164 protein-coding genes, 1 tRNA gene, 1 pseudogene and 1 riboswitch are annotated in these 168,252 nt (G+C 71.1%); of the genes and pseudogenes, 72 read left to right on the top strand and 94 right to left on the bottom strand.

Going from position 1 to position 168,252, the window contains the following annotated elements:
• Nucleotides 1-148: 148 nt before the first annotated feature.
• Nucleotides 149-1,105, bottom strand: a complete 957-nt coding sequence (meaB, locus tag ABZ948_RS08935; RefSeq protein WP_359758253.1) for a methylmalonyl Co-A mutase-associated GTPase MeaB — start codon at nt 1,103-1,105, stop codon at nt 149-151.
• 38 nt (nt 1,106-1,143) lie between these two features.
• A complete protein-coding gene (locus ABZ948_RS08940) occupies nt 1,144-2,352 on the bottom strand; it encodes an acetyl-CoA C-acetyltransferase (RefSeq protein WP_359758254.1) in 1,209 nt (402 codons plus the stop codon).
• 148 nt (nt 2,353-2,500) lie between these two features.
• Between ABZ948_RS08940 and mce the strand changes: the two genes are divergently transcribed.
• The 7 genes from mce to ABZ948_RS08975 all read left to right on the top strand — a co-directional run bounded on the left by mce (nt 2,501) and on the right by ABZ948_RS08975 (nt 12,399).
• The gene (mce, locus tag ABZ948_RS08945) at nt 2,501-2,941 is read left to right on the top strand and encodes a methylmalonyl-CoA epimerase (protein ID WP_094055890.1); all 441 of its coding nucleotides are present in this window, start codon (nt 2,501-2,503) and stop codon (nt 2,939-2,941) included.
• A gap of 232 nt (nt 2,942-3,173) precedes the next feature.
• Nucleotides 3,174-7,121, top strand: a complete 3,948-nt coding sequence (gene scy, locus ABZ948_RS08950) for a polarized growth protein Scy (protein WP_359758255.1) — start codon at nt 3,174-3,176, stop codon at nt 7,119-7,121.
• 183 nt (nt 7,122-7,304) lie between these two features.
• Entirely contained in the window at nt 7,305-8,240 is a 936-nt protein-coding gene (locus ABZ948_RS08955; protein ID WP_010040099.1) for a coiled-coil domain-containing protein, read from the top strand.
• 86 nt (nt 8,241-8,326) lie between these two features.
• Nucleotides 8,327-9,286 carry an ABC transporter ATP-binding protein gene (locus ABZ948_RS08960; RefSeq protein WP_359758256.1) on the top strand — a complete coding sequence of 320 codons (960 nt, stop codon included), beginning with the start codon at nt 8,327-8,329 and terminating at the stop codon, nt 9,284-9,286.
• Nucleotides 9,287-9,288: 2 nt separating this feature from the next.
• Nucleotides 9,289-10,059: an ABC transporter permease gene (locus ABZ948_RS08965; protein ID WP_031117515.1), complete on the top strand. Its 771-nt coding sequence runs from the start codon at nt 9,289-9,291 to the stop codon at nt 10,057-10,059.
• A gap of 121 nt (nt 10,060-10,180) precedes the next feature.
• Complete coding sequence (locus tag ABZ948_RS08970) at nt 10,181-11,533, top strand: ABC transporter ATP-binding protein (protein WP_359758257.1); 1,353 nt, start codon at nt 10,181-10,183, stop codon at nt 11,531-11,533.
• Nucleotides 11,530-12,399 (top strand): ABC transporter permease subunit, encoded by an 870-nt coding sequence (locus ABZ948_RS08975; protein WP_359758258.1) that lies wholly within the window; start codon nt 11,530-11,532, stop codon nt 12,397-12,399. Before ABZ948_RS08970 ends, ABZ948_RS08975 begins: the two co-directional genes overlap by 4 nt.
• A 6-nt stretch (nt 12,400-12,405) precedes the next feature.
• Here ABZ948_RS08975 and ABZ948_RS08980 read toward each other — a convergent pair whose 3' ends face one another.
• Entirely contained in the window at nt 12,406-12,738 is a 333-nt protein-coding gene (locus tag ABZ948_RS08980) for an Rv1322 family protein (protein ID WP_359758259.1), read from the bottom strand.
• Between the two features lie 255 nt (nt 12,739-12,993).
• Here ABZ948_RS08980 and ABZ948_RS08985 point away from each other — a divergent pair, with 255 nt between their 5' ends.
• Nucleotides 12,994-14,022, top strand: a complete 1,029-nt coding sequence (locus ABZ948_RS08985) for an LLM class flavin-dependent oxidoreductase (RefSeq protein ID WP_359758260.1) — start codon at nt 12,994-12,996, stop codon at nt 14,020-14,022.
• An 84-nt stretch (nt 14,023-14,106) separates the two neighbouring features.
• Here the strand turns inward: ABZ948_RS08985 and ABZ948_RS08990 are convergent, their stop codons facing one another.
• Nucleotides 14,107-14,499, bottom strand: coding sequence for an SCO5389 family protein (locus ABZ948_RS08990; RefSeq protein ID WP_030246492.1), 393 nt, complete (start codon nt 14,497-14,499; stop codon nt 14,107-14,109).
• 252 nt (nt 14,500-14,751) lie between these two features.
• On the opposite strand from ABZ948_RS08990, the gene nucS reads away from it, so the two are divergent.
• Nucleotides 14,752-15,423, top strand: a complete 672-nt coding sequence (gene nucS, locus ABZ948_RS08995) for an endonuclease NucS (RefSeq protein ID WP_033312972.1) — start codon at nt 14,752-14,754, stop codon at nt 15,421-15,423.
• A gap of 58 nt (nt 15,424-15,481) precedes the next feature.
• On the opposite strand, the gene ABZ948_RS09000 is transcribed toward nucS, so the two are convergent.
• The 4 genes from ABZ948_RS09000 to ABZ948_RS09015 all read right to left on the bottom strand — a co-directional run bounded on the left by ABZ948_RS09000 (nt 15,482) and on the right by ABZ948_RS09015 (nt 20,324).
• The gene (locus ABZ948_RS09000; protein WP_359758261.1) at nt 15,482-17,965 is read right to left on the bottom strand and encodes an ATP-binding protein; all 2,484 of its coding nucleotides are present in this window, start codon (nt 17,963-17,965) and stop codon (nt 15,482-15,484) included.
• 268 nt (nt 17,966-18,233) lie between these two features.
• On the bottom strand, nt 18,234-18,557 hold the full coding sequence (locus tag ABZ948_RS09005; protein WP_003993003.1) for an STAS domain-containing protein: 324 nt from the start codon (nt 18,555-18,557) through the stop codon (nt 18,234-18,236).
• Between the two features lie 150 nt (nt 18,558-18,707).
• On the bottom strand, nt 18,708-19,556 hold the full coding sequence (locus tag ABZ948_RS09010; RefSeq protein WP_359758262.1) for a 3-hydroxyacyl-CoA dehydrogenase family protein: 849 nt from the start codon (nt 19,554-19,556) through the stop codon (nt 18,708-18,710).
• 126 nt (nt 19,557-19,682) lie between these two features.
• A complete protein-coding gene (locus tag ABZ948_RS09015) occupies nt 19,683-20,324 on the bottom strand; it encodes a TetR/AcrR family transcriptional regulator (RefSeq protein ID WP_359758263.1) in 642 nt (213 codons plus the stop codon).
• 80 nt (nt 20,325-20,404) lie between these two features.
• Between ABZ948_RS09015 and ABZ948_RS09020 the strand changes: the two genes are divergently transcribed.
• The 3 genes from ABZ948_RS09020 to ABZ948_RS09030 are packed head-to-tail and all read left to right on the top strand — an operon-like array spanning nt 20,405 to nt 22,541.
• Nucleotides 20,405-21,187, top strand: coding sequence for an ABC transporter ATP-binding protein (locus ABZ948_RS09020; RefSeq protein WP_359758264.1), 783 nt, complete (start codon nt 20,405-20,407; stop codon nt 21,185-21,187).
• 18 nt (nt 21,188-21,205) lie between these two features.
• Nucleotides 21,206-21,955 (top strand): ABC transporter permease, encoded by a 750-nt coding sequence (locus tag ABZ948_RS09025; protein ID WP_359758265.1) that lies wholly within the window; start codon nt 21,206-21,208, stop codon nt 21,953-21,955.
• Between the two features lie 13 nt (nt 21,956-21,968).
• Nucleotides 21,969-22,541 carry a cob(I)yrinic acid a,c-diamide adenosyltransferase gene (locus ABZ948_RS09030; protein WP_359758266.1) on the top strand — a complete coding sequence of 191 codons (573 nt, stop codon included), beginning with the start codon at nt 21,969-21,971 and terminating at the stop codon, nt 22,539-22,541.
• Between the two features lie 113 nt (nt 22,542-22,654).
• Here ABZ948_RS09030 and ABZ948_RS09035 read toward each other — a convergent pair whose 3' ends face one another.
• Nucleotides 22,655-22,843, bottom strand: a complete 189-nt coding sequence (locus ABZ948_RS09035; protein WP_359758267.1) for a DUF5708 family protein — start codon at nt 22,841-22,843, stop codon at nt 22,655-22,657.
• Nucleotides 22,840-23,421, bottom strand: coding sequence for a hypothetical protein (locus tag ABZ948_RS09040; RefSeq protein ID WP_359758268.1), 582 nt, complete (start codon nt 23,419-23,421; stop codon nt 22,840-22,842). Before ABZ948_RS09040 ends, ABZ948_RS09035 begins: the two co-directional genes overlap by 4 nt.
• A 152-nt stretch (nt 23,422-23,573) precedes the next feature.
• On the opposite strand from ABZ948_RS09040, the gene ABZ948_RS09045 reads away from it, so the two are divergent.
• From ABZ948_RS09045 to ABZ948_RS09055, 3 genes are all read left to right on the top strand, one after another.
• Nucleotides 23,574-24,758 carry a sensor histidine kinase gene (locus ABZ948_RS09045; RefSeq protein ID WP_359758269.1) on the top strand — a complete coding sequence of 395 codons (1,185 nt, stop codon included), beginning with the start codon at nt 23,574-23,576 and terminating at the stop codon, nt 24,756-24,758.
• A complete protein-coding gene (locus tag ABZ948_RS09050) occupies nt 24,755-25,396 on the top strand; it encodes a response regulator (RefSeq protein WP_359758270.1) in 642 nt (213 codons plus the stop codon). Before ABZ948_RS09045 ends, ABZ948_RS09050 begins: the two co-directional genes overlap by 4 nt.
• 122 nt (nt 25,397-25,518) lie before the next feature.
• Nucleotides 25,519-27,342: a glycosyl hydrolase family 18 protein gene (locus ABZ948_RS09055; protein ID WP_359758271.1), complete on the top strand. Its 1,824-nt coding sequence runs from the start codon at nt 25,519-25,521 to the stop codon at nt 27,340-27,342.
• Nucleotides 27,343-27,377: 35 nt separating this feature from the next.
• Here ABZ948_RS09055 and ABZ948_RS09060 read toward each other — a convergent pair whose 3' ends face one another.
• The 20 genes from ABZ948_RS09060 to ABZ948_RS09155 all read right to left on the bottom strand — a co-directional run bounded on the left by ABZ948_RS09060 (nt 27,378) and on the right by ABZ948_RS09155 (nt 48,748).
• Complete coding sequence (locus ABZ948_RS09060; RefSeq protein ID WP_031117494.1) at nt 27,378-27,824, bottom strand: DUF2550 domain-containing protein; 447 nt, start codon at nt 27,822-27,824, stop codon at nt 27,378-27,380.
• Between the two features lie 130 nt (nt 27,825-27,954).
• A complete protein-coding gene (locus ABZ948_RS09065; RefSeq protein WP_102908178.1) occupies nt 27,955-28,332 on the bottom strand; it encodes a F0F1 ATP synthase subunit epsilon in 378 nt (125 codons plus the stop codon).
• Nucleotides 28,333-28,463: 131 nt separating this feature from the next.
• Nucleotides 28,464-29,900, bottom strand: a complete 1,437-nt coding sequence (gene atpD, locus ABZ948_RS09070) for a F0F1 ATP synthase subunit beta (RefSeq protein WP_359758272.1) — start codon at nt 29,898-29,900, stop codon at nt 28,464-28,466.
• 3 nt (nt 29,901-29,903) lie between these two features.
• Entirely contained in the window at nt 29,904-30,818 is a 915-nt protein-coding gene (locus tag ABZ948_RS09075; protein ID WP_359758273.1) for a F0F1 ATP synthase subunit gamma, read from the bottom strand.
• Between the two features lie 20 nt (nt 30,819-30,838).
• On the bottom strand, nt 30,839-32,428 hold the full coding sequence (gene atpA, locus ABZ948_RS09080) for a F0F1 ATP synthase subunit alpha (protein WP_359758274.1): 1,590 nt from the start codon (nt 32,426-32,428) through the stop codon (nt 30,839-30,841).
• A gap of 124 nt (nt 32,429-32,552) precedes the next feature.
• Complete coding sequence (locus ABZ948_RS09085; RefSeq protein WP_359758275.1) at nt 32,553-33,368, bottom strand: F0F1 ATP synthase subunit delta; 816 nt, start codon at nt 33,366-33,368, stop codon at nt 32,553-32,555.
• Nucleotides 33,365-33,913, bottom strand: a complete 549-nt coding sequence (locus ABZ948_RS09090) for a F0F1 ATP synthase subunit B (protein ID WP_031117488.1) — start codon at nt 33,911-33,913, stop codon at nt 33,365-33,367. Before ABZ948_RS09090 ends, ABZ948_RS09085 begins: the two co-directional genes overlap by 4 nt.
• A gap of 39 nt (nt 33,914-33,952) precedes the next feature.
• Nucleotides 33,953-34,189, bottom strand: a complete 237-nt coding sequence (locus ABZ948_RS09095) for an ATP synthase subunit C-like protein (protein ID WP_010040161.1) — start codon at nt 34,187-34,189, stop codon at nt 33,953-33,955.
• Between the two features lie 78 nt (nt 34,190-34,267).
• A complete protein-coding gene (gene atpB, locus ABZ948_RS09100) occupies nt 34,268-35,083 on the bottom strand; it encodes a F0F1 ATP synthase subunit A (protein WP_489455174.1) in 816 nt (271 codons plus the stop codon).
• A gap of 225 nt (nt 35,084-35,308) precedes the next feature.
• Complete coding sequence (locus ABZ948_RS09105; RefSeq protein WP_359758276.1) at nt 35,309-35,746, bottom strand: Cg1360 family ATP-synthase-associated protein; 438 nt, start codon at nt 35,744-35,746, stop codon at nt 35,309-35,311.
• Between the two features lie 298 nt (nt 35,747-36,044).
• The gene (locus ABZ948_RS09110; protein ID WP_359758277.1) at nt 36,045-37,391 is read right to left on the bottom strand and encodes an MraY family glycosyltransferase; all 1,347 of its coding nucleotides are present in this window, start codon (nt 37,389-37,391) and stop codon (nt 36,045-36,047) included.
• Nucleotides 37,392-37,520: 129 nt separating this feature from the next.
• On the bottom strand, nt 37,521-38,759 hold the full coding sequence (gene glyA / locus ABZ948_RS09115; RefSeq protein ID WP_359758278.1) for a serine hydroxymethyltransferase: 1,239 nt from the start codon (nt 38,757-38,759) through the stop codon (nt 37,521-37,523).
• A gap of 87 nt (nt 38,760-38,846) precedes the next feature.
• The gene (locus ABZ948_RS09120; RefSeq protein ID WP_359758279.1) at nt 38,847-39,527 is read right to left on the bottom strand and encodes an arsenate reductase/protein-tyrosine-phosphatase family protein; all 681 of its coding nucleotides are present in this window, start codon (nt 39,525-39,527) and stop codon (nt 38,847-38,849) included.
• Nucleotides 39,524-40,171, bottom strand: coding sequence for an L-threonylcarbamoyladenylate synthase (locus tag ABZ948_RS09125; RefSeq protein ID WP_190055023.1), 648 nt, complete (start codon nt 40,169-40,171; stop codon nt 39,524-39,526). The genes ABZ948_RS09120 and ABZ948_RS09125 overlap by 4 nt, the downstream gene beginning before the upstream one ends.
• A gap of 79 nt (nt 40,172-40,250) precedes the next feature.
• Complete coding sequence (gene prmC / locus ABZ948_RS09130) at nt 40,251-41,096, bottom strand: peptide chain release factor N(5)-glutamine methyltransferase (RefSeq protein ID WP_031117480.1); 846 nt, start codon at nt 41,094-41,096, stop codon at nt 40,251-40,253.
• A 42-nt stretch (nt 41,097-41,138) separates the two neighbouring features.
• Nucleotides 41,139-42,206 (bottom strand): peptide chain release factor 1, encoded by a 1,068-nt coding sequence (gene prfA, locus ABZ948_RS09135; RefSeq protein WP_031117479.1) that lies wholly within the window; start codon nt 42,204-42,206, stop codon nt 41,139-41,141.
• 106 nt (nt 42,207-42,312) lie between these two features.
• Nucleotides 42,313-42,534, bottom strand: a complete 222-nt coding sequence (gene rpmE, locus ABZ948_RS09140; protein ID WP_003992975.1) for a 50S ribosomal protein L31 — start codon at nt 42,532-42,534, stop codon at nt 42,313-42,315.
• A gap of 171 nt (nt 42,535-42,705) precedes the next feature.
• On the bottom strand, nt 42,706-43,842 hold the full coding sequence (locus ABZ948_RS09145; RefSeq protein ID WP_359758280.1) for an LCP family protein: 1,137 nt from the start codon (nt 43,840-43,842) through the stop codon (nt 42,706-42,708).
• Between the two features lie 310 nt (nt 43,843-44,152).
• Nucleotides 44,153-46,969: a S8 family peptidase gene (locus ABZ948_RS09150; RefSeq protein ID WP_359758281.1), complete on the bottom strand. Its 2,817-nt coding sequence runs from the start codon at nt 46,967-46,969 to the stop codon at nt 44,153-44,155.
• 147 nt (nt 46,970-47,116) lie between these two features.
• Nucleotides 47,117-48,748: a phospholipase A2 gene (locus tag ABZ948_RS09155; RefSeq protein WP_359758384.1), complete on the bottom strand. Its 1,632-nt coding sequence runs from the start codon at nt 48,746-48,748 to the stop codon at nt 47,117-47,119.
• 241 nt (nt 48,749-48,989) lie between these two features.
• On the opposite strand from ABZ948_RS09155, the gene ABZ948_RS09160 reads away from it, so the two are divergent.
• Nucleotides 48,990-49,643: a hypothetical protein gene (locus ABZ948_RS09160; RefSeq protein WP_359758282.1), complete on the top strand. Its 654-nt coding sequence runs from the start codon at nt 48,990-48,992 to the stop codon at nt 49,641-49,643.
• Between the two features lie 182 nt (nt 49,644-49,825).
• Here ABZ948_RS09160 and rho read toward each other — a convergent pair whose 3' ends face one another.
• The 7 genes from rho to ABZ948_RS09195 form a co-directional block, all read right to left on the bottom strand.
• Nucleotides 49,826-51,844, bottom strand: a complete 2,019-nt coding sequence (gene rho, locus ABZ948_RS09165; RefSeq protein WP_359758283.1) for a transcription termination factor Rho — start codon at nt 51,842-51,844, stop codon at nt 49,826-49,828.
• Between the two features lie 399 nt (nt 51,845-52,243).
• Nucleotides 52,244-53,161 carry a homoserine kinase gene (thrB, locus tag ABZ948_RS09170; protein WP_031117475.1) on the bottom strand — a complete coding sequence of 306 codons (918 nt, stop codon included), beginning with the start codon at nt 53,159-53,161 and terminating at the stop codon, nt 52,244-52,246.
• A 360-nt stretch (nt 53,162-53,521) separates the two neighbouring features.
• Nucleotides 53,522-54,580: a threonine synthase gene (gene thrC / locus ABZ948_RS09175; protein WP_037765441.1), complete on the bottom strand. Its 1,059-nt coding sequence runs from the start codon at nt 54,578-54,580 to the stop codon at nt 53,522-53,524.
• Between the two features lie 6 nt (nt 54,581-54,586).
• Nucleotides 54,587-55,879 carry a homoserine dehydrogenase gene (locus ABZ948_RS09180; protein ID WP_359758284.1) on the bottom strand — a complete coding sequence of 431 codons (1,293 nt, stop codon included), beginning with the start codon at nt 55,877-55,879 and terminating at the stop codon, nt 54,587-54,589.
• Nucleotides 55,880-56,032: 153 nt separating this feature from the next.
• Nucleotides 56,033-57,424: a diaminopimelate decarboxylase gene (gene lysA / locus ABZ948_RS09185; RefSeq protein ID WP_359758285.1), complete on the bottom strand. Its 1,392-nt coding sequence runs from the start codon at nt 57,422-57,424 to the stop codon at nt 56,033-56,035.
• 13 nt (nt 57,425-57,437) lie between these two features.
• Entirely contained in the window at nt 57,438-58,517 is a 1,080-nt protein-coding gene (nrtL, locus tag ABZ948_RS09190) for an ArgS-related anticodon-binding protein NrtL (RefSeq protein ID WP_359758286.1), read from the bottom strand.
• A gap of 321 nt (nt 58,518-58,838) precedes the next feature.
• Nucleotides 58,839-59,387, bottom strand: coding sequence for a response regulator (locus ABZ948_RS09195; protein ID WP_435857473.1), 549 nt, complete (start codon nt 59,385-59,387; stop codon nt 58,839-58,841).
• 97 nt (nt 59,388-59,484) lie between these two features.
• On the opposite strand from ABZ948_RS09195, the gene ABZ948_RS09200 reads away from it, so the two are divergent.
• Both ABZ948_RS09200 and ABZ948_RS09205 read left to right on the top strand, forming a co-directional pair.
• Nucleotides 59,485-59,556: transfer RNA gene (locus ABZ948_RS09200), tRNA-Arg, on the top strand.
• Between the two features lie 190 nt (nt 59,557-59,746).
• Nucleotides 59,747-60,469: a hypothetical protein gene (locus ABZ948_RS09205; protein ID WP_359758288.1), complete on the top strand. Its 723-nt coding sequence runs from the start codon at nt 59,747-59,749 to the stop codon at nt 60,467-60,469.
• Between the two features lie 24 nt (nt 60,470-60,493).
• Here ABZ948_RS09205 and ABZ948_RS09210 read toward each other — a convergent pair whose 3' ends face one another.
• Nucleotides 60,494-60,925, bottom strand: a complete 432-nt coding sequence (locus tag ABZ948_RS09210; RefSeq protein ID WP_359758289.1) for a MarR family winged helix-turn-helix transcriptional regulator — start codon at nt 60,923-60,925, stop codon at nt 60,494-60,496.
• Between the two features lie 176 nt (nt 60,926-61,101).
• Here ABZ948_RS09210 and ABZ948_RS09215 point away from each other — a divergent pair, with 176 nt between their 5' ends.
• Complete coding sequence (locus ABZ948_RS09215; protein WP_359758290.1) at nt 61,102-61,578, top strand: ester cyclase; 477 nt, start codon at nt 61,102-61,104, stop codon at nt 61,576-61,578.
• A gap of 16 nt (nt 61,579-61,594) precedes the next feature.
• On the opposite strand, the gene ABZ948_RS09220 is transcribed toward ABZ948_RS09215, so the two are convergent.
• Nucleotides 61,595-61,870 (bottom strand): hypothetical protein, encoded by a 276-nt coding sequence (locus tag ABZ948_RS09220; protein WP_359758291.1) that lies wholly within the window; start codon nt 61,868-61,870, stop codon nt 61,595-61,597.
• Nucleotides 61,871-61,984: 114 nt separating this feature from the next.
• Here ABZ948_RS09220 and ABZ948_RS09225 point away from each other — a divergent pair, with 114 nt between their 5' ends.
• Complete coding sequence (locus tag ABZ948_RS09225) at nt 61,985-62,581, top strand: TetR/AcrR family transcriptional regulator (protein WP_359758292.1); 597 nt, start codon at nt 61,985-61,987, stop codon at nt 62,579-62,581.
• A gap of 101 nt (nt 62,582-62,682) precedes the next feature.
• Nucleotides 62,683-63,138, top strand: a complete 456-nt coding sequence (locus tag ABZ948_RS09230) for an Asp23/Gls24 family envelope stress response protein (protein ID WP_359758293.1) — start codon at nt 62,683-62,685, stop codon at nt 63,136-63,138.
• A 153-nt stretch (nt 63,139-63,291) separates the two neighbouring features.
• Here the strand turns inward: ABZ948_RS09230 and ABZ948_RS09235 are convergent, their stop codons facing one another.
• The gene (locus ABZ948_RS09235; protein WP_359758294.1) at nt 63,292-63,648 is read right to left on the bottom strand and encodes an AzlD domain-containing protein; all 357 of its coding nucleotides are present in this window, start codon (nt 63,646-63,648) and stop codon (nt 63,292-63,294) included.
• Nucleotides 63,645-64,328, bottom strand: coding sequence for an AzlC family ABC transporter permease (locus tag ABZ948_RS09240; protein WP_359758295.1), 684 nt, complete (start codon nt 64,326-64,328; stop codon nt 63,645-63,647). Before ABZ948_RS09240 ends, ABZ948_RS09235 begins: the two co-directional genes overlap by 4 nt.
• A gap of 109 nt (nt 64,329-64,437) precedes the next feature.
• On the opposite strand from ABZ948_RS09240, the gene ABZ948_RS09245 reads away from it, so the two are divergent.
• The gene (locus ABZ948_RS09245; protein ID WP_389613428.1) at nt 64,438-64,968 is read left to right on the top strand and encodes a helix-turn-helix domain-containing protein; all 531 of its coding nucleotides are present in this window, start codon (nt 64,438-64,440) and stop codon (nt 64,966-64,968) included.
• 68 nt (nt 64,969-65,036) lie between these two features.
• Here the strand turns inward: ABZ948_RS09245 and ku are convergent, their stop codons facing one another.
• Nucleotides 65,037-66,053 carry a non-homologous end joining protein Ku gene (gene ku, locus ABZ948_RS09250; RefSeq protein WP_494487290.1) on the bottom strand — a complete coding sequence of 339 codons (1,017 nt, stop codon included), beginning with the start codon at nt 66,051-66,053 and terminating at the stop codon, nt 65,037-65,039.
• 63 nt (nt 66,054-66,116) lie between these two features.
• On the opposite strand from ku, the gene ligD reads away from it, so the two are divergent.
• Nucleotides 66,117-66,998 carry a non-homologous end-joining DNA ligase gene (ligD, locus tag ABZ948_RS09255; protein ID WP_031117415.1) on the top strand — a complete coding sequence of 294 codons (882 nt, stop codon included), beginning with the start codon at nt 66,117-66,119 and terminating at the stop codon, nt 66,996-66,998.
• A gap of 1,000 nt (nt 66,999-67,998) precedes the next feature.
• On the opposite strand, the gene ABZ948_RS09260 is transcribed toward ligD, so the two are convergent.
• The gene (locus ABZ948_RS09260) at nt 67,999-68,802 is read right to left on the bottom strand and encodes a nuclease-related domain-containing protein (RefSeq protein ID WP_359758297.1); all 804 of its coding nucleotides are present in this window, start codon (nt 68,800-68,802) and stop codon (nt 67,999-68,001) included.
• A 121-nt stretch (nt 68,803-68,923) separates the two neighbouring features.
• Here ABZ948_RS09260 and ABZ948_RS09265 point away from each other — a divergent pair, with 121 nt between their 5' ends.
• The 6 genes from ABZ948_RS09265 to ABZ948_RS09290 all read left to right on the top strand — a co-directional run bounded on the left by ABZ948_RS09265 (nt 68,924) and on the right by ABZ948_RS09290 (nt 74,969).
• Nucleotides 68,924-69,427, top strand: coding sequence for a protein-tyrosine phosphatase family protein (locus tag ABZ948_RS09265; RefSeq protein WP_359758298.1), 504 nt, complete (start codon nt 68,924-68,926; stop codon nt 69,425-69,427).
• 110 nt (nt 69,428-69,537) lie between these two features.
• Nucleotides 69,538-70,266 (top strand): hypothetical protein, encoded by a 729-nt coding sequence (locus tag ABZ948_RS09270; protein ID WP_359758299.1) that lies wholly within the window; start codon nt 69,538-69,540, stop codon nt 70,264-70,266.
• Nucleotides 70,263-71,516 (top strand): ATP-binding protein, encoded by a 1,254-nt coding sequence (locus tag ABZ948_RS09275; protein WP_359758300.1) that lies wholly within the window; start codon nt 70,263-70,265, stop codon nt 71,514-71,516. The genes ABZ948_RS09270 and ABZ948_RS09275 overlap by 4 nt, the downstream gene beginning before the upstream one ends.
• 114 nt (nt 71,517-71,630) lie before the next feature.
• Complete coding sequence (locus ABZ948_RS09280; RefSeq protein WP_359758301.1) at nt 71,631-72,098, top strand: SH3 domain-containing protein; 468 nt, start codon at nt 71,631-71,633, stop codon at nt 72,096-72,098.
• 52 nt (nt 72,099-72,150) lie between these two features.
• On the top strand, nt 72,151-73,512 hold the full coding sequence (locus tag ABZ948_RS09285) for an FtsW/RodA/SpoVE family cell cycle protein (RefSeq protein WP_359758302.1): 1,362 nt from the start codon (nt 72,151-72,153) through the stop codon (nt 73,510-73,512).
• On the top strand, nt 73,509-74,969 hold the full coding sequence (locus tag ABZ948_RS09290; protein WP_359758303.1) for a penicillin-binding transpeptidase domain-containing protein: 1,461 nt from the start codon (nt 73,509-73,511) through the stop codon (nt 74,967-74,969). Before ABZ948_RS09285 ends, ABZ948_RS09290 begins: the two co-directional genes overlap by 4 nt.
• Here ABZ948_RS09290 and ABZ948_RS09295 read toward each other — a convergent pair.
• Nucleotides 74,966-75,565 (bottom strand): Uma2 family endonuclease, encoded by a 600-nt coding sequence (locus tag ABZ948_RS09295; RefSeq protein WP_031114506.1) that lies wholly within the window; start codon nt 75,563-75,565, stop codon nt 74,966-74,968. The genes ABZ948_RS09290 and ABZ948_RS09295 overlap by 4 nt on opposite strands.
• An 81-nt stretch (nt 75,566-75,646) precedes the next feature.
• Entirely contained in the window at nt 75,647-76,759 is a 1,113-nt protein-coding gene (locus ABZ948_RS09300; protein ID WP_359758304.1) for a ferritin-like domain-containing protein, read from the bottom strand.
• Nucleotides 76,760-76,880: 121 nt separating this feature from the next.
• Between ABZ948_RS09300 and ABZ948_RS09305 the strand changes: the two genes are divergently transcribed.
• Nucleotides 76,881-77,819 (top strand): AurF N-oxygenase family protein, encoded by a 939-nt coding sequence (locus ABZ948_RS09305; RefSeq protein WP_359758305.1) that lies wholly within the window; start codon nt 76,881-76,883, stop codon nt 77,817-77,819.
• Between the two features lie 53 nt (nt 77,820-77,872).
• Here the strand turns inward: ABZ948_RS09305 and ABZ948_RS09310 are convergent, their stop codons facing one another.
• Nucleotides 77,873-78,475, bottom strand: coding sequence for a hypothetical protein (locus ABZ948_RS09310; RefSeq protein ID WP_359758306.1), 603 nt, complete (start codon nt 78,473-78,475; stop codon nt 77,873-77,875).
• A 422-nt stretch (nt 78,476-78,897) separates the two neighbouring features.
• Here ABZ948_RS09310 and ABZ948_RS09315 point away from each other — a divergent pair, with 422 nt between their 5' ends.
• The 3 genes from ABZ948_RS09315 to ABZ948_RS09325 all read left to right on the top strand — a co-directional run bounded on the left by ABZ948_RS09315 (nt 78,898) and on the right by ABZ948_RS09325 (nt 81,194).
• Entirely contained in the window at nt 78,898-79,554 is a 657-nt protein-coding gene (locus ABZ948_RS09315) for a TetR/AcrR family transcriptional regulator (protein ID WP_359758307.1), read from the top strand.
• Nucleotides 79,555-79,564: 10 nt separating this feature from the next.
• On the top strand, nt 79,565-79,864 hold the full coding sequence (locus ABZ948_RS09320) for a DUF8847 domain-containing protein (RefSeq protein ID WP_359758308.1): 300 nt from the start codon (nt 79,565-79,567) through the stop codon (nt 79,862-79,864).
• A 106-nt stretch (nt 79,865-79,970) separates the two neighbouring features.
• Nucleotides 79,971-81,194 (top strand): C40 family peptidase, encoded by a 1,224-nt coding sequence (locus ABZ948_RS09325; RefSeq protein ID WP_359758309.1) that lies wholly within the window; start codon nt 79,971-79,973, stop codon nt 81,192-81,194.
• Here ABZ948_RS09325 and ABZ948_RS09330 read toward each other — a convergent pair.
• Genes ABZ948_RS09330 through ABZ948_RS09350 form a run of 5 tightly spaced genes read right to left on the bottom strand, consistent with a single transcriptional unit; the run spans nt 81,191 to nt 86,913 of the window.
• On the bottom strand, nt 81,191-82,453 hold the full coding sequence (locus ABZ948_RS09330; protein WP_359758310.1) for a styrene monooxygenase/indole monooxygenase family protein: 1,263 nt from the start codon (nt 82,451-82,453) through the stop codon (nt 81,191-81,193). The genes ABZ948_RS09325 and ABZ948_RS09330 overlap by 4 nt on opposite strands.
• Before the next feature lie 12 nt (nt 82,454-82,465).
• Entirely contained in the window at nt 82,466-83,113 is a 648-nt protein-coding gene (locus ABZ948_RS09335; protein WP_359758311.1) for a GTP-binding protein, read from the bottom strand.
• On the bottom strand, nt 83,094-83,513 hold the full coding sequence (locus ABZ948_RS09340; RefSeq protein WP_359758312.1) for a DUF742 domain-containing protein: 420 nt from the start codon (nt 83,511-83,513) through the stop codon (nt 83,094-83,096). The genes ABZ948_RS09335 and ABZ948_RS09340 overlap by 20 nt, the downstream gene beginning before the upstream one ends.
• Nucleotides 83,510-84,034, bottom strand: a complete 525-nt coding sequence (locus tag ABZ948_RS09345) for a roadblock/LC7 domain-containing protein (RefSeq protein WP_359758313.1) — start codon at nt 84,032-84,034, stop codon at nt 83,510-83,512. The genes ABZ948_RS09340 and ABZ948_RS09345 overlap by 4 nt, the downstream gene beginning before the upstream one ends.
• On the bottom strand, nt 84,031-86,913 hold the full coding sequence (locus ABZ948_RS09350; RefSeq protein ID WP_359758314.1) for a sensor histidine kinase: 2,883 nt from the start codon (nt 86,911-86,913) through the stop codon (nt 84,031-84,033). Before ABZ948_RS09350 ends, ABZ948_RS09345 begins: the two co-directional genes overlap by 4 nt.
• Before the next feature lie 356 nt (nt 86,914-87,269).
• Here ABZ948_RS09350 and ABZ948_RS09355 point away from each other — a divergent pair, with 356 nt between their 5' ends.
• Complete coding sequence (locus ABZ948_RS09355) at nt 87,270-88,055, top strand: protein phosphatase 2C domain-containing protein (RefSeq protein ID WP_359758315.1); 786 nt, start codon at nt 87,270-87,272, stop codon at nt 88,053-88,055.
• Between the two features lie 18 nt (nt 88,056-88,073).
• On the opposite strand, the gene ABZ948_RS09360 is transcribed toward ABZ948_RS09355, so the two are convergent.
• Together ABZ948_RS09360 and lon are read right to left on the bottom strand one after the other, a co-directional pair.
• A complete protein-coding gene (locus ABZ948_RS09360; protein WP_359758316.1) occupies nt 88,074-88,565 on the bottom strand; it encodes a MarR family winged helix-turn-helix transcriptional regulator in 492 nt (163 codons plus the stop codon).
• 190 nt (nt 88,566-88,755) lie between these two features.
• Nucleotides 88,756-91,170: an endopeptidase La gene (gene lon / locus ABZ948_RS09365; RefSeq protein WP_359758317.1), complete on the bottom strand. Its 2,415-nt coding sequence runs from the start codon at nt 91,168-91,170 to the stop codon at nt 88,756-88,758.
• Nucleotides 91,171-91,345: 175 nt separating this feature from the next.
• Between lon and ABZ948_RS09370 the strand changes: the two genes are divergently transcribed.
• Entirely contained in the window at nt 91,346-92,005 is a 660-nt protein-coding gene (locus ABZ948_RS09370) for a GNAT family N-acetyltransferase (RefSeq protein ID WP_359758318.1), read from the top strand.
• An 11-nt stretch (nt 92,006-92,016) separates the two neighbouring features.
• Here ABZ948_RS09370 and ABZ948_RS09375 read toward each other — a convergent pair whose 3' ends face one another.
• Nucleotides 92,017-92,829 (bottom strand): rhomboid-like protein, encoded by an 813-nt coding sequence (locus tag ABZ948_RS09375; RefSeq protein WP_359758386.1) that lies wholly within the window; start codon nt 92,827-92,829, stop codon nt 92,017-92,019.
• Between the two features lie 526 nt (nt 92,830-93,355).
• Between ABZ948_RS09375 and ABZ948_RS09380 the strand changes: the two genes are divergently transcribed.
• From ABZ948_RS09380 to ABZ948_RS09400, 5 genes are all read left to right on the top strand, one after another.
• On the top strand, nt 93,356-94,036 hold the full coding sequence (locus ABZ948_RS09380; protein ID WP_359758319.1) for a spermine/spermidine synthase domain-containing protein: 681 nt from the start codon (nt 93,356-93,358) through the stop codon (nt 94,034-94,036).
• Nucleotides 94,037-94,169: 133 nt separating this feature from the next.
• Complete coding sequence (locus tag ABZ948_RS09385) at nt 94,170-94,910, top strand: response regulator transcription factor (protein WP_010040369.1); 741 nt, start codon at nt 94,170-94,172, stop codon at nt 94,908-94,910.
• On the top strand, nt 94,907-96,019 hold the full coding sequence (locus ABZ948_RS09390; protein ID WP_359758320.1) for a HAMP domain-containing sensor histidine kinase: 1,113 nt from the start codon (nt 94,907-94,909) through the stop codon (nt 96,017-96,019). Before ABZ948_RS09385 ends, ABZ948_RS09390 begins: the two co-directional genes overlap by 4 nt.
• Before the next feature lie 281 nt (nt 96,020-96,300).
• The gene (locus tag ABZ948_RS09395; RefSeq protein WP_359758321.1) at nt 96,301-100,137 is read left to right on the top strand and encodes a multifunctional oxoglutarate decarboxylase/oxoglutarate dehydrogenase thiamine pyrophosphate-binding subunit/dihydrolipoyllysine-residue succinyltransferase subunit; all 3,837 of its coding nucleotides are present in this window, start codon (nt 96,301-96,303) and stop codon (nt 100,135-100,137) included.
• An 86-nt stretch (nt 100,138-100,223) separates the two neighbouring features.
• Entirely contained in the window at nt 100,224-100,403 is a 180-nt protein-coding gene (locus ABZ948_RS09400; RefSeq protein ID WP_003992906.1) for a DUF6104 family protein, read from the top strand.
• Between the two features lie 42 nt (nt 100,404-100,445).
• Here ABZ948_RS09400 and ABZ948_RS09405 read toward each other — a convergent pair whose 3' ends face one another.
• Nucleotides 100,446-101,273 (bottom strand): hypothetical protein, encoded by an 828-nt coding sequence (locus ABZ948_RS09405; protein WP_359758322.1) that lies wholly within the window; start codon nt 101,271-101,273, stop codon nt 100,446-100,448.
• 148 nt (nt 101,274-101,421) lie between these two features.
• Between ABZ948_RS09405 and ABZ948_RS09410 the strand changes: the two genes are divergently transcribed.
• Together ABZ948_RS09410 and ABZ948_RS09415 are read left to right on the top strand one after the other, a co-directional pair.
• Complete coding sequence (locus ABZ948_RS09410) at nt 101,422-102,450, top strand: DUF4097 family beta strand repeat-containing protein (RefSeq protein ID WP_359758323.1); 1,029 nt, start codon at nt 101,422-101,424, stop codon at nt 102,448-102,450.
• A 1-nt stretch (nt 102,451) separates the two neighbouring features.
• The gene (locus tag ABZ948_RS09415) at nt 102,452-103,519 is read left to right on the top strand and encodes a PadR family transcriptional regulator (RefSeq protein ID WP_359758324.1); all 1,068 of its coding nucleotides are present in this window, start codon (nt 102,452-102,454) and stop codon (nt 103,517-103,519) included.
• Between the two features lie 11 nt (nt 103,520-103,530).
• On the opposite strand, the gene ABZ948_RS09420 is transcribed toward ABZ948_RS09415, so the two are convergent.
• The 4 genes from ABZ948_RS09420 to ABZ948_RS09435 form a co-directional block, all read right to left on the bottom strand.
• Nucleotides 103,531-104,109 carry a Clp protease N-terminal domain-containing protein gene (locus ABZ948_RS09420; protein ID WP_359758325.1) on the bottom strand — a complete coding sequence of 193 codons (579 nt, stop codon included), beginning with the start codon at nt 104,107-104,109 and terminating at the stop codon, nt 103,531-103,533.
• Nucleotides 104,109-104,318, bottom strand: coding sequence for a helix-turn-helix domain-containing protein (locus ABZ948_RS09425; protein WP_031103307.1), 210 nt, complete (start codon nt 104,316-104,318; stop codon nt 104,109-104,111). The genes ABZ948_RS09420 and ABZ948_RS09425 overlap by 1 nt, the downstream gene beginning before the upstream one ends.
• 126 nt (nt 104,319-104,444) lie before the next feature.
• Nucleotides 104,445-105,410 (bottom strand): zinc-binding dehydrogenase, encoded by a 966-nt coding sequence (locus tag ABZ948_RS09430; protein ID WP_359758326.1) that lies wholly within the window; start codon nt 105,408-105,410, stop codon nt 104,445-104,447.
• Nucleotides 105,411-105,632: 222 nt separating this feature from the next.
• On the bottom strand, nt 105,633-106,865 hold the full coding sequence (locus tag ABZ948_RS09435) for an NAD(P)-dependent malic enzyme (RefSeq protein WP_359758327.1): 1,233 nt from the start codon (nt 106,863-106,865) through the stop codon (nt 105,633-105,635).
• Nucleotides 106,866-107,517: 652 nt separating this feature from the next.
• On the opposite strand from ABZ948_RS09435, the gene ABZ948_RS09440 reads away from it, so the two are divergent.
• Genes ABZ948_RS09440 through ABZ948_RS09450 form a run of 3 tightly spaced genes read left to right on the top strand, consistent with a single transcriptional unit; the run spans nt 107,518 to nt 110,206 of the window.
• On the top strand, nt 107,518-108,474 hold the full coding sequence (locus ABZ948_RS09440; RefSeq protein ID WP_359758328.1) for an ABC transporter substrate-binding protein: 957 nt from the start codon (nt 107,518-107,520) through the stop codon (nt 108,472-108,474).
• A 32-nt stretch (nt 108,475-108,506) separates the two neighbouring features.
• The gene (locus ABZ948_RS09445) at nt 108,507-109,448 is read left to right on the top strand and encodes an amino acid ABC transporter permease (protein ID WP_359758329.1); all 942 of its coding nucleotides are present in this window, start codon (nt 108,507-108,509) and stop codon (nt 109,446-109,448) included.
• Entirely contained in the window at nt 109,445-110,206 is a 762-nt protein-coding gene (locus tag ABZ948_RS09450) for an amino acid ABC transporter ATP-binding protein (protein WP_359758330.1), read from the top strand. The genes ABZ948_RS09445 and ABZ948_RS09450 overlap by 4 nt, the downstream gene beginning before the upstream one ends.
• A gap of 56 nt (nt 110,207-110,262) precedes the next feature.
• On the opposite strand, the gene ABZ948_RS09455 is transcribed toward ABZ948_RS09450, so the two are convergent.
• Nucleotides 110,263-111,033: a class I SAM-dependent methyltransferase gene (locus ABZ948_RS09455; RefSeq protein ID WP_359758331.1), complete on the bottom strand. Its 771-nt coding sequence runs from the start codon at nt 111,031-111,033 to the stop codon at nt 110,263-110,265.
• A gap of 89 nt (nt 111,034-111,122) precedes the next feature.
• On the opposite strand from ABZ948_RS09455, the gene ABZ948_RS09460 reads away from it, so the two are divergent.
• Nucleotides 111,123-111,782 (top strand): CGNR zinc finger domain-containing protein, encoded by a 660-nt coding sequence (locus tag ABZ948_RS09460; protein ID WP_359758332.1) that lies wholly within the window; start codon nt 111,123-111,125, stop codon nt 111,780-111,782.
• Between the two features lie 65 nt (nt 111,783-111,847).
• Here the strand turns inward: ABZ948_RS09460 and sodX are convergent.
• A pseudogene (sodX, locus tag ABZ948_RS09465) lies at nt 111,848-112,357 on the bottom strand (nickel-type superoxide dismutase maturation protease); the annotation flags it as partial.
• Here sodX and sodN point away from each other — a divergent pair.
• On the top strand, nt 112,245-112,640 hold the full coding sequence (sodN, locus tag ABZ948_RS09470; protein WP_010040396.1) for a superoxide dismutase, Ni: 396 nt from the start codon (nt 112,245-112,247) through the stop codon (nt 112,638-112,640). The pseudogene sodX and the gene sodN sit on opposite strands and share 113 nt — an antisense overlap.
• A 61-nt stretch (nt 112,641-112,701) precedes the next feature.
• Here sodN and ABZ948_RS09475 read toward each other — a convergent pair whose 3' ends face one another.
• On the bottom strand, nt 112,702-112,935 hold the full coding sequence (locus tag ABZ948_RS09475; RefSeq protein WP_359758333.1) for a hypothetical protein: 234 nt from the start codon (nt 112,933-112,935) through the stop codon (nt 112,702-112,704).
• Nucleotides 112,936-112,951: 16 nt separating this feature from the next.
• Nucleotides 112,952-114,106, bottom strand: coding sequence for an inorganic phosphate transporter (locus tag ABZ948_RS09480; RefSeq protein WP_359758334.1), 1,155 nt, complete (start codon nt 114,104-114,106; stop codon nt 112,952-112,954).
• A 105-nt stretch (nt 114,107-114,211) separates the two neighbouring features.
• Here ABZ948_RS09480 and ABZ948_RS09485 point away from each other — a divergent pair, with 105 nt between their 5' ends.
• The gene (locus tag ABZ948_RS09485; RefSeq protein ID WP_359758335.1) at nt 114,212-114,946 is read left to right on the top strand and encodes a VOC family protein; all 735 of its coding nucleotides are present in this window, start codon (nt 114,212-114,214) and stop codon (nt 114,944-114,946) included.
• Nucleotides 114,947-115,188: 242 nt separating this feature from the next.
• Here the strand turns inward: ABZ948_RS09485 and ABZ948_RS09490 are convergent, their stop codons facing one another.
• From ABZ948_RS09490 to ABZ948_RS09505, 4 genes are all read right to left on the bottom strand, one after another.
• Nucleotides 115,189-115,419: a hypothetical protein gene (locus tag ABZ948_RS09490; protein ID WP_359758336.1), complete on the bottom strand. Its 231-nt coding sequence runs from the start codon at nt 115,417-115,419 to the stop codon at nt 115,189-115,191.
• A 387-nt stretch (nt 115,420-115,806) separates the two neighbouring features.
• On the bottom strand, nt 115,807-116,220 hold the full coding sequence (locus ABZ948_RS09495) for a YciI family protein (RefSeq protein ID WP_359758337.1): 414 nt from the start codon (nt 116,218-116,220) through the stop codon (nt 115,807-115,809).
• 137 nt (nt 116,221-116,357) lie between these two features.
• On the bottom strand, nt 116,358-116,579 hold the full coding sequence (locus ABZ948_RS09500) for a hypothetical protein (RefSeq protein ID WP_359758338.1): 222 nt from the start codon (nt 116,577-116,579) through the stop codon (nt 116,358-116,360).
• A 26-nt stretch (nt 116,580-116,605) separates the two neighbouring features.
• Nucleotides 116,606-117,190, bottom strand: a complete 585-nt coding sequence (locus ABZ948_RS09505) for a dihydrofolate reductase family protein (protein WP_359758339.1) — start codon at nt 117,188-117,190, stop codon at nt 116,606-116,608.
• A 111-nt stretch (nt 117,191-117,301) separates the two neighbouring features.
• Here ABZ948_RS09505 and ABZ948_RS09510 point away from each other — a divergent pair, with 111 nt between their 5' ends.
• Nucleotides 117,302-117,973, top strand: a complete 672-nt coding sequence (locus ABZ948_RS09510; protein WP_359758340.1) for a TetR/AcrR family transcriptional regulator — start codon at nt 117,302-117,304, stop codon at nt 117,971-117,973.
• A gap of 55 nt (nt 117,974-118,028) precedes the next feature.
• On the opposite strand, the gene ABZ948_RS09515 is transcribed toward ABZ948_RS09510, so the two are convergent.
• The 3 genes from ABZ948_RS09515 to ABZ948_RS09525 all read right to left on the bottom strand — a co-directional run bounded on the left by ABZ948_RS09515 (nt 118,029) and on the right by ABZ948_RS09525 (nt 121,943).
• Entirely contained in the window at nt 118,029-118,640 is a 612-nt protein-coding gene (locus tag ABZ948_RS09515) for a GNAT family N-acetyltransferase (protein WP_359758341.1), read from the bottom strand.
• A gap of 609 nt (nt 118,641-119,249) precedes the next feature.
• On the bottom strand, nt 119,250-120,425 hold the full coding sequence (locus tag ABZ948_RS09520; protein ID WP_359758342.1) for a family 2 encapsulin nanocompartment cargo protein polyprenyl transferase: 1,176 nt from the start codon (nt 120,423-120,425) through the stop codon (nt 119,250-119,252).
• Between the two features lie 111 nt (nt 120,426-120,536).
• Nucleotides 120,537-121,943 (bottom strand): family 2B encapsulin nanocompartment shell protein, encoded by a 1,407-nt coding sequence (locus ABZ948_RS09525; protein WP_359758343.1) that lies wholly within the window; start codon nt 121,941-121,943, stop codon nt 120,537-120,539.
• A 291-nt stretch (nt 121,944-122,234) separates the two neighbouring features.
• Here ABZ948_RS09525 and ABZ948_RS09530 point away from each other — a divergent pair, with 291 nt between their 5' ends.
• Nucleotides 122,235-122,687 carry a DUF6010 family protein gene (locus ABZ948_RS09530; RefSeq protein WP_359758344.1) on the top strand — a complete coding sequence of 151 codons (453 nt, stop codon included), beginning with the start codon at nt 122,235-122,237 and terminating at the stop codon, nt 122,685-122,687.
• 10 nt (nt 122,688-122,697) lie between these two features.
• The gene (locus tag ABZ948_RS09535; RefSeq protein WP_359758345.1) at nt 122,698-123,606 is read left to right on the top strand and encodes a 1-aminocyclopropane-1-carboxylate deaminase/D-cysteine desulfhydrase; all 909 of its coding nucleotides are present in this window, start codon (nt 122,698-122,700) and stop codon (nt 123,604-123,606) included.
• Between the two features lie 15 nt (nt 123,607-123,621).
• Here ABZ948_RS09535 and ABZ948_RS09540 read toward each other — a convergent pair whose 3' ends face one another.
• A complete protein-coding gene (locus tag ABZ948_RS09540; RefSeq protein ID WP_359758346.1) occupies nt 123,622-125,220 on the bottom strand; it encodes a Na+/H+ antiporter in 1,599 nt (532 codons plus the stop codon).
• A 62-nt stretch (nt 125,221-125,282) separates the two neighbouring features.
• Between ABZ948_RS09540 and ABZ948_RS09545 the strand changes: the two genes are divergently transcribed.
• The 3 genes from ABZ948_RS09545 (at nt 125,283) to ABZ948_RS09555 (ending at nt 127,372) form a co-directional block, all read left to right on the top strand.
• Nucleotides 125,283-125,543 carry a UBP-type zinc finger domain-containing protein gene (locus tag ABZ948_RS09545; RefSeq protein ID WP_359758347.1) on the top strand — a complete coding sequence of 87 codons (261 nt, stop codon included), beginning with the start codon at nt 125,283-125,285 and terminating at the stop codon, nt 125,541-125,543.
• 261 nt (nt 125,544-125,804) lie between these two features.
• Nucleotides 125,805-126,218 carry an ATP-binding protein gene (locus ABZ948_RS09550; protein ID WP_003992877.1) on the top strand — a complete coding sequence of 138 codons (414 nt, stop codon included), beginning with the start codon at nt 125,805-125,807 and terminating at the stop codon, nt 126,216-126,218.
• 17 nt (nt 126,219-126,235) lie between these two features.
• Nucleotides 126,236-127,372 (top strand): RNA polymerase sigma factor SigF, encoded by a 1,137-nt coding sequence (locus ABZ948_RS09555; RefSeq protein WP_359758348.1) that lies wholly within the window; start codon nt 126,236-126,238, stop codon nt 127,370-127,372.
• 3 nt (nt 127,373-127,375) lie between these two features.
• On the opposite strand, the gene ABZ948_RS09560 is transcribed toward ABZ948_RS09555, so the two are convergent.
• The gene (locus tag ABZ948_RS09560) at nt 127,376-127,822 is read right to left on the bottom strand and encodes a hypothetical protein (RefSeq protein ID WP_359758349.1); all 447 of its coding nucleotides are present in this window, start codon (nt 127,820-127,822) and stop codon (nt 127,376-127,378) included.
• Nucleotides 127,823-127,938: 116 nt separating this feature from the next.
• On the opposite strand from ABZ948_RS09560, the gene ABZ948_RS09565 reads away from it, so the two are divergent.
• Nucleotides 127,939-128,907: a diacylglycerol/lipid kinase family protein gene (locus tag ABZ948_RS09565; protein ID WP_359758350.1), complete on the top strand. Its 969-nt coding sequence runs from the start codon at nt 127,939-127,941 to the stop codon at nt 128,905-128,907.
• Nucleotides 128,908-129,226: 319 nt separating this feature from the next.
• Nucleotides 129,227-129,484 carry a WhiB family transcriptional regulator gene (locus ABZ948_RS09570; RefSeq protein ID WP_003992873.1) on the top strand — a complete coding sequence of 86 codons (258 nt, stop codon included), beginning with the start codon at nt 129,227-129,229 and terminating at the stop codon, nt 129,482-129,484.
• A gap of 268 nt (nt 129,485-129,752) precedes the next feature.
• Here the strand turns inward: ABZ948_RS09570 and ABZ948_RS09575 are convergent, their stop codons facing one another.
• Together ABZ948_RS09575 and ABZ948_RS09580 are read right to left on the bottom strand one after the other, a co-directional pair.
• A complete protein-coding gene (locus ABZ948_RS09575) occupies nt 129,753-131,219 on the bottom strand; it encodes a sensor histidine kinase (RefSeq protein WP_031114426.1) in 1,467 nt (488 codons plus the stop codon).
• A 370-nt stretch (nt 131,220-131,589) separates the two neighbouring features.
• Nucleotides 131,590-132,261 carry a TetR/AcrR family transcriptional regulator gene (locus tag ABZ948_RS09580; RefSeq protein WP_359758351.1) on the bottom strand — a complete coding sequence of 224 codons (672 nt, stop codon included), beginning with the start codon at nt 132,259-132,261 and terminating at the stop codon, nt 131,590-131,592.
• A gap of 97 nt (nt 132,262-132,358) precedes the next feature.
• On the opposite strand from ABZ948_RS09580, the gene ABZ948_RS09585 reads away from it, so the two are divergent.
• Nucleotides 132,359-133,111, top strand: a complete 753-nt coding sequence (locus ABZ948_RS09585; protein ID WP_359758352.1) for an SDR family oxidoreductase — start codon at nt 132,359-132,361, stop codon at nt 133,109-133,111.
• 269 nt (nt 133,112-133,380) lie between these two features.
• Here ABZ948_RS09585 and ABZ948_RS09590 read toward each other — a convergent pair whose 3' ends face one another.
• Nucleotides 133,381-134,454, bottom strand: a complete 1,074-nt coding sequence (locus tag ABZ948_RS09590; protein WP_359758353.1) for an SIS domain-containing protein — start codon at nt 134,452-134,454, stop codon at nt 133,381-133,383.
• 254 nt (nt 134,455-134,708) lie between these two features.
• On the opposite strand from ABZ948_RS09590, the gene nagB reads away from it, so the two are divergent.
• On the top strand, nt 134,709-135,494 hold the full coding sequence (gene nagB, locus ABZ948_RS09595; RefSeq protein WP_359758354.1) for a glucosamine-6-phosphate deaminase: 786 nt from the start codon (nt 134,709-134,711) through the stop codon (nt 135,492-135,494).
• Nucleotides 135,495-135,638: 144 nt separating this feature from the next.
• Here nagB and ABZ948_RS09600 read toward each other — a convergent pair whose 3' ends face one another.
• From ABZ948_RS09600 to ABZ948_RS09625, 6 genes are all read right to left on the bottom strand, one after another.
• Nucleotides 135,639-136,160, bottom strand: coding sequence for a hypothetical protein (locus tag ABZ948_RS09600; RefSeq protein WP_359758355.1), 522 nt, complete (start codon nt 136,158-136,160; stop codon nt 135,639-135,641).
• Nucleotides 136,157-136,405 carry a helix-turn-helix transcriptional regulator gene (locus tag ABZ948_RS09605; protein WP_003992865.1) on the bottom strand — a complete coding sequence of 83 codons (249 nt, stop codon included), beginning with the start codon at nt 136,403-136,405 and terminating at the stop codon, nt 136,157-136,159. Before ABZ948_RS09605 ends, ABZ948_RS09600 begins: the two co-directional genes overlap by 4 nt.
• Before the next feature lie 57 nt (nt 136,406-136,462).
• On the bottom strand, nt 136,463-138,082 hold the full coding sequence (locus ABZ948_RS09610; protein WP_359758356.1) for a glycoside hydrolase family 3 protein: 1,620 nt from the start codon (nt 138,080-138,082) through the stop codon (nt 136,463-136,465).
• Between the two features lie 9 nt (nt 138,083-138,091).
• Complete coding sequence (locus ABZ948_RS09615; RefSeq protein ID WP_359758357.1) at nt 138,092-138,931, bottom strand: carbohydrate ABC transporter permease; 840 nt, start codon at nt 138,929-138,931, stop codon at nt 138,092-138,094.
• Entirely contained in the window at nt 138,928-139,917 is a 990-nt protein-coding gene (locus ABZ948_RS09620; protein WP_359758358.1) for a carbohydrate ABC transporter permease, read from the bottom strand. Before ABZ948_RS09620 ends, ABZ948_RS09615 begins: the two co-directional genes overlap by 4 nt.
• Nucleotides 139,918-139,988: 71 nt before the next feature.
• Nucleotides 139,989-141,272 (bottom strand): extracellular solute-binding protein, encoded by a 1,284-nt coding sequence (locus ABZ948_RS09625; RefSeq protein WP_359758359.1) that lies wholly within the window; start codon nt 141,270-141,272, stop codon nt 139,989-139,991.
• A 315-nt stretch (nt 141,273-141,587) separates the two neighbouring features.
• On the opposite strand from ABZ948_RS09625, the gene ABZ948_RS09630 reads away from it, so the two are divergent.
• The 6 genes from ABZ948_RS09630 to ABZ948_RS09655 all read left to right on the top strand — a co-directional run bounded on the left by ABZ948_RS09630 (nt 141,588) and on the right by ABZ948_RS09655 (nt 148,788).
• Nucleotides 141,588-142,352 carry a GntR family transcriptional regulator gene (locus ABZ948_RS09630; protein ID WP_359758360.1) on the top strand — a complete coding sequence of 255 codons (765 nt, stop codon included), beginning with the start codon at nt 141,588-141,590 and terminating at the stop codon, nt 142,350-142,352.
• Between the two features lie 144 nt (nt 142,353-142,496).
• Nucleotides 142,497-142,751: a DUF3311 domain-containing protein gene (locus tag ABZ948_RS09635; RefSeq protein ID WP_359758361.1), complete on the top strand. Its 255-nt coding sequence runs from the start codon at nt 142,497-142,499 to the stop codon at nt 142,749-142,751.
• Complete coding sequence (mctP, locus tag ABZ948_RS09640; protein ID WP_359758362.1) at nt 142,748-144,376, top strand: monocarboxylate uptake permease MctP; 1,629 nt, start codon at nt 142,748-142,750, stop codon at nt 144,374-144,376. The genes ABZ948_RS09635 and mctP overlap by 4 nt, the downstream gene beginning before the upstream one ends.
• A gap of 241 nt (nt 144,377-144,617) precedes the next feature.
• Nucleotides 144,618-145,124: a GNAT family N-acetyltransferase gene (locus ABZ948_RS09645; protein WP_359758363.1), complete on the top strand. Its 507-nt coding sequence runs from the start codon at nt 144,618-144,620 to the stop codon at nt 145,122-145,124.
• A gap of 53 nt (nt 145,125-145,177) precedes the next feature.
• Nucleotides 145,178-145,307: riboswitch (cobalamin riboswitch) on the top strand.
• Nucleotides 145,308-145,429: 122 nt separating this feature from the next.
• Entirely contained in the window at nt 145,430-147,781 is a 2,352-nt protein-coding gene (locus ABZ948_RS09650) for a ribonucleoside-diphosphate reductase subunit alpha (protein WP_359758364.1), read from the top strand.
• On the top strand, nt 147,781-148,788 hold the full coding sequence (locus tag ABZ948_RS09655; protein WP_359758365.1) for a ribonucleotide-diphosphate reductase subunit beta: 1,008 nt from the start codon (nt 147,781-147,783) through the stop codon (nt 148,786-148,788). Before ABZ948_RS09650 ends, ABZ948_RS09655 begins: the two co-directional genes overlap by 1 nt.
• Here the strand turns inward: ABZ948_RS09655 and ABZ948_RS09660 are convergent.
• Nucleotides 148,701-148,943, bottom strand: a complete 243-nt coding sequence (locus ABZ948_RS09660) for a hypothetical protein (RefSeq protein ID WP_359758366.1) — start codon at nt 148,941-148,943, stop codon at nt 148,701-148,703. The two genes, ABZ948_RS09655 and ABZ948_RS09660, sit on opposite strands and share 88 nt — an antisense overlap.
• A 93-nt stretch (nt 148,944-149,036) precedes the next feature.
• Here ABZ948_RS09660 and ABZ948_RS09665 point away from each other — a divergent pair, with 93 nt between their 5' ends.
• Nucleotides 149,037-149,999: a GlxA family transcriptional regulator gene (locus tag ABZ948_RS09665; RefSeq protein WP_359758367.1), complete on the top strand. Its 963-nt coding sequence runs from the start codon at nt 149,037-149,039 to the stop codon at nt 149,997-149,999.
• Nucleotides 150,000-150,013: 14 nt separating this feature from the next.
• Here the strand turns inward: ABZ948_RS09665 and ABZ948_RS09670 are convergent, their stop codons facing one another.
• The 10 genes from ABZ948_RS09670 to ABZ948_RS09715 form a co-directional block, all read right to left on the bottom strand.
• Nucleotides 150,014-151,384, bottom strand: coding sequence for a bifunctional albaflavenone monooxygenase/terpene synthase (locus ABZ948_RS09670; protein WP_359758368.1), 1,371 nt, complete (start codon nt 151,382-151,384; stop codon nt 150,014-150,016).
• On the bottom strand, nt 151,381-152,466 hold the full coding sequence (cyc1, locus tag ABZ948_RS09675; RefSeq protein WP_359758369.1) for an epi-isozizaene synthase: 1,086 nt from the start codon (nt 152,464-152,466) through the stop codon (nt 151,381-151,383). The genes ABZ948_RS09670 and cyc1 overlap by 4 nt, the downstream gene beginning before the upstream one ends.
• A 295-nt stretch (nt 152,467-152,761) precedes the next feature.
• Nucleotides 152,762-153,412, bottom strand: coding sequence for a peptide deformylase (gene def, locus ABZ948_RS09680; protein WP_359758370.1), 651 nt, complete (start codon nt 153,410-153,412; stop codon nt 152,762-152,764).
• Between the two features lie 132 nt (nt 153,413-153,544).
• Nucleotides 153,545-154,525 (bottom strand): tetratricopeptide repeat protein, encoded by a 981-nt coding sequence (locus ABZ948_RS09685; protein ID WP_359758387.1) that lies wholly within the window; start codon nt 154,523-154,525, stop codon nt 153,545-153,547.
• Between the two features lie 114 nt (nt 154,526-154,639).
• Entirely contained in the window at nt 154,640-155,887 is a 1,248-nt protein-coding gene (locus ABZ948_RS09690) for an HD-GYP domain-containing protein (protein WP_359758371.1), read from the bottom strand.
• Complete coding sequence (locus ABZ948_RS09695) at nt 155,884-157,296, bottom strand: HD-GYP domain-containing protein (RefSeq protein WP_359758372.1); 1,413 nt, start codon at nt 157,294-157,296, stop codon at nt 155,884-155,886. Before ABZ948_RS09695 ends, ABZ948_RS09690 begins: the two co-directional genes overlap by 4 nt.
• Before the next feature lie 152 nt (nt 157,297-157,448).
• Nucleotides 157,449-157,760, bottom strand: coding sequence for a mycothiol system anti-sigma-R factor (gene rsrA, locus ABZ948_RS09700; RefSeq protein WP_037766109.1), 312 nt, complete (start codon nt 157,758-157,760; stop codon nt 157,449-157,451).
• The gene (sigR, locus tag ABZ948_RS09705) at nt 157,757-158,443 is read right to left on the bottom strand and encodes an RNA polymerase sigma factor SigR (protein ID WP_031114384.1); all 687 of its coding nucleotides are present in this window, start codon (nt 158,441-158,443) and stop codon (nt 157,757-157,759) included. Before sigR ends, rsrA begins: the two co-directional genes overlap by 4 nt.
• A gap of 256 nt (nt 158,444-158,699) precedes the next feature.
• Nucleotides 158,700-159,356 (bottom strand): alpha/beta hydrolase family protein, encoded by a 657-nt coding sequence (locus ABZ948_RS09710; protein ID WP_435857474.1) that lies wholly within the window; start codon nt 159,354-159,356, stop codon nt 158,700-158,702.
• Nucleotide 159,357: 1 nt separating this feature from the next.
• Complete coding sequence (locus ABZ948_RS09715; RefSeq protein WP_359758373.1) at nt 159,358-160,173, bottom strand: SOS response-associated peptidase; 816 nt, start codon at nt 160,171-160,173, stop codon at nt 159,358-159,360.
• Nucleotides 160,174-160,223: 50 nt separating this feature from the next.
• Between ABZ948_RS09715 and ABZ948_RS09720 the strand changes: the two genes are divergently transcribed.
• The 4 genes from ABZ948_RS09720 (at nt 160,224) to ABZ948_RS09735 (ending at nt 163,902) form a co-directional block, all read left to right on the top strand.
• Nucleotides 160,224-160,946: a M50 family metallopeptidase gene (locus ABZ948_RS09720; RefSeq protein ID WP_359758374.1), complete on the top strand. Its 723-nt coding sequence runs from the start codon at nt 160,224-160,226 to the stop codon at nt 160,944-160,946.
• A 168-nt stretch (nt 160,947-161,114) separates the two neighbouring features.
• Complete coding sequence (gene aroA, locus ABZ948_RS09725; RefSeq protein ID WP_359758375.1) at nt 161,115-162,431, top strand: 3-phosphoshikimate 1-carboxyvinyltransferase; 1,317 nt, start codon at nt 161,115-161,117, stop codon at nt 162,429-162,431.
• Between the two features lie 16 nt (nt 162,432-162,447).
• Nucleotides 162,448-163,458 carry a ribosome small subunit-dependent GTPase A gene (rsgA, locus tag ABZ948_RS09730; protein ID WP_359758376.1) on the top strand — a complete coding sequence of 337 codons (1,011 nt, stop codon included), beginning with the start codon at nt 162,448-162,450 and terminating at the stop codon, nt 163,456-163,458.
• A 120-nt stretch (nt 163,459-163,578) separates the two neighbouring features.
• A complete protein-coding gene (locus ABZ948_RS09735; RefSeq protein ID WP_359758377.1) occupies nt 163,579-163,902 on the top strand; it encodes a DMT family transporter in 324 nt (107 codons plus the stop codon).
• A 7-nt stretch (nt 163,903-163,909) separates the two neighbouring features.
• Here ABZ948_RS09735 and ABZ948_RS09740 read toward each other — a convergent pair whose 3' ends face one another.
• Entirely contained in the window at nt 163,910-164,518 is a 609-nt protein-coding gene (locus ABZ948_RS09740) for a TetR/AcrR family transcriptional regulator (protein WP_359758378.1), read from the bottom strand.
• 212 nt (nt 164,519-164,730) lie between these two features.
• Between ABZ948_RS09740 and hisN the strand changes: the two genes are divergently transcribed.
• A complete protein-coding gene (gene hisN, locus ABZ948_RS09745) occupies nt 164,731-165,531 on the top strand; it encodes a histidinol-phosphatase (RefSeq protein WP_359758379.1) in 801 nt (266 codons plus the stop codon).
• A 110-nt stretch (nt 165,532-165,641) separates the two neighbouring features.
• Nucleotides 165,642-166,034: a CBS domain-containing protein gene (locus ABZ948_RS09750; RefSeq protein ID WP_359758380.1), complete on the top strand. Its 393-nt coding sequence runs from the start codon at nt 165,642-165,644 to the stop codon at nt 166,032-166,034.
• Between the two features lie 81 nt (nt 166,035-166,115).
• On the opposite strand, the gene ABZ948_RS09755 is transcribed toward ABZ948_RS09750, so the two are convergent.
• Nucleotides 166,116-167,567, bottom strand: a complete 1,452-nt coding sequence (locus ABZ948_RS09755) for a catalase (protein ID WP_359758381.1) — start codon at nt 167,565-167,567, stop codon at nt 166,116-166,118.
• Between the two features lie 145 nt (nt 167,568-167,712).
• On the opposite strand from ABZ948_RS09755, the gene ABZ948_RS09760 reads away from it, so the two are divergent.
• A complete protein-coding gene (locus ABZ948_RS09760; protein WP_359758382.1) occupies nt 167,713-168,129 on the top strand; it encodes a Fur family transcriptional regulator in 417 nt (138 codons plus the stop codon).
• The last annotated feature ends 123 nt before the right edge of the window (nt 168,130-168,252 follow it).

A 168,252-nucleotide genomic window follows, 5' to 3' on the forward strand; every position in this document is an offset into this window, starting at 1 on the left:
CCGCAGCGGTTGGCGCGTCAACGAACAGTCAGTCGGCACGCAAGTCGATCGCGCCGTTCCGAGGACGGACACCCCCCGGCGCGGCCCCGACCCACCCCCGGCGAGAAGGCGAAGACGCGCACCCCCGCACAGCCGCACAGGCCGCCGCTCAGCTCTCCGTCAACCCCGCCACCAGCTCATCAGCCGCCCGGTACGGATCCAGCTCCCCCGCCACGATCCGCTCGGCCAGAGCGCCCAGCCGCCGGTCCCCGTGCAGGTCCCCGATCCGCTCCCGCAGCGCCGTCACCGCGATCGTCTCGACCTCCCGCGCGGCCCGGGACATCCGCCGCTCCGCGAGCACCCCCCGCTCCTCCATCCAGGCCCGGTGCTTCTCCAGCGCCTCGACGACCTCGTCCATGCCCTCGCCCCGCGCGGCCACGGTCTTCACGATCGGGGGACGCCAGTCCCCTGGCCCCCGCGCCTCCCCCAGCCCCAGCATGTGGTTCAGCTCGCGGGCCGTCGCATCGGCCCCGTCCCGGTCGGCCTTGTTCACGACGTACACGTCGCCGATCTCCAGGATCCCGGCCTTGGCCGCCTGGATCCCGTCCCCCATCCCCGGCGCGAGCAGCACCACGGACGTGTCCGCCTGGGAGGCGATCTCCACCTCGGACTGCCCGACCCCCACCGTCTCGACGAGGATCACGTCGCAGCCGGCCGCGTCCAGGACCCGGATGGCCTGCGGGGCCGCCCACGCCAGCCCGCCCAGATGCCCCCGCGTGGCCATCGAGCGGATGTACACACCCGGGTCGGACGCGTGCTCCGACATCCGCACCCGGTCCCCGAGCAGCGCACCGCCCGAGAACGGGGAGGACGGGTCGACGGCGAGCACGCCGACCCGCTTGCCCTGCTTGCGGTACGCGGAGACCAGCGCCGAGGTCGACGTCGACTTGCCCACGCCCGGCGACCCTGTCAGCCCCACCACGTACGCCCCGCCCGTCAGGGGCGCGAGCGCCGCCATGACCTCCCGGAGCTGCGGGGACGCCCCCTCCACCAGCGAGATCAGCCGGGCGACGGCCCGCGGCCGCCCCTCCCTGGCCTGGGCCACCAGCGTGGAGACGTCCTGCATCACAGCTCCGTTCGTGAAAGGGAGGTCCGAAACCGCCGTCAGGCCTTCGGTACCCGGACGATCAGCGCGTCACCCTGGCCACCGCCACCGCACAGCGCCGCGGCGCCCACGCCGCCGCCCCGCCGCTTCAGCTCCAGCGCCAGGTGCAGCACGAGCCGCGCACCGGACATCCCGATCGGGTGACCCAGGGCAATGGCACCACCGTTGACATTCACCTTTTCGGTGGACACCCCGAGGTCCTTCATGGACTGCACGGCGACCGCCGCGAACGCCTCGTTGATCTCGATGAGGTCGAGGTCCTCGACGCCCAGCCCCTCCTTCTTCAGCGCGTGCTGGATCGCGTTGGACGGCTGCGACTGCAGCGAGTTGTCCGGCCCGGCCACGTTCCCGTGGGCACCGATCTCGGCGATCCACTCCAGGCCGAGCTCCTGCGCCTTGGCCTTGCTCATCACGACCACGGCGGCGGCGCCGTCGGAGATCTGCGAGGCGGAACCGGCCGTGATCGTGCCGTCCTTGGAGAACGCCGGGCGCAGCTTGCCGAGCGACTCCGCGGTGGTGTCGCCGCGGATGCCCTCGTCCTTGCTGAACAGCACCGGGTCGCCCTTGCGCTGCGGGATCTCCACCGGCGTGATCTCGGCCTCGAACAGGCCGTTCTTCTGCGCGGCGGCGGCCCGCTGGTGCGACAGCGCGGCGATCTCGTCCTGCTCGGCCCGGCCGATGCCGAGGCGGGTGTTGTGCTTCTCCGTGGACTCGCCCATGGCGACGCCGTCGAAGGAGTCGGTCAGGCCGTCGTACGCCATCGCGTCGAGCATCTGGACGGCGCCGTACTTGAAGCCCTCACGGGACTTGGGCAGCAGGTGCGGGGCGTTGGTCATGGACTCCTGGCCGCCGGCGACGACCACGTCGAACTCGCCCGCTCGGATCAGCTGGTCGGCGAGCGCGATGGCGTCGAGTCCGGACAGACACACCTTGTTGATGGTCAGCGCCGGCACGTTCATCGGGATGCCCGCCTTCACGGCCGCCTGGCGCGCCGGGATCTGCCCCGCCCCGGCCTGGAGCACCTGGCCCATGATCACGTACTGCACCTGGTCGCCGCCGATCCCCGCACGGTCGAGGGCGGCCTTGATCGCGAAGCCGCCGAGGTCGGCTCCGGAGAAGGACTTGAGCGAACCGAGCAGCCGTCCCATGGGCGTACGCGCGCCCGCGACGATCACCGAGCTGTTCGCTTCAGAGGTTCCAGAAGTCATGAGCTGCGATCCCCTTACCGGCTGCACAGCCGAGGAGTGAACGAGGGTTTACTTCGAATGTACTGAGTGGCACTCCGTGCCGTCATCGGGCTGTCGGTGTGATCGCGCGCACGTTGCGTAACCACCTCGGGGGCGCTGCACTGAATCCATGCTGACGCGAATCGACCACATCGGAATCGCCTGTTTCGACCTCGACAAGACCGTCGAGTTCTACCGTGCCACCTACGGCTTCGAGGTGTTCCACTCCGAGGTCAACGAGGAGCAGGGCGTGCGCGAGGCCATGCTCAAGATCAACGAGACGTCCGACGGCGGCGCCTCCTACCTGCAGCTTCTGGAGCCGACCCGCGAGGACTCCACCGTCGCGAAGTGGCTGGCGAAGAACGGGGAGGGCGTCCACCACATCGCTTTCGGTACGGCGGATGTGGACGCCGAGTCCGCGGACATCCGCGACAAGGGCGTACGCGTGCTGTACGAAGAGCCGCGACGCGGTTCCATGGGGTCACGGATCACCTTCCTGCACCCCAAGGACTGTCATGGCGTACTGACAGAACTGGTCACTTCGGCGCCCGTTGAGTCACCTGAGCACTGACCCTCGTACATAGGGGCCGGTAGGGTTGGGTGCGGTCGCCGCTCAGCCAGGGTGACCGCGGTCCCGCCGTGCGACGGCAGGACCACCGGGGTCCGGGTTTCGGGGGAAGAGCGTCGGGGCAGCAGCCTCTGCTCCGCCGATGATCTGACACCATTCCCCGGGGGCCCCGTTCGGCGGATGGACGGAGCTCGTTCGGAAAGAGTTGCGACCAGGGGACGGATGGGACCGCGCAGTGCGGGGCTACGAGAGCCAGGAGCGAGAGCCGGCGGCTGACGTCGACCACCTCTCTCGGTTCGAAGCCGAGATGAAGCGGCTGAAGACCGAACGGGAAAAGGCGATCCAGCACGCCGAGGACCTCGGCTACCAGGTCGAGGTGCTGCGCGCCAAGCTGCACGAGGCGCGGCGCACCATCATGTCCCGGCCCTCCTTCGAGGGGGGCGACATCGGCTGGCAGGCCGAGCAGTTGCTGCGCAACGCGCAGATGCAGGCCGACCAGATCCGGGCGGACGCCGACCGGGAACTGAGCGAGGCCCGGGCCCAGACCCAGCGGATCCTCCAGGAGCACGCCGAGCAGGCGGCCCGGCTCCAGGCGGAGCTGCACCAGGAGGCGGTGACCCGGCGCCAGCAGCTGGACCAGGAGCTGTCCGAGCGCCGCCAGACGGTCGAGTCGCACGTCAACGAGAACGTGGCGTGGGCGGAGCAGCTGCGCGCCCGCACCGAGCAGCAGGCCCGCCGGCTGCTGGAGGAGTCCCGCGCCGAGGCCGAGCAGGCCATGGCCACCGCCCGCGCGGAGGCCGAGCGGCTGACGACCGAGGCCCGGCAGCGGCTGACGAACGCGGCCGAGGAGGCCCGCGCCGAGGCCGAGCAGATCCTGCGCCGCGCCCGCACGGACGCCGAGCGCCTGCTCAACGCCGCCTCCACGCAGGCCCAGGAGGCCACCGACCACGCCGAGCAGCTGCGGACGTCCACCGCCTCGGAGTCGGAGTCGGCGCGCCGCCAGGCCCAGGAGCTGAGCAAGGCCGCCGAGCAGCGGATGGCCGAGGCCGAGGAGGCGCTGCGCAAGGCGCAGGCCGAGTCGGAGAAGCTGGTCGCGGAGGCCAAGGAGGCCGCCGCCAAGGCCCTGGCGAGCGCCGAGTCCGCGAACGAGACGCGCACGCGCACGGCCAAGGAACAGGTCGCCCGGCTGGTCGAGGAGGCCACGAAGGAGGCCGAGAACACCAAGTCCGAGGCGGAGCAGATCGTCGCGGACGCCCGGGCCGAGGCCGAGAAGATCGTCGCGGAGGCCTCCGAGAAGGCCCGCACGCTCACGGCCGAGGAGACCGCGACCCAGCTGTCCAAGGCGGCCCGGACGGCCGAGGAGGTCCTCACCAAGGCGTCGGAGGACGCCAAGAAGACCACCAAGGCCGCGGCCGAGGAGGCCGAGCGGATCCGCAAGGAGGCCGAGGCCGAGGCGGACCGGCTGCGTGCCGAGGCGCACGACATCGCCGAGCAGCTCAAGGGCGCGGCGAAGGACGACACGAAGGAGTACCGCGCCAAGACGGTCGAGCTGCAGGAGGAGGCGCGCCGGCTGCGCGGCGAGGCCGAGCAGCTGCGGGCGGACGCCGTCGAAGAGGGCGAGAAGATCCGCGCCGAGGCCCGCAAGGAGGCCGTGGCGCAGATCGAGGAGGCGGCGAAGTCCGCCGAGGAGCTGCTCGCCAAGGCCAAGGCGGACGCGGACGAGCTGCGGACGACCGCCCAGACGGACAGCGAGAAGGTCCGCACCGAGGCGATCGAGCGGGCGACGACCCTGCGCCGGCAGGCCGAGGAGACCCTCCAGCGCACGCGGCAGGAGGCCGAGCGGCACCGCGAGGAGGTCATCGAGCAGGCCGAGTCCCTCAAGGCGGACGCCGAGCGCGCGGCGCGCGAGCTGCACGAGGAGACCGAGCGGGCCATAGAGGCCCGTCGCGCGGAGGCCGCCGAGGAGCTGACGCGGCTCCAGACGGACGCGGAGGAGCGGCTGGCGGCCGCCGAGCAGGCGCTGTCGGACGCCCGTGAGGAGGCCGCGCGGATCCGCCGCGAGGCCGCCGAGGAGAACGAGCGGCTGCGCGCCGAGGCCGCCGAGCGGATCCGTACGCTCCAGCAGCAGGCCGAGGCCGAGGCCGAACGGCTGCGCGACGAGGCCGCGTCGGACGCGTCCGCGGCGCGTGCCGAGGGCGAGGCCGTCGCCGTACGCCTGCGGTCGGAGGCGGCGAGCGAGGCCGAGCGGCTGAAGTCGGAGGCGCAGGAGAGCGCCGACCGGATGCGCGCGGAGGCGCAGGCCGCCGCCGAGCGGCTCGCCACGGAGGCGTCCGAGACGCTGGCCGCCGCCCAGGAGGAGGCCAACCGGCGCCGCCGCGAGGCCGAGGAACTGCTCGGCAGCGCCCGGCAGGAGGCCGACCAGGAGCGCGAGCGGGCCCGCGAGCAGAGCGAGGAGCTGCTGGCCTCGGCGCGCAAGCGCGTGGAGGAGGCCCAGACCGAGGCCGTCCGGCTCGTCGAGGAGGCCGACCGGCGCGCCACGGAGATGGTGTCGGCGGCCGAGCAGCACGCGCAGCAGGTCCGGGACTCCGTCGCGGGGCTGCACGAGCAGGCCCAGGAGGAGATCACCGGGCTGCGCTCCGCGGCCGAGCACGCGGCGGACCGTACGCGGCGGGAGGCCCAGGAGGAGGCGGACCGCGTCCGCTCCGACGCCTACGCCGAGCGGGAGCGGGCGAGCGAGGACGCGAGCCGGCTGCGGCGCGAGGCGCACGAGGAGACCGAGGCCGCCAAGGCGCTCGCCGAGCGGACGATGTCCGAGGCGATCGCCGAGGCGGAGCGGATCCGCACGGAGGTCTCCGAGCACGCCCAGCGGGTGCGCACGGAGGCGTCGGACGCGATCGCCGAGGCCGAGCAGAGCGCCGCGCGCACCCGGGCGGACGCCCGGGAGGACGCCAACCGCATCCGGTCGGACGCGGCGACACAGGCGGACACCCTCATCACCGAGGCGCGCAACGAGGCGGAGCGGCTCACGACCGAGACGGTCCAGGAGACCGACCGGCTGCGGATGGAGACGGTCACCGAGGCCGAGCGGGTCCGTACGGAGTCCCTCTCCGAGGCCGAGCGCGTCCGCTCCGAGGCGGCCGCGGAGGCCGAGCGGCTGCGGGCCGAGTCGGTCGCCAAGGCCGACCAGCTGATCGGGGAGGCCACCGGCGAGGCGGAGCGGCTGCGGGCCGAGGCCGCCGAGACGGTCGGCTCCGCGCAGCAGCACGCCGAGCGGGTCCGCTCCGAGGCCGAGCGCGTCAAGGCCGACGCGGAGACGGAGGCGGAGCGGCTCGTCGCCACCGCGCGCGAGGAGGCCGACCGCACGCTGGACGAGGCCCGCAAGGACGCCAACAAGCGGCGCTCCGAGGCGGCCGAGCAGGTCGACAAGCTCATCTCGGAGACCACGGCCGAGGCGGACAAGCTGCTCAGCGAGGCACAGCAGCAGGCGCACAAGACCACCGCGGAGGCCGAGGCGCAGGCCGACACGATGGTGGGCGCGGCCCGCACGGAGGCCGACCGGCTCGTGTCCGAGGCGACGGTCGAGGGCAACTCGCTGGTGGAGAAGGCCCGTACGGACGCGGACGAGCTGCTGGTCGGCGCGCGCCGGGACGCCACGCAGATCAGGGAGCGCGCCGAGGAGCTGCGCGACCGCATCACCTCGGAGATCGAGGAGCTGCACGAGCGGGCCCGCCGCGAGTCGGCCGAGACGATGAAGGCAGCGGGCGACCGCTGCGACGCGCTCGTCAAGGCGGCCGAGGAGCAGCTCGCGAAGGCGCAGGCGAAGGCCAAGGAGATCGTGTCGGAGGCCAACTCCGAGGCGGGCAAGGTCCGCATCGCCGCCGTGAAGAAGGCCGAGGGGCTGCTCAAGGAGGCCGAGCAGAAGAAGAACACGCTCGTCCGGGAGGCCGAGGAGCTGAAGGCCGAGGCGATCCGCGAGGCCAAGCGCACGGTCGAGGAGGGCAAGCGCGAGCTGGAGGTCCTGGTCCGCCGCCGGGAGGACATCAACGCCGAGATCTCCCGTGTCCAGGACGTCCTGGAGGCGTTGGAGTCCTTCGAGGCCCCGTCCACGGCCAAGGACAACGGGGTCAAGGCGGGAGCAGCGGTCGGCGCACCCCGTTCGGGTGGCAAGACTTCGGAAAGCTAGCGAAGCGGGGCGAATCCGGTGTCTGCTTGGGCCTTTGACCAAGTCTTTGGCAAGCAGTCCGACGGTCAGCCACTCAAAAGGGGTGTCATTTTCCAGATCAAACGCGCATCCGCTCGATGACACACCGTTTCGGCCCCTAGGATTCCACCTATCACCTCACCGGTCTCATTCGACAGGAACCCCATGAGCGACACTTCCCCCTACGGCTTCGAGCTTGTGCGGCGTGGGTACGACCGCGCTCAGGTGGACGAACGTATCTCCAAGCTCGTCTCCGACCGTGACAGCGCTCTCGCCCGCATCACCGCTCTGGAAAAGCGCATCGAGGAGCTCCACCTCGAGACGCAGAACGCCCAGGCCCAGATCAGCGACGCCGAGCCGTCGTACGCGGGTCTCGGCGCGCGCGTGGAGAAGATCCTCCGCCTCGCCGAGGAAGAGGCGAAGGACCTGCGCGAGGAGGCCCGGCGCGCGGCGGAGCAGCACCGCGAGCTCGCCGAGTCGGCGGCGCAGCAGGTGCGCAACGACGCCGAGTCGTACTCCGCGGAGCGCAAGGCCAAGGCCGAGGACGAGGGCCTGCGGATCGTCGAGAAGGCCAAGAGTGACGCCGCCCAGCTGCGTGCCGAGGCGCAGAAGGACGCGCAGTCCAAGCGCGAGGAGGCGGACGCCCTCTTCGAGGAGACCCGCGCCAAGGCCGCGCAGGCCGCCGCCGACTTCGAGACGAACCTCGCCAAGCGCCGCGAGCAGTCCGAGCGCGACCTGGCCTCCCGTCAGGCCAAGGCCGAGAAGCGCCTGGCCGAGATCGAGCACCGCGCCGAGCAGCTCCGTCTGGAGGCGGAGAAGCTGCGCACGGACGCCGAGCGCCGCGCCCGCCAGACGGTGGAGACGGCCCAGCGCCAGGCCGAGGACATCGTGGCCGACGCCAACGCCAAGGCCGACCGCATCCGTTCGGAATCCGAGCGCGAGCTGGCCGCCCTCACCAACCGCCGCGACTCCATCAACGCGCAGCTGACGAACGTCCGCGAGATGCTCGCGACGCTCACGGGCGCCGCGGTGGCCGCCGCCGGCACGCCGGCCGAGGACGAGCCGATCTCCCGTGGGGTCCCGGCCCAGCAGTCCCGGTAACAGCCCGGCATACGGAGTCTGAATCTCCGCAAAGCCCTCTGCCGCTCGGGTGGCAGAGGGCTTTGTCCCGTTCTAGCGTGGCGGGCATGATTGAGCTGGAGGGGCTGACCAAGCGGTACGGCGAGAAGGTGGCGGTCAACAACCTGTCCTTCACCGTCAGACCGGGCATCGTCACCGGCTTCCTCGGGCCGAACGGCGCGGGCAAGTCGACCACCATGCGGATGATCCTGGGGCTCGACCACCCGACCGCCGGCGACGTCCGCATCGACGGCAAGCACTACCAGCAGCTCAAGGACCCGCTGACGTACATCGGCGCCCTGCTGGAGGCCAAGGCCTGGCACGGCGGGCGCAGCGCCTACAACCACCTGCTGTGCCTCGCGCAGAGCAACGGCATTCCGAGGCAGCGGGTCGGCGAGGTGCTGGAGACGGTCGGGCTGACGGCGGTCGCGAAGAAGAAGACCAAGGGCTTCTCGATGGGCATGGGGCAGCGGCTCGGCATCGCGGCCGCGCTCCTCGGCGACCCGCGGATCCTGATGTTCGACGAGCCGGTCAACGGCCTCGACCCCGAGGGCATCCACTGGATCCGCACCCTGATGAAGTCGCTGGCCGCGCAGGGCCGGACCGTGTTCGTCTCCTCCCATCTGATGAGCGAGATGGCGCTGACGGCCGAGCACCTGGTCGTCATCGGGCAGGGGCGGCTGCTGGCGGACACCTCCATGGCCGACTTCATCGCGCGCAACTCGCGGTCGTACGTGCGGGTGCGCAGCCCGCAGCGGGAGCGGCTGCTCGATGTGCTGCACCAGGCGGGCATCGTCGCCGTCGAGAGCGGCGAGGGAGTGCTGGAGGTGGACGGCGGCAAGGCCGAGCAGATCGGCGAGCTGGCGGCGCAGCACCGGATCACGCTGCACGAGCTGAGCCCGCAACAGGCGTCACTGGAGGAGGCGTTCATGCGGCTGACGGCGGAGTCGGTGGAGTACCACGCACACAGCGACACGAGCGCCGGGCCGCCACCGCAGCAGTGGGGCGCCGGCCCGGGGAGGAACTGAGCATGGCGGCGACACAGGTCGTACGGTCGGAGTGGACCAAGATCCGGTCAGTGGCGTCCACGGTGTGGACACTGTCGCTCGTGGTGGTCGTGACGGTCGCCCTCGGCATGCTGATCTCGGCCCTGTCGAAGAACGAGTTCGACTCCATGGGCACGCAGGAGCGGGCGGAGTTCGACCCGACGTTCATCAGTTTCGCGGGGATGAGTCTCGGCCAGCTCGCGATGATCGTGTTCGGGGTGCTGGTCGTGTCGAACGAGTACAGCACCGGCATGATCCGCACCTCGCTGGCCGCCGTGCCGCAGCGCGGCTCCTTCCTGTTCAGCAAGATCGCGGTCGCCACCGCGCTCGCCCTGCTGGTCGGGCTCGTCACCAGCTTCGCCGCCTTCTTCCTGGGGCAGGCGATGCTGGGTGAGCACCGGGCGGAGATCGGCGACCCGGGCGTGCTGCGGGCCGTGTTCGGCGGCGGCCTCTACATGGCCCTGATCGCGATGTTCTCCATGGGCGTCGCCACGATGCTGCGCTCACCGATGCTGTCGCTGGGCATCCTGATGCCGTTCTTCTTCCTGATCTCCAACATCCTGGGGAACGTCGACGCGACGAAGAAGGTCGGCCGGTTCCTGCCCGACCAGGCCGGCAGCAAGATCATGCAGGTGGTGCCGCCCCTCGACGACGACACGCCGTACGGGCCGTGGGGCGGCCTCGGGATCATGGGGCTGTGGGTGCTCGCGGCGCTGATCGGCGGGTACGTCCTGCTGAAGAAGCGCGACGCATAGGGGGCGGACTTGGCGTGACCTTTTACCTCCTCTTGGGTGGAACCGTCAGCGCCTCGATATCCTCCTAACCCTTACGGGGGCGTGTGCCCCGCTGTCCTGAACCTTGCGATGGGTGCGGAGCATGATCGAAGCAGTCGGCCTGACGAAGCGCTACGGCGACAAGACCGCTGTGTACAACCTTTCCTTCCAGGTCCGGCCCGGAGCCGTCACGGGCTTCCTCGGCCCGAACGGCTCGGGCAAGTCGACGACGATGCGGATGATCCTCGGCCTGGACAACCCGACCAGCGGTCACGTCACGATCGGCGGCTATCCGTACCGCAAGCTGCCCAACGCCCCCCGCCAGGTCGGCGCCCTGCTGGACGCCAAGGCCGTGCACGGCGGCCGCGCCGCCCGCAACCACCTGCTGTGCCTGGCCCAGCTGTCGGGCATCCCGGCCCGGCGCGTGGACGAGGTGCTCGGGGTCGTCGGCCTCCAGGACGTGGCGAGGAAGCGGTCCAAGGGCTTCTCCCTCGGCATGGGGCAGCGGCTCGGCATCGCCGCGGCGCTGCTCGGCGACCCGCAGGTGCTGCTGTTCGACGAGCCGGTCAACGGCCTCGACCCCGAGGGCATCCTCTGGGTGCGCAATCTGATGAAGGCGCTCGCGGCGGAGGGCCGGACCGTCTTCGTCTCCTCCCACCTGATGAGCGAGATGGCGCTGACCGCCGACCACCTCATCGTCATCGGGCGCGGGCAGCTGCTCGCCGACATGAGCGTGACGGACTTCATCTCCGCGAACTCCGCCGACTTCGCGCGCGTCCGGACGCCCGACACCGAGCCGCAGCAGCGCGAGAAGCTGTCGGCGGCGCTCACCGAGTCGGGCGGCCACGTGCTGCCGGAGCAGGACGGCGCGCTGCGGGTGACGGGGCTGCCGCTCCCCCGCATCAGCGACATCGCGCACGACCACGGCGTACGGCTGTGGGAGCTGTCGCCGCACCAGGCCTCCCTGGAGGAGGCGTACATGCGGATGACGCAGGCCGCGGTCGACTACCGCTCCACCATCGACCAGAAGGAAGGGCTCCAGCAGCCGCTGCCGCCCGGCGCGCAGCCGCCGATGCCCGTGCCCGGCCAGGGCCAGCCCGGCTGGTACGCCCCGCCGCCGCCCCAGCAGGGCGGGCAGCCGTTCCCGATGCCGCCGCAGGGCGCCCCGGCGGGCCCGTACGGCGCCCCCGGGGCACCGGGCGCCTCCGGCACGGGCACGCCCAACCCGTACGCCCAGCCCGCGCCCCAGGCGCCGCAGGGCACCGCGCAGCCGGCACCGCAGGGCTTCGCACCGCCGTCGCCGCAGGCCCCCGCGCAGCCCGCGCCACAGGCCCCCGCCGCACCGGCCTCCGCGCCCCAGCCCTCCGCCGCACCGGCGTCCGCCGCCCCCGCCCAGCCCGCCGCGGCGCCCGCCGCCCCGACCTCCGACCTGACCAAGCCCGAGGACGCCCGATGAGCAGCCCCCAGCCCCAGATGCCGCAGGCCGCGCCCGCCTGGCACGCGGCGCCCGGTTCCCCGCACTCCGGCTACACCTCGCCGATCCCGGTCGTGCGCACGCACCTCGGGCACGCCATCGCCTCCGAGTGGACGAAGATCCGGTCGGTGCGCTCCACGATGTGGACGCTCGGCGTGTTCGTCCTGCTCGTCATCGGCATCGGCACGCTCACCGGCGTGGTGGTCGCGAACTCCGACCCGGCCCTGGAGGGCGAGAGCCCGCTCGGTCTGGGCTTCTTCGGTCTGCTGCTCGGCAGCATGTGCATCATCACGCTGGGCGTGCTGACCACGGCCTCGGAGTACGGCACCGGCATGGTCCGCACGACGATGGTGGCGTGCCCGAGCCGGGGCCGGGTGCTGACCGCGAAGGCCGTGGTGTTCTTCCTGGTCGCGTTCGTGGTGACGCTGGTGTCCGCGTCCCTCGTCGCCTTCCTGCACGTGGCGATGCTGGAGGGCAGCGGCGCCAAGGACCCCTCCGGCGGGGAGTGGCTGAAGGGCACGGTCGGCATCGCGGCCTACGTCGCGCTGCTGGGCCTGCTCTCGCTCGCCGTGGGCTCGATCATCCGGCACTCGGCGGGCGCCATCACCATCATGATCGGCGCCGTGCTCGCCCCGCTGGTGATCGCCCTGTTCATGTTCTCGCAGTCGCTGGAGGACGTCCGCCAGGCCCTGTTCGAGTACTCCATCCCGAACCAGCTGAGCGTCTTCTACTCCAACTCCCTCAGCGAGTCCGGCCCGTCCGGCTGGGACCCGCTGTGGATCATCCTCGGCGCGACGGCCGTCGCGTTCGCCGCCGCCTTCGCCCTGCTGGAGAAGCGGGACGTCTGACGTCCGTCAGAACCTGGGCGCGTTACGGGACCGCCGCACCCCCGGGGTGCGGCGGTCCCGCGCGTTCCAGCAGGCCTTGTGCCAGTGCCGGCGGTCGTCGACGCCCGTGTGCTCGGCCCAGGCCACCACGTGCGGCACCCCGTCGGGGATCATCTGGTCGCAGCCGGGGCAGCGGTACGACTTGCCCTGGGCGCTCGCGCCGGCCACGTGCCGCACGCTCCAGTTCTCGCCCTGCCAGTTCTCCGAGGACTGCCAGCCGCCGTAGCGGCCGGGGCGGTCGTCCTCGGCGCTCCGGGCGGACGAAGCGGCGCCCTTGGGTCGGTTGCGACGCGGGGACACGGGACACCTCTCGGGGCTATACAGGAAGCTCGGGCCGTGTCCAGCCTACGCGGCGCGGTCGGGGGTACGCGTACGGCACCAATCGTCACAAGTCCCTCTTCGGGACGAGGCGGGCGCTCCCCCGGGCTCCCCGTGGAGCACCCCATTCTGCAGACAATCCGCAAAATACTCCGCTCGGCCGTGTCCTCGGCACGTGTCAGACGGTTATGCGCTGTAGGGGGAGCTCCGTGTCGGAGCCAAGGAAGCAGGAAAGCAATGCGCGTTGGAAGTTTCGTGTTGGCGGCCCAGTTCCCCGGTCAGGGTGAGGGCGAGGCGCTGCACCGCGCGGTCCGCTCGGCCGAGGTGGCCGAGGAGGCCGGGCTCGACACGGTCTGGCTGGCCGAGCACCACTTCGTGCCGTACGGCACGTGCCCGTCGGCCATCACCCTGGCAGCTTTCCTGCTGGGCCGCACCCGCCGCGTCCGGGTCGGTACGGCGGTCAGCGTGCTGCCCACCACCCACCCCGTGACCCTCGGCGAACAGGCCGCGCTGCTGCATCACACGAGCGGCGGCCGTTTCACGCTCGGGGTGGGACGCGGCGGCCCGTGGGTCGACCTGGAGGTGTTCGGCGCGGGCCTGGAGGCGTACGAGAAGGGCTTTCCGGAGTCCCTGGACGTCCTGGTGCGCTGGCTGCGCGACCCGTCCGTGGCGGCCGACGGGGAGCGTTTCCGCTTCCGGGAAGTCCCGGTGGTGCCGCGGCCGTCGGAGGCCCTGACGGAGGTCGAGGGGCCCGAGCTCGTCGTCGCCTGCACCTCGCCGGCGAGCGTGCGCCTGGCGGCCGAGCGCGGGCTGTCGATGCTGCTCGGGATGCACGTGGGGGACGAGGAGAAGGCCGAGATGGTCGCGCTGTGGCGGCAGCACGCGCGGGCGTGCGGCCGGTCGCCGGAGGAGATCTTCGGCGCGTCCCATGTGTCGGCCGGCGTCTGCCAGATCGCGGACAAGCGGGTCGACGCGGCGGAGACGCTGATGAAGGCGATGCCGGGCTGGCTGAAGCAGGGCCTGGAGGCCCATGTCACGGTCGACGGGCGCACGCGCCGGATGCGCGACCCGCTGGCGTACACCGAACTGCTCTGTGGGCTGCACCCGGTGGGCACACCGCGGCTGTGCGCCGACCGGCTGGCGGCGACCAGCGAGCGAACGGGCATCTCCCGCTTCGCCCTGCTCGTCGAGGGCTCCGGGGACCTGGCGACGACCGAGGAGAACGTGCGGCGGCTGGGCGCCGAGGTGCTGCCCCAACTCGTTTGAGGGCGCCGTGACTTCCTGGGGGCTTGCCGCTCCGGTACAGAACTGCACCTCCCGCGTACGGAGCGGCAAGCAAGCGGCGCCGCGTCAGCAGTCCCGGAATTCGGGCGACTGGTTCAGCACCTGGCTGCGGACCGAGGTGAAGCGGCCCAGCTTCTCGTCGACCGAGGAGTCAAGCGGGAACACGGCCACCCGGTGGCAGTTCTGGAAGGCCAGCCGCACACCGAAGTGCCGTTGCAGCGCGCCGCGTATCGCGTCACTCGCAAGCGCACGCAGCAGCTGGCCGCGTGCCTGCTCGTCCGGCGGAGGCGTCTGGTTGTCGGCGAACGCACCGCCGTCCACCTTCAGCTGGGCCACCAGGGAGCTGATCATCTCCCACGCATAGGGCAGGGAGGTCCGGACGCAGTCGACGAATTCCGCTTCGTCGACCTCGCCTCGCTCGGCCTGTTCGAGTAGGGCCGGTGAGACGTCGAGCGACATGAGTTCTCCTCTCGCACCCCCAACGAGCAGGGGTTGCCTGACAGATGAGGGAGCCCACGACACCGGACACGCTGCGTACACGCGCCGCGACCTCCCGTTCATACGGTAAGCAACCGACGGTGACGGCACCAGGAGAATGCGCAGATGAGGCACTCCCGGTGAGCACACCATGCACACAATCGGCCATTACCGAACACGTGTTTTCCAGGGCGAATCGCGTCGACAGGCGCCTGTCGAGTAGCGTTGCCGACCATGCGTCTCGTCATTGCCCGCTGCTCCGTCGACTACGCCGGGCGGCTCACCGCCCACCTTCCCTCGGCCCCGCGCCTGATCCTGGTGAAGGCGGACGGCAGCGTCTCGATCCACGCCGACGACCGGGCCTACAAGCCCCTGAACTGGATGTCGCCGCCCTGCACGCTGAAGGAGGGCACCGGCGAGGAAGAGGGCGTCTGGACCGTCGTCAACAAGGCGGGCGAGAAGCTCATCATCACGATGGAGGAGGTCCTCCACGACTCCTCGCACGAACTGGGCGTCGATCCCGGCCTGATCAAGGACGGCGTGGAAGCGCACCTGCAGGAGCTGCTGGCCGACCGCATCGAGACACTGGGCGAGGGCTACACGCTCATCCGCCGCGAGTACCCGACGGCGATCGGGCCGGTGGACATCCTGTGCCGGGACGCCGACGGCAAGACCGTCGCGGTGGAGATCAAGCGGCGCGGTGAGATCGACGGCGTGGAGCAGCTGACGCGCTATCTGGAGCTGCTGAACCGCGATCCCCATCTCGCCCCGGTCCGCGGCGTCTTCGCGGCCCAGGAGATCAAGCCGCAGGCCCGCGTCCTCGCGACAGACCGGGGCATCGGCTGCCAGGTCCTCGACTACGACGCGCTGCGCGGCATCGAGGACGACAAGCTGCGGCTGTTCTGACAGCGCGCAGTTTGTTTCCCGCCGCCGTGGCTGAGCGCCGCGGCGGCGGGCGGACGGGCTAGATCACCGGATCCGAACTGCTCTGCGACGCACTCGCCGTAGTGCTCGTCGGGGCGGTCGGCGCCGGGCCGCTGGCCGAGTCGGAGGTGGACGGACTGGTCGTCGTCGGGGTCGTCGTCGGCGAGGGCTGGCCCGTGTCCGTGGGCGTCGGCGAGGGCGAGGTCGGCGTCGGGCTCGTCGGCGGCTTGGTCGACGAGGACGGCGGCTTCGACGTCGTCGGCGGCTTCGACGAGGACGGGGGCTTCGACGAGGACGGCGGCTTGGATGTCGCCGCGGGGTCGCTCGGGTCCGCCGAACCGCTCGGAGAGTCCGTCGGCGTCGGGTCGTCCGACGTGCCGGGCGTGCCGTCCGGGCCCGGGTCCGTCGGGCGGCTGGTTGCCGCGCCGGTGTCGCCGTTGCTGTCGTTGACCGGCCGGTCGGCGCCCAGGCTGCCGCCGCCCGCGCCCTCGCTGGCCGAGGGGTTGACGCCGACCTGGTCGGACGGCGCGCCCGGTTCGTTGTCGGAGGTGGCGCCGAGCGTCACCACCGTGCCGAGCACGGCGACGAGCAGGGCACCCGCTCCGGCGGCCACCAGATTGCGGCGGGCCAGGCCCTTGAGGCCGCCCCGGGCCTTGCGCGAGGGCGCGGGTGAGCTGCGGTGGGTGACCAGGGCCGGGGAGGACGGCTGCTGGAGCGTCGGGAAGGCCGCCGGGACGCCGCCGGGCGGGGACGCCGACTCCTCGTACCTCGCGTCGGGCACCTCCTCCCCCGCGGTCGGCCCGAGGCCGATCGGCGTGCCCGAGCGGTCGGCGACCAGGGCGAGGGCGCGGCGGCCCGCGACGGTGCCGCGCTTGTCGGAGAGGGCGCCGCGCAGGCCGATGGAGGTTTCCAGTTCGCTGCGGGCCCGGTCCAGCCGGCCGCCGCACAGCGCGAGGATGCCGAGCTCGTGGTGGAAGTAGGCCTGTTCGGCGACGTCCCCGGCGAGTCTGGCGGCCTCGGCGCCGGCCCGCAGGGCCCGTTCCCAGGCGCTCCAGTGCAGTCCGGCGGCGAACGCGGGCGAGGCGGTGCGGGCCAGGTGCACGGCCGCGGACTCCTCGCCCTCCGCGGGCGGGTGGGTGAGCGGCCCGAGGACGGCCAGCGCGGCGAGGAGCGCGTCGGCCTCGGCGCACACGCGTTCCGGGGTGACCGAGGGGTGCCCGGCCCACCAGGAGTAGTGCTGGGCGGCGCTGCGGGCGCCGGCCTCGGCCTCGTCGGCGTATCCGGCGGCCTCCAGCTGCGCCGGCACGCCCGCGGCGAGCCGGTAGCGGGAGCCGACCGGGGAGACCAGTCCGCAGGCGGCCAGTTCGCCGAGCGCGGCGTCCGCGTGGGTGTCGCCGACCAGGGCGGGCAGATGCGCCTGGTGCGGGACCTCGCCGCCGAGGGCGACGGCGAACCGCAGGGTGGCGCGGGCGGACGCGCTCAGCCGGGAGGCGAGCAGCGGCGCGGGCGCCGCGGCCTCACCGAGCGAGGGCAGCGGCACCTCGTCGCCGGTGGTGTCGTAGGCGTCGGCCGGGGGCGCGTCCGCGAAGACGCCGAACTCGTCGACGGCGCTCTCCCCGGCGCGGAGCCGGTCGCGCTGCCGCAGCAGGGCGCCGGCCTGAACGAAGCGCAGCGGCAGGCCCTCGGACTCGAACCAGAGGTCGCCCGCCCAGTTGGACTCCTCCTCGGTGAGGGGCCGGCCGACGGCGTGCTCCAGCAGGTCGAGTCCCGCCGCGCGGTCCAGGCCGCCGAGGGCGACCTCCTCGACGGCGGCCTCGGCGGAGGGGGCCGGCACGTCCGGGGTGGCGCCGAGCAGGAAGGCGCACTCGGGGGTGGCCTCCAGCAGCTCGTCGAGCGCGGCGCCGCCGAACTCCAGGTCGTCCAGGACGACGACCGCGCCGATCTCACGGAGGCAGGAGAGCAGGTCCTCGCGGTCCGGGCGGTGCAGGGGGGCGTTGAACACCGCGTAGAAGAGATCGTGCAGCAGGTCGTCGCCGGTGCGGCCGCAGCCGTTGAGCCGGACGACGCCGTCGGGGGCGAGATCCGAGCAGTCGTCGGCGACGAGGTCGAGCAGCCGGGTGCGGCCGGAGCCGCCCGGGCCGGTGAGGCGGACGGAACGGCCGCGGGCGAGCAGGCGCACCAGGCGCTCGCGTTCGTCCTGGCGGGCGAGCAGCGGCAGGGCGGGCAGCGCGGGGCCGGGCGGCACGGGCGGCCGGGACGCGCGCTCGGCCTCGGCGCGCTCGGCCGTGGTGAGCTTCACGGGCCGGGCGGGCCGCTCGGTGGGCGGGCAGACTTCTATCTCGCTGCCGTCGACGGGGTTGACGGTCAGCAGGAAGTCGCCGGAGACGAGCTGCACCGTGCGGGCGAGCGCGGGCGCGTGCTGTCCGAAGTCGGGTGTGAGGGAGTCCCGGGGCGGGCGCTGGCGCGGCCCCTGGCCGTCGCCCTCGTGGCCGTACTCCTCGGGTCCCCGGGTGTTCGGGTCCATAGGTCAAGCCCCCCCAAAAGCGTGTGTGTGCTTGGAAAAGCCCCTCCCGGCCTTGCTGCACACCGCGCTGTCGCTTCTGGTCCGGGCCCGCTCGAAGGGTGGCAAGGCAGCGGGCAGCCGAACCCTAAACCTTCGCACAGTATCTACGACAGTCCGGGGTACCGCGCCGTCCGTAACGTCACGGTCTCGTGAGGATTGTGCGCGTCGCACGATTCGACGATGTCCGTCCGGGTCTCCCCGGTCGCCCGGTTCACACCCGTACACGGCGTCACACGCGAGGTAGCGTCTCCACCCCGATGCCCCCCTCGATCGCCAGGATCCGGTGCAGGCGAGTGGCCACCAGCAGGCGCTGCATCTGCGGCGGTACGCCGCGCAGCACCAGACGCCGGCCGCAGCGGCCGGCCCGCCGGTGGGCCCCCATGATCACGCCCAGTCCGGTGGCGTCCCAGGAGTCCAGTTCGGACAGGTCCAGCACCAGGTCACCGACTCCGTCGTCGACGGCCGAGTGCAGGACCGTACGGGCGTCCGCCGCGCTCCGGACGTCGAGGCGGCCCCCGACGACCAGCTCGGCGTGGTCGCCCCTGATGTGCATATGCGCTCCCCGTGCGTGCGAATCGTGCTCCGCGTTCTGGTTTTGGGTGATGCAACCTCTGACTGTGTGGAGGAGTCAGAGGTTGCTTCTTGTAAGCGAACCGATACCGAATTCACCCCGGGGTGTGATGGCCCCGGGGCATGTGCGGTTTCAGTGCTTGTAGAAGCCCTGCCCGCTCTTGCGTCCGATGTCACCGGCGTCAACCATCCGGCGCATCGACTCGGGAGCGGCGAACTTCTCGTCCTGGGACTCGGTGTAGATGTTGCTCGTGGCGTGCAGCAGGATGTCGACGCCCGTCAGGTCCGCCGTCGCGAGCGGGCCCATGGCGTGGCCGAAGCCCAGCTTGCAGGCGAGGTCGATGTCCTCGGCGCTCGCCACGCCCGACTCGTGCAGCTTCGCCGCCTCGACGACCAGGGCGCAGATGAGACGGGTCGTCACGAAGCCGGCCACGTCGCGGTTGACGACGATGCAGGTCTTGCCGACCGACTCGGCGAACTCCCGGGCCTTGGCGAGGGCTTCGTCGCTGGTCTTGTAGCCGCGGACCAGCTCGCACAGCTGCATCATCGGCACCGGTGAGAAGAAGTGCGTGCCGACGACCCGCTCGGGGCGCTCCGTCGCGGCCGCGATCTTGGTGATCGGGATGGCGGAGGTGTTGGAGGCGAGGATCGCCTCGTCCTTCACGATCTTGTCGAGCGCGCGGAAGATCTCGTGCTTGACCTCGAGCTTCTCGAAGACGGCCTCGACGACGACGTCCGCGTCGGCCACGGCGTCCAGGTCGGTGGTCGTGGTGATGCGGGCGAGGGCGGCGTCGGCGTCGTGCGCCTCCAGCTTGCCCTTGGCGACGAACTTGTCGTACGACGCCTTGATGCCGTCGGTGCCCCGCTTGAGCGCCTCGTCGGTGACGTCACGCAGGACCACGTCCCAGCCCGCCTGTGCGGAGACCTGGGCGATGCCGGATCCCATGAGGCCGGCTCCGATGACGGCGAGCTTCCCTGCCACTGTGCGACTCCCCTGACGCGCTGCTTATGTCTGCCTCTCCGGCGGACACTAGCGGTCGTCAGGGCCCGTGTGACCAGTAAGTAATGCGCGTCACGTCTCACATGACGGACATCACACCGGCAGGTGTCATTCGGCGCCTCGGACGGCGTAGTTGAGCACCTTCTCGCTCAACAGCTCCTCGATGTCGTCGAGGAGCCCGAGCATCTCGCGGGACACTTCGTCCGGGTTGCGCCCCTGGGTCATCTCGCGGCCGATCGCGACGAACACGGTGCCGTGGACCCAGCAGATCTGACCGGCGATCAGCCGCGGCAGCGGGTCGGCGGCGTCGGCGTGGGTCTCTTCGCGGAGGGTCGCCTCCAGCTTCTCCTGGACCTCCTGCTGGATGCGCCAGAGCCGGGAGCGCAGCGGCGGCGCCTCGTCGATGCAGCGCATGAAGCGGTCGTAGCCCTCGATGAGGCCCATCCGGGGGGAGACGGCCTCGATCTCGGCGCGCAGTTCGCGCAGCACCGCCCGGGCGGCCGACTCCCCCTTGTCGCGGCCGCGCACCCAGCGCGAGAGCCGGTCGACGACCCCCGCGGAGCGGTCGAAGAAGAGGTCCTCCTTGGCCGGGAAGTAGTTGTAGACGGTGTTCACGGAGACGTCGGCCGCCTCCGCCACGTCCGCCATCGTCACGGTCACGAACCCGCGCTCCAGGAACAGCCCGGTGGCGATGTCGGAGATGCGCTGCCTGGTCTCTCGCTTCTTCCGTTCCCTGAGTCCCTCGGCCATGTCCGAATCCTAACTTCCCTGGGGGCAGGCAAATTTTGGGGCCGTTGCAAAATTTAAGGGACTCTGTTTTTCTGGACGGCATGGCAATCATCAGTACGGCCGGTCTGGCCCGTACCTTCCCGACCAAGCACGGCCCCGTGGAGGCGGTGCGCGGCATCGACCTGACCGTCCGCCCGGGCGAGATCCTCGGCTTCCTCGGCCCGAACGGGGCCGGCAAGACCACGACCCTGCGGATGCTGACGACCCTGCTGGCACCGACGGGCGGCGCCGCCAGCGTCGCGGGCCACGACCTGGCGACCGACCCGGCCGGGGTGCGGCGGGCCTGCGGCTACGTGGCGCAGTCCGGCGGGGTCGATCCGCAGATCAGCGTGCGCGAGGAGCTGGTCACCCAGGGGCGCCTGTACCGGCTGACCAGGGCGCGGGCCGCCGAGCGCGCCGAGGAGCTGGCCCGCGATCTCGGGCTCACCGAGCTGCTCGACCGCAAGTGCGCCGCGCTCTCCGGCGGGCAGCGGCGCCGGCTGGACATCGCCATGGCGCTCACCCACCGCCCGGAGGTGCTGTTCCTGGACGAGCCGACGACCGGTCTCGACCCGGGCAGCCGCGCCGACCTGTGGGACCTGGTCCGGCGCCTGCGCGACGAGCACGGCACGACGGTCTTCCTGACCACCCACTACCTCGACGAGGCCGACGCCCTCTCCGACCGGCTGGTCGTCGTCGACCGGGGCGTGGTCGTCGCCGAGGGCACGCCGAGCGCGCTGAAGTTGCGGTACGGCGGCTCGGTCGACGCCACGCTGCAGGACACGTTCCTCGCCATCACCGGCCGCAGCGCCGCCCCCGCCGACCAGACCCCCGTCGCCGTATAGGACGGGAGAGGACTCCTGATGCTGTTGCACGACACCGCCCTCATCTACGGCCGCTATCTGCGTCAGTCCCTGCGGTCCCGCTTCGCGCTGCTGTTCGGCGTGCTGATGCCGCTCCTCTATCTCCTCTTCTTCGGTCCGCTGCTGACCGACCTGCCGCTCGGCGAGCGAGGCAGCTCCTGGCAGGTGCTCGTCCCCGGGCTGCTGTGCCAACTCGGCCTCTTCGGAGCCTCGTTCGCGGGCTTCGCGATCATCATCGAGAAGGGCCAGGGGGTGGTCGAACGCATGCGCGTCACCCCGGTGAGCCGGCTGGCCCTGCTGCTCGGCCGGGTGCTGCGGGACGCCACGGTGTTCGTCTTCCAGGCCGTGCTGCTGGTGCTGGCGGCGGTGGTGATGGGCCTGCGGGCACCCCTCGCCGGCGTCCTGATCGGCTTCGCCTTCGTCGCCCTGCTCACCCTGTCGCTGGCCGCGCTGTCGTACGCGCTGGCGATGCGGATGAGCACCCCGCAGACCTTCGGCCCGGCGATCAACGCGCTGACCCTGCCGTCGATGCTCCTGTCCGGCCTGATGCTGCCGATGACGCTGGGTCCGGACTGGCTGGACGTGCTCTCCCACTTCATGCCGTTCCGCTATCTGGTGGACGCGGTGCGGGACGCGTACGTGGGCTCGTACGCGAGCGCGCACATGCTGTACGGCGCCCTCGTGGCCGTCGCCTTCACCGCCCTGTCCGTGACAGTCGGCACACGCGTGTTCCGAACGGCCGGGGCGTAACTACGCTGGCCGCATGGTCAATCTGACGCGCATCTACACCAGGACCGGCGACCAGGGCACGACCGCCCTCGGCGACATGAGCCGGGTCGCCAAGACCGACCTGCGGATCGCCGCGTACGCCGACGCCAACGAGGCGAACGCGGTGATCGGCACGGCGATCGCCCTCGGCCGGCTGGACGAGGAGATCGTCAAGGTCCTCACCCGCGTCCAGAACGACCTGTTCGACGTGGGAGCGGACCTGTCGACGCCGGTGGTGGAGAACCCCGAGTTCCCGCCGCTGCGGGTCGAGCAGTTCTACGTCGACAGGCTGGAGGCGGACTGCGACCGCTTCAACGAGCAGCTGGAGAAGCTCCGCTCCTTCATCCTCCCGGGCGGCGCGCCGGGCGCCGCCCTGCTCCACCAGGCCTGCACGGTCGTCCGCCGGGCGGAACGCTCGACGTGGGCGGCCCTGGAGGCCCACGGCGACACGATGAACCCCCTCACGGCCACCTACCTCAACCGCCTCTCCGACCTCCTGTTCATCCTGGCCAGGACGGCGAACAAGGAAGCCGGAGACGTGCTGTGGGTCCCCGGCGGCGAACGCTGACCCCTCCGACCCCCTGCCGGGGGTCCGGGGGTCGCCCCCGGGAGACACAGCATCCTGGCGAGGACGGCGAACAAGGAGGCCGGGGACGTGCTGTGGGTGCCGGGCGGGGAGCGCTAGGTTCTGCCCCGCGCCGCGTGCCAGAGGCCGTTGGCGGAGAGGACCCCGCCGACGATCATCATCACGATGCCGACCTTGGTGAGGGTGACGACGGGGACGTCCACGTCGCCGGTGAACCGCCACAGCGCGAGGCCGATCAGGAACGTGGCGACGCCTTCTGTCGCGTACTGCTTCGCCTTGCTCATCGGTGGAGCCTCTCCTTCGGTGTGGTGACCGCCTCCGGCTCCCCGGCAGGAGCCTTCCGCGGCCAGATCAGGTAACTCAGCGCGACCAGTCCGTGGATCCCGGCCGCACGCCAGGCCACATAGCGCCAGCTCTCCAGGGAGGTCACGCGGCTCGGGTCGTCCACGTACCAGATCGCGAGCTGCAGGAGCACGGTCGCGACGGCGGCCCCGATCACCGTGCCCATCCAGACCTTGCCCTCGTGACGGGCCCGGGGCATGCCGTACTGCGGCGGCTTCCGCGGCGGCGGTGCCCCGCCGAAGCGGTGCGCGGCGTGGCCGTCGAGCCACTTCACGGTGCGGTGGCCGTGCCCGACGGTGTAGCCGATGTACAGCGCGGCCAGCCCGTGCGTCCAGTTGGGATCCGCGCCGTTCTTCAGGTCCAGCGCGGTGGCGACCAGCAGCACGACCTCCAGCAGCGGCTCGCACAGCAGCAGCGCCAGCCCCGTGCGCGGCATGCGCAACACATAGCGGAAGGCCAGGCCGGCGGCCAGCAGCACCCAGAAGCCGATCTCACAGGCAGCGATCAAGGCGACGATCACGGTTCGCTCCTCTCGGTCACCCTTCCAGGCTCCCGGGCGGCCCGGCCGGAATCGTCGTCGCGACTGACGAACCCGCGGTACATCGAAAGATGCAGTCCAGGACCCGTCGCGGGAAGCACGCGAGGGGCCAGGCGGCCGTGTTGGATGGTGCCATGGCCGCACCACTGCCCCGCCCCCGCCGCTTCGACGTCTACGTCGCGCTCGGCGGTCTGCTCGGCGGACTGCTGCTGTGGGGCGTCGGCCTGGCCACCCGCCCGCACACCGAGCCGTACGTGCTCCTGCCCGGACGCTGGCCGGTGCTGCTGCCGCTGCTCGTCATGACCGGCTGCGAGCTGCTGCGCCGCGGCGCCCCCCGCGTCGCCCTGCTGATCGGCACGCCCGCGCTCGTGCTGGACCTCGTCACCCAGGGCAACCTGGTCACGTTCCTGATGTACACCGACCTGATGTACGCGGCCGTCCTGTACGGGCCGCCCGCCTCGGCCCACCGCATCCCGCGGATCACCGGGCTGCTCTCGCTGGCCGCGACCGTGGTGCCGTTCGCGGTGTGGCGGGAGCCCGAGGCGCTGCTGATCGGCGTCGTCACCGGCCTGGTCACCTTCGGGCCCGCCTCCACCGGACTGATCGTCCGCAACCACCGCGACGCCGCCGAGGCGGCCCGGCTGCGCGCCGAGCAGACCGCGCTGCTCGCCGAGATGGACCGCACCCAGGCCGTCACCGCCGAGCGCGCCCGGATGGCCCGCGAGCTGCACGACATGGTCGCCAACCACCTGTCGGCGATCGCCATCCACTCCACCGCCGCGCTCTCCCTGGACGACCCGAAGACCTCCCAGGAGGCCATGGTGGTGATCCGGGAGAACAGCGTGGCGGGACTGTCGGAGATGCGGCGGCTGATCGGCATCCTGCGCGACTCCAGCGGAGACACCGAGCCGGTCGCGGCGCCCACCCTCGACGGACTCGGCGCCCTGGTCGAGGGCGCGCGCACCAACGGCCTCGACGTCACCCTGGACGCCGAACCGGCCGACGTCCCGGCGCCCGTGGAACTCGCCGCCTACCGCATCGTCCAGGAGTCCCTCACCAACGCCCTCAAGCACGCCGGCCCCGGCCGGGTCGCCGTGTCCCTCGGCCGGCGCGACGGGCTGCTGACCGTGGCGGTGACCAGCCCGTACGGCGACCGGGACGGCCCCACCGCCCCCGGCTCCGGCGCCGGTCTGGTCGGCATGCGGGAACGCGCCGCGCTGCTCGACGGCACGTTCGAGGCCGGCCCCGAGGACTCGCCGGACGGCAAGATCTGGGTCGTACGCGCGACCCTGCCCGTGACCGAAGGAGAACCCGAATGATCCGCGTCCTGGTCGCCGAGGACCAGTCCGCCGTCCGCGCCGGCCTGGTCCTCATCCTGCGCAGCGCGCCCGACATCGAGGTGGTCGGCGAGGCGGCGGACGGCGAGCAGGCGGTGGCGCTGGCGCGCGAGCTGCGGCCGGACCTGGTGCTGATGGACGTTCAGATGCCCCGTCTGGACGGGGTGTCGGCGACCCGACAGGTGGTCGCGGAGCGGCTCGCGGACGTGCTGGTGCTGACCACGTTCGATCTCGACGAGTACGTCTTCGGGGCGCTGCGGGCGGGCGCGTCCGGCTTCCTGCTCAAGAACACCGAGGCGCGGGAGTTGCTGGAGGCCGTACGGACGGTGGCGCGCGGGGAAGGGCTGATCGCGCCGGCCGTGACCCGGCGGCTGATCGCGGAGTTCGCCGCGAAGCCCGCGCGGGAGCCCGCGGCCGACCCGGCGGTCCTGGACCGGCTGACCCGGCGCGAGCGCGAGGTGCTGTCCTGCCTGGGCGAGGGCCTGTCGAACGCGGGCATCGCCGAGCGGCTGGAGATGGCCGAGGCGACCGTGAAGACCCATGTCAGCCGCCTGCTGGCGAAGCTGGAGCTGCGCAGCCGGGTGCAAGCGGCGGTGCTGGCGCAGGAGTTGGGGCTCTGACCCGACTCGGGCGCGGTGGTCCAGACCTATTGACCGGTGGTCCAGACCTTTCTATTCTCACGGCACCATGAGTGGGCGTGAGGCTCAGTCACGCCCCCACAACTCCATCGAGGAGGCGCAGCATGCGCTTCAGACACAGAGCCGCGGCAGGGTTCGCGACCCTGTTGCTCCCCTTCGCCGGCCTCGTCGGCCTGGCGAGCCCGGCCCAGGCCGCGACGTCCGCCACCGCCACCTACGCCAAGACCCAGGACTGGGGCTCCGGCTTCGAGGGCAAGTGGACGGTGAAGAACACCGGCACCACGACCCTCAGCTCCTGGACCGTCGAGTGGGACTTCCCCTCCGGTACCTCCGTCACCTCCGCCTGGGACGCCGACGTCACCTCCTCCGGCACCCACTGGACCGCGAAGAACAAGTCCTGGAACGGCACCCTCGCCCCCGGCGCGTCCGTCTCCTTCGGCTTCAACGGTTCCGGCTCCGGCTCCCCCGCCAACTGCAAGCTCAACGGCGGCAGCTGCGACGGCGGCACCACCGAGCCCGGCGACAGCGCCCCGAGCGCCCCCGGCGCCCCCACCGCCTCCGGCATCACCGACACCTCGGTGAAGCTGACCTGGTCCGCCGCCACCGACGACAAGGGCGTCAAGAACTACGACGTCCTGCGCGACGGCACCAAAGTCGCCACCGTGACGACGACCTCGTACACGGACACCGGCCTGACCAAGGGCACGGACTACTCCTACTCCGTCCAGGCCCGGGACACCGCCGACCAGACCGGCCCGGTCAGCGGCGCCGTACGGGTCCGCACCACCGGCGGCACCACCGAGCCGCCCACCGGCGACAAGGTCAAGCTCGGCTACTTCACCGAGTGGGGCGTCTACGGCCGCAACTACCACGTCAAGAACCTGGTGACGTCGGGCACCGCGTCGAAGATCACCCACATCAACTACGCGTTCGGCAACGTCAAGAACGGCCAGTGCACCGTCGACGACACCTACGCCGCCTACGACAAGGCGTACACCGCCGACCAGTCCGTCTCCGGCACGGCCGACACCTGGGACCAGCCGCTGCGCGGCAACTTCAACCAGCTGCGGCAGCTGAAGGCGAAGTACCCGCACATCAAGGTGCTGTACTCCTTCGGCGGCTGGACCTACTCCGGCGGCTTCGGCCAGGCGGCGCAGAACCCGGCCGCGTTCGCCAAGTCCTGCAAGGCCGTCGTGGAGGACCCGCGCTGGGCCGACGTCTTCGACGGCATCGACATCGACTGGGAGTACCCGAACGCCTGCGGCCTGACCTGCGACACGTCCGGCCCGGCGGCCTTCAGGAACCTCTCCCAGGCCCTGCGTGCCGAGTTCGGCCCGAACTACCTGGTCACCGCCGCCATCACCGCCGACGGCTCCTCCGGCGGCAAGATCGACGCGGCCGACTACGGCGGCGCCGCGCAGTACCTCGACTGGTACAACGTGATGACCTACGACTACTTCGGCGCCTTCGACAAGGACGGCCCGACCGCCCCGCACTCCCCGCTCACCTCGTACCCCGGCATCCCGCAGGCCGGCTTCAACTCGGCCGACGCGATCGCCAAGCTGAAGGCGAAGGGCGTCCCGTCCGCCAAGCTCCTGCTCGGCATCGGCTTCTACGGCCGCGGCTGGACCGGCGTCACCCAGTCCGCCCCGGGCGGCTCGGCTACCGGCGCGGCTCCGGGCACCTACGAGGCGGGCATCGAGGACTACAAGATCCTCAAGAACTCCTGCCCGGTCACCGGCACGATCGCCGGCACGGCGTACGCGCACTGCGGCGGCAACTGGTGGTCGTACGACACCCCGGCGACCATCGCGGGCAAGATGAGCTGGGCCAAGAACCAGGGCCTGGGCGGCGCGTTCTTCTGGGAGTTCAGCGGCGACACCGCCAACGGAGAACTCGCGACCGCGATCGACAGCAGCCTGAAGTAGGCCGGATCAGAGAGAAGTTCGAAGGGTCGTAGACCCTAGGCGACATTGACGCGCTGACCAGGCGGGGCTGCCTCAAGCCACGCGAGAAACCCGGTCAGCGCGTCTTCGCTCATCGCGAGCTCGAGACGCGTGCCCCGGTGCAGACAGGCCAGGATCACATGGTCGGACAGGAGCGCCAGCTCCTCCTCGCCCTCCGGGACCCGGCGGCCGGCCACCTCGATCGCGGAACGCTCCAGGATGCGGCGGGGCCGCGGCGAGTACGAGAAGACGCGGAACCACTCCACGCGGTCGCCGTTGTACCGGGCCACCCCGTACGCCCAGCCCTTGCCGTTCGTGTCGCCGTCCGCGGGCGCGTCCCAGCGCAGGCTCGCGTCGAACGTGCCGCCCGAGCGCTGGATGAGCCGGCGGCGCAGACCGAAGACGAACAGTCCCACCACCACGAGGGCCACGACAATTCCGCACACAGTCAGAGCGAGGACCATCGACACCGACCTCCTCGTCTCCTAGGTAACGGAACGTAAAAAACACCCACATCCACCTCAGCCGCGGCTGGGTCCGGATTACTCCGGTACCCAGCCGCGGCTGAGTGACGTCATCACACGGCTGACGGGGTCAGCGGGCCGCCGTCGCAGCCCGCAGACGGACGTCCGCGCGGCGCCGGGCCTCCGCGTCGTCCTCCGCCTTCGCGCGCTCCAGCTCCTGCTCGGCGCGCTGGACGTCGATCTCGTCCGACAGCTCGGCGACTTCGGCCAGCAGGGAGAGCTTGTCGTCGGCGAACGAGATGAATCCGCCGTGGACCGCGGCGACGACCGTCCCGCCCTCGCTCGTGCGGATGGTCACCGGGCCCGACTCCAGCACACCGAGCAGCGGCTGGTGACCGGGCATGACGCCGATGTCGCCGGACGTGGTGCGCGCGACGACCAGGGTGGCCTGGCCGGACCAGACCTCACGGTCGGCCGCGACCAGCGCGACGTGCAGCTCAGCAGCCAAGGGTGGCTCCTCGGGTCACCACCCGGCGGGGGTGCCGGGTGTGGGTTACAAGTCTAGTGGGCGTGACGGAGGGGGCGGGACGAGCCCCGCCCCCTCCGGTGTGAGCACGAGGCTCACGTCGAGCGCGAGGCTCAGGAGACGCCCAGCTCCTTCGCGTTCTTCTTCAGGTCCTCGAGACCACCGCACATGAAGAACGCCTGCTCCGGGAAGTGGTCGTACTCGCCGTCGCAGATCGCGTTGAACGCGGCGATCGACTCGTCCAGCGGCACGTCCGAACCGTCCACGCCGGTGAACTGCTTGGCGGCGTGGGTGTTCTGGGACAGGAAGCGCTCCACGCGACGGGCACGGTGGACGACGAGCTTGTCCTCCTCGCCGAGCTCGTCGATACCGAGGATCGCGATGATGTCCTGCAGGTCCTTGTACTTCTGCAGGATGTTCTTCACGCGCATCGCGGCGTTGTAGTGGTCCGCCGAGATGTACCGCGGGTCGAGGATGCGGGACGTGGAGTCCAGCGGGTCCACGGCCGGGTAGATGCCCTTCTCGGAGATCGGACGGGACAGCACCGTCGTCGCGTCGAGGTGGGCGAAGGTGGTGGCCGGGGCCGGGTCGGTCAGGTCGTCCGCGGGGACGTAGATCGCCTGCATCGAGGTGATCGAGTGACCACGGGTCGAGGTGATGCGCTCCTGGAGGATGCCCATCTCGTCGGCCAGGTTCGGCTGGTAGCCCACCGCGGAGGGCATACGGCCGAGCAGGGTCGACACCTCGGAACCGGCCTGGGTGAAGCGGAAGATGTTGTCGATGAAGAACAGCACGTCCTGCTTCTGGACGTCACGGAAGTACTCCGCCATCGTCAGGCCGGCCAGGGCCACGCGCAGACGGGTGCCCGGGGGCTCGTCCATCTGGCCGAAGACCAGGGCGGTCTTGTCCAGAACGCCGGACTCTTCCATCTCCGCGATGAGGTCGTTGCCCTCACGGGTGCGCTCGCCGACGCCCGCGAAGACGGAGACGCCCTCGTGGAGGTTGGCGACACGCATGATCATTTCCTGGATCAGCACGGTCTTGCCGACACCGGCACCACCGAACAGACCGATCTTGCCGCCCTTGACGTACGGGGTGAGCAGGTCGACGACCTTCAGGCCCGTCTCGAACATCTCGGTCTTCGACTCGAGCTGGTCGAACGCGGGGGCCTTGCGGTGGATGGACCAGCGCTCGCCGTCGTGCGTCTCGTCGCTGTTCAGCACCTCACCGAGGGTGTTGAACACCTTGCCCTTGGTGAAGTCGCCGACCGGGACGGTGATGCCCGCGCCGGTGTCGGTCACCGGGGCCTGGCGGACCAGGCCGTCGGTGGGCTGCATGGAGATCGCGCGGACCAGGCCGTCACCCAGGTGCTGGGCGACCTCGAGGGTCAGCGTCTTCTTCTCGCCCGCGTTCGCCGGGTCGGCGACCTCGACATGGAGGGCGTTGTAGATGTCCGGCATCGCGTCGACGGGGAACTCCACGTCGACGACCGGGCCGATGACCCGCGCGACGCGGCCCGTCGCCGTGGCCGTCTCAACAGTGGTGGTCATTTGTCAGTCACTCCCCGCGGTCGCGTCGGCCAGGGCACTGGCGCCACCGACGATCTCGCTGATTTCCTGGGTGATTTCGGCCTGGCGGGCCTGGTTGGCAAGCCGGGTGAGGGTCTCGATGAGCTCTCCGGCGTTGTCGGTCGCCGACTTCATCGCGCGCCGCGTGGCGGCGTGCTTGGAGGCGGCCGACTGGAGCAGCGCGTTGTAGATGCGGCTCTCCACGTAGCGCGGCAGCAGGGCGTCCAGGACGTCCTCCGCCGACGGCTCGAAGTCGAACAGCGGGAGGATCTCGCCCTTGGGCTTGGCCTCCGCCGCCACCTCGTCGAGGCTGAGCGGCAGCAGCCGCGCCTCGATCGCCGTCTGCGTCATCATCGACACGAACTCGGTGTAGACGATGTGGAGCTCGTCCACGCCGCCCTCGGCCGTCTCCGTCTCGACGGCCTCGATCAGCGGGGCCGCGACCTTCTTGGCGTCCGCGTACGACGGGTCGTCGGTGAAGCCCGTGAACGACTCCACGATCTTGCGCTCGCGGAAGTTGTAGTGGGCGACACCACGGCGGCCGACGATGTAGCTGTCGACCTCCTTGCCCTCGGCCTCAAGCTTCGCCGTGAGCTTCTCGGCGGCCTTGATGGCGTTGGAGTTGAAGGCGCCGGCCAGGCCGCGGTCGCTCGTGAGGAGCAGGACCGCGGCACGGGTCGGGTTCTCCGGCTCCGTCGTCAGCGGGTGCTTGGTGTTCGATCCGGTGGCCACCGCCGTGACCGCCCGGGTGAGCTCGGTCGCGTACGGCGTGGACGCCGCCACCTTGCGCTGCGCCTTGACGACGCGCGAGGCGGCGATCATCTCCATCGCCTTCGTGATCTTCTTGGTCGCGGAGACGGATCGGATGCGACGCTTGTAGACCCGGAGCTGGGCTCCCATGAGTCAGGTCCCTTCCGTCGTCACTTGCCGGCAGCCGGGGCGTCCTCGCCGAGCAGCTTGCCGTCGGAGGTCTCGAACTGCTTCTTGAACTCCGCGATGGCGTCCGCCATGGCCTGGAGGGTGTCGTCCGACATCTTGCCGCCCTCGCGGATGGAGGTCAGCAGGCCCTGCTCCTTGCGGTGCAGGTAGTCCAGCAGCTCCTTCTCGAAGCGGCGGATGTCGGCGACGGGGACCTCGTCCATCTTGCCGGTGGTGCCGGCCCAGATGGAGACGACCTGGTCCTCGGTGGCCATCGGCTGGTACTGCGGCTGCTTCAGCAGCTCGACCATGCGCTGACCGCGCTCCAGCTGCGCCTTCGACGCGGCGTCCAGGTCGGAACCGAAGGCGGCGAACGCCTCCAGCTCACGGAACTGGGCGAGGTCCACACGCAGACGGCCGGACACCTGGCGGATCGCCTTGTGCTGGGCGGAACCACCGACTCGGGAGACGGAGATACCGACGTTCAGCGCGGGGCGCTGACCGGCGTTGAACAGGTCCGACTCCAGGAAGCACTGGCCGTCGGTGATGGAGATGACGTTGGTCGGGATGAACGCCGACACGTCGTTGGCCTTGGTCTCGACGATCGGCAGACCGGTCATCGAGCCGGCGCCCATCTCGTCGGAGAGCTTGGCGCAGCGCTCCAGCAGCCGGGAGTGCAGGTAGAAGACGTCACCCGGGTAGGCCTCACGGCCCGGCGGGCGGCGCAGCAGCAGCGACACGGCGCGGTAGGCGTCGGCCTGCTTCGACAGGTCGTCGAAGATGATCAGGACGTGCTTGCCCTCGTACATCCAGTGCTGGCCGATGGCCGAACCGGTGTAGGGCGCCAGGTACTTGAAGCCGGCCGGGTCGGACGCCGGGGCGGCGACGATGGTCGTGTACTCCAGCGCGCCGGCCTCCTCCAGAGCGCCGCGCACGCCGGCGATGGTGGAGCCCTTCTGGCCGATGGCGACGTAGATGCAGCGGACCTGCTTCTTCGGGTCGCCCGAGCGCCAGTTGTCGCGCTGGTTGATGATCGTGTCGACGGCCAGGGCGGTCTTGCCGGTCTGGCGGTCACCGATGATCAGCTGACGCTGACCACGGCCGATCGGGGTCATCGTGTCGACGGCCTTGTAGCCGGTCTCCATCGGCTCGTGCACCGACTTACGGGCCATGACGCCCGGGGCCTGCAGCTCCAGGGCGCGACGGCTGTCGGTCTCGATCTCGCCGAGGCCGTCGATCGGGTTGCCGAGGGGGTCGACCACGCGGCCGAGGTAGCCCTCGCCGACCGCGACGGACAGGACCTCGCCGGTACGGCTGACCGGCTGCCCCTCCTCGATGCCGCTGAACTCGCCGAGGACGATGGCACCGATCTCGCGCTCCTCGAGGTTGAGGGCGAGGCCGAGGGTGCCGTCCTCGAACTTCAGCAGCTCGTTGGCCATGGTCGAGGGCAGGCCCTCGACCTTCGCGATGCCGTCGCCGGCAAAGGTGACCGTACCGACCTCCTCGCGCGAGGCCGCGTCCGGCTTGTACGCCTGGACGAAGTTCTCCAGCGCGTCCCGGATCTCCTCCGGCCGGATCGTGAGCTCCGCCATCTGGGTTCCCTGCTCTCCTTGTTGGGCCCGAAGTTTCTTAGGGGGTCTGGGGGCGACCCCCAGGATTCTTCTGCACGGCCCAACCAGGGCCGTCGTAAGTACGTTGTGCCTATTGAGTTGCTGCTCAGCCGGTGAGCCGGCGGCCGGCGTCCTCGATGCGGTCCGCGAGGGAGCCGTTGATGACCTCGTCGCCGACCTGCACCCGCATGCCGCCGAGGACCTCGGGGTCCACGTCCAGGTTGAGGTGCATCCGACGGCCGTAGAGCTTCGCGAGGGCGTCGCCCAGGCGCTGCTTCTGCAGGTCGCTCAGCGGAACCGCCGAGGTGACGATGGCCACCATGCGGTCCCGGCGCTCGGCGGCGAGCTTGGACAGGGACTCCAGTCCCGACTCCAGGCTACGTCCCCGCGGCGCGGTCACAAGGCGCGTCACCAGACGCTCGGTGGCCGACTGCGCCCGGCCGCCGAGCAGGCTGCGCAGCAGCTCGCTCTTGGCCGAGGTGGTGGCCTTCCGGTCGGTCAGCGCGGCGCGCAGCTCGGTGCTGCCGGAGACGATCCGGCCGAACCGGAACAGCTCGTCCTCGACGTCGTCGAGCCGGCCCGACTTCTGCGCGGCGGTGAGGTCGGCGGTGTTCGCCAGCTCCTCGATCGCGTCCACCAGGTCGCGCGAGCGCGACCAGCGGGAGCGCACCATGCCGGCCACCAGGTCCACGGCCGGGCCGCTGACCTGGGTGCCGAGCAGGCGCTGGGCCAGCTCGGCCTTGGCCTCTGCGGCCTGCGCCGGGTCGGTGAGGACCCGACGCAGCGACACCTCGCGGTCGAGCAGCGCGGTGACGGCGGCCAGCTCGTCGGCGAGCGAGCCGGCGTCCACGGACGTGGAGTCCGTCAGCGCGTCGAGACGCTCTCGTGCGGCTGCCAGGGCCTCGCGGCTCGCTCCGTTCATCGGCCGGCCTCGGCCTTCTCCTCGAGCTCGTCGAGGAACCGGTCGATGACGCGGCTCTGGCGGGCGTGGTCCTCGAGGGACTCGCCGACGAGCTTGCCGGCCAGGTCGGTGGCGAGCTTGCCGACGTCCTGGCGCAGCGCGGACGCGGCCGCCTTGCGGTCGGCCTCGATCTGGGCGTGACCGGCGGCGACGATCTCCTCGCGCTGCCGCTGGCCCTCGGCCCGCATCTCGGCGATGAGGGCGGCACCCTGCTCCTGCGCCTCCTGGCGCAGACGCGCGGCCTCGTGCCGGGCCTCGGCGAGCTGTGCCTTGTACTGCTCAAGGACGCTCTGGGCCTCGACCTTCATGGTCTCGGCCTCTTCGATACCGCCTTCGATCGCCGCGCGGCGCTCCTCCAGAACCTTGTTGATGTTCGGAAGCAGCTTCTTCCAGAAGAAGAAGAACACGATGGCGAAGGCGATGGTGCCGACGAGCAGCTCGGGGCCCGGAGGAACGAGCGGGTTCTGCTCTTCCTCGGCCGCCAGCTGCACCAGGTTGGCGATCACATCAGTGCCTTTCGTCGAAACGTGTCGGTGAGCAGGTAATTACTGACCGAACACGAACGGCATAACGATGCCGATGAGGGCGAGCGCCTCACAGAAGGCGAAGCCCAGGATCTGGTTGGCGCGGATCAGGCCGGCGGCCTCGGGCTGACGGGCCAGGGCCTGGGTGCCGTTGCCGAAGATGATGCCGACGCCGATGCCGGGGCCGATGGCGGAGAGGCCGTAGCCGATGGAGCCGAGCGAACCGGAGACAGCGGCGAGGGTCTCAGTGGCAGCCATGCTGAATCTTCCTTCTCTTTCACGGACCGGCGGGGGTTGGCCACCGGACGTTCTTGGGATTTGCGGGGGCGGAGGGGCTCAGTGGTGCTCGGCCAGAGCGCCCTGGATGTACGTGCAGGCGAGGAGTACGAAGACGTACGCCTGGACGGCCTGCACGAAAAGCTCGAAGACGATCATGGCCATGGTCATCACGAAGGAGATACCGGCCGCCGGGATCATCCAGCTGTTGAGCAGGTACCAGGAGGCGACGGTGAACATGACCAGCATCAGGTGGCCGGCGAACATGTTGGCGAACAGTCGCACGGCGTGCGTGAACGGCCGGACCAGCAGGTTCGAGAAGAACTCGATGACCATGACGAGCGGCAGCACCGGGCCGAGCGACTTGTCGTAGCCGGTGATGTTCTTGAAGAACCCGACGAAGCCGTGCCGCTTGAAGGTCAGCGAGACCCAGGTCACGTAGACGACCGCGGCGAGGACCGCCGGGAAGGCGATGACCGACGACACCGGGAACTGGGCCAGCGGGATCACGGACCAGATGTTCATGATCCAGATGAAGAAGAACAGCGAGACCATCAGGGGGACGTACTTCTCGCCCTCCTTCTTGCCGAGGGTCTCGTAGACGATGCCGCGGCGGACGAAGTCGTAGCCGGCCTCACCGACCATCTGCAGCTTGCCCGGCACCACCTTGGCCTTGCCGAAGGCCGCCCAGAAGAAGCCGATGACGAGGATGGTGGTGATGATGGCGAGCAGCATCACCTTGTTGAACTCGAACCCCCCGACCGTGGCGATCGGCTTGAAGAGGAACGAGTGCAGGCCCGGTGCCGGAAAACCACACCCGTCGGACATGATCCGACAGCTCCAGTCGAAGGCGAGCTGGGTCTGGTCAGCACTCACCGCGGGCTCCTTCGGTGTGACGCATAGGTACGGCAACCTCGTTGTGTCGGCGCGGCGCGCAGCCGCGGATCGGCACCGGACTGGTGTTACGGATGTGAGGGCGGCTGGGGGGCATCGAGCCTCGCGTTCGAGCAGGCGTCAGCTCAGATGCCCGCGCCCGCGATGCCGCAGTTGGCACCGGACGATAGCAGGAGTTCTCCGTGCTCTTTATCGCGCCCCTACTCGTCACGACGACGACCCGGTCTTCTCGGGATTCTCGCTCTTCTCGGAGTCCGGGTCGACGTAGAAGATCTTGGCCTTCATGTGCGCACGCGCCTGCGCGGCCATCCACACGACGGTCGCGACGACGAGCCCGATGGCGAACGCCTTCGCGTTGAAGAGAGAGGTGTCCTTGAAGAGGGCGACGAAGATCAGGAGAAGCAGCAGCTGGGCGACATAGAGCATCAGCCCCATGGCCTGGAACAACTGCGGGAGCGTTTTTGCCGTCCACTGGAGGACGTACAGACCGATCCCCATGAAGAGGATGGCCAGCAGTGCGCCGACGCCGGCTCCGATGGCCCCCTTGCCTCCGACCACCACGCCACTGACGGCGGCCGCGACCACACCGGCAGCCGCTGTGGGCACAGCGCACTGCAGAAGGTTCCGGGCGTCATTGGACGGCATGGCGGCAACTCCGCTTTCGCAGGGGGCAGGGGTGTCGTCATGGACGAGCGTAGTCCCGGGCTGAGTGGAGACCTCACGCCAATGAACCGTCGCACTACGGTCCTTCGGCTCTATCCGGGGGGTTCTCGTGAACCGTATCACAAACTATTTGATGCAGTCTTTACCTGGGGGTGTGCGGACAGTCACACATGAGAGTGAACATGCGCGTCTGAGCGAGAACGCCGCCGACATGTCTGGTATTGGGGCGCTTCGCACCCCCATCGCCACCCCACGACTTGGCAATGCTCTAGTCAGATTCTTACCTTGTCCCGGCCTTGCGCCGATCGGCCAGACGCGAACGGGGGCCGATGGCGGTCGCCCCGTTGACACCGGAGACCCCGGAGACCACGGGCGTGCGGCTCTCGGAACCCACCGCGGCGGGCTGCTCGGCGGCGGACGCCGGCGTCGAGGCCTCGGGCGAGAGCGCCGGGACCGCGCCGCGGCGCCGGTAGCGCGGCGGCACGAAGCGCTCCATCCAGCGCGGGGCACGCGGCGTGAAGCGCGGCAGCAGGAGCAGCCCCAGACCGATCGCGCTGAGGAACACGATGCCCAGCACGATCCACATGGACGCCGAGTTCACCGAGTAGGCGAGCGCGCCGAAGGCGATCAGCGCCGACCAGAAGTACATGATCAGCACCGCGCGGCTGTGCGAGTGGCCGATCTCCAGCAGCCGGTGGTGCAGGTGGCCCCGGTCGGCGGCGAACGGGGACTGGCCGCGCCAGGTGCGGCGCACGATGGCCAGGATCAGGTCGGCGGCCGGCACCGCGATGATCGTCAGCGGCAGCAGCAGCGGGATGTAGACCGGGACCGTCTGGTGCACGGCCTCCTTCTCCGACCCCACGTACAGGTTGAGCGCGTCCGGGTCGACCTGCCCCGTGATGGAGATCGCGCCGGCTGCCAGCACCAGGCCGATCAGCATCGAACCCGAGTCGCCCATGAAGATCCGCGCCGGGTGCATGTTGTGCGGCAGGAAGCCCAGGCACATGCCCATCAGGATCGCCGAGAAGAGGGTGGCGGGGGCGGCGGCCTCGATGCCGTACGAGTACCAGATGCGGTAGGCGTACAGGAAGAACGCGGTGGCCGCGATGCAGACCATGCCGGCCGCGAGGCCGTCCAGGCCGTCCACGAAGTTGACCGCGTTGATGGTGATGACGACCAGCGCGACCGTCAGCAGGGTGCCCTGCCACTGGGTGAGCGCCACCGAGCCGACGCCCGGGATCGGCAGCCACAGGATCGTCAGACCCTGTACGACCATCACGCCCGCGGCGATCATCTGTCCGCCCAGCTTGATCAGGGCGTCGATCTCGAACTTGTCGTCCAGCACACCGATCAGCCAGATCAGCGCCGCCCCGGACAGCAGCGCCCGGGGTTCGTTCGACGTCTCGAAGACCTGGTTGAGGTTGGTCAGGTGGTCGGCGACCAGCAGCCCCGCGCACAGGCCGAAGAACATCGCGATCCCGCCGAGCCGCGGAGTGGGCTCCCGGTGCACGTCACGTGCCCGGATCTCCGGCATCGCTCCGGCCACGATCGCGAACTTCCGTACCGGCCCTGTCAGCAGATACGTCACCGCGGCCGTGATGCAGAGCGTCAGCAGGTATTCACGCACGGGCTTCCCCACAGGTCTCGCTGGCCATCTCAGCCCCACACCCTAGCGATGCGCGCATATGGGTGGGGACTTCCGGGTAGCGACGATGGTTGCACGAGTGGCTGTGCACCCTGGTGCGCTTACCCCGACTCAGCGCGGATACGGCGGAAATCCACCGGCCAGCTCCCGCACTTCTTCACGGGCCCTCGCGGTCTCCGTCACGCCCCTGAGCACCCCCGCGAGCAGCTTGGCGATCCGTGCCATCTCCGCCTCGCCCATGCCCTGCGTGGTGATCGCGGCCGTGCCCAGGCGCAGTCCCCGGGCGTCGCCGTGCGGCAGCGCGCAGCAGTCCAGGACCAGGCCGGCGGCGGCGAGACGGCCCCGGGCGGTGCGGCCGTCGACGCCGAGGGGCGCCGGGTCCGCGGTGATCAGGTGGGTGTCGGTGCCGCCGGTGGTGACGACCAGGCCCTCGGCGGCCAGCCGTGCCGCGAGAACCCTCGCATTGGCGACCACCTGATGGGTGTACGCGGCGAACGCCGGTGTTGCCGCCTCCCCGAACGCGACCGCCTTGGCGGCGATGGTGTGCATCTGGGCGCCGCCCTGTGTGAAAGGGAACACGGCCCGGTCGACCCGCTCGGCCAGTTCCGCCCGGCACAGGATCATGCCGCCGCGCGGGCCGCGCAGCACCTTGTGGGTGGTCGCGCAGACGATGTCCGCGTACGGAACCGGATTGGGCGCCGCTCCCCCGGCGACGAGCCCGATGGGGTGCGCGGCGTCCGCGATGAGGTACGCGCCCACCTCGTCGGCGACCTCGCGGAAGAACGCGTGGTCGAGGTGGCGCGGGTAGGCGATCGAGCCGCACACGATCGCCTTGGGCCGGCGCGTGCGGGCCAGGGTGCGCACCTGCTCGTGGTCGACGAGCCCGGACTCGGCCTCCACGCCGTAGCCGACGAAGTCGAACCAGCGGCCGGAGAAGTTGGCGGGCGAGCCGTGCGTGAGGTGCCCGCCGTGGGGCAGGCCGAGGGCGAGGACGGTGTCGCCGGGGCGCAGCAGGGCGGCGTAGGCGGCCAGCACCGCCGAAGAGCCCGAATGGGGCTGGACATTGGCGTGCTCGGCCCCGAACAGGGCCTTGGCGCGGTCGACGGCGATGCGTTCGGCGACGTCGACGATCTCGCAGCCGCCGTGGTGGCGTGCCCCCGGGTAGCCCTCGGCGTACTTGTTGGCGAGCGGCGAGCCGAGGGCGGCCAGCACGGCCGGGGAGCTGAAGTTCTCGGCGGCGATCAGCTGGAGCGTGGTCGCCTGCCGCTCCCGTTCCCCGAGCAGGACGTCGGCGAGCTCGGGGTCCTGGTGGCGCAGGACGTCGGCCTCGATGGCAGGGATGACCGTCATGGTGGGCTCCGGGCGACGTGCTTCTGGGCGGTTCGCCGTGGTGACGTACGACCAATGTAGGCCCGAGGCCCCGGGGGCGCTCGGTCGTTACGTCCGTGCGGGGACGCCCGTGAGTGCCGTGACGACCGGGTCGAGCGACTGGTGTATCTCGTCCCCGATCGACCGGAAGAACGTCAGGGGCGCCCCGTACGGGTCGTAGACCTCGTCGGCCTCGGCGTTCGGGGCCAGGAGCCACCCGCGTAGAGCGGCCGCGGCGCGGACCAGGGCGCGCGCCCGGACGACCACGCCCTCCTCCAGGGGAGGGAGGGTCGCCGGGTCGATGGCCTTGACCAGACGGGTGAACTCCTTGAGCGTGAAGGTCCGCAGGCCCGCCGAGTGGCCCATGGAGATGACCTGCGCCCGGTGGTCGCGGGTGGCGGTCAGCACCAGGTCGGCCCGGATCACGTGCTCGTCGAGGAGCTCGCGCCCGGTGAAGCCGGAGGCGTCCGCGCCGAAGTCGGCCAGGACGGTCTCCGCGTGGGACTCCATGGGCGCGCCCTCGTGGCCCCAGGTGCCCGCGCTCTCCACGATCAGCCCGCCGCCCAGGATGCCCAGCCGCTCCTTGACGAAATGGCGGGTCAGCCGCTCGGTGATGGGTGAGCGGCACACGTTGCCGGTGCTGACGTGGAGGATGCGGAAGCTGTCGCGCGGCAGTCCCACGAAGGTCGTCGTGATCTCCGCCGCGCTTTCCCCGTTGCCTATGCCACGCCCCGCCTCAGGGGCCGTCAATTCGCCACCTCGAGGTCGGGTACGACCTTTCGCAGCTCGTCCGCCGAGAGGGCACCGGCACGCAGGAGCAGCGGCACCTCACGGGTGACGTCGACGATCGACGACGGGACGTTGCCGGGGGTCGGTCCGCCGTCCAGGTAGACCGAGACGGAGTCGCCGAGCATCTCCTGCGCGGCGTCGCAGTCCTCCGGCGCCGGGTGGCCGGTGAGGTTCGCCGACGACACGGCCATCGGGCCGACCTCGGTGAGCAGCTCGATGGCGACCGGGTGCAGCGGCATGCGCACGGCGACGGTGCCACGGGTGTCCCCGAGGTCCCACTGCAGGGACGGCTGGTGCTTGGCGACGAGCGTGAGGGCGCCCGGCCAGAAGGCGTCGACCAGTTCCCAGGCCAGCTCGGAGAAGTCCGTGACGAGCCCGTGCAGCGTGTTCGGGGAGCCGATGAGGACGGGGGTGGGCATGTTGCGGCCCCGGCCCTTGGCCTCCAGCAGGTCGGCGACGGCCTCCGAGGAGAACGCGTCGGCGCCGATGCCGTACACCGTGTCCGTCGGCAGCACCACGAGCTCGCCACGGCGGACGGCGGACGCTGCCTCGCGCAGACCGGTCACGCGGTCGGTCGCGTCGTTGGTGTCGTATCGCCGTGCCATCTTTAGCTGGCCTCCTCGTACACGTGCTGCTGGGATGAAGACTGCGAAAACTGCCGGGCCTGCCGGGCCTGCGGGGCGCTCACGGCAGCGCCTTGCGGGCCGTGGCGAAACGCGGGCGGTTGTTCAGGTCCGGGTGGTCGGCGGCGTCGGTCCAGCCGCGGTCCTCGGCGAAGATCCACGGCACCTGGCCGCCCTGGGTGTCGGCGTGCTCCACGACGACGACGCCGCCGGGGCGCAGCAGCCGGTGCGCGGTGCGCTCCAGCCCGCGGATCAGGTCGAGGCCGTCCTCGCCGGAGAACAGGGCCATGTCGGGGTCGTAGTCCCGCGCCTCGGGGGCGACGTACTCCCACTCCGTGAGCGGGATGTACGGCGGGTTGGAGATGACCAGGTCGACCTGGCCGTCCAGGTCCGGGAAGGCCGTCAGGGCATTGCCCTGCCGCAGGTCGACCCTGGATCCCTCGACGTTCTTGCGGGTCCACTGCAGGGCGTCCTCGGACAGCTCCACGGCGTGCACGCGGGAGCGCGGGACCTCCTGGGCGAGGGCGAGCGCGATGGCGCCGGAGCCGGTGCACAGGTCGACGATGCACGGCTCGACGACGTCCATGGCCCGCACGGCGTCTATGGCCCAGCCGACCACGGACTCGGTCTCCGGGCGCGGCACGAACACCCCCGGCCCGACCTGGAGTTCCAGGTACCGGAAGTAGGCGCGTCCGGTGATGTGCTGGAGCGGCTCGCGGGCCTCGCGGCGGGCGATGACCTCCCAGTAGCGGGCGTCGAAGTCGGAGTCCTTGACGGAGTGCAGCTCGCCGCGCTTCACGCCGTGCACGAACGCGGCGAGTTCCTCCGCGTCGGTGCGCGGCGAGGGCACGCCGGCGTCGGCGAGCCGCTGGGTGGCCTGGGCCACCTCCGCGAGCAGCAGATTCACGCAAGTCCTCCGGTATTCAGTGCTCCTGCACTCCTACGTGCCTTACGCGGCCGCCAGCTTCGCCGCCGAGTCCGCGTCGACGCAGGCCTGGATCACCGCGTCGAGGTCGCCGTCCAGGACCTGGTCCAGGTTGTACGCCTTGAAGCCGACGCGGTGGTCCGAGATGCGGTTCTCCGGGAAGTTGTACGTGCGGATCTTCTCGGAGCGGTCGACAGTGCGGACCTGGCTGCGGCGGGCGTCGGCGGCCTCCCTCTCCGCCTCCTCCTGCGCCATGGCGAGCAGCCTGGAGCGCAGGATACGCAGTGCCTGCTCCTTGTTCTGCAGCTGGCTCTTCTCGTTCTGGCAGGAGGCGACGACTCCGGTCGGGATGTGCGTGATGCGCACGGCGGAGTCGGTGGTGTTGACGGACTGCCCGCCGGGTCCGGAGGACCGGTAGACGTCGATGCGGAGGTCGTTGGGGTTGATCTCGACGTCGACCTCCTCCGCCTCGGGCGTCACGAGGACACCGGCCGCGGAGGTGTGGATGCGGCCCTGGGACTCCGTCGCGGGGACACGCTGCACGCGGTGCACGCCGCCCTCGTACTTCAGCCGCGCCCAGACGCCCTGGCCGGGTTCGGTCTGGCCCCGGGTCTTCACGGCGACCTGGACGTCCTTGTAGCCGCCCAGCTCGGACTCGGTGGCGTCGATGATCTCGGTCTTCCAGCCGACGCGCTCGGCGTACCGCAGGTACATGCGCAGCAGGTCGCCCGCGAAGAGCGCGGACTCGTCGCCGCCGGCGCCCGCCTTGATCTCCAGGATGACGTCCTTGTCGTCGCTGGGGTCACGGGGGACCAGCAGCAGGCGCAGCTTCTCGGTCAGCTCCTCGCGCTGCTGCTCCAGCTCCTTGACCTCGGCGGCGAAGTCGGGGTCGTCGGCGGCGAATTCGCGCGCGGTCTCGATGTCGTCGCCCGTCTGCGTCCAGGAGCGGTAGGTGGCGACGATGGGGGTGAGCTCGGCGTAACGCTTGTTGAGCTTGCGCGCGTTGGCCTGGTCGGCGTGGACCGACGGATCGGCGAGCTTCTTCTCCAGGTCGGCGTGCTCGGCGACGAGTTCCTCGACGGCCTCGAACATCTTGGGCTCCTGTGTACGGCGGGGGTGAAGGGGCGGGCGACCAAAAACGCCGGTCCCGGAGCGCCCGGTGAGGGGGCGCGTCCGCGGACCGGCGGTTCGGGGCTCGCTACTTCTTGGAGCCGGCGGCCTTGCCGAAGCGGGCCTCGAAGCGGGCCACACGGCCACCGGTGTCGAGGATCTTCTGCTTGCCCGTGTAGAACGGGTGGCACTCGGAGCAGACGTCGGCCCGGATGGTGCCGGACTCGATGGTGCTGCGCGTGGTGAACGACGCGCCGCAGGTGCAGCTGACCTGCGTCTCGACGTACTCGGGGTGGATGTCGCGCTTCAAGGTGTCTCCTAGGTTTCGGGAGGGCGCCGGGTCGCCGCCGCGGGGTGCGGGAGCGTGAACCGGAGCCGACGTACCAGTCTGCCAGGACTGGGGCCATCCCCCAAAACCGGGGGTTGCCGTTGTTTGTTCCCCGTGGGCCGTCGTGGGTTGCTCGCGCAGCTCCCCGCGCCTCTAACTGCCGGACACCACACCCTTGGCTTCACCTGTCGCCGTGCCCTTTGTCGCGGACTTCGGGATCGGCTTGTCGTTTTCCAGGGCCTTCCAGATCTGGTCGGCCTTCTTCTCCTGGAGGAGGACGCGGTTGGGGTCGGCGGGGTCGTAGGCGACCGGCATCGTCACCATGTGCATGTTGGCCGGGCTGATGCCCTGCAGGCCGCTCGCGAAGGACGCGAGCTTGTTGACCGAGCCGAGGTCGGAGTCGGTCGTCACCGTCTTCGTCGCGGTCTCCGCGAGGTCGAGCAGCTTCTTGGGGTTGGTGAAGACGCCGACGTCCTTGACCTGGTTGACCAGGGCCTTGATGAAGGCCTGCTGGAGCTGGATGCGGCCGAGGTCCGAGCCGTCGCCGACGCCGTGCCGGGTGCGGACCAGGCCGAGGGCCTGCTCGCCGTCGAGTCTGTGGGTGCCGGCCTTGAGCTTCAGGTGGCTGTCGGGGTCGTCGATGCTCTTGGTCGTGGTGACCTCGACGCCGCCGAGGTCGTCGATGAGCTTCTGGAAGCCGGCGAAGTCGACCTCCAGGTAGTGGTCCATGCGCAGGTCGGTGATCGACTCGACGGTCTTCACGGCGCAGGCGGCCCCGCCGGTGGAGTACGCGGAGTTGAACATCACGCCGTTGGCCGCGGGGTGCTCGTCACCCTTGGTGTCCGTGCACGCGGGGCGGTCGATGAGGGTGTCGCGCGGGATGGAGACCACGCTGGCCTTCTTGTGGCCCTTGTAGACGTGCACGATCATCGCCGTGTCCGAGCGGGCGCTGCCGTCGTCGGTGCCGCCGCCGAGCTTCTTGTTGCCGCCGGCGCGGGTGTCGGAGCCGAGGACCAGGATGTTCTCGGAGCCGTTGTCGGCCTTCTTGGGCCGGTCGGTGCCGAGCGCCTGGTCGATGTCGACGCTCTTGAGGTTGCCGTTGAGCTTGAAGTACACGTACCCGACGCCGGTGCCGCCCAGGACGACGATGCCCGCGGCGGTCCAGCCCATGATCATCATGCCCTTGTGGCGCTTGCGGGGCTTGCGGCGCCGGCCCTTGGCGCGGTGACGCGCTCCGGTGGTGCCGGTCTCGCCCGGTATACCCGGGTCCGGCGTGCTCTCGGCAGACATGGGCTCCTCAGCTCGTCTACGGTCGGTTACCCCCTGCGGTCAGTGCCAGGCGTGGTCGGCCGAACCCTTCCTCGCACCATCGTCGCTCCGCCTGGTCAGACGGAGAAACTCGGGAAAGGGTTGCACAACGGACTGTGCCCATCGCGTGCGGCGATGGGCACAGTCCGTGTTCATAACAGCGAGGTATACCTCGCTCACCTGCGGTTTCAGCCGAAGGTGTCGTCCTGTCCGAAATCGGTGCCGACGGACGGCCCTGTGGCAAAGATCTCGCCGGTGGCGCTGCCCCGCCGCGCGTCCGCGGCACCGTCGCTCATCGGGCGGACATGCCGAACCGCAGCCCTGCCGCCGGGAGGCCACCTGTGCCCGGTGCGTAGGTGGTGACCGACTGCGCGGTGCCTCCGGTGACGTTCGCCCACGGCATCGCGTACAGGGAACCGTAGGTGCCCGGTCCGTAGGGCATACCGATGTAGAGGTTGGCCTGCGTGCCGTGCAGGCTGGTGCCCGTCTTCTGCGCGGCGGCCGGGGTTCCCGGCATGCCGGAGGCGTTGCCGGCCTCGATCCACCGGTCGGTCACGCCCGGCGCGCTGCGCAGGCCGAAGACCATCACGGCGCCCGCGTCGGCGACCGTGCCGAGGTCCTCGCCCGGCACGCCCACGGCCATCACCAGGCTGGCGTCGGTCACGGCCTTGCCCGGGTCCCGGTTGGCGACGGCCACCTGGGCACCCATGCGGTCACCGGCCTCGGGCGCTCCGGTGACGTCGTCGGGCGCCTGGTCGTAGCCGCTGTTGATCTCCGTGATCGCCGAGGTGGTATCCGAATCCGGCGCCACCCTGACCACGAGAGCGCGTCCGGCGTCGGCCTTGCTCGCTCCCCCGTAGGTGAGGTCCTCCCCCGGCACGCCGATGGCGATGTACGTGCCCCGCAGGGGCCAGGGGAAGCCCTGGTGGTACAACGCCTGGGTGGCCGAGACCGACGCACCGAACTGGTCCCCCGCCTCGGCCTCGCCGCTCACGCGCGGGTCGGCCTCGTGGACGGCTCCCACGTGGGCCGGGACGCCGCTCTCGTTGAGTTCATGGGTCATCACATTGACCTGACCGGATATCACCTCGGTCGGGGTCGGGCTCGGTCCGGGCACCACACCCTCGCCCGGTACGCCGACCACCACGTACTCAGGGCTCGCGGCCACCGAGGAGCCGAACTTGTCGCCCGCCTCCAGCGTGCCCGGAATCCCGGAACTGCCCTGGATCACCGTCCGGTTGACGCTGCCGCGCAGGTAGAAGACGGCGCCGGTGTCCGTCTTGCCGTCGATGTCCTCGCCCGGGACTCCGAGGACGAGGTACGGCTCCTGGTCGAGCGTGAGGCCGGCGGCGACGGCGGCGCCCATGCGGTCCCCGGACTCCGAGGACGCGGCGAGGAGGCCTTCGGCGCCCGTGCCCTGCTCGAAGTGGGCGGCCGCCTTGCCGGTACCGAGGCCGCCGGAGGCCCCGTAGAGCACGTCCACGGTGCCGGCGTCCGTCGCGCTGCCGATGTCCTCGCGGGACGTGCCGACGACCAGGTCGGTGCAGCCGTCCTTGTTGTGGTCGGCGGTGGCGAGGGCGTCGCCGAAGTAGTCGTTCGCCTCGGCGTCGCCGGGCACCGTGGCGAGGTCCTGGTGCACCTCGGACGTGCCCCTGCCGCCGCCGTAGACGACCCGTACGAGGCCGGCCTTGGCGTCACCGCCGACGGTCGCCTCGGGGTCGGCGACGGCGATGTCCTCCTTCTTGTCGCAGTTGAAGTCGTTGCCGGTCGTCGCCGGCTGAACCGTCGCGCCGAGCGCCTGGGCGACGTCGATGCGGGGTGTCTCGGCGCCCGTGTAGGTGACGGGCTTCCCGCTGGTCTCGAGCCGGGACAGCGAGTTCGCGACGGTGTCGTTGGGGAACGCCTGCCGCATGACCGCGAGGGCGCCGGTCACGTGCGGCGCGGCCATGGAGGTGCCGTTCTTCGAGGCGTACCCGTCGCCCGGGACCGAGGAGATGATGCCGGTGCCGGGTGCGAGGAGGTCCAGCAGCGGGCCGCGGTTGGTGAACGCGGACAGCTGGTCGTCGTCGGAGGTGGCGCCGACCGTGATCGCGGAGGAGACGCAGCCGGGCGCGCTCACGGCGTCGCCGTACCCGTTGTTGCCGGCCGCGACCACGGTGGCGACTCCCGCGGCGAGCAGTCTGTCGATGGCCGGCTTGCGGGAGTCGTTGTCGCAGGCGGTGGCGTACCTGCCGGCGCCCAGGCTCAGGTTCGCCGCGACCACGGGTGTCCCGGACTGCCGCAGTTGCAGCACCTTCTCCAGGGCGGCCAGCTGGGCGCTGGTGAAGCTGCCCACGCACGGTGCGGCGCCGGGACCGCAGTAGTCCTCGGAGTCGAACTTGCTGAACACCTGGAAGGCGATGATGTTCGCACCGGGGGCGACCCCGCGCTTGGGGGCTCCGGTGACGCCCTCGCCGTTGCCGGCGACGATGCCGGCCACGTGCGTCCCGTGATCGCATTCGGCGATGGTGGCGCAGGGGCCGGTCCCGGAGTCGGCCGTGCCCGCCCCCTCCTGGTGGTCGGTCCCGTCAGGACACAGGCTGGTGGCGCCGAGGTCGGGGTCGGTCGCCGAGAAGCAGGCCTCGGAGATGATCCGGTCCTTGAGGAACGGGTGACGGGTGGCGACCCCCGTGTCCAGGACGGCCACCACGCTGCCCGCACCGGTCATGCCCTGCGCGGAGGTCTGGTCGGCGCCGATGATGGGGATGCTCTCGTCCAGCGACGGCCGTGCCGGGACGTCCTCCGTGACGCTGACCACGCCCGGCTGGGCGGCCAGTTGATCCAGCCCGCCGCGGTCGACCTTGAGGGTGACGACGGGCAGGGTCTGGAACGACTGCACCGTCTCGCCGGCCGACGCGGCGGCGGAGAGGTCGGTGCGGTTCTCGGTGACGACGTTGACGCGGGCCGTGCCGCCGGACGACGTCGCGTCGTACAGCGGCGGATCGATGGGGTCACCGTTCGTCGCGGCCGCCGCGGCGGCACTGCGGGGCACCACGGCCTGGGCCGGCACGGCACCGAGCGTCACGGCCATCACCGCGGTGACGACCGTGGTCCATAGGGGTTTGTTCACTGGGGCTCCGATGGGAAGCGGGCATGGCTGAGCCCGCTGCTGCGCATGCGGGGACGAGGCGAGCGCCGAAAGGCCGGACGGCAGAAAGGTTCCGCCGTCCGGCCGGAGCGCTCGTAGGCGTGATCGGTCCGAAGACCGTGCCGCGGATCAGGTGGCGTTGGCGCCGTTCTTCGGGTTGCCCTTCAGGCCCACGGCCTTGTAGTAGACCCACGCCCAGCCTTCGCACTCAGGCCGGGACAGGACGCCGTACTTCTTGCAGCTGTACGTCTTCATCGTGGTGTGGAAGGCGTTGTCGACGTTCGACTTCTTGCTGCGGTCGAGGTAGTACCGGTAGCCCTTGTACGTGTTGCCGATCAGGCCGTAGCCGTAGTCGTGCATGTCGCACGCGCTCCGGAAGTTGTAGCCCTTCGGCTTGCTGACGTTGGGGCCCGGCGTGCTGCAGCCGTCGTTGTTGATGCCCACGACCCAGTGCTTGGTCGGCGTCTGCTTCCACAGCGGCTTGTGCCAGCCGTAGTGCGCGGCCCACGCGGCGCAGCCCTCTTCGAGGTACCAGAGCCAGTCCGTCGCGCGGTTGCAGTGGCGGGGGTAGGCCGACGGGTCGGAGATCTCCCCGCTGGAGAAGTCCGTCGCCGGCGGGGTGGTGGCGGCGTCGTTGGTGATGTCGGCCGCGCCCTGGAAGGGCGACTCGGAGGCCGGACGCGCGGGGCCTTCGGACTCGACGTTCGGGGCGGCCGACTCGGCCGGGAACGTCAGATCCCAGGCGCCGTTGGACGGCGACGTGACGTCGGAGACCCGTCCCGTGGAGTCGTAGGCGTACGAGGCGACCGGCTCGGCGGCCGCGACCGGGTTGACCACTGCGCGCAGCAGACCCGAGGTGTCGTAGGAGTACCGTGCGAGCGTCTGCGTGGTGGTGCCGACGGTGAGGCTGATCTCCTTGGCGCGACCCGCGAACTCACCGGGAGTCGTGCCCGTGGCCGTCGTGGCGGTCGAGTACTTGACCGTCAGCGACTGCGCCGGCGTGTCCCCGGCGGCGGCCTCCTTGATGGTGGAAACCCGGCCCTGGGCGTCGTAGCCGGCGGTGGTGAGGACGCCGTCGGCCACGGTGCCGACACCGGTGACGCGCCAGGTGTCGGCACCCGGAGCGGCCTGCTTCCACGTGTAGGTGGGGGTCAGCCCGGTGATGCCGACGGGAGCGCCGGCGTCGGTGTCGGCGGACTGATCCGCGTCCACCTCTGACGTGGGAGCGCTCAGGACCTCGGAGACGGTGGAGACCAGGGTGCCGGTCGTCGCATCGAACTTGGTGGTCTCGGTGAGCTTGTTGCCCTCGGCGGACGCGTACTTCCGGACGCCGCCACCGCTCGGGTAGTCGACGCTGCTCGTCAGGCTGTAGGTGATCGGGACGTTGGCGTCGAGGTCGGTGACGACGATGGAGTCGGACTTCTGCTCCAGCTTGCGGTTGAGCCGGCCCCCCACGAACTCGGCTTCCCAGCCCGGACCGAACACGCTCATGTCCGGGCGGGACGCGGGTGCGGATTCCGGCTTGGCGACACCGTCTGCCTGAGCGTTGACGGTGTGGCTGCGGCTCATCAGGCCCTCTGCCACATCCGTCTCGTAGATTTCGAAGGACTGGTCCGCGGTCGAGTAGACCCCGGGACCGACCTGCTCTATTTCGCCCTCGGCCAGCGGCGGATCGACGACAGTGGCCGTCGAGGCGAGTGCTGCGTCCGCGCTTTGTGCCCCCGCGATCTCCAGTGGGAGCAGCAGGGACAAGGACAGCACGGTAATTGCGGGCATCGCAATTCTGCGCACGAGTTCCCCCCTCGTGAAGCAAGTGAATGATCGAACGAACGAGCGCCGACATTAGATCAACTCTGTTCGCTTACACAAGCACTAGAAATGGAGTGCGTGAATCCGCTTTCTTCGAGCAGAAAAAGCCGACCGCGTATTGAGCACGAGCGGTCCGTGTAAATGAGTACGCGTACTCATGCGCGGTGCGGGGTGGCGGCCCGAGACTGCGCGCATGACACCCCTCACTGCTCCCACCAGCGCGTTCGCCCATCCTCGGCGCGCTCTCGCGGCCGCGGCCCTCGCCGCCCTGGCGCTCACCGGCTGTGGAAGTGACGGGTCGGGCGGCAAGGGGGCACAGGATGAGCCGGGCCGGGGCGCCGGCGCCCAGGTGAGTGCCACACCGTCGTCCCCCGAGCAGGCGGCGTTCGCGGCGATGCTCGCCAAGGTCGCGCAGCCGTGTTCCTCGACCGTCGAGGCCCCGCCCGGACCTGCCACCGAGAGGCCGACCGGCCCCGAAGGGGAACAGAGCCTCGCCCCGGGCGAGACTCCCCCGGCCGAACCGATCGAGCCCGGTGCCCCCACGGATGTCGGGGCGCGGCTGAGCGACCGGGATCAGTGTGCGAGCGTCCAGCACGAACAGCGCATCATCGAGGCGTTGCAGTCGGTGCCGGAACCCACCCCCGCCAAGGTGCGCAAGAGCTTGAACGGCCTCGGTTACATCGACGAGCGCATCCACGGCCTCGAGCAGGACGGCAAGACCACGCGCTTCTACCTCGATCTGCGCGAGAAAGGCGGCCGACTCTGCGAGGCGGGTGTGGCGGCGGGCGAGGAATCGGATGTCACCCCGTGCATGGCTCCCGCCACGGGACCGTTCGCGGTCGAGTAGCTGTCGCCCTAAAGGCACAACCGCCGTCCGGCATTCACCGCAGACGAAAAGCCGCTAAAACGCCACACAAAGCGCCGGGCAAAACGTGCGAAAAACGCCGCGCAAAACGCCGCGCAAAACAAAGGGCCGCCCCCCGCGCCTGGCGCGGGGGGCGGCCCTTTGTCTTTTCTCTACGACAACACTCAGTCGCCGTTGCCCGGCGTCGGCGTCGTCTTCTGGATCTGCATCAGGAACTCGACGTTCGACTTCGTCTGCTTCATCTTGTCGAGGAGCAGCTCGATCGCCTGCTGCTGGTCGAGCGCGTGCAGCACCCGGCGCAGCTTCCAGACGATGCCCAGCTCCTCGCTGCCGAGCAGGATCTCTTCCTTGCGCGTACCGGACGCGTCGACGTCGACGGCCGGGAAGATGCGCTTGTCGGCGAGCTTCCGGTCGAGCTTGAGTTCCATGTTGCCGGTGCCCTTGAACTCCTCGAAGATCACCTCGTCCATGCGGGACCCGGTGTCCACCAGGGCGGTGGCGAGGATGGTCAGCGAGCCGCCGTCCTCGATGTTGCGGGCCGCACCGAAGAACCGCTTCGGCGGGTACAGGGCCGTCGAGTCGACACCACCGGACAGGATGCGGCCGGAAGCCGGGGCGGCGAGGTTGTACGCACGGCCCAGACGGGTGATCGAGTCGAGCAGCACGACCACGTCGTGACCCAGCTCCACCAGGCGCTTGGCGCGCTCGATGGCCAGCTCGGCGACCGTGGTGTGGTCCTCGGCCGGGCGGTCGAAGGTCGAGGAGATGACCTCGCCCTTCACCGACCGCTGCATGTCGGTGACCTCTTCCGGACGCTCGTCGACGAGGACGACCATCAGGTGGCACTCGGGGTTGTTGTGGGTGATCGCGTTGGCGATCGCCTGCATGATCATGGTCTTGCCGGTCTTCGGCGGGGCCACGATCAGACCGCGCTGACCCTTACCGATCGGCGACACGAGGTCGATGATGCGGGTGGTGAGCACGCCCGGGTCCGTCTCCAGGCGGAGGCGGTCCTGCGGGTACAGCGGGGTGAGCTTGTTGAACTCGGGGCGGCCGCGCCCGGATTCGGGCGCCATGCCGTTGACGGAGTCCAGGCGCACCAGCGCGTTGAACTTCTCGCGCCGCTCGCCTTCCTTGGGCTGGCGGACGGCACCGGTGATGTGGTCGCCCTTGCGCAGGCCGTTCTTGCGGACCTGGGCGAGGGAGACGTACACGTCGTTCGGGCCGGGCAGGTAGCCGGAGGTGCGGATGAAGGCGTAGTTGTCGAGGATGTCGAGGATGCCCGCGACGGGGATCAGGACGTCGTCCTCGGCGATCTGCGGCTCCTGGACCTCGTCGCGACCGCGACGGCCACGGCGGTCGCGGTAACGCCCGCGACGGCCCCGGCGGCCGCCCTCGAAGTCGTCGTCGTCCTGCTGACCGCGGTCCTGGCGACCGCCGCCGCCCTGCTGGTTCTGCTGCTGGCCGCGCTGGCCGCCGCCCTGCTGGTCGTCGCCCTTGCCGCCGCGGCGGTCACGGTCGCGGTCGCGGTCCCGGCCGCGCTCACGGCGGTCGCGACGACGGCCCTCGCCGCCGTCACCGTCGGACTTGGACTCGTTGCCCTGGGACTGCTGCTGCGCCGGCGTCTCGGCCTTGGGCTCGCTCTTCGCCTCGGCGGCGACCGTCTCGGGAGCGGAAGCGGGGGCTCCGGCCTCGGCGGTGGCACGGCGCCGGCGGCGCTCGGAGGGAGCGTCGTCGGAGGCAGGCTGGCCGGGGATCTCGATCTGCTGCTGCGCCACGGCCTTGTCGGCCTTCTCCGCGGGGGCCGCGGGGGCCTCCTTCGCGTCGGCCTTCTTCTCGGCCTTCTCGGCCTTCTCGGCGTTGTCGCCCGTACGGGCCCGGGAGGTTGCGCGGCGCTTCGGCTTGGTCTCGGCGGGGGCGTCGGCCTTCGCGGCCGGAGCGGCGCCGCCGGACGCCTGCGCCTCCTTGATGACCTCGATCAGCTGGCTCTTGCGCATCCGCGCGGTGCCCCTGATGCCGAGGCCGGATGCGACCTGCTGCAGCTCGGCCAGCACCATGCCCTCGAGGCCGGTACCGCGGCGCCGCCGGGAGCCGGCACCGGTGGCAGGCGCGGAGGCGTCCGTGGCGGGCGCGGCAGCGGTCTCCTCGACACGTGCGCCCATCAGATCGGTGGTGTCGCTCACGAAGGGTCCTTCCCTGGAGCGGACGTCGGCCTGTCTGGCTCGGCGACCGGTTGTGCTGTCCGGCTTCGGTCCGTGTGGTGTGAACCGTGCCGGGGCGGTGGTCCGCCTAAGCGGCGGAGGAATCTGGTGATGGCGCTTCCTTGAGCCGTGGCACCCAGTGTCAGTGTCACGCGGCGTGGTCGCACCGGTTCCGGAGCGTGCCCTGCGGACCGCTCAGTGTCCGTGTACGGCGTACGGTCCGACGTACGGAACACAGTGCGGCTTGGGGGGCTCCCGGAAGAATGTCTGTCCCGGACGGGGACACGAGGCACCTCGCCATGGTGGGGTCGGGTGCAGACTTGAGGTTAACACTACCGGATCCAACAAACATTCCCCCTCTCCAAATCCGGCAAGCGTGTGTCAGGTCGCGAGCGGAAGCACGCTCGCGCCCTGTGGATCGAGGCTCAGCCGGTTCGCGGCCCAGTCCGCGCCCGCCAGGGCCTCGACCTTGTCGGCGGTGTCCGCGTCGGCCAGCGCCATGACCGTCGGCCCGGCGCCGGAGATGACCGCGGGGATGCCGTCGCTGCGCAGCCGCTCCACCAGCGCCGCGCTCTCCGGCATGGCGGGGGCGCGGTACTCCTGGTGCAGACGGTCCTCGGTGGCGGGCAGCAGCAGCTCGGGGCGCCTGGTCAGGGCCTCGACGAGCAGGGCGGCCCGGCCGGCGTTGGTGGCCGCGTCGACGTGCGGAACGGTGCGCGGGAGCAGGCCGCGCGCCGTCTCGGTGAGTACCGGCTTTCCGGGCACGAAAACCACCGGAACGATGGAATCGGCGGGGTCCATCCTGATCGCGCGGGCCGCGCCGCCCTCCATCCAGGACAGCGTGAAACCGCCCAGCAGGCACGCGGCGACGTTGTCGGGGTGACCCTCGATCTCGGTGGCGAGCTCCAGCAGGGCGGTGTCGTCGAGCTTGGCCTCGGCGCCTATGGTCACGGCGCGGGCGGCGACGATGCCGGCGCAGATGGCGGCCGAGGAGGAGCCCAGGCCCCGACCGTGTGGGATGCGGTTGGCGCAGACGATTTCCAGGCCGCGCGGCTGTCCGCCCAGCAGATCGAAGGCGGTGCGCAGGGAACGCACGAGAAGGTGTTGCTCGTCGCGGGGGAGCGTCTCGCTGCCCTCACCCGCGATGTCGATGTGCAGCCCGGAGTCGGCCACCCGGACGACCACGTCGTCGTACAAGCCCAGGGCCAGACCGAGGGCGTCGAAGCCCGGGCCGAGGTTGGCACTGGTGGCGGGGACGCGCACCCGGACGGCGGCGGCGCGGAACGCTGGACCGGCCATCGCTCGATGACTCTCCTTGAGCTGCGTGATTGTCGAATGACGTTCAACGGACATTCGATGGTGTACGAGAACCCGGGGGCCGCTGCCGGCCGGGGTGGCCGGCCGCTGTCCCGGCCGTGGAGACGGCACGGCACCGCGCTCCATGCGGAGGCATATGCAGCGGGCGGGTTCAGTACAGCCTATCGAAGGAAGGTTCTGTGGCGACATAGGGCGCACAGGAGGCGCACGATGCGTGTCGTAAGCCCCCTGTGCACCCCCCGTAGGGAATCTCCCCCAGCCGACGCCGTCTTACGCCGGAACGTGTCGGGCGCAACACCGGCGCTCGGTGCGTCGGCGCACGTCAGGCCGGTTCGAGCGCCGTCAGACGAGACCCAGGCGCTCCGCCGCGGCCGCCGCGTCGACGGGGACGGTGACCGGCTGCGGAGCACCGGCGACGGCCCAGTCGGGGTCCTTGAGCCCGTTGCCGGTGACCGTGCACACGATGCGCTGCCCCGGGTCGACCTTGCCCTGCTCGGCGGCCTTCAGCAGACCGGCGACGGACGCGGCGGACGCGGGCTCGACGAAGACGCCCTCCTGCGAGGCCAACAGCCGGTAGGCGCGCAGGATCTCACGGTCCGTCACCTCGTCGATGGACCCGCCCGACTCGTCGCGCGCGGCGATCGCGTACTGCCAGGACGCCGGGTTGCCGATGCGGATGGCGGTGGCGATGGTCGAGGGGTCCTTGACGACCTCGCCGCGCACCAGCGGCGCGGAACCGGAGGCCTGGAATCCCCACATGCGGGGGGTCTTCGTGGCGACGCCGTCGGCGGCGTACTCCTTGTAGCCCTTCCAATAGGCCGTGATGTTGCCCGCGTTGCCCACCGGCAGGACGTGGATGTCGGGCGCGTCGCCGAGCATGTCCACGATCTCGAACGAGGCCGTCTTCTGACCCTCGATACGGACCGGATTGACCGAATTGACCAGCGCGACGGGGTAGTTGTCGCTGAGGCCGCGCGCGAGCGTGAGGCAGTCGTCGAAGTTGCCGTCGACCTGGAGGATCTTCGCGCCGTGCACGAGGGCCTGGCCCATCTTGCCGAGCGCGATCTTGCCCTGCGGCACGAGCACGGCACAGACCATGCCCGCGCGGACGGCGTACGCGGCCGCCGAGGCCGACGTGTTGCCGGTGGAGGCGCAGATGACGGCCTTCGCGCCCTCCTCCTTGGCCCGCGTGATGGCCATGGTCATGCCGCGGTCCTTGAAGGACCCGGTGGGGTTCGCACCCTCCACCTTGAGGTGGACCTCGCAGCCCGTGCGCTCGGAGAGCACCTGCGCGGGCACGAGGGGCGTGCCGCCCTCGCGGAGCGTCACGACCGGCGTGGTGTCGGATACCGGCAGCCGGTCCCGGTACTCCTCGATGATTCCGCGCCACTGGTGGGTCATTGCTGGTTACTCTCCTTCAACCCGCATGATGCTGGCGACACCACGCACGGTGTCGAGCTTGCGCAACGCCTCGACGGTCCCGGTGAGGGCGGCGTCGGACGCGCGGTGCGTGACGACGACGAGGGACGCCTCGCCGTCCTTCCCCTGCTGGCGAACCGTATCGATCGAGACTCCGTGCTCGGCGAAAACGGTCGCGACCTGGGCGAGAACGCCCGGTTTGTCGGCCACGTCCAGGCTGATGTGGTAGCGCGTGACCACGTCGCCCATCGGCGACACCGGCAGCGCGGCGTAGGCGGACTCCCCCGGTCCGGTCGCGCCGCCGATCCGGTTGCGGCAGACGGCGACGAGGTCGCCGAGCACGGCGGACGCCGTCGGGGAACCGCCCGCTCCGGGCCCGTAGAACATGAGCTGCCCGGCGGCGTCGGACTCGACGAACACGGCGTTGTAGGCGCCGCGGACGGAGGCCAGCGGGTGACTCAGCGGGATCATGGCCGGGTGCACGCGGGCGGTGACGGATCCGCCGTCCTCGGCCCGCTCACAGATGGCGAGCAGCTTGATGGTGCAGCCCATCTCCTTCGCGGAGGCGAAGTCGGCGGCGGTGACCTCGGTCATGCCCTCGCGGTAGACGTCGTCGAGGCGCACGCGCGTGTGGAAGGCGATGCCGGCGAGGATGGCGGCCTTGGCGGCGGCGTCGAAGCCCTCGACGTCGGCGGTCGGGTCGGCCTCGGCGTACCCGAGCGCGGTGGCCTCGTCGAGGGCCTCCTGATACCCGGCCCCCGTGGAGTCCATCTTGTCGAGGATGAAGTTCGTCGTGCCGTTGACGATGCCCATCACCCGGTTGATCTTGTCGCCGGCGAGGGACTCGCGCAGCGGGCGGATCAGCGGGATGGCACCGGCGACGGCGGCCTCGTAGTAGAGGTCCTTGTCGTGCTCCTGGGCGGCCGCGTGCAGGGCGGCACCGTCCTGGGCGAGCAGCGCCTTGTTGGCGGAGACGACGGAGGCGCCGTGCTCGAAGGCGGTGGTGATGAGGGTCCGCGCGGGCTCGATCCCGCCGATCACCTCGACCACGACGTCGATGTCGCCGCGTTTGACGAGGGCGGTGGCGTCGGTGGTGACCAGGGCCGGGTCGATGCCCTCCCTGACCCTGTCGGGCCGGCGGACGGCGACACCCGCCAGCTCCACCGGGGCGCCGATCCTGGCTGCGAGGTCGTCGGCGTGCGTCGTCATGATGCGCGCCACCTCTGAGCCGACCACTCCACAGCCCAGCAGCGCCACCTTCAGCGGACGCGTACGCATCATCCGACCTCGTTTCCTCATTACCGTCTACGGTGGAACCAGTCTCACTCACCGAACGGGACTTTCTGCCCCCGGTCCGAATTTTGAGACGTCTATTTCATTTGTGCGGAGGCGGAAGACAGGAGATCTTCCGCCCCCGGAGGCATGGCTTCCGGCTCAGCCGACGTCGAGACGCAGCAGGTCCTCCTCCGTCTCGCGGCGGACGATCACGCGCGCCTGTCCGCCGTCGACGGCGACGACCGGCGGGCGGAGCACATGGTTGTAGTTGCTGGCCATGGACCGGCAGTAGGCGCCGGTGGCGGGCACGGCGACGAGGTCACCCGGTGCCAGGTCGCCCGGCAGGAACGCGTCCTTGACCACGATGTCCCCGCTCTCGCAGTGCTTGCCGACGACGCGGGCGAGCATCGGCTCGGCGTCGGAGGTGCGGGAGACCAGCGCGACGCTGTACTCGGCGTCGTAGAGCGCGGTGCGGATGTTGTCCGACATTCCACCGTCGACGGAGACGTACGTGCGCAGCCCGTCGAGGGGCTTGACGGTGCCGACCTCGTAGAGCGTGAAGGCGGTCGGCCCGACGATGGCCCGCCCCGGCTCGACGGAGATGCGAGGAGTGCGCAGCTTGGCGGCCTCGCACTCACGGCTGACGATCTCCTGAAGCGCCTTGGCGATCTCGTGCGGCTCGCGCGGATCGTCGTCACTCGTGTACGCGATGCCGAGCCCGCCGCCGAGGTCGATCTCGGGCAGCTCGACGCCGTGCTCGTCGCGCACGTCCTTCAGCAGCCCGACCACCCGGTGGGCGGCGACCTCGAACCCGGACATGTCGAAGATCTGCGAGCCGATGTGGCTGTGGATGCCGACCAGCTCGAGACCGTCGAGCTGGAGCGCCCGCCGTACGGCCTCGGCGGCCTGGCCACCGGCCAGCGGAATGCCGAACTTCTGGTCCTCGTGGGCGGTGGCGATGAACTCGTGCGTGTGGGCTTCCACACCGACGGTGATCCGGATCAGGACCTTCTGCCGCTTCCCGAGACCCTGCGCGATGTGGGCGACGCGGACGATCTCCTGGAACGAGTCGAGCACGATGTGGCCCACGCCGGCCTCGACGGCCCGAGTGATCTCGTCGACGGACTTGTTGTTGCCGTGGAAGGCGATGCGCTCGGCGGGCATGCCCGCGGACAGGGCGGTGGCCAGCTCGCCGCCGGAGCAGACGTCGACGTTCAGCCCCTCCTCGTGCAGCCAGCGCACCACGGCGCGGGACAGGAACGCCTTGCCGGCGTAGTAGACGTCGGCCTCGGTCCCGAAGGCGGTGCGCCACGCACGCGCGCGTGCCCGGAAGTCGGCCTCGTCGAGGACGTAGGCCGGGGTGCCGAACTCCTCGGCGAGGCGCGTGACGGGAATCCCGCCGACGGTGACCACACCGTCCTCGTCACGGGTCACGGTCTGGGCCCAGACCTTCGGGTCGAGCGCGTTGAGGTCGGCGGGCGGGGCGGAGTAGTGCCCCTCGGGGAGGACATCGGCGTGACGGGGCCCGGCGGGGTGTGCGGAACGGCTCATTCTGCGTGCTCTTTCAAAGGTGGTCGGGTGCGTCGATGCCGAGCAGGGACAGGCCGCCGGCCAGCACCGTCCCGGCGGCTTCGGCGAGGGCGAGCCGGGCACGGTGGGCGGCCGAGGGTTTCTCCTCGCCGAGGGGCAGTACGGCGGGGAGCAGGGGCAGCGCGGCGTCGGCGACGGCGAGGAGGTGCCGGGCCAGTCGGTCGGGGGTGTCCTGGGCGGCGGCGAGGACGCGGGGGTGGTCACCGAGCAGCGCCACCAGCGCGTCACCGCCGCTCACCGGGCCGGGCTCGGCACGGAAGCCGAGGCCGGCGGCATTGCGCAGCAGAGCCCGGGTGCGGGCGTGGGCGTACCGGACGCGGAAGAGGGGGTTGGTCTCCCGCTGGACCAGATGCTCGCGGGTGATGCGGGGCCGGTCGTGAGCGGCGGGATACAGCAGGGCCCAGCGGGCGGCGTCCCGGCCGAGGGGGAGGGGGGTGGTGGGGGTGGGGTGGACGGTGATGTCGATGTCGAGGCCGGTGGGGTTGTCGACGCCCACGGGATCGTTGTCGACGCGCACGGAATCGTTGTCGACGACCACGGGGTCGAGGTCTACGCCGAGGACGGACTCCCACTCCGGCGCGGGCCGGCCGTCGTACTCGACGCGGACGAGATCGCCCTGGCTGCGCCGTATGCGGGCGACGGTGTCCGCGACGACGGCGGCCCGGACCTCGGCCGGGCACCGGAGCAGGACGACGTTCCCGCTGAACCCCTCGCCGTGCCCGTACCGCCGCCCACGCCGCAGGATCTCGCTCACGAGGTCGGCGGAGGCGGTGCTCTCCAGACAGAGGTTGAGGAACCCCGGCCCGGTGACGACCACGTCGGTGACGCGGTGCTCGTCGAGCAGACGCGCGCGGAGGATCTCGGCGACGCGCTGCGGTGGCTGCCCCGCCGCGCGGGCCAGCTGGAGGGCGATGTTGGTGGCGTAGTCGCCACACCCTCCGGGCCCCGGCGGCGTGACCACGGCCCGCTCCGGCACGGTCACGCTCAGCTCACCCTCGTCGACAGCGCGACGCACGGCGTGCAGCACGGTGCGGGAGAGCTCGACGGGGGTCACGGGGACAAGCGTATGGGAGGAGGGGGGTGGGTAGGCGAGCCGGTTTCGGGGAGGGTCCGGGATGTGGACGCGGGGGGCGCTTAGCGGGAGGCGGGAGGGTGGGCGGTGCGGGCGGGTGGGCGGTGCGGGCGGGTGACGGACTGGCCGTATCGAGGAGGAGCCGGGTGACTGACTGGCCTTACGAGGACGAGCCGGGTGACTGACTGGCCTTACGAGGACGAGCCGGGTGACTGACTGGCCTTACGAGGACGAGCCGGGTCACGGACTGGCCTTATCGAGGACGAACCGGGTGACCGACGGCTCTCCCCTCCGCCCTCTGCCCTACGGCACAGCCGGCTGATCGACTGCCGGCGCCTGGGTGCCGTCGCGCAGGGCCTCGTCTCGGCCGTCGGGACCCCCACCGCCCTGCCGCCCCCGACTCCGCGCACGCTCGACCAACTGCCGCACCATGCTGACCAGTTCGGCCGGTTCGAAGGGCTTGGCGAGGAAGGCGTCGACGCCCACGTCGAGCCCGGCCTCGACCTCGTACTGGGTGCAGGCGCTGACGATGGCGAGGGGGACGTCACGGGTGCGCGGATCGGCCCGCAGCCGGGCGGCGGTCCTGATCCCGTCCAGCCGGGGCATGACGACGTCGAGGGTCACGACATCGGGCCGCACCTGATGAACGACATCAAGACACTCGGCACCATCGGCCGCGGTCACGACCTCCAGCCCCTCCAGCTCGAGGTTGACCCTGATCAACTGCCGGATGACCTTGTTGTCGTCCACAACAAGCACCCGGCCCGACGCGCCTGGCACAACTCGAGAGTAGGTCGGCTCCGGCCACCGCGTCCGGGTTTTCCCCACTTCCACCCCGCACGAGCGACCCACACCCCCGCCCCCGGCAGCGGAAACCCGTTCATGACCACCCCGAGGGAGCTGGTAGTGTTCTACCCGTCGCCGCGAGCGAGCAGCTCCCGCCCGACACGCCCCCGTAGCTCAGGGGATAGAGCAACGGCCTCCGGAGCCGTGTGCGCAGGTTCGAATCCTGCCGGGGGCACCTTGGATTAGGTGCCTGAAGACCCCGTATTCAGCGGAGACGCTGCGTGCGGGGTCTTGTTGTGTGGGCTGGGGCGTAGTGCTGACGGCCTGGCTGCCCCCTCCCCTCCTCGACCCCCTCAACTCAACGCCGAGTAGCGCGTCCAGAGTCTGCGTGGTCAAGCTGGGAAGAGAGCGGTGAGGAAGGGGGCGTGATCATGGGGATGTGGTGTGTGGGCCCTGGGGCCTATGCGGCTGCGGCGGTCGTCGTCGGGCTCGTCGGGGGTGTGGTGGTGCAGGAGCCGAACGGCATCGAGGATCTCCCCCCGAATGAGATCGTCGAGAAGGCCGTTGACGCGACCAAGAGTGCGGAGTCGCTTCGGTTGAAGGGTGTGGCGACGAGCGGGGCGGATGAGGTTCGCATGGATCTCGCCGTGAGCAAGCAGGGGGACTGCAAGGGCACCATCAGTCCACGAGAGAACGTCACGGCGGAGATCATCAAAGTCGGCGATGTCGCCTACCTCAAGGGCGATGAGGCCTTCTGGAAGGACAGGGACGTCGACGCCGGTGGGGCCGCTGACCTGCTGGCCGATCAGTGGCTGAAGTTGCCCGCCGGCCAGGAGGGCTTCGGAGAGCTGGCCGAGATCTGTGACGCGGACAATCTGCTCAAGGACGTTCCCGACCCCAGCGGGCCTGGGCTGACCAAGGGCAAGGTCCACGATGTCGAGGGCCGGCCCGCGGTTCCGGTTTCCGGGAAGGACGGCGACGTCACCGGCAGGATGGATGTCGCGACGGAGGGCGAGCCGTACATCCTGCGCATCAGCGAGACCGGGGGCGATGAGCCCGTGGACGTGCTGATGACTGATTACAACAGGCCCGTCGACGCCAAGGCTCCGCATCCCGACGACGTTCTCGAGCTGGGGGACTTGGGATAGGGCGCGGTTTGGTACCAGCCCTGGTCAGCGCCTGCGCAGTCGTTCCGTTTGGGCTGAGCCCACCTCCGTGGTGCGGTGCAGGTACCGCTCGATTACCGCGAGTTCCTCGTCTGTGAAGCCTTCGAGCGCCTCCGCGAAGGCGTCGGCCGGTGCGTCCCACGCGGCGTCGGCCTCGGGGGCCCGGTGTGCGGTGAGGGAGACGCGGGTTCTCCTGCGGTCGTCGGGGTCGGGGTTCCTCTCGACCAGGCCCGCTCGCTCCAGCCGGTCGACGAGTCGAGTGGCCGAGCCCGAGGTCAGACCGGTCAGTTTGGCGATCTCGCCCGTGGTGAGGGGGGCTGGTTCGAGGCCCAGCAGGCTGACGCACTGCAGATCCGTCGGGTGCAGGCCCAGTCGGTCCGCCATGGCCTGGTTGAAGAGGGCGTATGCGGCGTGTTGGCGTCGGGCGGCCTCCGTCACGGATGTGAGTAGATCCGCGCGGTCCCGGTCCCCGTCCCGGCCCCGGCTTCGGTCTGGGCTTCGGGTTCCGTCTGGGTTCCCGTTTGGGTTTCCGGTTGACACCGGTCCGGCACCTCCCTTCAATTGCTGCGTCACGCAGATAGTGCGTGACGCAGAGTTTAACTGAGGAGAGCACCTTGAGCAGCCTGCCCCCCAAGGACACGCACGAGCTCTACGAGCGCTGGTCCGAGTTATGGCGCGGGGACTTCAGTCATGCCGACGAGATCCTCGACCCCGGTTTCGTCGTGCACCAGGCGCGGTCGGACGGCAGTGACTCCGAAGCGGCCACCGGGCCCGCGCGGCTGCTGCCCGAGATCGAGCAGACCATGGCGGCGTTCGGCGACATCGACATCACCGTGGACGTCGGGCCGATCGTCCAGGGCGATCTGGTCGCGGCGAGGTGGACGATGCGCGCTCGCTACACCGGCGGCCTCGACGGCGCCACGGCACCGGTCGGCACCCCGATCGCCTTCAGCGGGCACGACATCCTGCGCGTCTCCGGCGGCAGGTTCGTCGAGTACTGGACCTGTACCGACGTACTGGACGGGCTGACCCAGCTCGGGGCCATCGCCGGACCCAACGGGCCCGGTGCGGCCCCCGCTTCGGAGGCGTGAGCCTTCCCAGGCGCGGTCACGTGCGGCGGTCGGCCCGGCTCCTGGCGTGGCGGCGGGCCGCCGTCGCCAGGAGTGCGACGCCCGCGCAGCCCACCAGCAGCGCGCCCCACTCGGGTACGTGAGCCGCTCGCAGCAGGCCCGCGACGCCGAAGCTCGTGTTCCAGCCCGCCTCCGTGATGGCCGAGCCGAAGCCCTGGATCGTGAGGATCGCGCCGAAGAGCCAGAGCAGGCCCTGGGTCGAGCCGGTGTGACGGGTTTTGGGGTGGTTGGGGTGGTTGGGGTGATTGGGCATGACGGGCTCCCCTGCGGTGCCGATGGCACGACGGTTTCCGATGCGGTCGCATCACATCGTGCAGCGGGAACGGGATACGATGCAAGTGCATCGGAAAGGCGGGAGGGTCGGAGCTTGCCCAAGCAGGTCGACTACGAGGAGCGGCGGGTGCGGATCGCCGAGGCGGTCTGCGCGCTGATCGCGCGTTCCGGGATGGAGGCCGTCAGCCTCCGGGACGTCGCCGCCGAGGCGGACGTCTCCATGGGAGCCGTCCAGCGGTGCTTCCGCACCAAGGAGGACATGCTGCTCTTCGCACTGGAGCACGTCTCGCAGCACGTCAGCGAACGCGCCGACCGGCGCATCGCCGCGGCCTCGGAGCCGCAGGCCGCGGCCACCCTGCTCTGGCACACCCTGACCGAACTCGCCCTGCTGGACACGGAGTCGAGGGCGCAGGCGCACGTCTGGCTGGCCTTCGTCGGTCACGCGTCGGCCAGTGAGCGGCTGAGCGCCGTGCTGCGGGAGACGTACGCCAAGCTCCATGACCTCGTCGTGTGGATCGTCCGCTACGGGCAGGACACCGGGGAGATCCCCGGGCACTTCGACGCCGTTCAGGAGGCGCGAAGCCTGCTCGCCGTGGCCGACGGGCTCACTGTGCAGGTGCTCGCGGGGCATCAGTCACCCGAGGCGGCGAGGGACGTGCTGCAGCGTCACGTCGGTCATCTCCTGGGGTGACTTCGGCACTTTCGCCCCATCTGCACCATTGTTCTACCGTGGAGGAGAACGACGCTGCTCGTTTCCCCCGCACCGATCATCGAGCCATCGAGGTGACGGCCATGACGGAGACCACTCAGCGCAGGAACACCGCCGGCGGCAAGGGGGACCAGGCTCCCCCGGAAGCCCGCGGGAAGACCGAGATCGCGGACGCGGTCGTGGCGAAGATCGCGGGCATGACGGCCCGGGAGGTTCCAGAGATCCACCACCTCGGCGGAGGGATGACCAGGGCCCTCGGTGCCGTGCGCCAGCGCGTGCCCGGCGGGGGCAGCGGCGTCACCCAAGGGGTGAAGGTGGAGGTCGGGGAGCGTCAGGCCGCCGTCGACCTCGACGTGGTCGTGGAGTACGGCGCCGCCATCGCCGACACCGCCGCGGACGTCCGGACCAGCGTCGTCAACGCGGTGGAGCGGATGACCGGACTGGAGGTCGTGGAGGTCAACATCTCCGTCGACGACGTCCATCTGCCGGACGAGCCGGAGGACGAGGAGTCCGGGCCGGAGGAGCGGCGCGTGGCCTGAGGCCACCACCGCGTACCCCTCTGCGGCGGCGCTCGCCCAGCCGGGAAGCCGAGCACTCGAGACGTCCATGTGCGTTGCCAGTGGCCTCGCCCCTGCCGGCGGCACCGTCCGCGCGGCCGGCGAGGTCGGACATCTCCCGCGGCACGTCACATCTCACGGCACCCCCGCCGCCCGCAGCAGCGCCGCCGTGCCCGCGGCCGCCAGTACGACGACGAGGAACGGTGCCCTGCGCCAGGCGAGCACTCCGCCGACCAGGACCCCGAGCGGTCGGGCGGGGCCGGTGAAGGCGTGGCCCTCGGTGAGGGCGGACGTGGCGGCGAGGGCGGCGAGCAGGAGGACCGCCGAGACCTCCAGCAGCTTCTCGGCGCGCTCCGGGAAGCCGATCCTGGCCCGCAGGGCCGGGCCCGAGAGGCGGAGCAGGAAGGTCCCGGCCGCCAGGGCGAGCATCGCCAGCAGCGTCGGGAGCGTCGGGAGCATGGGCAGGGCGTCGCTCGCCCGCCCCGCCGTCATCGCACGGCCCCTTCCCCCGACCCGACGGTGCACAGCGGCAGCGCGGCCAGGGCGGCCAGGACCGGCAGGCCGGCCGGCAGGTACGGGGTGACGGCCAGGGCCAGCGCGGCGCCGGCGAGTGCGGTCCGCCGTAGCGGCCGGGACGTCAGCGCGGGCAGGGTGAGCGCCAGGATCACCGCGGGGAACATGGCGTCCAGGCCCAGGGCGTCGGTGTCCCGCACGACGCTGCCGAGCAGGGCGCCCAGCGCGGCGCCGGCCGGCCAGCAGACCAGGATGCCGAGGCCGCAGAGCCAGTACGTGGCCCGCCTGCGCTCCGGCTCGTCCTGGGCGAGGGCGAAGACGACCGTCTCGTCGTTCATCAGGTGCGTGCCGAGCACCTTGCGCCGGCCCGCCCCGAGGACATCGGGCACCGCCAGCCCGAACGGCAGGTGCCGCGCGTTGACCAGCAGCCCCGCCAGCAGCGCCGCGAGCGGGCTGCCGCCGGCGGCGATGATCCCGACGAACAGGAACTCGGACGAGGCGGCCAGGACGAGCACCCCCATCAGGACGGGGAACCACCAGGCGAAGCCCGAGGCGACCGCGAGCGCGCCGTACGACACGCCGATCACCCCGACGGCCAGGCAGACCAGCGCGATGTCGCGCGGGAGGGTCCCGTCCAGTGTTCTCCAGAACGAACGCATGTTGTTCAGAATGAACGGCGTATATTCTGTTCGTCAAGGCGAACGGAACGACCACTGGAGCGAACACGCCGTGTCCGACAACGACCCCGCCCCCAAGCCTCCGATCGAGATGATCGCCGCGTCTCTGCGGGCGGAGCGCGTCCGGGCCGGGCTCTCCCTCACCGAGGTCGCCCGGCGGGCCGGGCTCGCAAAGTCCACGTTGTCCCAGCTGGAGTCCGGCACCGGGAACCCCAGCCTGGAGACACTGTGGGCGCTCTGCGTGGCGCTGGGGATCCCCTTCGCCCGGCTGCTGGCGACCCCCCGGCCCCAGGTGCAGGTCATCCGGGCCGGGCAGGGGCCCGCGGTCGGCTCCGAGCAGAGCGACTACCGCGCCACCCTCCTCGCCGCCTCACCGCCCGGGGCGCGGCGGGACGTGTACGGCGTCGCCGCCGAGCCCGGGACGCGGCGCTCCTCCGCTGCGCACATGCCGGGCGTCGTGGAGCACGTCGTGATCAGCGCCGGCCGGGCCCTGGTGGGCACCGCCGAGGAGCCGGTGGAGCTCCATCCCGGCGACTACATCTGCTATCCGGCCGACGTCCCGCACGTGTTCCAGGCGCTGGAGCCGGGCACGCGTGCGGTGCTCGTCTCCGAGCATCACTGAGGCCCCCCACCGGGCCCTCCGCAGGCCCCATCGAGCCCTCCGCGGGCCCCCATCGAGCCCTCCGCGGGTCAGGCCGAGCGCTTGCGGGACGTCGACTTCTTGGCCGTCGTCTTCTTGGCGGTGCTCTTCGCGGCCGTCTTCTTCGTCCCCTGCGCGGACTTGGCGGTCGTCTTCTTCGCCGCCGTCTTCTTGGCCGCCGTCTTCTTCGCCGTGGACGTCGACTTCTTGCCGCCGGTCTGCTTGGGGGCCGCGCGGGACGTCTTGCGCTGCGGCAACGGCTGGACCTCGGCGTGGTCCCCGGCCTCCTCGCCGCGGGACTCTCGGGCCGCGCGGACGCTGTTCTCCAGGGCCGCCATCAGGTCCAGGACCTTGCCGCCGGCCGCGGGCTCGGGGGCCTGCGGCGGGGTCTCGCCGGCGGCCTTCGCGGCGATGACCTCCTCCACGGCCTCGCGGTACTCGTCGTGCAGGTCCTCCAGGTCGACCTCGCCCAGGGTGTCCATCAGCGCGTCGGCCAGGTCCAGTTCCTTGTCGCGGACGGTGACGTTCGTGTCGGGGGCCACGCCCTCGGGAGCACGGACCTCGTCCGGCCAGAGCAGGCCGTGCATCGCGATCGCGTCGCCCACCACCCGGAGCATGCCCAGCCGCTCGCGGCCACGCAGGGCGAACTTGGCGATCGCCACCTTGTTGCTGCGCTTCAGCGCCTCCCGCAGCAGGGTGTACGGCTTCGCCGCGGGGGCGCCGCTCGCCTGGAGGTAGTACGCGGCGTCCATCTGGAGCGGGTCGATCCGGTCGGCCGGGACGAAGGCGACGATCTCGATCGTCTTGGCCGTGGGGATCGGCAGGCTGGACAGGTCCTCGTCGGTGATCGGGATGATCGTGCCGTCGGCGTCCTCGTAGCCCTTGCCGATCTCTCCCTGGGTGACCTCGCGGTCCTCCAGTTCGCAGAACTTGCGGTAGCGGATGCGGCCGCCGTCCTCGGTGTGGATCTGGCGGAAGGAGATCGAGTGGCTCTCGGTGGCGTTCACCAGCTTGATCGGAATGCTGACCAGGCCGAAGGAGATGGCGCCGTTCCAGATGGATCTCACGTGCAGCACCCTTCCGGTCACGCTCGGGAGTGTTCGTCACGGTTTGCGTGGGATTCTTATCGTATGGCGCCTATCACAGAGGTGGAGGGGCGACGGCTCCCGCTCAGCAATCTGGAGAAGGTGCTGTATCCCGCCACCGGCTTCACCAAGGGCGAGGTGCTGCACTACTACGCGACCGTCGCCGAGGTCCTGCTGCCGCACCTGCGCGACCGGGCGGTGTCCTTCCTGCGGTATCCGGACGGGCCGGACGGGCAGGTGTTCTTCACGAAGAACGTGCCGCCGGGTACGCCCGAGTGGGTCACCACCGCCGAGGTGCCGCGGGTGGAGGGGCCGTCGCGGATGGTCCTGGTGCAGGATCTGCCGAGCCTGATGTGGGCGGCCAACCTCGTGACCGAGTTCCACACCCACCAGTGGCTGGTCGACACGCCGGAGGAGGCCGACCGGATCGTCTTCGACCTGGATCCGGGGGCGCCCGCGAGCATCGTGCAGTGCTGTGAGGTGGCGCTGTGGCTGCGGGAGCGGCTGGCGGCGGACGGCATCGAGGCCTACGCCAAGACCTCCGGCTCGAAGGGCCTGCATCTGCTCACCGCCGTGCGCGGGGCTTCCTCCGAGCAGGTGTCGGAGTACGCCAAGGAGCTGGCCGTCGAGGCGGAGAAGGCCATGCCCCGCCTGGCGCTGCACCGGATGACCAGGAGCCTGCGCCCCGGGAAGGTCTTCGTCGACTGGAGCCAGAACGCTGCGCGTAAGACCACGGCGACCCCCTACACGCTGCGGGCCCGTCCCGAGCCGACCGTCTCGGCACCCGTGACCTGGGAGGAGGTCGAGGAGTGCGGCGCACCCGGCCGCCTGGACTTCCACGCCCGGGACATCGCTCCCCGAGTACAGGACTACGGCGACCTGCTCGCGCCCTTGCTGGACCGGGGGCGGGCGGGGCGGTTGCCGTAGTCCGGGGCGGGGTTTCGGGCACGGGTGGGTCAGAGGGCGGGGGCCGCCGAGGGGTTCTCCAGGCGGCGGCCCGGCCGAGGCGGGTTCCCTGGGCGACGACCCGGCCGAGGAGAGTCCTGGAGGCGGCGGCCCGCCCGAGCTGGCGCCCCGGGCGACGGCCCGGCTGGGGGCAGCTCATGGGGGTGGCAGCCCAACTCAGGCGGGTCCACCAGGCAGCGGGCCGACCGAGGAGGGTCCTGGAGGCGGCTGCCCGACCGAGGAGGGTCCCCCGGGCGACAATCGGACAGGTGCGCCCGGGCGGGCCGGACAGGGGCGTCCGGGCGCCGGCCGGAAAGGGCGGCCAGCCCGGCGCCGACTGAACATGAGGGGCCACCCGGGCGCCGACCGGACACGACGAGTCACCCGGGCGTCGACCGGACACGACGAGTCACCCGAGCGTTCGACCAACCCGGGCCAGATCACCCATGCGCCCGGGCCCTGGCCGGCTCAACCAGGCGGCGTGGCCCGGACCGGATCAACCACGCGGCCTGGCGCAGACCGGATCACCCAGGCGCCGACCGGACACGACGAAGTCACCCGGGCGTTCGACCAACCCGGGCCGGATCACCCACGCGCCCGGGCCCTGGCCGGATCAACCAGACGGCGTGGCCCGGACCGGATCAACCACGCGGCCTGGCGCGGACCGGATCACCCAGGCGCCGACCGGACACGACGAGTCACCCGGGCGTTCGACCGACCCCGGCCGGATCACCCACGCGCCCGGGCCGGATCACCAGGCCGCGTCCGCACGCCCCGGGCCGGGCACCCAGACGCCGCCCACACACCCCGACCCACACCCCGGCGGCATACGCACACCCCGCCCCGGACCACCCAGACGCCACCCACACACCCCGACCCAGACCACCCAGACGCCATCCGCACCCCCCGCCCCGGACCACCCCGGCGGCATACGCACACCCGGCCGGGATCCCCCCTCACCCCTGCACACCCACCCCCGTCTTCACACCCTCCCCCACGTGTTCCGGTCCCGGGCCATCGCGTGGAGGGCCTCCACGTCCGCCGGTTTCAGGACTCCGCCCTGGCGGGACAGGGCGTCCAGGTCCGTGTCCGTCAGGACGCGGACCTCGCGGGGCGGGACCGGGAGGGCGAGTTTCGCCGGGCCGACCAGGGCGAGCACGGGGCGGACCTCCGCGGTCAGGGCGTAGGAGGCGCGGCCGGCGTCGGAGCGGACGCGGCGGAGCAGGGGGTAGGGGTCGCGGCGGCCCAGGGTGACCAGGGGGTCGGCGACCGTCACCCGCTGCTTGCGCGCGTACAGCGTGTGCAGGGCGAACAGCCCGCCGGGCCCGATCAGCAGATGGTGGACGCGGTCGCCGCCGGGGAGCGGGACGGAGTGCAGGGCGTGCCAGCCCGCGCCGTCCAGGCGGTCCAGGGCCTCGCCGACCGCCTGCTCCGCTTCCAGGGCCCGGCGGCGCGGATCGGCCCGCAGCCGACGGGCCGGGCCGGGGTCGCGGTCGAGGGCGACGAGGAGGGCCTCGCCGGGGCGGTTGGGGGCCAGGTCGTCGTCGGGGTGGAGGGCCAGACGGGCCAGTTCGGCGGGGGTCGGCACGGGCGGTGGCCCCACCGTCACGGGGCCGGTGATGAAGGGCCCGAGGGCCCGGAGCACCTCGTCCTCGCGGTCCTCGCCGAGCAGGTTCACCCGGGCCGCGTCACGGTCGTACCAGGCGATGTTCCTGCCGTCCGGGAGGCAGACGTACAGCCGCTCCTGACCGTGCCTCCAGGCCGGCACGACGCGCAGTCCGTCCATGCACCATCACCCCCGACCATGGGAACAGGCGGGGTGCTGCGGGGGCAAGAACCCGGCTACCTTTGGAAGGAGTTGGGCCTGCCCGGCGGACCCTTCGGGCGGTGATGGTGGGGAGGCTCCGTTGCGTACCCGCAGGAAACCTGACGTGCCGGCGCCCGAGAGCCCGTGGAGCGAGGTCGCCCCCGGCCTGTGGATGGGCGGCCACGAGTACACGGGAGCCCTCGGCCATCCGGAGTTCGCCGTCGTACGGGACGAGTTCGATCTCGTGCAGACGCTGCTCCGGCTGCCGGGACACGGCCCCGATCCCGGTGTCCGGCACCACGTCTGGCCGATCCCCGACGGACCCCTGGACGGGACGCAGCTGGCCGGGGTGATCCGGCTCGCCGAGGCCGCGTGCGAGGCGCTGGACGAGGGGCGCCGGGTCCTCGTCCGCTGCTACCACGGGTACAACCGCTCCGGCCTCGTCGTCGCGCACGCGCTGATCCGCCGGGGCAGCTCCGTCGACGCCGCGATCCGGCTGATCCGGGACCGCCGCTCGCCCTGGGCGCTGCACAACGAGCTGTTCGTCGAGTACCTGCGGGCCGGTCTGTCCACGGCCCGGCTGCTGGAGGAGCTCACCGAGTAGCACGGCACACGGCCGCCCTCTCGCGCAAATGGGACTTCCCCGCGAATAAGGTGTACGCGGCCGGCGGTCGCGCCCGAGCCGCGTGATGACCCTCGAACCGCAGGAGTGCAGTGCCCCTCAGCCGTGCTGGAAAGGCAGCCCGCCGCGCCGCCGCCGTCGCCCTCCTGCTGGCGGCCGCCGTGGGCTGCGGGGACGCCGGCGGTCTCGAGGGCGCCGGCTCGACCCCTACGGCGGTCGGTCCGGCCCGGCTCTGGCCGGAGCTGACACCGGCGTCCAGCCCGGCCTTCGAGATCGGCGAGGTGAACACCGAGGTGGTCAAGGGGGTCGAGGTCCCCGCCGGAGACGACATCCGCCGGGTGGAGCCGGTCGGGATCGTCCGGGCCGAGATCGCCGCGAGCCCCGGTGACTACGACGGCGCCAAGGCACCCTACCGGGACACGAAGCGGCGGATGGCCGACTGCGCCAAGGGGCCGGGGCACGGGAGGTGCCCGGTCCTCAAGCCGTACTACCGGGACCTGACCGGTGACGGGCGCGACGACCTGACGCTGGGCTTCAGCCTGCTGCCCGGCAGGACGACCGCGGTGCGCGTGTACACCGTCGAGAAGCACCGGCTGGTGCAGGTGATGGCGTGGGAGGACGCGCTCAGCGGCGTCGAGCTGGCCGGGCGTTCCCTCGTCATCCGGTCCCCCTCGGAGGTCGCCGGGTACGAGTACCGCCTCCAGTGGACCTGGGACCGGGACCAGCGGGCCATGCTCCTCACTCACGACGAGATGCTGCGCACCGGCCCGCGCACCCACGCCCCGCGCCCGTCCGCCTCCCCCTCGGCGAGCAGCGGATGAGGCTCACCTTCCCCCAGTGGTCCGGGACGCTCGCCGTGAAGGCCGCCGCCTTCATCACGGTGATGTGCTGCGCGCTGGCCGCCCTGCTCGGCGTCCTGGTGCATGTGCAGGTGACCAACCAGACCGTCGGCCAGGCCCGTGACCAGGCGTTGCAGCGGCTGACGCAGGCGACAGAGCGGTACGAGGCCGGGGACACGCTCCGGCGGGGTGCCGGGGTGGATCCGCCGGGGCTGCCGCGGCAGCTGCGGGAGCTGGCGGTGGCCGGGGACCGCGGCACGATGGTCGCCGACTTCGCGGGGCGCCCCACGATGTGGGCGGCGGGGCCCGCCGACGGTGACCGGGCGCTGGCCGTGGCGGTCGACTACTCGCAGCAGGCGCGCACCATCGCGGGCCTGGACCGGGCGATCCTGTGGTCGTCGGGGCTGGCGATCGGGGCGACGCTGCTGGTCGGCGCGTTCGCGGTGACGCGGGTGACACGGCGGCTGCACACCACGGCACGGGTGGCCCGGCGGATCAGCGCGGGCGACCTGGACGCGCGCGTGAACGACCCCCGTGCGGACCCGCGGGCCAAGGACCCGGCCCGCCCGACGGACGAGGTGGCCGCGGTCGCCGCCGCGCTGGACTCCATGGCGTCGTCGTTGCAGGGCAAGCTGCTCGCCGAGCAGCGGTTCACCGCGGACGTCGCCCATGAGCTGCGCACCCCGCTGACGGGGCTGCACGCGGCGGCCGAACTGCTGCCGCCGGGCCGCCCGACCGAGCTGGTGCGGGACCGGGTGGCGGCGCTGCGCACCCTCACCGAGGACCTGCTGGAGATCTCCCGGCTGGACACCGGGCGGGAGCGGCTGGAGCTGGACACCGAGCAGTTGGGTCCGCTGGCCGAGCGGGTGGTGCGCGCGTCGGGGAGCGGCACGGAGGTCGTCGTCGTGCGGGACGTGTGCGTGGAGACGGACCGGCGGCGGCTGGAGCGGGTGCTGGGGAACCTGGTGGCGAACGCGCACAAGCACGGCCGTGGGCCGGTGGTGCTGACCGTGGACGGGCCGGTGGTGACCGTCCGGGACCACGGGGACGGCTTTCCGGAGTACCTGGTGGCGCACGGGCCGCAGCGGTTCCGCACGGAGGGCGGCGCCCGGGGGCACGGGCTGGGGCTGACCATCGCGCTGGGGCAGGCGGAGGTGCTGGGGGCGCGGCTGGAGTTCGCGAACGCGCCGGACGGCGGGGCCGTGGCGACCCTGGAACTGACGGCGGAGTGAGAGCTCGGGGCGCGTTCCCCTATGGCCCACTGTGACGGGCGGGGACCGAAGGGCGCTCCTAATGTGGCGATTAGTCAGCTTCGGCACCTTCGCCCCCACATGGAGGTCATTCCCATGTCCCTGCGCTCGCGCCTCTCCATAGCCACCGCCGCCGGACTCCTCGCCGCCGCGGCCGCCGTCACGCCTGCCGCCGCCGCGCACGACGACTGGGACCCGACGGGCGGCAACGGCCACCACCACCACGACCCCAGCGGCGGCAACGGCCACCACCACGACTCGACCGGCGGCAACGGCCACCACACCGACCCCACGGGCGGCAACGGCGACCACCACGGCCACCACGGGAAGCACCTCTTCAAGGGCGTCGTCACGGCGAACACGCTGGCGCTGCGCAGCGCCCCGAACCGCGGCTCGCAGATCATCCGGCACGCCCACAAGGGCGACATCGTCAGCATCTTCTGCAAGACCGGCGGCGAGACCGTGAAGGGCAACCCGCTCTGGTACCTCCTGACGGACGGCACCTGGGCCTGGGGCGCGGCCCGCTACATCGACAACATCGGTCCCGCGCCACGCTGGTGCTGACACTCGGCCCACCAAAGGCACACAAGACGCACTGTTTGGGTAGGTTCCGGACATGAGCAAGGCCGGAATCATGGCGACGGCGGACCCGCCCGCGCCCGCCGTCCGCCGCCTCCCCCGGCGCCGGGGCATCGAACTCGCCCTCATCGTCCTCGCTGTCCTGCTGTCGGTGTACGGCTACTGCGCCGTGGGCCTCGCCCGGGACGGCGCCGTCCCGCCCGGGGCCGCCGGCTACGGCGCGGGGCTCGGCGTGCTCGCGCTGCTGGCGCATCTGGCGGTGCGGCTGCGGGCCCCGCACGCCGACCCCCTGCTGCTGCCGATCGGCGTGCTGCTCAACGGGCTCGGCCTGGTGCTCATCTACCGGCTCGACCTGGAGACCCCGGGCGACCGGGCGGCACCCGCCCAACTGGTGTGGTCGACGCTGGGCGTGGCGCTGTTCATCCTGGTCGTCCTGCTCCTGCGCGACCACCGCGTGCTCCAGCGCTACACATACGTCTGCGTGGCCGCCGCGCTGGTGCTGCTCACCCTGCCGATCCTGTTCCCGGCGGTGAACGGGGCCCGCATCTGGATCCGGGTCGCCGGGTTCTCCATCCAGCCGGGCGAGTTCGCGAAGGTGCTGCTGGCGGTGTTCTTCGCCGCGTACCTGGCCGCGAACCGCAACGCCCTCGCCTACACCGGCCGCCGGATCTGGAGGCTCCAGCTGCCGACCGGCCGGGTCCTCGGCCCGATCGTCGCCGTCTGGCTGGTGAGCGTCGGCGTCCTGATCCTGGAACGCGACCTAGGCACCTCGCTGCTCTTCTTCGGCCTGTTCGTCGTCCTCCTCTACGTCGCCACCGGCCGCACCGGCTGGATCGCCGTGGGCCTGCTGCTGGCGGCGCTGGGCGCGGTCGCCGTGGGCCGGCTGGAGCCGCACGTGCACGGCAGGATCGAGACCTGGCTGCACCCCTTCGCCTCCATCGAGGCGGGCGAGGGCGCCAACCAGCTCGCCCAGTCGCTGTTCGCCTTCGCGGAGGGCGGCCTCCTCGGCACGGGCCTCGGACTCGGCCACTCGGTCCTCATCGGCTTCGCCGTGAAGTCGGACTTCATCCTGGCCACGGCGGGCGAGGAACTGGGCTTCGCGGGCCTGTCGGCCGTCTTCCTCCTCTACGGCCTGCTGGTGGAGCGCGGCTTCCGGGCGGGCCTCGCGCTGCGCGAGCCGTTCGGCCGGCTGCTCGCGGTCGGACTCGCCTCGCTGGTGGCGCTCCAGGTGTTCGTGATCGCGGGCGGGGTGACCGGACTGATCCCGCTGACGGGCATGGCGATGCCGTTCCTGGCGCAGGGCGGCTCGTCGGTGGTCACCAACTGGGCGATCGTGGCGCTGCTGGTCCGGGTGAGCGACTCGGCCCGGCGCCAGTACGACGGGCAGGGCACCCGATGACGCGGCACATCCGGCACGCCGGTTTCTTCTGCGCCCTGCTGCTGGCGGCCCTGCTGGTGAACGCCGCCCGCGTCCAGGTCGTCCAGGCCCCGGCCTACGACCGCAACCCGGCCAACCGCCGCCCGGACATCGCCCGCTACGAGCAGCCGCGCGGCGACATCCTGGTCGGCGGCCGGCCCGTCACCGGCTCCAAGGACACCCGGGAGCACCTGCGCTACGAACGCACCTACACGGACGGGCCGTTGTACGCGCCGGTCACCGGCTTCGCCTCCCAGTTGTACGGGACGACGCTCCTGGAGCACAGCGAGGACGGCATCCTGTCCGGCTCGGACCCGATGCTCGCGCCGTTCCGGCTGTGGAACGACTTCACGCGGGCGCGGAACTCCGGCGGGGACGTCGTCACCACCCTCGACCCCGAGGCGCAGCGGGCGGCGTACGAGGGGCTCGCCGGGCTGAAGGGCGCGGTGGCGGCGCTGGAACCGTCGACCGGCCGGATCCTGGCGCTGGTGTCCCGCCCGTCCTACGATCCCCAGCCGCTGTCCGGGAACGGGTCGGCGGCGACCGAGGCGTGGCGGCGGCTGAACGCCGACCGGGACCGCCCGATGCTCAACCGGGCGATCCGCCGGACGTATCCGCCGGGCTCGACCTTCAAGGTCGTCACCCTGGCCGCCGCGCTGGACGCGGGCGTGGTCACGGACCTCGACGCGCCGACCGACTCCCCCGACCCGTACACCCTGCCCGGGACGCGGACCCGCCTGACGAACGCGTCCCGGGGCTGTCGGGACGCCTCCGTGCGGGAGGCCTTCACCCTCTCCTGCAACACGGTGTTCGCCAGGCTCGGCGTGGCGGTGGGCCGGACGGACATGACGGACACGGCCCATGCCTTCGGCTTCAACAACCCGGCCCTGCGCGTCCCCTTCCCGGTGGCCCGGTCCACGTTCGACACCTCGCTCGACCAGGCGCAGCTCGGGCTGTCGTCGATCGGCCAGTACAACACCCGGGCCACGCCCCTGCAGATGGCGATGGTCGCGGCGGCCGTGGCCAACGGCGGTCAGGTGCGGGAGCCGTACCTGGTGGAGCGTACGACCCGGCCGGGCGGCAGCATCCTCGCGACGGCCGGTTCGCGCGCGGTCCGCCAGGCGATGTACCCCTCGACGGCGGTCCGGCTGCGCGCGCTGATGCGGGAGGTGGTCGAGAACGGCACCGGGCGGCGGGCCGCGATCCGCGGCGCCAAGGTGGGCGGCAAGACCGGCACGGCCCAGCACGGCCGCCGCAACTCCGGTACGCCGTACGCCTGGTTCATCTCCTGGGCCCAGGGCGAGCGGGACCTCGCGCCGCGGGTGGCGGTCGCGGTGGTCGTGGAGGACGCGGAGGCGGAGCGCCGGAACATCAGCGGGGGCGGCGACGCGGCACCGATCGCGCGGGCGGTGATGGCGGCGGTCCTCAAGTCGCGCTAGCGGCGGCGGTTGATGGCGGTGAGGTCGATGTCGATGGGGAAGGGGACGGTCAGCTTGAGCTTGTCGTGGAAGATGCCGGTCAAGCCGTAGGACTGAGTCGCGGGGTCGAGTTCGTAGACGTAGACGACCGGGAGTCCCTCGTTCTCCTCGACGCGCCAGTAGTGCGGAATGCCTGCCTGAGCGTACTTCCTCGGCTTTACCTCGCGGTCCCGGTCCTCCGAGTCCTCCGAGACAACCTCGACGGCGATCACGACGTCTTCGGGCCGGTACCAGGTCTGCTGGGGACCTGTGTCGGCATCCGCGCGGAACACCAGCACATCGGGCTCCGGGCGGTTGCGCTTGTTCAGCTTGATGGTCATCTCCCGGATGACGTCGAGCTCCTCCGGCACTTGATCCAGCAGGGTGTTGTCCAACAGGCGAATGGCACGCGAGTGGAAGTTGGTCTGCGGACTCACGAAGACAAGACTCCCGTCGATCAGCTCCGTGTGCGGAGGCAGGTTCGGAAGCGCGTCGAGGTCGTCCGCCGTCCAGCCACCCTCCGGCGGACGAGGCCACTCGAAGTCGTCGCCCAGCCCGTAGTCGCGTGCGGCGCTCATGATTGCTCCCATGTGCCGGAGTCTGCCTGGCACAGTCAGCGTACCCAGGGGAATATGCCGGTTCGCCCGTCGAACGAGTGATCAGTCTCCGAGCCGTTGACCGGCCTCGATCGCTTCCTCCACCTCCGCCACCCGCTCCTTCTCCTCCGCCGCGAAGCGCTCCGCGTCCAGCTGCTCGGCGACCTCCTCGTCCTGGGCCATCAGCAGGTCGAGGTCGGAGTCGCCCATCTCCAGGACGCCCAGGTCGACGTAGGCCCGCTGGAGGCGTTTACCCCACAGGCCGATGTCCTTGACGCAGGGGACGATGCGGCTGAAGAGCAGTTTGCGGAACAGGGCGAGGAACTCGGACTGCTCGCTGTACTCCTCGGCCTCGGCCTTCGGGATGCCGAAGTTCTCCAGGACCTCGACACCGCGCAGCCGGTCGCGCATGAGGTAGCAGCCCTCGATGACGAACTCCTCGCGCTCCCTGAGCTCGGCGTCGGTGAGCTGCCGGTAGTAGTCGCGCAGGGCCATCCGCCCGAAGGCCACGTGCCGGGCCTCGTCCTGCATGACGTACGCGAGGATCTGCTGGGGCAGCGGCTTGTCCGTCGTGTCCCTGATCATGCCGAAGGCGGCGAGGGCCAGGCCCTCGATCAGCACCTGCATCCCGAGGTAGGGCATGTCCCAGCGCGAGTCGCGCAGGGTGTCGCCCAGCAGCGACTGGAGGTTGTCGTTGATCGGGTACAGCAGCCCGATCTTCTCGTGCAGGAACCGGCCGTAGATCTCGGCGTGCCGGGCCTCGTCCATCGTCTGGGTCGCGGAGTAGAACTTGGCGTCCAGGTCGGGGACCGACTCCACGATCCGGGCGGCGCAGATCATCGCGCCCTGCTCGCCGTGCAGGAACTGGCTGAACTGCCAGGAGGCGTAGTGCCGGCGCAGCTCGCCCTTGTCCTTGTCCGTCAGCTTCGCCCAGTGCCGGGTCCCGTACAGCGACATGGCCTCGTCCGGAGTCCCCAGCGCATCGTGGGGATCCACCTCCAGCTCCCAGTCGATCCGCCGCTGCCCGTCCCACTGCTTGTCCTTGCCCTTCTGGTAGAGGGCCAGGAGGCGGTCGCGGCCGTCGTCGTACTCCCAGTTGAAACGGGCCGCGCCGGTCGCCCGCACCTGCCACACGGGCTCTTCCGGCTCCTTGGCGTACACGTCGAAGGTCGGCATGTCCGCAGGCTCACACGAGGTAGACACCCGGTCAACAAGTGGCGCGCAAGGGATTGACGGGCTTGCTGACAAGCAGTCTCATAAGGGGGACAGTGACGTGTGCACAACGAGGTGGGCAGCCATGACGACCCTGACGGAAGCCGACGCGCTCGACGGCCTGCGCGATGCCCTGGGCCTGCTGAAGGACCGGGAGCAGGTGGCCCAGCGGCTGCTCGACTCCTCCGCCAAGCACTCCTTCGACCCGGACAAGGAGCTGGACTGGGACGCGCCCTTCGAGGAGGGCAAGTGGTTCTGGCCGCCGGAGCTGGTGTCGCTCTACGACACCCCGCTCTGGAAGCGGATGAGCGAGGAGCAGCGCATCCTCCTCTCCCAGCACGAGGCGGCCGCCCTCGCCTCCCTCGGCATCTGGTTCGAGATCATCCTCATGCAGCTGCTGGTCCGGCACATCTACGACAAGGCGGCCACGAGCGCGCACGTCCGCTACGCGCTCACCGAGATCGAGGACGAGTGCCGCCACTCCAAGATGTTCGCCCGGCTGATCTCCCACGGCGGCACGCCCTGGTACCCGGTCAGCCGCGCCCACCAGCACCTGGGCCGCCTGTTCAAGACCATCTCGACCACACCGGGTTCCTTCACGGCCACCCTCCTCGGCGAGGAGGTCCTCGACTGGATGCAGCGCCTGACGTTCCCGGACGAGCGCGTCCAGACGCTGATCCGGGGCGTCACCCGCATCCACGTGGTCGAGGAGGCCCGCCACGTCCGCTACGCCCGTGAGGAACTCCGCCGCCAGATGGTGACGGCCCCCAAGTGGTCCCAGGAGTTCACCCGCGTCACCTCCGGGGAGTTCGCCCGGGTCTTCTCGGTGGCGTTCGTGAACCCGGAGGTCTACACGAACGTGGGCCTCGACAAGCGGGAGGCCCTCGCCCAGGTCAAGGCCAGCGGCCACCGCCGGGAGGTCATGCAGAACGGCTCGAAGCGCCTGACCGACTTCCTCGACGACATCGGTGTGCTGCGCGGCGTCGGCCGACGACTGTGGAAGTCGTCCGGACTGCTGGCGTAGGCACGAGACGCCCGGACGCCCCACTCGGACATGCCGAGTGGGGCGTCACCGTGTCACCGCCGCTCGCCGCCGTCGTCCGGCTTGGGCCGGTCGTCGACGCGGATGATCACGGGGTCGCCGTCACCGCCGGTCCACGGGTCCTGGGCGATCTTCTTGACGATGCCGACGATGCGCTGATGCAGATGGTGGGCGATGGCCTGGGTGCCAGGACCGGCGGCCACGTCGTCCCGGACGTCGCCGAGGCTGGTGAGAACGGCCACGAGACTGGGCCCGGACAGATGCGCGACGACCATGCCGCCGTCCTCGACGACGGTCCCGGGGACGTGAAAGTGCTGGTCCGCTCCGACGTGCTTCACCAGGAACTCCCAGGTGTCACGGTGGGCGTGGAGTTCGGCGGCCGAGATACCGGCTGCCGCTTGGAGCGTCACGAGGTCCGGCGAGCCCTCTCCCGAGGCCTGCGGCGCGGACTCCGAGACGACCGGGGAGGCCATCGCACGGAGCCGGCCGTCGAGCCGGTCGATGGCACCGCGGATGGAGGCGAGTTCTTCCCCCGTGGCGGTCCGGACCTCGGCGAGCCCTGCCCTGAGCGCACTCGTGGTGCTGTCCTGCCTGAACTGGCTGATGGTGTGTTGCTGGTCCGCGACCTGCTGTTTCACTACCGCGAGGTCGGCTGTGACCTGACCGAGCTGGTTGCTGATCCGACGAAGTAGCTCCCTGTCATCCCGTCCGAATGGCACGTTCCCCCCTCATGGTCACCAGTGACCTTGAAAGGGTGAAGCCGGACCAATCCGCCGACAAGGCCGCGATCCGGCCACACGGGACGCCGAAACCCGGTCACGGGAACCGCGAAGCGCCGGCAGTCGCCGGACCACGGAAGGGGACGTGTCGGGGTGTGTCCGCCCGCAGCGGTTGGCGCGTAGCGCCAGTCAGTCGGTAAGGGGGTCGATCGCGCCGTTCCGAGGACGGACATCCCCCGGCGCGGCCCCGACCCCCACCCGGCGTCACGCGCTACGCGCACCCCCACCGAAGCAGCCACAGGCCGCCGCAGGCACCCCGCCCCCCGATTACGCTGCCGGACATGACACCAGCCGCCGCCCCCACCCCCGCCTACCGGCGACTCAGCGTCGAGGAACGCCGCAGCCAGCTCCTCACCTCCGCGCTGAACCTCTTCGCGCACCGCGCCCCGGAGGAGGTGTCCCTCGACGACGTGGCGGAGGCGGCCGGGGTGTCACGGCCCCTGGTCTACCGGTACTTCCCGGGCGGCAAGCAGCAGCTCTACGAGGCCGCCCTCCGCTCCGCCGCCGACGAACTCCAGCACTGCTTCGACGAACCCCGCGAGGGCCCCCTCCTCCCCCGCCTGTCCCGCGCCCTCGACCGCTACCTCACCTTCGTCGACGAGCACGACGCCGGCTTCAGCGCCCTCCTCCAGGGCGGCAGCGTCGTCGAGACCTCACGGACCACGGCCATCGTGGACGGCGTGCGCCGCGTCGCGGCCGAGCACATCCTCAGCCACCTGGACGTCACCGACCCCGGCCCCCGCCTGCGCATGACCATCCGCATGTGGATCACCGCCGTCGAGGCGTCGTCGCTCATCTGGCTCGACGAGGACAAGCAGCCGCCCGCCGAGGACCTCCGCGACTGGCTGGTGGAGCAGTTCGTCGCCATGCTGACCGTGACCGCCCGCCGCGACCCGCAGACCGACGCCCTGGTCCAGGCCCTCGCCGAGGATGTCTGACACTGATCCCGTGAAGAGCGAAGACACCCCCTTCGAGGGCGGCCCCATGGACGGCAGGGTCCTGCCCGTCCTGCTCGGCATGACCGGCCACCCGCCCAAGACGTACCGCATCCCCGTCCCGGACCCGGACGGCTGCCCGCCCACGGTCCTGGTCTACCGCCGCGTACCCCGGGGACCGGGCAGGGTCGGCCTGACCAACCGCTGGAAGTACGAGTACGCCCCGGAGGGCGCCCCGACCCGCCGCCTGAACTGGCCGTGGTCGAAGCCAGACGCCACGCCGCGCGGCAAGCCGGACGACGCCGACGGGTGACCCCGTTGCGCCGAACCGCGCACACCCGCCGAGCGCACGGCCCGCACACGCCTGATCCTCACGATGTCCGGCGGCACCACGCCGCCCCCGCACCGGAGGTGATGGCATGTCAGGAAAGCTCCTGCGGCTGGTCTGCGTCGCGGCGACGGCGGCCGGAACCGTCCTGGCCCCCGGCCCGGCCACGGCCGCTCCCGGACCGGACACGGAACAGCACGAGATCGCCGGACTCCTGACAGACCTTCAGGAGCTGTACAGGAAGGCGGAGCAGGCCACCGAGGCCTACAACGCCACCGAGGACAAGCTGACGAAGCAGCGCGCCGAGACCGACCGTCTGGACCGCGCCCTCGCCCGCGCCCGGCTCTCCCTGTACGACAGCCGGGGCGCGGCCGGCCGCCTGGCCCGTCAGCAGTACCAGAGCAGCACCGGCATCTCCCCGTACGTCCGTCTGCTCCTGGCCCGCGACCCGCAGCACGCGATCGACCAGGGCCATGTGATCGCCCGGCTGGCCAGGGAACGGGCCGACACCATCGGCCGGCTGACCGGCGACGAGCGCAGGGCCCACGACCTGGCCCGCGAGGCCCGCAAGGCCCTGGACCGGCAGCTCGCCCTCACCGAGCGGCGCAGGAAGGAACGGGACGAGGTCCGCGCGCGCCTCGCGAAGGTGGAGGAGTTGCTCGCCTCCCTCACCCCCGACCAGCTCACCGCCGTCGCCGAGCTGGAGCAGGACGGCGTCACGAAGGCACAGCAGAAGTTCCTGGCCTCCGGCGCACTCGGCGCCAACGGCACAAGCGGCAGCAACAACGACAGCAGCGCCAGCGACCACGGCAGCGGGGGCAGCCAGAACAGCGTCCGCCGCCCCACGGCGGAGGGCGGCCGGGCCGTCCGCTACGCCGTGCGGCAGCTCGGCAAGCCGTACGAGTGGGGCGCGGAGGGCCCGAGATCGTACGACTGCTCGGGCCTCACCTCGCAGGCCTGGGCCGAGGCCGGGACGCCCATCCCCCGGACCAGCCAGGAGCAGTGGGAACAACTGGAGCGGATCCCGCTGTCCGAGCTGCGCCCGGGCGACCTGGTCGTGTACTTCCCGGAGGCCACGCACGTGGCGCTGTACCTCGGGGACGGCATGGTCGTCCAGGCACCCCGCCCCGGCGCCAAGATCAAGGTGTCACCGATCGCGGCCAACCCGGTCCTGGGCGCCGTCCGCCCCGACCCGGAGGGGAAGCCCCTGCGGCGCTACGAGCCGCCGGAACTCCCCGAGGGCGCCACGGACGGATCGGACGAGGGCTACGAGGGTGACGGGAGCTACGAAGGTGACGAGGGCGAAGAGGACTAGGCGGCGCCCGCGCCGGACACCTCGACCAGGTAGGCCTGCGTCTTCTCCGGGTCGTAGAAGAAGTTCTCGAAGTCGGCCGGGTCGTTGAAGCCGTTGGCGAAGCGGTCGGCGACGGGCTGGAGTTCGCCGGCGGCGCCGATGAGGTTCAGGATGTGCTCGGGCGGCGGCGCGAGCATGGCGTTGGTCCACTTGGTGACGTGCTGGGCGGTGTCCCAGTAGCGGTCGAAGGTGGCCCGCATCCACTCCTCGTCGAACGGCTTGTCGCCGCGCTCGACGATCGAGGCGAGGTAGGCGGCGGCGCACTTGGACGCCGAGTTGGAGCCCTGCCCGGTGATCGGGTCGTTGGCCACGACCACGTCGGCGACGCCCAGCACCAGGCCCCCGCCGGGGAGACGGCCGATCGGGTTGCGGACGGTCGGGGCGTAACGCCCGGCCAGCGTGCCGCCGGCGTCGGTCAGTTCGACCTTGGTGGCCCGCGCGTACTCCCAGGGGACGTACCGCTCCATGAGTTCCAGGGTCAGGGAGAGGTGCTCCGCCGGGTCCTTGACGCCGTTGAAGACGTCGAGCGGGCCGCCGGGTATGCCCTCCCAGAACAGGATGTCGGCCCGTCCGGAGGTGGTCAGGGTGGGCATGACGAACAGTTCGCCGACGCCCGGCACCAGGTTGCAGCGGACCCCTTCGGTGTCCGGGTGCTCCGGGCGCGGGCCGAGGCCGTGGACGTACGACACGGCCAGTGCACGCTGCGGCTCGCTGTAGGGGGACCGCTCCGGGTCCCGGGCGAACATCTGGACCAGCTCGCCCTTGCCGGCCGCGACGAGCACCAGGTCGTACGTACGGGAGAAGTAGTCGAGGTCGCCGACGGCCGCGCCGTGGATGACGAGCTGCCCGCCGCGCTGCGCGAACGTCTCCATCCAGCCGGCCATCTTCACCCGCTGGTCGACCGACTGCGCGTATCCGTCGAGCCGGCCCAGCCAGTCGATCGCACGGGCCGCGGGGCCCTCGGCCCAGGAGCCGGGGGCGGCGACCGAGACGCCGAGTCCTTCGATCTTCGGGGCCTGGGACTCCCAGAAGTTCAGCTGGAGATCGCGCTCGTGCTGCAGGGCCGTGTGGAACATGCACTGCGTCGACATGACCCGGCCGGTGCGGATCTCGTCCGCCGTCCGGTTGGACATCAGGGTGACCTCGTACCCCTGGGACTGGAGGCCGAGAGCTATCTGGAGCCCGGACTGACCGGCTCCGACGACGAGTATCTTCCGCATGCGGGCTGTCCTCTACTCGGGGGTTTCGTCCAGCGCGTGGCCGACGAGGGCCAGGAGGGTCTCGATCACGGAGATCCGGCGACGCGCGTCCATGATCATGACAGGTATGTGTTGCGGGATGGTCAAGGCCTCCCGCACATCCTCCGGCTCGAACAGCTCGCTGCCGTCGAAGTGGTTGACGGCGACCACGTACGGCAGCCCGGAGCTCTCGAAGTAGTCCAGGACCGGGAAGCAGTCCTTCAGACGGCGCGTGTCGGCCAGCACGACGGCTCCGATCGCGCCGCGCACGATGTCGTCCCACATGAACCAGAACCGCTGCTGGCCCGGCGTGCCGAACAGGTAGAGCACCAGGTCGTCGTCGAGCGTGATGCGCCCGAAGTCCATGGCCACGGTGGTGGTGGACTTGCCCGGTGTGGCGGTGAGGTCGTCGGTGGCCTCGCTCGCCTCGGTCATCAGCGCCTCGGTCTGCAGGGGCGTGATCTCCGAGACCGCGGTGACGAGCGTGGTCTTGCCCACGCCGAAGCCGCCCGCCACCACGATCTTCGTGGCGATGGGGGCCCGGGTGCGGTCCGTCTCCCAGGCGTGCATGCTCTCGCCGGGCCGGGCGAACGGGGATGTACCAGAGACGCCGTGAGCGGCGTCAGAGACGACGGAGTCCACTCAGCACCCTTTCCAGCAGAGCTCGGTCCGGGCGGCCCGTGCCGTGGCCGGTGCCCGTTCCGTACACACGGATCTTTCCCTGGTCCGCGAGGTCGCTGAGGAGCACGCGGACCACGCCGAGCGGCATCTTCAGCAGCGCGGCGATCTCGGCCACCGTTCGCATCCGGCGGCACAGTTCGACGATGGCCTGGAGTTCCGGCATCACACGGGAGAGGGAGCCGTTCGTCAGTTCCCGGCGCTCCTCCGGGGCCTCCAGTGCGGCCGTGCTCGCCACGAACGTCTCCACCAGGAGGACGTGGCCGAAGCGGGTGCGGCCGCCGGTGAGCGAGTAGGGGCGGACCCGGGCGGGTTTGCGGTCACCGCCGCGGACCGGGAGCTGGGACTTCGGCGCACTGCTCATCGGGCACTCCCCGTCGTCTGGGACTCCTCCAGGGATTTGCGGAGTTCGCTGCGGAGTTCGGGCGTCAGGACGTGACCGGCGCGGCCGACGAACAGGGCCATGTGGTACGCCACCACGCTCATGTCGCAGTCCGCGGAGCCGTGGACGCCGAGCAGCGAGCCGTCGCTGATGGACATCACGAACAGGCTGCCCTCGTCCATGGCGACCATGGTGTGCCTGACCCCGCCGAAGTCCATCAGCTTGGCGGCGCCGACGGTGAGGCTGCCGATGCCGGAGACGATGGTGGCCAGGTCGGCGGCGGAGCCGCGCGGGCCGGTCCGCCGCGTGCCGCCGGCGGCCAGGGCCGCGCGGGCCTGCTGGTTGCGCCGGGCGTCGGAGGAGAGCAGGAGCAGTCCGTCGGACGAGACGACCGCGACCGAGAGGATGCCGGGCACCTCCTCGACGAGGTTGGTCAGCAGCCAGTGCAGGTTGCGGGCCTCACTGCTCAGTCCGATCAGTCCGAAGGTACTGGGAGCGGTCAACTGCTTGCCTCCTCGACTGTGCCCCCCGTGGCTTCTTCGGATTCAGCTTGTCCTGATGTGCTGCCGGTGGCCGGCCGCTTGTGCGAGGCCGTCTTCTCGGCGATCTCCGCCTCCACCTCGCGGTAGCCGGCCTGCGCGCCCTGGCGGAAGCCGCCGAGGCGGCGGCGGAGTGCCTCGGCGTCGACGGAGCCGGTGCGCTGGCGCGGGGCCTGGGCCTGGGCGGTGATCTTGGGAGTGCGCTTGGGGAGGCCCTTGTCGGTGACGCGGTCCTCTTCGTCGTCCGGTGCGCGTCCGTGTTCCGCCCCGGCTGCGCCTTCGGCGTCCTCACTCCCACCCGCACCCCCCGTGCGGGTTTCGTCGTCGTGTGCGGGTGACCCCTGTGGGGCGAATGCGCCGCCGGCGACCGCGGGCTCGTGGTCCGCCGGAGCGGGCTCGTCCTGCGGTATCGGGGCCAGCAGCTCCATCGTGGTCTCGGCGGGGGTCTCCGCCGGTGCCGTGACCTCCGGCGCGAATGCGGCCAGCGCGGGTGCGGCCGACGCGGGTGCGGCCGGTGCCGCCGGTTCCGGCCGCTCGACGGCCTCGTCCACCGGTTCCGGGTGCTCCGCGGCCTCGTCCGCCGCCTCCTCGCGCCGTACCGCCTTCTCCGCCAGCGCCACCAGCGGGTCCCCACCGCTCGTGCGGCCGTGCAGGACGTTGGAGTTGGCCTCGGCGTCGGCGCCCGGGAAGGAGAAGGAGTGGGCCGCGCCGGCGACGGGACCGGAGGACGTGACGGCCACGGGCGAGGCGGCCGCGAGGAGGGTGCGGGGCAGCACGACGACCGCCGCGACCCCGCCCTGCTTCTGCTCGCGCAGCTGGACGCGCACCCCGTGGCGGTGGGCGAGTCGGGCCACGACGTACAGGCCGAGGCCGAGACCGTCCTCGCCCTCCTGGTCGTACGGCGCCTCCGGGTCGAAGTCGGCGAGGCGGGCGTTCAGCCGTTCCAGCCGCTCCTCGGTCATGCCGATGCCCTCGTCCTGGACGGAGAGCATGACCTCGCCGTTCTCCAGCAGCCAGCCGGAGATCTCGACGGGCAGGTCGGGCGGGGAGAACGAGGTGGCGTTCTCCATGAGTTCGGCCAGCAGGTGGGAGAGGTCGTCCGCGGCGAACCCGGCGATGTGCGCGTGCGGCGGCAGCGCGGCGATCCGCACCCGCTCGTACCGCTCGATCTCGCTGACGGCGGCGCGTACGACGTCCACGAGCGGCACGGGACCGGCCGCGTGCTGGACGTGCTCGGTGCCGGCGAGGACGAGGAGGTTCTCGCTGTGCCGGCGCATGACCGTGGCGAAGTGGTCGAGCTTGAACAGCGTGGCGAGGCGCTCCGGGTCCTGCTCGCGCTCCTCCAGGTTCTCGATGACGGCGAGTTGCCGCTCGACCAGGCCGAGGGTGCGCAGGGCGAGGTTGACGAACGTACCGCCGATGGCCGTGCGCAGCCGCTCCAGCTGGGCCGCGGACTCGGCGAGTTCGGCGCGCAGTTCCTCGCGGGCGTCGGCCATCTTCTGGCGCTGGCCGACGAGGTGCTTGCGGTCGCCCTCCAGGGTGGTGATGCGCTCGGTGAGGGCGGCCGCGTGCGCGTGCAGGGCGTTGACGGAGCGGACGACCTGGGCGAACTCGTCGTTGCGGCCGGTGAACTTCACCGGCTCCTCGGCCGCCGGGTCCTCGGCCTCGGCGAGGCGCTTGGAGCCCAGGCGCAGCACCGCGAGGGGGCGGGTGAGGCTGCGGGCCATGCCCGTGGCGACACCGACGGCGAGCAGTATGAGGACGCCGAGGACCGCGATGCGGATCTCCAGCGCGGTGACGTCGTCGTCGCGCAGCGCCTCCAGGTCCTTGGTGCGCCGGTCGTAGAGGGCGGACTCCACGCCGCGCATCAGGTCCACCCGGGCGGAGAGGGCCGCGTCCAGCCGCTTGGTGCTGGTGGAGAGCTCGCTGCCGGTCAGGGTCGGCTGGTCGGTGAGGGTGGCGAGGTACTTCTCGGCGGAGTTGACCTCGGTGCCGGTGACCGTGTTGTCGAAGGAGGCGCGGGCCGACTTGGGCGCGGTGTCGCGGAAGTCGGCCAGGGCCGCGTCGGAGCGCAGCCGGGCCTGCTGGGCGGCGGCGCTCAGGGCGTCGCGCTGCCGGGCGTCGGCGCCCGAGGAGGTGGAGGTCTCGGTCGGCAGGCCGGTGACCGGGTCGATGACCGTCTCGGTGCTGCGCGGCACGCTGAAGGCGGCCAGCAGCAGTCCCCGGGCGGCGGCGGCCTGCTGGACGGCGGAGTCCAGCTCGGCCAGGGCGTACCCGCCGGATCCGGCGCGGGGCGGCGTCTGCTGCGCCAGTTGCTCGGCGAGCCGGTGGAGTTCGGTGATGGCGGTGGAGTACGCCTGGTGCGCTTCGAGCGCGCTGCTCTTGCCGGTGAGCGCGGCGCGGCGCAGGGCCGCGATGTCGTCGAGGTCCGAGCGGAGCGCGGCGGGCGTGTCGGTGTCGGACCGCAGCTCCTCGACCTGACGGTCCACGCGGGCGCTGTGCTGCTCGGAGGGCGCCTTGGCCTTGGGGCGGCCGGCCGCGATGTAGGAGGTGACGTCGTCGCGCTCGTCGGCGAGGGAGTGGGCGAGGGCGAGGGCGTCCTGGGTCTGCTCCGCGAGCGTCACGAGCTCCTGGGAGTCGTGGAGTTCCCCGGAGGCGGCGAGGACGGACGGGGTGCCGGCCCCGGCGATGGCCGCGGCGACCACGGCGACGGCGACGATGAGCCGGTTGCGCACGTGCGTGGGTCGGCCCTTGCCGGTGAGGGGCGTCGGCTCAGCGCCCTGAGCGGGGGCCGTCTGCTTGCCTGTGCGACGAGGCCGCGTCTTCTGCACCGGTGCTCGCATTCCTGACTCGTGAACCCATGGGCCCGGGTGACGCTCCGTCAACTGACGCGTACTCCCGGTACACTTCCCGACCCTCCCAGCGCCGGTGGGCAGCGCACGCGCATCACCTGACCCGCCACCCGAAGGAGTGAACCTCGGAGGGGAGTTGAGGGGCAAGTTCCGCAGGCCCTCGCAGTCGCCTTGTGCGGCAGGCCGGTTGGACGCCGGCGGCGGGCGGTGGCAATATTCGCCACCACGTCTTCCCGGAACAAAGCATTCCAGCCCAAACCAGGCGTCTGACCTGCGCGGGTGCGCCGTTCCGGCAACCATTGCCAGCCTTTTGCGGACCTTGTGAAGGGCTCGTGCAGACTGGCTGGATGCGTACTGAACTCGCCTCGGAGCCCGGGGACGCCGACCGCCCGAACGAGGACTTCGCCAGTGTCGGGCTTCCGGCCTCAGGACAGGGCGGTTCGGTGATCGTCCTGGACGGGGTCACCCCGCCGAAGGGCGGGGCGGGCTGTCTGCATTCCGTCCCCTGGTTCACCGCGCGCCTCGGCGGAGCCCTGACCGAACTGACCGTTTCACTCCCGGATGTTCCCCTGCTCGACTTGTTGTCCCGTGCGATCGCGCGTACCGCCGAGGCACACGCGGAAACCTGTGACCTTTCTCACCCCCGCACACCGCAGGCCACGGTGGTCGTGGCCCGTTGGAATCCGGCCACAGTGGAGTACCTGGTCCTGTCGGACTCGGCCCTGCTGCTGGAGTCCCCCGACGGCGCGGTGACCGCGCTCCTGGACGACCGGCTGGCCCGGCTGCCGCGCTCGGCCCTGGCCACGGACGCGCTGGTCGACACCACGCTCCGCAACAAGGAGGGCGGCTTCTTCACGGCCGCCGCCGATCCCGCGGTGGCCCGGCGCGCGGTGACCGGAACCCTTCCGCGCGAGGAGGTGCGCGCCCTGACCGCGCTGACGGACGGCGCCACCCGCTGGGTGGAGCGGTTCCGCGAGGGGGACTGGACGGACTGCTTCCAATGCGTCCGCAAGGAGGGGCCGCAGGCTCTGGTGGACCGCGTGCGCGCACTGGAACGGGCGGACGCCGAGCGGGTGTACCTGGGGCGGGGCAAGCGGCACGACGACGCGACAGTCGTGTACGCGGAGCTCTGAACGCCCGGCAGCGGGCTGCTACTTCTCCATGCCGCGGTTGAGCTGGTGCAGCAGCCGGGCCAGTTCCGTGACCTCGTGGGTGTCCCAGTCGGCCAGGCGGCCGGCGTACCGGGCGCGGCGGGCCTCCCGGACCCGGCGGACGCGGTCCTGGCCCTCCTGGGTGAGGGCGACCAGCCAGGCGCGGCCGTCGGCGGGGTCGGGCTCGCGCGCGACCAGCCCGAGCTCCTCCAGGGCGCGCAGCTGGCGCGACATCGTCGCCTTGCCGACGCCGATGTAGGCGGCGAGCTCGGTGGCCCGCTGCTTGCCGCACTCGTCCAGCCGGACGAGGAGGCCGTACGCGGACGACTCCAGGTCGGGGTGGACCTCGCGGGCCATCTCGCCCTGGTTGGCCCGGGCCCGCCGCAGCAGCACGGTCAGCTCCCGCTCCAGCGCCAGGAAGGCAGGCTGATCCACAGCGCTCCCGGCCGCACCGGCAGCTCGGTGTCCGTCGTCCTTGCCGTCCTCGTGCACGTCAGTCCCTGCCTCGGTCGTCGCCCGTACGGAGAGTTCCCGTACCGGGATTTTCCGCCACCTGCTGTCATCACCGCAGTTCGGCAAGTATTCCGCAGGTCACGGGGTGCGGGTACACAGGGCCGCCACACGGTGAAGGCCCGGGCCTCCCTCACGAGAACCCGGGCCTCCCCGACCGGCCGCGCGTCCGTCACGCCGCGACCGGAACCTCCGGCGCGGCCCCGTTCGTCGCCGGGGACAGCGCCAGCTCCAGGACCTGGCGGACATCGGTGACGGCGTGGACGTCGAGCTTGTCCAGCACCTCCGCCGGGACGTCGTCCAGGTCGGGCTCGTTGCGCTTGGGGATGATCACCGTGGTGACACCGGCCCGGTGCGCCGCGAGCAGCTTCTGCTTCACACCGCCGATCGGCAGGACCCGCCCGGTCAGCGAGACCTCGCCGGTCATGGCCACGTCCGTGCGGACCAGGCGGCCGGAGAGCAGGGACGCGAGGGCCGTGGTCATCGTGATGCCGGCGCTTGGGCCGTCCTTCGGGACCGCGCCCGCCGGGAAGTGGATGTGCACGCCCCGGTCCTTCAGGTCGCCCACCGGCAGTTCCAGCTCGGCGCCGTGGGAGCGCAGGAAGCTCAGCGCGATCTGCGCGGACTCCTTCATCACGTCCCCGAGCTGACCGGTCAGGGTCAGCCCCGCCGCGCCCGTCTCCGGGTCGGCCAGCGACGCCTCGACGTAGAGCACGTCACCGCCCGCTCCGGTCACCGCGAGGCCGGTGGCCACGCCGGGCACGGACGTCCGGCGCTCGGCCGGGTCCTGGGCGGACTCGGGCACGTGGTGCGGCCGGCCGATCAGGTCCCGCAGGTGCTCGGCGGTGACGGTGAAGGGCAGCTCCCGCTCGCCCAGTTCGTGCTGGGCCGCGACCTTGCGCAGCAGCCGCGCGACGGACCGCTCCAGGTTGCGCACGCCCGCCTCGCGCGTGTACTCGCCGGCGAGCTTGCGCAGCGCGCTCTCGTCGAGGGTGACCTCGTCCCGGTCGAGCCCGGCCCGCTCCAGCTGGCGCGGGAGCAGGTGGTCGCGCGCGATGACGATCTTCTCGTCCTCGGTGTAGCCGTCCAGGCGGACGATCTCCATCCGGTCGGCCAGGGCCTCCGGGATCGCCTCCAGGACGTTGGCGGTGGCGAGGAAGACCACGTCCGACAGGTCCAGCTCGACCTCCAGGTAGTGGTCCCGGAAGGTGTGGTTCTGCGCCGGGTCGAGCACTTCGAGCAGAGCCGCGGCCGGGTCGCCCCGGAAGTCCGAGCCCACCTTGTCGATCTCGTCGAGCAGCACGACCGGGTTCATCGACCCGGCCTCCTTGATCGCGCGGACGATCCGGCCGGGCAGCGCGCCGACGTACGTGCGCCGGTGGCCGCGGATCTCGGCCTCGTCGCGCACACCGCCGAGGGCGACGCGGACGAACTTGCGGCCCATGGCGTGGGCGACGGACTCGCCGAGGCTGGTCTTGCCGACGCCGGGCGGCCCGACGAGCGCGAGCACGGCACCGCCGCGCCGCCCGCCGACCACGCCGAGGCCCCGGTCGGTACGCCGCTTGCGCACGGCCAGGTACTCGGTGATCCGCTCCTTCACGTCCTGGAGTCCGGCGTGCTCGGCGTCGAGGACGGCCTGGGCGCCCTGGATGTCGTAGGCGTCCTCGGTGCGCTCGTTCCACGGCATCTCCAGGACCGTGTCGAGCCAGGTGCGGATCCAGGAGCCCTCGGGCGACTGGTCGGAGGACCGCTCCAGCTTGTCGACCTCCTTGAGGGCGGCCTCGCGGACCTTCTCGGGCAGGTCGGCGGCCTCCACACGGGCGCGGTAGTCGTCGGACTCCTCGCCCTCCTGCTCCCCGTTCAGCTCGCGCAACTCCTTGCGGACCGCTTCGAGCTGACGCCGCAGCAGGAACTCGCGCTGCTGCTTGTCGACGCCCTCCTGGACGTCCTTGGCGATGGTCTCGGCCACGTCCTGCTCGGCGAGGTGGTCGCGCAGCTGCTGCGTGGCGAGCTTGAGCCGGGCCACCGGGTCGGTGGTCTCCAGCAGTTCGACCTTCTGGTCGGTGGTCAGGAACGGCGAGTAGCCGGAGTTGTCGGCGAGCGCCGAGACGTCGTCGATGGCCTGGACCCGGTCGACGACCTGCCAGGCACCGCGCTTGCGCAGCCAGGCGGTGGCGAGGGCCTTGTACTCCTTGACGAGTTCGGCGACCTGCCCGGGCAGCGGCTCCGGGACGGTCTCGTCGACGCGGGTGCCCTCGACCCAGAGGGCCGCGCCGGGTCCCGTGGTCCCCGCACCGATCCTCACCCGCCCCCGGCCGCGGATCAGCGCGCCCGGGTCGCCGTCGGCCAGCCGGCCGACCTGCTCGACGGTGCCGAGGACACCGGTGTTCGCGTACGTCCCGTCGATGCGTGGCACCAGGAGTACCCGGGGCTTTCCGGGCGTTGACCGGGCAGCGGCCTGGGCGGCCTCCACCGCGGCACGGACCTCGGAGTCGCTCAGGTCCAGCGGGACCACCATCCCGGGCAGCACGACCTCGTCGTCGAGCGGCAGCACGGGCAGGGTGAGCGGTGTGGACGTCGAAGCCATGATCTCCCCTTCGGCAGTCAAGTTGAGCTATGCCGACTCAATGCTCGGGGGAGCCGGGATGTTCCCCACGCGCCGTTCGCTGTCAGCGATCACCTGTGACACCGGGGACGGGGAGGCGCGTAAGGTCCAGTGAGTAATAGACGATCAAGCTTTACGATCATTACAGGGGGCTGGCGTGGACGAGACCGTGCAGGCGTGGGTGAACGGATGGGTCGTGTCCCGCGGGGCCGCTCCGCCGGTGCCGGAGCCGTGGGGCTGGACCATCGACATGGGGATGCGGGAGCACGTCACGCGGCACGTGTTCGGCGCGACGGGCGACGGCCTCGACGAGACGACCGTCCGCAAGGTGGCCGGAGCCGTCACCGGACACGGCGTGTGGCTGAAGGCCTTCCGGGACCCGTCGGTGGTCTCCGGCTGGCTGGGCGACGACTGGTGGATCGACCCCGAGCCGGGTTGTCTGATGACGGTCCCGCTGGCGGCGGACGGCGCTCCGGCCGCCCCCGAGGGTTACCGGCTGCGCACCTGGTCGCGCGGCGGGGTGACCCGGGTGATGGTGGCCGCGCCGGACGGGTCCCTGGCGGCGCGCGGGCAGATCACCCCGACGGGCGAGACCGCCGTCGTCGACCAGATCGAGACGGCTCCCGGACACCGCCGCAAGGGAATGGGCAGCCTCGTCGTGCGGACGTTGCAGGACATCGCGGTCCGGCAGGGGGCCCGGACCGGCGTCCTGGCCGGGACACCCGCGGGCCGGGGGCTCTACGAGGCGCTGGGCTGGACGGTCGTGGCCCTGCTGACCAGCGCCAAGTACGAGCCGTCGGCCGCCACCCGGACCTGATGGCCTGGTACTCAGCCCGCGGCCGGAGCGAGCCGCGCGGCGTACCACCGCCGGACCACCGGCCAGGTCGCGATGCCGATGCCCAGGGCGATGAGGTGCCCCCAGTTCGTCATCGGGTCGCTGAAGGCGAGCAGGTCCTGGAGCAGCATCCCGCCGAAGCCGGCCAGCAGGGGCACGCGTGACCAGGGCGGCAGCAGGCCGGCCAGGGCGCCGATGCCGGCCGCGACGCCGAAGCTGACGCCGTAGTCGAGGCGGTGCAGGGAGCTGTCGGGGAGGTGCCCGGCCAGGACCGCGAGACCCACCGGGACCTCGGTCGCCAGGGTGGCGAGGACGTGCCCGAGCAGGAAGACACCGGCCGTGCGCAGACCGCCGATCCGCCGTTCCAGCGCGGTCAGCACCAGCACGAAGGCGATGGCGAAGGGCGAGGCCACCCCGCCCGCGACCCACAGTGCGCTGCCCACCAGCACCAGCTCCGGCGTCCGCATCAGGTGTGCCACGTCCGTGCTGGAGCCCTGGAGCAGGGCGTGCACCAATGCCGGGTCGGCGTGCGCGGCGACCAGCGAGGTGACACCGAGCAGGGCCGCGTACGTGAAGGTGAACGGCGTGCCCACGGGGGTGGGCAGCAGCCGCCAGGGCCGCAGCGCCCGGAGTCCGGTCCGGGGCGTTACCGACGGCGGGGACTTCGGTGCGGCCGGGGCCGCGGTCTCGCGTGCCCGCTGCCGCGGCACCCCGTCCAGCAGGACCGACGTGTCGTACCCGGGCGCGTCCGCCGGTGTGGGTACGACCTCCGCGGTCTCCTCGCCGGGCGGCGCGGCGCGTTCCACCACGGGCGCTCCTTCCGTCCGGGCCCAGCCTTCGCGCCCGACCGCCCCGCTGTCTGTGACCCGGGCCACGCGAGAGCGGATTCACAGCAACCCGACAGCCGTGTCCCGCGTCCGCCGCCCGCCGCCCGCCGCCCGCCGCCCGCCGCCCGCCGCCCGCCGACAGTCATATCCCGCACCGCCGCGCCGTGTCCCGCGTCCGCCGCCGGCCGTGGCCCGCGTCGCCGCCGGGCCGTACCCGCGTCGCGGTCGGCCACACCCCGCGTCCCGCCGACCGTGCCCCCCATCGCCGCGCCCCCCATCGCCGCCGACCGTGCCCCGCATCGCCGCGCCCCGCGTCGCCGCCGGGCCGTACCCGCGTCGCGGTCGGCCGCATCCCGCGTCCCGCCGACCGCCCCCCATCACCGCCGGCCATGCCCCGCGTCGCGGCACGACCGTGTCCCCCGTCCCGGCCTGGCCGTACCCACGTCGCCGCAGCCCGCGCGGAAATTCCGGGCGTCGGCATCGCGCCCCTGCCAGGATGGCTCCCATGCCCACCCCGAACGACATTCCCGATGTCCTGGACCGTCGCGAGGGCCCGCACGGCGAGGTCGTGTTGCGGCAGCGGCCCGGTGGCCGGCTGGAGATCATCGCGAACGGCTGCTTCCTGATGGACACCTCCGACGGCCGCTCGGAGCGCCGGCTGGTCGACGCGGCCCTGGACGCCCTGCCCGGCCGGACCCGCCCCGACGTGCTGATCGGCGGACTCGGCGTCGGCTTCTCCCTCGCACACGCGGCGGCGGATCCGCGCTGGGGACGGATCGCCGTGGTGGAACGCGAGCGCGCGATTGTCGAATGGCACCGCGACGGCCCGCTCTCCGCGATCTCCGCCGAGGCCCTCGCCGACCCCCGCACGGAAATCGTCGAAGCCGATCTCGTCGCATACGTCAATGAGACATCCGCCACGTACGACGCGCTCTGCCTCGACATCGACAACGGCCCCGGCTGGACCGTCACGGAGGGCAACGGAAATCTCTACCGCGAAGCCGGACTTGCCAGCTGCGCACGGGTGTTGAGACCCGGTGGGGTACTCGCCGTCTGGTCCGCCCAACCCTCTCCGGAATTCGAAGAAACCTTGTGGAATGCCGGGTTCCAACAGGTGCGTACCGAAGAGATCCCGGTTGCCCGGGGCGTTCCGGACGTCGTGCACCTCGCCATCAGCCCTGGATAGCAAAGGTGTGCTGACTCCCCGTACGCTGCTCCTCTGACGCCGATCATTCAAGCGTCAATCGCACACCATGCGCAGGCACAGCCAGTCAGGAATCACCCCACTGATTCCGGAAAGCACACCCCAGGGGCGGGCGATGGAGCAGACACACACCTCCCACAACGGTTCGGCGACGGCTACCCCGGGCGCGCAGCGCCGGGTTCTCGTCGTCGAGGACGACGCCACGATCGTGGACGCCATCGCGACCCGCCTGCGAGCCGAGGGATTCCTCGTGCAAACAGCGGGTGACGGCCCGGCCGCCGTCGACACGGCCGAGGCATGGCAGCCCGACCTGCTGATCCTCGACATCATGCTGCCCGGCTTCGACGGTCTGGAGGTCTGCCGCCGCGTGCAGGCCGCCCGCCCGGTGCCGGTGCTGATGCTCACCGCGCGCGACGACGAGACCGACATGCTGGTCGGGCTCGGCGTCGGCGCCGACGACTACATGACGAAGCCCTTCTCGATGCGGGAGTTGGCGGCACGCGTGCACGTGCTGCTGCGCCGCGTGGAGCGGGCCGCGCTGGCCGCCGCGACGCCGCGCAGCGGCATCCTGCGCCTCGGCGAGCTGGAGATCGACCACGCGCAGCGCCGGGTCCGGGTGCGCAGCGAGGACGTCCACCTCACCCCGACCGAGTTCGACCTGCTGGTCTGCCTGGCCAACACCCCGCGTGCGGTGCTCTCGCGCGAGCAGCTGCTCGCCGAGGTCTGGGACTGGGCGGACGCCTCCGGCACCCGCACGGTCGACAGCCACATCAAGGCGCTGCGCCGGAAGATCGGCGCGGAGCGGATCCGTACGGTGCACGGCGTCGGTTACGCCCTGGAGACCCCGACGCCATGAGCGGCGGGCCGGCCGCACGGAGAAACCCCGGGGAGCCGGAACCCTGGGGCGGGGTGAGCCCGTTCTCGATCAAGACCAAACTGGGCGCGCTGGTCGTCATCTCGGTGCTGATCACCACCGGTCTGTCGGTGATCGCGGTGCACACGAAGACGGAGCTGCGCTTCATCACGGTCTTCTCGATGATCGCCACACTCCTCATCACGCAGTTCGTGGCCCATTCGCTCACCGCGCCGCTGGACGAGATGACGGCCGTGGCGCGTTCCATCTCGCAGGGCGACTACACCCGCCGGGTGCGGGAGAACCGCCGTGACGAACTGGGCGACCTGGCCGTGACGATCAACGCCATGGCCGACGAGCTGGAGGCCCAGGACCGCCAGCGCAAGGAGCTGGTGGCGAACGTCTCGCACGAGCTGCGCACGCCCATCGCGGGCCTGCGCGCGGTGCTGGAGAACATCGTCGACGGCGTCACGCAGGCCGACCCGGAGACGATGCGCACGGCCCTGAAGCAGACCGAGCGTCTCGGCCGGCTGGTGGAGACGCTGCTGGACCTGTCCCGCCTGGACAACGGCGTCGTACCGCTGAAGAAGCGGCGGTTCGAGGTGTGGCCGTACCTGTCCGGCGTGCTGAAGGAGGCCAACATGGTCGCCTCCGTGCGCGCGGGCATCGCGACCGGCTCGGGCAGTCACACGCGCACGGACGTCCATCTGCACCTCGACGTCCACCCGCCGGAGTTGACCGCGCACGCCGATCCGGAGCGCATCCACCAGGTCGTCGCCAATCTCATCGACAACGCGGTCAAGCACAGCCCGCCGCACGGCCGGGTGACGGTCAAGGCGCGGCGCGGCCCGCTGCCGGAGTCGCTGGAGCTGGAGGTCCTGGACGAGGGCCCCGGCATTCCGAAGTCGGAGTGGCACCGCGTCTTCGAGCGGTTCAACCGGGGCAGTGCCAAACGGCCGCAGGGGCCGGGCAGCGACGGCGGCACGGGCCTCGGCCTGGCGATCGCCCGCTGGGCGGTCGATCTGCACGGCGGTCGGATCGGAGTGGCCGAATCCGAGCGAGGTTGCCGGATTCTTGTCACTCTTCCGGGAGAGTCATCCGTGCCAAGTTGACGTAAAGTTCGAAGCGGAGCCACAAGATCCACCGGCGTCCGCGCTGACGGACACGTGTGATCAGGCACAGGCCCGCGCCATCGGCGTCCGAGGCCCTGCTCCGCCCTTCCCTCCTTAAGCGGAACCACGCTTGTTTCCCGCCATTTCAAGGCCCGAAACACAGTCTGAGATGTGACTTACACGACGTTGAACGGGCCCGACCTGACCTTCCCGGTCCGGGAGGCGTAGCCTTGATTCCCGCTGTCCATCATCTTGTGAAGCGGAAGAGGGCGGTTGCCGCCGTGTCGCCACAGTCCCCCAGTAACTCGAGCATCTCGACCGACACCGACCAAGCGGGCAAGAACCCCGCTGCGTCGTTCGGTGCCAACGAGTGGCTCGTCGACGAGATCTATCAGCAGTACCTCCAGGACCCGAATTCGGTAGACCGAGCCTGGTGGGACTTCTTCGCCGACTACAAGCCGGGCGCCGCTGCCGCCTCGGCTCCGGCGGGTACCGCGGCCGCGGGGGCCGCGGGGACCACCACCGCTCAGCCGGCCGCCCCGGCCGCTCCCGCCCAGGCCCCCGCCCCGGCGGCAGAGAAGCCCGCCGCCGCGCAGGCTCCCGCCCCGGCTCCGGCCCAGGCGAAGCCCGCCGCGCAGGCCCCGGCCCAGGCCGCCGCTCCCGCGAAGGCCGCCCCGGCCGCCGCGAAGCCGGCCGCCGCCAAGCCCGCCGCGGCCCCGAAGAAGGCCGAGCCCGCCGGTGACGCCCCCTCGGGCCCCGAGCAGGTCGTGCTGCGCGGCCCGGCCGCCGCGGTCGCGAAGAACATGGACGCCTCCCTGGAGCTGCCCACGGCCACGTCCGTGCGCGCGGTCCCGGTGAAGCTGCTGTTCGACAACCGCATCGTCATCAACAACCACCTCAAGCGGGCGCGCGGCGGGAAGATCTCCTTCACGCACCTCATCGGCTACGCCATGGTCCAGGCGATCAAGGCCATGCCGGCGATGAACCACTCGTTCGCGAAGGTGGACGGCAAGCCGACGCTGGTCAAGCCGGACCACGTCAACCTGGGTCTCGCCATCGACCTGGTCAAGCCGAACGGCGACCGCCAGCTCGTCGTCGCGGCGATCAAGAAGGCCGAGACGCTGAACTTCTTCGAGTTCTGGCAGGCCTACGAGGACATCGTCCGCCGCGCCCGCGACGGCAAGCTGACGATGGACGACTTCTCCGGGGTCACGGTCTCCCTGACCAACCCCGGCGGCCTCGGCACGGTCCACTCGGTCCCGCGTCTGATGCCCGGCCAGTCCGTGATCATGGGCGTCGGCTCCATGGACTACCCGGCGGAGTTCCAGGGCACCTCCCAGGACACTCTGAACAAGCTCGGCATCTCGAAGGTCATGACGCTCACGTCGACCTACGACCACCGGGTCATCCAGGGCGCCGCCTCCGGCGAGTTCCTCCGCCAGGTCGCGAACCTGCTGCTCGGCGAGAACGGCTTCTACGACGACATCTTCGAGGCGCTGCGCATCCCCTACGAGCCGGTCCGCTGGCTCAAGGACATCGACGCCAGCCACGACGACGACGTCACCAAGGCCGCCCGGGTCTTCGAGCTGATCCACTCCTACCGGGTCCGCGGCCACGTCATGGCCGACACCGACCCGCTCGAGTACCAGCAGCGCAAGCACCCCGACCTGGACATCACCGAGCACGGCCTCACGCTCTGGGACCTGGAGCGCGAGTTCGCCGTCGGCGGCTTCGCCGGCAAGTCGATGATGAAGCTGCGCGACATCCTCGGCGTCCTGCGCGACTCGTACTGCCGCACCACCGGCATCGAGTTCATGCACATCCAGGACCCGAAGCAGCGCAAGTGGATCCAGGACCGCGTGGAGCGCCCGCACTCCAAGCCGGAGCGCGAGGAGCAGCTGCGCATCCTGCGCCGCCTGAACGCGGCCGAGGCCTTCGAGACGTTCCTGCAGACGAAGTACGTCGGCCAGAAGCGCTTCTCCCTGGAGGGCGGCGAGTCCGTCATCCCGCTGCTGGACGCCGTGCTGGACTCGGCCGCCGAGTCCCGCCTGGACGAGGTCGTCATCGGCATGGCCCACCGCGGCCGCCTGAACGTCCTCGCCAACATCGTCGGCAAGTCGTACGCGCAGATCTTCCGCGAGTTCGAGGGCAACCTCGACCCGAAGTCGATGCACGGCTCCGGTGACGTGAAGTACCACCTGGGCGCCGAGGGCACCTTCACGGGCCTCGACGGCGAGCAGATCAAGGTCTCCCTGGTCGCCAACCCCTCGCACCTGGAGGCGGTCGACCCGGTCCTGGAGGGCGTCTCCCGCGCCAAGCAGGACATCATCAACAAGGGCGGCACGGACTTCACGGTCCTGCCGGTGGCGATCCACGGCGACGCGGCCTTCGCGGGCCAGGGCGTGGTGGCCGAGACCCTGAACATGTCGCAGCTGCGCGGCTACCGCACCGGCGGCACGGTCCACATCGTCATCAACAACCAGGTCGGCTTCACGGCCGCCCCGGAGTCCTCCCGCTCGTCGATGTACGCGACGGACGTGGCGAGGATGATCGAGGCCCCGATCTTCCACGTGAACGGCGACGACCCCGAGGCCGTCGTCCGCGTGGCGCGGCTCGCCTTCGAGTTCCGCCAGGCGTTCAACAAGGACGTGGTGATCGACCTCATCTGCTACCGCCGCCGCGGCCACAACGAGTCGGACAACCCGGCCTTCACGCAGCCGCTGATGTACGACCTGATCGACAAGAAGCGCTCGGTGCGCAAGCTCTACACCGAGTCCCTCATCGGTCGCGGCGACATCACCCTGGAAGAGGCCGAGCAGGCGCTCCAGGACTACCAGGGCCAGCTGGAGAAGGTCTTCACGGAGGTCCGTGAGGCCACTTCGCAGCCGTCCGCCGTGGAGCCCTCCGACCCGCAGGCCGAGTTCCCGGTCGCCGTGAACACCGCGGTGACCTCGGAGGTCGTCAAGCGGATCGCCGAGTCCCAGGTCAACATCCCCGACCACATCACCGTCCACCCGCGTCTGCTGCCGCAGCTGCAGCGCCGGGCGTCGATGGTCGAGGACGGCACGATCGACTGGGGCATGGGCGAGACCCTCGCGATCGGCTCCCTCCTCCTGGAGGGCGTCCCGGTCCGTCTGGCCGGCCAGGACTCGCAGCGCGGTACGTTCGGCCAGCGCCACGCGGTCATCATCGACCGCAGCACGGGCGACGAGTACACGCCGCTGCAGTACCTCTCCGAGGACCAGGCGCGGCTGAACGTCTACAACTCCCTCCTCTCCGAGTACGCGGCGATGGGCTTCGAGTACGGCTACTCGCTGGCCCGCCCCGAGGCGCTCGTGATGTGGGAGGCGCAGTTCGGCGACTTCGTCAACGGCGCGCAGACCGTCGTGGACGAGTTCATCTCCTCGGCCGAGCAGAAGTGGGCCCAGACGTCCGGCGTCGTCCTGCTCCTGCCGCACGGCTACGAGGGCCAGGGCCCGGACCACTCCTCGGCCCGCCCGGAGCGCTTCCTGCAGATGTGCGCGCAGAACAACATGACGGTCGCCATGCCGACGTCGCCGTCGAACTACTTCCACCTCCTGCGGTGGCAGGTGCACAACCCGCACCACAAGCCGCTGGTGGTCTTCACGCCGAAGTCGATGCTGCGCCTGAAGGCGGCGGCCTCGAAGGCGGAGGAGTTCACGACCGGGCAGTTCCAGCCGGTCATCGGCGACGCGTCGGTCGACCCGGCCGCGGTCAAGAAGGTCGTCTTCTGCGCCGGCAAGGTCTACTACGACCTGGAGGCCGAGCGTCAGAAGCGCGGCGTCACGGACACGGCGATCATCCGCATCGAGCGCCTGTACCCGCTGCCGGGTGCCGAGCTCCAGGCGGAGATCAAGAAGTACCCGAACGCCGAGAAGTACCTGTGGGCCCAGGAGGAGCCGGCGAACCAGGGTTCCTGGCCGTTCATCGCGCTCAACCTGATCGACCACCTGGACCTGGCCGTCGGCGCGGACGTCCCGCACGGCGAGCGCCTGCGCCGCATCTCGCGTCCGCACAGCTCGTCCCCGGCCGTCGGTTCCGCGAAGCGGCACCAGGCCGAGCAGGAGCAGCTCGTGCGTGAGGTGTTCGACGCGTAAGCGCCCTCGTGCGTCCTGCGTGACCGGGCCGCATCCCCGATTCGGGGGTGCGGCCCGGCCGTTTGCGCCCACATATCCTTGAGGGCATGTACTTCACGGACCGTGGCATCGAGGAACTGGAGAAGCGGCGCGGCGAGGAGGAGGTCACCTTCGAGTGGCTGGCCGAGCAGCTGCGGACGTTCGTCGATCTCAACCCCGACTTCGAGGTGCCGGTGGAGCGGCTGGCGACGTGGCTGGCGCGGCTGGACGACGAGGACGACGAGTAGGAGCCGGCCGGCCGGGGGGTCGGCGTCGCGCTGTCGTGGGCGTCAGTCGCGCGGATGTGTGAGGCCGTAGGCCAGACCCCACGTGCCGTGGGCCAGGAGCAGGGCCCCGGCCGTAAGCCAGCCGCCGCTGCGCCGCCGCAGCCCCCAGACCACCAGCGGTACGCCCGCCGCCACCTGCGCGAGGGCCAGGGCGCGGGCCCTGGGGCCGCCGGTCCACGGCATCCAGGGGCCGAGGCGGCTGTGGTCGACGGTGCCGCGCTCGGCGACCGCCTCCCGCCAGCCCGGCCACTCGACCGGGAGGCTGTCCGGCTGGAGCCGCGCGGCCTCCCGGAGGCGGTGGGCGGGTTCCCCGGGGGCCAGTCCGGGCGGCAGTGAGACGTCCACGCGCGCGAGGACCGCGAGCAGCCCCCGCAGGCGGGTCCGGGCGTCGGCCGCGGAGTCGGGTTTCGTCAGCTGGTCGAGGGCCTGGAGGTCCAGGACGGGGTCGAGGCCCACGCGCGCGGCGAAGGTCCGCATCGCCTCGTCCTCCCCCGCCGGAACACCGCTCGTGAGCCAGACGAACCCGACCGGGCGGCGGAAGCCGGCCGCCAGCGTGAAGCCCGCGTGGTCGGCGTCCCACCACAGCGCGAGGACGGGCCAGGGCGCCCCGACGGCGAGGGCCGTGGCCCAGCCGGTGACGACACGGTCGACGGGCTCGGCGCCGTCGCGCCAGGGCCGGCCCTCGGGGACGAGCACGCTCCAGCCGTCGCCCGCCCGGGTGAGCTGCATGGGCTCGCGCAGCAGGTGGGCGACGGGGGCGACGGCCCCGGGCGCCGCCCGGCACAGCAACAGAGCCCCGGGCGCGGGACCGGTGGGGGCGGCTTCCGTCATGGTCACACGCTAGGGCGAATTGCCCCTCTTCGAGCACTTTTGACGCTCTCGCCATCGCCAGAACGGGTGTCTTGACTTTCATCGGGCACGATATATCGTGAATGAGAGAAGACGCGATATGGCGCGTCGAGCCGGGGAGGTCTGCACCATGTCCGAGTGGTCCGTCGCGGAACCGAGGAAGCTCACCTTCGACGAGCCTGTGAGCACACTCCACGTACGCCTCGTCAACGGAACGGTGAACGTGGTGGGCACGGACGAGGGTTCCGCCCGCCTGGAGGTCTCGGAGATCGAGGGCCCTCCCCTGCTGGTGACACAGCGGGGCGGCACCCTCACGGTGGCCTACGAGGACCTGCCCTGGAAGGGCTTCCTCACCTGGCTCGACCGCAAGGGCCGGCGCCGCAACGCCGTGGTCTCCCTGGCCGTCCCGGCCGGGACCCGGGTGGAGGTGGGCGCGGTCGGCGCGGCGGCCGTGGTCTCCGGCATCGACGGGCCGTCGACGATCAAAGGCGTCTCGGGCGACACGACCCTCGTGGGCCTCTCCGGCCCGGTCCACGCCCAGACGGTCTCCGGCAACCTCGAGGCCCAGGACGTGACCGGCGACCTCAGGTTCCAGTCCGTCTCCGGCGACCTCACGGTGGTCGAGGGCTCCGGCCCCTCCGTGCGGGCCGACTCGGTCAGCGGCTCCATGATCGTCGACCTCGACCCGGACGGCCCCACGGACGTGCGGCTGAACAGCGTCTCGGGCGAGATCGCGATCCGGCTCCCCCACCGGGCCGACGCGGAGGTCGAGGCCAACACGGCGAGCGGCGCCGTCTCCAGCGCCTTCGACGACCTGCGGGTGCACGGCCAGTGGGGCGCCCACAAGATCACCGGCCGCCTCGGCGCGGGCAACGGCAAGCTGCGGGCCACCACCGTCTCCGGCTCCATCGCCCTGCTGCGCCGACCGGCCGGAGAGGACGAGGACGACGAGGCACCCCGGGACGCACGCTCCGGCACCGGCGGATCGGCGACAACTCCGGGCACCGGCACCTCCTCGACGGCAACCCCGGGCAGCGACTCGGCGGCAACCCCGGGCACCGGCCCGCGGGACGGCTCGGGAGACAATTCCGTCTCCGGCCCGGGCGAGGGCGCCCCCACCGTCCCGGCCGACGGCACGACCGACAAGAAGGTGCTCTGACATGCCTCCCGTCTTCGCCCATGGCCGCCTCCGCCTCTACCTGCTGAAGCTGCTGGACGAGGCTCCCCGACACGGCTACGAGGTGATCCGCCTCCTGGAGGAGCGCTTCCAGGGGCTGTACGCGCCGTCGGCGGGCACGGTCTACCCGCGCCTGGCCAAGCTGGAGGCCGAGGGCCTGGTCACCCACGCCACCGAGGGCGGCCGCAAGGTCTACTCGATCACGGACGCGGGCCGCGCCGAACTGGCCGACCGCAGCGGCGAGCTGGCCGACCTTGAGCTGGAGATCCGGGAGTCGGTCGCGGAACTGGCCGCCGAGATCCAGGCCGATGTGCGCGGGGCCGCGGGCGACCTGCGCCGCGAGATGCGCGCGGCGGCGACCGAGGCCCGCCGGGGCAACGGCAACGGCACGGGCACGGGCACCCCCGGCGCCGAAGGCGGCCCGTACGGCGACTCCTCCCCGTACGGCGACAAGGAGGCCTGGCGCATCGCCAAGGAGGAGATGCGCCGCGCCAGGCAGGAGTGGAAGGAGCAGGCCCGGCGCGCCAAGGACGAGAGCCGCCGCGCCCGCGAGGACGCCCAGCGGGCCCGCCGCCAGGCGAAGGAGGCCCAGGAGCAGGCCCGCGTCCAGGCCCAGGAGCAGGTGCAGCGCATCGCCCGCCGGGTCCAGGAGCAGGTGCAGGACCACTTCGCCCGCGGCGACTGGCCGACGGGACTGCGCGAGGGCCTGAGCGAACTGGCCAAGGAGATGGGCGAGTTCGGCAAGGACTACGGCAAGGAGTTCGGCTTCGACTGGACCGGCTCGGGCAAGCCGGCGCCGGAGCCGGCCGGCTCACAGCCCACGGAGGGCTTCCCAGCCGCCTACGAACCGGCCTGGGCCCACGAGGACGCCGCAGACTCCACCGGCGACCCCGCCCGCGACCTGGACCGCCTCCTCGACCGCTTCCGGGACGACATCCGTGACGCGGCCCGCGACCACGGCGTCACCTCCGACCAGCTGCGCGACGCCCGGCGCCACCTGTCGACGGCGGCGGCCCACATAGGAGCCCTCCTGCGCGCCCCGAAGCAGTAGGAGACCGCCGCTCATCCGGCCTTGGCCTCGCCACCACCGCCGTACAGCACCCCCACCAGGGACTCGTACGTCACCCCATGGTCGGCGAGGACCTCGGCCGGCACGCCGGGGCGCAGGGTCAGGGCGAGCAGGATGTGCTCGTCACCGATGTGCCGGTCCCGCTGGGCGAGGGCGACCCGCAGGGAGCGCTCCAGGACGTCCTTGGCCCCACGGCCGAAGGAGGGGCGCCCGGACCACCACCGCGTGTCCTTGCGGTCGCCGGACATCGCTCCGACGCCGTGCACCTCCTCCACCCGGGCGACGATCTCCGCCACGTCGATCCCCAGCCCGGCGAGCGCCTCGCTCTCGGCCCGGGACAGCCCGGCCCGCCTCCGCGCCTCACGCAGAGCCTCCCGTACGGACTCCCGCCGCCCGGCGGACCGGAGCCCGAGCGCGGCGAGTGCGAACGCACCGCGACTGCCGTCGCGGTCGAGCACAGCGAGCAGCAGATGCTCCGGCTCCACGCACTGCCCGCCCCCGCCACCCCCTTCCACGTACGTGAACGCCGTCTTCACCACATCCCGGGCGTCTGCCGTGAACCGCTCGAACATCAATGCCTCCCGTACTTCTTGTGCACGGCCTGCCTGCTCACACCGAGTTCGCCGGCGATCTCCTGCCACGACCAGCCCTGGTTGCGCGCATTGCGCACCTGGACGGCCTCCAACTGCTCCAGCAGCCTGCGCAGCGCGGCGACGGCCCGCAGGCCCACCCGCGGATCACGGTCACCGGCACGCTCGGCCAGATCGGTCGCTTCGGTCATGACGTCAACCTACGTTGACAGACTTCGCCTGTCAACCACAGTTGACATGCAAACGGCCGGCCCGAACCCGGACCGGCCGTTCGATTCACCCGCGCCGCCCCTCAGGGACTGGCAGCGCGACGCACCTCAGGGATGGGTCAGCACCAGCTTCCCGAACTGCTCACCCGAAGCGAGCCGCTCGAAGCCCTCACGCGCGCGGTCCATGGGCAGGACCTCGTCGATGACGGGCCGCACACCCGTGGCGGCACAGAAGGCGAGGAGATCCTCCAGCTCGTCCTTGGTCCCCATGGTGGATCCGACGACCTTGAGTTCGAGGAAGAAGATGCGGGTCAGCTCGGCGTGCGAGGGCCGGTCGCCACTGGTGGCGCCCGAGATCACCAGCGTGCCGCCGGGCTTCAGCGACTTCACGGAATGCGACCAGGTGGCGGCACCCACGGTCTCGATCACGGCGTCGACCCGCTGCGGCAGCCGCGCTCCGGACTCCAGCGCCTCCACGGCGCCCAGCTCCACGGCCCGCTTCCGCTTGGCCTCGTCGCGGCTGGTGGCGAAGACCCGGAGCCCGGCGGCCTTCCCCAGCACGATGGCGGCCGTGGCGACCCCGCCGCCGGCGCCCTGCACCAGCACGGAGTCGCCGGGCCGCACCCCCGCGTTGGTGAACAGCATCCGGTACGCGGTCAGCCACGCCGTGGGCAGACAGGCGGCCTCCTCGAAGGAGAGCTCCTTGGGCTTGGGCAGGATGTTCCAGGTCGGCACGGCGACCTGCTCCGCGAAGGTGCCCTGGTAACGCTCGGTCAGGATGGAACGGGGCTCCTTCGGGCCGACCCCGTGCCCACTCTGTCCGATCACGGAGTGCAGGACGACCTCGTTGCCGTCCTCGTCGACGCCGGCGGCGTCGCAGCCGAGGATCATCGGCAGCTTGTCCTCCGCGAGGCCTACGCCGCGCAGGGACCAGAGGTCGTGGTGGTTGAGGGAGGCGGCCTTGACGGTGACGGTGCTCCAGCCGGGGCGGGCCTCGGGAGCCGGGCGCTCTCCCAACTCAAGGCCGGACAGCGGCTGGTCGCGGTCGATTCGGGCGGCGTAGACAGCGAACATGACCTTGACGATAGGTTCCCCACCGGGGCGACGGAACCGTATGGCCCTGTGAGACACACCCTCTTGCCAGAAGCGGGACGCCGCTGCTGAGGCCGTGGGTCCGCCGCCCGGCGCAGCGGGGTGCCGCCGGCACGCGAAATCACCCGGACAGCCGATCCCCCCGGCAAAGAAATGACCCCGTCCGAGCCCGGACGGGGTCACCTCACAGAGCAACCGGCAGCGTCAGCGCCGGGCCACACCCTCGGCCCGAGCGGCCGCCGCCACCGCCGCGGTCACCGCCGGCGCGACCCGCTCGTCGAACGGCGAGGGGATGACGTAGTCGGCCGCGAGGTCGTCCCCGACCACGGCCGCCAGCGCCTCGGCGGCGGCCAGCTTCATCCCCTCCGTGATCCGGGAGGCCCGCACCTGCAGCGCCCCCGCGAAGATCCCGGGGAACGCCAGCACGTTGTTGATCTGGTTCGGGAAGTCCGACCGCCCGGTGGCGACCACGGCCGCGTACTTGTGCGCGACCTCGGGGTGCACCTCGGGGTTGGGGTTCGCCATGGCGAAGACGAACGCGCCCTCCGCCATCGACGCGACGGCGGACTCCGGCACCGTCCCGCCGGAGACCCCGATGAACACGTCGGCTCCGGCCAGCGCCGCCTCCAGCGACCCCGTGATCCCGGCCTTGTTCGTGAACCCGGCCAGCTCCCGCTTCACCGGCGTCAGGTCGTCCCGGTCCGCCGACACGACACCCTTGCGGTCGGCCACCGCGACGTCCCCGATCCCGGCCTCGACCAGCATCTTCGCGATGGCGACACCCGCCGCGCCGGCGCCGGAGATGACGGCCCGCAGGTCGCCGACGGCCCGCCCGCTCAGCCGCGCGGCGTTCCGCAGGGCGGCCAGCGTCACGACCGCCGTGCCGTGCTGGTCGTCGTGGAAGACCGGGATGTCCAGCCGCTCCTGCAGCTTCCGCTCGATCTCGAAGCACCGCGGCGCCGAGATGTCCTCCAGGTTGACCCCGCCGAACGACGGCGCGAGCCGCACCACCGTCTCGACGATCTCGTCGACGTTCGTGCAGTTCAGCGCGATCGGGACCGCGTCCACGCCGCCGAACTGCTTGAACAGAATCGCCTTGCCCTCCATCACGGGGAGGGAGGCCTCGGGCCCGATGTCACCGAGCCCCAGCACGGCCGTACCGTCCGTCACGACGGCGACGACCGACGACTTCCACGTGTAGTCGTGCACCAGCTCCGGCTGCTCAGCGATCGCGCTGCACACCTTCGCGACGCCGGGCGTGTACGCCAGGGACAGGTCGTCCTTGTCACGGACCGGCACGGTGGCCTGCACGGCCATCTTGCCGCCGCGGTGCAGGGCGAACGCCGGGTCGAAGGAGTCGAGGGGCTCCGCACCGCCCTCGCCGCCCGTATCGCCGGTCTTGCTCTCGCTGCGAGGATTGACGATCTCCGCTGCCACTTCGTTTTACCCCTTAAATCTTCATCGGTTTGAGGGTGGCCACTCCTGGTGAGGGGTGGGCGGGACCGCGTACGGCCGTGGTCGTGCTGTGTACGTGATACGTACGGGCGCGTACGCGACGGGCGCGCCGCACACGCGCCCTGAGCCCCGGATGAGGGGTGTAAAGACCCTTCTTACCGGACGGACGCCGCCGACGACGAGTCCATAACGCGAAGGTCACATGCCGGCGCCCTGACTCTTCGTCCAAAATCAGGACAAGGCCTGGACAAACCATCGACAACCGCTCATGCGTCGGCGAAGACCTCGGCCCCCGTCTCGAAATCCCGGGATATGCCGAAGATCTTCCGGCCGGAAGGAATGATTCCCACAGAAGGTCCGGCCGTGATGTACCGGAGTGGTGCGGTTCGGGGGTCGCCCGTTATCCGATTTTGACATGGCTGGCCCCCAGAATGGCGCAGTCCGAATGGCAAGATGCCGTAATCACACGAGGTCGCGACACTCGAAGACGTGTGTTCTCGTCGACCCACGGCACTGCCGACCCCTCGGCAGTCCACGGCTCTGCCGGCACCGCCGGCAGTCCACGGCACTGCCGAACCCATCGGCAGCGTCCCGCCCCATCGGCAACTCCACCCATCCGCCGGAGGAACCCACCATGACCGCAAGCTCCACCCGTCGTACGACCGCCGCCCGCTCCCGGCTAGCAGCGGTCGGTGCGATCGCGGTCGCAGGCGCGCTGATGCTCACCGGCTGCGGTGACCAGACCAAGGACAACGGGTCGGACAGCGAGACCGCGACGGCAGCGGCCCCGCTCGCCGACAAGCTGCCGAAGTCGATCCGCGACAAGGGCGTCATCAAGGTCGGTTCCGACATCGCCTACGCCCCCGTCGAGTTCAAGGACAGCTCGGGCAAGACGGTCGGTATCGACCCGGACCTCGCCGCTGCCATGGGCAAGCAGCTCGGGGTCGACTTCCAGTTCGAGAACGGCACGTTCGACACGCTGATCACGGGTCTGCGCTCCAAGCGGTACGACATCGCCATGTCCGCGATGACCGACACCAAGGACCGCCAGGAGGGCATCGACTCCGACACCGGCAAGAAGGTCGGCGAGGGCGTCGACTTCGTCGACTACTTCACCGCCGGTGTGTCGATCTACACCAAGAAGGGCGACGACCAGGGCATCAAGACCTGGTCCGACCTGTGCGGCAAGAAGATCGTGCTGCAGCGCGGCACGGTCTCCGAGGACCTCGCCAAGGCCGAGTCGAAGAAGTGCCCGTCGGGCAAGAAGATCGCCATCGAGCCCTTCGACAACGACCAGCAGGCCCAGACCCGCCTGCGCGCGGGTGGCGCCGACGCCGGCTCGTCCGACTTCCCGGTCGCCGCGTACGCCGTGAAGACCTCCGGTGGCGGCAAGGACTTCCAGCTGGTCGGCGAGCAGGTCGAGGCCGCGCCGTACGGCATCGCGGTCGCAAAGAACCAGACGCAGCTGCGGGACGCCCTCAAGGCCGCGCTGGACGCGATCATCGACAACGGCGAGTACGACAAGATCATGAAGAAGTGGGGCGTCACGGACGGCGCCGTCAAGGAAGCCACCATCAACGGCGGCAAGTGACCGCGACCCAGCGGCACTGAAAGGCAACACCCGTGACTGTTGACATCGACAAGACGGCGGCGGACACGCCCCCGTCCGGCCCGGAGGCCATCAAGGCCATCCCGGTGCGGCACTACGGACGGTACATCTCCGCCGTCGTCGCCCTCGCCCTGCTGGGCGGCGTCATCTACGCGTTCTCCCAGGGCAAGATCAACTGGGGCGCGATCCCGGACTACTTCTTCGACGACCGCATCCTGAACGGCGTCGGCAAGACGCTCCTGCTGACGGTGCTGTCCATGGCGATCGGCATCGTCGGAGGCGTCCTGCTCGCCGTGATGCGCCTGTCGAAGAACCCGGTGACCTCGTCGATCGCGTGGTTCTACATCTGGTTCTTCCGCGGCACCCCGGTCCTGGTCCAGCTGATCGTCTGGTTCAACCTGGGCCTGGTCTTCGAGTACATCAACCTCGGGCCGTTCTACAAGGACGAGTGGTCGGACTTCATGACCCCGTTCCTGACGGCGCTGCTGGGCCTCGGCCTGAACGAGGCCGCGTACATGGCGGAGATCTGCCGGGCCGGTCTGCTCTCGGTCGACGAGGGCCAGACCGAGGCGTCGCACGCGCTGGGCATGAGCCACGCCAAGACGCTGCGCCGGATCGTCATCCCGCAGGCGATGCGCGTGATCGTGCCGCCGACGGGCAACGAGGTCATCAACATGCTGAAGACGACCTCGCTGGTCTCGGTCGTCCAGTACCCCGAGCTGCTCCGCGCCGCGCAGGACATCGGCCAGACCTCCGGCGCCCCCGCCGAGATGCTGTTCCTGGCGGCGGCCTGGTACCTGCTGCTGACCTCGGTCTTCAGCGTCGGCCAGTACTACCTGGAGCGGTACTACGCGCGTGGTTCGAGCCGGTCGCTCCCGGCCACGCCGTTCCAGAAGATCAAGGCGAACGTGCTGTCCCTGTCCAGCCGCTCGAAGCCGACGGGAGGCAAGGCATGACCGCCATGGTGAAGGCCGAGGGCGTCCACAAGTCCTTCGGTCCCGTCGAGGTCCTCAAGGGCATCGACCTGGAGGTGAAGTCCGGCGAGGTGTTCTGCCTCATCGGACCGTCCGGTTCCGGCAAGTCGACCTTCCTCAGGTGCATCAACCACCTGGAGAAGATCAACGCCGGCCGCCTGTACGTCGACGGCGAGCTGGTCGGCTACCGGCAGAAGGGCGACAAGCTCTACGAGCTCAAGGACAGCGAGGTCGCCCTCAAGCGCCGGGACATCGGCATGGTCTTCCAGCGCTTCAACCTGTTCCCGCACATGACGGCCGTCGAGAACGTCATCGAGGCACCGGTCCAGGTCAAGGGCGTGAACAAGGGCCAGGCGCGGCAGCGGGCCCTGGAGCTGCTGGACCGGGTGGGTCTGGCCGACAAGGCGGGCAGCTACCCCTCGCAGCTCTCCGGCGGCCAGCAGCAGCGCGTCGCCATCGCGCGGGCCCTCGCCATGGACCCGAAGCTGATGCTCTTCGACGAACCGACGTCGGCGCTCGACCCGGAGCTGGTCGGTGACGTCCTGGACGTGATGCGCGACCTCGCCGAGTCCGGCATGACGATGATCGTCGTCACCCACGAGATGGGCTTCGCCCGCGAGGTGGGCGACAGTCTGGTCTTCATGGACGGCGGTGTGGTGGTCGAATCCGGTCACCCGCGCGAGGTGCTGACCAACCCGCAGCACGAGCGGACGAAGTCGTTCCTGTCCAAGGTGCTCTGACGGTACGCACGGCGAGGGGGCGGTACGGGATCTCCGTACCGCCCCCTTCGCGCGGGCTACTTCAGGGCGAGCAGCAGGGTGTCCGAGGGCGAGCACCACACCGGCCTGGCCTCGCCGAATCCCTTCTCGCGCAGCACGCGCGCGTGCCACGCGGCCGACGGCATGTCACCGTCCGCGTGGTCGCCGTAGATCTCGTAGCGCCGGGCCGTGGGCTCGGCGAGGACCGGGTCCTTGGCGGCCAGCTGCCACCACTCGCTCCAGTCGAGGATGCCGTCCCGCTTGGCCTGATCCATGCGGGCGTGCCGCTGGGCCCGCTCCGCGGCGTTGATCCGGGGCGTCGTCTCGTCGATCATGTGGTCCGCGTTCATGAAGACACCGCCGTCGCGGACGAGTCCCGCGACCCGGCCGTAGAGGTCCGCGAGGGGTTCCCGGTGCAGCCAGTGCAGGGCCGTCGCGGTCAGGACGGCGTCGTACGAGTCGTACGGCAGCTTCGCCGGCCAGTCGGGGTCCTTGAGGTCGGCGGTGACGAGGGCGACCCGCTCGTCACCGGCGAAGGTGCCTTCGGCGATGGCGAGGAGGGCCGGGTCGAGGTCGACGCCGGTGCTGGTGGCCTCGGGGAACCGGGCGAGCAGCCGGGCGGTGATGCTGCCCGTGCCGCAGGCGAGGTCGAGCACGCGCGGGGCGGCCCCCACGAGGGCCTCGACCATGTCGAGCATGATCGTGAACCGCTCCTCGCGGTCGGGCAGGTACCACTCCTGCTGCCGGTCCCAGCTCTTCTGCCAGGCCTGCCAGTCGGCGGTGGCGGTGGTCGTGTCCGCGTCCGTCATCGAGCCCCTCCCTCGTAATACCCTGGAAGCACCATCAGCTGTTACAAGTGCGCGCTCACGACAATAAAGCCCCTCCGTAAGGACTACAAGTGGAACTGGCCTATTACTCGGACTACGCCGTGCGCCTCGTCAACACCGAGGAACCGGCCCGGGGCAAGGACACCCTGACGTCGGTCGAGGCCGTCCGTGATCTGTTCGGTGCCCAGCAGTCGGCGGCGCGCCGCGCCACGGACGCGGACGTGACCCGCTTCCGCTCGGTCCGGGCCCGGCTGCGCGCGGTCTTCGAGGCGGCCGACAGCGGCGACGAGCAGCTCGCCGTGGACCTGCTGAACTCACTGCTGCTGGAGTTCCCGGTCAGCCCGCAGATCTCCGGGCACGACATCCGCGACGACGACGGCCGCCCCCTGTGGCACATGCACCTGGCGGACCACCCGTCCAACGCGACCGCGGGCTACGCGGCGATCGCGGCGATGGGCCTGGCGTTCCACCTGACCGAGTACGGCGTGGACCGGCTCGGCCTGTGCGAGGCCCCGCCCTGCCGCAACGCCTACCTGGACACCTCCACCAACCGCTCCCGGCGCTACTGCTCCGACCGCTGTGCGACCCGCGCCAACGTGGCGGCCTACCGGGCCCGCAAACGCCTGGAGGCGGCCCGGCCCGACCTGCCCGAGAGCACCGGCCTGGCGGCCGACAGCACCCAGCCGAGCAGCGCCCAGGGCGAACGCCGGCCGGGCCTGAGCGGCCGGTAGCGGAAGCGGACCCGGCCCAGCACGAGGTCGTCGGGCACGACGCCGTAGTCGGTGCTGTCGCCGCCGGCGTACGCGTTGTCGCCGAGCACCCACCAGCCGTTCTCGCGCCGCTGGGCGGCCCGCTTGACGACCAGCAGGTCCTGCTGGAAGGGATGCCGCAGCACGACGACGTCACCGGGCTTGATCCGGACCCCGTAATGCACCAGGAGCCGGTCCCCGTGGTACAGGGTGGGCACCATGGACGGCCCGGTCACCTCGGCCACCCCGAAAGGCGCGGTCGGCCTTCCCCGCTCGGACTCCTGCGACAGCTCCGGCATCACCCGGCACCTCCCCGGTTCTTCCTCCACCAGTCTCAGTCTCACCCCGGACTTTTGTCCTAAGCCCATGGGGGCACTCGCGAAAACCCTTGCCCCAGGGAGTAATGTCCCCTGTGAGAAGACGATCACGAGGAAGGAATGCTCCATGCTTTCCCGCCTGTTTGCCCCCAAGGTCAAGGTCAGCGCACACTGCGACCTTCCCTGCGGTGTGTACGACCCGGCCCAGGCCCGCATCGAGGCGGAGTCGGTGAAGGCCATCCAGGAGAAGATGGCCGGCAACGACGACCCGCACTTCCAGGCGCGTGCCACCACCATCAAGGAGCAGCGCGCGGAGCTCGCGAAGCACCACGTGTCCGTGCTGTGGAGCGACTACTTCAAGCCGCCGCACTTCGAGAAGTACCCGGAACTGCACCAGCTGGTCAACGACACCCTGAAGGCCCTGTCGGCCGCCAAGGGCTCCACCGACCCGGCGACCGGCCAGAAGGCGCTGGACTACATCGCCCAGATCGACAAGATCTTCTGGGAGACCAAGAAGGCTTGATCGCCCCGTACGGCGAAGGGGCCCGGCCGCCGATCCGGCCGGGCCCCTTCGTCGTACGCGCTCAGTGGAACCGAGGCACGATCAGGTAGATCCCGTACGCCACCACGGCCGCGCAGGCGACGAAGCACAGGACGGCCTGGCCGAGGCCGAGGGCGCCGGTGCCGCCCGGGTGCTCACGGGCGCCCTCCAGCCGGGCGAGGCCGAGGACGCCGAGGGCGAAGACGACGACCACGGCGACGGTGGCGCCGATGCTCACCGCTGTGACCTGGCCGAGTGCGGTCCAGTTCAGATGCATGTCGACTCCCGGTCGTTCAGGCGGCCGCGCCGACCTTGGCCGGCGGCTCGGTACGGAGGGTGACCTCGTGCGTGTCGTTGACGTTGTGCGCGTGCACCGGGTTGCGGCGGGAGAGCACCACGATGCCCGCGGCGAGGGCGGCGCCGACCAGGGCGACGACCGCCGTCCCGAGGTCCCCGCCGTTCTGGACGACCGCGGCGGCCAGGCCGCCGACCAGCGCGGCGGCGGGCAGAGTGATCATCCAGGCGACCGCCATCCGGCCCGCGACGCCCCAGCGGACCTCCGCGAGCCTGCGGCCCAGCCCCGCGCCGAGGATGCTGCCCGAGGCGACCTGCGTGGTGGACAGGGCGAAGCCGAGGTGGGCGGAGGTCAGAATGACGGTCGTGGAGGCCGTTTCGGCCGCGAAGCCCTGCGGCGACTGGATCTCGGTGAGGCCCTTGCCCATGGTGCGGATGATCCGCCAGCCGCCGAGGTACGTGCCGAGGCCGATGGCGAGGCCCGCGGAGGCGATGACCCACAGGGGCGGGCCGGCGTCGTGGCCGAGCGCCCCGGCCGAGATCAGGGTGAGGGTGATGACGCCCATGGTCTTCTGCGCGTCGTTGGTGCCGTGGGCGAGGGAGACGAGTGAGGCGGAGGCGATCTGGCCGACGCGGAAGCCCTTGGTGACGGACTCCTTGCGGGCGCGGTCGGTGAGCCGGTAGGCGAGGTAGGTGGCGAGCAGCGCGGCGACCCCGGCCACGACCGGCGAGGCCACCGCCGGGACCAGCACCTTCTCGACGACCTTGTCGAAGTTGACCCCGTGGCTGCCCGCCCCCACCCACACCGCTCCGATCAGCCCGCCGAACAGGGCGTGCGAGGAGCTGGAGGGCAGTCCGACGAGCCAGGTCAGCAAATTCCACAGGATCGCCCCGACCAGCCCCGCGAAGATCATTCCCGGCGTGACGAGGGTGTCGTCCACGATGCCGCCCGAGATGGTCTTGGCCACCTCGGTGGACAGGAAGGCGCCGACGACGTTGAGGACACCGCTGATCAGGACCGCCGTTCGGGGAGCGAGCGCGCCGGTGGCGATGGACGTGGCCATCGCGTTCGCCGTGTCGTGGAATCCGTTGGTGAAGTCGAACGCGAGCGCCGTCACGATGACGACGGCCACGAGGAACGTGATGTGGTCCATTCCTGAATGCAAACAAGCCCAGGCCAATAGGCGGGGAACGGCAAGGCAAAGGCTGGTCAAGGTTCACGCGGGTGGCCGTGGCGGCGGCCCCCTAGGATCGCGGCCATGACGATCCGCTGGACGTACGCCTTCGCCGACCGGCCGCGCGAGACCTTCGGTGCCGCCTGTGACTTCTGGACCGCGGTGACGGGGACCCGGCTCTCCGAACTCCGCGGCGAGCACTCCGAGTTCGTCACGCTGCTGCCGGACGGCGCCGACGCGTGTGTGAAGGCCCAGGCGGTCGGGGCGGGGGCCGGCGGAGCGCACCTGGACTTCTGCGTGGAAGACGTACGGGAGTTCGCCGACGCGGCCGTGCGGCTCGGCGCGCAAGTGGTGGAGGACCTCCGGTCGCTCGTCGTGCTGCGGTCGCCGGGCGGGCAGTTGTTCTGCGCCGACCCCTGGCGAGGGCAGGCGTCGCGGCCGGGCGTGGTGCGGGGCAGCAGGCTCGACCAGGTGTGCGTCGACGTCCCGCCGTCGGTGTACGACGCCGAAGTCGCCTTCTGGAGTGCGCTGCTGGCCGGCTGGGAGTCGCGGCCCGGCGCCCTCCCGGAGTTCCACGTGGTGGCACCGCCGTCCGGCCTGCCGGTCCGGCTGCTTCTGCAACGCCTCGAAGAGGAGCGCCCGGTCTCCGCCCACCTCGACCTCGCCTGCGCGGACGTCGGGGCGACCCGGGCGTGGCACGAGGAGCTCGGCGCCGGGTACGTGGCGGCCTTCTCCGGCTGGACGGTGATGCGCGACCCGGCGGGCGGCACGTACTGCCTGACGAGCCGGGACCCGGAGACGGGCGGGCTGCGGCTCTAGGGGGTGTCCGCAAAGTCCCGCCTGCCCCGCGACGCCCGGCACGCTCCCCCAAGCTCTTCGAGCAGGGGGTATCCCCACTCGCCGCACCGGGCGAACACCCGAGTACAACCAGTACGCGGGCGTCCGCCCGGCACACCGAGAGCACGCTCCCCCAAGCTCTCGGCTTCGCTCGAGCAGGGGGGACCCCCATGACGCCGCAGGGCCCGCCCTCCGGGCGAACGACGCGACTTTACGGACACCCCCTAGTCCGTCTCCGCGTACGCGCACAGGACCGCCCCGACGCCCTCGGGGGTCGGGCAGGGCGGCAGGTCCGGGGTCTCGTCGGGGTCGGTCCGCTCCCAGACGTACGGCCCCCGCGGCTCCGTCGAGTCCTGCATCCAGAGGGTCAGCCCGCCCGCGACGGCCACGGCCACCGCCCATACGATCACGGCCCGGCGCCAGAGCATGCGTCGCCGCTCCCCCGTCATGCTCATGCCGCACACGTTAGTGCCTCGACCGCGCCGCCCGGGCCCGGAGACAGCGTTGCCCGGGCGGGCCGAGGGTCTGGACAGGGGCCGACCGCAGGCGGACTGGGCAACGGCCGACTCGCAGGCGGACTGGGCAACGGCCGACTCGCAGGCGGACTGGGCAACGGCCGACTCGCAGGCGGACTGGGCAGCGGCCGACTCGCAGGCGGACTGGGCAACGGCCGACTCGCAGGCGGACTGGGCAACGGCCGACTCGCAGGCGGACTGGGCAGCGGCCGACTGGCAGGCGGACTGGGCAGCGGCCGACTCGCAGGCGGCTCGGGTGGCTTGGGGCTCGCCCGCACGGTCCGTCCCGGGCGTGTTCCGCAGCGGCGGATCGTCGGGTACGGCCCGTCAGATGTCCCCGGACCCGTCCATGATCGGGCGGATCACGACCGGATGGTCGGGGGCACCGGCCGGCTGGGGGCAGCGGGCGACGCGCTCGGCGATCTCCGTGACCCGCTCCAGGCTCTCGCACTCCAGGACCCAGAAACCGGCCGGCAGCTCCTGGGTCTCGCCGTAGGGGCCGTCGGTGATGACGGCCTTGCCATCGCCGCCGAGGGTGACGTGCCGGCTCTGCGCCGGCTCGGCCAGGCCCTGCCCGTCGACGAGCTCACCGGTCTCGGAGAGGTCGTCGTTGATGGCGCCCATGTAGGAGAACATCGCCTGCAGCTCCTCCTGGCTCCAGGCGGGGGAGGTCTCCGAGGCCTTGCCGCGCATCGCTTCGTAGTCCGCCTGCGTGCCCTGCACCATGACCAGGTACTTCATCAGTCCGCTCCTTCGGCACTCACCGCCCTGCCGGGCGGACATTCACAGGGGACGTCGGAGCCGGGCCGGTGTTCTCGACACACGGACTCGGGGATTCTTCGCGCCGGTTCCACATGGAGGCCGCCCCGGGCGGGGCGTCACAGGCGGGGCGGTGCCCCGGCGGCAGGGGCGGACTCGGCGCGCCCGGCGTCCGCACCGGTGCGGCGCACCGCGCCCTGCTCGTCGCAGGCCGCGCACGCGGGGTTGTAGCAGGGGCCCGCCATCCATCGCGGCACCCACGCGCCCAGCGTCTTGTGGCGCCGGACGACTGTCTCCACCGGCTGTCCGCAGGACGGACAGACATGTCCTTCGCTGCCCATGTCCTCAGAGTAGGACGGTCCGAGCCTCAGCGCTTCCTGCCGTACGTGCGCACCAGCACGCCGTTGCCGAACGTGCGCGCCGACTCCAGCGTGAACTCCGAGATCGCGAATCCGGAGCCGAACATGGGCATGCCCGTGCCGTACACGAGCGGGTAGGACTTGATGACGAGCTGGTCGATCTCGTCGAGCAGTTCTCCCGCGATGCGGGAACCGCCGCACAGGTAGATGCCGAAGTCGCCGTCCTCGGCCTTGAGTTCGCGGACCTTGCCGACCAGGTCGTCCGCGATGATCTCGACGTTCGGGTCGGGCGACTCGCGCAGGGTGCGGGAGGCGACGTACTCGCGCAGATGGGCGTAGGGGCTGGTGACGCCTTCCTTCAGGGCGACGTCGTAGCTGGCCCGGCCCTGGATGATCGTGTCGAATCGCTTGTTCTCCAGGTCGTCGATGCCGGCGGCGCGGCGGCCCTGGGTGGGGATGGTCTCGGGGTACTCCGCCTTGAGGAAGGCGAAGAACTCCTCGTCGACGAAGGGGAACATCGCCGACGCGTCGCCGCCCGGGTCCCCGATGAAGCCGTCGAGGGAGCAGGCGATGAAGTACGTGAGCTTTCGCAAGCCGGTCTCTTTTCGTAGGCTGTCGCTGCAACAACTACAGTTGTAGTGCTCCTCCTGTAGTGGTTGCAAGGGAATAATCGCGAGCCGCCGAAGTGGGAGAAGGGACTCCGCATGGCCAGCAACCCCGAGCGCCGGGCCGCGCTCGTCGACGCCGGTGTCGAGGTGCTCGCGCGGGAGGGTGCGCGGGGGCTGACGTTCCGCGCGGTGGACGCGGAGGCCGGTGTGCCGGTGGGCACCGCCTCCAACTACTTCACCGACCGCGCCGACCTGCTGCGGCAGATCGACACCCGGTTGCACGTCCGGCTCGCGCCCGACCCGGACGTGGTCGCCGGGCTGATGACCCGGCCGAAGGACCGCTCACTCGTCACGGCGTTCATGCACGACCTCATGGCCCGCGCGACCCGCGACCGCACGGGCTACCTGGCCCTGATGGAACTGCGCCTGGAGGCCACCCGGCGCCCCGAACTGCTCGCCTCCTACACCAAGTCGGTGCGCGGTGACCTGGAGGAGGCCATGGAGTTCCACCGCACGGCCGGGCTGCCCGGCGGCGACGAGTCCGTCGCCGTCCTCTACCTGGCCATGCTCGGCCTGCTCCTGGAGCACCTGACCCTGCCGGGCGTCCTGGAGGGCGTCCTGCCCGGGGTGGGCGTACCGGACGGGCTGGTGGAACGGATCGTGACGACGGTGCTGCCGGAGGGCTCGGGCTCTCCGGAGGACCGGCACCAGGAGGACCGAGACCGGCCGACCGGGCAGGACCGAGACCGGCCGACCGGGCAGGGCTGAGGCGCTGAGGCGCTGAGGCCGGCAGGGAAGCTGGGAGCCGGTCGGAGGAAACTGGTCAGGACGCCCGGTGCGGCCTGGGCTCGCGCCACATCGGCCACATGGCCGGGCCGTCGGGGAGGTCGAGGACCGGGCCGGCGAGCTCGAAGCCGAGGCGTTCGTACAGGTCGCGGCTGCGGGCGTTGCTGGCCTCCAGATACGCCGGCCGGCCCTCGCGGTCGCAGCGGTCGAGCACCGACTCGATGAGCGCGGTGCCGAGGCCCTCGCCCTGGCGGCCCGGGGCCACGCCGATCATCCACAGGTACTCGTGGGCCCGGCCGGAGGGGTGGATGGCGGCCGTCAGCCGGCCGATCGCCTCGATGCGCTCGTTGTCCGGGTCCACGGCCTGCCGCACCTGGGCCGGACCGTCGTCCTCGGCGTCGCCGTCGTGCTCGCCGGCCGGCATGGACAGCCACAGCGCGCAGGCCGAGCCGTCCTCGGTGAGGTCGACGCGCCCGGAGGCGAGCACCACGTCGGTGAAGGCGGCCATGAGCCCGGGGTGCTTGGCACGGCGGTCCTGCGCGTCGGGGAAGACCCAGCCGCTCACGGGGTCGTCCTGGAACGCCTCGTCGAGGATCCGGACCACCAGGTCCCGGTCCGCCTCGTCCGCCGTCCGGATCGCCACGCCCATGTCCCGCCCCTTCGTTCGTCCCGACGGGCGTTGATCGTAGGGCGGTCCTCGGCCGTCCCGGAGGGCGGCACGGGAGCTTGGCGGGATTCAGTCGAACATCCGCCCGGAGATGATCGCCCGGGGCGCGCGAAGGGGCGGGCCCCGCACTCCGTGGGGAAGTGCGGGACCCGCCGGCCGGAGACCGGTGGCCGTGCGGAGTCAGGAGCCGCACAGCCCCCGCGCTCCGGGGTCCTGATGCCCTTCGGAGGCCCGAAGGGTCACCGGGTACTGCCGTCGCCGGGCCGGGCGCCGACCGTCAACTGCCGCGCGCTGACGGCCGACCGCCTCAGCCGACCACCAACGGCTGCGCGGCGACCGTTGACTGCGGCACGCCGACCGCCGAACTGCTGCGCACCGACCGTTGACTGCGGCACGCCGACCGCCCACTGCTGCGGCCCGGCTGTCAACTGCGACGGCCCGGCCGTCAACTGCTGCGCACCGAACCCAACCGATGCGCACCAACCGTCAACTACTGCGCGCCGAGCGTTAACTGCCTCACGCCCACCGCCAACTACTGTGCACCGACCGTCGACCGCTGCGCACCGACCATCAACTGCTGCGCATCGACCATCAACTGCTGCGTCGCGTCACGAACTCGGCGAGGGCCAGCAGACCGCCCGCCGCCTCCGGGTCCGGCACCGCGCGCGCCAGTTGCTGCATCGCCCGGGCCATCCGGTCGGCCGCCTGACCCTGGGCCCAGTCCCGGCCGCCCGCGCGCTCCACGGCGGAGGCGATGCGGTCCAGATCCTCCTTGTCGTGGGGACGGGCGTACAGCTCGGCCAGTTCGGCGGCCGCCGGTGTGCCGGAGGCGCAGGCCGCGATGATCGGCAGGGACTTCTTGCGCGCGGCCAGGTCCGCACCGACGGGCTTGCCGGTGCGGCTCGGGTCGCCCCATATGCCGATGACGTCGTCGATGAGCTGGAAGGCGAGCCCGGCCTCCCGGCCGAACGCGTCCAGCGCCGCCACGTCCGCGTCCCCGGCGCCCGCGTACAGTCCGCCGATCGCGCACGCGCTTCCCAGCAGCGCGCCGGTCTTGGCCTCCGCCATGGCGAGCACCTCGTCCAGCGTGACCTCGCCGGGGCCGCGCCGCTCCATGGCCGTGTCGGCGTGCTGCCCGGCGCACAGCTCGACCACGCAGTCCGCGAGCCGGGCGGCGGCGCCAGGGGACGCCGGATGCGGATCCTCGGCGAGCAGCCGCAGGGCCAGCGCCTGCAGGGCGTCCCCGGCGAGGATCGCGTCGGCGTCGCCGAACACGGTCCACGCGGTGGGCCGGTGGCGGCGGGTGGCGTCCCGGTCCATCACGTCGTCGTGCAGCAACGTGAAGTTGTGGACCAGCTCCACCGCCGCGGCCGCCCGGACCGCCCCCGCCCGGGCCTCGGGTCCGCCCAGGGCGGCCGCGGCGGCGAGGACGAGCGCGGGACGGATCGCCTTGCCCGAGCCGCCCTCGGCCGGGGTGCCGTCCTCCTGTGCCCAGCCGAAGTGGTAGAGCGCGATCCGGCGCATCGACCCGGGCAGCGAGCCGATCGCGGCCCGCAGCACCGGATCGACCTCCGCCCGGGCCCGCTCCAGGAGCATGACCGCCTCGTGCCCCTCGGCCGGTCCCGGCCGGCCGTCCTGCTGCGTCCCGATGGGCCCCCGCCTTTCCGGCGCCCCGGCCGCACGCCGGGGCTCGGCGTCGCGCCGCCCGCCGGGTGCGGGCAGCGTCGTCTCCGTCCTGAACTCGACATCCGTGAGGGACTCACCCATGGGACCGCCTCGGAGAACGAGCGGACGGTGTCGCTTCCGCTGCCGCTGGGCGCGTGCCCCAGGGGTGTACCCGCCCTGCCGGGCGGGGACACGGCCGACGTGCCGGAAGCGTCACTGCCAGCGGCCGATCTCGACGTTCTCCAGGACGCCGAGCGCGTCCGGCACCAGGACCGCGGCCGAGTAGTACGCCGTGACCAGGTACTTGATGATGGCCTGTTCGTTGATGCCCATGAAGCGCACGGACAGGCTCGGCTCGATCTCGTCCGGGATGCCGGAGGCCCGCAGGCCGACGACGCCCTGGTCGCTCTCGCCGGTACGCATGGCGATGATCGACGTCGTCCGGGCTTCGGTCACCGGGATCTTGTTGCACGGGAAGATCGGCACGCCGCGCCAGGTGGGGATGCGGTTGCCGCCCATGTCGATGGTCTCCGGGACCAGCCCCCGCTTGTTGAGCTCGCGGCCGATCGCGGCGATCGCGCGCGGATGGGCGAGGAGGAGCTTGGTGCCGCGGCGCCGGCTGAGCAGCTCGTCCAGGTCGTCCGGGCTGGGCACGCCGTCGTGCGGCTGGATCCGCTGGTCGTACTCGCAGTTGTGCAGGAGGCCGAAGTCACGGTTGTTGATCAGCTCGTGCTCCTGGCGCTCCTTCAGCGCCTCGACCGTCAGCCGGATCTGCTGCTCCGTCTGGTTCATCGGCTGGTTGTAGAGGTCGGCCACGCGCGTGTGGATGCGCAGCACGGTCTGGGCGACGCTCAGTTCGTACTCACGGGGCCGGGCCTCGTAGTCGACGAACGTGTGCGGGATGTCCGGCTCGCCGGAGTGGCCGGCGGCGAGGTCGATCTCCTTCTCGCCGTACTTGTTGGAGCGCTGCTGCGGGATCGCGCGGCGCTGCTCCAGGTGCTCGCGCAGCGAGTCCGAGCGCTCCGCGATCTGCTCGAACTCCTGACGGGGCAGCACGAGGACGGTGCACGCGGTGAGCGCGCGGGCGGTGTACTCCCAGATGGCGTCCTGGTTCAGCAGGGCTTCGTCGCCGAAGTAGGCGCCGTCGGCGAGGACTCCGAGGGACTCGTCGTCGCCGTACGGGCCCGTGCCGATCTTTTCCACCCTGCCGTGTGCGAGCAGGTACACCTCGTCGGACGGGCTGCCGAACGAGGCGATCACCTCGCCCGACCGGATCTCCCGCTGCTCGCAGCGGCGGGCGATCTCGGAGAGCACCTCCTCGTCCTCGTACGACCGCAGCGCGGGCAGTTCGCCCAGCTCGGCGGGGATGATCTCGACCCGGTCGCCGGTCTTCACGAACGTCATCCGGCCGTCGCCCACGGCGAACGTCAGTCGTCGGTTCACCCGGTACGTACCACCCTGGATGTCCACCCAGGGCAGCATGCGCAGCAGCCAGCGGGAGCTGATCTCCTGCATCTGCGGCACGGACTTGGTCGTGGTGGCCAGGTTCCGCGCGGCCGCCGTGCCGAGACTCTGCTGCGGCTTGGTCTCCTCCGTGCGGACCTCTTCGCCTACCGACATAGAGAACTGCCCTCCCGGTTGTGATCGACGCCCATATGCCTCGGGCATCGACGTGCACGCCCAAGCCTTCCGCAGGAAGTGCCGCTGTGCTATTACCCGAAAGAGCGGGAATGGATCTTCGTATTACTGGGCAGAAGGGGGCCCGTTCCCGGCGTTCGACGGCGCCGCGGCGGGGTCCGGGCGGCTGGCGACAACCGGTGGGTACCTGTCGGTAATGCCTCTGGGGCCCGCCCGGGGCCGGTTCTAGCGTGGTGGCCCGTCCCCGTCGGCCACTCCAGAAACGGCCCGTCCATGCAGTACATCGCGCCGATCGCGATCGGCTTCCTCTACGCCCTGTTGATGTCCTTCGTCCGCGAGCCTCACCGACGGCGGCTGAACGCGATGATGGTCGCCGGTGCCGGCGCCGCGTACCTCAGCGGCGGCGGCCTGGGCGGCTGGGAGTTCGCCTTCACCGCGCTCGTCACCTACGTGGCCTTCCGCGGCCTGGAGTCGTGGACCTGGATCGGCATCGGATGGCTGCTGCACACCGCCTGGGACGTCGTCCACCACCTCAGGGGCGAGCCGATCATCCCGTTCGCCCACACGTCCTCCCTGGGCTGCGCGATCTGCGACCCGGTGATCGCGCTCTGGTGCCTGCGGGGAGGGCCGTCGCTCCTCGCACTCGCGCGCAACCGGCGCGGGCGGAGGCCGTCGGAGTCCGATGCGGACGTCAGCCGCGGGACCCCGTCCCCCACGCGCGGGTGACAATGGCCGCGTGACCAGCCCCGGCCTCCCCGGCCTCGCCGCACTGCGCCCCCGGCTGCCCTCGCCGGTGCAGGAGGTCGTGGACGGCCGGTTCGAGCGCCGGGGAGTCCGGCTGCTGCTGAAGCGGGACGACCTGATCCACCCGGAGCTGATCGGCAACAAGTGGCGCAAGCTGGCGCCGAACCTCGCGGCGGCGGCCGGCCGGACCGTCGTCACCTTCGGCGGTGCCTGGTCCAACCACCTGCGCGCCACGGCCGCGGCGGGCCGGCTGCTCGGCATCCCCACGGTCGGTGTCGTGCGCGGCGACGAGCTGGCCGGCCGGCCCCTCAACCCGTCGCTGGCCCGCTGCGCGGCCGACGGCATGCGGCTGCACTTCGTCGACAGGGCGACGTACCGCCGCAAGTCCGAGCCGGGGCCCCTGGCCGGGATCCTGCGCGCGGCGGACGCCGAGGAGGCCTACTTCGTCCCCGAGGGCGGCAGCAACGCGGAGGCCGTGCGCGGCTGCCGGGCGCTCGGCGCCGAGCTGCGCGGCCGGGCCGGGGTGGTCGCCGTGGCGTGCGGCACGGGCGGCACGCTGGCGGGCCTGGCCGCCGGTCTCGCCCCCGGCCAGCGCGCCCTGGGGGTGCCGGTCCTCAAGGGCGGCTTCCTGGCCGCCGACACGGAGGCGCTGCAGCGGCAGGCCTTCGGCGGGCCGCGCGGTGACTGGAGCATGGACGACCGCTTCCATTTCGGCGGCTACGCGCGCGTGCCCGCCGAGCTGGACGCCTTCGCGGCGGACTTCGAGGACCGTCACGGCCTGCCCGTCGAGCGCCTGTACGTCGCCAAGCTGCTGTACGGGCTCGTCGCCCTGGCCGAGGAGGGCGCCTTCCCGCGCGGGACGACGGTGGCGGCCGTGGTCACCGGCCGCCCCTTCCCCTGACGCCCGGCCCGGTCGCTACGCCGCCTCCCGGAAGGCCGCCGCCTCCTCCAGGTCGAGCCTGCGCAGCAGGGTCCGCAGCATCTCGTCGTCGATGTACCGGGCGTCCCGGAGCTTGACGAACACCTCGCGCTCGGCGCTGATCATCTCCCGGGACAGCCGCCGGTAGGTGTCGTCGACGGACTCACCCGTGACCGGGTTGGCCTGCCCGAGCCGCTCCCAGACGGCGTTGCGGCGGCGCTCCAGGACGGTGCGCAGCCGGTCGGCGAGCGGGGCGGGCAGGGCGTTGCGCTCGTCGGAAAGGAGTTCGTCCAGGCGCCGCTCCGCGGCCCGGGAGGCCTGCGCCTGGGCGTTGGCCTCGGCGAGCGTCTCGGCCTGCGTGTCCCGCCCGGGGAACTTCAGCAGGCGGATCAGCGGCGGCAGGGTCAGGCCCTGCACGACCAGGGTCCCGATGACGGTCGTGAAGGTCAGGAACAGGATGAGGTTGCGCTGCGGGAACGGTTCCTCGCCGTCGTGCATGGTGAGCGGGATGGAGAAGGCGATCGCCAGGGAGACCACGCCCCGCATGCCGGCCCACGCGATGACGAACGGCCCCTTCCACGTCAGCTGTCCCTCCCGCTCCCGGATGCGCGCCGACATCAGCCGCGGCAGGAAGGTCGCCGGGTACACCCAGACGAACCGGGCCGCGACGACCACCAGGAAGACGGCGACGGCGTACCAGGCGGCCTCGACGCCCTCGTACTCGCCGAGCCCCCGCAGCACCACCGGCAGCTGCAGTCCGATCAGCGCGAACACCGCGGACTCCAGGACGAAGGCGACCATCTTCCACACCGCCTCCTCCTGGAGCCGGGTGGCGAAGTCGACCTCCCACGCGCGGTGTCCCAGGTAGAGCGCGACGACCACGACCGCGAGGACCCCGGAGGCGTGCACCTGCTCGGCGGCGGCGTACGCGACGAACGGGATCAGCAGGGAGAGCGTGTTCTGCGGCAGCGCCTCCTTCACGTGTGTGCGCAGCCAGTGGATCGGCGCCATCAGCACCAGTCCGACCAGGACGCCCCCGATCGCGGCGACCAGGAACTCGCCGATGCCCCCGGCCCAGGTCGCGCCCTCCCCGACGGCGGCGGCCAGGGCGACCCGGTAGGCGGTGATCGCGGTGGCGTCGTTCAGCAGGGACTCGCCCTGGAGAATCGTGGTGATCCGCGACGGCAGCCCGACCCGGCGTGCCACGGCCGTGGCCGCGACCGCGTCCGGCGGCGCCACCACCGCGCCGAACACCAGGGCCGCCGTCAGCGGCAGGTCCGGCACGATCAGGTACAGGGCCCAGCCGACGACGAAGGTCGCGAACAGCACGTACCCGACGGACAGCATCGCGACCGGCCGCAGCTGGGCCCGCAGGTCGAGGTACGAGCTGTCGGTGGCGGCCGTGTGCAGCAGCGGGGGCAGGATGAGCGGCAGGACGATGTGCGGGTCGAGGGTGTAGTCGGGCACCCCGGGGACGTAGCTGACCACCAGCCCGACCGCCACCAGCAGCAGCGGCGCCGGCACCGGGGTGCGCCGCGCGGCGGCGGCGATCGCGGCGCTGCCCGCCACCAGCAGCAACAGTGGCATCACGTCCATCGTTCTCGCCCGCCCTCTTTTTTCGACGCGGTCTTCCGCTCGACCGTCGTAACCTGGCAATCATGAAACAGTGCACGCATGCCGACGCGCTGCCGCACCCCGAGCCCGGCCCGCTCAGCGAGACGTGTCCGGAGTGTCTGGCGGAGGGCATGGATCCGGTGCAACTTCGGCTGTGCCTCAGCTGCGGTCACGTCGGCTGCTGCGACTCCTCGCCGGGAAGGCACGCGGCGGAGCACCACAAGCAGTCCGGTCACCCCGTGATGCGGACCCACGAGCCCGGGGAGACCTGGCGGTGGTGTTTCGTCGACCATGTCCTGGTGTGACGCGACGGGACCCCGGCGGCGGACGGTTCGACCGTCTGACGTCTGGGTACGTCAACCCGGCGCGCGCTCTTCCCATTTGGGCCCGCCCAACCCCTAGACACGGAGCGTGTCCACAGGTTTACTGTGAGTGACGGCAACGGGTTGGGGTCCCGGGGACAGGACCGTTGAGAGCGCGATAGCGTCACCGCTGAACCACGTATCGCGTTACACCCGGGGGGCGACCCTCGGCCCTAGAACGCTTGTACCACCATGGAGGTGAGGGTGTCCCAGATCGCAGGCGAGCCCGCGACCCAGGACTTCGTGGAAGTCCGGCTGCCGGCCGCGGGTGCCTACCTGTCGGTGCTGCGTACGGCCACGGCCGGTCTCGCGGCCCGTTTGGACTTCACCCTCGACGAGATCGAGGACCTGCGCATCGCGGTGGACGAGGCCTGCGCGATCCTGCTGCAGCAGGCCGTGCCCGGCTCGGTGCTCAGCTGTGTCTTCCGCCTCGTCGACGACTCACTCGAGGTCACCGTCTCGGCACCGACCACGGATGGTCATGCCCCCTCGCGGGACACCTTCGCCTGGACCGTCCTGTCCGCCCTGGCGGGCAAGGTCTCCTCTGCCGTGGACAAGGACAAAACCGTTTCGATCAGCCTCTACAAACAGCGCGGCGCGGGACCCGGGCCGGCGTGAGGAACGAGGACGGGCCGGTGCGGGACGAAGAGCGCAGCACACGAGAGCTGCCGGCCGAGGGCACGGGCACGGGCGGTCCGAGCGGAGCCCGGCCCATGGCGGACGGCATCGACGGCATCCCCGAGCAGGCCCGCCCGCATCCGGAGGACGACTCCGCGGGGGCCGTCCTCCCGGGCGGCGGGCGGCAGGAGCGGGACGGTGCCGTACGGAGCGCGCCTCCGGGCGGGGGGATCACCGCATCCCCCGTCCAGGGGGGTCCTCCCACTCGCGGGAAGTCGAGAGTGGCGGAGGAGGCGAGGGCTCGGGGAAGGGCGACGGGCGGGACGATGAGCGAGCACGAGCGACACTCCGGGGACGAGACGCCGAGCACGCACCACACACAGGGTGCGCAGCACGGCTCGCCGGACCGCAGCGGGGCGCGTGAGCTGTTCCTCAAGCTGCGCACCCTGAGCAACGGCAGTCCCGAGTACGCGGAACTGCGCAACCAGCTGGTCCGCATGCACCTGCCGCTCGTGGAGCATCTGGCGCGCCGCTTCCGCAACCGCGGCGAGCCGCTGGACGACCTGACGCAGGTCGCCACCATCGGGCTGATCAAGTCGGTCGACCGCTTCGACCCGGACCGCGGCGTGGAGTTCTCCACGTACGCGACCCCGACGGTCGTCGGCGAGATCAAGCGCCACTTCCGCGACAAGGGCTGGGCGGTGCGCGTCCCGCGCCGGCTGCAGGAGCTGCGCCTGTCGCTGACCACGGCGACGGCCGAGCTCTCGCAGCTGCACGGCCGCTCCCCCACGGTCCACGAGCTCGCCGAGAAGCTGGCGATCTCGGAGGAGGAGGTCCTGGAAGGCCTGGAGTCCGCCAACGCGTACTCCACGCTGTCCCTGGACGTCCCCGACACCGACGACGAGTCCCCGGCGGTCGCCGACACCCTCGGCGCCGAGGACGAGGCGCTGGAGGGCGTGGAGTACCGGGAGTCGCTCAAGCCGCTGCTGGAGGACCTCCCGCCGCGCGAGAAGCGGATCCTGCTGCTGCGCTTCTTCGGCAACATGACCCAGTCGCAGATCGCGCAGGAGGTCGGCATCTCGCAGATGCACGTCTCCCGGCTGCTGGCGCGCACACTGGCGCAGCTGCGGGAGAAGCTCCTCGTCGAAGAGTGACGGCTACTTCTCCGTAGCGCCGGAGTTGCCGGGCCCGCGGATCCCGAGGGCCCGGGTCGTCTCCGGGTTCACCAGCAGCACGAGCGAGGCGACGGCCACGACCGCGAGGGCGATGCCACCCGGGATGGCCATGCTGTCCGCCTGCAGCAGGTTGTAGGCGACCGGCAGCGCCATGAGCTGGGTGATGACGGCCGGGCCGCGGCTCCAGCTGCGGCACCCGAGCAGCCCCCGCGCGGCGAGCAGCGGCAGCAGCGCGAGCACGACCAGCGTGATTCCCCCGGTCACGGCCTGCTGCCGGTCGTCGGGGTGACCCGTGAAGCCGAGGACGAGGATCCAGACCCCGCCGACGACCAGCGCGAGCCCCTCCAGGGCGGCCAGCAGCGCGGCGTACGTCAGACGGCGCGGACGGGGGCCGCTGTTCTCCGGGGTGGGGGTCTGCTCACTGCTCACCCCTGAAGGGTAGCCCTCGCCGTACGCGCCCCCCGTGGCGAGGTTCACCCCAGGTCTCTTACCCGATCCCTACCTCGGTCTGGGCCCGGTACCCCCCAGTAGGTACGCTGCCAGTCATGCGTGCACTCCTCGTGGTCAATCCGGCGGCAACCACCACAAGTGCGCGCACACGCGACGTACTGATCCACGCGCTCGCCAGCGAGATGAAGCTGGAGGCCGTCACCACCGAGTACCGCGGCCACGCGCGCGACCTGGGCCGGCATGCGGCCGACAGCGACGACATCGACCTGGTGGTGGCCCTCGGCGGCGACGGCACGGTCAACGAGGTGGTCAACGGCCTGCTGCACGCAGGCCCCGCCCCGGGGCACCTCCCCGGCCTCGCCGTGGTGCCGGGCGGCTCCACCAATGTCTTCGCCCGCGCCCTGGGCCTGCCCAACGACGCCGTGGAGGCCACCGGCGCCCTGCTCGACGCCCTGCGCGACGGCAGCGAACGCACCGTCGGCCTGGGCCTGGCCTCGGGCACGCCGGGCACGGAGGACGAGGCGGTGCCGGCCCGCTGGTTCACCTTCAACGCGGGCCTCGGCTTCGACGCCGGCGTGGTCGGCCGGGTGGAGCAGCACCGCGAGCGCGGCCGGAAATCCACACACGCTCTTTACGTCCGCCAGGCCATGCGTCAACTCCTGGGCGAACCGAACCGCCGGCACGGGACGATCACGCTGGAGCGGGCCGGCGAGGACCCGGTCACGGATCTGGTGCTGTCCATAGTCGCGAACACCTCCCCGTGGACGTTTCTGGGGAATCGCCCGATCTACGCGGCGCCTAAGGCCTCGTTCGATACCGGGCTCGATCTCTTCGCTCTCAGCCGCCTGTCCACCGCGGCGGTTGCCCGGTATGGCACCCAGTTGCTCACTTCGTCCCCCGAGCGCGGACCCCATGGCAAGCACGCCACCTCCCTGCACGATTTGACCGAGTTCACCTTGCATTCGAAGGTGCCTCTCCCCCTCCAGATGGACGGTGACCACCTGGGGCTGCGAACGAGCGTGACGTTCACAGGCGTACGCCGTGCACTGCGTGTGATTGTGTGAGCAGAACTGGCTAAAGTCCTTTCACTCGAACGTTTAGGCCAGGATCCACCCCATGGAAGTACGGCTGTGACCTAGTCGACACCGAAGAATCAAAAAAAACTTTCCAGAAGGGGTTGTATCCGCCGCTGAGGTTTGCGAGTCTCTACGTGGCGATCGGGACGGCCCGCAACACCGGCCTCCACTGATCACCAGAACCCCTCTTCAACTCACAGGACCCACGCCAGGGAACCTGGCGGTCGGCCCTTCACTTGTTGAGGGATTCGTGAAAGCGTTCACATTCACAAGCACCTGCACGTAATACCAAGGAGAGGTAGCAGCCATGGACTGGCGTCACAACGCCGTTTGCCGCGAGGAAGACCCCGAGCTCTTCTTCCCCATCGGCAACACCGGTCCTGCGCTGCTGCAGATCGAGGAAGCCAAGGCCGTCTGCCGTCGCTGCCCGGTGATCGAGCAGTGTCTGCAGTGGGCGCTCGAGTCCGGCCAGGACTCCGGCGTCTGGGGTGGTCTCAGCGAGGACGAGCGCCGCGCCATGAAGCGCCGCGCCGCCCGCAACCGGGCCCGTCAGGCCTCCGCCTGACAATCCACCCCTGCTGACAGCCTGAGCTTGGCGGCGCGCACAGCGAGTGCGCATCTCCCGCCCCCGAGCCGCAGCGCGCAGTTCCCCCGATGCGCTTACATAGCAGCAGCGAGCTTTAAGCCCCGGGCCACCCAGTGGTCCGGGGCTCAATGCTGTGCGCGGGCCTTTCCTTGACGGGCCGGGGATCCGCTGCTTTGACGGACCGGGGATCCGTTACTTGGACGGACCGGGGATCCGTTACTTCCGCGATCGCCCGTTACGCGATCCGTTACTTCTGCGACCGCACGGGGATGTCGAGGATCACGCGGGTACCGCGCTCCGGGGCCGGGACCATGTCGAAGGTGCCGCCCAACTCGCCCTCCACCAGGGTCCGTACGATCTGCAGGCCCAGGTTGCCGGCGGTGTGCGGATCGAAGCCTTCCGGCAGGCCGACGCCGTCGTCCTGGACGGTGACCAGCAGTCGGGCCTCCTTCGTGGTGCCGCCGCGGACCGCCGACACCTCGACCGTGCCGGTGTCGCCCTCGCGGAAGCCGTGTTCCAGCGCGTTCTGCAGGACCTCGGTCAGCACCATCGACAGCGGGGTCGCGACCTCGGCGTCGAGGATGCCGAAGCGTCCGGTGCGCCGGCCCGTGACCTTGCCCGGGGAGATCTCGGCGACCATCGCCAGGACGCGGTCGGCGATGTCGTCGAACTCCACGCGCTCGTCCAGGTTCTGGGAGAGCGTCTCGTGCACGATCGCAATCGATCCGACGCGTCGCACCGCCTCCTCGAGGGCCTCGCGGCCGCGGTCGGACTCGATGCGCCGGGCCTGGAGGCGGAGCAGGGCCGCCACCGTCTGGAGGTTGTTCTTGACCCGGTGGTGGATCTCCCGGATCGTCGCGTCCTTGGTGATCAACTCGCGCTCGCGGCGGCGCAGTTCGGTGACGTCCCGGAGCAGCACCAGCGAACCGATGCGGGTGCCCTTGGGCTTCAGCGGGATCGCCCGGAACTGGATGACCCCGTCGTTGGCCTCGATCTCGAACTCGCGCGGCGCCCAGCCGCTGGCGACCTTGGCGAGCGCCTCGTCCACCGGGCCGCGCGTCGGGGCGAGTTCGGCGGTGGTCCGGCCCAGGTGCTGGCCGACGAGGTCGGAGGCGAGGCCGAGACGGTGGTAGGCGGACAGGGCGTTCGGTGAGGCGTACTGGACGAGGCCGTCGGCGTCGAGCCTGATCAGGCCGTCGCCGACGCGGGGCGAGGCGTCCATGTCGAGCTGCTGGTTCGCGAACGGGAAGGAGCCCGCCGCGATCATCTGAGCGAGGTCGGAGGCGCTCTGCAGATAGGTGAGTTCCAGGCGGCTCGGGGTGCGCACGGTGAGGAGGTTGGTGTTGCGCGCGATGACCCCGAGGACGCGCCCCTCGCGCCGTACGGGGATCGACTCGACCCGGACGGGGACCTCCTCGCGCCACTCGGGGTCGCCCTCGCGCACGATGCGGCCCTCGTCGAGGGCGGCGTCCAGCATGGGGCGTCGGCCGCGCGGGACGAGATGGCCCACCATGTCGTCCTGGTACGAGGTCGGGCCGGTGTTGGGCCGCATCTGGGCGACCGAGACGTACCGGGTGCCGTCGCTGGTGGGGACCCACAGAACCAGGTCGGCGAAGGAGAGGTCGGAGAGCAGCTGCCACTCCGAGACCAGCAGGTGCAGCCACTCGAGGTCGGTGTCGTCGAGGGCGGTGTGCTGGCGTACGAGTTCGTTCATGGAGGGCACGTGGCGAGCGTACCCGGGCGTTTGTACGGCCCTGAAATACCAGGGCCCCGGAAACACCCGCGGGCCGCGGCGCCTGAGAGGGACCCTCAACCCTCCCGGCACCGCAGCCCGGAGCAGTATCGGCCGTGGGGTGTGCGGTCCCGGTCGGCCGAAGGATGAGGAGCCGGGGCAGTCAGGGCAGAGAGCCTCGGTTCCTCGATCCGTCCTCCTGTGCGGGGAAGACGGAGGCTGGTGTGCGCGTTGTCCACGCGCTCTCGCTACGCATTGTGGACTAGACCACTCGGGGGTGTCCATGCGTTGGAGACTGTTCGTTGTTGTTATTTCCGCGACGCGTCGGACGCACGGACGTCCACCACGCAGCCTAACCCGTGTGGGTTCCTGTGCGGGGCCAGATGGACATGGCAATTTCCGCGACGGCCTCCAGTTCCTCCCGGCTCGCCCCGTCGCGCGCCTGTTGTGACATGCCCTGGATCATCGCGCCGGTGTGCCGGGCCAGCGCGGCGGCGTCGGTGTCCGCGGGCAGTACGCCGGCGGCGACATCGGCCTTGATCCGCCGCTCGAAGGCGGTGATGTTGGCGTTGCGGCGGTCCCGCAACGACTGCTCGACCTCGGGGGTGGAGCAGTTGGCGGCGGCGTGCACGACGAGGCAGCCGTGCGGGTGGCCCGGCTCCGTGTACGCGGTGGCGGCCTCGCGCAGCACGCGGGCGACGGCCGCCCGGGCGGTGGGTTCCTCCGCCAGGGCATGGTCGGTGAACGAGCCGTAGCGCGTGCCGTACACGCGGACGACCTCGTCGAAGAGGGACCGCTTGTCCCCGAAGGCCGCGTAGAGGCTCGGGGCGCCGATGTCCATGACGCGGGTGAGGTCGGAGACGGACGTGGCCTCGTAGCCGTGCTCCCAGAAGGCCAGGAGCGCCTTCTCCAGAGCCGTCTCGCGGTCGAAGGAGCGCGGGCGCCCGCGACGCCTGGGTGCGGCATCGGCCCGGATCTTTGCGCCCTCGGCCCGGGCCTTCGCGGTCCCGTCGTCGTTCACCATGGAGTGCATTTTATAGCGGCCACTAGAGAAATGTCGGCGGGCTGCTGTACGGTCATTTCTGTAGCGACCACTAGAGAAATGAGGAGGGGGCGTCGTCATGGGTGTGCTCACGGGCAGGACGGCACTGGTCACGGGGGCGAGCAGGGGCATCGGCCGAGGGATCGCCGAGCGACTGGGACGGGACGGCGCACGCGTCGCGGTGCACTACGGGAGGAACGAGGCGGCGGCGAAGGAGACGGTCGCCGCGATCGAGGCGGCGGGCGGCTCGGCCTTCGCGGTCGGTGTCGAGCTGGGCGTGGCCGGCGACGCCGAGGCGCTGTGGGAGGAGTTCGACCGGCACGCGGACGGGCTCGACATCCTGGTGAACAACGCGGCCATCGGCAACACGCGCCCGATCGCGGAGCTGGAGGAGCGGGAGTTCGACGAGGTCTTCGCGGTGAATGTGAAGGCGCCGTTCTTCATCCTCAAGCACGGCATGGCGCGCCTGCGGGACGGCGGCCGGATCGTCAACATCTCGTCCGGGCTGGCCCGCACGGCGGTGATGCCGGACAACGTGGCGTACGCGATGACGAAGGGCGCGCTGGACGTGCTCTCCCGCGACCTGTCCAAGGTCCTGGGGGCGCGGGGCATCACGGTGAACTCGGTGGCACCGGGCATCATCGACACGGACAACACGGCCGAGCTGCTGCACGGCAGCGACGACGGCTGGGCGAAGGCCGCGGCGATATCGGCGCTGGGCGGGGTGGGCGAGCCCGCCGAGGTCGCCGACGTGGTGGCGTTCCTGGTCTCGGACGGGGGCCGGTGGGTGACGGGGAGCTGGGTGGATGTGACGGGAGGTTCACTGACCTAGGGCCTGTCGTGTGGATCAGATCGCAGACGCGGGGCCTGGCAGGCAGCCCCCGCTCACCGGCGCTGATGAGGTGCCGTCGGTTCCCTGCGACCTGATCCAAACGACCGGTCCTCGCGCGGCCGCGCCCGCCTCGCGGTACGCAGACCTCGAGGGCGTCCACAGGGTCACGTCGCACTCCCCAGGCATCCGACGCCTCCTGGGCCCGGGGCGCGTGCACCGCCCTGGGCCGAGGCCGCCTCATCCGCAGGGCGTCACCGCCCGGCCCGCCCTCACCGCGTCTCCGTCACCTTCGCCAGCGCGCGCGGCGCGTCCGGGTCCTGGCCGCGGGCGACGGTGACCTCGTAGGCCAGGAGCTGCAGGGGGATGATCTCGAGGATGGGCTGGACCTCCTCGGCGACGCCCTGTGTGGGCAGGACGACGCCGGCCGAGGCCTGCTCGACCTGGTGCCGGGGGCCGATGACGACGAGGTCGGCGCCGCGGCCGCGCAGCCGGTCCAGCACGGGCTGGAGCGCTTCACCGCCCTTGCCGTCGGTGACCACGGCGATGACCGGGGAGACGTTGTCGACCATGGCGAGCGGTCCGTGCAGCAGGTCGGCGCCGGAGTAGGAGAGGGCGGGGATGTAGCTGGTCTCCATCAGCTTCAGGGCGGCCTCCTTGGCGGTGGGGTAGCCGTAGCCGCGTGAGGTGATCACCATGCGCTCGGCGAAGCGGTAGCGGGCCGCGAGGGTCCGCACCTCGTCCTGCCGGGCGAGCAGACCGGCGGCGAGGTCCGGCAGGACGTGCGCGGCCGCTCCGTCGCCGCCTCGCAGCCCCTCGACGAACAGGTAGAGCGCGAGAAGGGAGGCGGTGTAGGTCTTGGTCGCGGGGAGGGCCTTCTCCGGTCCGGCCATGATGTCGATGTGGTACTCGGAGACGCCCGCGAGAGGGGAGTCCGGGTTGTTGGTGACGGCCAGCGTGATCGCCCCGGCCTCGCGGGCGGCCCGGGTCGAGGCGACCAGGTCCGGGGAGCCGCCGGACTGGCTGACGGTGACGACGAGGACGTCGGTGAGGTCGGGCCGGGCACCGTAGGCCGTGGTGGTGGACATCGAGGTGAGTCCGCAGGGCAGGCCGAGCCGGATCTCCAGGAGGTACTTGGCATAGAGGGCGGCGTTGTCGGAGGTGCCGCGGGCGGTCAGCAGGACGAAGCGGGGCGTGCGGGCGGCGATCCGCCGGGCCACGTCCCGGATGGCGGGGGCGCCGTCGGCCAGGATCCGGCGCAGGACGGCGGGCTGTTCCGCCATCTCGCCGGCCATGATCCGGCCGGGGAGGTCGCGGAGGGGGTCCGGGGTGGCTGCGGCGGTCATGGCGGGTCCTTCCGGGCGTGGGCTGGTGTGGGTCGTGCTGGTCCCATTCCACTCCCCCGGGCCGTGGAACGCCCGGGCCCGACAGGCGCTGTTCATCTGCCCGAGACCTGGTCGGCACGGTGCTGCCGCCCACCCGGGAAGGGCGACCGGCACCCTGGGAGGGCGGCCCCCGCTCTGTTAGATTGGTCTAAACCACACGACCCCTCCCGGGTCCCGTCCCAGTCGAGCATTCCTCTCAGATCGGCAGGCCCAGCGTGGAAGTTGTCATCGTTCCGGACGCCAAGGCGGGCGGCGAGCTCATCGCCGAGGCCATGGCCCGGCTGCTCCGGCGCAAGCCCGACGCCCTGCTCGGCGTGGCCACCGGCTCGACGCCGCTGCCCGTGTACGAGGCGCTGGCGGCGAAGGTGCGCTCCGGTGCCGTGGACGTCGCGCGGGCGCGGATCGCCCAGCTCGACGAGTACGTGGGGCTGCCCGCCGACCATCCGGAGTCCTACCGCTCGGTGCTGCGGCGTGAGGTGCTGGAGCCGCTCGGGATCGGGATGGACCGGTTCACGGGCCCGGACGGCACGGCCGAGGACGTGCAGGCGGCGTGCGAGGCCTATGACAAGGCGCTCGTGGACGCCGGGGGCGTGGACCTCCAGCTGCTCGGTATCGGGACCGACGGGCACATAGGGTTCAACGAGCCGTGTTCGTCGCTGGCGTCGCGGACGCGGATCAAGACGCTGACCGAGCAGACCCGGATCGACAACGCGCGCTTCTTCGACGGCGACATCGACCAGGTGCCGCACCACGTGATCACGCAGGGCATCGGCACCATCCTGGAGGCCCGGCACCTGGTGCTGCTCGCCACCGGGGAGGGCAAGGCGGACGCGGTGGCGGCGACGGTAGAAGGGCCGGTCGCCGCGGTGTGCCCCGCGTCCGCGCTCCAGCTCCATGCGCACGCGACCGTCGTCGTCGACGAGGCCGCCGCGTCGAAGCTGAAGCTGGCGGACTACTTCCGGCACACGTACGCCAACAAGCCGGACTGGCAGGGGATCTAGCCCGGCGACAAGCCGGACTGACAGGGGATCCGGCCCCGGTGACAAGCCGGGGTGCCAGGGGATCCGGCCCCGGTGACAAGCCGGGGTGCCAAGGGGTCCAGCCCCGGTGACAAGCCGGGGCGGCAGGGAATCCGGCCCCAGCCGTCAGGCCTCGTCGTCGGCAGGGTCGTCCTGGGCCAGCCAGCCGGCCACCCACAGGGGCATCACCCAGTGGGTGACGAGGACGGCGATGAGCAGGGGTGCCGCGTAGGCCTTCGGGGCGTCGCCGTCGACGCCGCCCGTGATCAGCAGGGTGACCGCCGCGGCGGCCAGCAGCAGGATCGTCGCACGGTGGGCCCGGGCCAGGACGCGGCTGCGTTCGGCGGACTGCCGCTCGTCCAGGACATGGGCGCGCAGCTCCAGCAGGCCCCGGGTGGCGCTGTTGATCACGCCGGTCGCGACCATCCACGGGAGCAGCAGCACCGCCATCACGACGATGGTCCACAGCGGTTCACTCTCGGCGAGGAACAGGTGGGTCATCAGGCCGCCGATGGCCAGCGTGAGCGCGACATGGGCGGCGACGGCCAGCCGCCGACGGGCCGCCGTGGCGTACCAGGCCGCTCCGCGGCGGTCGTTCATCAGCCGCAGCATGGTCCGGTCGTAGCGGGTCAGGCGTGTCGTCGTCATGGCTGGTTCCTCCCGTAGACCTCGTCCGTGAGCGGCCGGAACGGTTCGAGGGAGAACAGCGCCTCGACCGGCAGTCCGAAGAACTTCGAGATCTTCAGCGCCAGGTCGAGGCTCGGGTTGTACTGCCCCCGCTCGATGTAGCCGATGGTCTGGTAGTGGGCTCCCACTGCCTCGGCCAGGCTCTGGCGCGACACCTTCCGTTCGGCACGCACCATGGCCAACCTGTTGTGCACCTGCTCGCTCATGTATAAGAAGTACTACATTTGGTCGCAGGCTTACAACCGTGTTCATCGAAGGGGGGTTCAGCGCCCCGCGACTCCGGCGATCACCTCGGCCGCCGCCCGGCCGCAGACGCGGGCCGCGCCGTGGGTGGCGATGTGCAGGGCGCCGCGCGGGGCCGCCTGGGGGACGCCCATCTCGACCACGATGGTGTCGGGGCGGGCGGCCAGCAGGATGTCGAGGGCGGAGGCCATCCAGGGGTGGCGGTGTTCGTCGCGGACGACGGCCACGATGCGGCGCGCACCGGCCGCCTGGAGAGCAGCGCGGCCGGCGCTCTCCCCTGCCTCGCTCTCCCGCGCGGTGCCGGCAGCTCCTGCGTTTCCGACCTCTCCAGTCCTCCCCGTGTTCCCCGTGTTCCCCGCGTTCTCGGCGTTCCCCGCGTTCCCGGCGGAGAAGCTCCCCGTCACCGTGCCCGGCAGGAGGTGGATGAGTTCCGCGGCGATGCCCCACGGGGTCTCGTCGCCGACCGCGATGTTGGCGACGGGGGTGAGGGCGGCGACGTAGGGCGGTTCGGTGACGGGAGTGAAGGCCCCCGGGCTGCCGAGACCCGGTGCGGGGGTCACCGTGAGGGCGCGGCGGGCGGCCTCCAGGCCGATCTCGCCGCCGGGCGCGTCCCCGGGCGATCGGCGCGCCGAGCCGGCCCAGCCGGCCAGGGCCCGTACGCGCTCGGCCGCGTCGGCGAGGCGTTCCTCGGGGAGTTCGCCCGCGCGGACCGCAGCGACCAGGGCGTCCCGCAGGCGCAGCACGGTCGCGTCGTCGGCCAGGCCGCCGCCGACGCAGATCGCGTCGGCGCCCGCGGCGATGGCGAGGACGCTGCCGCGTTCGATGCCGTAGGTGCCCGCGATGGCCTGCATCTCCATGCCGTCGGTGACGATGAGGCCCTCGTAGCCGAGCTCGTCGCGGAGCAGGCCGGTGAGGATGCGGCGGGAGAGCGTGGCCGGGCGGTCGGGGTCCAGGGCCGGGACCAGGATGTGGGCGCTCATCACGGCCCGGGTGCCGGCGGCGATGGCGGCGCGGAACGGGGCGAGTTCGCGGTCGGCGAGCACCTCGGCGGGGACGTCGATGCGCGGCAGGGCGTGGTGGGAGTCGACGGCCGTGTCGCCATGGCCCGGGAAGTGCTTGGTGCAGGCGGCGACCCCGGCGGACTGCAGGCCCGTGACGTAGGCGGCGGTGTGCCGGGCGGCCAGGCCGGTGTCGGCGCCGAAGGAGCGGACACCGATGACCGGGTTGGACGGGTTGGAGTTCACGTCGGCGGACGGGGCCCAGTTGAGGTTCACGCCGCAGGCCGCGAGACGCCGGCCCAGTTCGTGGGCGACCTCCCGCGTGAGTTCGACGTCGTCGACCGCGCCGAGGGCGTGGTTGCCAGGGAAGGAGGAGCCGGACCGCACCTCCAGGCGGGTCACGTCCCCGCCCTCCTCGTCGATCGCGACGAGGACGTCGTCGCGCTCGGCCCGCAGCTGGGCGGTGAGCGCGGCCAGTTGGTCCGGTGAGGCGATGTTGCGGCCGAACAGTCCGACGGAGGCGAGTCCCTCACCGAGGCGGCGCAGCAGCCAGTCGGGGGCGGTGGTGCCGGTGAAGCCGGGCTGGAGGACCGTCAGGGCGTCGCGGGTGAGTGTGTCGGTGCCGCTGGCGAGTGTCGTCATCGGGTGGGGTCATCCCTTCACGGCGCCCGCGGTCAGGCCCGCGGCCATCTTGCGCTGGACGAGGAGGAAGAGGGCGACGATCGGCACGGCCATCATCGTGGCTCCGGCCATCATCGGGGCGTATTCGGTGCCGTGCTTGGTGGTGAAGTTGCCGAGCCAGACGGTCGCGGTCTGGTTCTTCTGGCTGAGGAGCATCAGGGCGTACAGGTACTCGTTCCAGGCCTGGATGAAGCCGTAGACCGAGGTGGCGACCATGCCCGGGGCCAGGAGCGGGAAGACCACCCGCAGGAAGGCGCTCGTGCGGGAGCAGCCGTCGACCATGGCCGCCTCCTCCAGTTCCTTCGGGATGTTGACGATGAAGCCCCGCAGGGTCCAGACCGTGAACGGCAGGATGAAGGTCAGGTACGTGATGATGAGGCCGGTGAGCCGGTCGTACTGGCCGAGGTCGTTCAGGAGCAGGAACACCGGGATGATCATGGCGACCAGCGGCACCATCTGGACCGCGAGGATGCCGACGATCACGATCTTGCGGCCGCGGAAGGCGAACCGGGAGATGGCGAGCGCGGCCAGCAGCCCGACGACCATGCCGATGACGACCACCGCCAGCGACACCACCAGGCTGCGTCCCACCGGGCCCCAGAAGTCGGCGATGTCCAGCGCCCGGCCGAAGTTGGCGAAGGTGAGGCCGGTCGGCAGCAGGCTCGGATCCGGGTCGATGGCGTCCTTGGCGGGCTTGAACGCGGTGTTGAGCATCCAGTAGAGCGGGAAGCCGGCGGTGACGAAGACGAGGAGACCGAGGAGGTTCCACCACAGCTTCGGCGCCCGGCGGCCCGTCGGAGTGCTGCTCATTCGACCTCTCCGATCTTCAGCATCTGCCGCATGTAGACGGCGACCACGCCGAGCAGCAGCAGGACGGTGATCAGCGCGATGGCCGAGCCCTGGGCGTAGTCGTTGACCACGAAGGCACGGTCGTAGGAGTAGGTGTTGAGGACCTGGAACTCCGGCTCGGGGTGGCCGCCCCGCATGACGAACACCTGCGGGAAGACGCCCATGTCCCAGATGACCGACAGGGTCGTGAGCATCACGATGATCGGCTTGAGGACGGGCAGGGTGACGTAGCGGAAGACGCCCCAGGAGCCGGCGCCGTCCAGTCGGGCCGCCTCCTCCAGCTCCTTCGGGACCTGGGTGAGGCCCGCGCTGAGCGTGATGACCACGAACGGCACGGCTCCCCACACCACCAGCAGCATGATCACGGCCAGCCCCTCGGGGCCGCTCGCGAACCAGTTGTGGCCGATCATGTCGACGCCGGGCAGCTTGCTCAGCAGGGCGTTGAAGACGCCGTAGTCCGAGTCGAAGAGCCATTTGAAGACCGTGGTCGCCACGATCACGGGCATGCCCCAGCTGGCCACCAGCACGATGTTGATCAGGATCTTCAGCCAGCCCGAGACGCGCTGGAGCAGCAGCGCGAGCGCCATGCCGATCACCATGGTGAGGACGACCGCGCCGCCCGCGAAGATCACCGTGCGCAGCACGACGGTCCAGAACTCGCCGTCGCCGAGCACCTTGGCGAAGTTGTCGAACCCGACCGACTCGGCCGGCTGGAAGCCCCACAGCTGGGACTGCCCGAACTTCTGGAAGGACAGGGTGACCAGCCGGGCCAGCGGATAGCCCATGACCAGGGCCAGGATCAGCAGGCAGGGCGCGAGCAGCAGCCAGGGGACGGCGGCACCGCCCGAGCTGCGCCGCCCGCGGGGCCGCCGGTCCTCGGGGGGCGGCGGGGGTGCCTGCCGCGGTGGCGGCACCTTGGCGGGAATGTGGGTGTCTGCGGCACTCATCGCGCGCTCCTTGGCGGTCCCTCAGGTCTTGACGACGGCGGGGCTCCGTGTGAGGGAGCCCCGCCCGTAGGTCACTTGGTGTTGATGACCTTGTCGATCGCGGCGTCCGCCTCCTTGGCGGCGGCCTCGACGGACTTCTTGCCGGTGCCGATGCTCTGCAGCATGGTCTGCAGGATCTGCGCCTTCTCGACCTGGCCCCAGCCGGGGGCCATCGGGACGAACCAGTTGGACTCGGCCGCGGTGGCGGGGACGGCCGTCTTCGGGTCGTTCTTCAGCGTCGCGAGGTCGGTCTTGTTGTTGGGCAGGTTGCCCTTGGCCATCAGGCCCTTCTGCCCGGAGGAGCCGGCGAACGCGTTGATCCACTCGGCGGCCAGGTCCTGCGCGTCGGACTTCACCGGCACGGCGAGGTCGGAACCGCCCAGGAAGACGGGCATGTTCTTGCCGGACGGGCCGGGCATCACGAAGTTCTCGAGGTTGCCCTTGAGCTTGCCGGTCTTGTCGTTCTTCGGGTCCTCTGCGGTCGCGCCCTCCCAGGCGGCCGCGAAGATCATGGCGGACTTGCCCTGGCCATAGACGATGTAGCGGTCGGACTCGTCCTTGGTCTTGTCGCCGTGCATGTACCTGTCGACGACGTTCTTGAACTCCTTCAGGCCCTTGAGGGACTCGGGCGAGGAGAGCGAGGCCTTCCACTGGCCGCCCGACTCGGTGGCGATGGCGCCGCCGGCGTCGTAGACGAAGGACATGGCCGCGTACCAGTCGCGGGTCGGCTGGTACCAGGCGTTGAACTTGTCGCCCTGCTTCTTCTGGATCTTGTCCAGGGCGTCGGTCAGCTCCGGGTACGTCTTCGGGGGCGTCTTCACGCCGACCGAGGCGGCGATGTCCTTGCGCCAGTTGGCGACGCGGCCGCCGGCGTAGTACGGGACGCCGTAGGTCTTGTCCTCGTAGGTCACGGAGGCCTTGAGGCCGTCCAGCCAGGCGTCGGAATTGTCGAACTCGGCCGGGTCCAGGGGGGCGAAGGCGCCCTTGACCATGTAGCCGAGCATCTCGGTGTTGCCCATCTCGACCACGTCGGGGGCCTTGTCCGTCGCGAGGACGGCGTCGAGCTTGGCGTTCTTGTCGGGCCAGCCGTAGTACTCGTGGTTGATCTTCAGGCCGGGGTGCTTCTTCTGCACCGCGGCGTCGGCGGCCTTCACCAGCTCCGGCCAGTTGTTCTGGGCGTCGACGGTGAGCCAGACGGTCAGCTCCTTGGCGTCCGCGCCGCCCTTGTCCGAGCCTCCGCCCCCCTCGCCCCCGCACGCCGCGATGGAGACCATCATGCCCGCGATACCGATCGCGGCTGTCAGCTTGCGCTTCACGCCACCCTCCTCAGGGATGCCCACACAACCCCCCTGGCTCCCCGCAGTGAACGTGGGGCCGGGCCTGGACCAATGGTGTAGACCAGTAGGGGGAGCTTGGACCAGACCAGAAGGCCTGTCAAGGGCTCCGAGACGGCGCTGACCAGCCGTTATGCGACCTACATATGCAAGAACCTTTAAGTAAGAAGCCAGCGAAAACCCGGTCGGGCACGGCATACTGCGGGTAGACCACAGCAATTGGTGGACTAGACCAAAAGAGGCGCCGACGGTATACAAGTGGGATCGTGTCGGCGGACCGAGCCGGGAAGGCGGAGCATGAGCACCGACGTCAGCAGTGCGGAGAACGAGAACGGGGCGCCCGTCCGTACCGCACGCGTGCCCAAGTACTACCGCCTGAAGAAGCACCTGCTCGACATGACGGAGACCCAGACGCCCGGCACGCCGGTCCCGCCCGAGCGCACACTGGCGGCCGAGTTCGACACCTCGCGCACGACCGTGCGCCAGGCGCTGCAGGAACTGGTCGTCGAAGGCCGGCTGGAGCGCATCCAGGGCAAGGGCACGTTCGTCGCCAAGCCGAAGGTCTCGCAGGCGCTGCAACTGACCTCGTACACCGAGGACATGCGCGCCCAGGGCCTCGAACCCACCTCGCAGCTGCTGGACATCGGCTACATCACGGCCGACGACCGCCTCGCCGGCCTGCTCGACATCACGCCGGGCGGACGCGTGCTGCGCATCGAGCGGCTGCGCATGGCCAACGGCGAGCCGATGGCCATCGAGACCACCCACCTCTCCGCCAAGCGCTTCCCGGCCCTGCGCCGGTCGCTGGTGAAGTACACGTCCCTCTACACGGCGCTGGCCGAGGTCTACGACGTCCATCTCGCGGAGGCCGAGGAGACCATCGAGACGTCGCTGGCCACCCCGCGCGAGGCCGGCCTGCTCGGCACGGACGTGGGCCTGCCGATGCTGATGCTGTCCCGGCACTCGCTGGACCGGGACGGCCAGCCGGTGGAGTGGGTGCGCTCGGTGTACCGCGGAGACCGGTACAAGTTCGTGGCCCGGCTGAAGCGCCCCCAGGAGTAACCGGCCGACGACGGCACCGGCCGGCGACGGAACTCCGGTTTCTTTTGGGTACCGCATTGCGGACGAGGGGTTCCGCTGTCGCCGCACCCTGACCTAGATTGCCTGCGCATTGCAGGTGATCACTTGAGGGGACGGAGCCGCCTGATGTCGCAACCCCCGGAAGTCAGCAGAGGGCCGGTGGTGACGCCGATGCGCGTCATCATCGCCGTCTGTCTCATAGCGCCCTTCGTCGCCATGCTGTGGGTCGGCTCGTACGCGAAGACCGACCCGGCCTTCATCGGGATCCCGTTCTTCTACTGGTACCAGATGGCATGGGTGCTGATCTCCACCGCGCTGACGATGATCGCCTACAAGCTGTGGCAGCGTGACCAGCGCGCCCGTAAGGAAGGTGCGCGGTGAAGGACGGCGTGAACGGCGTCGCACTCGCCGTCTTCATCTTCTTCTTCCTGCTCGTCACGGTCATGGGCTTCCTGGCCGCGCGCTGGCGCAAGGCCGAGAACGAGCACAGCCTCGACGAGTGGGGCCTGGGCGGCCGCTCGTTCGGCACCTGGATCACCTGGTTCCTGCTCGGTGGCGACCTGTACACGGCCTACACCTTCGTCGCCGTCCCCGCGGCGATCTACGCGGCGGGCGCGGCCGGCTTCTTCGCGGTGCCCTACACGATCCTGGTGTACCCGCTGATCTTCACGTTCCTCCCCCGCCTGTGGTCGGTGTCCCACAAGCACGGCTACGTGACGACCTCCGACTTCGTGCGCGGCCGCTTCGGCTCCAAGGGCCTGTCCCTGGCGGTGGCGCTGACCGGCATCCTCGCGACCATGCCCTACATCGCGCTCCAGCTGGTCGGCATCCAGGCCGTGCTGGACGTGATGGGCGTCGGCGGCGGCGAGAACACCAACTGGTTCATCAAGGACCTGCCGCTGCTGATCGCGTTCGGCGTGCTGGCGGCCTACACGTACTCGTCGGGTCTGCGGGCCCCCGCGCTCATCGCGTTCGTGAAGGACACGCTGATCTACATCGTCATCGCGGTGGCGATCATCTACATCCCGATCAAGCTGGGCGGCTTCGACGACATCTTCGCCAAGGCGAGCGAGGCGTACGGCCAGACCAACCCGGCGACGGGCGCGCCGCGCGGTGCGCTGGTGCCGCCGGAGGCGGGCCAGTGGACCTACGCCACGCTGGCGTTGGGCTCCGCCCTGGCGCTGTTCATGTACCCGCACTCCATCACGGCGACGCTGTCCTCCAAGAGCCGTGAGGTGATCCGCCGCAACACCACGATCCTGCCGCTGTACTCGCTGATGCTGGGCCTGCTCGCCCTGCTGGGCTTCATGGCGATCGCGGCCGGGATCAAGGTGCAGAACGGGCAGCTGGCGATCCCGCAGCTGTTCGAGACGATGTTCCCCGACTGGTTCGCCGGTGTGGCGTTCGCGGCGATCGGCATCGGCGCGCTGGTGCCGGCGGCCATCATGTCCATCGCGGCCGCGAACCTCTTCACGCGCAACATCTACAAGGACTTCATCAAGCCGGACGCCACGCCCGCGCAGGAGACCAAGGTCTCCAAGCTGGTGTCCCTGCTGGTGAAGGTGGGCGCGCTGGCCTTCGTCCTCACCATGGACAAGACGGTCGCCATCAACTTCCAGCTGCTGGGCGGCATCTGGATCCTGCAGACCTTCCCGGCCCTGGTCGGCGGCCTGTTCACCCGCTGGTTCCACCGCTGGGCGCTGCTCGCGGGCTGGGCGGTCGGCATGCTCTACGGCACGATCGCCGCGTACGGCGTGGCCTCGCCGACGCAGAAGCACTTCGGCGGCTCCTCCAAGGAGATCCCCGGCATCGGCGAGATCGGCTACATCGGCCTCACGGCGTTCGTCCTGAACGTGGTGGTGACGGTGGTCCTGACGTTCGTCCTGAGGGCCGTGAAGGCTCCCGACGGCATCGACGAGACCAAGCCGGAGGACTACACGGCGGACGCGGGCGACCCCGGGGTGCAGGTGGAACTCCCGCCGGCGACCGCCGGGTCCGCCCACTAGCTTCAGGGAACACGCACAGCGGGCCGCCGTGAACACCACTCACGGCGGCCCGCTGTCGTACGCGTCCCCGGCCGGTCGCGCGTACGCCTCGCCATCGCGTCCCGGAAGCGGTCCGGTTCACCCGGTTCGGGATGCCGCCTGCTTCCGTGGAATCACTCCCGGCTCTCCCGCAACCCGGCCGCCGACCACCGGCCTCGGAAACCCGGGCTCCGTCGTCCCTCCCCTGGGGCACACTCGGCCCATGGACATCGTCATCCGGCCGGCGGAACCCGGCGAGTACGGCCCCCTCGGTGACATCACCGCCCACGCCTACCTCCAGGACGGCCTCTTGGACTTCGGTGAGAGCGACGAGTACCTCGGCGAGCTGAAGGACGTGGCCAAGCGCGCGGCCGCCGCCGAGGTCCTGGTCGCGCTCCGGGGCGACGAGCTGCTCGGCGGCGTCACGTTCGTACCGTCCGGCGGCCCCATGGCCGACATAGCCGGCCCCGGCGAGGCCGAGATCCGCATGCTCGCCGTGTCCCGCGCGGCCCGCGGCCGGGGCGCCGGCGAGGCCCTGGTGCGCTCCTGCGTCGACCGGGCACGGGCCACGGAGGGCTGCGTACGGATCGTGCTGTCGACCCAGCGCACCATGCACTCCGCCCACCGCATCTACGAACGCCTGGGCTTCGTCCGCACGCCGGAGCGGGACTGGAACCCGGTCCCGCACCTGGACGACATCACGCTGCTCACTTACGAGTTGACGCTCTGAAGTCATCCGCGACACAACATATAGGGGCGTGATCCTCACCCGGCACAAGATGTATGCTCATGCTCGCTGTCGCCGCAGGGGAATCCGGTGCGAATCCGGAACTGTCCCGCAACGGTGTATCCATGCCTCTTTTATGGGCGCATGGGCGTCAGTCCGAGGACCTGCCGACAGTGCGCCCGGCCATCCGGCCGGTGTGCCTGACGTCCGGGCCTCGTGGAATGGGCCGGTGGACGCGACGCCGCGTGCGCTCGCGTGCTGCCCCCTGCCCTCGGCGAGGCCCCCTGCCGAGCGAGGGAGAGCCCCACGTGACCATCGCGCCAGCCGATCCGGTCTCAGCCGCAGAGAAAGAGCACGACGGTCCCGGTGCCGCGCTGCTGCGGACCCTGACCGAGCTGACCGCCGACCTCCCCGACGCCGACCCCGGCCGGGTCGCCGCCGCCGCGCTGCGCGGCCGGTCCGCGCGGGCCGACGAGTCGGAGTTGCGCGAGCTGGCGACGGAGGCGGCCGCCGGCCTCATCTCCGAGGATCCCGCCTACTCCCGGCTGGCCGCGCGCCTGCTGACGATCGGCATCCGCGAGGAGGCCGCCTCCCAGGGCGTCACGTCCTTCACCGAGTCCGTCGCGGTCGGGCACCGCGAGGGCCTCATCGCCGACCGCACCGCCGAGTTCGTACGCCTCCACGCCGCCCGCCTCGACGCTCTGATCGACACGGCCGCCGACGACCGCTTCGGCTACTTCGGCCTGCGCACGCTGCACAGCCGCTACCTGCTCCGGCACCCGATCACCCGCAAGGTGATCGAGACGCCCCAGCACTTCATGCTGCGCGTCGCCGCCGGTCTGGCCGAGGACGACACCGCGAGGTCGGTGGACGAGGTCGCCGCGCTCTACGGGCTCATGAGCCGCCTCGACTACCTGCCCTCCTCCCCCACCCTCTTCAACTCCGGCACCCGGCACCCCCAGATGTCGTCCTGCTACCTCCTCGACTCCCCCAAGGACGAGCTGGACTCCATCTACGACCGCTACCACCAGGTCGCCCGGCTGTCGAAGCACGCCGGCGGCATCGGCATCGCCTACTCCCGCATCCGGGCCCGGGGTTCGCTGATCCGCGGCACGAACGGCCACTCCAACGGCATCGTCCCGTTCCTGAAGACCCTGGACGCCTCGGTCGCCGCCGTGAACCAGGGCGGCCGCCGCAAGGGCGCCGCCGCCGTCTACCTGGAGACCTGGCACTCCGACATCGAGGAGTTCCTGGAACTGCGCGACAACACCGGCGAGGACGCCCGCCGGACGCACAACCTCAACCTCGCGCACTGGATCCCCGACGAGTTCATGCGCCGGGTGAACGCCGACGCCCCGTGGTCGCTGTTCTCCCCCGCGGACGTGCCCGAGCTGGTCGACCTGTGGGGCGAGGAGTTCGACGCCGCGTACCGGGCCGCCGAGGCGAAGGGCCTGGCGAAGAAGACCCTGCCCGCCCGCGAGCTGTACGGCCGGATGATGCGCACCCTCGCGCAGACCGGCAACGGCTGGATGACCTTCAAGGACGCCGCCAACCGCACCGCCAACCAGACGGCCGAGCCGGGCCACGTCGTGCACTCCTCCAACCTCTGCACGGAGATCCTGGAGGTCACCAGCGACGGGGAGACGGCGGTCTGCAACCTGGGGTCGGTCAACCTCGGCGCGTTCGTGGACAAGGGCGACCTCGACTGGGAGCGGCTGGACGAGACCGTCCGCACGGCCGTCACCTTCCTCGACCGGGTCGTCGACATCAACTTCTACCCGACCGAGCAGGCGGGCCGCTCCAACGCCCGCTGGCGTCCGGTCGGCCTCGGCGCCATGGGCCTGCAGGACGTCTTCTTCAAGCTGCGCCTGCCCTTCGACTCGCCCGAGGCCAAGGCACTCTCCACCCGCATCGCCGAGCGGATCATGCTCGCCGCGTACGAGGCCTCCGCCGACCTCGCCGAGCGCAACGGCCCCCTCCCTGCCTGGGAGAAGACGCGTACGGCCCGGGGCGTGCTGCACCCCGACCACTACGGCGTGGAGCCGGCCTGGCCGGAGCGCTGGGCGGCCCTGCGCGAGCGGATCGCCGCGACCGGCCTGCGCAACTCCCTGCTCCTCGCCATCGCGCCCACGGCCACCATCGCCTCCATCGCGGGCGTGTACGAGTGCATCGAGCCGCAGGTGTCCAACCTGTTCAAGCGCGAGACGCTGTCCGGCGAGTTCCTCCAGGTCAACTCCTACCTGGTCGAGGAGCTGAAGCGGCTCGGCGTGTGGGACGCCCGCAGCCGGGAGGCCCTGCGCGAGGCCAACGGCTCGGTGCAGGGCTTCGCCTGGATCCCCGAGGACGTCCGCGCGCTCTACCGCACGGCCTGGGAGATCCCGCAGCGCGGCCTGATCGACATGGCGGCGGCCAGGACCCCGTTCCTGGACCAGTCCCAGTCCCTGAACCTGTTCCTGGAGACGCCGACCATCGGCAAGCTCTCCTCGATGTACGCCTACGCCTGGAAGTCCGGGCTGAAGACGACGTACTACCTGCGCTCGCGCCCGGCGACCCGCATCGCCCGCGCCGCCCAGGCCACCGTCCCCGTGCAGGCCACCCCGGACCCCGACGCGGTCGCCTGCTCCCTGGAAAACCCCGAGTCCTGCGAGGCCTGCCAGTAATGAGCAACCAGAACCTTCTCGACCCCGGCTTCGAGCTCACCCTGCGCCCCATGCGCTACCCGGACTTCTACGAGCGCTACCGGGACGCCATCAAGAACACCTGGACCGTGGAGGAGGTCGACCTCCACTCGGACGTCGCCGACCTCGCCAAGCTGTCACCGGCGGAACAGCACCTGATCGGCCGGCTGGTCGCCTTCTTCGCGACGGGCGACTCGATCGTCGCCAACAACCTGGTGCTGACGCTGTACAAGCACATCAACTCCCCGGAGGCGCGCCTGTACCTGTCGCGCCAGCTCTTCGAGGAGGCCGTGCACGTCCAGTTCTATCTGACGCTGCTCGACACCTATCTCCCCGACCCGGAGGACCGCGCGGCGGCCTTCGCGGCCGTGGAGAACATCCCCTCCATCCGTGAGAAGGCGGAGTTCTGCTTCAAGTGGATGGACTCGGTCGAAAAGCTGGACCGGCTGGAGACCCAGGCCGACCGGCGCCGCTTCCTGCTCAACCTGATCTGCTTCGCGGCGTGCATCGAGGGCCTGTTCTTCTACGGCGCCTTCGCCTACGTCTACTGGTTCCGCAGCCGGGGGCTGCTGCACGGCCTGGCCACCGGCACCAACTGGGTGTTCCGCGACGAGACGATGCACATGTCCTTCGCGTTCGACGTGGTCGACACCGTCCGCAAGGAGGAGCCGGAGCTGTTCGACGACCGGCTCCAGCAGGAGGTGACGGACATGCTCCGCGAGGCCGTCGAGGCCGAGCTGCAGTTCGCGCGCGACCTGTGCGGTGACGGCCTCCCGGGCATGAACACCGAGTCGATGCGGCAGTACCTGGAGTGCGTCGCCGACCAGCGGCTGACCCGCCTCGGCTTCGCTCCGGTGTACGGCTCGGAGAACCCCTTCTCCTTCATGGAGCTCCAGGGGGTTCAGGAGCTGACCAACTTCTTCGAGCGGCGGCCCTCCGCGTACCAGGTGGCGGTGGAGGGCACCGTCGACCTGGACGAGGACTTCTGAGCCGGCTCGCTCTCCCGGGCCTCCTGGGCCTCCCGGATCCGATGGTCGATGCGCCGGTCGCGCACGATGCCGATCACGGACGGGAGGACCAGGAGGACCAGCGTCCCGAGTACGAAGATCATGGCGATGAGTGTCTGCGTCTGGTTCGTGTCCATGGACACCACTGTCGCGCCGATGACTCCTTACCGTCAGTGGCAGTACTGCCGTAGACCCTCGAATTACTGCCAGCGGCGAGGCACACTGGGGACATGCTGCAGAACGTGTCCGTCGCCCTCCTCGACGGTGTGAACCCCTTCGAACTCGGCGTGGTGTGCGAGGTCTTCGGCACCGACCGCAGCGACGACGGACTGCCGGTCTACGACTTCGCCGTCGCCTCGGCCGAGGGCCCGGCCCTGCGCATGAACTCGGGCCTCTCGCTGCGGGTCGAGCACGGCCTGGAGCGGCTGGAGACGGCCGATCTGATCGCCGTGCCGGCCGGGCACAGCTTCGCGACCCGGGACTTCCCGCCGGACCTGCTGGACGCCCTGCGGCGCGCCGTCGACCGCGGGGCCCGGGTCCTCAGCGTCTGCTCCGGCGCCTATGTGCTGGCCGCGGCCGGGCTGCTGGACGGGCGGCGCTGCGCCGTGCACTGGAAGCACGCGGAGGACCTCGCCCGCCGCTACCCACGCGTGACCGTCGAGCCGGACGTGCTCTACGTCGACGAGGACCCGGTGATCACCTCCGCCGGCACGGCCGCCGGCATCGACGCCTGCCTCCACCTGGTGCGCAAGGAGCAGGGCTCCGAGGTCGCCAACAAGATCGCCCGGCGGATGGTGGTGCCCCCGCACCGCGACGGCGGCCAGGCCCAGTACATCGAGCGTCCGCTGCCGCGCCCCGAGGCCGACACGATCGGCGAGGTGCTCGGCTGGATGGAGCGGCACCTCGACGAGGAGGTCACCGTCGAGCAGCTCGCCGTCCGGGCCCACATGTCGCCGCGCACCTTCGCCCGCCGCTTCCAGCAGGAGACCGGGACGACCCCCTACCGCTGGGTCCTGCGGCAGCGAGTGCTGCTGGCCCAGCGGTTGCTGGAGGCGACGGACGAGACGATGGACGCGATCGCCGGCCGAACGGGGTTCGGCAACGCGGCCGCGCTGCGCCACCACTTCGTCCGGGCCGTGGGCGCGACGCCGAACGCCTACCGGCGGACGTTCAGGGGCCCCGAAGCGGCCTGACGATCACCGGGCGGTCACCTCGGCACCGGCCGCAGCAGCAGCTCGTGCGGCCGGAGCGTGATGCCGACGCGCGTGCCGTCGTTCGAACCCGCCACCTGCTCGAAGCGGTACTTCGTGGCCAGGGCCGCCGTGATCAGCGTCAGCTGGGCCATCGAGAAGTGGTCGCTCGGGCACTTGCGGTTGCCGGTGCTGAAGGGGCTCATAGCGTGCTTCGGGATGTCCTTGACCCGGTCCGGAAGCCAGCGGTCCGGGTCGAACTCCAGGTGCCGGTCGTACGACTTCGGGTCGCGCTGGATCGCGTACGGGCTGTAGATGATGTCCGCCCCGGCCGGAATGCGGTAACCACCGAGTTCCGTGTCCCGCACCGCCCGGCGCGTCAGAATCCAGACGGCCGGACTCAAACGCATGGACTCGACGACGACATTGTTGGTGTGCCTGAGTCCTCGGACGTCTGCAAATGCCACCGGCCGCCCACCGGTGACGGCTTCCACTTCGTCGCGCACCCGGTCGGCGTGTTCAGGGTGTTCCGCCAGCATATGCAGCAGCCACATGATCGTGGAGGCCACGGTTTCACTGCCGGGGGTGAGGATCGCGACGACCTGATCGTGGATCTCCTGTTCCCCGATGGGGTCGCCATTCTCGTCCTTCGCCTCCAGCAATGCCGTCAGCAAATCGTCCGGCTTTTGACCGGATGCGCGGCGCTCGGCGACGATCTCGTCGACCAGGAGATGCAAATCGGCCAATGCCCGGTTGAATTCGCGGTTGGCCGGGAGCGGCAGCCGGTACAGCGGTCCGAGCGGGACCACCATCCGCCGGTACATGCCGCGGAAGACCGTGGCGAGCGCGACGCACAGCCGCTCCGCCCGCTCGTCCATGTAGTCGCCGCGCAGCAGGCAGCGGGCCGCGATGCGCACGGCCACCCGGAACGACTCCGAGGTGCAGTCGATCGTCCGGCCGGGCTGCCAGCGCTCGGTCAGCGCGTGCGCCTCCTCCTCCATGATCGGCCCGTAGGCGGGGATGGCGTCGAGCCGGAAGGCGGGCTGGATGGTCCGCCGCTGGCGCCGGTGCCGCGGGCCGTTCGCCGTGGCCACGCCCTCCTTGCCGAGCAGTCCCTCCAGGGACTCCCACAGCGGGCCGGCGATGATGAAGTCGTTGCTCAGCGCCAGTGCGCCGGTCAGCTCCGGGGTGGTGACGGCGTGGACCGTCTTCGGCCCGAGCCTCAGGCGGACCACCTCGCCGTGGTCGCGCAGCCGGGACATGAAGGCCAGCGGGTCGCGCACCAGCTTCCAGCCGTGGCCGAGGACGGGGATCCCGCCACCCGCCCGCGGCGGCTCGCGCAGCTCCGGGACCAGAGGTGCTTCAGGCTTCACAGACTCGACGGTCATTTCTCACCTGCCGCTTCGTTGTTGACGTACGGGGGCGTGGACCGGTCGTCCCAGCTGTCGACCATGTACCGGCCGGACTCGTGGTGGAACCAGTAGACCGAGCTGAACCAGTTCCGCATATTGCTCAGGCAGGCCCGCACGGCGGTGCTCAGTTCCTTTCCGCGCACGGTGCCGTCGGCGAGGTCGTCGGCGAACCGCAATGCCTCACGCTCGCTGTCGAGGAAATCCGTGATGCATTCCTCGACGCGTCGCCTTACTTCCACGACCGCCTGTTCCAGGGTCAGTCCCTCATGGGTGATGAGACTGATTCCCAGATTGTGCACCTCGTCGCCCGCTAATTCCTTGGGAAGCGAGCAGAGGTCGTTGTACCAGGCGGCGAATTCCTGACTCAGCAGTGCCGCCCGGCGATATGCCGGGTGTTTCCGCACCGTATCCGGAAGTTCGCACCCGGCGGTCGGTTCCAGCAGATCCGTCCAGATCCAGTGCGCGAAGGTGAGCCGACGCAACGCGAGGTATTCGTCGACGGTCGGCACGATTCCATGGGTGCGGTTGTGGAACTCGCGGTCGTATGCCTCGATCACCGCGTGGAAGTGCCGGGCGAACCGGAGGTTCCACGTCCTCGGCAGGAACGCGTACAGCCGCAGCACGCTGTCCGCGAACCCCGCCACCAGTGGATCCTCGTGGTGCAGATGCTCCCTGGGGGAGTCGAGGGCCGTGTGCAGCCGGTCCCGCAGCCGCCGCCAGCTGACCGGGCGGCCGTGCACGACATCCCGGTCGTGGCGGTCGTCCCAGACGAAGAACCAGGCGCTGTAGTCGGCGATGGCCTGCATCACCTCATCGGAGGCACCGATGTAGTACCCCGCCATGAGGTCGGTGTAGCACAGGCCGTCGGCATATTCCTCCACCTTGTCCGCGGGCATGAGCCGTTTTTCCAGGAGCCAGGCCCGGGTCTTCTCCTGGCACTTCGGCCAATACGGGTGGAGTTGCCGGGGAAACGCCGCCTCGATCACCGGGAGAGAGAGCGACGGTGGTACTGCGATCGTGGTCGGTGCCGATGTGGTGCCGTGTGACAAAGCATGCACGAACTAACCCCTCTCAGCCGCCAGTTGGCGCGGGCGCCCCTCCCTTCGTGCCGGGCGTGCGCCGTTGCATACCCCGCTCATCCCATTCAGCACTACAACTGACCGTTCTGGGAACGCATTTGCTTCATTCACTACCCCACAGTGCCGGGATCCTCCCGTTGTGTGACTGGTGCGGGATCATCAGGAGAGCAGAAGCGATCGAACGTGCGACGGACAGGCGAACGGCACAGACGAACGGCGCCTGTTCAGGGTGGGAAACCCGAACAGACGCCGTGCGCCTGGTGAGGCTGAGGTCTCAGTCGTTCGCGACCACGGGGTAGCGGGGCTCGTTCTCGGCCATCTGCCGCAGCGCGTCCTTGCGCTCGCGCTTGGAGAGCCGGTCGATGTACAGGTATCCGTACAGGTGGTCGGTCTCGTGCTGCAAACACCGTGCGAAGTATCCGGTGCCGCGCACCTTGATCGGGTTGCCCTGCTCGTCCTGCCCGGTCACCTCGGCGTAGTCGGGCCGGGCGAGCGGCGCGTACGCGGTGGGCACCGACAGGCAGCCCTCGTTGCTGTCGTCGAGCCGGCGCTTCTCCGCGGGCAGTTCGACGAGCTTGGGGTTGCAGACCACGCCGGTGTGGCGGACGCCCTCGTCGTCCGGGCAGTCGTAGACGAAGACCTTCGCGTCGACGCCGATCTGGTTGGCGGCGAGCCCCACGCCCTCGGCCGTGCGCTGGCTGGCGAACATGTCCGCGACGAGCTGCTGCAGCTCCTCGCCGAAGTCGGTGACGTCCTTGCACTCCTTGTGCAGCACCGGGTTCCCGACCACCGTGATCGGCCGCGAGGTCCCCTTCTCCCGCCAGGCCGCCTCGCGCTCCTCGCAGTCCTCCGTGTCGATCACGTACCCCTCGTCATCGACGGGGAGCACGCCCGCGCGCTGCTGATCGGTGTCGTGCTGAGCCATGACGTTACGTACGCCTTCCTGAAACTGACCGGGCTGAGATGCTGATACAGGGTACGCGGGTGTCGGACACCGTTTTTGGGGGCGCGGGGAACTGCGCGAGCAACCGCAACGCAGCCGCACACGACGACGGCGCTAGCACACCTCTTCCAAATCCCGCCAATCCCGAGAATCCGGACTGTCGGCGACCCACCCGTCCAGCAACCCCCGAACCAGCGAAGCCGGCGCAGCCAACCCGCACTCCCGCTCGGGAACCCACAGCTGCCCGTCCGTCCGATGCCCCAGCGGCCCGGGATGCCCCGGCTCACTGTGATCATGCGGATCAAGATGCTCCCCGTCACCCTCGTCCGACGGCATCCGGGACTCCGAGCACATCCGGCACAGCAACCGCACCGAGGAGGACCAGTCCTCCGCGGCGAACCCGGCGTCCGCGGCCAGCTGCTCCAGCGCGTCCCGATCCGACTCGGTGGCCGCTTCCAGCAGGACGACCCAGGTCGGCGCGGGAGACGGCGCCCACAGCTCGATCTCGTCGAACACCGGGTACGTGTGCCCGGCGGCCGTGGTCCGCTCCCCGTGCGGCACCCCGTCGTGCAGCACGACCTCGCCCCAGCGCCGCCCCGACGACGGCAGCGGGATCGACAGCACCTCGATCCGCGCGGGATCCAGCCGCCGCCCCCACACGACCTCGGCCTCCCCCTCCGGGGACAGCCGCACGGCCGCGCTGCCGAGGTCCATGCCGAGGGGCTCACCGGAGTCGTTGGCCGCCCCCGGCACCCGCAGCCCGTAGGCCTGCCAGGCGCGCCGGGCCAGCGGCCAGTCCTGGAGGGCGGTGGCGGCGATGCCGACGTTCCACCAGTCGGGGGCGCCGGTGTCCCGGTCGAGCAGCGCCACGGCCCGCAGACCCGCCGCCCGCGCCTGCTCCCAGTCGTGCCGGAACTTGTGCAGCAGGGCGAGGTTGAACCAGGACTCGGACAGCCAGGGCTCGAGGTCGGCGGCACGTGTCAGCAGTGCGCCCGCGTCCTCGTACCGGCCGTCGCCGATGAGCGTGAACGCCCGGTCTGTGGCCTGCCGCCAGGAGGCGGAGGGCCGGTGCCGTCCCTTGCCGAAGATCCTCACGATTCCCTGCCAGTTCCGTGCGGTGGGCTGGCCGTAGCCGTGCTTCGAGCCCCCGGACACCTTCTCCTTCGCATCCAACCACGTACGGCCTCCGGGGCGCTCATTACCCATGGGTTACCCAGCCAGGGGCAGGGTCAGACTGCTCCTCGCCAGTACCCGGGCCAGTGATTCCACCACCTCCGGGGCGTACTCCCCGGCGGTGGCGAGCCGGAGTTCCTCCAGCGCCGTCAGCGGTCCGCCGGGCCCGCCTTCCCGGGACTTCTCCTCGTAAGCGTTGACGGCCCGGACGATGCGCGCGGCGAGCGGCTGCTCCGCGTAGGGGTCGGCCTGCCGTTCCACGACCACGGCGACCGCCTCGTCGACCCCCGTCTGCCGTACGACGGCGCCGCCGAGCAGCGCGATGCGCCGCTGCTCCGCTGCGGGCAGGCCGGCGGTGGCGCCCGCCGGCACCGGGTCGACGAGGCTGAGCTGGCCGATGTCGTGCATGAGCGCGGCGTACTCCAGCACGGCCAGCTCGGGCTCGGTCAGGCCCAGGTCACGGCCGACGGCCTGGCTGAGCGCGGCGACGCGCCGGGCGTGCCCGCAGGGGGTGTAGCCGGCGACCTCGGTGGCCCGGGCGAGGGAGGCGATGGTCTGCCGGTAGGTCGCCCGGACGGCCGTGTACCGCCGGAACGACATCTGGGCGAGCAGCAGCGGCACGGAGAAGACGGGCAGCGCCCACAGCCCCACGACGGCGACCGCCAGCGCCATCACCGCCCCGGTCGCGATGACGGCGGACCCGATGCCGTACAGGGCGCGCAGTTCGTCCCGCAGCACCGGTCCGAAGGGCCAGCCGGTGCGGGAGTGGGCCAGCGCGGCGGCGAGCACCGCGTCGCACAGGGCGGTCAGGGACAGCAGCGCGAGCAGCAGCAGCGCGTAGGCGGGGCCGCCCCAGTCGTCGAACATGCCGCGGTTGTACGGGGGCTGGAAGCACACGGCGACGAAGCCGACGGTGAGGACGCGGCGCGACAGGTGGTCGAGCGTGGGCCCCTGGCCGCGTGCGACGTGCGGCACGCTGCCGAGCAGCGAGGCGGCCAGGACGACGGCGACGACCTGGGCGGGACCGTGGTGCGTGGCCCGGCCGCCGGCCTCCCCGAGCAGCGCGTACGACAGGGCCGCGGCTGCGCCGAGCGGTGCGGGCTCCCTGATCCGGGCGTCGTTGCGCCGGGTGAGTTCCCCGACGGTGACGAGGACGCCGAAGGCGAGGGCGACGCGGCGTTCCTCGAGTCCGCCGTAGAGGGTGACCGCGAGGGAGCCGGCGGCGAGGAGGGCGGCACAGGCGTGGACGAGGGTGAGGAGCGGGGGCTGCCGCCGCGGGCTCATCGGTGTGCTCCGGGCCGGCTGGAGACGGGTGCGCCGGGCGGGGGCACACGCGGCGGGCGGGCGTCCGGCGCGCCCTCGGCGCCCTCAGCGTCCTCGGCGCCCTCAGCGTCCTCGGCGTCCTCGGCGCCCTCAGCGTCCTCGGTGCCGTCGGCGGTCACGGCGGGGCGCCACCCCGCCCGCCCGACGGCCTCGACCAGGGCGGCGACCATCACGGGGTCGAACTGGCTGCCCGCGCACCGCTCCAGCTCCGCCAGGGCCACCGGCACGGGCCGGGCCCTGCTGTAGCAGCGGTTGGAGGTCATGGCGTCGAAGGCGTCCGCGACCGCCACGACCCGCGCGGACTCCGGGATCTGACGGCCCACCAGGCCGTACGGGTAGCCGCTGCCGTCCAGCCGCTCGTGGTGGTGCAGCACGGCGGCCCGGGCCTCCCCGAGGAAGCCGATGCCGCGCACCATCTCGTGCCCGTACTCGGGGTGCAGCTCGATCACCCGGCGCTCCTCGGGCGTCAGCGGCCCGTTCTTCCGGAGCAGCCGGGTGGGCACGCCGAGCTTGCCCACGTCGTGCAGGATGCCGGCGAAGCGGAGCACCTCGACGCGCTCGTCGTCCATGCCCAGCTCGCGGGCGATCATCATGGAGGCCTGTCCGACGCGCTCGCTGTGCCCGCGCGTGTACCCGTCCTTGATGTCGACGGCCTGGACGAGGGCCCGGATGGTCGCCTGGTGGGCGGCCCGTTCCCGGTGGTACTGGGCGAACGCCCACCACGAGACGCACATCGGCAGCAGCACGAGCAGGGCGGCCACGGGGCCGTACGGGCTGCGCCACAGCACGGCCATCATCAGCCCGGCGAGCCCGTGCACGGCGATCGGCGCCAGGGAGCGCGCCACCAGCCCCCGCCAGGCCCGCCGCACCGGCACGCGCTCGGCCACGGCGAGGATCCCGCCGTCGAGCAGGGCGAGCACCAGGCAGAACGCCAGCACGGCCGCCCCGGCCGGCCCGAGCGCGTAGGGGACGTCGCCCGCGGCGACCGCGTCCCGGCCGCCGAGCAGCCAGTGCGTCCTGGCCGCGGCCCACACCCCGAGGACGAGCTGGGCGGCCCGCCAGATCCGCCGCAGTGCCACGGGCCGCTGCTCGACCTGCGAGAGCAGCGCACCGGGTACCGCCACCAGGGCGGCGGCGGGCGCGGGCAGCAGAAAGGCACCGGCGAGCAGCACGGGGTAGAAGGTCCCGGCCGGATGGGAGATCCCGACGAACCGGGACCGGGCGACGCGCTCACAGCCCGCGTACAGCGCGGCGAGCAGCGCCACGGCCCACCAGGGCGTGCGGACGCCCGGCAGGGGCAGCAGGCAGAGCAGGGCCGTGATGGCGACACAGGCGACGTACGTGCGTACCCGCGCCGGTACCGCTTCCATGAGCCCCTCCCCGGCCATGTCCGTCAGGCCCGGAGCCTAGGGCGGAGGCGGGGGGTTCCGCGGGCGGATGACCCGCGGGTTAGCACGTTCGAGTGACGCGTTCGAGGGTGACTGCCCGCCCGGGGGCGGGGTAGTCGGAAGGCGCGGGAGTGTCAGGACTCCTGCGGTGTGGCGGGCGAGGCCGTGACGTCCTGCTCGGGGACGGCCTGTCCGGAGCGGATCAGCTCGATCCGCCCCATGACCTTGGCGCGCAGGTCGCCCGGTACGTCGTCATGCCCGCAGCAGCGCTTGACCAGCTTCTTCACGGCCTGTTCGAGCCCGTACTTCTCGAGACAGGGCGAGCACTCCTCGAAGTGGTGCTCGAACTTCACGCAGTCCGAGTCCGGCATCTCACGGTCGAGGAACTCGTAGAGATGATCGAGGATTTCGCTGCAATCCGTCTCGTGCGGCTCTCCGCAGCTCATGACCCCGAGCCTTTCGCTTCGTTCGACTCTCCGGCGCCGGCCGGAACCATCCCCCGCTCGCGGGCGTAGTCCTCCAGCATGCCGCGCAGCTGACGGCGGCCCCGGTGCAGCCGGGACATCACCGTACCGATGGGTGTGCCCATGATGTCGGCGATCTCCTTGTAGGCAAAGCCCTCGACGTCCGCCAGATAGACGGCGATGCGGAACTCCTCGGGGATCGCCTGGAGCGCTTCCTTCACGTCCGAGTCGGGCAGGTGGTCGAGCGCCTGCGACTCCGCGGAGCGCAGACCCGTCGACATGTGCGACTCGGCGCGGGCGAGCTGCCAGTCCTCGATCTCCTCGGCCGCCGAGCGCTGCGGCTCGCGCTGCTTCTTGCGGTACGAGTTGATGAAGGTGTTGGTGAGGATCCGGTACAGCCACGCCTTGAGGTTGGTGCCCTCGCGGAACTGGTGGAAGGACGCGTACGCCTTGGCGTACGTCTCCTGCACCAGGTCCTCGGCGTCGGCCGGGTTGCGCGTCATGCGCAGCGCGGCCGAGTACATCTGGTCGAGGAACTCGAGCGCGTCCCGCTCGAAGCGCGCGCTGCGCTCCGCGGCCGTCTCCGCGCCCGTGCCGCCCTGGCCCTCGGGCTGCTCCGCCTGGCCGTGTTCGGTCCCTGCGTCGGTCCCAGTGACCGGACCCACCTCCTCCAGTGTTCTCGTGAGACCGAGACCGGTCTCACCCGAATCGGAGGATAGACGACGATCCGGTCCGCCCGCCGCCCGAATAGAGGCGGTCTTGCCCGCGTGCAGCACCGTCCAGTCCAGGTCGGCACGGCTGCTGCGGGTCGGGCAGATGGTCGAACCCATGCGGCGGACTCCCTCTCCTACGACGTCGGTGCTGGTCTCCAGCACGTACGTCCCGCACAACAGCGCTCGCCGCCCCGGCATTCCCGGAGCTTCACCCGAGTGACCCGGTCCACTCCACGACCGCGTCCGTGATGACCGCCACGGCCTCGTCCTGCGAGATCTCCGCACGTTTGGGCACGGCGAAGCCGTGATCTCCGTACGGGACCTCCACGAGTTCGTAGGCGCCCTGGGGGAACTCCTCCGGCTTGCCGAACGGGTCGTTGCCGCCCTGGACGACCAGGGTGGGCACCCCGGCGCCCAGCAGCTCCTCGGCGCGGGACTTCTCCGGCTTGCCCGGCGGATGCAGCGGGAAGCTGAGCGCCAGCACGGCGTGGGCGCCCAGCTCGGCGGCGGTACGGCAGGCGACCCGGGCCCCGGCGCTGCGCCCGCCGGAGATCACCGGCAGACCCGATTTCGCCAGGGCGGGCCAGATGCCGCGCCAGCCGGCGTCCAGGGTCTTCGGAGCGGGCGCCAGCTTCTTCCCGGCCACCCGCCAGGGCTGCTCCACCCGGGCGACGGCCACGCCGTGGGCGGGCAGGACCTCGGCCAGGGCCACCAGGTCACGGGCCTCGATGCCACCGCCCGCGCCGTGGCTGACGGCGAGCACCAGCCGGGCCTTCTTCGCGCCGTGCCAGGTGATGCGGGCGGTTCCGGCGTCGGTCTCGACGGTCTCGATGGCCGTGCCGGCGGTCTTCGTCACATGCGTCACGTCAGAAGAGTGTGCCCTCTTCGGGTCCTTCCAGCTCCTTGAGCAGCTCCGGCCCGTTGTTGCGGACGTTGCTGACGGCCGTGGCGACGGGGTAGGCGCGCATCAGCCCGGCGGGCGGCGGGGCGAGCAGCTCGCGCAGCTCGTCGGCGTCCGTGCGGGAGGGGTCGAGCCAGGCGTCCCAGCGGTCGGGCGTGAGCATCAGCGGCATCCGGGGGTGGATGTCGGCCAGCGCCCGCGGCCCCTCGGCCGGGGCGACGGCGAGCGGGCTCTGCTCGGCCTCGGTGGTGATGACGGAACACGTCACCCACCAGGCCTGCGGGTGGTCGTCCGGCAGCGTCCGGTCCCGCCAGAACTCGTACAGCCCGGCCATCGCGAAGACCGACCCGTCCGCCGGGGTCACGAAGTAGGGCTGCTTGCGGGGCCGCTTCTTCTTCCCCTCCACCTCCAGCTCGCGCTCCTGCGTGCCGGTGACCCACTCGTAGTAGCCGTCGGCGGGCAGGATGCAGCGCCGGGAGGTGAAGGCGCGGCGGTAGGACGGCTTCTCGTGGACGGTCTCCGCGCGGGCGTTGATCATCCGGGCGCCGCCCTCGGGGGTCTTCGACCAGGACGGCACGAGCCCCCACTTCAGCGTGCGCAGCTGCCGAACCGGGCGCGGGTCGTCCGCGTCTTTCAGGGGGCGGTCCAGGACGGCGTAGACCTCCTTGGTGGGCGCCACGTTGTAGTCGGGCTCGAGGGTCTCCTCGGGCTCCCACTTCTCGATCTCAAAGATTCCTGCGAGATCCTCTGGCCTACGACTCGCCGAATACCGTCCGCACATACGTGCCACACTGCCAGATTCCATCCGACCACAGGGAGCCATTGCCCCACATGGACAGCACCGCAACCGCCTCGCTCGCCTCCCTCTGGGACGAGGTGTCCGGCACCCAGCCCGACCCCGACCTGTGGGTGGTGATCGCGACCCTGGCCGCCGCGCTCGCCGTGGTGGTCCCGCACGGTCTGTGGCGCATCTCGCGCAACGCCATCACCATCGCCCACGAGGGCGGCCACGGGCTGGTGGCCCTGCTGAGCGGCCGCACCCTCACCGGCATACGGCTGCACTCGGACACCAGCGGCCTGACCGTCAGCCGCGGCAAGCCGTACGGCATCGGCATGATCCTCACCGCGGCCTCCGGCTACACCGCCCCGCCCCTGCTGGGCCTCGGCGGCGCGGCCCTGCTGGGCGCCGGCCGCATCACGCTCCTGCTGTGGCTGGCGACGGCCCTGCTGCTGGCCATGCTCGTGATGATCCGCAACGCCTACGGCGCCCTCACCATGATCATCACCGGTGGGCTCTTCGTCCTGGTGTCCTGGCTGGCCGGTCCGCAGGTGCAGGCGGCGTTCGCGTACGCGGTGGTGTGGTTCCTGCTGATCGGCGGGGTGCGCCCGGCCTTCGAACTCCAGGCGAAGCGGGCGCGCGGCGGGGCGGGCGACTCGGACGCGGACCAGCTGTCGCGACTGACGCACGTACCGGCGGGATTGTGGTTCTTCCTGTTCCACGCCGTGTCGCTGTGCTCGCTGATCGGGGGCGGGCGCTGGCTGCTGGAGATGTGACCGGGGTCCGGCACGGCTGAGCCGCGTGGGTGCGCCCGGCCACGACGGCCCGCACTCCGGCCCGGCACCGCTGAGCCGCGTGGGTGCGCCCGGCACCGCTGAGCCGCGCGGGTGCGCCCGGCACCGACGGCCCGCACTCCGGCAACGGCCTGCTTATAAAGTAAAGGCATGGCCCCGAACACCGCAGACACCGCCCTCTGGCCCGCCCCGCACGCGAGCGGAGCCGTCGACGCGACGGTCCACGTGCCCGGGTCCAAGTCGGTCACCAACCGCGCCCTGGTCCTCGCCGCCCTCGCCTCGGAGCCGGGCTGGCTGCGCCGCCCCCTGCGTTCCCGCGACACCCTGCTGATGGCCGGCGCGCTGCGCGCGATGGGCGTCGAGATCGAGGAGGGCGTGGGCCCCGACGGCACGGGCGAGGCCTGGCGGGTGCTGCCCACGGGCCTGCGCGGCCCGGCCACGGTCGACGTCGGCAACGCCGGCACGGTCATGCGGTTCCTGCCGCCGGTCGCCGCGCTCGCCGACGGCCCGATCCGCTTCGACGGCGACCCCCGTTCCTACGAGCGTCCGCTCGACGGCGTCATCGACGCGCTGCGCCTGCTCGGTGCCCGGATCGACGACGACGGCCGCGGCGCGCTGCCGCTGACCGTGCACGGCGGCGGTGCCCTGGACGGCGGCCCGGTCTCGATCGACGCGTCCTCCTCGTCGCAGTTCGTGAGCGCCCTGCTGCTGTCCGGCCCGCGCTTCAACCAGGGCGTCGAGGTCCGTCACACCGGTGCCACGCTGCCGTCCATGCCGCACATCCGGATGACCGTGGACATGCTGCGTGCGGTCGGCGCCCAGGTGGACACGCCCGAGTCGGGCGGTGAGCCGAACGTCTGGCGGGTCACGCCGGGCGCCCTGCTCGGCCGGGACCTGGTCATCGAACCGGACCTGTCGAACGCCCAGCCGTTCCTGGCGGCGGCCCTGGTCACGGGCGGCAAGGTCGTCATCCCGGACTGGCCGGCCCGCACCACCCAGCCCGGTGACCGGCTGCGCGAGATCTTCACCGAGATGGGCGGTTCCTGCGAACTGACCGAGTACGGCCTGGTGTTCAGCGGCTCCGGTGCGATCCACGGCATCGACGTCGACCTGAGCGAGGTCGGCGAGCTGACGCCGGGCATCGCGGCGGTCGCGGCCCTCGCCGACTCGCCGTCGACCCTGCGCGGCGTGTCCCACCTGCGGCTGCACGAGACGGACCGCCTGGCCGCGCTGACCAAGGAGATCAACGAGCTCGGCGGTGACGTCACGGAGACCGCCGACGGCCTGCACATCCGCCCGCGCCGGCTGCACGGCGGGATCTTCCACACCTACGACGACCACCGCATGGCCACGGCCGGCGCGATCATCGGCCTCGCGGTGGAGGGCGTGCAGATCGAGAACGTGGCGACGACGGCCAAGACCCTGCCCGACTTCCCCGACCTGTGGACCGGGATGCTCGGGGCGTAGGACGCGGGGACCAGTCATGCGCCGCTACGGCAAGCACACCGACGAGGACGACATCCGCACCCGCCCGGGCCGCCGGAACACCCGGCCCCGGACGAACATCCGGCCCAAGCACGAGGACGCCGCCGAGGGCCTCGTCCTCACCGTCGACCGGGGCCGTCTGACCTGCCTCGTCGAGGACCGGGTGATCATGGCGATGAAGGCCCGCGAACTGGGCCGCAAGGCGGCCGTGGTCGGCGACCGGGTGGCCCTCGTCGGCGACCTGTCGGGCAGGAAGGACACACTGGCCAGGATCGTGCGCATCGAGGAGCGCACGTCCGTGCTGCGCCGCACGGCGGACGACGACGATCCCTTCGAGCGCGTGGTCGTCGCCAACGCCGACCAGCTGGCCGTCGTCACCGCCCTGGCCGACCCGGAGCCCCGGCCGCGCCTGATCGACCGCTGCCTGGTCGCCGCCTGGGACGGTGGCCTGGAACCGCTGCTGGTGCTGACCAAGTCGGACCTCGCCCCGCCCGAGAAGCTGCTGGAGCTCTACGGCGACCTCGACATCCCCTACGTCGTCACCAGCCGGGCGGAACTGGAGTCCGGCGCCGCCGTCGAGCGGGTGCGCGAGCAGCTCGACGGCAAGATCACCGCGTTCGTCGGGCACTCCGGTGTCGGCAAGACGACCCTGGTCAACGCGCTGGTGCCCGAGGAGCGGCGGCGTTCGACCGGGCATGTGAACGCGGTGACGGGCCGCGGCCGGCACACCACCACCTCGGCGCTGGCGCTGCCGCTGTCCGACAGCGACGGCTGGGTGATCGACACGCCGGGCGTGCGGTCCTTCGGGCTCAACCACGTCGACCCGTCCCGGGTCATCCACGCCTTCCCCGACCTGGAGCCGGGCACCGAGGGCTGCCCGCGCGCGTGCAGTCACGACGAGCAGGACTGCGCGCTGGACGCGTGGGTGTCCGAGGGGCACGCCGACCCGGCCCGGCTGTACTCGCTGCGCCGGCTGCTGGCCACCCGGGAGCGCAAGGAAGGCGACTGACCTCCGCGTTGTTTGTGATGGCGTGCGGACGGTAAGTGCATAATCGCACCAAGCCGGATGCAAGCCTGAGCAAAACGCGACGAAGCGGTCACTGAACGTGAGGCTACGGGAGGACGACACATGGCGTGGCTGCTGGTCATCGTGGCCGGGTTGCTCGAGACCGGTTTCGCCGTGTGCCTGAAGCTGTCGCACGGCTTCACCCGGCTCTGGCCGACGGTCGCGTTCTGCGTCTTCGCCCTCGGCAGCTTCGGTCTGCTGACCCTTGCCCTGAAGAGACTCGACGTCGGTCCCGCCTACGCCGTGTGGACCGGCATCGGGGCGGCGGGGACGGCGATCTACGGCATGGTGTTCCTGGGTGACCTGGTGTCGACGCTGAAGATCGTGTCGATCAGCCTGGTCATCATCGGCGTGATCGGGCTGCAGTTGTCCGGTTCGACGCACTGACGGGCCGTCAACCGGCGTGCCGGTGCAGGGCGCTGCGGACGAGGTCGGCGACGCCGCCGTCGCCGGGCGGCGCGGCCACGCAGGACAGCGCGAGCCGGACGGCGAGTTCACAGGAGCGGGCCAGCTCGGCGGTGTCGGACTTGGGTGTGCCCGGCCCGGCCAGGACCGAGACGGCCCGGTCGCGGACGAGGGCGACGAAGTCGCCGGGCGAGGGCAGCGGGCCGTCGGCGCGGCGCTGGGCCGGCACGGCGGAGGTGGACGGGACGGCCGACAGGGCCGGGGAGGGCAGCCGTTCGCTCCAGCAGCCGGTGAGCATGGCGCGGACGAGGGCGTTGTCACGGGCCGCGGAGGTGGTCCACTCGGCGGTGGCGGTGAGCCGGTCGCGCGGCTCGCTGTGCTCGGCGAGGGCGCGGTCGACACCCGCGAGGTAGCCGTCGGCTTCCCTTCTCACCAGCGCCCGGGCGAGCCCGTCCTTGCTGCCGAACTCGTTGTACAGCGTCTGCCGGGAGACTCCGGCCGCCGCGGCCACGTCCACCATGCGCACAGCGGACCACGGCCGGCGCGCCAGCGCCGTGTAAGCGGCGTCCAGTAGAGATTCCCGCGCTGCAGGCATCATCGCCTCCCCTTGGGGCGAGCGGCTCTGCGCCCAGATTTGACGCGCGTGAAACCACTGTCAAGGGTTCGCGAACGCGCGTGGGGGCGCGTTTCGGCCGTGTCGCGCGGGGCGTCCGCCCGACCGGGCGCCCCTCAAGCGGGTCACCCCACCACTCCCCCACCCACACAAACCCCCTGTAGCCCCACCCCCACCTCGGCAGATAGGTTCGTCACATGCCCGACTATCTCGACGACCTGCGCCTCGCCCACGTCCTCGCCGACGCCGCGGACGCCGCGACGACGGACCGGTTCAAGGCCCTCGACCTCAAGGTCGAGACCAAACCGGACATGACCCCGGTGAGCGAAGCGGACAAGGCCGCGGAAGAACTCATCCGCGGCCAACTCCAGCGCGCCCGCCCGCGGGACGCGATCCTCGGCGAGGAGTACGGCGTCGAGGGCACCGGCCCCCGCCGCTGGGTGATCGATCCGATCGACGGCACGAAGAACTACGTGCGCGGCGTCCCCGTCTGGGCCACTCTCATCTCCCTCATGGAGGCCGGCGAGGGCGGCTTCCAGCCGGTCGTCGGCGTCGTCTCCGCCCCGGCCCTCGGCCGCCGCTGGTGGGCCGCGAAGGGCCACGGCGCGTTCTCCGGCCGCAGCCTCACCAAGGCCTCCAAACTGCAGGTCTCCCGCGTCTCCAAGCTCTCCGACGCGTCCTTCGCCTACTCGTCGCTCAGCGGCTGGGAGGAGCAGGGCCGCCTGGACGGCTTCCTGGACCTGACCCGCGAGGTGTGGCGCACACGCGCGTACGGCGACTTCTGGCCGTACATGATGGTCGCGGAGGGCTCCGTCGACATGTGCGCCGAGCCGGAGCTGTCCCTGTGGGACATGGCCGCCAACGCGATCATCGTCACGGAGGCCGGCGGCAGCTTCACGGGGCTCGACGCCCGCCCGGGCCCGCACAGCGGCAACGCGGCCGCGTCGAACGGCCTGCTCCACGACGAGTTGCTCGGATACCTCAACCAGCGCTACTGACTGCCCCCTTGTTGACCCTCCCTTTGCCTGCCACTCTGGGAGTCCCCCCACTTGTGAACTTGTGAAAAGCTGAACAAAGGCGGGGACACTCCCAGGAGGTGGCTCCATCCATGCTCGTCCGTGACGCCATGAGCACCGTCGTCCTCACCATCGGTCCGACCCACACGCTCCGCCAGGCCGCCGCGCTGATGTCCGCCCGCCGGGTCGGCGCGGCGGTGGTCCACGACCCGGACGCCGGCGGCATCGGCATCCTCACCGAACGCGACATCCTCAACTCCGTGGGCCTCGGCCAGGACCCGGACACGGAACGCGCCCACGCCCACACCACCACCGACGTCGTGTTCGCCGCTCCGGCCTGGACCCTGGAGGAGGCGGCCGGCGCCATGGCCCACGGCGGTTTCCGGCACCTCATCGTGCTGGACGGCGGCGAACCCGCCGGCATCGTCTCGGTCCGCGACATCATCCGCTGCTGGGCTCCGGCACGTCAGCGGGTCCCCGCCTGACGGCCCCGGAGCGAACGGACGGGCCGGGCCCCCGAGGGGAACCCGGCCCGTCCACTACCGCAAGCGGTCCAGTGCTGGAGTTCAGCCGCGCAGGGCCTGGACCGCGGCCTCCAGCCGCTTGCCGTAGTCTCCGTCGGCCCGACGGAAGTTCTCGATCGCCCGCTCGACGATGTCGTCGCGCGAGACCTTGGCGATGAAGCCCGCCAGGTTGGCGATCAGGCGCTCCTTCTCGTCCTCCGACATCAGCCGGTAGAGGTTGCCCGCCTGGACGAAGTCGTCGTCCTCGGCGTGCACCGGAGCCGGGTGGTTGCCGGTGGCGCCGCTCACGGCCGTGGCGGACCACAGCGGCCGGTCCGTCTGGTACGGGCCGCCGAAGCTGTTCGGCTCGTAGTTCTTGGCGCCCCCGTGACGACCGTCGTAGAGGTACCCGTCACGGGAGTTGGTGCGCGCCACGGTGGCGTGCGGGCGGTTCACCGGCAGGTGGTCGGCGTTGATCCCGACGCGGTAGCGGTGGGCGTCGCCGTACGCGAAGAGGCGGCCCTGGAGCATCTTGTCCGGGGACGGACCGATGCCCGGCACGAAGTGGGCGGGGCTGAAGACCGACTGCTCGACCTCGGCGAAGATGTTCTCCGGGTTGCGGTCGAGCTCCAGCTTGCCGATCTCGACGACCGGGTAGTCCGCGTGCGGCCAGACCTTGGTCAGGTCGAACGGGTTGAACCGGTACGTCGCCGCCTCGGCCACCGGCATGATCTGCACGCCGACGGTCCAGCTCGGGTACTCGCCGCGCTCGATCGCCTCGCGCAGGTCACGCTGGTGCGAGTCGGGGTCCTCACCGGCGAGCCGGGCGGCCTCCGCGCTGGTGAGGTTCTTGATCCCCTGGTCCGTCTTGAAGTGGTACTTCACCCAGAAGGCCTCACCGGCCGCGTTGCTCCACCGGAAGGTGTGCGAGCCGAAGCCGTCCATGTGCCGGTACGAGGCCGGGATGCCCCGGTCGCCGAAGAGCCAGGTCACCTGGTGCGTGGACTCGGGCGACAGGCTCCAGAAGTCCCAGACGTTGTCCGCCTCGGTCGAGCCGGTGTACGGGTCGCGCTTCTGGGTGTGGATGAAGTCCGGGAACTTGATGGCGTCCTTGATGAAGAACACCGGGGTGTTGTTGCCGACGAGGTCGTAGTTGCCCTCCTCGGTGTAGAACTTCAGCGCGAAGCCGCGCGGGTCGCGGACGGCGTCCGCCGCGCCCAGGTTGCCGGCCACGGTCGAGAAGCGCAGGAAGACCTCGGTCTGCTTGCCGATCTCGGAGAGGAACGCGGCGCGCGTGTACGGGGTGACATCGGCGGTCACCGTGAAGGTGCCGTAGGCGCCCGCACCGCGCGCGTGCACCACGCGCTCCGGGATGCGTTCACGGTTGAAGTGGGCCAGCTTCTCCAGCAGGAGCTGGTCCTGGACGAGCACCGGGCCGCCGACGCCCGCGGTCTCGCTGTTCTGGTTGTCGGCGACCGGAGCCCCGGCCTCCGTCGTAAGCGGTCCCTGCGTCACGTGCGCCTCCTGCACCCATCCTGGCCAAACCTGATCCTTGGCCAAAGTCGTTCTCGATCCTACAATAGACATTGTCTAAAGCAAGCGCGGCTCTAAAGTCACACCTGTTCGGGACCTGGTCCCCTTTGCTGTTAGGCTGGTGGCCATGAGTGACCTTCTGGAACGCCTGCGCGGACGCGGATGGCGGATGACCGCGCAGCGGCGCGTCGTGGCCGAGGTCCTCGACGGCGAACACGTCCATCTGACGGCCGACGAGGTCCACGCCCGGGCCGTCGCCAAGCTGCCCGAGATCTCCCGGGCGACCGTCTACAACACGCTCGGCGAGCTCGTCTCCCTCGGCGAGGTGCTGGAGGTCTCCACCGACCAGCGCGCCAAGCGGTACGACCCGAACGCCCACCGGCCGCACCACCACCTGGTCTGCGCCCAGTGCGGCGCGATCCGGGACGTGCACCCGATCGGCAACCCGCTGGCGGACCTCCCCGACTCCGAGCGCTTCGGCTTCACGGTCTCCGACGTCGAGGTGACGTACCGCGGCGTCTGCCCGAACTGCGCGGCCGCCTAGTCTTCGCAAGGCCAAAGCCCCGGCACCGCGAGGAACGCGGACAGCCGCGCCTCCAGCTCCTTGTGCACCTCCTGGGTGCCGCAGATGAAACGGACGGAGGCCATGCCGTAGCCCCAGCGGTCC

The organism is Streptomyces olindensis (assembly GCF_040645895.1).
Classification (GTDB): Bacteria; Actinomycetota; Actinomycetes; order Streptomycetales; family Streptomycetaceae; genus Streptomyces; species Streptomyces olindensis.

What these genes read in the sequence shown, in the direction of transcription:
- meaB (WP_359758253.1), bottom strand. Translation starts at nt 1,105, where the DNA reads ATGCAGGACGTCTCCACGCTGGTGGCCCAGGCCAGGGAGGGGCGGCCG.
- ABZ948_RS08940 (WP_359758254.1), bottom strand. Translation starts at nt 2,352, where the DNA reads ATGACTTCTGGAACCTCTGAAGCGAACAGCTCGGTGATCGTCGCGGGC.
- mce (WP_094055890.1), top strand. Translation starts at nt 2,501, where the DNA reads ATGCTGACGCGAATCGACCACATCGGAATCGCCTGTTTCGACCTCGAC.
- ABZ948_RS08955 (WP_010040099.1), top strand. Translation starts at nt 7,305, where the DNA reads ATGAGCGACACTTCCCCCTACGGCTTCGAGCTTGTGCGGCGTGGGTAC.
- ABZ948_RS08960 (WP_359758256.1), top strand. Translation starts at nt 8,327, where the DNA reads ATGATTGAGCTGGAGGGGCTGACCAAGCGGTACGGCGAGAAGGTGGCG.
- ABZ948_RS08965 (WP_031117515.1), top strand. Translation starts at nt 9,289, where the DNA reads ATGGCGGCGACACAGGTCGTACGGTCGGAGTGGACCAAGATCCGGTCA.
- ABZ948_RS08970 (WP_359758257.1), top strand. Translation starts at nt 10,181, where the DNA reads ATGATCGAAGCAGTCGGCCTGACGAAGCGCTACGGCGACAAGACCGCT.
- ABZ948_RS08975 (WP_359758258.1), top strand. Translation starts at nt 11,530, where the DNA reads ATGAGCAGCCCCCAGCCCCAGATGCCGCAGGCCGCGCCCGCCTGGCAC.
- ABZ948_RS08985 (WP_359758260.1), top strand. Translation starts at nt 12,994, where the DNA reads ATGCGCGTTGGAAGTTTCGTGTTGGCGGCCCAGTTCCCCGGTCAGGGT.
- ABZ948_RS08990 (WP_030246492.1), bottom strand. Translation starts at nt 14,499, where the DNA reads ATGTCGCTCGACGTCTCACCGGCCCTACTCGAACAGGCCGAGCGAGGC.
- nucS (WP_033312972.1), top strand. Translation starts at nt 14,752, where the DNA reads ATGCGTCTCGTCATTGCCCGCTGCTCCGTCGACTACGCCGGGCGGCTC.
- ABZ948_RS09000 (WP_359758261.1), bottom strand. Translation starts at nt 17,965, where the DNA reads ATGGACCCGAACACCCGGGGACCCGAGGAGTACGGCCACGAGGGCGAC.
- ABZ948_RS09005 (WP_003993003.1), bottom strand. Translation starts at nt 18,557, where the DNA reads ATGCACATCAGGGGCGACCACGCCGAGCTGGTCGTCGGGGGCCGCCTC.
- ABZ948_RS09015 (WP_359758263.1), bottom strand. Translation starts at nt 20,324, where the DNA reads ATGGCCGAGGGACTCAGGGAACGGAAGAAGCGAGAGACCAGGCAGCGC.
- ABZ948_RS09020 (WP_359758264.1), top strand. Translation starts at nt 20,405, where the DNA reads ATGGCAATCATCAGTACGGCCGGTCTGGCCCGTACCTTCCCGACCAAG.
- ABZ948_RS09025 (WP_359758265.1), top strand. Translation starts at nt 21,206, where the DNA reads ATGCTGTTGCACGACACCGCCCTCATCTACGGCCGCTATCTGCGTCAG.
- ABZ948_RS09030 (WP_359758266.1), top strand. Translation starts at nt 21,969, where the DNA reads ATGGTCAATCTGACGCGCATCTACACCAGGACCGGCGACCAGGGCACG.
- ABZ948_RS09035 (WP_359758267.1), bottom strand. Translation starts at nt 22,843, where the DNA reads ATGAGCAAGGCGAAGCAGTACGCGACAGAAGGCGTCGCCACGTTCCTG.
- ABZ948_RS09045 (WP_359758269.1), top strand. Translation starts at nt 23,574, where the DNA reads ATGGCCGCACCACTGCCCCGCCCCCGCCGCTTCGACGTCTACGTCGCG.
- ABZ948_RS09050 (WP_359758270.1), top strand. Translation starts at nt 24,755, where the DNA reads ATGATCCGCGTCCTGGTCGCCGAGGACCAGTCCGCCGTCCGCGCCGGC.
- ABZ948_RS09055 (WP_359758271.1), top strand. Translation starts at nt 25,519, where the DNA reads ATGCGCTTCAGACACAGAGCCGCGGCAGGGTTCGCGACCCTGTTGCTC.
- ABZ948_RS09060 (WP_031117494.1), bottom strand. Translation starts at nt 27,824, where the DNA reads ATGGTCCTCGCTCTGACTGTGTGCGGAATTGTCGTGGCCCTCGTGGTG.
- atpD (WP_359758272.1), bottom strand. Translation starts at nt 29,900, where the DNA reads ATGACCACCACTGTTGAGACGGCCACGGCGACGGGCCGCGTCGCGCGG.
- ABZ948_RS09075 (WP_359758273.1), bottom strand. Translation starts at nt 30,818, where the DNA reads ATGGGAGCCCAGCTCCGGGTCTACAAGCGTCGCATCCGATCCGTCTCC.
- atpA (WP_359758274.1), bottom strand. Translation starts at nt 32,428, where the DNA reads ATGGCGGAGCTCACGATCCGGCCGGAGGAGATCCGGGACGCGCTGGAG.
- ABZ948_RS09085 (WP_359758275.1), bottom strand. Translation starts at nt 33,368, where the DNA reads ATGAACGGAGCGAGCCGCGAGGCCCTGGCAGCCGCACGAGAGCGTCTC.
- ABZ948_RS09095 (WP_010040161.1), bottom strand. Translation starts at nt 34,189, where the DNA reads ATGGCTGCCACTGAGACCCTCGCCGCTGTCTCCGGTTCGCTCGGCTCC.
- ABZ948_RS09105 (WP_359758276.1), bottom strand. Translation starts at nt 35,746, where the DNA reads ATGCCGTCCAATGACGCCCGGAACCTTCTGCAGTGCGCTGTGCCCACA.
- glyA (WP_359758278.1), bottom strand. Translation starts at nt 38,759, where the DNA reads ATGACGGTCATCCCTGCCATCGAGGCCGACGTCCTGCGCCACCAGGAC.
- ABZ948_RS09125 (WP_190055023.1), bottom strand. Translation starts at nt 40,171, where the DNA reads ATGGCACGGCGATACGACACCAACGACGCGACCGACCGCGTGACCGGT.
- prfA (WP_031117479.1), bottom strand. Translation starts at nt 42,206, where the DNA reads ATGTTCGAGGCCGTCGAGGAACTCGTCGCCGAGCACGCCGACCTGGAG.
- ABZ948_RS09145 (WP_359758280.1), bottom strand. Translation starts at nt 43,842, where the DNA reads ATGTCTGCCGAGAGCACGCCGGACCCGGGTATACCGGGCGAGACCGGC.
- ABZ948_RS09160 (WP_359758282.1), top strand. Translation starts at nt 48,990, where the DNA reads ATGACACCCCTCACTGCTCCCACCAGCGCGTTCGCCCATCCTCGGCGC.
- thrB (WP_031117475.1), bottom strand. Translation starts at nt 53,161, where the DNA reads ATGGCCGGTCCAGCGTTCCGCGCCGCCGCCGTCCGGGTGCGCGTCCCC.
- thrC (WP_037765441.1), bottom strand. Translation starts at nt 54,580, where the DNA reads ATGACCCACCAGTGGCGCGGAATCATCGAGGAGTACCGGGACCGGCTG.
- ABZ948_RS09180 (WP_359758284.1), bottom strand. Translation starts at nt 55,879, where the DNA reads ATGATGCGTACGCGTCCGCTGAAGGTGGCGCTGCTGGGCTGTGGAGTG.
- lysA (WP_359758285.1), bottom strand. Translation starts at nt 57,424, where the DNA reads ATGAGCCGTTCCGCACACCCCGCCGGGCCCCGTCACGCCGATGTCCTC.
- ABZ948_RS09220 (WP_359758291.1), bottom strand. Translation starts at nt 61,870, where the DNA reads ATGCCCAATCACCCCAACCACCCCAACCACCCCAAAACCCGTCACACC.
- ABZ948_RS09230 (WP_359758293.1), top strand. Translation starts at nt 62,683, where the DNA reads ATGACGGAGACCACTCAGCGCAGGAACACCGCCGGCGGCAAGGGGGAC.
- ABZ948_RS09235 (WP_359758294.1), bottom strand. Translation starts at nt 63,648, where the DNA reads ATGACGGCGGGGCGGGCGAGCGACGCCCTGCCCATGCTCCCGACGCTC.
- ABZ948_RS09240 (WP_359758295.1), bottom strand. Translation starts at nt 64,328, where the DNA reads ATGCGTTCGTTCTGGAGAACACTGGACGGGACCCTCCCGCGCGACATC.
- ABZ948_RS09245 (WP_389613428.1), top strand. Translation starts at nt 64,438, where the DNA reads ATGATCGCCGCGTCTCTGCGGGCGGAGCGCGTCCGGGCCGGGCTCTCC.
- ligD (WP_031117415.1), top strand. Translation starts at nt 66,117, where the DNA reads ATGGCGCCTATCACAGAGGTGGAGGGGCGACGGCTCCCGCTCAGCAAT.
- ABZ948_RS09260 (WP_359758297.1), bottom strand. Translation starts at nt 68,802, where the DNA reads ATGGACGGACTGCGCGTCGTGCCGGCCTGGAGGCACGGTCAGGAGCGG.
- ABZ948_RS09275 (WP_359758300.1), top strand. Translation starts at nt 70,263, where the DNA reads ATGAGGCTCACCTTCCCCCAGTGGTCCGGGACGCTCGCCGTGAAGGCC.
- ABZ948_RS09280 (WP_359758301.1), top strand. Translation starts at nt 71,631, where the DNA reads ATGTCCCTGCGCTCGCGCCTCTCCATAGCCACCGCCGCCGGACTCCTC.
- ABZ948_RS09285 (WP_359758302.1), top strand. Translation starts at nt 72,151, where the DNA reads ATGAGCAAGGCCGGAATCATGGCGACGGCGGACCCGCCCGCGCCCGCC.
- ABZ948_RS09290 (WP_359758303.1), top strand. Translation starts at nt 73,509, where the DNA reads ATGACGCGGCACATCCGGCACGCCGGTTTCTTCTGCGCCCTGCTGCTG.
- ABZ948_RS09295 (WP_031114506.1), bottom strand. Translation starts at nt 75,565, where the DNA reads ATGAGCGCCGCACGCGACTACGGGCTGGGCGACGACTTCGAGTGGCCT.
- ABZ948_RS09300 (WP_359758304.1), bottom strand. Translation starts at nt 76,759, where the DNA reads ATGCCGACCTTCGACGTGTACGCCAAGGAGCCGGAAGAGCCCGTGTGG.
- ABZ948_RS09305 (WP_359758305.1), top strand. Translation starts at nt 76,881, where the DNA reads ATGACGACCCTGACGGAAGCCGACGCGCTCGACGGCCTGCGCGATGCC.
- ABZ948_RS09315 (WP_359758307.1), top strand. Translation starts at nt 78,898, where the DNA reads ATGACACCAGCCGCCGCCCCCACCCCCGCCTACCGGCGACTCAGCGTC.
- ABZ948_RS09325 (WP_359758309.1), top strand. Translation starts at nt 79,971, where the DNA reads ATGTCAGGAAAGCTCCTGCGGCTGGTCTGCGTCGCGGCGACGGCGGCC.
- ABZ948_RS09330 (WP_359758310.1), bottom strand. Translation starts at nt 82,453, where the DNA reads ATGCGGAAGATACTCGTCGTCGGAGCCGGTCAGTCCGGGCTCCAGATA.
- ABZ948_RS09340 (WP_359758312.1), bottom strand. Translation starts at nt 83,513, where the DNA reads ATGAGCAGTGCGCCGAAGTCCCAGCTCCCGGTCCGCGGCGGTGACCGC.
- ABZ948_RS09350 (WP_359758314.1), bottom strand. Translation starts at nt 86,913, where the DNA reads ATGCGAGCACCGGTGCAGAAGACGCGGCCTCGTCGCACAGGCAAGCAG.
- ABZ948_RS09355 (WP_359758315.1), top strand. Translation starts at nt 87,270, where the DNA reads ATGCGTACTGAACTCGCCTCGGAGCCCGGGGACGCCGACCGCCCGAAC.
- lon (WP_359758317.1), bottom strand. Translation starts at nt 91,170, where the DNA reads ATGGCTTCGACGTCCACACCGCTCACCCTGCCCGTGCTGCCGCTCGAC.
- ABZ948_RS09380 (WP_359758319.1), top strand. Translation starts at nt 93,356, where the DNA reads ATGCCCACCCCGAACGACATTCCCGATGTCCTGGACCGTCGCGAGGGC.
- ABZ948_RS09385 (WP_010040369.1), top strand. Translation starts at nt 94,170, where the DNA reads ATGGAGCAGACACACACCTCCCACAACGGTTCGGCGACGGCTACCCCG.
- ABZ948_RS09390 (WP_359758320.1), top strand. Translation starts at nt 94,907, where the DNA reads ATGAGCGGCGGGCCGGCCGCACGGAGAAACCCCGGGGAGCCGGAACCC.
- ABZ948_RS09400 (WP_003992906.1), top strand. Translation starts at nt 100,224, where the DNA reads ATGTACTTCACGGACCGTGGCATCGAGGAACTGGAGAAGCGGCGCGGC.
- ABZ948_RS09405 (WP_359758322.1), bottom strand. Translation starts at nt 101,273, where the DNA reads ATGACGGAAGCCGCCCCCACCGGTCCCGCGCCCGGGGCTCTGTTGCTG.
- ABZ948_RS09410 (WP_359758323.1), top strand. Translation starts at nt 101,422, where the DNA reads ATGTCCGAGTGGTCCGTCGCGGAACCGAGGAAGCTCACCTTCGACGAG.
- ABZ948_RS09415 (WP_359758324.1), top strand. Translation starts at nt 102,452, where the DNA reads ATGCCTCCCGTCTTCGCCCATGGCCGCCTCCGCCTCTACCTGCTGAAG.
- ABZ948_RS09420 (WP_359758325.1), bottom strand. Translation starts at nt 104,109, where the DNA reads ATGTTCGAGCGGTTCACGGCAGACGCCCGGGATGTGGTGAAGACGGCG.
- ABZ948_RS09425 (WP_031103307.1), bottom strand. Translation starts at nt 104,318, where the DNA reads ATGACCGAAGCGACCGATCTGGCCGAGCGTGCCGGTGACCGTGATCCG.
- ABZ948_RS09430 (WP_359758326.1), bottom strand. Translation starts at nt 105,410, where the DNA reads ATGTTCGCTGTCTACGCCGCCCGAATCGACCGCGACCAGCCGCTGTCC.
- ABZ948_RS09440 (WP_359758328.1), top strand. Translation starts at nt 107,518, where the DNA reads ATGACCGCAAGCTCCACCCGTCGTACGACCGCCGCCCGCTCCCGGCTA.
- ABZ948_RS09450 (WP_359758330.1), top strand. Translation starts at nt 109,445, where the DNA reads ATGACCGCCATGGTGAAGGCCGAGGGCGTCCACAAGTCCTTCGGTCCC.
- ABZ948_RS09455 (WP_359758331.1), bottom strand. Translation starts at nt 111,033, where the DNA reads ATGACGGACGCGGACACGACCACCGCCACCGCCGACTGGCAGGCCTGG.
- sodN (WP_010040396.1), top strand. Translation starts at nt 112,245, where the DNA reads ATGCTTTCCCGCCTGTTTGCCCCCAAGGTCAAGGTCAGCGCACACTGC.
- ABZ948_RS09475 (WP_359758333.1), bottom strand. Translation starts at nt 112,935, where the DNA reads ATGCATCTGAACTGGACCGCACTCGGCCAGGTCACAGCGGTGAGCATC.
- ABZ948_RS09480 (WP_359758334.1), bottom strand. Translation starts at nt 114,106, where the DNA reads ATGGACCACATCACGTTCCTCGTGGCCGTCGTCATCGTGACGGCGCTC.
- ABZ948_RS09485 (WP_359758335.1), top strand. Translation starts at nt 114,212, where the DNA reads ATGACGATCCGCTGGACGTACGCCTTCGCCGACCGGCCGCGCGAGACC.
- ABZ948_RS09490 (WP_359758336.1), bottom strand. Translation starts at nt 115,419, where the DNA reads ATGAGCATGACGGGGGAGCGGCGACGCATGCTCTGGCGCCGGGCCGTG.
- ABZ948_RS09495 (WP_359758337.1), bottom strand. Translation starts at nt 116,220, where the DNA reads ATGAAGTACCTGGTCATGGTGCAGGGCACGCAGGCGGACTACGAAGCG.
- ABZ948_RS09500 (WP_359758338.1), bottom strand. Translation starts at nt 116,579, where the DNA reads ATGGGCAGCGAAGGACATGTCTGTCCGTCCTGCGGACAGCCGGTGGAG.
- ABZ948_RS09510 (WP_359758340.1), top strand. Translation starts at nt 117,302, where the DNA reads ATGGCCAGCAACCCCGAGCGCCGGGCCGCGCTCGTCGACGCCGGTGTC.
- ABZ948_RS09515 (WP_359758341.1), bottom strand. Translation starts at nt 118,640, where the DNA reads ATGGGCGTGGCGATCCGGACGGCGGACGAGGCGGACCGGGACCTGGTG.
- ABZ948_RS09520 (WP_359758342.1), bottom strand. Translation starts at nt 120,425, where the DNA reads ATGGGTGAGTCCCTCACGGATGTCGAGTTCAGGACGGAGACGACGCTG.
- ABZ948_RS09525 (WP_359758343.1), bottom strand. Translation starts at nt 121,943, where the DNA reads ATGTCGGTAGGCGAAGAGGTCCGCACGGAGGAGACCAAGCCGCAGCAG.
- ABZ948_RS09530 (WP_359758344.1), top strand. Translation starts at nt 122,235, where the DNA reads ATGCAGTACATCGCGCCGATCGCGATCGGCTTCCTCTACGCCCTGTTG.
- ABZ948_RS09540 (WP_359758346.1), bottom strand. Translation starts at nt 125,220, where the DNA reads ATGGACGTGATGCCACTGTTGCTGCTGGTGGCGGGCAGCGCCGCGATC.
- ABZ948_RS09545 (WP_359758347.1), top strand. Translation starts at nt 125,283, where the DNA reads ATGAAACAGTGCACGCATGCCGACGCGCTGCCGCACCCCGAGCCCGGC.
- ABZ948_RS09565 (WP_359758350.1), top strand. Translation starts at nt 127,939, where the DNA reads ATGCGTGCACTCCTCGTGGTCAATCCGGCGGCAACCACCACAAGTGCG.
- ABZ948_RS09570 (WP_003992873.1), top strand. Translation starts at nt 129,227, where the DNA reads ATGGACTGGCGTCACAACGCCGTTTGCCGCGAGGAAGACCCCGAGCTC.
- ABZ948_RS09575 (WP_031114426.1), bottom strand. Translation starts at nt 131,219, where the DNA reads ATGAACGAACTCGTACGCCAGCACACCGCCCTCGACGACACCGACCTC.
- ABZ948_RS09580 (WP_359758351.1), bottom strand. Translation starts at nt 132,261, where the DNA reads ATGGTGAACGACGACGGGACCGCGAAGGCCCGGGCCGAGGGCGCAAAG.
- ABZ948_RS09585 (WP_359758352.1), top strand. Translation starts at nt 132,359, where the DNA reads ATGGGTGTGCTCACGGGCAGGACGGCACTGGTCACGGGGGCGAGCAGG.
- ABZ948_RS09590 (WP_359758353.1), bottom strand. Translation starts at nt 134,454, where the DNA reads ATGACCGCCGCAGCCACCCCGGACCCCCTCCGCGACCTCCCCGGCCGG.
- ABZ948_RS09600 (WP_359758355.1), bottom strand. Translation starts at nt 136,160, where the DNA reads ATGACGACGACACGCCTGACCCGCTACGACCGGACCATGCTGCGGCTG.
- ABZ948_RS09605 (WP_003992865.1), bottom strand. Translation starts at nt 136,405, where the DNA reads ATGAGCGAGCAGGTGCACAACAGGTTGGCCATGGTGCGTGCCGAACGG.
- ABZ948_RS09610 (WP_359758356.1), bottom strand. Translation starts at nt 138,082, where the DNA reads ATGACGACACTCGCCAGCGGCACCGACACACTCACCCGCGACGCCCTG.
- ABZ948_RS09615 (WP_359758357.1), bottom strand. Translation starts at nt 138,931, where the DNA reads ATGAGCAGCACTCCGACGGGCCGCCGGGCGCCGAAGCTGTGGTGGAAC.
- ABZ948_RS09620 (WP_359758358.1), bottom strand. Translation starts at nt 139,917, where the DNA reads ATGAGTGCCGCAGACACCCACATTCCCGCCAAGGTGCCGCCACCGCGG.
- ABZ948_RS09630 (WP_359758360.1), top strand. Translation starts at nt 141,588, where the DNA reads ATGAGCACCGACGTCAGCAGTGCGGAGAACGAGAACGGGGCGCCCGTC.
- ABZ948_RS09635 (WP_359758361.1), top strand. Translation starts at nt 142,497, where the DNA reads ATGTCGCAACCCCCGGAAGTCAGCAGAGGGCCGGTGGTGACGCCGATG.
- ABZ948_RS09645 (WP_359758363.1), top strand. Translation starts at nt 144,618, where the DNA reads ATGGACATCGTCATCCGGCCGGCGGAACCCGGCGAGTACGGCCCCCTC.
- ABZ948_RS09655 (WP_359758365.1), top strand. Translation starts at nt 147,781, where the DNA reads ATGAGCAACCAGAACCTTCTCGACCCCGGCTTCGAGCTCACCCTGCGC.
- ABZ948_RS09660 (WP_359758366.1), bottom strand. Translation starts at nt 148,943, where the DNA reads ATGGACACGAACCAGACGCAGACACTCATCGCCATGATCTTCGTACTC.
- ABZ948_RS09665 (WP_359758367.1), top strand. Translation starts at nt 149,037, where the DNA reads ATGCTGCAGAACGTGTCCGTCGCCCTCCTCGACGGTGTGAACCCCTTC.
- ABZ948_RS09670 (WP_359758368.1), bottom strand. Translation starts at nt 151,384, where the DNA reads ATGACCGTCGAGTCTGTGAAGCCTGAAGCACCTCTGGTCCCGGAGCTG.
- def (WP_359758370.1), bottom strand. Translation starts at nt 153,412, where the DNA reads ATGGCTCAGCACGACACCGATCAGCAGCGCGCGGGCGTGCTCCCCGTC.
- ABZ948_RS09690 (WP_359758371.1), bottom strand. Translation starts at nt 155,887, where the DNA reads ATGAGCCCGCGGCGGCAGCCCCCGCTCCTCACCCTCGTCCACGCCTGT.
- ABZ948_RS09695 (WP_359758372.1), bottom strand. Translation starts at nt 157,296, where the DNA reads ATGGAAGCGGTACCGGCGCGGGTACGCACGTACGTCGCCTGTGTCGCC.
- rsrA (WP_037766109.1), bottom strand. Translation starts at nt 157,760, where the DNA reads ATGAGCTGCGGAGAGCCGCACGAGACGGATTGCAGCGAAATCCTCGAT.
- ABZ948_RS09715 (WP_359758373.1), bottom strand. Translation starts at nt 160,173, where the DNA reads ATGTGCGGACGGTATTCGGCGAGTCGTAGGCCAGAGGATCTCGCAGGA.
- ABZ948_RS09720 (WP_359758374.1), top strand. Translation starts at nt 160,224, where the DNA reads ATGGACAGCACCGCAACCGCCTCGCTCGCCTCCCTCTGGGACGAGGTG.
- aroA (WP_359758375.1), top strand. Translation starts at nt 161,115, where the DNA reads ATGGCCCCGAACACCGCAGACACCGCCCTCTGGCCCGCCCCGCACGCG.
- rsgA (WP_359758376.1), top strand. Translation starts at nt 162,448, where the DNA reads ATGCGCCGCTACGGCAAGCACACCGACGAGGACGACATCCGCACCCGC.
- ABZ948_RS09735 (WP_359758377.1), top strand. Translation starts at nt 163,579, where the DNA reads ATGGCGTGGCTGCTGGTCATCGTGGCCGGGTTGCTCGAGACCGGTTTC.
- ABZ948_RS09740 (WP_359758378.1), bottom strand. Translation starts at nt 164,518, where the DNA reads ATGATGCCTGCAGCGCGGGAATCTCTACTGGACGCCGCTTACACGGCG.
- hisN (WP_359758379.1), top strand. Translation starts at nt 164,731, where the DNA reads ATGCCCGACTATCTCGACGACCTGCGCCTCGCCCACGTCCTCGCCGAC.
- ABZ948_RS09750 (WP_359758380.1), top strand. Translation starts at nt 165,642, where the DNA reads ATGCTCGTCCGTGACGCCATGAGCACCGTCGTCCTCACCATCGGTCCG.
- ABZ948_RS09760 (WP_359758382.1), top strand. Translation starts at nt 167,713, where the DNA reads ATGAGTGACCTTCTGGAACGCCTGCGCGGACGCGGATGGCGGATGACC.